This is a genomic window from Paenibacillus sp. sptzw28 (assembly GCF_019550795.1).
Lineage (GTDB): Bacteria > Bacillota > Bacilli > Paenibacillales > Paenibacillaceae > Paenibacillus_Z.
In genome coordinates this window covers 5185172-5415857 of sequence record NZ_CP080545.1, presented here as the reverse complement: position 1 = coordinate 5415857, position 230686 = coordinate 5185172, and the positions used below count along the sequence as shown (strand labels likewise).

Genomic DNA, 230686 nt, shown 5'->3' with positions numbered 1-230686 from the left:
GCTTTTTTATTTTCAAGCTTATTTCCTTCTTCAAGTCCGAATACTTTTGCGACGTCATGTAAGTAATGTGCCGGTGTCAACGTAATCCCATTATCGATCTGAGAATAAGAAACCGTGATCTGGGTTTTTGCTGCACAGAACATCAGGTATATATGGTACAGTGACCGATTTAAGTAAAATCTTTCAAGCTGTTTAGTTGTATCCGGTTTAAAATAAGTTGTTTGCTTGAGGATTTTTTGTTCAATTTCCTTAGTTATCAGCCAATCGAATATCTTCGGTTCAGGGTACATATCTTGAGTAAATCTGCAAACAAATACGTAATCATAACGCTGGAATTCAACGTTGTTTGGACCCGTAACTAATATTTCGCGGTTTAAGTAAATGTCGTCTTCGTCATTTTCGACGTTTGCTTTATCTCCGTCTTCAAACTCCTCTTGCTCGGCAAATAAAGCCGAGATTCTCTCGCCGAACTCAAAAGCATTAATTTCGATTCGTTCTTGGGTACCAAGGGATTCGGTTATTTTGCTTAGTCGATTCCAAATTGATTCCTCTAACGCAACAAATCGAGCGTCAGAGCGAATGAATGATATCAATGCTTCAACGTGGTCTTTAACCGTTCGCGGGGAGATACTTGACAAATATTTACTTGCAGATTCAATTTGCTTTACGATGGCGTCTATCTCTTCAAGTTGTTCTTTGCTCACAGTGTTTACAGGATGATGTGGGTATTTTTCCGCATCCATCTGTTCCTTAGTATTCAGTAGTGATTGAAAGCCTGCTGTCCATTCTTCAATTGATGTACAGTCAGCGAAAAAGCTTTCAAGTTTTTCAAACTGCTCTGAAAGAGCGGTTTCGCATTTTAAAAGTGAACCACCAAGAAAAATCTTGAACATGGAAATATTTAAATACGTTTCGGATAGTTTCCTTATATCTGTTTGAATGTCGTAAAGATATTTTATTGCCTTCCCCTGAGCCAAATGCATAAACGGTCTGCGTGGGAGTCGAACTTTCAAATCATTCTGCTCAGATATCTCTCTAATGAGTGGTCGTAGCTCCATTGCGTTTGGAGTAATAATAACTACTTGTTTTGGACTCACTTCCTTGTATTTAACAAGAACATAAATTTGCCGCAATATATAAGAAAGTTCTTCTTCTAGGGTTGGAAAACGCATCAGAGCAAATGAATTATCGAGGTTGGTGTATAGTACATCTCGGAATATATTTTTCGGCAACCGGTCGATAAAGAATGAGTTTGATTTCGACTGTTGTACAGACTCCCATTTAGACTTGGGTAAGATGTTTTCGTAAACATTGACAATCGCTTCAGTCGCGGGCTGATCAGGCGTTTGCAAGTCATATGGCAGCAAGATGGTTACTTCTTTCTTCTGTGAAACAAATATATCAATAAGACGCTGATGTTTTGCGTTTAATGGTAAGAAAGCACCGTCCAAAATCAATTCATCAAATTCTAAGGCATCAAATTCATTTAACCTCTGGTTAGCCGCTAATCCATAGTCTAATAGTTGTTTTTCATGAAGTTCGTTTAAATACGATTCATATATATTTAAGCTTTGCTGCCATTTTTTAGCGTCATCGAACGTTCTCAAGGTCGAAATGTTCAATCCAGTAAGACTTAACTCAGTAAATGTATTCGATAATTCATTGGAAACAGAAAGCCAACTCAAATGGTTAGTTTCTTCGTTCTGCTTCATAATTCGTTCCAATATAACAATTGATTCTGATTTAGACAAAGTGGTACTTGCGTTCGCATAAACCAACTCTTTAATCCACTGGTCCATTTCAAACAATGCAACATGTTTTTCTCTTATTTCTTGTTCTGTTTTAAAGCCTTCGTCACGAAGCTTATTCTGAAACTGATTTTTATATTTAGAAATATAAAATTTCAGTCTCCTCCGGTACAAAATTAACGTCGGAACTATATGTAGTTGGGTTGCTTTTTGTCTTATAACTAAGCGTTTTTGTAAATATGATTCAATATCTTCAGTATTTGGAGAACAAAGTATGTTCAAGGAATTTCCTCCTAGTAAAGTTGGTTCCAATTTACTATAATCAAATTATACTATACAGAAATAACCATAACCATGTATATTTATTGGTTTAGCCTAGGGGGCATAGCAAATGTCATCGTTGATTAACGAAGAAGATGAACTCTTAGAAGAAATATGTAGAAAATATAATGTTGAGCCTCAATATTTAAAAGAGCTGTTTCGAATCGAAAAGGAATATGCGGATAAAAATATGTCTAAAAGAAGAGGTTTGTTTGATCGGATTTCCGATTTAGTAATGGATTGGGTGGAGCAAGAGGAAGAGAGGCGTAACATCATATGATTTTTAATTATATTTCCTTTGAAAATTATCGACCTTACTACGGAGTTCAGAAATTAGATTTACATAAGAAACAAGAAGGTTTTATTGCTTATAAACAAAATATTACTCTTGTTGGCGGCTTAAATGGTGCAGGTAAAACCTCACTAATTAATGCTTTTTTTATTTGTTTTTATGGGAGACGAAAATTCAGTAAAGAAGAGTATGAAATTATTAAAAATGAATCGATAAACAGACGGTATTATAGAGAAGGCGGAAGGGAAAGTAAGATCCAACTCTCATTTACAGACCGCGTCGGAACATATCTCATCGAAATTACTTTCTTAGAAGACAATAAACATGATATCAATGAAACTAGAAAAATATATGTAGTTTCAGGAGAAGAACTTAGGGAAGTAACGGCTGCGGATGAGGAATTTAATGAGTTCATCGATCAACGGATTCCAATCGATGTGGCTCCGTTTTTTATTTTTGACGCTGAAAAAATAAGGGACCTAGTTGGAGAGCAGGATACCAAAGAAACTATTAAAGCCATTCAAAAAATCGTTTCTTTGGAGCTTTACAATCAACTTTTCGATGATTTGTCCAGCATACGTTATAAGGATGAAATGGCACTCTCCAAAACCGTTAAAGATGAAGAGATTCAAAAGCTCTCGAGTGAATTGCAAAATTGTGCGACGGAATTAGAGTTGTTAAAATCAGAAGAAAAACCAGATGAAAAAAAGATTGAATACTTGAATGAAGATAAAGTGTATTTGAACCAAAGAAGAAGACTTAAACTCGCTAACAGTAGTGAAACAAAGAGTCAAGTTAATCGCAAAATAGGTGAATTGGAAAATGAGCTTAAACTAATTTTTACTACTTTGGAACGCTTCGGACGGAACTCGCTCCCCAACTTAATCGCGTCACCAGTTGTACGAAAGCTCCAGCAACGAATAAAAAAAGAACAGAACTATATTTCGAGTATGAGCAAAAGTACCGCAATGTTTGCTCCATATGACAGGTTTATAAGTCAGGTACTATCGGTAACAATCGCCCCCCCGCTAAATGACCAACAAAAAGAGCAGATAAAAGAAAAAGGTAAGGAAGTTTGGGCGAAAATTAATCAAGTTCAGGAAGTGAAAATTGAGCCATTAAATGTGTTACACGCAAATGATTTATCCCAAAATGAGTTGCAGACCATATTAAATTGGAACCTGACGAGTAATGTAGATGTAAAAGGTTTGATAAGCAAACGTATAAAAATTCAAGCTGAGCTCCAAAAACTACTTGACCAATTAAATGATGCACCAGATGTAATTGATACAAAAGAAGAAGATGAAAAGCTAGCAAAGATATCTGAAGAACTCGGAGCTCTTTATGTCGCTAGAAAGGCAAGAAGCGAATCAATCCGAAAGCTCCAGGATCGTCATCATCAACTTTTGAACGATATGACAAGAAAACGGCAGGCTAAGAGTGAAATGGGACCAGTTGAGCAGAAAATGGAGATTATGACACGCCTCATTGGTGCAACAAAAGAATTCATCGATCGGGTAACGGTGTTAAAAGCTAAGCAACTAAAAGAAGAAATCGAGACAATTTTGTTAAAGTTGTTTAGAAAAAAAGATTTGCACCGAGTCGAATTTGACTCAAATGAATTTACTCTTAAAATTTACGATGAATTCGACCGTCAAGTCGATTTGACGTCTCGATCGGAAGGCGAGAAACAACTTATTGCACTTTCGATGATTTGGGCGCTAACGAAAGTTTCAGGTACAAACTTCCCGTTTGTAATTGATACGCCTCTGGCCCGATTGGATAGCATTCACAGAGCTAATTTAGTGAATCGGTTCTTTACAAACTTAAGTGACCAGGTCATCATACTAACGACTGATACAGAAATAACCAAGGATTTCGTTGAAGAAATTGAACCGTTTGTACAGAAATCATACATTTTGCAATATGACGATGAAGAAAACGCAACAAAGGTGACCGAAGGATATTTTACTTTTGAATAGGGGTTAGACATAAATGGCAAATGGTAGGATGTCATTATCTGTAGAAGGTGAAGAAAAACTTATCCGTATTATGGCTGAGTTGGAGCTAAACGATAAAAGGCCAGAAGCACTTCGACTTGCGTTCGTAAAGGGACTTGTTTCCTTTGATTCACCCCCGGAACGGAAGGAACGAAAAACACGTTTTGTGATACCGGATGGAGTAGTTGCACGTGGGGATGATTACATATTGTTTAAACATCTACTCGTGGAACGGGTTGGTCAGGCTCTTGATGCAAAAAGTGTCGATGATTATATGCTTCGCTATATTGAAGAAGGTCTGGATATTATGGCGAAAGAAGTCGATTCATTATCCGACCTGGATAATTATTTGCTTTACTTAATTGGTAAACATAGTTAATCAGTATAATAGTTTTTTACTTGGAAACGGGAACGAAGTACGCTTTTGAAAGAAGTGATGAACTCCTGATGATCCTGATTGTACAAGAGGCTGTTCATTTGATAGTAAGCTTCTTCTATGCTTATTTCTGTTAATTCGATGTCAATATGAAGGAAAAACCCTTTCTATCGAATAAATGTGGAAGGACAATAATGTGTTTTTAATTAGACTATATACAAGGCATAAAAGGTTTTCGGAAATAGATGTCTAATTCTTACAGGTAATAGGAACCTGTAGGAGGCGTTCAAATATGAACGAAAATTCCGTATCCCCACAACAGGAAGCAGTAACTGCAGAGATTGAACATGTAAAAGGCGCGATGAAAGCGACTAAAGATAAACGCATGTTTGAACGATACCAGACGATTTATCTTCACTTAACTGGACGGTCCTACGATGAGATTGCCGAGATTGTAGGCTTAACATCGGTGACCATTCGTACTTATGTAATAGCATTCCGGGCCATGGGTTTGGATGGACTTGTTCTTAAACACTCACCAGGTCGACCGTCATGGCTTACCGAAGAACAGGAACTGGAAGTTACTTATGTACTCGTCGAGAAGACGCCCTCAGATGTTGGTTTTCCGGCAGATATGAACTGGACAGCTCCATTACTGCGTGACTGGATCGAACGGACGTTTGATGTGAACTACTCAAATCGCGGTGCTCGCAATCTGTTACGGCAGCTGGGATTCAGTTATACGAAACCGACCTATACATTGGCCAAAGTTGATCCGGCTAAACAAGCTGCTTTTAAAGAAGCATTCGAGGCTGTAAAAAAAATTGCAACAACGCGAAATTGATCGAATTCTGTTTGAAGATGAATCCATGATCCGTGATTACCAAGCCATAGCCAATACCTGGTTTCCCAAAGGACATCAACGAAAGATTAAAACTTATGGTAAGCACCATGGCGTCAAGCTGCTTGGCGTACTCGATTATGCCAGCGGTGAAGTATTTTGTGTCGAAGAAGAACACTATGATGCTCACGTTTTTCTATCGTTTTTAAAGCGAATTGTTGCCCGATTCCCAGGTGAAAGACTCGTCATCATTCTGGATAATGCCCGCATCCATCACGCAAAACTGATTCAACCCTTTTTACAAGCTCACGCCGAATCTCTCCAGTTGATGTTTCTTCCACCGTACAGTCCCGATCTCAATCCCATTGAAGGATTATGGGGATGGCTGAAAAAATCTGTCATATACAATGTCTTCTATGCCAGTTTGGCTGAAATTCGAAGTGCAGTTCAAACGTTCATCTCAGAGATCAGCAAAGATCATTCTCGAATCGTTTCTCGACTTTGCAACCGAATTTAAAAATCTTTTGTGCCATCTATATAGATTAAGGGGGCATCACTTGAAGATATATGATGCAGCAATACTAGCTATAAACGAATTAGGTGGAGCTGCCCACCCTACAGAAGTTCTCGAAGTGATTAAAAAAAACGGCTGGTATAACTTCAATACTGCAAATGAAATCGGGGTTCTTACCCAAGCAATTAGACGGCACATGAAAGGTTACGTTGGAGTACAAGCGTCGAGTAAAAAGTTTTTTGAAAAACGCGGAGATAAGTATGCAGTTTTACCACTGGAGGATAAGAACAATCTTCCAAGATCAGTAGAATCTTTGCCGGACTGGAAATTATCAAGGGAAGAATACATTAATCAAATTCGAAATGCGTTTCAACGTGATCAGTTGTCTCTCTTTTTAGGGGCTGGCATTTCCACCTCTGCGGGGTTTCCTAGCTGGGATGCGCTATTGGAGAAACTAAATGATGCTGTTGTTAGACAAATGAACACAAAAAGGTTTGGTGGGAAGTTAAGCGCTGCTTCCGTAAGTGAAACAGATAAAGAGTTAATGGTGAATTTGCTTAGTAAACTCCGAGACGAGTCTCCAATAATTAACGCTTTTTTCTTAGAATCAACAATAAACTCGCGCACCGCATTATCAAGATATATTAGGGAAGCTCTTTATGGGAGACGAAAAAGAGCATATACTTCACAAACACTTGTCTGGCTTGCCAAGCTTTGCAATCATCGTGGAAAGTACCGCATTAGATCAGTAGTCACATTTAATTATGATGATTTGTTGGAAAAGCACTTAGTTGAAGTACCTGTTGATCATATGCCTGTTTTTAAGGAAGATGACGAAATAAACCCAAATGTTCTCCCTATCTTCCATGTCCATGGCTACTTACCGCAACACGAAAATAAGTATGATGATTCGGAAGATAACCTTATTATTTTTAGTGAGCAAGCATATCATACCGTTTACACAGATGCCTATTCATGGTCGAACATTACTCAGATGCATGTATTAAAGGAAAATGTATGTTTATTTATCGGACTTTCTATGAACGATCCCAATATGAGGCGAATTTTAGATATCTCATCAAGAAGAAATTCGAATAAAATAAAACATTTCGCATTTATGCAAAGGCTGGACCTGGAAGTCGAAGAAGATCAATTTAAGGAGTTGACGAGTGGACTGTCCCCTGAATTATTGAATGCATTTCTTGATGATTTTCACCTATCAAGGGAACGGTCATTTGAAAAGTTAGGTATTAGGATAGTTTGGTTCGAAGACCATGATGAAATACCTGATTTATTGAAGGCGATCGTTGGTTGATATGGGGGTTAGCGAATACTCCCACTTCCACCGGTATTAATGTTGTTATAACTAAACAATCAATACATGTGGGAAGAAATTGCTAATTGGATAGGGCATGAGTACCAACGTGTGAACGGCAGTGGTAAAATCCCCAATAACGGCACTTGAAAATTCCCCATAATCGGCAGAGACTCTTCCTTACGGGGGAGAGAGACAATGATCAAGAATGGGGAGTTTTACGTGATCCAGCACATGCGGCAAAAAGGTATGAATAAGACGCAAATTGCCGAGGAACTCGGCCGAGACCGGAAGACCATTGACAAGTGGCTTCGTGAAGAAGGGCCCAAATCCTATCAACGCCAAAAACCGAAATCGAGCATCTTGGCGCCGTATCAAGACTATATCCATTCCCGGATGGAAGAAGGCTGCCTGAATGCGGCCGTGTTGTTCGACGAAATCAAAGCCAAAGGATACCCAGGGCAGATCCGGTTGCTGCGCACCTTTATGGAACCTCTAAGGCCTGCGGTACTGGCCAAAGCGACTGAACGTTTCGAGACGCCGGCTGGTAAACAGGCGCAGGTCGACTGGGGTCATTTCAAAGTCGAGTGGAACGGTGAAGCTAAGCGGCTGTATGCTTTCGTCATGGTGCTCGGCTACTCCCGGATGATGTATCTGGAGTATACGGAAGATGAAAAACTGGATACCCTAATGGGCTGCCATGTCCGGGCGATGCAATACTTCGGCGGAAGAACGGAAACGGTACTCTACGACAACATGAAAACAGTCGTCACCGGTGCCGACGAACAGGGTCATCCCCTATGGAACGAACGATTCGCACGTTTTGCCGCCCACCATGGGTTCCTGCTGCGGCGCTGTGCTCCGTACCGTCCGCGAACCAAGGGTAAAGTTGAAAATGGCGTCGGATATGTGCGCAAGAATTTCTGGCCGCGGGTACGTACGTTTACCGGTTTAGCCGATCTCAATAGTAAGGCTCGTTTGTGGCTCGACACCGTTGCTAATGTCCGTATCCATGGCACCACCCATGAAGCACCGCAGCAACGCCTACTGCATGAGGGCCTGAAAACCTTCAATCTCGTTCCCTTCGATCAAGCGGAGCGGTACCCCCGCAAGGTAGCAGCTGACGCGCTGATCTCCTACGGAGCAAACCGCTATTCGGTGCCTTGGCGGTATGTCGGTCAGGTTGTGGAGGTACAGGATGAGCGTAACGGCCGCATCCGAATTTTTGTACAAGACAAGCTCATCGCCGAACACGACAAGGCTGCCGGACATCGCGAGGTCATCTTCGACAAGAAGCATACCGAAGGCATCCGCGCAGCAGGCGGCAAGCCCGCGCAACTCCCGATGCCGCGCCTCATGCAGCAAGCGCTGCCTGACGTCGTTCAGCGCAACCTGTCGGTCTACGAGCAGTTTCTGGATGAGGCGGTGATGCAATGATGGTCGTAACCGAACGCTTGCAGGAGGCTTTCGAGCATCTTGGATGGAGCCGAATTCCGGAAATATTGCATCAGCATGCCGAGGAGGCTGCCGCCCAGAACCGAACGTATCTGGATTTTCTCGACGGGCTACTGCAGGAGGAGCTCTCCGCCAAGCATGACCGCTTTATTCGCATGAAAACCCGGATGGCTCACTTACCGTACCACAAAACGCTTGATCAGTTCGACTTCGGTTTCCAACCGTCGGTTGAGGAACGACGTATCCGGGATCTAGCGACGCTCCGTTTTGTGGAGCACCAAGAAAACCTTGTCTTTTTAGGACCGCCCGGTGTAGGGAAAACACATTTAGCCGTGGCACTTGCACTGGAGGCCATTAAACGGCGATACACGGTGTATTTCACGACCGCGCACGATCTAGTGCAAACCCTCCAGCAAGCACATCTGAACAACACGATTACGCAAAAAATGAGGGCTTTGACCAAGCCAAACTTACTGATCATCGACGAGATCGGCTATCGCAAGATGGACGAAACGGCAGCGCACTTTTTCTTTCAGATCATTGCCGAGCGCTACGAGTCCGGATCCATTATTCTCACCTCCAACAAGTCCTACGGTGCCTGGGGAGAGATTTTCGGCGACTCCGTTTTAGCCACAGCGATTCTCGATCGCCTGCTCCACCACTCCACCACCATTAACATCAAGGGGGAGAGCTACCGCATTAAAGAAAAGAAAAAGGCAGGCTTCTTTCGACCCGATACGGAAAATGAAAAAACAGATTGAACCGATTTTCGCTGCCCCCTCGGGGGCCTTCACCTTGCACTTAATGGGGAAAATTCAAGTGCCGATTTTGGGTAATTTTCGTTTGCAGTTGACAAACGACGCCGGATCTGTTTATTGGCGTCGTTTTCTTTACATTCATTTTTCGTTTCCGCGTGCATCAAGTCCCTTCACAGTGCGCTAAAGAAGAACTAATTTACATTGGAGAAGCGCATACTTAAGCATTTGAAATGTGCTCTCAAAAACAAGATAAAGTAAATGAAAGATGAAGAAAAAATGGTATGTATTCTCGAAAGAAATTATGAAACTAAGTGGAAAATTAATTGAGAGAGTTTAATAAATTAAGATAGGAGATTGTTATGGGCTTTATTAGAACTATTTTTACTGCAACTAGTGAGCAATGGAAGTCCACTTCATTATGGATTTTTTATACCCTTTTGGGAAGCTTAATACCTACATGGGGTGGAATAGTGCTCTTAGTCATTTTTAACAAGTTACAGGATTGGTCCGTATTTTATAAAAATGGGGAATTTATCCTATACAGTGCTGGTCTATTAGCACCAGCTTTATTTGTTCTGATTAGAGAAGCCAAAAGACCTGGCTTTCAATTTATGGCAATCATTTCTGTGATAATGTTACTTTTGACTGGATTACTTTATTCTGCAATTGCACTATTTGGTTTTAAAATTATTCAATCCGACATAAAGATTAATATGGGAGTGCTTGCGAAAATATCTCTTTTTTTATTTGTTTTATCGGTGTTTATTGCTTTCTTAGCAGAGCTTTTAAGCAAGATTCAGCAAGACCCAAATGTTGAAGGAATGAGATTAAGAGAAATGAACAATCTTGAGGATGAATATAATAAATTCAAAAAGTGAGAGGGTCATTATGAGCGGACAGGTCGTAATAAAATGTGTTGAGGTACAGCAACCAATAGGATTATTTTACATAGGAGCAATAAACGCTGATGATTTAGTAGCAATTTCTTTTTCTGATACTCGAAGAATTGAGGTGGAGAATGAAATAGAACGATATCTAGGGATTCAACGTCCAATCTCACCGACAAGGATTAAAGAGTTGGGTGGTTATGTAAATACTGTTGATGCTTCATTTCCAACAAGTATTATCTTGTCGATATCTTCTGAAGATGTGATTTTTCATAAAGATACATCAACTTTAGAAATCAACAACAAACCACATACCGCAAAAATAATTGATGGTCAACATAGAATAGCAGGATTAAAACATTTTGTGGGAAATGGAGACCAATTTCAGGCAAACGTAACAATTTTTATTGATATGGATATTGAAGATCAGGCAATGGTGTTTACAACTATAAATTTAAAACAGGAAAAAGTCAGTAAATCCTTAGGATATGATCTTTTCGAGTATGCGAGCGCTAGAAGCCCGCAAAAAACATCACACAATATTGCGAAATTGTTGAATTATCAAAAAAAGAGTCCTTTTTATGGGAAGATTAAAATATTAGGAAAAGCAACACAAAACGGAGAACAGACGTTAAACCAAGCAACTTTTGTAGAAGCGCTTATCAGTTATATTTCAAAGGAGCCAATTCGGGATCGGGATCTTCTTAAGAGAGGAAAGAAGATATCCCCAGCAACAAAAGATGAAATAACTGATTTAATATTTAGAAATATGTTCATTGCTAAAGAAGATGCTAGTATTGCGATAATTATTGATAATTATTTTACGGCCATTTCAAAAAAATGGCCGCATGCCTGGAATTCTTCTGAGAGAGGTTACATTTTAAATAAAACGATTGGATTTACTTCGTTTATGAAGATTCTAAAACCAATCTTTATTTCAAAAAACAAACTTGGTCAGGTGATTAGTGTCGAAGATTTTGAAAAAACTCTTGAACCGATATATATGTCTGACGATGATTTTGTTACTGAAAACTTTGCTGGCACTAAAGGAATCACGAAGCTGACACAACGACTCCTAATAGATCTAGGTCTCGATATGTAGAACTCAAACTGCCCACTACAATATTAAGTAAAAGGATTTCAGGTTAAAACGAAAAAATCCATACAGCTAACATTGTAGATTATGGAAGTAAATGGATGCGTGATTTCCTACACGAATATTGATGGGGATGCCATGCATACTTTAATAATTGTATGAGTGCTGTTTTTTGACGTCGGGATATAATAATAAAGATAACTCTATGCTCTGATTTATACACGAGATTCAGGTTATAGTTAAAAGTAGAAGAAGATAAAGAGGGAATAGCCTGTGAAGTTCTTGTATTTAAGACCTTGCAGCTTATACTGCATATTACGCTTCATTTTATCGAAGCGATTCAGAAGGGCTGGCTATGCCCGTTCCAGTATTACGGCGTCTACGATGATACCGAATATTCGCAACTTACATGGCTTGGTACGAAGTATGATGAAAGCGAGCTGTTGGCTGTTCAACTGCGGGAAGAGATGGCCGTCAAGATCCATCGAGCCTGGGATCGTCACAAGCAGACGCGAACGATTGCTTTCTGCTCATCGATTACGCAGGCAAACTTCTTGTCGGACTACTTTTCGAGGCAGGGTGTATCATCGCTGAGCTTGCATTCGGAAACCCGGTCGATGACGAGACAGGAAGCGATTCGCAGATTGGAGGACGGACAGCTGCAGGTTATTTTCACTGTCGATCTGTTTAATGAAGGGGTCGATATTCCGGCTGTCGATACGCTGCTGTTTGTCAGGCCGACACAGTCCCTTACCGTCTTTACTCAGCAGGTAGGCAGGGGGCTGCGGATCCACGGCGGGAAAGATATGTGCGTCATCATCGATCTCATCGGGAACTACCGGAACGCCGACATCAAGCTGAGCTTGTTTGATACGCTCCCACACGACGGAGAGACGGGCAAAAGAGGAGCAGTAATGCCGAACGCGCCAGCGGGGTGTGTGATCGAGCTTGAGACGAGTGTTATCGACCTGCTCGAAGAGCTGTTCCGCAAGAAGCAGCCGCGCAAGGATAAGCTGCGAAGCGTTTATCTCGAGGTCAAAGAAGACATCGGCCGCCGTCCGACTTATCTAGAGCTGCATTTGCGGGGGAAGGCAAGCAGCCGGGAATACCGCCAGGAGTTCGGGTCGTATATCGGTTTCCTATACTGGGCGAAGGAGCTGGACGAGCACGAGGAAACGGTCTATCTGCAGCATGAACGCTGGCTGAGGGAAGTTGAGAGCACGCTCATGTCCAAAAGCTACAAGATGGTTCTGCTCCTGGCCATGTTAGAGAGAGGCGTCTCCGGCTGGAACTCTCCAATTACGTCGAACGGGCGGCTCCCTTTTTCCATCGGTATCTGACTGAGAAAGAGTACCGGAGAAGCGTCGATTTTTCCGATAAAGAAGCACAGCGTCTAAGGGAATACGACGAGAACAAAGTTGCCTCCTTAATCGCCCGTATGCCAATGACTAAATGGAGCGGCAGCTCAAAAGGTTTAATAGTCTATCACGAATCGCAGTTTAAACCGCAGTTATCCATAGAGAAAGACCAAGCAGAACTTATGTACCATTGGACCAGAGAGATTTGCGAATATCGGCTTCATGCTTATTTTGAGAAGAAGGCGGATATACCGGTGAGAGCTGAATAAGTTGAGCTGCAAATCCAACTAATTCAGATCGAGATCGGAAAAGGGGCTTCCCCGTAAAGTAGTGTCATAACTACGTTATGGGGAAGCCCATTTTTCTTTTCTGGCTATCCCTCAAGCTCAGAATGGGTAATTTCCGACGATGAAACGCATAAGGCCCTGAGATGATCAAGCACATGACTTCGCATTTTTCTATTCCGGGAAGATCGAATCTTACAGCTTAACCAGTGCCTGATGGAATGGAAAAAAATGTATGAATGTGGATTTTTGTATGGAAATTTGGCGAATTATTGAGGTGTTACCGGTACCGGCGTAATGATAAAATAATCATTGGAACCGCTTACAATGGTCATTGAGAGGGGGATATGCGGAGGGCATCTTTTTCCGGATAAATCGGGCAGTGGAAAATCCAAAAAACAAAGGAGAAGATTCATGCACACGAAAAAAAAGTATCTGTCGCTGATGTTAGCCGCCGCCATGCTGTGTTCATTGTTTTCGTTCACGACCTCATCTTCCGCCGCAACTCCCATGCAGTCTTATGTTAGCGCGATGCAGCCCGGATGGAACCTGGGCAATACGCTTGACGCGACGGGCGCCGACGAAACTTCATGGGGCAACCCGGTAGTCACACAGGCTTTTATACAGCAGATTGCCGCTCAAGGCTTTAAAAGCATTCGAATTCCGGTGACCTGGATACAGCATACGGGCTCTGCGCCGAGCTATACAGTCGATCCGGCATGGATGAGCAGGGTACAGCAAATTGTGGACTGGTCGCTGCAAGCCGGTCTTTATGTCATGATCAACCTGCACCACGACTCGTGGCAATGGGTCAATACGATGCCCACGAATCACGACGCCGTTCTTGCCCAATATAAGGCGGTATGGACGCAGATCGCCAATCGGTTCAAGGACCACTCCAGCAAGCTTATGTTCGAGAGCATTAACGAACCGTACTTTGACGGTGTGGACGCAGCGACTCAAATGTCGTTGCTCGATGAATTGAATACGGTCTTCCACCAGGTCGTAAGGGGTACCGGCGGAGGGAACGCCACTCGTCCGCTCGTGCTGCCGACGTTATACTGCAATGCCGAGCAAATACGTGTGGATTCGCTGAACAGCACGGTCACGAAACTGAACGATCCGAATCTGATTACGACGATCCATTATTACGGCTTGTGGCACTTCAGCGTGAATATCGCCGGTTACACGAAGTTCGATCAAAGATCGATTGACGACATCGTGACGCAGATTGATGGCGTGTATAACACGTTTGTCTCGAAGGGGATTCCCGTCATCATCGGCGAATACGGACTGCTCGGCTGGGATTCCGGTGAAGGTGTGCCCCAGCATGGCGAGATGCTGAAGTTTATCGAGTATTTTACGCAGTATGCCCAATCGAAGGGCGTTACTCATATGCTGTGGGACAACGGGTCGCGTTTCAACCGCATGACCAATCAGTGGCGCGATCCGGACCTTTACAATGTCATCATGCAAAGCTTGACCGGCCGTTCGTCCACCGCGGATACCGATTTGATCTTCCTGAAGAGCGGCTCAGCAGTCCAGGATGCCGTGCTGGGCTTGAACCTGAACGGCAACAGCTTCGTCTCGCTCAAGGACGGCTCCAACACGTTGGTTTCCGGTACGGACTACACGCTAAGCGGCAGCGTACTGACCGTCAAAGCGAGTGCGCTTGCCAAGTACGCTTCGGGCTCATTCGGCGAGAAGACGGTATTGACGGCGAATTTCAATTCCGGGCCTGCATGGAAAATCCAAGTGCGTTACAGCAATACGCCGGTGCAGTCGAAAGCTTCGGGCACAACCGGGGGCGGGCTGGTGATTCCGACATCCTTTAACGGCGATCAGCTTGCCACGATGGAAGCCGTATACGCAAGCGGCGGCAACGCCGGTCCGAATAACTGGACTTCCTACAAAGAGTTCAACTATACATTCACCCCCGATTATGCGAATAACACGATCACGATTAAGCCGAAATTCTTCGCTGAAACGACCGGCGGCACAATCAACCTCACGTTCCATTTCTGGAGCGGTCAAATTGTGAAATACCAGATGGCAGTGAAGGGTGGCCGCGTCACCGGCTTACCCCAATAGTTTACAATAAGGTGAGAAACCAAGCGCGAATTGCTGTACGCGCTTGTTTTTTTTGGTTCAATCAGCTATCAAGACGGTGTGCGATACCCCGTGACAATGTCAAGACGAAAGAGTAGGTTAAGGATGTAACAAGAAGAGCACCCAAATAAAGTAGTTTAGTTATATATTTTAATCTGTCCATTCAAGCAGATCGAACCGATATACCATATATATGCACAAGAGAGAACTTGACTCAATATAAAATGAGCAAAGGACGTATAAGAGAGATGCGCAAAGGGAAATCTTCTATTTCTTTATTATTGGTGAGAGCATTAGGTTTGGTCGTATGTTTTAAGGTGCTCATATATGTTCTAGAGCATTTTGTTTTGCAAGTAACTGGGGTACCTGAACTTAAGATAGACGATTCATATTTAAATATTGCTTTCGTGATACTTTGTATCTTGTTCGTCATTCGAATTCTTTTCGTGTTCTTGTCGGAGCAAAGAAAGAAACATAACCTCACACAGGACGATGAAACAGAAATTGATATCAGTACTTACACATGTGCAAAGTGCGGGGAAACTGTGAGTGAAAAAGTGAGGCAGTATTGTTTGAGTCGACCTCAACAATTTAACCATAAAGTTTACTGCTATGATCATCAAAAGATAACACCTGTTTCCGGCATCAAAAATCGTAAACCTTGCGATTAAGCAATCAACTGAGAATGAGGAGAGTAATAACATGTTAAAGAAGCTTCTAAGCTGGTTTACATCCGACAAGGCACCGGCTAAGAAACCACCGGCCAAGACAGCTTCACCGCCGAAGCGGAAAATAGAGTCTACGCGTATTGGCGAGCTCGGTGAGTATAAGATCAACATCCAATTGGATCAACTTCCGAAGGAATGCAAATATCTAAGCGATATTATGGTCAAGAACAGTAAGTCACGGTCCGGTTACTCTCAAATTGACCATGTCGTCATATCGCCCTATGGACTCTTTGTGATTGAGACGAAGAATTATAATGGAGAGATCAAGGGTGGTCGATCCGATAGGAATTGGCGGGTAAGCAACCGGTTTAATATGTACAATCCGCTGATGCAAAATTATGGCCATATTAAGGCCTTGGAGAATGTGCTGAGGGTTTTCCCTGCCTTAACCTACATATCCATAGTTTCGTTCACGATGCGCTGCCGTTTCAGTATTGATCCGGAGCTTCGCAAAATCGCTTCCGACGAGCTTATCGTATACGATACGGAGCTTTCGGAGTTCATAAATCGGAAGATCAGCCGAATTCGAGCAATGTCGGACAAGCCTTTACTCACCGAACCGGAAATAAATCAAATCTATGATGCCGTCCAGTCCGCGAACATAACTGACGCTGCTTTAAGAGCCGAGCATAATCAAAAGGCAAAGCTGCAGTCATCTAAATAATGTTCTCCGAAATTCATTTCCAGCTCTCATCTTCATGACAAGTGAACGAGAACGAACTGAGGAGGTTCCTGCAAAAGTAAGCGTTCGACTTGGTGCAGAAACAGACCGCAGCCTTTGGCGAGGGCGGTCTATTTCTTTTTCTGGGAAAACAAAGTATTAGACTCATCCCAAAAATCGGAAAGAACGAGACAAAAAGTCCTTCACTACCGCTGTTTGTACTATCGTTCTCCGCTTAACATTTAGTTGGGATATACCATGCCAGTGTCTCTGTGGGTTGAAGGTCTGGTGTAAATATTTCGTATCTTGGTTTTGACAAATCAATACTATATCTTGCTTGGTTTTCTTCGGTACAAATTTTACTCCAGAATTCACCGACATACTTTTTTTCGAAATTAAAGATGACATATTCGCCTTCGGGAATAGTAAAAGACGTCATTCCTTCCGGAACATCACCCAGTGCGTTGAATTCAACAGCAACTAGAGGTCGGATTCCGGGCAAAATTACTAAATACTGCTTCATTTTCTCAATCTCGCCGATGGTTTGTTTTAGCTGATCGAAAAGTTCAGGCTCGTCCTCTAAATTTTCACCTTGAAACCCGACTAATTCAACAGAACGAAGCTTTTCAACTCGTGTTTGAACAAAATTATCCATACTGTGTGCAGCCTCCTTTTGGCTATACTATATATTTGCCGGAACTGACGATTAACGTAGAGCGTCTTTTACCTCCACAGGCATCACTCGCCTTTCCGGGAGATTAGCCGACCTCCCATATAGCCATTTTATTACAGGTGTATGGATCGTGTAAGGATAAAAAAGGGAATCGAGGCGACATCACTTAAATATGATAGGAAACGGATGCTTTCGAAGCGGGTAGTGCGCCCCGCAGGGAGGTTTGCCGAAGAAGTCTGGTCAAACTAAGCAAAGGCTGCCGAAGCGAGTTTTCTGCTCGCAAAGCAGTAACTTGCAAGAAGCGTCGCAAAAAACTTTTAGGAGGTTGTTACATGTGGAGGAAAGCTCTGATGACGGTAAGCGCTATGATTATGCTGCTGGCTTCATTCGTCGGCTTTGCGGGCCATTCCGCGGCGGCGGACGTGTATGACGGCATGCGAAACCGGTACCGTGACCTGCTGACCGGCGGGACGGCTTTCGATCCGGCGGATCCGCTCCTTTCCGCCAAGATCGGTCAAATCGTCTCCACGGCCGAGCAGTATTGGCATTCGATGGACAAAAATCCGTCCCGTACGAACCTGTGGAGCGGCTTGAACAACGGCTTGAACGGATTCCATGTACGCGATTCGTATTGGCGCCTTCGCGCCATGGCCCTTGGCTATCAAGTGAAGGGATCTTCCCTGCAGGGCAATGAGGAGCTCGCGGCGGATATTACTGCAGGACTGGAATGGTTGAACGCCAACTGGTATTCGACCGCGACGGGGGAGCCGGGCAACTGGTTCGAGTGGAAGGTTACGGTCCCTTTTTACCTGCTGGATACCTCCATTCTTCTGTATGAAAAAATACCGGCCGTCTCGCTGAGCAGCTATACGGCCGCTATCGACAAGCACAGGCTCCACCAGGGGTCCGCGGACGCAAACGGATTGTGGGGCACGAAAATCCTGATGCTGAACAACATCCTGAAGAAAAACGGAGCCGGTCTGAATGCCGTCAAAACGACGACCGAAGATGCCTTGAAGTATAAATCCACGAATGGAAACGGTTTTTTTGACGACGGCTCTTACATCGACCACACCGGCACGAACAGCCCGGGCACGCCCGGCTATCCCGGAAACCCCTACAACGCCGGGTACGGCAGGGGCTTTTACAACTCGGTTGCCGAAATCATCTACGTTGTGGCAGGCACAGCCTGGGACATCAATCGATTGAAAAAACAGGTTATTTACGAATGGACGGAAAATGCCTTCGCACCGTTTCTGTACAAAGGAGGCGTCATGTCGTTCGTACAGGGAAGAGAAATATCCCGTCCGAATGCCCAAGAGCATGTGATCGGCCACGACATTCTTGAAAGCATCATTTTGCTGGCGCAAGGGTCGGATCCCGCCCATAAGACGCGAATGGAACAATTCGTCAAATACCATGTGAAAGCGGATACATTCCGGCCGTTTGATCTTGACGTATCGATTTTTACGCTCACCAAGGTGAATTCGATCATCTCGAATGTCGCCTCCCCCGGCGGTTTGTCGACGCACCGGACGTTTGCGAGAATGGACCGCGTCGTGCACAGCCGGCGGGGTTATGCGTTTGGCGTGGCCATGAACGGCCATGTGATTAACTACGAATACATCAATGCCGAGAACCTTCACGGCTGGCATTACGGACAGGGAGCCACTTACCTGTATAACAATGACCTCGGCGCCTACGATCAGGAGTATCATCCGACTGTGAATGCGCACCGCCTGGCAGGGACGACCGTCCAGCAGAACAAAAACTCCAACTTCCATCCCAATATGAGCAAATGGGCGGGAGGCGCGGATCTCGGTGAGTTCGGCGCGGCCGGCATGGAGCTGGCGCCGAACGGGGAGTCGCTGACGGCGAAGAAATCGTGGTTTATGTTCGACAACGAAATCGTGGCCATCGGTTCCGGTATCTCCTCTTCGGACGGTTTGCCGGTGGAAACGATCGTCGAGAACCGGATGTTGAACGAAGCGGGCAGCAATGCTTTAACCGTGAATGGGGCTGTCTATCCGGCTTCGCTCGGATGGTCTGCGACGATGACGGGCGTGAACTGGATGCATTTGCGGGGGACGGCTTCCTCCGGCGCCGACATCGGGTATTACTTTCCCGGCTCTCCCACGCTGCAGGGCGTAAGGGAGGAACGCAGCGGAAAGTGGTCCGACATCAACCGAAACACAGGCGTCACAGGCGACGCGGGGAGTACGGTTCACAAGCGGAATTACCTGAACGTATGGTTCGACCATGGCGTGAATCCGAGCGCGGGCAGCTACGCTTACGCTCTGCTGCCGGGCATGTCGCCCGTGCAGGTTAACGGCTACGCGTCTGCTCCCGAGTTTACCGTTCTTGAACAGTCGGACGAAGCCCATGGCGTGAGAGAAAACAAGCTGAATATAACGGCGGTGAATTTCTGGAAAGATGCAGTGAAATCCGTCGGCATCGTGACCAGCGATAAGAAAGCATCCGTAGTCGTCCAGGAAAACGCCGACGGCATCGAGGTGTCGGTCGCCGATCCCACTCAGCAAAACAATGGTACGATCGAGATTGAAGTGAACAAAGCGGTTTACGGCATCCTGGAGAACGACAGCCAGATTACCGTGACGCAGCTGGAGCCCACGATCAAAATGACCGTCAACGTGAACGGCGCGTACGGCAAGACGTTCAAAGCAAAATTCGGCAATTCCACGGGAGCGACAACTTCTTCCGCTACCAACTTGGCATTGAACAAACCGGTGACGGCCAGCAGCACGGTTAACAGCGGCACAAAATAGGCGTCTATAGGTACCATAGGCGTAAACCCAACATAAAATAGTACGAAATAAGATACAACGAGGGAGTAGATCATCCATGTATCCTTACGATTACAGTCCATATGAATATGATTTCAGTCCATACGTTTACCATCCATCCGGTTACGACCCGTATGGTGACCGTCAATTTTTTCCTTTCGGCTTCCCAGGCGGCCAGCAAGATTTGGGCGTTGAATGGCACGAACAAGAAGGTCCTTGGAGCGGGCTGTGGCGCAGGCGGGGGAACAGCAACATCTTCGATGCCACATGGACGATGCCTGGGGCGCAGCCTATAACAGCTGTTTTGAGGATCTTTATTTTCGGCAGCTTTGTTTATGTCCAGCGGCGAAACAGCAGTGACGGCAATGACTGCGACTACACAGGAACGCTCTCCGGAGATGGCCGTACGGTTTCCGGGACATATCGATGTATCCGGGGCGGAGGCTCTTGGACGGCCACGATCATTCGGCGCGAGAGAGTCCGTTTAGGCAGAGTCTGGTATGAACAAGAAGGCGGCTGGAACGGCGTGTGGGTTCGTCGTGGAAACAGCAACATTTTCGATGCAAGATGGACGATGGCCGGGGCACAGGATATAACGGCTGTATTGACGATCAATATATTCGGCAACAACGTCCAGGTTTTGCGCAGAAACAGCAGCGATGGAAACGACTGCAACTACACCGGCACCATCGCCGGGGACGGCAGGACGGTAACAGGCACGTATACATGTACGCAAGGCGGAGGGTCTTGGAGAGCCACTATAACTTGACTTATAGGTCCAGGTCTAAATCCATTCTCAAATACACAAGTACGCAGTAACCGGATAAAGGATAGAACTTGCCGAATAAGATAACAGCTTTAGTTCCATCGCCTTCAGCTTGACCGTAACAAGCGGCTTGGCTCTGTCTTTTTTCGAAATAAAGGCGATGAAAGCGAAAATCCACAACCACATCGGTTGTGGATTTTTTTCATGGTCGATGCGATTTGAACCCCTGTTAAGAGTTTGCCATCCACATTCGGCGAAACCTTGACAGCCTTCGTCTTTTTCGGGGCGGAACCGGCTGCTTCAGGCACTTCGAATCCACCCATTCCCGAATGTCATTCCCGCCTCCTCGGTAAGAACCCTCACCGTATTCTCGGTTAAGGGCATGACGGAAATTTCGTCTTGCTTCGCCCAGCTAACGAAATTATGGTCAACGAACATTTGCCTCTACAAGAGAATGAATGTTCGCTGTCAACCATACGCCACGCTTTTATAGTATAATGTTCCTATCAATACCGGGAGGAAATTACTGACATGACAATGATCAACCAATTGAAAGATAAAGACGAATTCACCGGCTTTTATTTACTGAAAGAAGTAGAGGTTAAGCAAACCAACAACACGCCGGCCAAAGATTATATGGATATCGTCTTATGCGACTCGAGCGGGCAGCTGCCGGCCAAGTACTGGGACGTCGCGGCGGCAGATAAAGATGCATTCTTCCCCATGGGACTCGTCAAGGTTCAGGGCATCGTCCAAACCTACCGCGAGAAGCTGCAGGTGAAAATCCTCCGAATCCGCAACACGACCGCCGAAGACGGTGTAGCTGTCACGGATTTCGTCCGTTCGGCGCCGATCCGCCCGGCCGATCTCATTCATACGATTAAAAATGTTCTTCGCACGATTACCGATCCGGAAATCAAGATAATCGTCTCCTATTGTGTGGATAAAGTGGAAGAGAAGCTCATGCATTATCCGGCTGCGAAGACGCATCATCATGCTTATTTTGCCGGACTTGCCTATCATATTGTTCGCATGCTGGAAGTCGGTGAATTTATCTGCAAGCAGCGTCCTTTTCTTAACGCCGATTACATTAAAGCAGGCATCATCCTTCATGATATCGCTAAACCGGAAGAGATGATCGCCCGGCTCGGGATCGTATCCGACTACAGCGTGCAGGGGAAGCTGGTGGGGCACATTGCGATGGCGTCGAACTGGATAACCGAGGCCGCGATTAGGTGTGAAATCGGCTTCGAGTCCGATCGCGTCCTGGCCCTGCAGCACTTGGTTCTCTCACACCATAACCTCGGCGAATGGGGCAGCCCTGTCCAGCCGCAAACGGCAGAGGCGGTTGCGCTGCATCATATCGACGCGCTGGATGCGAAGCTTCAAATGGTTGAGGATGCGCTCAGTTCAACCCCGGAGACGGAAGAGTGGACGCCGATGATCAGGGGACTTGAGAACAAGGCGATTTACCGCATGAATAGTAAGCATTCCGAAATTCCATACTCATTAAGGTAATACCGGGTATCTAATTTCACCGGACTTGAGCTCATCACATTGGAAGCAGCAGCAAATAAGCAGCACACCCTCTTGAGTGGAGGATGTGCTGCTTATTTATTATCCGTTTCAGCTTTAGGGCTGATTCCCATGGTTCTGCGGATGATTGAAGTAGGTTCCGCTCTTGAGATTATGAACGAATTCCTGCAGCCATCTGTAATAGCTCAAGCCGTGTCGAAGCTTATGAAGATCCTTCAGGCACAGCTGACGTTCCTCCTCCGGTGTCTCCATCGCAATAATCAACTCGGTCAGATCCGGGATCACTTCGTTAATCGCACTGAGCATGACGTCAATCTCACGCTGCAGCTTCGTCGTGAAGAAGTTTTGAAATGCCTGAAAGAAGTCGGTTTCAGCCACGTACAAATCTTTCCGTTCGTGTTTTTCCTCCAGCTTGTTGACCATCTTGGACTCCATCAGTGAGCGTACCGCATAGCTCATATTGCTCTTGCTCATGTTCATATGCGTCTTCATATCTTCCAGTGTCATTGGCTTATCCTCGAAATACATGATGCCATATAACTGGCCAAACGAATGGGTGGCGCCATAGAGGTCCATCGTTTCTGCAATGGCATCAATTACCCTTCGCCGCAGCTTCTCCCGCTGTGGCGGTAACCGGTCGTCCTCGTCCGAAGCCGCTTGTTTCATGTCTTCACCTGCAATCGAATAGATTATTTTCTCATTATACTAAAATGTTAGCCTGCGAACATGTCCCATTGAAATCTTTTACATGATATTAAAGTGTACTTTACATTAAGAAAACCAATCTATCATGAAATGAATGTACAATTAATTTTGAACGGAAGAGCATTATACAGGTTTTTACCAATAAAATCGGTATATTTAAACGAAAAATTGGACGGAGGGTACACAGAGTTTGAAACAATCAAGATTTGCCGCGGATGTGAAGGCGCTGCTCTTCACCCTGCCGGCTATGATTCCATTGACGATGTTTTGGCTTGCTCCGCTTGCATATGTTTTTTACCTGAGCTTCACCGAATGGGATTTTATGAGTCCGGACAAGCTGTTCGTCGGGTTCGACAACTATGAGGCTTTGTTCGAGAATCCTGCTTTTTACAAGGCGCTGGAAGTCACAATATTATTCTCCTTGGGGAGTGTGCTTCCGATCTTGATCGGAGGTCTGGCATTCGCGCTTCTGCTTGATAGCAAGCTGAAATTCTCGGCGCTGTACCGTGCACTCATCTTCTCGCCATGGGTTACACCGACCGTCGCCGTCTCTATCGTGTGGTCGTGGATCTTCGAGCCGGAAGTCGGTCTGGCCAATAACGCTCTCCGATTACTCGGCTCCGCCGGCATCGGTTGGCTGCAGGACCCGAATTGGGCGCTCGTCGGCATTCTTATCGTTACCGTATGGAAAGCGGTCGGATGGGCGATGGTTTTCTATCTGGTTGCGCTCCGCAATGTACCGTCAGATCTCCTGGAGGCTGCCGGTATTGATGGAGCGGGAAGCTGGCGGAAGTTCACTCATGTTACACTGCCGCTCATATCGCCGACCACGTTCTTCTTGTCCGTCGTCCTGATTATCCAGTCGGTGCAGGCCTACGACCAGATTAATGTCATGACGCAGGGCGGTCCGTCCGGATCCACTCGAACGTTATTGTATATGTATTACCAGTCTGCCTTTGAATCCTTTAATATCGGTGAAGCGTCGTCAGTCGCTGTAGTGCTTGTCATTGGCTGTGCCCTGCTCTCGCTCGCTTCGTTTGCCATAAGCCGCCGCACCGTCCATTACTATTAGAAATCCAGGAAAGAGGGAGAGCAATGCTCGGACGGAAATCATTGCCTGTAATCATAAGGCATCTGCTGCTTGCGCTGTTTGGAGCCGTGATGGCGTTCCCATTCTATTGGATGGTTACCAGCGGCCTCAAAACGAATACTGAGATTTGGCAGTTTCCGCCGACCTTCTGGCCCAAAGCTGCGAAATGGGTTAATTTCGCACAGGCTTGGCAGGCGGCGCCCTTCTGGCGTTACATGATGAACAGCATAGGCGTAGCTTGTGCGATTGCGTTCCTGCAGGTACTCAATTCCGGGATGATGGCGTACGCGCTGACCCATATGAAATTCCGGTTGAAAGGCATTCTGACCGCGGTCATTCTGCTTGGTTATATGGTTCCGAGCACGGCTGTCTATTTGCCAGGCTATATCATACTGGCGAAGCTGAACCTGCTCGATACCTATACCGGATTGATTTTGTCCAACTGTGTAAGTGTCTTCTCGATATTCTTAATCCGGCAAGCTTTTCTTCAGGTGTCGCATGAAATGGTGGAGGCCGGGCATATCGACGGAGCGTCACATCTGCGCATTTTATGGACCATTCTTGTTCCGCTTACACGCTCCTCGTTTGCCGTGCTGGTACTTATTACTTTCATTGAACAATACAACAACTATTTCTGGCCGATGCTGATCACCAAGAACCCCGATCTGCAGCTTGTATCGGCGGGACTGCGCAGCTTTTTCGTGGAAGGAGGTGCTTATGGATTGAAGTGGCCGCTCATTATGGCAGCCAGCTCATTCACCATTGCGCCGTTATTGCTTCTTTTTCTGCTGACGCAGAAGACCATTATGCAGAGTGTGAATTTATCCGCGGGTATCAACAAAGGTTGATTTAAATTAATCGAGTGGAGGAATGAACATGTTTTTGTTTAAAAAAGGGTTGGCTTTCGCGGTGGTATTGAGCTTTATCCTATTAACGGCGTGTGGAACAAACTCTGTACAAACGAACAAAACGGCTCAGGCGAACGAGACGACGGCAGCGGCTGCTAATCTGAAGCCCCAGGAAACAAAAGAGCCGGTGACGATTGAGTTCTGGTATGGACTGGGAGGCAAGCTTGGCGAAAATATGAAAACGCTGATTGATGAATTCAACGCATCGCAGAAGGAAGTTATTGTGAAAGGGGTCGTTCAAGCGGATTATTCGGAGACTGAGCAGAAGCTCCAGGCAGCCATTGCAGCGGGCAAGGTACCGGCGGCGGTCCTTTCTTCGAACGTCGAATGGGCGCGTAAAGGGTATTTCGCCCCTATGGACGAGATGATGAAGCAGTACCCGAATTACAATAAAGAAGATTTCGTACAAACCTTCCTGGCGCAGGGACAGGTGGATGGAAAACAGTACTTCATTCCTATGTACGGCACAACGCAGGTCATGTACTATCGCAAGGATCTTTTTAAAAAGTATGGCATTAAGGCGGAGGATTTGAAAACATGGGAAGATCTTGCGGCGGCAGCCGCAAAGATGACAGAGAAATCCAATGGAAAAACGACGATCTACGGCTGGGAGCCGATGTGGGGCAGAGATAATCTGATCGACGCGGTATTGAGTAAAGGCGGACGCATCCTCAGCGAGGACGGTAAAACCGTCATGATCGATTCGCCCGAGTGGGTCGAAACGTGGGATCTGTTCCGCAAGTGGATTCATGAGGACAATATCATGCGTATTCATTCCGGCGGCAATGGCTGGGAGTATTGGTATAAAACAATCGACGACGTTATGAAAGGCAAAGCGGCAGGTTATACAGGCTCGAGCGGCGATCAAGGAGATCTTGATTTTACTCAACTAGGGGCAATGGAGCAGCCGGGCTGGGAAGGAATCGGGGAAGGTAAACCGGTGGCAGGTGCGGTTATGGCCGGTATTCCGGCGAAAGCAAGCGACGAGGAGAAGCAGGCGGCGTTCAAATGGCTCTCGTTCTTCAACAATTCGAAAAATACGGCTTTCTGGTCGATGAAGACCGGCTATATTGCGGTTCGTCAATCGGCGCTTAAAGATCCGGCATTTATCACATACAGCGAGCAAAATCCGCAGAGCAAAATACCGCTTATGCAGGCAGCGCACGGTTCGGAGCCGTTCCAGGACCCTACCGGCGGAAAAATCAACGATGCGCTGAGCATCGCGGCGGACAAGGTGGAGATCGAGAATATTCCGGCAGCGGAGGCGCTTAAGGAAGCGAAAGAAGTCGCCCAAAAGGCGCTTGATAACATGAAGTAGGAGTGAGTGATGAAATGCCTGAACTCATTGTGGGTGAACGCAGCTGCGCCGTAACAGGCATTTTATTCGACAAGGATGGGACGCTGCTGGATTTTGTGTCAATGTGGGGCTGCTGGAGCGAGCATGTGCTGAACGGATTCAAGCAGCGGCTTGCGGCACTAGGACTTCAGCTGTCGATGACGGGCGGCCATTCTTCATTATGGGGAACGTTCCACAGTAAGGATGGCACCATCGTTGATTATGACCGGAACGGGCCGCTTGCTATGGGGACCATGGAAGAGCTCCATGCTCTGTTGATTTGGCAGGGCTACCGATCGGGGCTATCGTGGTCGGCAGCCAAGGAGCTTGTACACGCTTGCAGCGCGGCTGCAAACGAGGAGCTAAAGCGGGTTCGTCCCGCCAGGCCAATTACCGGGGTCGAAGCTTTGCTGAAAGCATGCCGCGCTCAGCGCATTCCGCTGGGCGTAGTTACCGCAGACGAGACGGCAGCGGCAGAGATGCATCTGGATTGGCTCGGTTTTCGTCATTATTTCGCGGCCGTCGTTGGTACGGATCAGGTGGAGCGGGGCAAGCCTTTCCCGGATATGATGGAGCTTGTCTGCCGTAAGCTGTCGATTGAGTGCCGGGAAGCGGCGGTCATCGGGGATACGAACGGAGATATGAGGATGGGCAAGGCGGCAGGAGCGAAGCTGTGTATCGCTCTCGGCCGGCCGGATTCCCCGGCAGCAGGATCGAATCATTTCCCCGATGCGGATCTTATCATTGATTCTTATCGGGAGATTCGGTTAGGAGGGATTCAGGGTGAAGACTGAGAGCGGATTAGGCTGGCTGTTCCTCGCGCTCGCGATAGCTCTGGAGCTTTCGGGAACCGTTTCGATGAAAATGTCCGAAGGGTTTACACGGCTGTGGCCTTCGGTGTGCATGTTTCTATTTTACGGCGCCAGCTTTACATTCTTGAATTATGCGCTCCATTATATGGACATGAGCGTCGCCTATGCGATATGGTCCGGCATTGGGATCGTATTGATCTCATTGGCGGGGGTGCTGCTGTTCGGTGAACGTCTTCCATCGGCATCGGTGATGTGGATTATTGTAATCGTCATTGGTGTGGTCGGTTTAAATCTAAGCTCTAGGGTCCATTAAGGGCTAGTTCCGGAAGGAGTGAGGCATCATTTATGAGTTACAGCGATAATAACGGACGACTGGAACGACCGCTCGCTGCTTTTCAGGTCATTACGGATACCCACGTGACGGACAAACCCGACCATGTATATAATCGGAATTTCGAACGGGCGCTGAAGGATATTATTGACAATGCCGATCGGAGCAGCGGCATCATGCATGTCGGTGATCTAACCGATCACGGTTTCATAGAGGAATATAGGGAACTGATCCGGATTATCGGGGAGAACAGTGAAGGGCTTCCGGAGATTTATTTTACCGTAGGTAATCATGACGTCGCTTTGGGGGACTGGCCGGCCAGACTGCGTAATTTTACAGCCTATACGGGCATGAAGGGTGCCTATCACGACCATTGGATAGATGGATTTCACTATATATTTCTGGGGACGGAGCAGGGTCTGGAGAAGTTCTGCCACTTGACGGAGGAGCAATTGACCTGGCTGGCCGCGAAGCTCGGCGAGGATGCTTCCGCAGATAAGCCGGTGTTCGTCTTCCTGCATCAGCCGCTTAAGAATACGGTCGCAGGCTCATTGGAGTCCCAGAACTGGTACGGCGTTGTGCAGGATGAGGACCTGAGGAACCTGCTGCACAGGTTCCCTCAGGCTATTATGTTTAGCGGGCACACTCATTGGCATCTGGAGGCCGGACACACGATGGTTGATGGCATGGGGCGCACGGCCACGATGTTTAATGCGGCATCTGTCGCCTATCTGTGGATCGATGAGGATGCTCATCTAGACGGAAGCCAAGGGTATTATGTTGAAATTTATCCGGATAAGGTTCTGGTGAGAGGGCGCGATTTTGTAACGGGCAGTTGGATAGAATCCGCACAATTCCAGGTCAATTATCCGGTTCGGATTAAAGTATAAACATGCTTGGTTAAAATAATAGCCCTATCCGCCGGAAAGACCGGTTGGTGGGGCTGTTTGTGATCTGACAAACGTAAGCGGTTAATGCGGCTGTAAGGTTTGTGACAACAAATATGTTATGATGATGTGGAAGATGCACACTAATTGCAGAGGAGATCAGGCTCTTGGCATTGGAAATTGAACGGAAGTTTCTGCTGGGTGAATTTCCCGGCACGTTAATTGGAAGTGGGAAATTACTCGTACAATCCGAGCAGCGGATCGAGCAGACCTATCTGGCCATTGATGAGAAGCAGGAGCTGCGCGTGCGGCGGATTACAGACCTCGCATCGGGTAGAGTCGAATATACGCACACCTTCAAGAACGGAAACGGTCTCAGCCGCGAGGAAATCGAATATTCGATTTCGGAAAGCATATATGGACAGGTTATTGGGGCTTTCCGCGCAGTGCCCCTCTCGAAGACTCGGGTAACGGCGTTATGGGGTGAAACCGTCATTGAAATTGACAGTTACGACCAGGTTGAGCTGATTGTTGCGGAAGTCGAGTTTGGCTCCGTGGAGGAAGCGCGGCTATTTGCTGCGCCGGAATGGTTCGGGGCGGACATTAGTGACAACAGGCAGTACAGCAACAAGACGGTCTGGCGCGAGCTTCAAAAGCAAAGCCAAAGCTCGGATGCGGAAGCCGCGAACAAGGGGAACTCGATCAATGCAGCCGGAGGAAACGGACATGTTTGACCCTACCGTTTTTGATAACTTGAAAGTAGCTTTCGAAAATCATGTTTACGATCTGGATAATTTGACCGAGCAGATCCATATCACCAACCGGATCGATCACTTGGAAATGTCAGTCATGTCCAGAGAGTTTGCTCTTGAATTCACCCTTGTCGAACAGAAGGAAATATCGGCGGAAATCCGGCTGCAGGCCTCCCTGAAGGATTTGGCGTCGGAGATACTTGAAGTTGAGGGTGAAAAGCCAGGCTGTACGCTGGTGCTGCGTTTCTCCCTGCCAATAAAAGATGTATCCGCACAGTGCAATCAAATCCAGGGTATCCTGCAGGAGATCTGGCAGCCGGACGTGGCACCCATTCAAACACTAAGCTTTGTTTTCGGGCAAGATCAGCCGATTTACCAGGATACAATTGAGATGAAGTTCAGCCGTAAAATTAACGAGGACCAAATGGGGGACATCACTGAATTGGTTGACCATGTGCTTCGAACGCTGACTGAATTAAATACCATATATGCACCCTTTTAGTGATTGCCGCCATGTTCTTTATTACCCGCAGGAAAATCGTCGAAAAAATGATCAAGAATAGAAAAGCGAACATATACTATTAACGAAGAAGGGTACAGTCAGCCCGTTCAAGGTGAGGGCAGCTACCTTTATCTTGTATACTTTAGGCTATTTAGTGAATAGCGTTCAGGAGCCGATGCCTATATGTGGTGTTGGCTCTTTTTCTATTTAGAACAGGGCGGGGGTGAACCGGATTGTGGCCAAACAAGAAGTCGTTATCGACGGCGAGACCTTAACGATCCGTGATGTTGTCAGGGTGGCGCGTAATAAGGTGCCTGTCCGGTTAAGTGGGAACAATGACGTGCGAATCAACAGAAGCAGGGAGTACGTCGACAAGCTGCTGGCAGATAAAAAGGTCGTCTACGGGCTTACCACCGGCTTCGGCAAGTTTAGCGACACTTATATTTCCAGCGGGGACTCCAAAATCCTGCAGCTAAACCTGATCAGAAGCCATGCTTGCGGAATCGGGGATCCGTTCCCGGAAGAAGTGGTCAGAGCTGTGATGCTCCTGCGAATTAATGCATTGTCATTAGGTTACTCGGGAATACGGCTCAGCGTCATTGAGACGATGATCGACATGCTCAACAAGGATGTCGTGCCGGTCATACCGGAAAAGGGTTCTCTTGGCGCGAGCGGCGATCTTGCTCCGCTCGCGCACCTTGTCCTTGTACTTATCGGTGAAGGAGAAGCTTGTTTCCAAGGGAAAAGGATGGATGGCGGAAAGGCTATGTCTCTGGCCGGCATTGCCCCGATTACGCTTGAAGCCAAGGAAGGACTGGCGTTAATTAACGGTACTCAGGTGATGACGGCCGTAGGCGCCATTGCTTGCTTCGATGCGGTCAACCTGGCGAGATGGGCCGATTGCGCCGCTGCCCTTACCTGCGAAGCTTTACTCGCGATACGGGATGCCTTCGATTCGGAAACGCATGAAATCCGTCCGCATAAGGGGCAGCAGTTAGTCGCTCGAAACCTCAGGCAGCTGACGCTGGGGAGCCAATTAATGACGAGGCAGGGGGAACGGAGAGTACAGGATCCTTACTCGCTTCGCTGCATTCCGCAGGTTCATGGTGCGAGTCGGGACGTACTCGCCTATGTGGCCGATAAGATCCAGATCGAAATCAATTCCGCAACGGATAACCCGCTAATATTCATCGATCAGGACCGGGTTATTTCCGGGGGGAATTTTCACGGGCAGCCAATTGCTTTAGCGATGGATTTTCTGGCGATTTGCATTTCCGAATTGGCCAATATTTCCGAACGGAGAATCGAGCGGCTGGTAAATCCGCATTTAAACGAAAAATTGCCGCCATTTCTAGCCAAATACGGCGGCATTCATTCCGGCTTTATGATCGCTCAGTATGCGGCCGCTTCGCTTGTTTCCGAGAACAAGTCTTTAGCGTATCCGGCCAGCGTCGATTCGATTCCCTCATCGGGGAACCAGGAGGATCACGTAAGCATGGGAACGATTGCCGCCCGCAAAGCAAAGCAGATTATCGGGAATGCTTATGCTGTCACTGCGATCGAATTGCTCTGCGCGGCGCAAGCGGTTGATTTCAGGGATGCCAAACAATTAGGCGCAGGAACGAGCTGGATTTATGCGAAATGCCGCGAGCATGTGCCGTTTCTGGAGCATGACCGCGTATTGTCTCACGATTTTAACAAGATATCGGATGTACTAAAGGCATCTGCTGCAGCTGAGGAGCTTGAAACAATCCTGTCCATTCAATAAAACGCTAAAGTGAGCTTGACGACTGGCTCATGACGAGAGTGAATTCTTTTACTGCCGGCGTTACTTCTTCAAAAGAATGCGCAATGATACCGATATCCCGCTCTATTCTTGGATGAGTATCTTTAACCACAAAATTGTGAGAAACAGAAGCCAGTGTGAAATTTGAAATAATGCCAATGCCCAAGTTGTTTTTAACCATGCTAATTAACGTATCGGCCGTTTGGACTGTCAGCTGCTCTTTAAGCGAGATATTTTGTTCTTGTAGTTTATTGGAAAGAGCTGTCTCGTGTCCGCCTTTGCAAAATATAAATTCATTCTGATAGTCATCGATATCAATCTTCGCTGCTTGCTGCAATGGATGATGTTCCGGGATTATTGCGACCATGTAATCATGGGTTAAGACTTTATATTCAAAGGCGTCGAATGGGGATGCAATGATCCCGATATCAACCGTTCGATCCCCTACCCATTCTTTGATTTGATTTGACGTTCCCTCCATTAACTCTATACGAACATGCGGATATTTTGCTCTGAATAAGGCGATCGTTTTAGGCAGCAGATTGGTCGATGCTGCAGGAAAGGACCCCACTTTTACCTTCCCTCTCAAAAGTTTATTTTCCCGGCTGGCAATTTCATAGATGTTGTTCTCGATCACTTTCATCTGCCTGGCCAAAACCAGAATTTCTTTCCCGGCGTCGGTAAGCATTAATCCATTATGTTTATCACGGATAAACAATTTTATATTTAGCGATGTTTCTAAATTTTTCAACGCTTTGCTTACGGCCGGCTGCGATATATACAACTCTCTGGAAGCTTCTGTAACATTCATTTTCTGTGCGACAATCATAAATATTCTGAGATTGTTCATATTCATATTTTCATGCATTCTCATAACCATTTAGTTATCTCCCTAATTCGAAATGGGTATTTCAGTTATATATAAATATAACATATGATTAAAAGCAACGAATGAACATTTTAAACGGTGAGGAGGAAACATTCCATGACTAACTACTCTCAAGAAGCCAGACTGTCGAAAACGTCAGCAGTCCGCGCCCCGCATACCTGGCGTATATGGACAGTATCCTGGATGGTAACGGCGGTCTTTATCCTCTCGAACTCCGCCACCCCGCTCTACGTGCACTGGCAGCGAGAGATGGGTTTTTCCAATGGTACGCTGACACTGGTATTTGCAGCTTACATCGTTGGCCTTCTGGCGGCGCTTCTTATCGCAGGCCAGCTCTCCGACCGGTTCGGACGCAAACCGGTGCTGTTCCCGGGTCTAATTGCAGCCGTTCTAGCCTGCCTCCTGTTCGCCACAGCGTCCTCAGTTGCCGTTCTTCTCGTCGCTCGTTTTCTGTCAGGCATTGCTGTCGGCGTAATTGTCTCGGCGGGCATGGCCTCGGTCGTGGATGTCGGAGGTACCGCTCAGAGGCAGTTGGCTTCGCTTGCAGCATCGGTCGCCATGGTGCTGGGTGCGGGACTCGGACCGCTTATCGGGGGAGTCTTAGCCGAGTTTCTTTCCCGGCCGGTCGTTCCGATCTTCTCGATTCAATTCGTGATCCTGGTCAGTGCCTTCTTCGTTGCAGGTTCCCTTCCATCAAGAAAGGTTAACTTCCAACAGTTGAACAACCTCCGTCTTCATATGCCAAGTGTGCCTGCGGCTAACCGCTTTCACCTTGCCTTCGGGATCGCCGTCTTCGCACCTGGCATCACGGCGACATCCTTCATATTATCGCTTGGCCCTTCGCTGCTCTCGAAGCTGCTCGCGGTAACGAGCCCCCTTGTCGCAGGCAGCACAGCCTGTGTCATGTTCCTGACGGCGACCGGCATTCAGTTTGCGCTCAAGAAATTACCCATCCGCACCATCTTCTTGATCAGCGCGGCGGCCACCATTCTGTCCATGATCTGTATGGCAGTGGCTGTCAATGCCAACGCTGCATTATTGCTTGTGTTTGCCGCTATTTTAGCTGGTGCCGGTCAAGGCCTCGGTCAGCTCGGAGGACTCACGCTTATCAGCCTTCATGTCCCGGAGCAGCGCAGAGCCGAGGCTAACTCCGTCCTGAATATTGGAGGCTACATCCCGGCCGCTCTCCTGCCCGTGTGCACGGGATACCTTATCGATTTTACGGGGCTGGCAACCGGGGCTGCGGTCTTTGCTGTCATCTTGGCTGCAGCAGCCGCTGCTGCTGCGCTATTCGTACGCTCACGGCTTTGGAGGGAGTAGAGCATGTTCGATTATTACGACGGTCATTACTGACCCGTCGATAGAGTCAAGATGCCCCTTGTGACCATCACAAGGGGTTATTTGGCATTAATCCATAATTATAACGATATGTATGTTATATTTTCTAACATAAAACGACTTAAAAAACTCATATACAATGAATAATTCATATTTTTCTGTTGACTTATGTTAGTAAACCTAACATAATAATTGTATACAATAGCTGTGTACAATTAAAAAAGCACTTAAAAAGGAGTGTTCTTCTGTTAGATAAAAAAATCAGCGAGGATCAAATTTATGAAATCCTCAAAGAGGCGATCTTTAACAGCGATCTTACACCGGGGACCCAATTGGTGGAGATGTCCCTTGCAGAGGCATTCGAGGTAAGCCGTACGCCGATACGCGCTGTTTTTCACCGTTTGAAATTCGAATCTCTGGTAAAGATTATTCCGAACAGAGGCGCGTTCGTCTACTGTCCCACACCGGAAGAGGCGGAGCACATTTTCAGCGTAAGAAAGCTTCTGGAGCCCGAAGCCGCAAGGTTGGCCGCTCTTCATGCAGGACAAGAAGATTTAGATAAAATGGAACAATTTCTGACACAAGAGAAAGAATATTACCTCAAACGCGACGAACGCAGCGCATTAAAGGCCATTGCCGAATTCCATCTCGCCGTTATCCATGCTTCCCGCAACGATTATCTGATTCGCTACCTGAGGGAACTGGTAAACCTGACCCATATCATACTTACGTTTTACGATACCGCAGATCCCGAATCGCCGGATTCGCCGGATGAACATAAAGCGATTTTTGAAGCAATCAGGAAAGGGGACGGTGATTTGGCCTATCGGCTGGCGAGCGATCATGTTGATTTTATCCGAAGCGAAATCGATTTTTCGAGGCAGTTAAACCATGCTCTCTCCGTTGAACAGGTCATTTCCAGGTACAGTCAGCGGCTGGTGGGCAAATAACTTTTGTTCAGAATTGTATACAATTTCAGTATACAATCCCGCGATTCAAGTAATAACCCAAAATTGAGGAGGATTACACATGAAAAACCGATTCAAACTCTTTACTCTTGCTGTTTTGTCGATAGGTTTGTTGGCAGGCTGCGGAAGCCAGGGCTCGGGTTCGAATCCACCCGCAGACACGGCTGCTGCGGCACCCGGATCCGGCACTGCCGGCGCTCTTGCGAAGATCAAGGAAAAAGGAGTGCTCGTAGTCGGCTCGTCCAACGATACTCCGTTCGCTTTCATCGATAAGGACAGCAAGGAATTTGTCGGCATTGACGCTGAGATTATTAAAGAAATTGCCAAACGGCTGGGTATCCCCAAGGTCGAGATGAAGGAAGTCAAATTCGAGAATCTCCTCCTTGAACTGAACAATAAAAACATTGATATGGTTACCGATGGCATGTATGTGAAGCCGGAACGGGAGAAGATCGCTTCATTTACAGACTATTGGTACAGAGAAGGGGAAGCGATCGTTGTCCGTAAGGATTCGGATATCAAAGGAATCGACGATCTGAAGGATAAAGTCGTTGGAGGGCAAAAAGGGATGACTTTCCTTGAGTACGCCCAGCAGCTGCAAAAAGAAGGCAAAATAAAAGAAGTGAAAATTTTCGGATCCCAGGCTGAATTGCTGCTCGCGACCAACACGCAAAAAATCGATGCAACCATTACGGACAGTGCAACGGCCGCCTATACCATTGCCCATGATCCATCGCTTTCGCTCAAACTCGTTTCCCCGTATACAGCGCACTACAGCGGAGATATCGGCGCCGCGGTCCGGAAGAACGATCAGGATTTGCTTGCAGCGGTCAACAAAGAACTGGAAATCTTGAAGAAAGAAGGCTTTGTTCTCAAGGTTCTTAAGAAATACGGACTGAATGAAGATAACATGGCTTCGAATAAGTAATGATGTGGAGGTGATGCGGTTGTGAATAATATTCATTTCATCACGGCTTTTGAGCAATTAACACCTTCTCTGTTAAAAGCGCTCTGGATCGTTATTTCTCTTGTTCTGGTCTCATTCACATTGGCCTTCGCCCTGGGGTTATTGATCGCCCTTGGCCGGATCGGCAAGAGTAAGGCTCTTAACCGGACGCTCATTGTTTTTATTGAAATTGTTAGGGGAACACCGCTGCTCGTTCAATTGCTCTATGTTTATTATGTTGTTCCCGAGATCATCAGCAGAATCGGCGCCATTTGGTATCCTGACTTTCACGTCAATTTCAGCGCCTTTACAGCAAGCGTTATCGGACTCGGCGTCAATTACGCATGTTATATGTCGGAAATATTCCGGTCGTCGATCAATGCGGTAGATAAGGGTCAGACCGAGGCGGCCCTGGCGCTCGGTTACACCCGCCGCAAAACGATGCGCCATATTGTATTCCCGCAATCGTTCCGGATTTCGCTTCCGCCCCTTGGCAACTATTTCATTATGATGACCAAAGACACTTCACTCTGCGCATTCATAACGCTGGGTGAAATTATACTCACGACACAGGCTTATACCTCCCAAACCTTCCTGACGATCGAGTCGTATACGCTTGCCGCGTTTGTCTACTTGATCGTGAGCGTCCCGCTGGGGCAGGGTGTCCGCATGCTGGAGAGGAGGCTCGGACGCCATGTCTAAAGTGATGATCGAAGTGGAGCAGCTGCGCAAAGCATTCGGGCCCAACGAGATTCTGAAAGGGATCAGCCTTCAGGTTCGACAAGGGGAGAAAGTGGTCATTATCGGGCCGTCCGGTTCGGGCAAATCCACCTTCCTCCGCTGCCTGAATTATTTAGAGCAGCCTACCTCGGGTACGGTGAAAGTCGAAGGACAATATTTTCAGGAAATCGGCCAAAAGTTCAATGAAAAACGTGTTGCGTCCCTTCGGATGGAGATCGGCATGGTATTCCAACGCTTCAATCTGTTCCCGACCATGACAGCTCTGGAGAATGTCATGGCGGCCCAAATAGACGTCCGCAGAAAATCGAAGGAAGATGCCAGGAAAACCGCGGAGAAATACTTGAAAAAGGTCGGGCTCGCGGAGCGGATGAATCATTATCCCAGCCAATTGTCGGGGGGACAGCAGCAGCGCGTGGCGATTGCCCGCGCACTCGCAATGGAACCGAAGGTCATGCTGTTCGACGAGGCAACCTCCGCGCTCGACCCTGAGCTGATCGGTGAAGTATTGAACGTGATGCGGGAAGTGGCCGAGGAAGGAATGACGATGGTTCTGGTCACCCACGAGATGAAATTTGCGGAAGAAATCGCAGACCGCGTTATCTTTATGGATGGCGGCGTTATCGTCGAGGAAGGCCCGCCGAAACAGTTTTTCACTAGTCCCAAGCATCAGAGAACGAGATCATTTATCCAGGCAGTGAATCATACTTCATGATGGCTAACCGGATAACCGATATCATTCAAATCATTGTCGGCTCGTTCATTTTTGCGGTCGGAATCAACAGCTTTGCCATTCCGAATGAATTGGCTGAAGGCGGCGTAATCGGTATCTCGATGGACTTGTATTACCTGTTCCAATGGTCTCCGGGAATCACATCTCTGCTGCTCAACACCGTCATTGTGTCTATCGGTTATAAATTGCTGGATAAACGGGTCACCTTGTATACGATTATCGCGATCGCGGTCAACTCCTATTTCCTGCATGTGACGAAAGGGATCGCCGTATATGCCGGAGAGACGATGCTCGGTACGGTATTTGCCGGAGTTCTAATCGGAATAGGGATAGGCATCATCATGCGTACGGGCGGAACAACCGGAGGATCGACGGTACTGGCGAAAATAACGAACCGGTACTTCGGCTGGAGCATCAGCTATTCTTTGTTATTTTTCGACCTGGTGGTCGTATTCGGCTCCTATTTCATCATCGGCGCCGAGAAAGTGATGTATACGATTATTTCACTTTACATCGGGGCCAAGCTTATTGATTTCATTGTTGAAGGTCTCAAATCGAGAAAAGCGGTCACGATTTTCCCGCTTTGAGGCTGAAATTGCCGCAGTGGTAAATGAAAAAATGCGCAGGGGCGTTACGATTTTCTCCGCCCGGGGCAATTTTTCGAAAGAGTCGAGGGATGTATTATATATCGTGATTAACAAGCAGGAATTGTTCCAGTTAAAGAAAATCGTTCATGGCATCGACGCCCATGCATTTGTAGTCATCCATGACGTCCGGGACGTATTCGGGCAGGGCTTTACTTTCCCAAACTCCCCATAATTTGTGGTCAAAGGAGAATATAACGATGGACAATGAGCGAAAATTCGTATCCGTTTCTTCCGAATTACCCGGTGTAAAAACAAGAGAGCTTCTGGGGAAGCGTAATCAGTATGTTTCCAAAGGCATCGGTTACAGCTATCCATTGTTTGTCGAGAAAGCGCAGGGCGCCACTTTGCAGGATGTGGACGGCAATGTGTTTCTTGATTTTGTCGGCGCGATCGGCACGATTAATGTGGGTCACTGTGCGCCGGAGGTGGTTGAAGCCATCAAGAAGCAAGCGGAGCAGTTCATTCATACCTGCTTTCATGTCGGCATGTACGAGCCTTATGTTGCGCTGGCGGAAAAGCTCGCACAAATAACGCCTGGAAGCTTCCCGAAGAAAGCCATGTTCGCGAACAGCGGGGCAGAGGCCGTCGAAAATGCAGTCAAAATCGCCCGGAAATATACGGGTAAGACGGGGATTGTATCCTTCACGCGCGGGTTTCACGGAAGAACATTACTGGGTATGTCGTTAACAAGCAAGGTTAAGCCTTATAAATATAAAATGGGCCCTTTCGCCCCTTCAACCTACAAAGCGCAGTATCCGTATCCCTTCGCGCGACCGGCTTCTATGACGGAGCAGGAATATGCGCAGTTCTGCGTGAATCAATTTGAAGATTTCCTTCTCACGGAAGCGGCTCCCGAGGAATTGGCCGCGGTTATCATGGAACCGGTTCAAGGAGAAGGAGGATTTATTGTACCCCCCAAGGCATTCGTGAAAGGCGTCTATGAAATATGCAGGAACAATAACATTCTGTTTATCGCCGATGAAATTCAGACCGGCTTCGGACGGACCGGGGAAATGTTCTGCAGCACATATTTCGATATCGAGCCGGACCTTATCACCCTGTCCAAATCGCTTGCGGCGGGGCTTCCAATCAGTGCGGTTGTCGGGAAAGCCGAGATCATGGATGCGCCGAATCCGGGTGAAATCGGGGGAACCTACGGAGGCAGTCCTCTTGGCTGCGCAGCCGCACTGGCCGTGATCGAGATCATGGAGCGCGAGGATCTGCCGGGAAGATCGCGGGTGATCGGCGATATAATCCGCAGTCATTTTACCTCGCTGCAGAAGGATTATCCGATTATCGGAGATGTACGCGGCTTGGGGGCGATGTGTGCGATCGAGCTTGTCGACCCCGACACTCGGAAGCCGGCCAAAGAATTTGTGGCGAAGATGATCAAAGCCTGCTATGAGAAAGGCGTGATCCTGCTGAGCGCAGGCGTTCACGGAAACGTCATCCGTTTTCTCACGCCGCTTGTCATAACGGATGAGCAGCTGCAGGAAGGCTTGGATATTATGAGTGAAGTGCTGGAGCAGCTGTATGCGCCGGTCGCCCAGCATTAGCCAATCGCGGAGAAGGAGGTTGCTTAATGAAGAAGCATCTGTTCATTAATGGGGAATGGGTTGAAGCGGCAGCGTACATAACGCTGTATTCCCCCTATTCGAAAGAGCCGATCGCTCAAGTACCGGATGCTAACCTGGATGAAACCGAACGGGCAATCGAAGCGGCCGTCCGCGCCAAATCGGTAATGAGAAAGCTGCCGGCACACAGGCGGGCAGGCATACTGGAAAGGTTGTCAGTACTGCTGGACCAGCGAAGGGAAGAAGCGGCCCGGATTATTGCCCTTGAAGCTGCGAAACCGCTCAAAACGGCATTGGCGGAAGTTGACCGGACGGTTCAAACCTACAAATTCGCCTCCGAAGAGGCGAAGCGGATTCACGGAGAAACAATTCCGCTCGATGCGGCGCCGGGGGGAGAAGGACGCTTCGCCTACACGATAAGAGAACCGATAGGTGTGGTCGGCGCCATTACGCCGTTCAACTTCCCAATGAATCTGGTCGCCCACAAAGTCGGTCCCGCCATCGCTTCCGGCAATACCATCGTGCTTAAGCCGGCGGAGCAAACCCCGCTCTCCGCTTATTTTCTTTGCGAGCTGCTCGAGGAAGCGGGGCTTCCTGCCGGCGCATTGAACGTTGTAACCGGAGACGGTAAATTGATCGGCGACAAGATCGTTTCGGACCCGCGGGTCAATATGATCACTTTTACAGGAAGTCCCGGCGTGGGCATCGGGATTCGCGGCAAGGCCGGATTAAAGCGTGTGACGCTGGAGCTCGGTTCGAATTCGGCTGTAATTATTGACAGGGAAGTTAATGTTGATCCGATCGTAGCCCGCTGCGTGGCAGGCGCTTACTCCTTCCAGGGACAGGTATGCATCTCGCTGCAGCGTATTTACGTGGTTGAGGAGCTGTATGAGGAGTTTACCCAGAAGTTTGCGGCTGCAGCGAAGCAATTAAAAATCGGAGATCCGCTAAGCGAGGAGACGGACGTATCCGCCTTGATCAGAGAGCGGGATGTGCAGCGCTCGCTCGACTGGATTGACGAAGCATGCCGGCAGGGGGCTTCAGTCGCTCTTGGAGGGACGGCGGACGGAGGGATTTTGATGCCGACGGTTCTCCTCGATGTCGACCCCGCCGCCCAAGTATCCTGCAAGGAGGTATTCGCTCCGATCGTGCTCATTAATAAAGTCCGCTCGGTGGAGGATGCGATTGCTCTTGTGAACGATTCCGATTACGGCCTGCAGGCGGGAATTTATACCGAGAACGTACGGACGGCATTGGATGCGGCGGATAACCTTCATGTGGGCGGCGTCATGATCAACGATATCCCCACATTCAGAGTCGATCATATGCCGTACGGCGGTGTAAAGCAGAGCGGCATGGGCCGTGAGGGATTGAAGTATGCGGTGGAAGAAATGACCGAACTTAAGCTGGTTGTCATTAACCGAAATTAATGTGAACTGGGTGCAGAACAAGCATAAGAACCGGGAGCGATGAAACGAATCGTTACGGGTACTTATGCTTTCCTTTAAATTTATATCCGATAAATCCTATTGAATATATCGGATAAGATATTGACTAGCCAATGCAACAAATGATTGAATCGGTATTACGTTTTACTTAAAGCCCGGGCGCCTTAAACTGTGAGTGTCGGATTATCTCAGGTGATAAGCGCGTTTCGATCCATATAATGGATGGTAACAATGTTTACGGGGAAAATAACAGAAAAAATATGGAGTGGGGAACAGAAAATGAGAAAATCTTGGATTACAGTGGCAATACTTATTATGGTTGCTTCGCTTGTTCTTTCGGCGTGCGGCCAAAAAACCGCCGACAACAAAGGAGCCGGTTCGGGTCAGGCGAACACGGGTCAAACCGATACGCAGCAACCGGCAGCCAAGAATCTGCTCGAAACGATTAAAGTGAGCGGCAAGATCCGCATCGGCACGGAAGGCACGTACGCACCGTTCACTTACCACGATAAAGACGGCAAGCTTACCGGCTTCGATGTGGAAATCGCGCAGGAAATTGCCAAACATATGGGCGTTGAGCCGGAATTTATTGAAACGAAGTGGGACGGCATGTTTGCAGGACTGGATTCCAAACGGTTCGATGTTGTCATCAACGAAGTGTCCATTAAAGAGGACCGGAAAGTGAAATATGATTTCTCCGACCCTTACATCGTTTCGAAAGCTGTTCTAATCGTTAATGAAGATAATACGGATATTAAAAAACTGTCCGATCTTAAGGGGAAAAAGGCAGGCCAGTCCTTAACGAGCAACTTGTCGGATATTGCCAGAGAAAACGGAGCGACGATTGTTCAGACCGACGGTTTCAACCAGGCGATCGATCTGCTTCTGTCCAAACGGATCGATGCGACAGTCAACGACGGACTTTCCTACCTGGATTTCAAAAAACAAAGACCGGATGCCAAGATCAAGGTTGCTGCCGAGACGGATGTAGCTACTCCAAGCGCTGTCTTGATCAACAAGGGCAATCCTGAGTTAGTGGATGCCATCAACAAGGCGCTGGCCGAGATGAAAGCCGATGGAACTTATTTGAAAATCTCACAGAAATACTTCGGTGCAGACGTTTCGAAGTAATCAGGCAAAGGTAGCTACTTATGAGCGATAGAACGGAAAGACTAATTCACATCTTTATCGAATCCTTTCTACCCCTGCTTAAGGCAGGGGTAGCTTTTACGATTCCGCTTACGCTGATTTCTTTCGTGCTTGGGTTTGCGCTGGCCTTTCTAACTGCGCTTGCCCGGCTTTCCAGCTTAAGGATTCTCGTAGAAACCGCCAGATTCTATGTCTGGGTCATTCGGGGTACGCCGCTTCTGGTGCAATTATTCATTATCTTCTATGGGCTGCCGAGCATCGGTGTCGTTATTGATGCCTTTCCCGCGGCGGTTATCGGATTCTCGATCAGTGTAGGAGCTTACGGCTCCGAAATTATTCGCGCGGCGATTGTCTCGATAGGTAAAGGTCAGTGGGAGGCAGCCTATTCCGTCGGCATGACCCGCTCGCAGGCGCTGCGCCGGGTTATTTTGCCGCAAGCGGCGCGTGTTTCCGTCCCTCCGCTGGGAAACTCATTTATCAGCCTGTTAAAGGACACATCGCTTGCGGCGGCCATAACGATGCCGGAGATGTTCCAAAAAGCCCAGCAAATCACAGCGTACTACTATGAACCGATGTTGTTGTACTGTGAAGCGGCATTAATCTATTTGATATTCAGCACTGTCCTCTCAGCCTTGCAGCGGCGGCTCGAGAAGCGGTTTGAAAGATATTCCGCCAGGTAGGGGACAAAGGAGAATCCTATGATTCAAATTTCAAATCTGAAATTAAGCTTCGGGAAGCATGAGGTGCTTCGCGGCATTGACCTTGCTATTGAGAAGGGACAAGTTCTCGTCATTATCGGCCCTTCCGGCTCCGGGAAAACGACCCTGCTCCGAAGCATAAATCTGCTGGAGATGCCGACTGAAGGTACTCTTGCCATCGGAAGCTCCAGCCTCACGTTCAGCCCTCAAACCAAACCGAATACGGCGGAAATACTGGCTTTTCGCAGGCAGACCGGCATGGTGTTCCAATCTTATAATCTCTTCCCGCACCGGACAGCGCTGCAGAACGTGATGGAGGCGCAGGTAGTCGTGCAGAAGAAGGCTAAGGACGAGGCGCAAACCCGGTCGATGGAGCTTCTGCGTAAGGTTGGTTTGGAGGAAAAGGCCGACTCCTATCCGCATGAACTGTCGGGCGGACAGCAGCAGCGGGTCGGCATTGCCCGCGCGATGGGTATCGATCCTACGCTGCTGCTCTTCGATGAACCAACGTCGGCGCTCGACCCCGAATTGGTCGGAGAGGTTCTGAAGGTCATCAAGGAGCTGGCAAGTGAAGGGATGACGATGGCTATCGTTACCCACGAGATGAAATTTGCCAGTCAAGTGGCGGACCGGATCGTCTTCATGGACAATGGTCTGATCGTTGAGCAAGGGCCGCCGGAGCAAGTGCTGGAACGGCCAAGCCAGGAACGTACCCGCCTGTTTCTGTCGCGGCTGAATGAATCGGTCGTGGGGGTAAATGAGTGAAAACCGCTTATTGTCATGAAATTACGTGACAACAAGCGGTTTTTTCATGTACATGAGCGGTTCCCGGTATCACCTCGATTTGGTGTCCACCTCTGAGCCCGGGAGCGGCACCCAAATTATTGGTTCACGGTTTCGGGGGCATTCGAAGGGACAGGGGCAGCGTCTTTCGCCTCCTTCTTCTCTCTAAAGGAATACCAGCCCAAAGCTGCGAAATAAAAGATGCCTTCCAGGGCGGTAATGAAGAAACTGACCGGCGCATTGGTATAATACCCGAGCGTAAGTCCGAGCCAAACCCCTAATACCGCGAGCCCTGCGGAACAAAAGACCATTTTGGCAACCGATTGAGTCAAATATCGCGCAGTGGCGGCAGGCGTCGTCATGAGGGTAAAAACCAGAAGAGCTCCGACGATTTGTATCGCTTCCGCCACCGCTACGGACAAGAGCAGCAGAAACCCGATGGATATGAACCGGATTGGCAGGCCAGCCGCTTGAGCGCCAAGAGGATCGAAAGAATCGAATTTCAGCATCCGGTAACCTGCGGCCAGCACCAGCATCACAACGAAAGATAGCGAGGTCAGCTCCCACACATCCTGCGTGCTAATCCCGACGACGCTGCCGAAGAGGATGGAGAACATTGTGTTCGCTTGCCTGCTGGATAAGGAGAGAAAGAGAAGCCCAAAGCCTAAAAATATACTCAATACGACACTGATCGATACATCTCTACGAAAGACTTTAATGCCCATTCGCCCTATCGCAAGCGCGCTGGATACGGTGAACATCAATAAACCGGAAAGCGGGTTCCATCCCATATAAACGGCAAACGCCGCCCCGGAAAATCCGATGTGCGAGAATGTATGGGCGATGAACGACAAGTTTCGGGCAATGACGAAGACGCCGATGACTCCGCACATGACGGCGACAAGCGTGCCTGCCTCGAAAGCATGCCGCATGAAGTCATAATGAAACATAAAATGAAACCTCCTTAGGTCATGCTGCTTGATTACTCTGCCTCACCGTGATAACAAATCGGCGCCGCGCCTTCTTTGCCCGAAGAAAGAACGACCAGTCTTGAATCAACCTTCATCACTTCCACAGGGTTTCCGTACAGTCGACTGAGCACGTCCGTCTTCATGACCTCTTCTACAGTTCCTTGTGCATAATGCCCGCGAGTCAAATATAAAATGCGGTCGGCATATCTGGCGATCAGGTTAATATCGTGGCTGATAAACAGCACGCTGACATTTTGTTCGCGGCAGATGCGGCCGACTACCGAAGCCATCTGCTCCTGCGCTCCGGGATCCAGATTGGAGGTCGGCTCGTCCAGCAGCAAAATTTTCGATTTCCGAACAAGCGCCTGGGCCAAAAAAATACGCTGCCGTTCACCACCGGACAATTTGCCGAGAGGCTGCTTGGCCAAATGAAAGGCATCGGTAAGCCGGAGCGCTTCCGATATGGCTTCGCGGTCCTTGGGCGTCGACCAGAACCGGTACCGATGGGGGAGACCGAGACTGATAAAGTCTTCCGCCGTCATCGGAATTTCCGGGTCGATTTGCCGGGATTGGGGAACATAACCGATTGCCGAAGACGGCACCGGTTGATGTTCCTCATCTTGGAATGAGATCAGACCTTTAGTCGGCTCAAGCATGCCTAACAGTACCCGAAACAGAGTCGTTTTGCCGGCGCCGTTCGGTCCGATAATTCCCATAAACTGCCCTTGTTTGATTGAGAACGAAATATGATTCAAAATCGATTTGCCGTTCAGATGAACACTGACATCCTGTACCGCCAATTCACACCCCATGATGAATCTTCCTTCCTGCTCATGATGATACGGCTTCTCTTATATTAACATGATCCCGGAAAAGAAAAGAAACTCTCCCTTTAAGCCTTAAAGAGAGAAGTTCCGATTGGTATGTTTATTGATAACTTATTTAATGCCAAGAGCGTGCTGAACTTCAGTTAACTGGTCCGTCATCCATTTCAAGTAGTCTTTTCCCTGAGGCTCCGTTTCCGTAACTTGTACGACAGGCACTTGATTGGCGTTTGCAGCATCGACAATTGTTGCTACCGTCGGACTTTCGGCTTGCGTATTTTGCACGAACAGCTTCACTTTCTTTTCTTTCAAAGCATCTTGAAGCGCGGCGACATCTCCAGGGGCAGGGTCTGCTTCCTCTTCAATCGCTTTGGCAAATCCAGGGTCAATAACATTCAGATTAAGAGCGGCGGCCATGTAATCAAAGACCGGCTCGGAGACGGCAATATCCACGGGAGAAGCCTGCTTCAGCTTAGCGACAAGATCCATAAGAGGCGCGAGGCTGTTTTTATATTCTTGTGCGCGTTTCTTAAAGGCGTCAGCCTGTGAGGGATCAATTTTGCCGAGCCCACCCGCGAGCGCATCCGCCAGCTTCGGCATGGATTCAGGGATGTACCAGACATGCGGGTTGTCCCCATCCTTTTTACCAAGCAATCCTTCGCCCAGGTTGATGACAGTCTTAGGTGACGAATTGGCCGTTACCAGTTTATTCATCCATTCGTCGTAGCCGATACCGACGTACACGATTACTTGTGCGTCGCTTACTTCTTTGGAAGTTTGCGCAGTCGGCTCGAAGTCGTGAGGATCGGCATTGGGATTCGTAATCACTGAGGTAACCTCTACGCTGTCGCCGCCTACGGCAGAAGCCACTTCACCAAGAAAATTTTCCGCTGCGACGATTTTGATTTTCCCGGTTGGAGAACTGCCAGCCGCATTTGTTTTCGTCACCGCAGAGCCGCAGCCCGATAGAAGCAGGGCAAGAGCCATGAGTGCAGCGAAGCAAGACAGTCTTATTTTTGAGCGCAGCATCGTTGTTTGTACTCCCATTTCTTCTCCTCCAGTATACAATCTCTAGTATGAAGTTCGTAATAATTACGATGAATTAATGGTAGTCCTTATCATTAGACCTGTCAAGATTGTAACTGTGTCAAGTTTGTTACTGTCACGTTAAGAGAAACGAAAAAAAGCGCCTGAAGAAAGACGCTCGATGAATGTGTTAAGATAGGAAAGGAACGAACAATAGGCTATGTTCGGTATTTCAGCAAGCTCTTACCGAATACATGTTAAACAATCTGGTGCGATGGGGATGGAGACATTTTATGAAAGATATTCTTAGTAAATATTGTGTTAAGACGTTCGGTTCTACGAATGTTGTTACTGAAATCGGTCAGGTTACAAAGGTTGCCAGCAGGACGATTCATGTCGATTGGGGCATGAAAACTTGGATTTACCAAAATAAAGATTTTCGCTGGGTTCCGCTAACGAAAGAAGAGTTTGAAAAAAAATATAAGAAAGCTAAATTTTCTGAAGACGCTCTAAAGAGAGCATTAGTTTTAGGCTTGGACATTAAATGACCTGTCAAAGGAAATGATGTGGTAAAAGCGGAAGCAACCTCAGCAGCGCGATATTACCGTTTCAGTAAATCTTCCCTCACGGGCGTAAATACATCCAGCAGGGCCGAGCTTTCGAGCGCGGTCACGCCGTGCTTGGCCCCGCTTGGAATATAGATGGTGTCACCCTCCTGCAGCACCGTCTCCACGCCCTCGATGCGGAAAGCGATTTTCCCCTTCATGCAGTAACTCATCTGTTCATGAACATGGCAGTGCTCATACCCCTCGGCCCCCGGTTCAAAATGCACTTCCATCATCATTAACGTCCCTACGGCTTGTTTAATGCACCGTCGGACACCCGGTTCGGCATTTTCCCATACACCCAAATTACTCATCCTTATCTCCTCCTCTAACGGCATTTTAACTCACCTTCCCGTAAAAATCCGTCCTATCTCAAAACTCCTAAAGAAAACACAAAAAAACATAAAATCACTGGCGGACGTTCAGTCCGGCATCGGCGATACAATGACAACACGGAAAGCTTTATCGCAAAGGAGGACTAAAAAAATGAAAACGCTTAAAAAGGTTGTCCTAGCCATTGATTCCTTCCTTGAAACGGCGACCTTAATCGGACTGTTGGCGATGATTATCATCGTTACGGTGCAGGTTTTCACGCGGAAAGTATTCAGCTACGTCTTTCACGGGTCGGAGGAAATCACCATGCTGCTGATGGTATGGTTCTCGTTTCTTGGAATCGCATTCGGCTTCCGGGAGAAGCTGCATATGGGTATTGATACGTTCACCGCCAAGCTGCCGGGGCCGTTCAACCTTGTACTCGACAAAATCATTTATGCGGCCATCTTCGCATTCGGCGTCTACTTGATCTATTACGGCTGGAGCTTCACCAAAATCATGCACGAGTCGGAGCTGCCCGCTACAGGGCTGCCCAACAGTCTCCTTTATGCTGTCATGCCCATTACCGGCATATTGGTGTGCATCTACTCGTTTCTGCAGTTTGCCGGTATCGACACGCGCAGGCATAAAAGCATTGGAGGCCACGAGTAAATGGCGGATACGACAATTGCAATATGGATACTAGCCTGCAGCTTCATTCTCTTCGTGCTGCTTCGATTTCCGATATCGCTCGGATTAGCCGGATCTTCCATCCTTACCCTGCTGTATTTGAAGGTTCCGCTGGCAACGGTTGGCCAGACGATGGTCCAAGGGATGAACTCTTATTCGCTGCTGACGATTCCGTTCTTTATTCTGGCGGGACAGATTATGAGCGAGGGGAAGATGGCGCTTCGGCTCATCAACCTGGCTATGCTTATCGTCGGAGGCATCCGCGGCGGACTCGCTATGGTAAACTGTGTCGCGTGCATGTTTTTCGGCAATATTTCGGGTTCGGCCGTTGCCGATGTATCCTCCATCGGATCAATCATGATTCCGTCAATGAAGAAGAAAGGCTATGACACGGATTATTCCGTCGGCGTAACCGTATCAGCAGCGATTCAGGGAGTCGTCGTTCCGCCGAGCCATAACCTGGTCCTGTATTCGCTTGCGGCAGGCGGCGGGATTTCCATTACAAGCCTGTTTCTCGCCGGAATCGTTCCGGGTATCGTCTTGTGTTTGTCGCTGATGGCTACAAGCTATGTGTTTGCGGTGAAGCGCGGTTATGAGAAGGGGGAGCGGGTCAAGAGGAAGGAAGTTCCCCGTATTATTCTGGATGGCTTCCTGTCTATGCTGACAGCGGTCATTATTCTCGGAGGCATCTTCACGGGATGGTTCACTGCAACGGAGAGCGGAGCGATCGCTTGCTTGTACGCGTTCTTCCTGACATTCTTCGTATACCGGGATATTCCCGTCAGCCGAATGTGGGTAATTCTGAAACGTACATTCCGGACGGTTTCCATGGTCTTATTCCTGATCTCCGCTTCGGCGGCTTTCAGCTGGGTGCTGGCCTTCCTGCAGGTGCCGGGGATGATAACGGATTGGATGCTGGCCGTATCGGACAATCCAATCATCATTCTGCTCATTATTAATGTTCTGCTGCTGCTCTTGGGAGCGCCAATGGACATGGCGCCGCTTATTCTGATTATGACGCCTATCCTGCTGCCGGTTGTCACTTCCATCGGCATGGATCCCGTTCATTTCGGCATTATTCTTATGCTGAATCTTGGAATCGGCCTGCTGACTCCTCCGGTGGGAACCGTGCTGTTCGTCGGGGCGGCAATCGGGAACATTTCGATCTCCCAAGCGACCAGAGCGATGATGCCGTTCTTCTATGTGTTATGCGTCGTACTGCTTATTCTCACATATATTCCAGGCATTGTGATGTGGCTGCCGAACCTTATGGAATAAATCCGGCGCGTAGGGCCAAAGAAATTACAAATAAATATAAAATCAATCTATAGAAAATGTATGCGCTTTCGAATTACGATTAGTGTATCAGATTGGCCAGCTAAACAAAGGAGCGAACATGACGATGAGAAAGAACGTGAATTTCTTCTCCAGTATCCTGACTATGGTGTTAGTCGGAACTTTACTTGCCGGATGCGGAACGAATACGAAAGAAACCGGTACGGGGCCAGCTGCTTCGGATGACGCCAAGAATGCGAAAGGACCGAAATACACCTTCCGTCTGGCTGATACGCATCCGCCGGATTATCCGACTGTCATTGGCGATAAGAAGTTCGCGGAGCTTGTCAGCGAGAAGTCCGGCGGACGCATCAAGATCGAGGTGTTCCCATCCTCCCAGCTGGGTGAAGAGAAAGCGGTCATTGAACAGGTTCAGCTCGGCGCCATTGAGTTCACTAGGGTTAGTACCGGAGCGCTCGGCGGCTTCAATAAGCAGTATGAAGTGTTCAGTCTTCCGTATATCTTTGAGAGTGACGAGCACATGTGGAAATTCCTTAATGGAGAGGAAGGCAGTAAGCTGCTCGACAGCCTGGAATCATCCCGTATGAAGGGGCTGGCTTATTACAGCTCGGGAGCTAGAAGCTTCTATTCGACCAAGCCGCTTAAGAGCATCGAAGATATCAAAGGCCAGAAAATTCGCGTCATCCAAAACAAAGTGAATATCGACCTTATGGAAGCGCTCGGCGCCAGTGCCACTCCAATGCCTTACGGTGAAGTGTTCAGCGCCCTTCAGACCGGCATTATCGACGCGGCGGAGAATAACTATCCAAGCTATTTCTCATCCAACCACTTCCAGCAGGCCAAAAACCTGATTCTCGATCGGCACCAGCGTGTACCGGAAACACTGTTGATCAGCAAGATTACCTGGGATAAACTCTCTGAAGAAGACCGTACAATCATTCAGGAGGCGGCAGCCGAATCAGTCGCGACCCAGCGGGAAGCGTGGGACAAATTTGAGAAGGAATCCGAGGAGAAAATCAAAGCTGCCGGCGTAACCATTACGGAAGTGACGGATTTGGAACCGTGGCGGAATGCGGTGAAACCGGTTATCGACAAATACCGTGCCGAATACGGCGCCGTAATGGATGCAATCGAGAAAGCGAAGTAACCGGGAGGAGGCTGCAAGCGGCCTCCTTCTATTTTCCTTAACTGCCTTATTAGAGGAAAACAAAAGCACGCGGCGAAAATCATAGATAAAGTAGAGCAGCCGGAGGGAGCCGATTACGTGCATCGCAACAAAGCATTGAAGCTGTGGCAGATCATCCAGCGTCTGCTGTTTCTTCGGGACCGGCCGCTTTCCCTTAAGCTGCTTGTCTTCCTGGGAATTCTCGTTATCGTACCGCTTTCGATTGTCGGTATCATTTCCTACAGCAAATCATCGGCCGTTCTGCGGGAGGAAGCGAGTCAAAGCAGCTGGCAGATTATCGAACAGGTCAAGTCGCATATTGAATATTACATCAGGGATTTTGAAATCGACTCCATCAGGATGCTTAATCAACCCAATATGAAGAAGCTTCTGGTGATGAGGAATACGGAGGAAGTACAGCAGAGCGGAATCCGGCAGCCTATTATGCAGCTGTTCAAGGATACGGCGTATTCCCGGTCCGATCTGTCACGGATTACACTCATTCTGGACGGTATTATGATCTTTGATACGGCCGGAAGTGAGAGCGCTTTCCCGGCTGGTGAGCTGGAAAAGGAAAATTGGTACCGGGATGTTCCGATGAACGGGGACATCATGCTGCTCAGCCGTATGCTGGTACTGCAGCACCGGTCGGAGCCGGTCATCTCCATCATGAAGCGGGTCATCGACCCCCAGACGTTGGAACCGGCCGGAATGCTCATTATGGATGTAAATTTGAAACGAATCCAGGAAATTGCCGATAAAGTCACCGTCGGACGTTCCGGCTACATGGCTATTCTGGATGCGGAGGGCCGCTATGTCTTTCATCCTGATATCGCGATGCTCGGCCAGCCGGCTGAATTTCGCAACGCGGACTGGATGTTGAAGCAGGATAACGGCTACTTTCAGACCGGTGAAGAACCGTTCTACACCTTCAGTCGTTCCGCTTACTTGAACTGGCATCTGGTTACGATTATGCCCAGCGGGGAATTGAATGACGGAGTGGATTACATCGGCCGTACCATTCTGCTGACCGTTCTCGCTACACTGGCTGCCGCATATTTATTGGCTATCGGTTTTGCCGCCAGTATCGTCGGCCCCATCCGCAAGCTGCAGTTCTTCATGAAACGGGTAAAGGACGGGGATTTCTCAATGAGAGCGGCGGTCGATTCCAAGGATGAGATCGGATATTTGACGAATGATTTTAACCAAATGGTGGAGAAGCTTCAGATACTGATGGAAGAAATCTATTGGTCCAAGCTGAGAGAGTCGGATTTATCGCTGCGCCAGAAGGAAACCGAGCTGAAAGTACTGCAGTCGCAGGTTAACCCGCATTTTCTTTACAACTCGCTTGAAACGGTACGCGGTATGGCCTTGGAGCGGGAAATGGGGGACATCGCCACACTGGTTTCCTCGCTGGCAAGGCTGCTGAGATATAATTTGAACAATACCTCCCCGATCGTGACACTGCGCGAGGAGCTTACGATCTGTGAAATGTACCTGAAAATCCAAAAATTCCGATTCGAAGAAAAGCTTGACTACCGGATTGATGTACCCGAATGGGCGCTGGATAAAGGTATTGTCAAATTCTCGCTGCAGCCGATTGTGGAGAATTCCGTTATTCATGGGATGGAACTGGGCACAAATCGTGTGCTGATTCGGATATGCGCAGCGAAGGACGGAAACGGCGGTTACGAGGTATGTATAGAGGATACGGGAACAGGCATGTCTCCCGCGAGGCTTGCATTAATTCAACGCGATCTTCGGGAAAAGGACGTAATCGACGGAGGCGCTCATATCGGCATCATTAACGTCCACAGGCGAATCATGCATATATATGGCGAACGGTATGGTCTGAAAGTTGAAAGCAGGCAGGGAGCGGGTACCTCGGTTACCGTGCAGCTGCCGCTGCCCGAGGCTGAGGCTGTGCGGCGGAAGAAAGGGGGAGAAAGGGTTGTATAAGGTGCTGCTCATTGAAGATGAACGATGGGTGCGGGTAGTCGTTCGGGAGGTTCTCAGACAGACCGGCCTTCCGTTCGAAATCGTCCAGGAATGCACGAATGGACTGGAAGCGCTCGATTGGTTGAAGAAGCATGAAGCTCAGCTCATTCTGGCAGACGTTAAAATGCCGGTCATGGACGGAATCTCGTTTGTAGAGCAGCTGTGCCGTTTGGACGATAGACCTTCCGTCATATTTATCAGCGGACATGATGATTTTCAGGCTGCCCGGAAAGCGATGCGCTTCGGTGTGGTCGACTATCTGCTAAAGCCCGTCGAAGTCGAAGACATGACGGAATGTCTTGTAAGATGGATGGATAAATATATGAAAAGGACTGCGCCTACTGAAGCTTCCTTTAGCGCCGGCATCGATCAACCATCCACAATTGAACAGGTCATGCAGATCATCCATGAAAGCCGGGCGAGGGATATCAGCCTGACTGAGGTAGCAGCGAAGGTTCACATGAATCCCAGCTATCTCAGTCAGTATTTCAAACAGCAAACAGGCAGCAGATTCGTGGATTATGTCGTGGCGCTGCGGATGGAGGAGGCCAAAATGCTCGTCGTCCGCACCTCTCTGCGAATCTCCGAAATCGCCGAACGTCTAGGCTACAACGATATCGCCTACTTCAGCAACACGTTTAAGAAGATGACGGGGAAGACCCCGCTTGAATTCCGCAAAACGCAGGTATCCGATAAGTAAACGAGAGTCTAATGATTTATTTCCGTTTAACCTTTCAAGTCTATCTCCACGGATATTAAGCTTGCCGGCTTATTTTGATATAGGGCATGTTGATAGATGGCTTTCAATTCCTGCGTATAGAAATCAATGCCGGATAGCTCCCTATCAGTGTTCCTTAGGGAATCCCGCATTTTAGCATGCAGTTTCTTTTGTCCTTCAAGTGTCTCAAACCCGTACCATAACATCGTTTTAATTCCGCGATCGACAGCTTTTACAAACAAATCGAAATAACAGCGGCCGCTGGAGTTTTTATCGAAAATTGTGTAGGGGTCAATCAGAAGAAACGTTTCCGGCCCCATACTTTCCGATTCAAGCCACAAACGGTCTATCGAATCCCCTTGCACAATTTGAACCTGATGATCCAGGCTGGAATGTTTTGCATAATCTATAATGTGCTGCAGAGGCTCGGCCTCGATATCGCAAAATAAATTGAGCCGCGTTTTGGCAAAGTTGTCATCAGCCTCGGCTGACCCCCTGATTCATTACTTATTGCCTTGTGATGCAGCTTCCTGTGTCGCAAGGCTTTTTCCTATACTCATCTTTGCTTCAACCTCCCATTTTTTCAGCGCAAAAGATAGCGTATTATAGTAAACAAGACATATCATGGCTTCTTTTTTCAAGGAATACGTACATTAAAACGCAAAGGATAAGGATGCTTTTGTTAAAATCACAGCGACTCATCCAACTCATTATGGTGATTAACGCCAAAAAATCATTTACAGCTGGGGAGCTTGCCGATGAATTCGGTCTTTCTACCCGCACAATTACCCGCGATTTGCAGGAACTCAGCACACTCGGTATTCCAATTTACTCCGTTCAAGGGAGGGGAGGGGGCTACCGGCTACTGCGCGAGAGAATGCTTCCGCCTATTACGTTCTCGGAAAGCGAAGCGGTGGCGATGTTTTTCGCCTGCCAGTCCCTGCAGTATTACGGTTCGCTGCCATTTGACGAAGGAGCCGCCGCCGCGCTCCACAAGTTTTATCATTACCTGCCTGCCGACGTAAAAGAACAAATTGAACGATTAAGAAACAAAGTGGCGATCTGGAGTCCGCATCGGTCGATGTCTTCGGCTTGTCTAAGGACATTACTGCAGGCCGTCATGATTCGGAGTGCCGTGACGATCCGGTACAAATCAAGCCATATAGTATCGGATAGAGACATTCAGCCGATTGGGCTCTATGCAAGTCAGGGTTACTGGTATTGTCCGGCTTATTGCTTTCACCGCAAAGCATACCGATTATTCCGGGGGGATCGAATATCTTCCGCGAGCTTGAACCCGTCTATCGAATGTCTCGAAGAAGTCGACAAAAGATCCGTGAAGGATTGGAATGAACAAGAAATATTAAAAATGGATAAAACTGAGCTCATTTTTAATTTAACGCCTAATGGTGTACGAACGCTTGAATCGAGCTCGTTCGATGATTCCATCCAATGCAGGGAAGATGGCAGCGGTACGGTCCGTAAATGGGTCCCAAAAGAAGATCTATCATTCTTTGTGAATATAATTTGGGGTTTAGGGGAGGATGCAGAAATCGTGGAGCCGGCAGAAGCAGTCGATTTAATCAAACGGAAGATAGAGAAGATAAAAAATGTTTATCAGTGATTCAATAGGCTTGTTTTTGCAATAGTCTGAGGACGCCGTACCGGCAGCCCCGGACTATTTTTGTGAACCGGACATTACCAGTGTAATCATTTCATTTGATATATCCGGCAAACGGCCATAAATAGAAGAGAGATAATGTCCAGATTATTGTCTGCCACGCCGTCATCCGTTTAGAATCAGACTTGTCTTATCATGCCTATTCGCCAAAAAAGGAGGACAAGATCTTGATAGGGAAAAGTCGCGCAGGTAAAACAGGGGTGGCACTGCTGCTGGCCGCGCTGTTATCGGCCTCGCCGGTCAGCGGTGTATTACAAAATGAAAGGGCTTTCGCCGAAGGAGGGACTACTAATATTTATGAAGCGGAAGAGGCTGTGCTGAATGCGGCAGTCGTCGATAATCAGCATATTGGCTATACCGGAACAGGTTTTGTCGATTTTAAGCCAAATGCCTCTGGAGGGACGATTGAGTGGAGCGTTAATGCGGCTGCCGCCGGAGAGTACACGCTGGAGTTCCGTTTTGCCAACGGAGGCACGGAGAATCGCCCGTCGGCGATCCAAGTAAACGGGAACTCCGTGGGCGAGCTGGCATTTGAACCGACAGGAGAGTGGACCTCGTGGAAGACGGTCTCCATTAAAACAAACCTGCAGGCCGGTCAAAATGTGGTTAAAGCCACCGCTACGGGAGCAAGCGGAGGCGCGAATATTGACCATCTGCACGTTTACGATGCCAGCGTCACGCCGGAACCCGAGAATCCGGCGCCTGTGGAAGTGCAAGCTGTGGGCATGGAGGAGATCATGGACGGCCTGCTGCTGAAAAAATTAAAGCTCGCCGGGATTGTCGCTTCCGCGGACAGTCTTAAAGAGGACCGGCCGCTGACCCGCATCGAATTTTTTGCACGCATCAACAGGGTCATGGGGTTCAACGCTGAGGAAACCTTCAAGAACCTGGATTCGGGAGAAGAGGTGTGGGGCATATCCAAGGACACATGGTCCTCATATGTCCTTGAAGCCGCACAGAAGGCAGGGTATGCCGCAGCCCTCCCGGATGGCAGCGTGCGGCCGGATGACATTATAACCCGTCAAGAAGCCGCGATTATCCTCGCCTCCGTCTTGAAGCTGGGGGGCAAACGGAATAATTCCGACCGAATGGATGATGCTGAAGGGCTCCCGGAATCAAGCAAAGGGGCGATTGGTGCGGTAATTGCGGAAGGATTTATGACGGCAAAGGGCCGCAACTTCGGGATCAATGAGCCGTTGAATCTGAAGGAAGCGGATTTGATTATGTCCAGGATCGCATCAAGCGGTAAAGTGGAACCGGCTCAAGTAGAGATCGCCGGGGCTGAAGCGATTGCCCCGCACTTGGTGGCGGTCATACTGGGCGGCGAGTTTGACGCGTTCGATGTGAAAGCTTTGAAGCTGCAGGCGCCGGCGGAGAAGTGGGCAGGATTAAATCCTAAGCTGCAGAAGCTGAATCCTACCCGTGCTGCCGTAGGCAGGAACAAGTTCGGCGATACGGTCGTCGTCTATGAAATAAAGGAGACCCTGCAGGCTGGTATGCTGGTGAAGCCGGCAGAGAACCCGGTCTTCTCGGGAGATCTCGAAAAAGCGGTGCAGCAGGCGAAATACCTGATTTCTTGGCAGATGGACCACGGCGGGTGGACGAAAAGTATGGAGAAGCAGTACAGCCGTCTGTGGGACGGGGTGGAGAAGCGTTCCACCCAGTTCGGCCCAAGCGGAGAAGAGCTGGGCTCTATCGATAACAATGCGACGACGAATCAGCTGCGTTTTTTGTCGCAGGTATATCAGGCAACCGGGGATGAGACGATAAAGGCAAGTATTCAGAAAGGCATCGGTTTCCTGCTGATCATGCAGTATACGTCGGGAGGCTGGCCGCAGGTATATCCGAAGCGGGGCCTAGAAGGGGACTCCGTGTACTACTCAAACTATGTGACCTTTAATGATAACGCGATGATCAAAGTAATGGACTTGCTCGGTGAGATGGCGAATGGGACGTATCCGTTTGGCGGCGATTTGCTGAATGATGAACTTCGTTCCCGGATGCGGACCTCGATTGACAAGGGAATTGAATACATTCTGAAATCTCAAATCGAGGTTGACGGAAAGCTGGCAGCCTGGTGTGCGCAGCATGATCCGGTGACCTATGAAGCGATGAAGGCCCGTGCGTACGAGCACCCTTCCGTATCCGGCTCCGAGTCCATAGGAATTATCAAATTTCTTATGGCCCGGCCTCAGCAAACACCAGCAATACAACGGGCGGTCCGGGGAGCTTTGCAATGGTTTGACGACGTGAAGCTGGAAGGCATCCGCTATGTCAGTGCTGATCCGAACGGGCAATACTTTGTAGAGGACCCGGCTGCCGTAACGTGGTACCGTTTCTATGAGATCGGCACCAATCTGCCAATATTCTCGGGTCGTGACGGCGTTATCAAGCGGGATATCCGTGAGATTGAGCAAGAGCGCAGGGACGGGTATTCATGGGGCGGCAGCTATGCGAAAGCTCTGCTGGAAGCGGCGAAGACAACAGGATATTATGAGAACCGTCTGTATGTAGAAGCCGTCGCCGACGTGAAGGACGTATACGGACGTTCAATCTCGCTTCATCAGTTGGAACGGGTAGAGGATGAGACGAATATGCTGCAGGCTATTCCCAACAAACTGATTGTGGCTCAGGACGGCAGCGGCGATTATAAGACGGTATCGGAAGCGATAGCCGCCGTTCCGGCAAACAATACACAGCCGGTGGAAATATTCATCCGTAATGGGGTTTACAAGGAGGTCATTACAGTACCGGCCAACAAGCCGTTTATTTCCCTTGTCGGGGAGAGCGCGGAGCAGACTGTGCTTACGTATGACAACTATGCCGGGAAAGCGAAGCCTACAGGAGGAACCTACGGGACAACGGGCAGCTCCAGCATCTTCCTGTACGGGAGCGACTTCTCGGCCCGGAATCTGACGATGGAAAATTCCTTCGATGAGAAGAGTGTGGAGACATCCGGCAAACAAGCGGTAGCAGTCTATGCCCGCGGCGAGCGGATGGACTTCCGGAATGTGCGCTTTATCGGCAATCAGGATACCCTCTTTGCCCATTCGGGAAGTCAGTATTATTACCAGTGTTACATCGAGGGGGATGTCGATTTCATATTCGGCGGTGCCCGGGCAGTCTTCGAGGATAGCGAGATTCGTTCATTAGACCGGGGCTCATCCAGCAATAACGGGTACATTACGGCCGCAAGCACACAGATCACGCAGCCCTATGGCTTCTTGTTCATCAACAGCCGTCTTACCAGTGAAGCGGCGGAGGGCACCGTCTATTTGGGTAGACCGTGGCATCCTGGGGGCGATGTCAATGCCATTGCCAACGTGGTTTATAAAAATTGCGAAATGGGTGCCCATATTAAGGATATCGGCTGGACGGACATGTCGGGGTTTAAAGCTGCTGATGCAAGGTTCTTTGAATACGGGAACACAGGTCCCGGTGCGAAGCTGACGGATACGCGGCCTCAGCTCACGGAAGAGGGGGCGCAGCAATATACGGTGCAAAATGTACTAGGCTGGAATCCTGGCGTTAATTAACGAAAAAGAGGACGAACCTCTTTCCATAGGGAAAGAGATTCGTCCTCTTCATTTATTTAAAAGATGGATTCATATTATATGGAATGCAGCTGCATCATGTCCTCTGGTTCTTCCCGTTGTGGTTGGGCTGTTTTTCAAGCTGCTTTAGCAGTTGATTAATTTGATCCTGCATTTCGTCGATCTGATCCTGCATCTCCTGCTGCTGACGTTGTTGTTCCTGTTTCTCCAGCTGCGACTGAATTTGGTCTTGTCTATCTTGTTCAATTGCAAGAGCCTGCCCGAAAGCTGTAATTACATCCCCGGCCGTTACCAGAATTGTTCCAATGAATTGCAAGATATCCGGAAAGTTACTTCCGTTGTTATCTCCATTATCGCCCACAATACTGACTGCATCATTTTGTCTCTTTGCGCTATTTCCACTCTTACCGGTTTTGCTGCCCACAGCTATCCCTCATTTCGAAACAAAAGAAGCTATATTAGATTATTCATGAAAAGCATGTCAGGCTCCATCTATATAAGGCAGACCTCAATTTCACCCGGAAAACAATCGTATCATGGAGCCCGAGTGACGCTCATATAATACGATACATGCATACACCGTCGAATTTTGTCCACCTTCCACGATGAGGATGATACTTGCCAACCCGGTTTGCTCCGCAAACCCTGTTAATGCTTACGAAGCCGGTTTGCTCCGCAAACCCTGTTGATGCTTACGAAGCCGGTTTGCTCCGCAAACCCTGTTGATGCTTACGAAGCCGGTTTGCTCCGCAAACCCTTAGGAGGGAGGGAGATGCAATTCCGTTTTTCCGAGGAGCTGGAGATGACTCGGGCGTTGATCCGGGATTTTGCGGCGGAAGAAGTCGCATGGGAGGCCGGGGAGCGCGATGAAGAGGAACGGTTTGACCGTAGGCTGTTCGATTTAATGGGAGACTTGGGCCTCACGGGTATACCCTGGCCTGAACGCTATGGCGGATCGGGAAGCGATTGTTTGACTTATGCGGTCGTGATCGAAGAGCTTTCCCGGGTATGCGCCTCGACGGGAGCCGTCTTGGCTGCGCATACCGCTCTCTCGTCATGGCCAATCTACGCATTCGGCAGCGGGGAATTTAAGGAGAAATATTTGAAGGGACTGGCGAATGGAACGAAGCTGGGAGCGTCTTCGCTTGAGCCGGGCATCACCGGTTATGAGGACGGAGACGATTGTGTCCTGAACGGCTCGAACCGCTATGTTGCGAACGCAGGGGAAGCGGACACCTATGTCGTTATCGCACGGAATGCACCCGAACAAGGGCGGAGGAAGCGCGGATACAACGCTGTTATTGTTGAAAAAGGGGCGCCTGGTTTCAATGTCGGCGTCAGAGCGCGGAAGCTCGGGCTACGCTCGCTTGCAGTGAGTGAGATCACGTTCGAAAACTGCAGGGTACCTCTGGATAACAGGCTCGGCAAAGCCGGACAGGGACAGGAGATCGCCGGCTCGGTTATGGAGCTCGCTCGCATCAGCGCCGCCGCGCAGGCTGTCGGAATTGCGCAGGGTGCGCTGGATGCTGCTGCTAAATATGCCGGAGACCGTAAGCAGTTCGGGAAACCGATCGGCCGGCAGCAGGGTATTTCTTTCAAGCTGGCCGACATGGCAGCAAGACTGGAGGCCTCTCGCCTTCTTGCTTATCAAGCGGCATGGCGTCATTCTGCAGGCCTTCCCTGCCGTAAGGAGGCCGCTTTAGCCGGCAAATTTGCCGCAGACACGGCCGTCGCCGTCACGATCGAGGCGGTCCAGGTGTTTGGCGGCTACGGGTATATGCGGGAATATACGGTGGAGCGTTATATGCGCGATGCCAAATGTATAGAAATGGGTATAGGCTCCGGTAAGTTGAATAAGGATTCGCTTATACGAAGCATGATAGCTGACTAGGTGTCTGTCCGATGGTGCTTCTTTCATGGATATTCATGCAAAATATGGGGATGGATTACTGGGATGATGCCTGTGCATTGCATATTTGACGTGCGATATAACATCGGAAAGTCTCCAAGGCAAGAGCAGAATCGGAGGAGGTGCTCCGGTGCGTGAAACGGTCATCGTCGGCGGGGCCAGAACCGCGTTCGGCAGGTTCGGCGGTGCATTCAAGAATATTAAGGCTGTGGAGCTGGGGGCGGCCGCCCTTAAGGGAGCTATCCGCAAAGCCGGAGTGGATCCCGCTGCAATTGGCGGCTTCGTGATGGGCATGGTGCTCCAGGCGGGCGCCGGGCAGGCTCCGTCGCGGCAGGCGGCGAGGCTCGCCGGTCTGGATTGGAGCGTTCCGTCCGAGACGGTGAACAAGGTATGCGCTTCAGGGCTGCGCGCCATTACGCTGGCAGATCAAATGATCCGGTGCGGCGACGCGGATATCATTGCTGCGGGCGGAATGGAAAGCATGAGCAACGCGCCGTATGCCGTTCCGTCTGCCAGGTGGGGAATTCGAATGGGGAATTCCGGGCTTGTCGATCTGATGATTCATGACGGACTGCAGTGCGCATTCGCGGATGTTCATATGGCCGTTCACGGCAGCCGTGTCGCCGCCGAATATGGAATCGGCCGGGCTGAACAGGATGACTGGGCGCTTCGCAGCCATATGCGGGCGGTGTCCGCTATCCGGCAGGGGACATTCGCCGAAGAAATTGTACCCGTCTCGGCGAGCGCGGCTGTCGTTGTCGATACCGACGAAGGTCCCCGCGCCGATACGGACGCCGGGAAGCTTGCCCGGCTCAGCCCTGTCTTTGACAAGAGCGGGACCATCACCGCCGGCAACGCTCCGACAGTGAACGACGGAGCGGCGGCGTTAGTCTTGATGTCGAAGGAGCAAGCGCTCCGCAGCGGACTTAAACCGCTGGCAACGATTATCGGTCATGCGGAGGTCGGCGCGGAAGCGCCTTATATCGCGGTGACACCTGCACTTGCGATCCGCAAGCTTTTGATCAAGACCGGCCGCCCGCTTAAGGACATCGACTTGTTCGAGGTGAACGAGGCCTTCGCTGCGGTTATCCTGACATGCGGCAAAATGCTGGGATGGGATGAAGAGAAGGTGAACGTGAACGGCGGGGCGATTGCGCTCGGCCATCCGATCGGAGCAAGTGGAGCGAGGATCCTGCTGACTTTGATAGGCGGGCTGATGCGCCGGGGCGGCGGACTTGGCATAGCGGCGATCTGCAGCGGAGGCGCGCAGGGGGATGCCGTAATGATTCGGGTGGATGGATAAATCCGAGGTGGGAGAATAACGATGGATATCCGTACAATCACGGTGGCCGGCGCAGGACAGATGGGAAGCGGAATCGCTCAGACGGCTGCGGAAAGCGGCTTCGACGTCATGCTCTACGATCTTGACAGGCAGGCGGCCGGGCGCGGCATTGCGCGGATCGGCAAAGCGATCTCCCGGTCCGTGGACAAGGGACGTTTGACGGAAGAGAGGAAAGCGGACATTTTAAACAAAATCACCTTATCGTCCGACCTGGAGGATGCCCGCGGCGCGGATCTGGTTATTGAAGCGGCTCCTGAGAGAATGGACATCAAGAAATCGCTGTTCCGGGCATTGGACGGCATATGCAGACAGGATGCCATTCTCGCAACAAACACCTCTTCGCTGTCGATTACGGAAATCGCGTCAGTGACCGGGCGGCCGGAGCGGGTGATCGGGATGCACTTCATGAACCCGGTGCCGGTAATGCCGCTGGTCGAAATTATCCGGGGAATGGCTACCTCGGATGAGGTGTTCGGCAGCATTAGATCGCTTGCGCAAACACTCGGCAAAACACCGGTGGAAGTCCGTGATTTCCCTGGTTTCGTCTCCAACCGAGTTCTTATGCCGATGATTAATGAAGCGGTGTTCGCCGTTTATGAAGGCGTGGCTGCTCCTGAAGCGGTAGATCAAGTGATGAAGCTCGGCATGAATCATCCGATGGGGCCGCTCGAGCTGGCTGATTTCATCGGAATCGACACGTGTCTGGCGATTATGGAGACACTTTATGAAGGCTTCGGCGACTCCAAATACAGGCCTTGTCCGCTGCTGCGCAAATATGCCGCCGCAGGCTGGCTGGGCCGCAAGTCGGGACGCGGCTTCTACATTTACGAGTAAAGGCCAGCGCCGGAGACAAGTCGGAGGGGAGTTGTCGGCGGTGGAGCTGCGCTTTACGAAGGAACAGGAAGAGCTGCGGCAAGCGGTTCGCTATTTTGCGGAAACGGAGGTTGCGCCGGCTGCAACCATGATGGAACTGACCGATGAGTTTCCATATGAGCTGGTAAACAGAATGGCGCAGATCCGCTTGATGGGTATTCCTGTGGCGAAGCAGTGGGGCGGGGCCGGCTCGGACTTTATCTCTTATATTATTGCCGTAAACGAAATCTCCAAAATAAGCGCTGCAGCCGGAGTTATTCTGTCCGTCCATACCTCCGTCGGAACGCTTCCGATTCTCCACTTCGGCACCGAAGAGCAGAGAATGAAATATGTACCGAAGCTAGCCTCCGGGGAGTGGCTCGGCGCGTTTGCGTTAACGGAACCGGGCGCAGGATCGGATGCCGCTTCGATACGAACTTCTGCCGTGCCGGAGGGAGATCATTATGTGATTGACGGGACGAAGGTGTTCATTACCAATGCAGGGGCGGCGCATACCTACATCGCATTTGCCGCCACGGACCGGGGTCAGGGGCCGCGCGGCATTACCGCCTTTATTATTGACCGCGATACGCCCGGTTTTCGGATTGGAAGAAAGGAAAAGAAGATGGGCCTTCACGGCTCCAGCACATGCGAATTGATATTTGACCGGATGACTGTCCCCATAGCTCAGAGGCTTGGCGAAGAAGGGGGCGGATTCGCCATTGCCAAAGCTTCACTTGACGGCGGCAGGATCGGCATCGGGGCTCAGGCACTCGGGATCGCCGAAGCTGCGCTGCAGCTTGCGAAGAATGCCATGAAGCCGCTGAACGGATCGGCCCGGGTGGAGCCGGAGCATGCCAGGCTTGCCGATTTGGCCGCTCAGGTGGAAGCGGCGCGCCTGCTTGTTTACCGGGCCGCCTATATGCGTCAGGAAGGTATGCCCTGCACGGTGGAGGCTTCCACGGCAAAAATGTTCGCTTCCGATACGGCGGTTGCGGCAGCCGGCGAGGCGGTGCGTATGCTCGGAGCGCAAGGATGCACCAAAGAGCTCTCGGCAGAACGGTTATATCGCGATGCGAAGGTGACGCAAATTTATGAAGGCACGAACGAAATTCACCGGATTGTGATAGGGAACCGGCTGCTCAAATAATTCAATTCATCGATAAGGCGGTGGTGGTTATGGGAGCATCCCCGGGTGCGCGCCTGCGCGACGCGCTTCAACTTGAAAAGCCGCTGCAGGTGGCCGGCGCGATAAACGCCTATTCGGCCATTATGGCCGAGCAGGTCGGATTTCGCGCTTTATATCTATCCGGAGCAGGCGTAGCCAACGCTTCCTTCGGACTTCCCGATCTCGGGATAACGACTATGAACGATGTGCTCGAGGACGTCCGCCGGATTACAAGCGTGACGGAACTGCCGCTGCTTGTCGATGCCGATACCGGCTTCGGAGGCGCATTTCAAATCGCCCGCTGCGTCCGGGAGATGAGCCGGGCGAGGGCGGCCGGCGTCCATATAGAGGACCAGGCGGCGGCCAAGCGATGCGGACACAGACCGAACAAGGCGATCGTCGGCAGCGAAGAGATGGTAGACCGCATTAAGGCTGCTGCGGATGCGCGAACCGATCCGGGCTTTGTCATTATGGCTCGCACCGATGCGCTCGCTGCGGAGGGCTTGGACTCGGCTATTGAAAGGGCTTGCGCCTACGTCGAGGCGGGCGCCGATATGATATTCCCGGAAGCGGTGGCGGAGCTCGAACATTACAGGAGGTTTGCCGAAGCGGTGAAGGTGCCGATTCTCGCGAATATAACGGAATTCGGAAAGACGCCGCTGTTCACGGTGGAGGAGCTGGCGAATGCGGGCGTCGCCCTCGCGCTGTATCCGTTATCGGCGTTCCGCGCCATGTCCGCGGCCGCCCTGCAGGTTTACCGGACGCTTCGCTGCGAAGGAACGCAGAAAAACGCCGTCGAGCTGATGCAGACCCGCTCGGAGCTGTATGATTTTCTGCATTATCACGACTATGAGAAGAAGCTGGATCAGCTGTTCGGCGAGGAAGACAGGGCTCGGAACGGGACGGAAACGGACACGAGCAAGGATAGCCGTTAAGGCTGCGGATTACGGCAAAGGGTTCGGATAAGGGAGGGGAGATTCCTATGGCGGTTAAAAGAAACGGCGGATTGGCCGAGGTCATTGCCGGAGAGACGGAGATCTCGACAGTAGGCAAGGAAGGGAAAGGCTTAACCTATCGCGGGTATTCCATTCACGATCTGGCCGATCATGCAACCTTCGAGGAAACCGCGTATTTGCTGCTTCGCGGTGAACTGCCGAATCAAACGGAGCTTGCGGAATATAAGCGGAAGCTTGCGGGGCTGAGGGGGCTGCCGGCTGAATTGCGCGCGATTCTGGAGAAGCTTCCAGGCAGCAGCACGCATCCGATGGACGTTCTTCGAACCGGGTGCTCCGCTCTTGCCGCCTTCGAACCGGAGGGAGCCGGGCGAAGCCTGCTCGACATCGCAGACAGGCTTCTTGCCTGCAGCGCATCGATGCTGCTGTATTGGCATCATTACCATACATCCGGAACAGTCATCGAAACCGAGTCGGGGAATGAAAGCGTGGCAGGGCATTTTCTCCGCCTGCTGCATGGAAGGCCTTCAAGCGGGCTTCATGAGAGGGCGATGGACGTCTCGCTGATTTTGTATGCGGAGCATGAGTTCAATGCATCAACCTTTGCGGCCCGGGTCACCGCTTCGACCTTGTCCGATTTCTATTCGGCGGTCACGACCGGGATCGGCACACTGCGCGGACATCTGCACGGCGGAGCGAATGAAGCGGCTATGGAGCTGATCGAAGGCTTCGGGAATCCGGATGAAGCGGAGAACGGGATTCTGCAAATGCTGGCGCAGCGAAGACTGATCATGGGCTTCGGCCACCGCGTATATACAGTGTCCGATCCCAGGTCCGACATTATTAAGAGATGGTCGGCGGCACTCTCCGATGCAGCAGGGGACCGCAAGCTGTTTGATATCTCGGAACGGATCGAACAGGTGATGCTGCGGGAGAAAAAGCTGTTTGCCAATCTGGACTTCTACAGCGCGTCGGCTTACCGGCTGATGGGGATTCCGACCTTGCTGTTTACGCCGGTGTTTGTAATATCCCGCATAAGCGGGTGGTCCGCCCATGTCATTGAGCAGCGAGCGAGCAACCGGTTAATCCGCCCGGGCGCCGATTATACCGGTCCCGAACCGAAGCAGTGGCTGCCGGTCGACAAACGTACCTGAAGGAAGGAGGCGGAAGCTTATGTCCACGAGTATGAGCAACGCTAGGCCGGAGCCGGATCAAGTGCTGACAGGCATCGCCGACTACGCAGCCGATTATGAGATCGACAGCCCGGAGGCTTATAATACGGCGCGGCTTTGCCTGATGGATACGCTTGGCTGCGGCCTGCTTGCGCTTCGGTATCCTGAATGTGCCAAGCTTCTCGGACCGATCGTTCCCGGCACCGTTGTACCCGGCGGCGCGCGCGTTCCCGGGACCCAGTTTCAGCTGGATCCGGTCGCCGCCGCCTTCAATATCGGCTGCATGATACGCTGGCTCGATTACAACGATACATGGCTTGCCGCCGAGTGGGGCCATCCCTCCGACAATTTGGGCGGCATTCTTGCCGCCGCCGATTATGCGAGCCGGATCAGGGCAGCCGAAGGGAGGCAGCCCTTCATGATGCGCGACGTGCTTACCGCGATGATCAAGGCCCATGAAATCCAGGGAATCCTCGCGCTTGAGAACAGCTTTAACCGGGTAGGGCTCGATCACGTCGTCCTCGTAAAAGTCGCTTCGACGGCTGTCGTTACCCGCATTCTGGGCGGTACGAAGAACGAAATCATCGATGCCGTTTCGAACGCCTGGATCGACGGCCATCCGCTTCGCACCTACCGGCATTCCCCCAACACGGGCCCGCGCAAATCATGGGCGGCAGGCGATGCGACGAGCCGGGCCGTGCGGCTGGCATTGATGACGCTTAGAGGGGAGATGGGATACCCTTCCGCACTGACTGCGGCGGAATGGGGCTTCTATGATGTGTTATTCAAAGGCAAACCCTTTAGCCTCACGCGCCAATACGGAACCTACGTCATGGAAAATGTACTGTTCAAAATCTCATTCCCGGCTGAATTTCATGCACAAACGGCGGTCGAATGCGCAATACGGCTTCACCCGACGGTCAAAGACCGGCTGGATGAGATCGACAAAATCGCGATCACGACCCATGAGTCGGCCCTGCGCATAATCGATAAGACAGGGCCGCTCCATAATCCGGCTGACCGCGATCACTGCCTGCAGTACATGGTGGCCGTTGCTCTGCTCTTCGGTACGCTTACCGCAGACCATTACGAAGAGGCCGCCGCGCAGGACCCTCGTATCGACCGGTTGAGACAGAAGATGACTGCTTCTGAGGACAAACGATATTCGCAGGATTACCTCGATGCTGACAAACGCTCGATCGCGAGCGCCGTCCAATTGTTTTTCGCGGACGGAACCGCGTCGGAGAAGGTTGAGCTCGAGTATCCGCTCGGGCATCGCCGCAGACGCGCCGAGGCGATTCCGATTCTGGAGCGGAAGTTCGAATCTAATCTGGCAAGCCGTCTTCCCGGCAAGCAGGTGAACACAATAATGAAACTGTGCGCCGAACAGGAGAAGCTGGAGCGGACGCCGGTGCATGAATTCGTAAACCTGTTTGTCATTTAAGCCCCCTTAAGAGGCAGCAGAATTTTCAGTACGGAACCGCTTCGCGAATCGTATGAGGGAGATAATTCCAGTGTCCCACCCAGATGGTTGATCCTCTCCCGCATCGCTGAGAGTCCGAAACCACTCGGGACCGCAGCGTATGGAATTCTGTCGTTATGCAGAATAAATTTAAGATAATCTTCTTCCAGGTATAAGGCGAATTCGAAATGTCTGCACCCGCCATGCTTGATTCCGTTAGTCAGCCCCTCCTGCAGGGCATGGTAAATCAGCTTCTTCTGCATCGAATCATTGAATAAGCAGCAATTTCTGAATCCACAGCTGGGCCATAATATCGTTTCCGAGCAGTACCCACTTCATTTTTCCGTAGCTGTCCCGCGAGCAGGTTCAGGATGGAGATGGATAGGGCAGTAAGAATCAAGATGAGCAATCCTTGATAGGTTTTCCCGGTCAACCACAGGTATGTACGTTGATCGAACAGCGCAGCGGCCGCGCAGACCAACAAATGGACGGTCATGAACTGCCTCAATCTTCGGTGCAGCGACAGGTAGCCTTTCCCGAAAATCTGCTCCAGGAACGCAATGTGGGCAAGCATGGTGAACGGCAATGCGAGAGGATCTCATCCTTCTCAATATATGGAATAGTACCTATTATAAAACAATTCCTGAGCGGTTGAATATGCATATCCAAAAAATGACCGATATCATAATAAACGTCATCGTGACTGTCCCCCTGCTTGGTTCATCACTCCGGTCACAATTCAGTCGGAGGATCGTCAAAGCAAAAATTTCCACGGAATACGATGAAGACTTTGTTTAATGGGTAATATATACAGAGTCACAGTACGCCAAGAAATGAGGGAAGCCAAGGTCATGAAATTAACATCGGAGCAGCGTGTCACACTGCATGGATTTAACAATCTGACGAAAACCTTAAGCTTCAATATGTACGACATCTGCTACACCAAGACCAAAGAAGAACGCGAAGCCTACCTCGAGTATATTGATGAGCAGTATAATTCCGACCGGTTAAAAAGAATTCTCCAGGCGGTAACCGATATTATCGGCGCGCATGTGCTTAATATTGCCCAGCAGGATTATGTCCCGCAGGGTGCAAGCGTAACCTTCCTGGTCTCCGAGGGTCCTATTGTCGAAGTCCCCACCGAATCTTACGATGAATCGCCGGGGCCGCTTCCGGAATCGGTTGTCATGCAGCTGGATAAAAGCCATATTACCGTTCATACCTATCCGGAGTATCATCCAGACGAAGGAATCAGCACATTCAGAGCGGATATCGACGTATCCACTTGCGGTGAAATCTCACCGCTCAAAGCGCTCAATTATCTGATTCATTCTTTCGATACGGACATCATGACGCTCGATTACCGGGTTCGCGGGTTCACAAGAGATATTAACGGACACAAGCTGTTTATCGATCACGACATCACCTCGATACAGAATTACATTCCGGACAAAGTGAAAGAGATGTATGACATGATCGACGTCAATGTGTACCAGGAAAATATTTTTCATACAAAATGCAAGCTCAGGCAGTTCGACTTAAACAATTATTTGTTCGGTTATACGAAGGATAAGCTGGGACCGGGGGAAGAGAAGAAAATCACGGAACGGCTCACAACCGAAATGGACGAGATTTTTTACGGGAAAAATACAAGCCGCGGATCCATAAACACGGATTGACGGTTATATGGGACAATATTGCTTCCGCGCGCAGGCTTTGCGCAGCGATCTCCCCGGGATACATTCCCGGGGCTTTTTTATGCTTCAAAAAGTGTGACAATAAATTGAATAATACGTCATATTTAAGTTTTTAATGTGTATTATATTATTTTTATGATGTACATAATATCGAATTTAGTATACACTTTAAATTAAATGGAACACATCATTCATAGAGGGAGGAATTCGTTTGGGACTTGGTGTAGGCATTAGCGGAATGGGAAGAATAGGCAGGCTGGTGGTCCGGAAAATATGCTCGGAAGAGGGGTTGCCGCTCCAGCTGAAGGCGATTAATTGCGTGTATCCGGCTGAGACAATTGCGCACCTCTTGAAGTACGACACCGTCCACGGGAGGTGGGACGCCGATATTTCCGTAATCGACGGCAAGCTTGTCATCAACGGCAATGCGATTGAGCTTACCTTTGAACGTGATCCTGCAAACCTCGCATGGAAGCGTCTTGGCGTAGATCTGGTGGTCGATGCGACAGGCAAGTTTAATGACAGAGAAGGCGCGGCGAAGCATATAGCGGCGGGTGCGTCTCATGTATTGATTACAGCTCCCGGGAAGCAGATGGATCTTACGGTGGTAATGGGGGTCAATGATCAACTGTATGATCCCGCCAAGCATCAGCTGATATCGGCAGCCTCCTGCACAACAAACTGTCTTTCTCCCGTGCTTTATGTTTTGGACCAGGCGTTCGAAGTGCAGGCGGGCTGGATGACCACCGTCCATTCATATACTTCCGATCAGAACCACCTGGACAATCCGCATAAGGATCTGCGCAGGGCGCGGGCATGCACCGAATCCATTGTTCCTACAACGACAGGTGTGGGTAAGGCGCTCACTGATGTGCTGCCCCATCTGGCCTCCCATATTCAGGGGATTTCCCTTCGAGTACCGACACAGGATGTCTCGCTGGTTGATTTGACAGTGAAGGTCGGCCGCATATGTACGCTGGAGCAAGTCAGATCGGTTCTGAAAACAGCGTCGGAAGGAAGCTTATCGTCTTACCTCGGATACACGGATGAGCCTCTGGTGTCAGCTGATTACATAGGCTGCTCCAAATCGGCGGTTGTCGATGGGCCTTCCATTATGGTTATGAACGATCAGGTCAAAGTGTTAGCCTGGTACGACAATGAATGGGCTTACGCCAGCAGGGTGGCCGAGCTGGTGCAGTTAATGACGGAAAGGGTGGATTATGTATGGAAAACACCACAGTTAGCCTAGAATTGGGTGTCATCTTATGTAAACACTGCCAGAAGGAAATCGGGACTTTAGCAACGGAGAGGGTAACGACTTATTACTCGGACTGCCGCGAGCAGAAATGTTTGGAGAATAGGATGACGACGGACAATCAAGCAAACTCATGTTAATGATTTAATGAAAGGGATGAGCGGGTATGAAAGCCGATACGGTACAGTCGACAATGGGGACCATGCACTATAATTTGTCAGTGGAGCAGTTGGTCGAGATAGCTTTGGAACGCAAGGAAGGGGTACTTGCATCCACAGGAGCGCTGCAGGTATTCACGGGTAAATATACCGGCCGTTCCCCTAAAGACAAGTTCATTGTCCAAGAGCCATCCGTGACGGACCGGATCGACTGGGGGACGGTTAATCAGCCTATGGCCCAGTATCAATTCGCTCAGCTTTTTAGCAAGGCTCAGGACTATATGACGGAGAAAGAACTATTCGCTTTTGACGGGTATGCCGGAGCGGATGCGAATTACCGGCTGCCTATCCGGGTTGTGAATGAGTATGCATGGCACAATTTGTTTGTCCGTCAGCTGTTCATCCGGGCGACGAAGGAAGAGCTGGCCGCGCATCAGCCGGAATTTACGGTGATTGCACTTCCCGGCTTCAAGTCGGATCCGGCTGCCCACGGAACCCGCTCGGAGACGTTCATATGCGTGAGCATGGAAAAGAAGCTTGTTCTCATCGGCGGTACCGAGTATGCCGGAGAGATGAAGAAGGCTATATTCAGCGTACTTAATTATTTGCTGCCGTTCCAAGGCGTCCTTCCTATGCATTGCTCGGCTAATGTGGGTGAGAAGGACGACGTGGCGCTTTTCTTCGGACTGTCCGGTACGGGCAAGACGACGCTTTCCGCCGATCCGGGCCGCCGCTTGATCGGGGATGACGAGCATGGCTGGTCCGATCAAGGCGTGTTTAACTTCGAAGGCGGCTGCTATGCCAAGTGCGCGGGCCTCTCCGAGGAGAAGGAACCGCAAATCTGGCGTGCGATTCGCAGCGGTTCGGTTTTGGAAAACGTCGTATTGGATGCCGGGACCGGTGCCGCCGATTATGAGGATACCCGAATAACGGAAAACACGCGTGCGGCTTATCCGGTCGAAGCGATTCCGAATACGCTCATTCCTGGAATTGCCGGGCATCCTGGCGTTATCATTTTCCTGACCGCCGACGCGTTCGGGGTGCTGCCCCCGATCGCCAGGCTTACCAAAGAGCAGGCAATGTACCACTTCTTGTCGGGATACACTTCGAAGCTGGCCGGCACCGAACGGGGAATTACGGAACCGGAAGCGACATTCTCCGCTTGCTTCGGCGCCCCTTTCCTGCCGCTTCATCCGACTGTTTACGCTGACATGCTGGGACGCAAAATCGAGGAACATCAAGCGAAGGTATATTTAATCAATACCGGTTGGACCGGCGGCCCGGTCGGGGTAGGGAAACGAATCAACTTATCGTATACCCGGGCTATGGTTACGGCCGCTTTGAATGGAACTATCGAGCAAGCGGGCTTCACGGCTGATCCCACATTCGGTCTTGAGTGCCCCGATTTCATCAAAGACGTCCCCACCCAGCTGCTGCAGCCGCGCAAGACGTGGCTGGACAAAGAGGCGTATGATGCAGCGGCAAGCGAGCTCTCGAACCGCTTTGTTCTGAATTTCAGAAGGTTTCCGGACGTTGATCAATTTATTGCAATGGCAGGTCCGCAAAGAGGTTTGAATTAAATGGTATCGTGTGCCGCACAATAACATCGAGGTTACGAATAACGGTTGGGCAGGGAGCATTACAATACCCCTGCCCAACTGTTTTGTGTTTGTTTCCGTATCTCTTTCCAGAGGCGTTCCCTATTCCCGATGACGCCAGTAGGCGGGTTGATCCGGCGAGAAAACATGCGTGTAAGATAATATAACATTATATGTGATAGATTGATGAATTTTTGAAGATATCAGTTTACAAATTGGACAAACCGTCTTATATTTGGTATATCAAACAAATGATACACAAGCTTTTTTACAAATGTTCATTTTTCAAGAAGAGATGGCGGGTCGGGTTAAACTAAAATGATTACGAGGAGCAGAAAACGATGAGAAAAAGCTTGTTCACCTTAGCTGTGCTGGTTATGGTCGCGGCAATGATCGCAGGCTGCGGAAGCAGCGGTAAAGGCGGCAATACTGGAGCGAATGGCGGAGATACGAAGCCGGCCGCTTTCAAGGTCGGGATGGTTACCGACTCCGGTACGATTGACGACAAATCGTTCAACGAGGGTACTTGGGAAGGGGTTCTGCGCGCAGGTAAGGACTTCAATTTAGAAACCAAATATTTGAGACCGACAGGCACGACGGAATCGGACTACCTGAGAGAAATCGGCAACCTGTACGATGCCGGATATAAAACGATCGTAGCCCCCGGGTATAAATTCGAAACCGCAATCTACGCGGCTCAGGAGAAATACAAGGACGCCAAATTCATTATTATTGACGGAACGCCTCATACAGCCAAGGATTTCACCCCGGTGGTGAAAGAAAACACCGTATCGATCTTCTTTGCGGAGCAGGAGTCCGGGTTTATCGCCGGAGTCGCAACGGCGCTGCAATTGAAGGAAGGCGAAGCGGGCTTCATCGGAGGCATGGAAATTCCTGCCGTACAGAAGTACAACTGGGGCTTCCAGCAGGGCGTGAAGTACGCGAATGACAATTTCGGCACGAAGCTGTCGATCAAGAAGGAAAACGTTATTTATCAGGGCACGTTCGACAATGTTGCCGCAGGCGGCCAATTGGCGGCGCAGATGTATGACAGGGGCGTCAATGTCGTGTTTACGGCGGCGGGCGGCGTAGGCGTCGGCTCGATCAGAGAAGCCATAACCCGTGCGAAAGCCGGCAAGAGCGTCTGGATCGTCGGAGTTGACGTCGACCAATATACGGACGGTATCTACCAAGATAATAAGTCAGTCATCCTGACCTCCGCAATGAAGAAGATCGACCAAGCGACCTATGACGTGCTGAAGGATGAGAAGGACGGTTCGTTCCCGGGAGGGAAGACGCTAACGTTCGATACGAAGAACGACGGTGTCGGAATTCCTGCGGAGAATCCGAATTTAAGTGCAGAGACGGTTGCGAAAGTGAAAGAGATTACCGAGAAATTGAAGAGCGGCGAGATTAAAGTTTCAGCCAAACAAGGCGATCTGATCAAGTAGACGGATTACAGTCCAAATATTGCCAGGGAGAGACGGGCGTTCCGTCTCTTTTTGGCAGTTTATCTACTATAACGCACAGTCCGCATTACTATCGTCTTATCTTCGGTAAAGGAGTCGTTTCGTATGGATTATGTGGTGGAAATGCTCAGCATCCGGAAGGAATTTCCGGGTGTGGTTGCCAATGACGATATCACGCTTCAATTGAAAAGGGGAGAAATCCACGCGCTGCTTGGCGAGAACGGGGCGGGGAAGTCGACCCTTATGAGCATTCTGTTCGGCATGTATCAGCCGGACCGCGGAAAGATTAAAGTAAACGGCAAGGAAGTCCGCATTGCAAGCCCCAATGTAGCGAATAAGCTGGGCATCGGCATGGTGCACCAGCATTTCAAGCTCGTCGATAATTTTACGGTAACGGAGAATATAATTCTGGGCAACGAGCTCTCCAGCTGGTTTGTGCTGAATACGAAAGCCGCAGCCCGCAGAATTGAACAATTATCCAAACGGTACGGCCTTAATGTCGATCCGCATGCGAAGATCGAAGACATCTCGGTCGGCATGCAGCAGAGGGTGGAAATTCTGAAGATGCTTTACCGCAATGCGGATGTGTTAATCCTCGATGAACCGACCGCCGTTCTAACGCCGCAGGAGATCGAGGAGCTCGGCAAGATCATGAAGAATCTGATCGCCGAGGGCAAATCGATTATATTGATTACGCACAAATTAAAAGAGATCAAGGCTGTGGCGCATCGGTGCACCGTTATCCGCAGAGGAAAGACGATCGGGACTGTGGATGTCGCGGCGACAAGCGAACTGAAGATGGCCGAGATGATGGTGGGACGCAATGTAACCTTTAAAGTGGAGAAAGAAGAAAGTCTTCCCGCCGAGGTAGTATTGAAGCTGGATGCCGTTACCGTGAACAACAACAAAAACGTGCCGGGCTTAAAAAGTTTTTCGCTTGAGGTGCGCGCGGGAGAAATCGTCGGAATAGCCGGCGTGGAAGGAAACGGACAATCGGAACTCGTGGAAGCGATTACGGGTCTGCGCAAGGTAGAGGAAGGAAAGATTTTTGTTCAGGGACAAGATATCACTTCTCTGCCTATCAGCGAACGGATTCGCAGAGGAGTCGGTCATATACCGGAAGACAGGCAGAGGCGGGGACTCGTGCTGGACTATACGCTCGAGGAGAATATGATTCTGGAAGTATACAACCGGCCGCCTTATTCGAGCAAAGGAGTGCTCAATAAAGCCGCTATCCGGAAGTATACAAGCGGCATTCTGAGCAGCTTCGACGTTCGTTCGGGCAGCGGGCCGGTATCCAAGGCCAGATCATTGTCCGGCGGGAATCAGCAGAAAGCGATTATCGGCCGCGAGATCGAATTAAATCCGGTCTTGCTTATCGCGGTGCAGCCGACCCGGGGGCTGGATGTGGGCTCCATCGAATATATTCACAAACGGTTGATCGAGCATCGCGATAACGGCAAGGCTGTGATATTGGTGTCGCTTGAACTGGACGAAATTCTGAATGTTTCAGACCGGATTGCCGTTCTGTATAACGGCGAGCTGGTAGGCATGGTTAACGCCGCGGAATCGGATGAGAATGAAATCGGATTATTGATGGCGGGCTACAAGGAAGGGGAAGGCGCATGAGAAATATCGTCATATCCTTGCTGGCCGCTGTATTCGGGCTGCTTGCCGGAGCGCTGCTCATGGCTGTCACCGGACATCAGCCGATTGAGGGCTATAGCTTCCTGTTCGAAGGTGGGCTTAAAAATCCTGAACGGATCGGCAATACGCTCGCCACGGGGACGCCTCTGATTTTTACCGGCTTATCCGTTGCCTTCGCCTTCCGCACGGGGCTGTTTAATATCGGAGCTGCCGGACAAATGCTGATCGGCGGCTTCTGTGCGAGTGCGGTCGGACTCACTGTGGATATTTCGCGGCCAATTCTGCTGCTGCTTATGATCGCGGCCGGGTTCCTGGGAGGCGCTCTGTGGGCGTTTATCCCCGGCCTTCTTAAAGCCAGATTCAACGTGCATGAAGTCGTCTCCACCATCATGATGAACTGGATTGCATACTGGGCCGTCTATTATGCGATTCCGGCCTATATGAAAGCCGATTACCTGGAGACGGAATCCCGGCCGCTCCCGGATTACGCTACTTTACAAGCGCCGTTTCTCTCCAACATGTTCGGCGGATCTTACGTGAACCTGGGATTGTTTATTGCGGTTATTACCGTGATCGTGATCGCCTTTATCATTAATAAAACGACGCTGGGCTACGAATTGAAAGCCGTCGGGTTCAATCGTCATGCGGCCGAATATGCGGGTATACCGGTAAACCGCAGCATCATCCTCTCAATGGCCATAGCCGGCGGATTAGCTGGACTTGGCGGATTGGCTCAGTATGCGGGCAACGCGACGAATATTCAAATCGGAGTCCTTCCCTCGCAGGGGTATGATGGCATCGCGGTTGCCCTGCTCGGAGCGAATTCGCCTGTTGGTGTGTTAATTTCCGCCTTATTCTTCGGGCTTTTGTACTCGGGTAAAGGGTTTATGAACGCGATGACGGACATTCCCCCGGAAATCGCGGATTCGATTATCGCGATTATTATCTATTTTGCCGCAACGAGCGTTCTTATGGACCGTCTGATTGGATGGTTTATCGCCAAACGCCGCCGTTCCGCCGGTATTGCCGCGAACGGAAAGGAGGGGAAATAGCATGTGGACGACGCTCGAACAGATTTTTCCTTATGCGATTATGTTCACAATCCCCCTGCTCATTACGGCTTTAGGCGGCCTTTTCAGCGAACGGAGCGGAGTTGTGAATATCGGTCTTGAGGGCCTTATGGTTATCGGTTCGTTTGTGGGAGCTTATGTTATCGTCAAACTCCAACCTGTATGGCCGGACAGTCCAGCCGTTGTAATCTGGGTCGGCTTGGCAGCGGCCGTGGCAGCGGGCGTGCTTTTTTCTCTTCTGCATGCTTTCGCTAGTATTCACTTAAGCGCGAACCAGGTCATCAGCGGAACGGCAATTAATATGATTGCCGGAGCTTTGACAATATTCCTGGCACGGAACATGACCGGAAGCGGCAATATTCGCATCGACTTCGCACTGGAGCCGTTTGATTTTCCCTTGCTGTCGAAGATCCCCGTTATCGGGGAGCTGTTCTTCACCAAAACATATATGACAACCTGGGTCATTCTCGGAATTGTCGTTCTAAGTGCGCTTATTCTGAAATATACCGCCTTCGGGCTCAGGCTCAGAGCATGCGGCGAATATCCGCAGGCTGCGGAGGCCGCCGGTGTGAATGTGAGAATGATGCGGTATATCGGGGTTATGATCTCCGGGGGATTTTCAGCTCTTGGAGGCGCGGTTCTGCTGGTCACTATTGCAGGCGAATTTACCGGAACCGTTGCGGGCCTGGGATTCCTGGCGCTTGCTGCTCTAATTTTCGGGCAGTGGCGGCCGATCGGAATTCTGGCGGCCACCTTGTTCTTCGGCTTTGCCAGTACGGTTGCGAATGTTTCGCAGGTTATTCCGGCACTGTCGGTCTTTCCACCCGTCATACTTAAGGTATTTCCTTATGTGGTGACGCTTATCGCTTTGGTGCTTTTCTCCAAATCGTCCCAGGCGCCCAAAGCTGCGGGAGAGGTTTTCGACTCCGGCAAGCGGTGACGACCTTGAGGCTGCTTGGCTTACCACCAGGGTAACGGCCAAGGAATACGAAGGGAAGAGTTGAGTGCGAGTGGCGGATGAACGGTCTGACGATAAGCGGATCAAAATGATCGATGCAGCCAAAATGTATTACCAGCTTGATTACAGTCAGCAGGAAATCGCCAGGCAAATGGGCGTTTCCCGGCCGACGGTAAGCAGGTTTTTACAGCAGGCCAAAGAAGAGGGTTATGTTCAAATCAAAATAATCGACCCGAAGGAAAGCAACGCTCTGCTTGCCGAACAGATTGAACGGAAATTCCGGCTTAAGAAAGCGGTAATCGTCTCAGTACCGCAATATGAGGATGCCGTCGTGAAGAAATATCTCGGCGAGGCAGCTGCCGGTTATCTGGACAAAATCGTCAAGGACGGAGATATTATTGCCACTACTTGGGGGACGACGCTGTACGAAGTGGCGCTCAATCTGCAGGACAAGCATCTGAGGGATGTAACCGTCGTTCAGCTCAATGGCGGCGTCAGTCATTCGGAGACGAATACGTACGCCTACGAAATCGTCAACTTATTCGGCAAAGCCTTTCATACGGTGCCTTATTTTATCCCATTGCCCGCAATCGTCGACCACCCCGTTGTGAAGCAATCTATTGAGACGGACCGGCATATACGTAAAATTTTGGAGCTTGGGAAGAAATCGAACATCGCTATTGTGACGGTCGGCGCTCCGACGGAAGATTCCGTATTGATCAAGGCGAATTATTTTACCGAGAGCGATTTGCGCCTGATTTACGAGAAGGGGGCCGGTGACATCTGTTCCCGCTATATCGATCTGGAAGGCAGCATTTGCTCCGAAGAATTGAATCAAAGGACGATCGGAATCGACCTTGAACAATTGAAGCTGAAGGAGCGGTCGATTCTGGTGGCCGGGGGAGCCAAGAAGGTCGACGGAATCTACGGGGCGCTGCGCGGCCGCTATACGAATGTGTTAATAACCGACCAATACACGGCCAAATATTTGATGGAACGCGGAACTTGAACGCAAGGACCTGTCCGGTAGGGCAGTAAAATAAGGAGTGAACGAAATGAATAAGGAACATACAGGAGCGGGCGGCACCGAATTATCCGCATACTTTGACCATACGCTGCTTAAACCGGAAAGTACTTTTACGGACATTGAACGCTTGTGCGGGGAGGCGAAGCAGTACGGATTTGCAACGGTGTGCGTCAACCCCTATTGGGTGCCTGAAGCAGCCCGGCTGCTGGCGGGAACCGGGGTCGGGATCACGACTGTCATCGGATTCCCGCTAGGGGCGACAAGCACGTTTGCCAAGACAGCAGAGGCCCGGGACGCGATCGCAGCAGGAGCGACGGAAATCGATATGGTTCTAAATGTCGGAGCGCTTAAATCCGGCCGGTTCGAGGAAGTGCAGAAGGATATTCGCGGGGTTGTAGAAGCGTGCCGAGGGCGCGCTATTGTAAAAGTCATCCTCGAAACGGGACTTCTGACTGATGCTGAGAAGGTCAAAGCATGCGAATTATGCAAAGCGGCGGAAGCGGATTTCGTGAAGACGTCTACGGGATTCGGACCGGGCGGGGCGACAGTTGAGGATATTTCACTGATGAGGCGTACGGTCGGGCCGGAAATGGGCGTCAAGGCATCCGGAGGTGTCCGCGATTTGGCGGCCGTCCGCAGTATGATTGCCGCCGGCGCGACACGGATCGGAGCCAGTTCAAGTGTTGCGATCGTCTCCGGCAGCACGGGGGAAGGGTATTAATTTAAAATACAAGCGGCAGTCTCGGGCGAGAAAATAATGTCTGAACTGCCGCTGCTTTTTTGCACAAATAATGAACTCACAATTCCTTTGTCATAAATACACTGTTCGGGTCTTCAATATACTCTGCAAACGGCTTGCAATATTGAAACCCAAAACTTGCATATAGTCTTCTGGCCGGGTCGAAAGCAGCCATTGAGCCCGTTTCCAAACTGAGCCGCTGATAACCGCGTCGCTTAGCTTCTTCAATAATATGTTCAAGAATCCGCTTAGCAACACCCTTTCTGAGATGCGATGATGAAGTTCGCATTGATTTTACCTCTCCATGGCGCCCATCAAGCTCCTTAAGTGCCCCGCACCCAAGTAATTCATCTTGTTCCCACGCACTCCAGAATGTTATTTCCGGTTTTTTCAATTTCTCCAGATTTAGGGCATGTATACTTTCCGGCGGCGAATGAAGAGTCATACTCTGAAGATGTTCCCCGATTAATGCAGCCACTTCGGATCCATTTAAATCATCCAGTTTAATTTCCATGAAAACCACTCCTCAGTCTCTTTATTTATGAACGATGTCAGATGCTTACGAGTTACTGCTTGATTATTTCATCTGTCCAATATAAAGGCAGCATTCTGGACCCTGCGCATCCATATTCGCTCACCTCTATATTCATATCCAGCATGTAAATATTCCATCTTCGTATCTATAGTTCCTGCCAGCCGTTCACGTCCTATTGAACAATTCTGCCTGTACAACTCAACTCTTTCATCCCAGTTGTATTTTGACCATAAGGATTTTAAATCTTCATCGCTTGCTTACAAACGATGATAGTCACTATTCCGATATAGGCAGGCCAATCTATTTCTCTTATTTTTCTCACATTAGTTTCAACGATTTCTCACAGCCACCCGTTATTCTAAGAGCATAAACCGATAAGGAGATGCTTTTGATGAATCGAATGAAAAAAACATCCGCAATCCTGATTTCAGCCGCGCTGCTTACGATGGGAGCTGGCAGCGCCTTTGCAGCCAGCACTACACCGCCGGCCAAGACGGTAGTAACGAAGGTTAGTTCCGAAAAGACCAATAAGGTGGCCTCGACGGGCAAAACGGTCAAAACGACCGTAAGCAAATCCTCGGCAGCCGTGAAGCACAAAAAAGCGTCTCACAAAAAGCATCACGTGACCAAAAAAAATAAAACCGCCAAGGCCGTAAAAACAACCACGAAGGCCGCTCACGCAAAGAAAAGCGGCAAGACAGCAAAAACGGTTAAAGCCGCCAAAAAGCATGCAAAAACTGTGAAAAAGGCAAAGACGGTTGCTAAGACAGCCGCAACAGCTGCAGGTTCAACCAAGAAATAATCGATCTGACGGGAAAGATGGGAATCATGGTTCCCATCTTTCTTTTTTTTGCGCGGCGTAGTAGGCTAGAGTCAAAATACTAAATCCGATGGAGGAGCACCATGCCGCTTGTGTTTGTGGTAGATGACGATCCAAATATTAGTCAGCTGATCTCCGAATATCTGAAGAAGGACGGTTATGACGTTAATGCTTTCGGAAGCGGCGCCGATTTAATCGACACGATTCGCCGCAAGCAGCCCGATTGTCTGGTCCTGGACATCATGATGCCGGGCATTAACGGTTTTCAGCTTCTGACGATGATCCGCGGCTTCAGCGAGATGCCGATTATAATGGTGTCGGCGCGCGGGGAAGAGATGGATCGTATTATGGGACTCGAGCTTGGATGCAACGATTACCTGGGAAAACCGTTTCATCCGCGTGAGCTGGTCTGCCGCGTTACTTCCATGATCCGTCTTGCCGGATTCCGGAATTCTGTGAAGGAAGAAACCGCGAAAGCCCCCATTCGGGCGGGACGGCTCCTCATTTCGGAGGATTACCGAAAAGTTGAGACGCAGGACGGAACGGAACTGCCGCTTACATTTCGCGAATATGAGCTGCTGCTGCATTTTGCAAAAAACCCGAACCGCCCGTTCAGCCGCGAACAGCTTATTCAGCAGGTTTGGGATTATGATTTTCTGGGCGATTTGCGTGTGGTCGACGAGCTCGTCAAGCGGCTCCGCAAGAAGCTCGGGGATTCATCCTCCGGCTTCAGCATCGAAACCGTTTGGGGTTACGGATATAAAATCTCGGTCAAACTATGAAGTCGCTTCGGGCCAGGATTTTATGGTCGCTGCTGCTGGTTATGAGCTTTTCCGTCGCCGTCACGGTCGGATTCTGCACGCAAATCGTGTACCGGATGCTTGTTGATCAGACGAAAAGCCAGCTTTCCCTTCAACTCCAAAAGGCGGTCGACATCATGAAGGACGGCGGCCCCGATGAGCTGGTACCCGGCGACCTCCCACTGCGTTTTAAAAATCATGAGTTCAACGCTGATTTCTACGTGATCGGACCATCGGGGCGCATTGTAGCGGCCAGCAGCGAGAGGTTGATCGGAAGACGGATGGGTCTTCATTTAGAGCAGAATGACGGATCAGCCGTTCTTCACGGCGCACGGATCATGTATGCATCTGCAAAGACGGACGGTTATACCGTCTTTTTGTACAAGCCCGAAATATATCTCAAAAGCATGTTCCGCGAGGCGATACAGCTTGTTTTTGTTTCCATGCTTGCGAGCAGCGTGCTGTTGTTTGCAATCGGTTTCTTCTTTATTTGGAAAATCACACGGCCGATAACGAAGCTTAAAGACGCAGTAAGCCGTTATGAGCCATATCGTAGCGTACTTCCGCTCTCCCGGGCTGGCGCCACGGAAATTGACGATTTGATGGCTACGTTTCAATCCATGTCGGAACGGATTCATACGCATCATGAACGCCAAATCGAATTTTTGCACAATGTCTCCCACGAGCTTCGAACGCCGCTTATGTCGATCCAGGGGTATGCTATTGCAATTAAGGATCAGGTCGTCACTCAGGAAAAAGGGCTCGGCATTATTATGGATGAATCCTATCGGCTCATCCGGATGGTTAACCGGCTGCTTGAGCTCAGCCGGCTTGAAGCGCCGTTCGACGCCGAAGCGCAGCAGGAGGTCCAACTGGGCGAAATGGTGCGACAGGCATCCGAGCTGATTTCCCCGAACGTCACGGAACGAGGGATCAAAATCACTTGGTCCGGAACGGAAACAACGTTGTCCGCGCCCGGGGAAGCGCTGTTCCAGCTGCTCATCAACCTGATCCAGAATGCCGCCCGCCATGCGTCAAGTCAGGTCAGCATTACTTACGGTCCGGATAAACAAGGCTGGTTTCTGGCCGTTGACGATGACGGCGAAGGTGTGCCTCCAGAGTGGCGCGAAACGATATTTGACCGTTTTTTCAAAGGGGAGGGCGGGCAAACCGGCCTTGGTCTATCGATCTGCCGCCAGATCGCGGACACGATGCGTGCCGAGCTGCGGTATGAAGCGTCCGGGATGGGCGGTGCGCGCTTCGTGCTCAGTTCTTTGACGGCCTAAAGGCGCTTTCGGGCTGCCGCGCGGCAGCCCTTACGGTTGAAGAATTATGCTTTCTAAGCCTCGATATACAGGAGTGAAGAGACTAAGACAATACAACTTCACCAAGACTTTCCCATCCAAATGCGAATTCAACGAGTGTTTCTTCTCCGATTTGTATTTCTTGACAGACGGTCCAGCCTTCAAGGACCGTCTGTATCTTTTTTGCATCCACAGCTCGTAAGTCACTGCTTTTTAACAAATAAGCACTGAATTTTGGGTACTGCCGAAGCCTGATTGAATTTAGAATAAAAAATGAATTCTTGTACTCAGGTAACGGATTTCGCGACAGGGAGGTGAACGGAAACGGTTTTATGTAAGCGCAATCAGCGATGATGGTCGTTTGATAGGATTTTTAAAATGATGCAAGGAAAGGAAGAGGATTTTATGTTTGAGAGGAATGCGAAGAGAGCTTCGGCTGCCCGAAAGGCGCTCACCACAGCTTTGGCGATACCGCTGCTGTTTGCCAATATAATTGTTACTGCTGATGCACAGGGGGGAAATATGACAGGGAACGCAAATCGTATACAGCTCGAACATCTTGACCGGGGTCTGGTTGCCGCTTCGACTTCGGAAGGGGTTTTCCTCAGCTGGAGGCTGCTGGGCAATGAGGTGGCAGGCTACACCGAGAAGGGCTTGTCAGGCGCAAATTTCAACGTATATCGTGATGGAATTCAAATTGCAGCCGTTCAGGACAGCACCAATTATCTCGATAAAGAGGGTACCGCGGCCTCCAGGTACTATGTAGCTGCTGTCGTTGGCGGTCTTGAAGCAGACCAAAGCGCTCCGGTTACTCCCTGGGGAAATTCCTATTACGATTTGCCGATGAAAAAACCGGCAGACGGCGTAACTCCCGCAGGCGAAGCTTACTCCTACTCTGCCAACGACATGAGTGTCGGGGATGTCGACGGCGACGGACAATATGAATTTTTCGTCAAATGGGAGCCCACCAATGCTAAGGACGTCTCCCAGGTCGGCTATACAGGCAATACCTATATCGATTGTTATAAGCTTGACGGAACGCTCCTTTACCGGATCGACATGGGCGTTAATATCAGATCGGGCGCTCACTATACGCAGTTCATGGTCTATGACTTTGATGGAGACGGCAAGGCGGAGTCGATGCTCAAGACCGCGCCCGGCACCAAGATCATAAAGTTCGACCAGGCAGGCAATGCCGTGTCCGAACAATATATCACGATGCCGCAAGAGGATATAAATGCCGGATACAGCAACAACGATGACTACCGGATGAGCAGAGACGATTATTATGAGCACATGGTGAAGATGTTTATGGGCTGGCACGAGCATGAGGAGGTGTTGAACGGTCATTGGCCCGCAACCCTCGAAGAATGCTTCGGCATCGAGAAGAAATACAGTTATCCGCTGCCCAGGGTAGATGCCGAAAGTTTGGTCGACTACTTCATGGATGTATACGCGCCAAGCAGAAGCGGCCGCAACAATCTCAGAGCGTTTGAAGGCTTTATTGTGGATGGGCCAGAGTATTTAACCGTCTTCAACGGAGCAACGGGTGAAGAGCTGCAAACCGTACATTATAAACCCGGACGTCAAGACGATGGTCTTATGTGGGGAGATTATGCCATGGGGAGAATCGAGCCGGGCAACCGGGTAGACCGTTTCCTTGCCGGCGTTGCCTACCTTGACGGTGTTAACCCGGTATTCGCGCGGGGCTATTACACGAGAACCACCCTTGTTTCCTACCGCTGGGACGGCAATAACATTAAGGAACACTGGTTTGTCGACAGCGGCTGGACTATTATGAGCAACCCTTTTAACGACGGTCCACACGGAAGAGACGGAACGGATCCCGAATTTGGCTCCATTACCACCCAAGGCGCGCACTCTTTGAGCGTGGCCGATGTTGACGGCGATGGAATGCAAGAGGTCGTTTATGGATCGGCGACGATCGATCATGACGGCACATTGCTGTACAGCTCAATGGACCTCATGCCTCCGCAAAGCGCGGCTCCCGGTACGATAGCAAGGCTTGGTCACGGCGACGCACTGCATGTTGCCGATATCGATCCGGACAGACCGGGGCTGGAAATATTCATGGTTCACGAAGGCGGCGTCTGGGCTCCATACGGCTATACCTTGAGAGATGCGAAGACAGGAAAAGTCATTTACGGCGGCTATACGGGAAGAGATACCGGACGCGGAATGATCGGTGACGTCGATCCCGCTCATAGAGGTCTGGAGACATGGGCGGTTGGATTGTGGACGGCGGACGGGGAACGAATCGATACGAAAGCACCGGGTACGAATATGAATATTAAATGGTCGGCGGATATGACGACACAGATCGTGAACGGATCATTGGAGAATACGCCAACCATCGATGATTGGAAGAGGGGCAGACTGCTTACTGCGACAGATACGAGAACCAATAACCATACGAAGGGCACCCCTTCCCTGGTGGCCGATATATTCGGTGATTGGAGAGAAGAAATGCTGGTTAAGAAGGCGGACAGCTCCGCGATCCGAATTTATCTCAGCACAGAGGTAACGGACCGTAAATTATATACTTTGATGCATGATCCGCAGTACAGAGTCGATATTGCGAGGCAAAATACGAGTTATAACCAGCCGCCATACACCAGCTTCTATTTCGCTTCAGATATCGACTGGGCGCAAGTCCCGCTGCCAAGCATGCATACTCCGGGAGTATTAACCTTCTTAGGTAAGCTTATGGAAGAATATGAGGCTTCGGGTGATCTGAGCGGCCCGCTGGCGTCTCAACTAAGCAATACTTTAAAGCAAACACAGCACCACGTTGATAATGGGTCGGTGGACGATGCGCTCAGATTTATGGAGAAATACCTGCTTCAACTGAGTAATAAGACGAAGCAGGACCATATTTCTCCTCTAGCGGAGAAGAACTTGTCCTACCAAGCAAAATTATGGATTGAAATGTGGAAATAAACCCGTCTGACGGCGGATAACTAAAGCGATTGACGAACAGCCGCCTTGGAATGCCAAGGCGGCCATCGGAATGTTAAGCATCTTTGCTGCTATTATCGGCCTTGAGCAAATGTAACGCTGCCATCCGAGTTTCTCAGCCGCACTGAGAACAAAGCCGTTACCGCCAGCGCCATAACCGACCCCAGAACCACGCCGGGCCAGCCAAGCGCGGACCAGAACAGCCCCAGGTACAGGCTTCCGAGACTTCCCCCCAAATAATAAGAGCACAGATACAGGCTCGCAGCGCTTGCCCGCGCAAACGCAGCGTTGGCATTGACCCACCCGGCAGACGCGGAATGAGCGAAGAAAAAACCGAAGCATTGTATGAAAAGGCCGGCCATAATGAGCCACAATGCAGGTGCAAGCGTCAGCAGCACACCTCCTCCCAATAACGCGATTCCTATCAGCATGGCGGCCGGTTTACCGCTGCTTTCCGCAAACCGGCCGCTGACGGTTGAACCGACTGTCCCTCCGAAGTATGCCAGAAAAAGCAGGCCAAGCAGCGAGGCGGGTAGATTAAAGGGAGCACCGCTCAGCCTGAAAGTCAAGTAATTGAACCCGCCGATGAACACGGAAAAATTAATGCCGCCGATAAGAAAAGCATACCGCATCAAAGGATTGCGGATGTGCCGCTTCATCGCCAGAAGCGCTTCCCCAAAGCGGAGAGGCCTAGGCTCAAAATGCCGTGATTTCGGAAGCATCACTGTAAAACAGAGCCAAAACAGAGCGCTCGCTATGCCGATAACAAGGAAAGCGGTCCGCCAACTCCATAAGTCGGCCAATATGCCGCTGACGATTCGGCCGGACATACCGCCAAGGCTGTTCGCGCTGATGTAGATGCCTATAGAAATCCCAAGAGCGCTTGAAGCAAATTCTTCGCTCATATATGCCATCGCGATTGAAGGCAAACCTGCGAGAAATACTCCCTGAAGCGCCCGTAGAGTGATGATCCAGGTGAAATTGGGGGCAAAGGAGAGAAGTATGGTACAGACAGCCGCCCCCAGTATGGCCCAAACCATAATAATCTTACGGCCAAGAGCGTCGGATACGGGGCCGTAGAACAGTAATGAGGCGCTTATGCTGAAGACTACGACGGATAACGACAAGCTCGAGACCGTCTCGCTTACGTGGAATTGCTTGGTAAACAAAGGAAGCAGCGGCTGCGTCAGGTAGACCATCGCAAATACAAATAACGAAGCCATGCTAAGTGATATCGTCGCCCTCCAGTAAGATCCCGTACCGTATTGTATCATCTTGCATTCTCCCTTTACATCAAGTTAGAACTGATGATACCATAGGCCATATCAATTAATAAAAGACATATAAATCATCGTATAGATAACTTTTGGGAATGGTGAGAGGTATGGACAGCCGAAAGCTGAAGTATTTTATGGAGACGGCATTGGCAGGCAGCTTTACCCGTGCCGCCGAACAATTAATGGTGGCGCAGCCGGCCATCAGCAAATCGATTCAGAAGCTGGAGGAGGAGCTGCAGCTTACCCTATTCGACCGGTCCGAGAGAACGGTCACTTTAACACCGGAAGGCAGAGTGCTGCTGAGGCACGCACGCTTCATTCTCGGCGCGATTGAAGAAGCGAGCAAGGAAATGGAAGAGCTGCGCGGACTAGAGCGAGGCGAAATACGCATTGGCCTGCCTTCCATGTTCGGGAGCTTTTATTTTCCGCAAATTATAAAGGAATTCAAAAAAATGTATCCAGCCCTGCACATTAGCGTGGTGGAGGAAGGGACGCTGCAGGTCTGCAAGCTGATTGAACGCAAAGTGGTGGATTTGGGGATCATTACCGCTGATGAGGCGGGTCCGGAGATTGATTTCATTCCGGTGCTCAAGGAGGAGATGGTTGCCTGCTTTCCGAAGGAGCATCCCCTGGCAGACAGAACATCCGTATCGCTCGGGGAGATGCTGTGTGAGCCCTTGATTTTGTTTAAAGAAGGCTATTATCAGCGCAAGCTGATTCTGGAAGCGAGCCGTGAGGCAAATATCACGCCTAATATTACGTTCTCCACGAACCAGCTCAGTCTTATCCGCTCCCTTGTCGCGGAAGGAATAGGCAGCACGCTGTTCTTGCGTATGGTTGCCTCCTCCGATCCGCTGATTAAGCCGGTTTCCCTCGATCCGCCGATCTTTTTGCATATGGGGGCGGGAATAAACCGGAACACCTATTTATCCAAGGCCAGCCAGACATTTCTGCAGTATTTGAAACACCGCATGAGCAGGCTGTAACATCTAGCTTGCCGGTTCCGGATCGAACTCGAGGCTGCCGCGAATTGTGATAATGGCTCCCGGTTCGACCGTGACCGAATCTTCAAACTCCACAGTAACCTCTTCTCCCAATAACCCGATATCGCACAGGCACGAATACTCGTCAATTATTTCCCGGACCTCGCACACAGCGACGATATGAGATGACTCTTCAATAGGCTGCTTAAATCCGGGAGCCTCGGCATCGCCCTGCAGTGTATAGCCGTTTACAAGCTGAATGCTGAAGGAGCCCTCGACTCGATCTCCGGTTTTGAGCTTGACCGATTCTTGTCCGGCTTCCAGATACTCGTCATGTTGAATGAAATGGCACCATACGGATTTGTCTAAATCGATGAGGAAGACATGAGCCGTTCTCTCGTATCCGTCGGCGGTTAAGGCTTTGATCTCGACAAGCTGCATTGTTCAACACCCTTTATTGTAATTTGTTAAAAGACTTGGGATCGCTCGGCATCATGGATTGAAACTTACCGTCTTTAATGATAACGACAATACCTTTTTTGGGATTTGCTGCGCCCTCCAAATAGTGAATCGTTTTGCCGTTTACTTCCCTCACCATATCACTGGATGCAACTCTTTCGGCCTGAGCGGTGAAGTTCTTGAAGCCTTCAACCGTATTCTCAAAATCTGCCGGATCCACCCCGAGCCTTGTGGCAAGGGAGGGAATCCGTTCGGGATACCTCTCCCAATAATCGGCAAAATGCTTGACCCCTTGATTGGTTCCGTCATCAAGTGTACCCCATCTGTCGCTGCTTGGACTATCCCTCATCTCCTGTTTCAGCCGTTCCTGCTCTCTCTTCGCCGCTTCGTCAGCCGCATTATCTTTCCCGGCATCGCTCGATTTATCGCCATCTCCGTCTCCGTCACGGCCGGAGCCGCCGTCGTCTTTCGGATTATCGGGCCCGTCGCCATCATCGCCGCGGTTGCCATGACCGCCGCCATTATCGCGCGGCGGTTTGGAGCCTCCACTGCCCCCGGAACCGGCAGGATCATTGCCGGCAGGAGGGCGATCGGCTGCATCATCGTGCGAACGGCCTGGGCCGCTGCCGGCATCAGTGTCACGCCCGCCGCTCCCGCCGCCGATACTATCGTCAGCCCTGCCGCCCCCGCGAGGGTGGCCGGAGCCCTTTCCGCCGATGTCTCCCGGCAAACCGCCGGTAGGGGTATCGGCTCGGCCGACTCTTCCGGCATCGACTAATTCGTCAATATCGTCGGTATGGCGCAGCCCTTTGCCGAGGTCTCCGCCGGCATCCAATATATCGCCGAGTTTGCCCACTTTGCCTACTGCGCCGAACGGAACGAGGTTCATCGCCCGCTCCCAGGTTTCGAGCTTTTCTCCGGTAATCATGTCTCTGCCCGTGACGGCCTCTATAACGCCCTTCACCTGTCCGACGACGGGGATAAAATCAAGCCCGATACTCAGGATGACTGCAAATATTCCCAAGCCTACGGTTGCGGCGACGGCGGCTCTCTGCGTACTGAAGCAATCGGTCAGGCTTCCGCAATTATCAGCCAGCGCGACGTCCGGGAACGCAAACAACAACAGAACAAATCCGAGCAGCGCCCAAACAGGAAAATAACGTTTCATTTTGACAGTTCACCTTCCTTCGGCTGCACAGCCGGAAGCTGGGGAGTCAGCAGGAATATAATCAGCATCGAAAGAGCGGTCATCAGAAGCAGCGGCCGGAATGTATCCGTGGCGCGCATCATATTTTCCAATAGCGCCGAAGCAATGATTTTAATAAGAATGAAACCGATAATCAATCGGACGAGCAGCGGAATCTTATCCATCCACTTGGCCCAGACTCCCATCGGCAGAGGAATTAATTGTTTGCGCATCGCCAGCATTACGAGAATCAGTGCCCCGATAAGTACAGGATCGATCCAGGATTTGTAGACTCCGGCAATCATCAGTGAGGACCACAGCGAAGCGGCGGCTGCGGAAAACCACGGATTTATCTGGTCTCCCAGCGGTTTGACAGGTGGGAGCTCCCGCAGCTCCCGCTCGAGTTCATCCAGCGGCAACCCGACCTCGCTGCGAAACGCCGTCATGCCCTGCAGCAGCATTCGAACGGCGGCGGTAACGACCGCAACGAAGATAACGACCCACTCGTACTGCTGAAGAGGAACGGTAGCCTGCGGCGGGGGGCTGGATGAAACCCAGGTAAATACCGGCCTTATCAGAACGGGCACGGTCTGCGTCCAGAAATAGACAAGCACCGCGGTAATCAGCGTATACAGTACCGCCGCAATGTTGAAACCGGTTTTCAAAGGCAGGAAAGGAAATCTGAGCTGCGCGGTCAGCGCCTTGGTGACCATCGGGATTTTGACCATCAAAATATACAAAAGACCGTACTCGATCAGAAGCGGAATCCGTACCTTTATTACATGCTTAAAAAATCCTTCGTCCCGCCGCCATCCAACCTCCGTCCAGCTTGTGTGATACAGAAAAAAATCACCGAAGATAAAGCCAACGATAAAGAGCAGGCCCAGATTCGCGCTGCTTATCCCCACAATGGCACAAATCATCAGCACGACGAGCGATTCGCTGAACACGCTTTCGAAACCCGGATGCCACCACCCGATCGCAAGACCGCTGAGCAGCGACAGCACTGGGGCCCAAGCGGCAGCTGCCGGCCAAGCAGCCATATAGAGGCCGTCCAGGAACGTGAACGGAAGCTTGCCGGACAAACGGCTTGCGCGAAAAGGCGCCTGCACCCACCATAGACGCACAAACCATTGAAGTACAGGCTTAGGCTGAGACATGGCGCGCCGACTCCCTTCTGACGATTAGTTTCCTTGCCGTATACCCAAGCACGATCCCATATACGAAGTGACCGACTACGGAAACCGAAATTAGCTCGTCCAGCGCTTTCAAGTCAAGCCAGCCCGGATATACGGTAACCATCGCAAGTTCAAGGATCATCGCCCAGATCAGACCGCCCGGGATGCCCCTGCGCCCGAATGAAGCCGTATAAGCAACCCCGAAGGCAGTGCCGTTGGCGATATGGAACACTGCCCCAAGAATGCTGACCCATAGACCGGTCGCTTGCGCGCCGACGAGCGCTTTGCCGAATATCCCGAAGATATCGAACGGCCAGAATTGAATACCTGTTACTTTAATTAACAGAAAACGGGAAAGATCGTAAAGGCATGTAGCCAGGAAGCCCGCTATCGTCCCGTAACCGATCAGCCGCTTCAATTCCGCACGCTTCTCGGGCGGCAATTTTCTCCAAATCATACCTCCAACAATAAATGCCAATATCAGAATACCGATCAATGTGTACAGCATAGAAATTCCAGAAAAAATAAAGACCAGCAGCGAAGCCCCTGTCGATAAAAATAACGCGGCTAAAATGACCGTTTTTTGCTTCATGGCTTGAGTGTTCCTCCCATTGGTGGCCGAGAAGCCGAGCATGCCGACAGCAATTCGCCGATTTGATAACAATGTTTTTAGAGAATTCGCGGGGAGGCATGAATTTCCTTTTTATTCCGACATATTTGCGTCCATAGTAATGCTCTTGGGACTTACCGCGTTAGGGAGGACCCAAAGTACTATGTCCGGACAGAACGAAGCAGGCTGCCAGCCGGCAGCCTGCTTCGTCAATTCGGGTTTTCTATCAATAGATGCGGTCCGCATCCTTGGGGAGATTTCTTACATGCTGCAGATAAGCTGTAACCCGCTCATCATCCAGAGCCGGGTAACGGTAGACGTAATGTTCCGCTACCTCCATCGCAACAACTCTGAAAAGTTCGCACATTGCAGCAAGCCCATCCCAGATGTTCTCGTATTCTCCGTCCGGGTAAGTATTAACGAATGCCGTCCAATGCCCGGGTTCAAGATGTTTCTCGAAATATTTTCCCAACTTGCCGGGATCGACGACAAAGTCCGTCCTTATTCCGATATGCCATTTCAGCATCAGGGTAAGCATATTCCGCACAGGGCCGTCATACATGAACTTCGCATAGGGAAGTTCCCTGCGCCATAAGCCCTTAGCAATGTAAGTGCTTACCCACCAAAATTCATTGCAGCAATTGGCAAATTGCTGCTCGGAAGGGGGTAAGGTTATATAATCTTTGTCGCTTGCCGGTGGCAGCGGGCCTGCCGTGCCGTCTTTGTCGAGCAGCAGAAGACTTGAGCATTCCGGATCCAATTTGGCAATATTGTGCTGTGGAAATAGAGTAAGATCAATACGATTGCCGTCATTGAACAACATCAGGAAGGTGAATTTACCGGTATCATCCGGATCCGGCCCATCCATTTCATCTGGAGTTTGCATGATGATCAATTCTCCAAAGCTGCCCGAGATCCAGCTCCGGTCGCGAACAAAAGCATCAACCGAGTTAACGATATATACGATGTCGTAATCCTGGAAAATATCACGGGGTGCATTTGGGTTGGCGCGCGAGCCGTTCAATATTACCGCCCGAATCCGCTCGTCATTTTTTGCGAAACCAAGTATAGAATCAAGCATTTCCTTTTCCGTTCTCATTCGTTTTCCATCCTCCGCATTCTATTTATTTGAATAACGATTCAGAATACCGCAAGGAGGTCCGCGAATCAGAAAGGTGCCAGCGTCGGACGGACAAGCAGGTTATAACTTATTCAGCTTTTTCTTCACAATTGTGTTCCCCTTTCTTATACGATTCGCTCGGATTTCCATTAATATACCATGAGGTAAAGCTATAGACAATTCGTCAAACGGAAAAAGCCTGCTCCTTGCAGGCACAATATTGCTGCACAAAAAAGAGCCGCATTTTCTGCAGCTCCTGAATTACTTCCATCCGCAATACCGCATCAGAATATCACAGCTTCAACCCGCCGCTGGCCTCTATTAATTGGGCAGTTACCCAGTGTTGTCGGGTGAAGCCAGCATGGCCGCTGCATCAGCTATATAATCTACTTGCCCCACTCGACCCAAAGCCGAATCTTTAATCGCAGATTTCCGTACCTCCGGTTCTTTTAACCAATTGGTATTCATTTCTGTTTCGGTCATTCCTATTATTTACACGTTCCTGTCGCTCATATGGTCAGTTTTGATTGAAATACAATTACCGCTTCGCCTGAAACGTACACTTCAACAGGTTCTCCATGTTCAATTTTCACTTCCACCTTCACAATTCCGGTTCTTTCAATGGCTTCCCCTTGTTTAGCCTTAAATCGGAAACGATCTCCATCATGGTTTACTATATTATGATGAACCAGGTAAGCTCCTAAGGGGCCATTGGCATTTCCTGTTACCGGATCCTCGTTTATCCCTATAGCCGGAGCGAACATCCGTCCTTTGATCAGAATGTCGTCATCTGTAGAATCCATCGTGAACATATAATAACCATTACACTGAATAAGTTTGCTCAGATGAGAAAGTGCTCCATAATTGGGCTTGAGCCTGTTTAACAACGTGCTGCTCTTTATCCCGACTATCACCTTGGAATGGCCGGTTGAAACAACTTGTATCGGGCAGCTTGGCAATAAATCTTCTTCAGTAACCCTTAAAGCGGACAAGAGAGTTTCTCTGTGTTCTCCCTCAATGAACGGGCCAAACTCAATTTTACCTTGCTTCATAATGATTTTATAATCGTTTTCTTCCCTGATAATATCGACCGGCAAAATGCCTGCCCCTGTTTTATGCATCACTCGTGTCGTGCCCAGCTGTTGTTCAACAGCCCTCGCATAGTGCGCTGCTATAGTCGCATGTCCACAGATAGGGACCTCGGTGGTTGGAGTAAAAAAGCGAAGATGAACATCGTATCGGGAATCGCTCGAGGAAAAAATAAAGGCTGTTTCCGAATTATTAAGCTCTCGCGCGATACTCTTCATTTCGCTTTCAGTCAAACCGTCCGCATTCGTAATGACTCCGGCAGGGTTTCCGGTAAATTTGTGTTTGGTAAACGAATCAATCTGATATAAACGATATTCTCTTGTCATCTCACTTCGCTCCCTTCAGCGCTGAAGCTTTCGGTTTGAAGTTGACCAGGGCAATACCGGCGATAATCAGAAAGAGTCCGGCCGTCAGCTTCATAGTTACGGTCTCACCTAAGAAGATGACACTGATCATGATCGAGGTTAGCGGTATTAGGAAAGTAAACGAGCCCACCTTGCCTGCTTCGCCTGAACCGACGAGTTTGAAGAATGCGAGCCACCCCAACGCCGTCACGAAAATCGAAATAAACATCAATGACCATATGAACGGTATATTCCACACTATCTCATTCCAATTCTCGATGGAAGAGCCCAAAACTAATAACACGATTCCGCCTATCACAATCTGAAGCGCAACAACCCACATGGCATCTACCCGCGCGGCTGTTTTCTTCATATATAGTGTACCGGTAGTCCAACTAACCGCACTTCCTAAGCCAAGCAAAATCCCTACAGATGAAATATGGCCGGAACCCCCGCTCAAGCTGATCGCAGCGACTCCAAGAAAGCCAAGAATCAGGCCAATCATTTTCCCGAAGGACATGGCTTCCCCCAGCCACAGCCAGGAGCAGATCCCGAGCAGCACAGGCTGGAAGAAAACAATCGCAGCAAAAAGTCCGGCAGGAACATATTTCAGCCCGAAGGTTTGAAAGACGTAAAATACAATAATGTTCAGCATGGAGGAAATTAAATAGATATGCCATGTATTTTTGAGATTAAGCTTCTTGTAGCGCGGCAAAGCAAAGAAAAGTAACAGGAGACCTCCGATAAATATCCGTAAGCCGGCAAATAGTATTGGAGGTGCAAAATCGAGCGCAAATTTGGATAGCGGCCAGTTCACTCCCCATACCGTAACAAGAAAGGCTAAATAAACGGCTGTTTGCGTCCGCGAAAGCTGTACCATTGGGTTTCAACTCCGTTGTTGATTATTTGATATCATGATACAATGCCTCTTAAAATAAATAAAATGAATGTTAATTATGGGGAGGATATCAAATTTGTTATGACCCATTCACAAATTGCCTTGTTCGTGAAAATAGCCGAGACTGGAAGCTTCACAAAAGCCGGGCAAGAATTGAATATGACGCAGCCTGCCGTCAGCCGTGCCATCTCCACGCTTGAATCGGAACTAGAAGTCATCCTCTTTATTCGGGACAGAAAGAATGGAATTATTCTTACCGATATTGGCAAGCGTTTACTTGTTATATTCAGAGATATTTTGAATGGTTTTACTAAGGTGGAGCAGGAGGTTACAGCTGAAAAGGGGTTTGAAGTCGGGACAATACGCATCGGGTCGTTTCCGATTGTTTCCACCCACTTCTTGCCTAAAATTCTCCGTGTCATAGGGGAGAAGTATCCCCGTTTGAAATTTGAGCTTTATGAAGGGACAATCGATGAGATCAGGGAATGGTTATCATCCAGAATCATCGATGTCGGCTGGATTATTCCGCCGAACGGTGAATTCGAAATTATTCCGTTTCTCAAGGATGATATGTGTCTACTCCTGCGAGACGACCACCCTTTACGGAACCGTCCAAAAATCCATATCAATGATCTGAATAATGAACCCATGATTCTCTGCGGAGGCGGGTTTGAAACTCCCATATATGAGCTGTTTCATAAATTCGGGGCTGCTTTGCGGACGAAATTTGATGTCCATAACATTAACACAGCGTTAACGATGATTCAGGAAGGTCTGGGTATTGCAATCGTGTCCAAAATATCCTTGTCATTGTCAACATTGCCGCCTAATGTCCAGATCCGAACGATTACTCCAGAGCCATTCAGAGAAATTAACCTGGCGGTTCCCTGTTTAGAAGAGGCTTCCATCGCGGTTAAGCTTTTCATACAAACAGCGAGAGATCTATATTTAACCCAAGGCAGCTGCGTTGTCCGATAGCTCAGCGCCATAGGTCGTCACTAGCATACCTTGACTGGAATATTCGGTTTAGGGTATGTTAAAATCGTGAATTCTGCATGCACGGCAAAAAGTCTTATGACAAATAATTGTTGAGAGTGGGTTCAGATGATGAAAGCGAAGACTTTCAGTGCTCTTGCCGAGCCCAACCGACTGGATATTGTTGAACTCTTGCGTGACGGCCCTCTATCGGTGGGGGAGATTACCGAGCGTCTTGGACTGGGACAGCCGCAAGCTTCCAAACATCTTCGGGTACTAAGCGATTCCGGGCTGGTAGAGGTCCATCCCGTAGCCAATAAGCGGATTTACAAGCTGCGGCCTCAGTCGCTTGAAGAGCTGGACTCCTGGATTGAATCCTTCAGTCATATCTGGAACGAGAGGTTCGATCGTTTGCAAGAATACCTGCGCGATCTGCAGCAAAATGATAAAGACCGCGGCGGCGAGGAATAGTCCCTGATCGAGTACACTGCCTTGATCGGCACCTCGAAGGTTGTACGATAATAAAAAAGAGTGGGGAGTCAGAAACAAACACGTCCATGCTGTTTATAAAGGTGGCTTACGCTGATGGAAATAAGTTTGGAAATGCTGCTTCTCGTAATCGCAGGCGGTTTTCTCGCAGCCTTTGTCGATTCCGTTGTAGGGGGCGGGGGGCTGATCTCCGTCCCGCTCCTTATGGCAGTGGGCTTGCCGCCTGCGGCTGCGCTCGGAACGAATAAATTGGCCGGAACGATGTCCTCGCTGACGAGCACGGTATCGTTTATCCGGTCGGGCAATGTGGATTTGAAAGCTGTTCGCGGACTATTCTTTCTCTCATTAGCGGGGGCTGTCTGTGGAACATTGGTGCTGGGCAGCATTCCTTCCGGCTTTCTGAGGCCGCTTGTAGTGGTCATGCTTATCGCCATTACAATATATACGATCTTCCGGAAAAACTGGGGGACGTATTCCACTTTTCGCAGCTACACGGCGAAGTCGGCTTGGATTATGGGGGTTGCCGCTTATGGACTGGGCTTTTACGACGGCTTTTTCGGCCCGGGCACCGGTTCGTTTCTGATTTTTGTGTTTCTCATGCTCGGATTCGATTTTGTTAAGGCCGCCGGGAACGCCAAGGTCTTGAACTTCGGCAGCAATATCGCAAGCCTCGCCACGTTCATGATTCTCGGTTCCATTAACTACAGCATCGGAATTCCGATGGGGCTCGCGATGATAGGCGGATCACTGCTTGGTTCGCATGTCGCCATTCGCCGGGGGTCGGCCTATGTCAGGCCGCTGTTTATTACGGTTTGTGTCCTTGTAATCGGCAAGCAGGCCTGGGATTTACTGCGTTAATTCACGGCGCCGGACATCAAGACGCGTTAGCATCTACTTTTCATTGGAGGCACTCTCTGTATGGTTGATGTTGTAACAGCAATTACGATAAACCGTCCTCGTGAACAGGTCTCGGAATATGCGGCGGGCCCGGAAAATGCCCCGGAATGGTATGTAAATATTAAATCGGCGGAATGGCTAACGCCAAAACCGCTGCAAATCGGTTCAAAAATAGCATTTAAAGCCCATTTTCTGGGGAAAGAGCTTTCGTATGTTTATCAGATAACGGAATATATACCTATGGAAATTCTGGTCATGAAAACGGCGGACGGACCTTTTCCAATGGAAACAACCTACACATGGGAACCCGTGAATGGAAGCCTTACCCGAATGACTTTGCGTAACCAAGGCAATCCCGCCGGGTTCTCCATGCTGTTTGCCCCTTTTATGTCGCTGATGATGAAGCGGGCTAATAACAAGGACCTGGAGAGAATCAAGTCTATTCTCGAACAGCCGCACTCTTGATAGCCGAACTTCCTGCCGCCGCCGGCCGCATTCACGGAAAGCGAGGCGGTGGCCATATTCTTTACGGTGTGAGGAGGAAGTGGAAGGAAGGTCGATATTCAACCGGAACGCGAATGAGACGGATGGACTGGCGAAGACAGCATTCATCGTAGACTTGATCTCTCCTGCGATGCACGCTGCGGGGGATTGTCTCCGTTACTTTGACTTTGTCGTCGTTTGCAAATTCCTGTCTTCAGCGCCGCCGGGTCGTCTTTGGCTGCGTTGTTTCTCAACTGCCGCGGCAAAATAATTTTGCAGCTCGGCGGCCTTTCTTGGATCGGCAAGCGAAACCTTGTCCTTTATAAAATGGTCGACAAAGAGCTCCCAAGTGGGGACGGTGTTCTGCGCATACATGGTTCGCACCGCATTGGTAACCATCCTTCTTTCCTTCGAATTGGTAAAGCTATCCTTGAAATGCTGCGCTTGCTTGAAATCCAGTCCCCCAAAAATCTTCCGGAATATCTCAGCCGTCATTCTCGCGTCGTCCAATGCCCGGTGCGCAGATCCGGCGCCAGAGATTCCGAGTTCCGTTAACGCGGCTTCGACGCTTACATCGTTAGTGACCTTTGCATGGCGCAGATATCCTTTCAACAAGTCAAAGTAGGCCGCGGCCATCCAGTACGAATCATCCAATCGATGCATCCGCGTATCGTAAATGATCCGCTTCAAGTCCTCGCCGCCCCAAGTGACAAGCGTAAAAGCGCTGCTGCGGTCCAGCCAGACTATAAAATCGGCAATGACTTTCGGAAAGCCGGCTGCCTGATCGATTGCTTCCTGGGGGATTCCGGTTTTGTTCTTGATGAACCCGTTCAGCTTGGAGAAATAAACCGGTTTGACCAAGGCGGAGAATTCATCTGTCGCCTGCAGGGCTGAATTCAACCTCACCGCACCGATCTCTATCACTTCCATAGGCTTATCGCTGGCAAATTTCCGCCCGTTGAATTCGATATCGAGTATAATAAAGTCCGTTGTAAACGCCTCCGTATATAACAAAATAATGCTGCTTGTCTTCTAACAATAACATTTCAGGCTTGTCCCGTCGACAACGGGGTTTCATGAATGAGAAATGCCCCCTTGGCGAAGAGCCAGATGTCCTCCGGCAAAGGAATGATCCTCGTCTCACCCTAGGGGGCACTATTAAGTGTCAGTTTCGCGCGCTCAAATTATACGCCCGAATAAGCCATAAAGCCGCCGTCGACTGGAATGGTCGCGCCGGTGATGAAGCCGGACATGCGCTCGTCGGTGAGCCATATCAGCGTGCCGAGTAAATCCTCGGGCTTGCCGAATCTGCGCATCGGGGTATGCGAAATGATTTTGCGGGAGCGCTCGGTTAGCGATCCATCCTCGCTCAGCAGCAGCTTCTCGTTCTGCCGGGTTAGGAAGAAGCCCGGCGCAATCGCGTTCACGCGGATGCCGGCTTCGGCCAGATGGACGGCAAGCCACTGCGTAAAGTTGTCGATGGCCGCTTTGGCCGCGCTGTAGGCAGGTACCTTGGTCATCGGCGAAGGAGCGCTCATCGAAGAAATATTGATAACCGTCGTCCCTTCCCGGCCGAGCATCTGCTTCGTGAAAATTTGCGTCGGAATGAGGCTGCCGACGAAATTCAGATCCAGCACATTGCGAAAGCCGGTTACGCTTAAGTCGAAGAACGTCGCAATATCCGGATTGTTCAAGTCCTCGGCCTTGAAGATTTCATTCGTCGTATTGGCGCTCGGATGATTGCCCCCGGCACCGTTGATAAGAATATCGCACGGGCCGAGCTGCTGCAGGACTTCTTCGGCCGCATTGCGGACGCTTTCCGGATCGGTAACATCGCATGAGAAGGCGAGCGCCGTTCCGCCTGCAGCCTTAATTTCGGCGGCGACCGCTTCGCCCTTTTCCAATGTGCGGTTCAGTATGGCGACCCGAGCCCCCTGCCGGGCAAGCTCTACGGCCATTACCCGGCATAGAACTCCTGCTCCGCCCGTTATGACTGCGGTTTTACCTTTGAGCGAATCATGCAGCGGAAGTTCATTCATCGCTCATTCACCTTCCTTTCCATTCGGGCGCTCCTGGAATAGGCGTCCCAAAGCCCCCACAAATACATAATGCCAAGCGCCCGGTCGAACAGCCCGTATCCCGGTCTGCACTGCTCGTTCCATATATGCCTTCCATGGTCCGGTCTGCAAAATCCTTCGTAATTGTTCTCATGGTACGCCCCGACGATTCCGGCAATGTCAACGGTGCCGTCCTGCGTCCGGTGAGACGTTTCAATAAAATCGCCATTCTCGAACACGCGAACGTTGCGGATATGAGCGAACGGAATCCGGCCTGCGAACTCATGGATCATGGCGATAATATCATTGCCGGGATTGGCGCCGAGCGACCCGCTGCACAGGGTAATGCCGTTATAAGGGCTGTCATACAGCTGCAGGAACCGGCGTATGTTGTCCCGGCTCGTAATAATACGGGGAAGCCCGAATATCGGCCACGGCGGATCGTCCGGATGAATCGCCATTCTGATATCGTGCTCGGCGGCGACCGGAATGATCTCATCCAGGAAATATTTGACGTTCTCCCACAAGTCCTCCTCCGTTACGCCACGGTAAGCCTCGAACAGACCTGTTAAATATTGCAGCCGCTCAGGCTCCCAGCCGGGCATCGTTAGAGTAGAGTTCTCATTAATCTGTTTCACGAGCTCGAACGGATCGATATTCTCGATTTTGCTCTTTTCATAAAAGAGTGCGGTAGAGCCGTCGTCCGTTTCCTTATGAAGGTCGGTGCGCAGCCAATCGAATACGGGCATGAAATTATAGCAGATGACTTTGACGCCGACCTGCGCGAGCTTCGCGATCGTTTTCTTATAATTGTCGATGTAAGTGTCGCGGCTTGGAAGCCCGAGCTTGATGTCCTCGTGGATGTTCACGCTCTCCACGACCTTCAAATGAAGACCGGCCCTGTCGGCTGCAGCCTTCACCTCCATAATCTTTTCAATCGGCCATTCATCGCCGGCCGGTACGTCATGAAGCGCCCAAACGATACCTTCCACGCCGGGAATCTGCCTGACCTGATCCAGGGTGATCGTATCGTTCCCTTCACCGAACCATCGAAAAACCATTTTCATAGAAACAATTCGCCTCCGGTTATTTGAAATATGTAGGAAATTTCTCTTTCAGCAGCGCTTGATCGGCAATCGTTAAGCTTAGATGATCCTTCATCAGCCGCTCCGCCCGCTCCTCATCCTTGTTCCGAATAGCCTCGGCCATCTGGAAATGCTGCTCGTAAAGGTGGTCCCAATGATGGTCGGCTGCGAGCCGAAGCATTCGGCTCCGGTTCAGATGCACATTGATTTGCCCGATCACCGCCCATGTGTTGTTTTTCCTGCAGCCTTCGAAGATCGTACGGTGAAACGCTTCGTCAAGCTCGAACATCGTTCTGTAATCCTGATTCTCTATGCAGGCTTTCTGCAATGAGAGATTGCTGCCCAGTTCCGCTAAACGTTCGTCCGGGAAGCCGGCGCACGCCAGCCGGATGACCGCCCGTTCCAGCTGCTCGCGCATGAACCTGGCCTCTTCAACCAGCTCCAGGTCGATAAGCGATACGAAGGTGCCGCGCTGCGGGTACACCTCGAGAAGTCCTTCCTGAGCGAGCCGAACGAAGCTCTCCCGCACCGGAGTCCGGCTCACATTGAACCTCTGTGATATTTCCTTCTCCGATATACTTGCCCCGGGAGGAAGCTCGAACAGCAGAATTTGGTCTCTGAGCGTCTGGTAGACGTTATCCCGGGTGGACATCGAGGGCGGTCTCGCAGTGAAATTCATGTTCTTCACCTCCTCCAGCTAAGCTTTAGACTGTATACTTCCATACTACCATACTTGTATGGCAGTTTGGAAGCGAACTCAACTTGCGGCGTCGGAAATGCTGCATGCTGCCGGGCAGGCACCAAGGCAGGAGCGTGCAGCTTACTATTCCGATCCTGCGTTTAGGCGGCGGTACTCGCTGGGCGATACGTCCGACCACCGCTTGAATTGGCGGCTGAAATGGGCGATGTCCCTGTAGCCGAGAAGGGATGCGATATGCTGCACCGACAGTCTCGTATTGCACAGCAGCAGCTTCGCTTCGTGAAGGACAAGGCCGGATAAGTACGCGCGCGGTGACATGCCGAATATGTGCCGGAAAATACGGCCGCAATGGGATGTGCTTATACCAAGCTCTGAGGAGATGTCATCGATACCGTAATGCTGCTCGGCCGCGACTCCCTGCTTGAACGATTGACTGACGAGTCCCTGCAGCCGGTGGCGGATTTGATGGGCAAGCTCTACCTTCCCGTATGCGGCGGAGGACAACGAGACGGCTTCGTTGGAAATCGCCTCCCACAAATGGCCGAACAGCTCAAAGATGGCGGATTGCAGCCGCATCCGCTGCGTCATTGTCTTCTGGCCTGCTTGCCCCGCGATGTCGATCAGCCTGGACATGACCGGCTGCACCTGCCTGGTAACGGGGCTGTCCCCCGGGAACAGAGTTTGCTCCATCCGGCTTAGCAGACTCAGAAATATTTTATCGTCAATATCGAAGTGGATGCAGAAGTAGGTGAATGGCTCGTTATTTCCGCTGCGGCTGGAATGAACGTCGCCCGGCCTGAGAAGAACGAGATCGCCGGACCGCTGCAGGCAGCTGGATCCGCCTACCGTCATAAGTTGTTCGCCCTCCAGCACATAATTGATTTCATACTGGGGGTGCTCGTGCGCCGGATAATGCCAATCGCCGCTGACGCGGCGCAGATGCATGCCGAATAAGTTGACGGTCGTCTTCACATCAGGAATCATAATTTCACTAATGCTCTCTCCGGGTGGCGGAGGCACGAAGGAAGCTGACATGGCGAATCTCCCCTTTACTGCGCATTTTCTGCCAATAGTATATCCGATTTCGCCCGATTTGGGTAAATTCCTGATCGATTTGACAATGGTCACCCTCATTTGCGACATGCTAGGATTAGCGTGAGCCTTCTTGGCCCTAGAGCCAATTACCGCCAGCGAAAGGGGTTTCAAGCATGAAGAAAGCCAATATATTTTATAACGCTCACCATTCGCCGATCGGCGCTTTTGCCAGTTTTACATTGGGGTTTCGAGGAAAGAAGGGCGGGCTCGGGCTTGAGCTCGGAAAGCCGGCCGACCAGAATATGTATATCGGCTTCCAGTCACGGAGCGGCGCCGTTTACGAGACGCTGCCTTTCTTCGCAGCGGCTGAGGACGCAAGCGCGCGGTATGACGTCGAGAGGCTGGGGGAAAAGGGTAAGGAAACGGATGAAGCAGCAATAGTTCATCACCAGGACGGCGGTGCCGGCAGCCGGCAAATAGGCGGCAGCAGACCTTTGGCTGCGGTGATCACACCTTTCCAAACGGATGATATTTCCCGTGTATTCAAGACGGGAACGGATACATGGCAGGCGGGGGACTTGACGCTGCGCATCTATTCACCGGTGCGCAGCGTGCCTGAGCCCGGGAAAGCGGAAGCGGAGGAGCTTAAGGCTGCTATCGTTCCATCCGTATTTGCCGAGCTTACTTTGGACAATACGCAAGGCCGTTTTGCGCGCACGGGCTTCTTCGGTTACGAAGGAAACGACCCTTACAGCGCAATGCGGCGGCTCAGCGATACAGGCGACGGCCGGTTCACCGGAATCGGTCAAGGCCGACTGACCGCAATCGTATCCAAAGACGACGGCGTTACGCCTGCGCTCGGCTTTACAATGGAGAAGATTCTGGAAGAGAAGCTCGCGCACAATCTCGCATTCGGTCTCGGCGGTACGGGAGCCCTTCTCATGGAGGTGCCTCCCGGCGAGAAGCGGACCTTCCGGTTCGCAATCTGCTTTTATCGCGGCGGAATCGTTACGGCAGGTATGGATGCTTCTTATTACTATACCCGGCATTTTGCCAATATTGAGGAAGTGGCGAGCTACTCGCTCGAGCGGTTCGAGGAGCTGACCGATTCCTGCGAACAGGCCAACGCTTGGATCGACAGCGGGGGATTGTCGGATGATCAGTCATTCATGCTCGCTCACGCCATTCACAGCTACTACGGCAGCACGCAGTTGCTTGACGCAGGCGGAGAACCGGTGTGGATCGTCAATGAAGGCGAATATCGCATGATGAATACGCTCGATTTGACGGCTGACCAGCTGTTCTACGAGCTGCGGATGAATCCGTGGACGGTGCGCAATGAGCTTGAACTGTTCGTGAACCGCTACAGCTATAAGGACAAAGTGCGCTTCCCGGGGGACGATAAGGAATATCCCGGCGGACTTACGTTCACCCACGACATGGGTGTGGCGGGCATATTCTCGCGTCCGCAATACTCCGCTTACGAGCTTGCCGGTCTGGACGACTGCTTCTCCTATATGAGCCATGAAGAGCTTGTCAACTGGCTGTGCTGCTCGGTCGTTTATATAGAGCAGACGAAGGACCGCGAATTTACGCAGCGCATGCTTCCGGTGATTCGCGACTGCTTCGAGAGCATGCTGAACCGGGATCACCCGGTAGCCGGCAAGCGCAATGGCCTGATGGGACTGGACAGCTCCCGCACCCAGGGCGGCGCGGAAATTACGACCTACGACAGTCTCGACGTTTCGCTGGGACAATCGCGGAATAACATCTATTTGGCCGGCAAATGCTGGGCCGTCTATGTCGCGCTGGAGCGGCTGTTCGCCCATGAGGAGCTTCCGGAGCTGTCCCGAATCGCCGGAGCCCAGGCGGACAAATGCGCAGCATCGGTTGCGGCGGAGCTGACGGATAAAGGCTATATTCCGGCCGTTATCGGCGAGAATAACGATTCGAGAATCATTCCGGCAATCGAAGGGCTCGTATTCCCTTACTTCACCGGCTGCAAGGAAGCGCTTGATTTTAACGGACGGTTCGGGACTTACCTGCAGGCGCTCAAAACGCACTTGAATACGGTCCTCGTACCGGGAACCTGCCTGTACGAATACGGAGCCTGGAAGCTGTCCTCCACAAGCACCAACTCCTGGCTGAGTAAAATCTATTTGTCCCAGTTTATCGCCCGCGAGATTATGGATCTGCCTTGGGATGAGCGCGGCGCAGCTGCTGATGCGGCGCACGTGAACTGGCTGCTCCACCCGGAGCTGTCGTATTGGTGCTGGAGCGATCAGATTCTGAACGGACTCATATGCGGCAGCAAATATTATCCGCGCGGCGTTACAGCGATCCTCTGGCTGCTGGAAGATAAGAAGGAGGGCTTCAAATGAGCGGGTCGTCATCGCCATACGAAGGGGCTGGACACAGCGGCTGGCTTGGCCTGAATCGGCTCGATCCGGGAGAGCTGTATGATCAATATGCGGCCTGGTGCGGACGGATCGTCGCGAGCGGGAAGCATGACATCATCGATACGGCTGCGGCGGAACTCACGCGGGGCGTTGAGTACCTGCTCGGCAAACGTCCAATCGTATCCGCCCGCCCCGAAAGTGATTACTGCATCGCTCTCGGAACATTCGGCAGCGGCGATCTTCCTGATCGTACTTTCGGCGAGGACGCCCGTTGGGCGATCGGACCGGAAGGCTATGCCATTAAGACGAATACGGCCGATCGCTGCATCGCGATTGGGGCTTGGACTCCGTCCGGCGTCCTCTACGGCGTATTCCATTTGCTCAGATTGCTCGGTACCGGCAGCACGGTCGACGGACTTGAGCTGTCAGAGAATCCGGCGAACAAGCTGCGTATGATTAACCAATGGGACAATATCGACGGCAGCATTGAGCGCGGATACGCGGGAAGATCCATTTTCTACGAAAATAATAAAATTACGGCGAACCTGGAGCGTGTTCGCGACTATGCCAGGCTGCTTGCGTCCACGGGGATAAACGCCATTGCAATCAACAATGTGAATGTCCATAAATACGAAACGATGTTTCTCACGGACCACTATCTCCCGGACGTGGCGAAGCTCGCGGACATATTCCGAGCATTCGGCATCAAGCTGTTTCTCAGTATTAATTTTGCGAGTCCGATCGAAATTGGAGGCTTATCGACAGCAGATCCGCTCGAGCCTGCCGTACGCCAGTGGTGGCGAGGCAAAGCGGACGAGGTGTATGCGGCGATCCCGGATTTCGGCGGTTTTCTCGTCAAAGCGGATTCGGAGAATCGGCCCGGGCCGTTTACCTATGGGCGGGACCATGCGGACGGCTCCAATATGCTTGCCGAGGCGCTGCAGCCTCATGGCGGCATCGTAATTTGGCGGTGTTTTGTTTATAACTGCAAGCAGGATTGGCGCGACCGCTTAACGGACAGGGCCAGGGCGGCTCACGACCATTTCACGCCCCTGGACGGCCGGTTTATGGAGAATGTCGTTCTGCAGGTGAAGAACGGCCCGATGGACTTTCAGGTTCGCGAGCCCGTATCGCCGCTCTTCGGCGCTATGGAAGCGACGAATCAGGTGATTGAATTCCAGATTACGCAGGAATATACGGGCCAGCAGCGGCATCTGTGCTACCTTGTACCGCAGTGGAAAGAGGCGCTCGACTTCGATACCTTCGCCAAGGGTGAAGGGTCGAGCGTCAAGCGCATCGTTGACGGTTCCTTGTATGGCAGCCGCCGCAGCGGTTTTGCAGCGGTCTCGAACATCGGGGACGATGCGAATTGGACGGGTCATCTGCTGGCGCAGGCCAACTTGTACGGCTACGGGCGGCTTGCCTGGAATCCCGATCTGTCCGCCGAAGGAATTGCCGAGGAATGGGTAAGGCTCACCTTCGGCGGGGACGACCGGCTAATCCGGACGATTTGCGGCATGCTTATGGATTCCTGGAGCATCTATGAATCGTATACGGCTCCGCTCGGCATCGGCTGGATGGTTAATCCCGATCACCATTACGGTCCCAATGTGGACGGCTATGAGTATTCCAAATGGGGGACTTATCATTTCGCCGACTGCAAGGGGATCGGTGTCGACCGTACGGTGAAGACGGGGACGGGCTACGCGGGTCAGTATATTGGAAACAACGCCGATATGTACGAATCGGTCGATACATGCCCGGATGAACTGCTGCTGTTCTTCCACCATGTCCCGTATACACATGTGCTGCATTCCGGCCAAACGGTCATTCAGCATATTTACGATACCCACTTCGAAGGTGCGGAGCGGGCTGGGAGGCTGAAGAAAGCTTGGAGCAGTCTATCGGGAAGCATGGACGAAGCGATGTATCGGCAGGTTGAAGAGCGGCTAACCGAGCAGGCGCAGCATGCCAGGGAATGGCGCGATATGATCAATACGTATTTCTTCAGGAAGAGCGGAATAGGCGACGAACTTGGACGGCGAATATATTGATTCGGCGAAGCGGGGAGCACTTATAAACAAGACGCGGGCGCTTGGAAACCGATTGGTTGCCGAATCGAATAACCGGCTGCCTGAAGATTGACCTGATAACCCGAGCGAATAACCCGGTACGCGTAAGTAAATACTAAGCCAAATCCATATAAATTACAGAAAATGGAGGACTTGGGATAATGAATATTAGGCGCGCGAAAGAAATTGCCGAATCTGCGGAAATGAAGAATGTTACCTATGACGGAACGCCGGTCTATATCCAGCACGTTGATGAAGAGACCGAATCGGTGAGGATCTATCCTCTAGGGCAGCCGGAGCAGGAGCAAAGCGTTCCGGTGAACAGCCTTGACGAACAGCAATTCGAGTAGAATAATCAGCCTTCTATTCAACAATTGGATTCTTTTCAGATTGAAATTCGCAAGAAAGCCCCGCTTCCCGGCGGGGTTTATTTTTAATGGAGGCTGTTGAATTCAAAGTTTAAGGTTCTCTATTTTGATAAATATGGGAAAGATAATGGGGATGTCCGATTTCGAAAACCATTAAACTCCGTGGTTTACAAGGAAGTGATCGTGTATGCCTTTTGCAAAAATTAACGGAATAATGCTGCATTACCGGACGAGCGGAGAAGGGATTCCGGTCGTATTTATCCATCCCCCGCTGCTGACCGGCGCCAATTTCAATTATCAGCATGCGGAGCTGTCGTATGACTTTCAGGTTGTGACCTTCGATATCAGGGGACATGGACGAAGCGCTGAGTCGGACATTCCGGTTACCTATGAGTTGATCGCGGAGGATCTGATACAGCTGCTTGACCACCTGCAGATAGATAAAGCATTTGTATGCGGTTATTCGACGGGAGGATCGATCGCGCTGGAAGCCTTGCTTGCCTATCCGGACCGCCTGTATGGCGGAATTCTGATCAGCGCCATGTCGGAAGCGAGTGATATTGTACTAAGAACCCGGATTCGTCTCGCAATGGGATTCTCCAGATCGAAATCGTTAAGTCTTATGTTGATGCTGGGGATCGCATGGGGGAATGCGGACAGTCTGCGAACGTTTCGCAATCTGCTTCGAGGCGCTGCGAGCGGCAATATCCGCAACATCCACCAATATTACAGCTATAGTCTCGGCTACAGCTGTACGAATCAGCTGTCGCGTATAAAAGCGCCCATTCTCCTGCTGTACGGTGAAAAGGATAAACGCTTTAAGCGTTATCGCCAGCTGCTGCAGCGGACGCTCCGGAATTTCGAGGTATTAACGCTAAATAACAAGAGTCATCAGCTTCCGACAAAAGCGGCATATGACATGAATAACGCGATCAGGTATTGGATTCATGATGTGTTCGAGGAGAAGGGGCACAGCTCCGGGAAAGAAGCAGAAATTCCGGATGCGTATGCTGCCTTTGTAGTCCCCCCGGAGGCGGCCGGGGAGCCTGACGGTCAGCAGCCTGCCGGGAACGGGCCCGCCTGAGTTCATGCCGCCTCTTTAACTTCCATCGTCCCTCTGACTAATGATTGCGGGGAGAATTCATCATCCCATATAATCATTAGTAAAACGGTAGAAGGAGTCGACGCAAATGAATGACAGCCGTCATATTCTTAAAGCCGAGGTACGCGCCTATCTCGAGAGAATAGGCTATGAAGGTCCGGTTGACGGCAGCGCCTCCGCTCTCGCTGCAATTCAGGAGCGGCATCTCCATGCTGTGCCGTACGAAAATCTCGATATCCTTCGCCGCCGCCCGCTGTCACTTGAACTTCACGACCTCTATGAGAAAATTGTCGTGCGCCGCCGCGGCGGCTATTGCTTCGAGCTCAATGCACTCTTCGGTTGGCTCTTGCGGGAGCTCGGGTATCCGGTAACGGATTATATGGCCCGCTTCTGGCGCGATGAACCGAATCCGCCGCCGAAACGGAGGCATCAAGTCTTGAAAGTCCAGGCTGGAGACGACTTCTTTCTCTGTGATGTAGGTGTTGGCGGCATTGTACCGAGACGGCCGATTCAAATGACCGAGGGCCTGGAGCATGAGCAGGGCGGCGAGTGTTACCGGCTTGAACGCGATTCCTATTACGGCTGGATGCTGTGTGAATTGAAGCACGGGCAGTGGAGCCGGCTTTATTCCTTCACCGAGGAGCCGCAGCTGCCAAAGGACTTTATTATGGCCACTTACTGGTGCGAGAACTCCCCGGATTCCATTTTCACTAAAGACGCCATGGTGGCGCTCCGTACCCTTGAGGGGAGAAACACTATTGCAGGCAAGGAGTTTCGCATCTTTACCTCCGAGGGGGTAAAAGCTTTTGTGCCGCAGACGATGGAAGAGTACAGCGAAGCTCTGCGCACTTATTTCGGCATTTCAACAGAGTGAAATACCCGTCCAGCCAAAGAATATTTCCTGTGCCTATACCTATTCAGCCCGCCCGCATATTCTAATCAAAATGGAAAAAAGGCGGATGCACGATGACTGAATTGAAAATAGCTGCGGTAGGAGATATTCTGGTCAAACGTTCTATCATTTCCGATGCCAAGCTTCCGGACGGGAGTTATTCGTTTGAGAACCTGTTCGCTAAAGTCGCTCCCTATCTGAAAAAAGCGGATTTGACGATTGGAAACCTCGAAACGACCTTCCCCGGAGGGGGCAGAAAACACCCCAAATGGCGGCAATCGATAGGTCCGTTGTTCAAATGCCCGGATCAGATGGCTAAGGCGCTTAAGGAAGTCGGCTTCGACGTATTAGTGACTGCGAACAATCACTGTGTCGATTACGGTACCGCCGGTCTGCTCCGCACGATTCGGGTATTGGACAGCGCCGGAATCGATCACACGGGCACGTTTAGCTCTTTGCAGGAGTCCAGAAAGCTGCTGATCAAGAAGGTAAAGGGCGTCAAGATCGGAATCCTCTCCTATACGGAAATGACAAACAAGCTTCCCGTAGCTGCAAGCAGACCTTGGTTGGTCAATAAGATGCGCGCGGGCAGGATCATCCGGGATATGCGAGCCCTCAAAAAAAGCGGCACCGATCTCGTTATCGTATGTCTGCATTTCGGTAGGGAGTACCAGTTTATACCGAACAAGGGCCAGAAGCGGCTGGTTAACCTTCTGTTTAAAAATGGGGCCAACATAATTCTGGGTTCCCATCCGCATGTTCTTCAACCGTTATCGGCAAGAGGAAAGAAGCGGTTCGTTATTTATTCTTTGGGTAATTTCGTCTCCACAAAGCTCAGAAATAACCCCCATACACAAAGCAGTATCATTCTTACCCTGAAAATTAAGAAAGGTAAAACGGGGAAAACCGCGATAACAGGAATGGACTACATCCCGACTCATGTGAGTCGAAGAAAAACGGGCGGCAGAGGAATTACCGAGGTGATCCCGATTCGCGATGTCTTGGAAGGGCACATTTCCGGTTTGAAAACAAGGCAGCACATGTTAATGAAACGCATGCTGGCCGACACGAAGAAGATTTTAAAGGGGAAAAAAATCAAATAATTGCGAGTGAAACGAGGGTACAAAAACTCTATTCGCGAAGAATAAGTATGATTTGTTAGGGCGTGTGATTTTGAGAACACTGGCCGGAACAATAGTTGTGGTTTCCATCTTAATCGTTGCTTTTACGGTAGGCGCGGCTTTGTATATAAATTTCAAGCTAAACAGTTTGGAGAGCCGCATTTTCCAATATTTGACCACTCAGAAACATTATGAGAAAGATGAAATCTCAAATATTGATGGAGCAATCGGAAAGCTGCCGTTTTATCAAATTCGGGTTATTTTCAAAGATGAGCCCAATAATGTATATATCTATCGAGAAGCGAATAACCGGATTGTGCAGATATATCCGGATGAATCGAAAGATAGCGGCGAATTTAAACATAAGGAATAAAGCATGAGCCCGGTTTGGATACCCGCACCCGCAATAAGCCGCAATGAGAATAACCCCAGGTCGATCCGGGAAAGCGCCGGTTCGACCTGGGGTTATTTTGCTTACGGAAATGTATCTGCAGGCGGCAGGGGTTACAATCCCCGGTCCCGTCTACGGGCTACGCCGGAAGCATATGCTGCCGAGATAACCGCTTCCTTCACTTTGTCCGCGACATGCGGATTAAATACGCTTGGTATAATGTAATACTCGTTGAGCTCGTCCTCCGTTACGACCGCCGCGATAGCGTGGGCGGCCGCGAGCTTCATCTCCTCCGTGACGCGTGAGGCACGGCAGTCCAGAACGCCCCGGAACAATCCCGGGAAACAGAGCACGTTGTTGATCTGATTCGGATAATCCGAGCGCCCTGTGGCCAGTACTTTCACCAGCCCCTCAGCCTCCTCGGGAGAAATCTCAGGCGTCGGGTTGGCCATTGCAAAGACGATAGGGTCTTGGGCCATTTTCCGGATATCGTCCGCCTTCAGTACACCGGGCCCGGACACTCCGATGAAGATATCGGCTCCTGTGATGACGTCGGACAGTAAGCCCTGCTCCCGCTCGGGGTTCGTGTTCTCGGCGTACCAATTCCATGCTTCATGCTCGTAATTGCGGCCGCTTACCAACGCGCCGGCACGGTCAACCCCGACAATGTTGGTTACCCCAGCCGCAAGCAGTATTTTGGTGCAGGCGATTCCGGCGGCACCGACGCCGCACAGAACGACTTTGCAATCCTTGAGTTCTTTACCCGCCAGCTTGACCGCATTCAAGATGCCCGCGAGCAGCACAACCGCGGTTCCATGTTGATCGTCATGGAATACCGGAATATCCAGCTCCTCGACAAGCCGCCGCTCGATTTCAAAACAGCGGGGAGAGGAGATATCCTCCAGATTAATTCCGCCAAAGGCCGGTGCGATCCTTTTAATCGTTGCAATAATTTCTTCCGTATCCTGAGTATCAAGACAGATCGGGAATGCATCGACGCCCGCAAGCTGCTTGAACAGCATCGCTTTCCCTTCCATGACGGGCATAGCTGCCAGCGGCCCGATATTGCCGAGTCCGAGCACGGCAGTCCCGTCCGATACAACGGCAATTGTATTCCGCTTGATCGTGAGCGTATGCGCGCGGTTTGGCTCCTCATGGATCGCCATGCATACATTCGCTACGCCAGGCGTATAGACGCGCGATAGATCGTCGCGGGTCTTGATCGTCATCTTAGGCGTCACTTCGATCTTACCGCCAAGATGCAGTAGAAACGTCTGATCGGAGACCTGAAGCACCTGGACGCCGGGCAGTTTATTTAATACGCTTACAATTAACTCTCTGCGATGCGTTTCGGTAATGTTAACCGTAATGTCCCGAATCGTAGTCTTCTTGCCTGCGCCGCTCATGTCAACGGCGACAATATCGCCGCCGGCTTCTCCGATCGCAGTGGCAATCCGTCCGAATGTTGCCTTTTCTTTATCCATTTCGAGGCGCAGGACGATGTTGGTGCTTGCTGTCGCCGGCATTGCCATGTGTACTCACTCCCAGTAAACGAAATTATTGCCCAGTGCATCTATGTTACCGTTTACATGGTAGAGTGGGAAGCTTTTGAACATATTGTTATTTTTGATCGTTTTGGTCACGGGCCAGCACATACCTGTTAACCGGCCGACCGACGCCGCCGTAATTTACCTTCAGCTTGACACTGCCGGTCTTCTCCAGGTAATCCAGGTAGCGCCTTGCGGTTACACGGGCAATGCCTACCCCATCGGCCGCTTCTTCTGCAGATAACCCGCTGTCATGGCGGTTCAGGACGAGCAGTACCTGCTTCAGAGTCGCAGCGTTCAGGCCTTTCGGCAGATCCTCCTGCTCACTGGATATAGATTTAGCCGTTTCACGGCTTGAGCCGGCATTTGGTTTCGCGCCGTCAGAGGAGAGGTCGCCCATCAGCAGGCGGTCCAGTTCGTCCTGTGTAACGGAGGGGTCCTCCGTCCAGGTTTCATGCTGCGCGCGGTAACGTTCCAGCGTTTGCCGAATCCGCTCCAGCTTGAACGGTTTAATAATGTAATCGAATGCGCCGCTGCGCAGCATCGTTCGGATCGTTTCCGCATCCTTCGCAGCCGTGACGACGACCACATCGACCGGCAGCGACATCGACCTCAGCCGGCGAAGCGTTTCCACACCTCCCAGCGAAGGCATGAACACATCGAGAAATACCAGATTCGGAGACATCTCTTCAATCAGCCGGAGGCCGTCGTTTCCGTTTCCGGCGATTCCTACAACCTGAAAGCCTTCAACCTTCTCAACGAACTGACGGTTGACCTCCTGAACCATCGGATCGTCCTCGATTAATACAACACGGAATACTGATTCATGATTCGTTGTCATGCTGCATCCCCCCGCCTCTCATCGGAAACGTAATCTCGATCGAAGTACCCCGGCCCGGCTCGGAATCGCACCTCAACTGTCCGCGGCCTTTCTGCACGATGCCCTGCACCAAATATAGCCCGACTCCGCGGTTTTCGCTGCTTTTGGTAGAGAAGCCGCGATCGAGCATGTGCGCTTTGGCTTCCTCCGTCATTCCGCAGCCGTTATCTTCTACAAGCACGGAGAGCAGGTCTTCATTCTGCTCCATGCTGATATCGATTTCCTTCTCTTCATGCTTGATGTCGGCCAAAGCGTCCATTGCGTTCTCGATCAGGTTACCCAGCAGCAGGACAAAATCGTGGCGGTCCAGCATCGGAGGAAAGCGTCTTAGCTGGCTGTGCGGATCGATCCGGACGTGAATGCCGAGCTCTTTGCCTCGGCTGATTTTGCCCAGCAGCAGCCCGGCGACACCGTCATCCTCAATTTTTTCCTGCAGAAACCGTGTGATTTCTTCCTGCTGCTCGGAAATATCGTACACATACTGCAGCGCTTGGTCTTTCTTATCGAGCTGAAGCAATCCTGCAATTGTATGCAGCTTATTGCTGTGCTCATGATTCTGCACCCGCAGCGCATCGACGAATTCACGAACGCCGGTAAGCTCCTCCGCCATTCTGGCCACATCGGTTCGATCCTGGAAAATCGCAATGGCGCCAACCGTTTCCCCCTGCTCGCGAATGGGAATCCGGTTGCTCCAGATGAGCGCCTTGCCGATCCGCAGCTCCTGATTGAAGACAGGCTGCTCAAGCTGCATAATTTCCGGGAGCCTGGTTTCGGGGAGAACCTCGCGAATCGGTCGTCCTACCGCTTCCTGTTCTACACCGAATATCTGCATGGCCCGTTCGTTGAAGATAGTAATCGTCTCATTGCGGTCGATCGCGATCACGCCTTCGTGCATAGCCTGAAACGCCGCGTTCCGCTCATGATACATGCGGGCAATATCCTGCGGCTCCAGATTATACATTTGCCGCTTGATATGCCTTGCAAGCAGAGCAGAGCCCAATATTCCGAATAGCAGGGAGAGCAGGGCGGTGATAGCTATGGACTGACGCTCTTGCCCGATCAGCTCCCCGAGTCCGGGCAGCAGTCCGCCGGCTACGACGACGCCGATCTGCTCGTGTTGATTGTTCATAACCGGGACGTAAGCGCGCATGCCGACACCGGCTTCTCCCTTAACTTTGGAAATATATGTCTGCTCTGCAAAGGCCTCATCCGCATCCGTTTCATTAAAGGGCTTGCCAATTCGTTTCGAGAGGGGGTCGGAGTAGCGAATCCTGTCCATATCAAGCACGACGATATATTCGACGTTATTGATGATTCTGATATTATCGACAACCGGCGCGATCTGAAGCATGCCGTTACGCCGCCCGACATATTCCCGTACATTAGGCAGATCGGCCACTGTCCGCGCTGTGATCAGCAGCCGCTGCTGAAGCTCGTCCTCTTTGATCCTGGTTACATTGCCGATTACTATAATTCCGCCGATCAGAAGCGAGAAGAGCACCAGTCCGAAAGATAACCCAACGATTTTCCAATAAATGCGTATACGATTCACGGACAAGTCCCGCTCCTTTCCGTGTTCTTGTACCATCTGTCTCTATTGTGAAATAATGAGTGTAAAATAGCAACCGGGAGGAATTACCGTGAAAACTTGGCTCGGCATCGGATTGTTTATTGCGCTTGGACTGTTTACCGCTTATGTAATCGGCTTCCGGCCGCAATCGACGGGCCCGCTACCCACCGATAACGAGCAGACCGGTCTGAAGGAGCGTATTGTGATCAAATTCAGCCATGTCGTTGCAGAGAATACACCTAAAGGTTTGGCGGCAGCGCATTTCGCCCAGCTGGTGAAGAGCATGTCTCATGACCGTGTGGAAATTCAGGTTTTCCCAAATGGCATACTATACTCTGACGATACTGAAATCGCGGCGCTGCAAGATGGGGATATTCAAATGATCGCGCCTTCTTTTTCAAAGATGAACGCGATTGACCCGGCGTGGATGGTGATGGATCTGCCGTTTGCATTTGCCGACCAGCATGCCGTTAATGCCGCTCTGAAGGGCGATCTTGGACGGCGGTTGTTTGCAACGCTCGGGGCACAACAGATGCAGGGCGTCGCTTATTGGGGGAATGGATTCAAACAGATGACAAGCGTCGTGCGGCCGCTTCGGGTACCGGCTGATTTTCGCAATCAGACATTCCGCATCCAGTCGAGCCCGGTGCTCGTCAGCCAATTTAAGGCGTTTGGCGCGAAGACATCAATCATTCCGTTCAACGAGGTGTACGGGAATCTGAAAGACAAAAGTGTGGACGGGCAAGAGAACACCATTTCCAATATTGTGAGCAAACGCTTGTATCTGGTGCAGAAGTACATGACGATCAGCAACCACGGTTACTTGGGGTACGTGGTCATATTTAACAAAACATTCTGGGATGGGCTTCCGCCCGACATCAGACAGATGCTGCAAAAGGCTTTGGATGAAACGACGGTATGGCTGGGTAAAACGATGAACACGTTACACGAGCAGGAGCTGCGTAAGCTGAAGGAAATCAGTGGTTTGCAAATCCATACCCTTACCGCAGATGAAAGAGCGCAGTGGGTCCGGAAGCTGGCACCATTGTACGGGCAGTTTAGATCAACCATCGGCAGTGGTCTGATGGACGATATCGGCAAACCAAAATAACCAAAAGGAACAATATGACCTTATGCTTGTTTGGAAGCGGTTTCTCTTTTACAATGAGGGCAACTCAAAACAATAAAGCGTTTTCAAAAAAGGAAGCGAGGTTGCTCTCATGCGTTTTAAAATCAATTTTAAGAATCTTACCGTGCAAGTTTTGACTGCCATTATTCTTGGTATCCTGTTCGGATACTTCTTTCCGCCGCTCGCTGAACAGATGAAGGTGCTCGGCGACGGTTTCATCAAGCTGATCAAAATGGTCATTGCACCGATCGTATTCTTCACCGTTGTGAACGGTATAGCGGGCATGGGCGATATGAAAAAGGTCGGACGCATCGGCGGCAAAGCGCTGTTGTATTTTGAGATCGTCACCACCGCCGCGCTCGCAATCGGTCTTATCGTCGTCAATTTAGTCAAGCCGGGAGTGGGGATCGACGCCAGCAAAGCAACAGGCGATGTTACCAAGTATACGACAGCGGCGGCTGAAACGAGCCATGGATTTATGGACTTTGTTCTCGGTATAATCCCGGATAACGCAGTGGGTGCGATGGCGGGTGGCGACCTGCTCCCAATTCTATTGTTTGCCGTATTGTTCGGAGTCGCGTTAACCGCTATGGGGGATAGCTCCAAACCGGTAATCTCTTTATTCGACAAACTGGGGAAGGCATTCTTCGGTATCGTCAACATAATCATGAAGGTATCACCAATCGCGGCTTTCGGTGCGATGTCTTACACAATCGGCAAATTCGGAATCGGTTCGCTGCTGTCGCTAGGCAAGCTAATGGGCTCGGTTTACCTTACCATGGCGCTGTTCATCATCGTAGTCCTCGGCGGGATTGCCCGCATTTACGGTTTCAGCATCTTCAAATTTATCCGTTACATCAAAGAAGAAATCCTGCTCGTGCTCGGCACTTCTTCATCGGAGTCGGCCCTGCCGCGGATGATGGATAAGCTGGAGAAATACGGCTGCTCCAAGCCGGTTGTCGGTCTTGTTGTTCCTACGGGTTACTCCTTTAACTTGGACGGCACATCGATTTACTTGTCCATGGCCGCTATATTCGTGGCACAGGCGATGGGCGTAGATTTGACCATCTGGCATCAACTGACACTGCTCGGCGTACTCATGCTCACCTCCAAGGGAGCGGCCGGCGTCACCGGTTCCGGCTTTGTCACACTGGCGGCAACGCTCGCGGCATTCCCCACCATTCCGGTTGCAGGGATGGCTCTGCTGCTCGGAGTCGACCGCTTCATGTCGGAAGCGCGCGCCATCACCAACCTGATCGGCAACGGCGTCGCAACCGTCGTTATTTCCAAGATAGAGAACGAGTTCCATCCAGGCGAGAAGCCGGCAGAGGCGGGGGTTGAGGCGAATACCGTTATGACGGCGGGAACCGCCCGCACATCTGTAGGTAAGGTCTGATTGTAAAGAGCATCTCTTGATGCCCGTGTAGCCCATATAGAGCAGTCCCAAGGTCGATGACCCTAGGGGCTGCTCTTTTTTAGCTTCCGGGCGATGGGCCGCACTAGGCGTAAATGACGGCTTTGGTGAGAATTTTGGGACGATTCACGGCAGCGTTCACGACGCGAACGAGATGGTTTTGAGGGACATCCGACAGCAATCGGAAGACGTTAACGCATGACCGGCAATCTTTTTCACCTATTCTCGATACACGTACGCGAATGGTTGTGCAGAATTTGTTCAATATGTCCGGCTGGATGCGGCTTATAAAACAGGAACCCCTGAATATCGTCGCACTGGTTCGTTCGCAGAAAGGAATATTGGGCCAGGGTTTCGACCCCTTCCGCAATAACCGTCAAATTCAAATTACGCGCAACGAGCAGCATGGCTATAATGATCGCTTCGTCCTTGGGGTCCTCGGAGATGCCAATGACGAAGGAACGGTCGATTTTGATCTTGTTCACCGGAAGGCGTTTTAAATAACTGAGCGATGAATAGTGAGTTCCGAAATCGTCAATAGAGATCGTAATCCCCATATCCCGCAGCTCACTCAGTTTGGCCAGATTCGCATCCTGCATCGCCATATTCTCTGTAATCTCAAGCTCCAAATAGCCCGGGTTCAGTCCGCTTTCTTCAATAATTTGTTTGATTTGACCGACCAGGTTAATTTGTTGAAGCTGGCGCGCCGACAGATTAACGGCAATTTTTACAGGCGGAATGCCGGAGGATTGCCATGCCTGACTTTGAACACAGACCGTTCGGAGGACCCACTCACCGATTGGAACGATAAGTCCCGTGTCTTCGGCGATTGGGATAAACTTCGACGGAGGCACCATGCCGAGCTTCGGATGATTCCAGCGGATCAGCGCTTCAAGCCCGACAATCAGCCCGGTATTGATTCCGATCTGCGGCTGGTAATAGACCTCAAATTCACCGCGGCTAAGCGCCCGGCGAAGGCTGTTCTTGATTTCCAGCTTTTCATCGGCATCGGGATTCATGGTGCAATCGTAAAACCTGTAATTGTTCTTACCTTCCTCCTTTGCCCGGTACATCGCCGTATCGGCGTTTTTGAGCAGCGCCTGCGAATCCGCTCCATGCTCGGGAAATACGGCAATCCCGATGCTTGACGTTATATAGTGCTCCGTATCCTTCAAATAAAACGGGATTTGGAACATGTTGATTACGCGGTTAGTCAATTCCTCAATTTGATGATAAGCGGTAATATCGGGCAATATAATGGTGAATTCATCCCCGCCGATCCTCGAAATTACCTCATTGTTCGGCAGTGTGGCCGACAGCCGGTCTCCAACCTGCTGCAGAAGGAGATCCCCGAAAGAGTGCCCATTCGTGTCATTGATTAACTTAAAATGGTCCAGATCAAGAAACAGCACCGCAATGGAATGGCCGGTTTGTTTCGTCTGTTCCAGCAGCTCATTGAGATGCTCGTGAAAGAAAAGCCGATTATTGAGGCCGGTTACGGAATCGTGATAGGCCATATAACGCAGTGCATGCTCTTTTCCTTCCAGCTGCTGGTTCGCACTAAGCAGATTTTCGGTCCGTTCTTGAACCATTACCTGCAACCTGGCTCTCTGCGCAGTCTGTGCATATAAGAAATAGATCAGCAGCAGCAGGGCGAATAGACAGGATCCCCTTATTGTCCATACATCCGTCCGGACCGAAGCGAACTCCTCTTTCTTCGGTATCGCTGCCATCTCCCAGAATCCTTCAGGGAGCTGTATCTTTGCGATTAAGCTCGACTCTTTGAATAGATGCGGATCGCCCATGAAGACATTCCCGTTCGCTCTTACGGCGATGTCGATCCCTTTCTGGCCATGCAGCAATCCGGCTTCCTCCAAGATCGGGGGCAAGTCCAGAGCTACAGAAGTGAAGCCCCAGAAGCGGCCTTTAACAAAAACAGACTGCCTGGAGACGATGCCCAGACCGCCTTGTATCAGCTCGAATGGTCCGACAATCGTCACTTCGTGGGTCTTTTTGGTCCTTTCGGCATTCATCCGAATCTCCGGATTAGGATGATTGAAGACATTCAAACCCAGAAGCTTTTCATTGTTTTTTATCGGGTACACATATCGCGCTATCCCATCGGGATTAACGCTCAAGTTGCGCACACCCTGAATGTTTTTTATGAAATAGGATGCAAACGCGTCAAAATGTTTTCGGTCAATGTGACTTTCCGTGGTAAGCTCCGCGTCAATAAACCCTTTCAATCCTCCTGTCAGCATAAGCCTGCGATTGATCGACAGAGTAAGGGAGGAGGCATTGGAAGCAAGCTCCGCAGCGGCATCGCGGTTTGTTTCCAGAATAAGACGCTCCTCGTACTTTCCCGTGACCCACCATAACAAGCTTCCAAGAGACAAGAATACGCAGCCGAGTATGATCCATCTTTTGACGAAAGCGGTATCAGCCATCGCGGCGTTTTTAGACCGGTACATCAACGAAGTCTCCTTCCAGTTAATGGTATTTGAGATAGGTCGTCGGACTCAGGACAAAAGATTTATTTTCATTCACAGTGAATGATCCCATATGTTGTAAATCAATTCGCGACAAATCGACAAATACCTCCACGAGCTGAATGAATAATTTAAAAAATAATGTCGAAATTAATCGAAATTGGAGCGGTTTTCAGTGCAATCAGTGCAAGTGGACTCTGCGTTCGGAGCCTTTTTGCCAAATCAAAAAGTGCCGCTTCGATGCTTGGACATCAAGGCGGCACATACAGTCAAACTATTATACTTAAGTCCTATTTTCTTTCGCTGCATGAAATTAGCTTAGGAGAAATTGCGCCTATTGGACCGGTACAAGAGAATCGGATGTTACGTGCTTAACGTAATCGGCGCAGCTTCGAGCGAGCTCCTCATCAGACACATTACGGACGCCGCCCCGCACGAACATCGGCAGATATTGGGTGCCGATCAGATTGCTTGTCGCTTCGAAAGGCTTGGTCAATTCAGACAAGGTGAAGCGGTTGTAGCCTCCAGCGGCGTATGATTCTTCAGGACCTCCCGTCGAAATCGCGAGACCAAATTGTTTACCGTGCAGTTTATTGCCGCCCGAGCCGTAGGCCCATCCGTATGCAAGAACGGTGTCGAGCCATTCCTTGAGCAAGGAAGGGGAGCTATACCAGAAGAGCGGAAACTGTAGAATGATTCGGTCATGCGCTTCCAGCAATGCTTGTTCTTTCGCCGCATCAATAACTTTATCGGGATACGCATCATACAACTGGTGTATGGTAATATCAGTATGCTGCTGCAGTTCCTGCAGCCATGCTTTGTTGATGCGGGATTCGGCGATATTCGGGTGAGCTGCGATGACTAAAGTTTTCATCTTAATCGTCTCCTTCGTTTGGGTAATACACTTCAATACGGTTTCGTCGGCATCCGGCTCAATCGTTTAATGTTGTTTGTACATACAACTATAATCATCGGAAAATTCTTTGTCAACAAAATTTCTCCTTACAGAATTTACTACCCGTATAAACACAGACTATCCCGTTATAATGTACCCCGAAACGGGTAATTCATAACATGCCCTGTAGGGGGTAATTGGATAACTTTTTCCTTCTTAATCATTCATTCATGAAGGCGAGGCGGTTAACCGATGGAGAAACGTCAGTATGGAAATACGGGGATGAACGTGAGTATCTTGGGCTTCGGCGGAGCGGAAATCGGCTTTCAAGGAGCGACGGTCGAACAGGCCGGAAGATTGCTTGGAAGTGCGCTTGATGCCGGATTGAATGTCATCGACACGGCAGAATGTTATGACTCCAGCGAAGAACTGATCGGAAAGGCGGTTTCACACCGTCGCGACGACTTCTATTTATTTACCAAATGCGGGCATGCGTCCGGCTTTGATCTCCCTGATTGGAATCCGATGCTGCTGGAGCAGAGCATTGACCGCAGCTTGCGCAGGCTCCAAACCGATTATATCGATGTCATTCATCTTCACAGCTGCTCGGAAGAGCTTCTTCGGCAAGGCGATGTGATCGATGTGCTGATGCGTGCCAAAGAAAAGGGGAAGACCCGTTTAATCGGCTACAGCGGAGATCATAAGGCTGCGTTGTATGCGGTTCGCAGCGGGAAATTCGATTCACTGGAAACATCCATCAATATTGCCGACTCCGAGGCCATTGAGCTCACCGTTCCTGAAGCTGCCAAGCAGGGGATGGGAGTCGTGGCTAAACGACCTATCGCAAACGTGGCATGGAAAACAGGCAAGAAGCCCGAAGACCGATACCAGCACACCTACTGGGAACGGTTGGAGAAGCTGGATTATGATTTTCTACACGGTGATCTCAGGAATTCGGTACGGACCGCGCTTCGATTTACCTTATCGGTACCGGGTGTTCATACGGCGATTGTCGGAACGGCCAAAACCGACCGCTGGCTGGAGAACGCCAAGCTGCTCAATGACGGTTTATTATCCGGCGATGAGTACCGGGAGATACGATCGAGGTGGAAGGAGAAAGCCGCGGCCGATTGGGTGGGGCAGGGCTGACGGAATGGAAACTTATATCAATTTATATAGAGGGTTATCCGGTGAGCGGCTAAATCCGCTTGAAGGGTAGCCCTCTTCGTTCAAATGGGGCTATGCGATGCAGGAGCATTCGCGAAAACGATACCGGCTGGGGAAGTATATTGAGTATTTCTCACAATGAGGGTATGATTAGCGTGCGTGAGCCGCACAGACGATGAGCATCATTTGTCTCATGACAGTTAATTACGGAGGTTGAATGGTGCGTCATTTTGGAATAAAAGTGTGGATGTGCATAGTGCTGCTCACAACGCTTTCGGGGCAAACCGTGTTTGCCGCAAATAAATCCAATGCGGTGAGAGTCAAGATAACGCTGGCTAGCGCCGAGTTAATTGAAAATCATCATGTCGGCAATGAATGGGCGACAAAGGCCACCGTAAATGGAAAGCTGATTGAAGAAGGAGACAATCAAGTGTTAAGTCTCAAACCCTCGTCCAGTCTCACGTTAGGGGCGGAAGCAGAGGAGCAGGATAAAATACCGGACAGCGGAAAGGCTGTAAAGAAGGTAAAAGCTTCCACATTATCCGGGGAAAAAGAATACATACTTAACGTGTCGGTCGTGGAAAATAGAGGACGATACTCGGGTAACACCGCAAAATGGAGATTTGTATTTAAGGTCGAGAAATTGAAGTGATGGAAGGAATGGTCGAATGTTAACAGTCACGGAATATAGTGCGGAGCAGGTAAAGGATCCATTTGGAATATTGACGGGCAAGCGTTATCAGTTCGTGCTTGACCTGGAAATACCGGAGGAGGATGAGTTATACTCCGAGAATGGTGTCTATGCGAAGGTGATCTATCTTGTGGAAGAAAGCCGTACAGGAATTATCAAATACGACTTGTACGAGCGAACAACGGACAAGTATCTGGAGTTCGATATGGAAGCCGATGAGGAAGCGGCATTGGCCGCTTTTTGTCAGGAGCATCTGCCGGTATAGAGCTCTCTCCTGCTTGTCCTCTCCCAAGCGGTAGACCCATGATGGCAAACATGGTATACTACCTGCGTTAAATAGACGAATGCGGTGGGTATTCGCATAAGGCGGGCTCTTAAATGTTGACGGCCCCCACCGGAAGGAGAGAGACAATGTCAGGGAGAAACAAAGAAGAACTTGGCGGACTGACGCATCTGGGCAATCAAGGCACGTCATACCTGTTCCAATACAACCCATCGATTCTGGAAGTGTTCGAGAACAAACACCAGAACCGGGATTATTTCGTTAAATTTAATTGTCCCGAATTCACCAGCCTATGCCCGATAACGGGGCAGCCGGACTTTGCGGCCTTGTATATTTCCTATATACCCGATGTCAAAATGGTGGAGAGCAAGTCGCTTAAGCTGTACTTGTTCAGCTTCCGCAACCATGGAGATTTTCATGAGGACTGCATGAACATCATTATGAATGACTTGATCAAGCTCATGAATCCCCGATATATCGAGGTATGGGGGAAATTCACGCCGAGGGGCGGCATTTCCATCGATCCTTACTGCAACTGGGGCCGTCCCGGCACAAAGTATGAGCAGATGGCGGAATACCGGCTCATGAACCATGACCTGTACCCGGAGAAAATCGACAATCGTTAAATGAAGTGCGAAACGTATGGAGCAGGAATTACAAAGCCGAAGCCGGGGATTTCCCGGCTTCGGCTTTGTTTGGTTAACCTGAAGTCTAATGGCTCGCCGATGCGGTACGATAGCTTTCCTCTTCCCCTTCTGCTGCGGGGTCCATCTTCTCTTTCCCCATTGCGAACGCCGCAAGCAGCGATAAAGCTGCAGGGATGAGCGCCCAAGCGAATGTGTGAACGATCGAGGAGGAGAGCGCTGCCGATATTGTCTCAAGTATCGGAGCCGGTATTTGCGCGCGGGCTGCCGGCTCAAGCAGGGAGTGCGGATCGCTTAAATCAACGCCTTTGGGCATCTGCGTCTTGTCTGTCCCGGCAAACGCTTCGGTTAATTGCCGGGTCAGCATATGACTTTGGATGATGCCGAAGACAGTAATGCCAATCGTCATTCCAAGCGACCTGAGGAAATTAAGCGTAGCCGTGGCCGCTCCGCGTTGTCTTGCCGATATGGAATGAATCGCTGCATTGGCAAGCACCGAGAACGAAGCGCCGATGCCAAGTCCGACCAGGATCATGTAAGCTCTGATGGTAAACATCGATGATTCCGGGGACAAAGTGGCAAGCAATGCCAGCCCGGCAACGAGCAGAGCAAGGGTAGGAACCATTACGGAGCGGAAGCTGAACTTGTTGATGAGGAAGCCGCCTGCAGTTGCCGTGACGACTGAACTCACCATCATCGGCAGCAGGACGAGACCCGAGTTGGTCGCTTTTCCGCCCAGCACCCCTTGAATAAAAATCGGAATATATACCGATGCGATTATGAAAGCCGCACCGCTGAACAGCGCGATTACGTTGCTGGATGCGTAGAGCTTGTTGCGGAACATGTCAAAGGAAATGATCGGCTCCTCGGCCCGTGTTTCCGCATACAGGAAGATCGCGGCAAGCCCGGCAAATGCTGCGAACAGACCGAGGATCAACGAGGAGTCCCATGCATACTGCTTGCCGCCGAGCTCGAGTGCAAACATGAGGCAGACAATTGCGCCGACAAGCGTTAGTGCGCCCATCCAGTCGATTTTCTGGCGGGTATGAACAGGCGACTCCTTATAGAAGAAGGTTACCATAATGAAGGCGACGATTCCGATAGGCAGATTGATGTAGAAGATCCATTGCCAGTTAATGTAATCCGTTATATACGCTCCGATTAGCGGTCCGAATATGCTGGAGAGTCCGAATACAGCGCCGAACAAGCCTCCCAGCTTGCCGCGCGATTCTGCAGGAACCGCATCGAACATAATCGTAAAGGCGATCGGTATAAGCGCGCCTGCTCCGACACCCTGAATGGCGCGGTAGATGCTCAGTTCCACGATCGAGTGCGCAGTGCCGCATAGTACGGAGCCGAACATAAACATTAAAATTCCGAATATGAAAAATCGTTTGCGCCCGTACATATCCGACAATTTGCCGAATATAGGCATGCCCGCCATTTCGGCAACCATGTAAGCGGAAGTGACCCAAACGAATTTATCGAGTCCGCCCAATTCCCCGACGATGGTTCCCATCGCTGTGGACACAATCGTATTGTCCATTGAGGCCATAAGTATGCCGAGCAGCAGCCCCGCCAGGATGAAACCGACTTTATTACCTTGCGCTGTTCTTGTCATAAGTGATACCCCTCGCTATACTTAATAGTAAATGGTGTAAATTTTCCAGCCGAATTCTTTCAATTATATCTCGAAAGTAAGATGCTGATTCTAAAGTTTTGGTCAACACGTCTCCATATTATTCTCTAAGCGGCCTGACACCGATGACGACCTCACGATATTCCATAAATTTGCCTGCCGATAGACACTTTCCTCCTTTAAAGAACGACTTAACAAAACGAACTCTCTGTTAGTAATAATAAAACAGCTTCCCTGACAACTTAGTGTCAGTGGTTATGAATTATTTGGGGAACGACCTTAGGAGCTTCGAAGAACAGTTGAAATAGGAGGGGATTTGATGGAAAGAAAGGCAGCTGACAGGAAGACGAGAGCGGAATCACAGGGCACACGGGTCCCGCAGAGGAAGCTCGCGGTACTGTTCATTATGCTGGCGATAACTACAGCCGGATGCGGAAGCAGCCCGCCCGAACCGGTTAACCTTGAAGAGGAACCGGCAGTATCTTCAGAGGACAGCGCGCCGAAGTACGAGGTTCTGGCTGACAAACTGCAGTCGCCGTGGGCCATTGATTTTGCCGGCGAAGAGACGATCTATATCAGTGAACGTGATGGCGCGATCGTAAAGCTGGTAAACGGGGCAGCGGTCCGGCAGAAGCTCCATTTGCTCAAACCAGTCAAACAAGTGGGTGAGGGAGGGCTGCTTGGCTTTGCTCTTGCAACTGATTTTGCATCGTCCAAGAGAGCGTTTATTTACCATACCTACGAAGAGAACGGGCAGCTGTACAACCGGGTTGTCGCCATTGCGGAGAACGGGGACGGAAATAGCTGGGACGAGGAAAAGACGCTGCTGGACCAGATTCCCGGCGCTCCCGTTCATGACGGGGGGAGGCTGGCTATTGGCCCCGACGGCAATTTGTATATCACAACGGGCGACGCGCAGCGGAAAGAGCTGGCGCAGGATAAGACGAGCTTGGCCGGTAAAATTTTGCGCATGCGGCAGGACGGTACAATTCCGAAGGACAATCCGTTTGGGGAATCTTATATCTATTCCTACGGACACCGCAATCCTCAGGGGATAGCATGGAATGAGCAGGGCGAATTGTACAGCTCCGAGCACGGGCCGTCCGGCTCACCCGGGGGGCATGACGAGTTAAACCGGATTTTACCGGGATACAATTACGGCTGGCCGGATGTGATCGGCGATGAGACAAGGCAAGGAATAACCCCTCCGTCGTATCATACCGGTGACGATACGCTTGCGCCTTCCGGAATGACGGCAAATTCCCGCGGAGAATGGCTCGTGACGGGGCTGCGCGGGGAATCGCTGCTTCTGTTCACGCCGGACCTCGGTAAGCAGCGGGTGCTTGTAACAAGCGAGGGGCGTCTGCGAGATGTCAAAATCCGCGGAGGCGCGATTTATGTGATTACGAACAACACGGACGGCCGCGGCAGTCCGGGAAGCCGGGATGACCGGCTGCTCCGTATTGAACCCCCTTCATGATTTCTATATAACAAAGAAACATTCCGGCTGTACAACTCTGGCGGAGAGACACCATTGGCTTGAATAATCAAGGGGGCGCCATGTTGAAGTCAAGATATTTACGCAGATTAATAGCATTCAGTATGATCCTTGTTACGATCCCGGTCGTTTCGCTGGGAAGTCTTTCTTATTTCAAATCACGGGGGATCATACAGGAGAAAGTGAACGAAGGCAATGCCCAGGTGCTTATTCAGACTCAGCTCAATGTCGAGCAGCTGCTGCAAACGATCGACAACTCCATGATCCAGTTCATCAACAGCTCGCTGCTCAACCAATCGATTCAACTATACTCTGAAAAGCTGATGAATCAACGGAGGTGGAAGGAGCTTGATTATTCCGAATCTGGACAGCATCCAGTCATCCGTAATCCTTCAAGGCAGCAGCCGGATCGCATACCGCGATCCGGCTGCTCTCTATCATGAGGGAATATTCCGGCTGTACTACACGTTAGTCGAGACCGAACCGGACGGGCAGGTATATATGTATACGGCTGCAAGCGAAAGCAGGGATCTGCTTAACTGGAGTAAGCCGGTGCTGCTCACGAAGAGAGACCGCAGCATGAACTTCTCAAGCCCGGGAAATGTTGTCTGTTTCAAGGACCGGTGGGTCATGTGCCTTCAGAAGCAAAATGGGGTCAGTTCATCGTTTTCCTACAATCTGAAGCATTGGACTTATTATGGCAGCGAAAGTGCGGGGGAGAACGTCTGCATTCTGAATGTCCGCGATCAGTATGTGATGTTTCACTCTCCGGAGAACGGGATCGGGATCATGAAATCACCAGACTTGAAGAGTTGGACGCATGAAGATATTGTGCTTACATTAGGACAGCAGGAATGGGATTGGGCCAAGGGCAGAATCACCGCCGGCTTTGTATTGGACTGCAGAGAGGTACCCGGTATCGGGAAGTTTCTCATGTTCTTTCATGGCACGGGTCCGGAGGATGAACGCGTTATCTTCGATACCCGTGCGTGTATCGGAATTGCATGGAGCGACGATCTTCTGAGCTGGGACTGGCGATAGCCCTGGCTGTGGATCAAAAGCGAAAAGTGGCTGAGCAGGTATAACACCCTGCTCAGCCACTCGTTGCGTTAGGGTTGAAACACATAAATCTGTTGAGGTTTTTTCCTTTGATTCATGCAACCTTTAAGATTATTTTGCGTTTGGATGAATGAGATGTTAAGTATAAAAATCAACTATCGCAGAAATGGCATTCCTGCTAGTGCTCAAGAGGAGGAAATATTGAATGGAGCTTTATTTCAGAGACAATTTCTTCAACTCAGGAACTGGAGATATCATGAACGAAGAAGGTGAATCAGCAGGTGCGCTGGATTTGAAAACTGCCTTCGGCTCATCCTTGGACGTTTATGATAAGACGGGGACTAAGGTATGCGCAGGACATTTTCCCTTCTTCTCGAACAAGTGGGAGATAACAGGTGAAGGAGAACGTCTGCTTGGTGTGCTGCGGGTGCGTATGAGTTTCCTCTCCAAGCGATTCGAGTACGATGCAGGAGACCGGGGGATATACGAAATTACCGCACCGGCATTTTCGCAAGAATACAGCATTCAAGATATTTCCGGGCAGACGGTCGCTGCATTCGCTAGAACCAGCAGCTGGCTTCAGTCCGGTGCTTTCTGTTTGCAGAACGATTCTTCGCGGCTGGACAGCTATGAGTTGGTAGCGGTGGTGATGGGCGTGCACGCAATTCAGAAGCGACAGCGTTCCAGCTAGTACGGACCGCCACAGCAGAACTATAAATTTTTGCGTTATAACTGTGCACGAATCTAGTATTTGCTGGTATAATAATACTCCTATGTACTCTATGAATACTAAAGGAGACTTCTATGAAAAAAATTGTATATCTGGCAATTTTGATCTGTGGGCTAATTAGTATTTCCGGTCTTCCGCCAAACAGCGTGGAAGCAAGCGGTAATTATACGGCCAAAGTAATCGCCGACTCATTGAATGTCCGCAGCGAGCCGTCCGCACAATCACCGGTGGTGGCCGCTTTGAAGAACGGCGACATGGTGACCGTTTCAGATGAGGAGCATGGATGGTCAAGCATCAAGTCCGGCCGGGTGACCGGTTGGGTAGCAGGCTATTATTTGAAGAAAATGGATGGCAGTGTTGTTACGGCTTCAACCGATACGGTTCAACAAAGCAGCCCGAACAAGAGTGGCAAGGCGATTATATTGGCGGATATGCTGCGTATCAGGGCAGGTGCCGGGTTGAATTATAAGGTTCTGGGCAGCGTCACCAAAGGGGAGGCTGTTACGATCGTGGGCAGTCAGGACGGATGGGTTCGAATCCGGACGCCCGATGGACAAGGAGGCTGGGTATCGGAACGTTATATCGGGAAGGGCACGGTGCAAACGGCATCGATCCCCTCGAGCACCTCAAAGGGACTTAAGGGAAAAGTGATCGTGATTGACCCCGGCCACGGTGGAGACGATCCCGGGATGATCGGAGTGAAGTATGAAACACTGGAGAAAGATCTTAATTTGACCACCTCCTTTTATGTCAGGGATGAGCTTCGCAGACGCGGAGCCCGCGTAGTGATGACAAGAACGAAGGAAGATGAGAAGCCCGAGCTATCCGAAAGGGTGAAGATAAGCGAATCCGCGGATGCGGATGCTTTCGTCAGTATTCACTATAACTCATCGAAGAATAATGCGTCCGGCACGCTGACCTTTTATTACTCGGAAACGAAAGATCGGCCGCTGGCCCGTGCTGTTGAACAAAGACTTTCAGGCGGTATCGGTTTGAAGAGCAACGGAATTTCTTATGGCGATCTTCATGTATTGCGTGAGAATGATACGGTCTCCACGCTCGTAGAATTGGGCTTCTTGTCCAATGCAAGGGACGAATCGATCGTCCGCGGCTCCGAATATCAGAAGAAAGCAGCCAAAGCGATAGTCGATGGAGTGGAGGACTACTTCAGCAGTTGATTTACATACAATAAGCAGCAGGCCGCCCGATCCGGGCGGTCTGTTTTCTTGTTTTCATTCATTTATATTCGGCATAAAATGACAAAAATTGCGTCATATCCGTTCTCCACGGAATACTAGTGTGCTATAGTTAGGAAATAGATGGTTAACCATATAGGTCTATCTTCATATTTTCGCTGGAATACATGGTATATACATATAGTGTCAACAGACCGGCCAAAGGAGAGTTTTTCAAAGTATGAAAACAGAGAAAAAAAAGCAGCAGAATCGCTCGTTTAAGAAAGTCGCTAAGCTGATCGCAGCCACAGCGGGCGTCACGCCGCTTGCTTTGGCGGTTCCTGCCTTGTCGGAGGCCCAGTCGGTTGCCGCAGGACCGGTTGTGAAGAAGCATATCAAGGATGTCATCGCCAAGCAGGAATCGGCGGGCAAAATCCGTGCAGGCGGAAACATTACGGTGGAATTGAACGATATTTTCGAAGAAGCCGAACATTTGACCTATACGGTCGTCATTCAAAATACGAGTGTGGCGGATGTCACGCTCAGAAGCAGCCTTTTGCTTGATCTCCGCTTCAAGAAACCAGGCACGACGATGGTTAATGTATCGGCGAAGAAACCGAACGAGAGCATAGCCGTCCATGAGAGGTTCCAGTTGACGGTAGGCGCGAATGCCGAGCTGGATTTGAATGGGGATGGGGCGGGGATAGATGATGTTGTTAAATTCTTCAAGGCGCATCCGGATGATTTGCACAGTATCGACGATTACCGGAACGTCCTGGGTGCCGCTGTCGAGAGCACGATTGCGGAGCCTAACCGGACGCCGGTCTCCAAAGGAACGGTATCTAACATAAATGTGGGTGTGGGCAGCCAAACTGTGTTGTATATGCACGATTATTTCAGTGACGAGGACGGGGACGCGCTTACGTACACGCTTCAGCCATTACCCGTGGCTGCTGCAGTCGGCGCCGCATTGGACAGCGGCAGCGGTTTGCTCACTATTACCGGCTTGTATGCAAGCGCTCAGCCGCTCCTACTAACGGTAGAGGCAAGTGACGGTCAACCGGGCCATTCCCCCGTAACGCAGTTGTTCAGTGTAGTACCGGTATCGAAGGCGAACAATGCTCCGTTGGCAAACAATGGCACCTTAAGTGCGGTGGAGGATGTGACTGCAGCCGGAACGCTCAGCGCAGCGGATACCGACGGGGATAATTTGACTTATGTCATGGTCAGCCAGGGCGCCAAAGGCAGCGTAACAATTACCGATGAGAAAACGGGAGCGTACACGTACACGCCTCATCCGAATGCGTTTGGGACCGACTCGTTCACATTCCTGGTGAATGATGGAGATGCAAACTCGGAACCGGCAACCGTCAATGTCACAATCACCGGAGTGGACGATGACCCGGTTTTGAATCCCGATTACCATGTCGGCTTAAACAATCGAGGTAACATTAACCTGGGAGCCTTACAGAAGGCTCAGATCGATTTAGCCCAGTTATTTTCCGATCCGGATGGAGATCCGCTGCTGTTCTCTACCTCATTCACCAACAAGAATGATTTATCCGGTTCACTGTCGCCAAGCGGCGTGTTGACACTGCAGGCTGGGTTTCCTTCGGGAGCCCAGCCGAAGAGCATAGAGTTGAAAGCGAGTGATGACGGCGGAGCCACATGGGTTGCATATAACATTACCGCGACCGTCCTGGAAAGCCGGACTTACATTCCGGACCAATACATACCTGTCGATCCATTAATGTCTTATACCATCTCCTTGTCGGATTACTTCGATCTCACCGGGAATGGCAAGTGGTCGTTCTCGGTGGTTAACAAGGAAGGAAACGGTTATGCAAGTGCGTCTGTGTCCGGCTCCACGCTTACAATAAAAGGGCTGGAAACTGGCATATCCACATTAATCGTGACTTTGGATGACGGGCATGACGGAAAAATATCGGACGAATTCAAAATCATTGTCGGGCTTACTGTTAACAATATCGGCACGCAATATATGACCAGCTACGACGGAATTTATACAGGTATGGTTTATTTGAATGAGATTTTTCCAACCGCAACACAATTCAGGGTGAAAGATATTGGGGCGACGGCACTCACTACGGACCCGACCATGCTTGATGAGAATGAAGCACCGAATTGGTTTACCTCACCGTACCTTTCTCTTACTTCTGAAATGGAAGTCAATACGACAGTGACTGTGGAAGCTAAGAATGAGCTTGGTGAAATTGCGGAATATACCTTCCAGGTTCAAGTAAAAAATGCTCCTAATTTATAGGAGACGGCGCACCGATTATTATTAGAAAGGGAGAGACATATGCGCTGGATCTGCTTAGTCCCGCGCCTATGTTTGAAGACCCGGATGGCGATGAAATCTGTTCATACGACGGATACTCCAATAGCAGCATAGTGAATATCGGGACGATTGCAAATGGAAGGGTTCCGATCACGGGAGCGGAATACGGAGATACTTGGATTTATATAAACGCATCAGACGGCCGCGGGTACGCGGAGGCTCAATTTGAAGTCCATGTGGTGGACGCGGCGGTTGCTTTCTCCACGGGAAGCCTCAACCGTGCTGCTGTTTATGATACTATTCTCAGTCTGCAATCCGCTCGCGGTCAATACTTTGACCTCCTATTACTACCGGCTGATCGGAACGCTTCCGCTCAAAGGACAACTGCGGGTTGAATCCGTCGTAATGCGTGAGGTATTCCTGTATTCTGGCAGGGTGCTCTCGATTCTCCTGCTTATCATACTCTCGAAGGATCTGCAATCCATCTGGCTGCCCATCGTACTTCTCGCCACGGCGGTTCTTCAATATACTTTATTCTGGCTCGTTAAGGAAGAAATTTCGAATACGTCATAACGGGCAGCGGAATATCGGATCGTACATCGGCGCAGGGCGTCCCAGCCGGCTTTCGTACAGAACGATTTCATCAACGGTCCATTGGATAGGACTTTCGGAAAGCGCTTCGGGCGCTGCGAGCTTACGAAGATGGGCGGGGTCCAGCGGGCTTGATCCCGTGAACTTACGGGCGATTGTAAGGTGCGGATTAAAGGGGCGGGCGTCCGGTTGAAAACCGAGCGGCGAGAGCGCTGAAGAAATCTTACGCTGCAATTCATGCAGAGGGTTAAGCTCGCCTGCTATACCGGCCCAAAGAATGCTCGGATTCTCGGGGCGCCCGAACAGGCCGAGCCCTTCTATGCTTAACCGGAAAGGAAGCGTTGAACTGACAGCGTCCCGGATTGCCGCCGAAAGCGCGGGTAAACTCTCGGCAGGCGTATCGCCCAGAAACTGCAGCGTTATATGAAGATCTTCAGGATGTACCCAATTGCGGAAGGGCACGAGCTGCTTCCACTCGTTCAGGAAGAGGGCAAATGCGATTTTGCTGCCCGCAGGCAGCGGAACCGCGACAAATAGACGTGAAGACGAAGGGCTCATGATCATTATCTCCTTGTTCGTTTATCAATGATTAGCTGTCACTCCTTATAGTATGGGAACATATGTCGATCTCAAACCGTCCTGCCTGTCAACCGAACCTGCATCGTTCACTCAGACGGTCAGCTTCCAAAAAGCAATCCGTTCCCGCTTCCAGGTATAGGTCACATACAGATGGTTCCCTTGCGAAACAATTGCCGGATATGAATATTCGCCTGCTTCGCTCTCCAGTACGAATTCATCCGCCCAGGTTAACCCGTTGTCGGACGAGAAACGAATCACAAGCGGTGAACGGGGAGATTCCGTAGAATAACCGCTCACCGGGTTGAAAATAAGTGCCAAAACTCCACTATCCGTAAGCACCGCATCAATCCCGCTGTTATTGTTCGGCAATCCGGTCGAATAAGCCGTGCACCAGGTTTGTCCACCGTCTTCAGAATCGCTGCGATATATAAAGCCTTCCGTGCTGCGGAGCAGCATATGGACTCGCGACCCGCCGGACGACCAAAGAGAAGGTTGAATAAGCCCCTTCGCAAACCAATGCCGTGTACCAACAAGTTGTGCTGTTTCCATCGGTACGAGCATACTTCGGACCCAGGTTTTGCCGTCATCCGAAGACCGGTCAACAAATGCCTCCCATATTTGCTTATCCGGTTCATCGGGGTCGCGACGTTCTATCGAGGAAGGAGCAAGTATTGTTCCGTCGTTTAACCTGATCGGCTTGTTGCGGACGGGACCCCGCCCTCCAATATCGCCTTTCACGAGCTCCTCTGGCGCTGACCATGTGTTTCCGCCGTCCTTCGAGCGAATGACCCGTGTGAACCAATCCGTTATTTCATGGCCGACTTTATAAAAAAGCACCACTTCGGCGCCGTCAAAGAATAAAACAGGGTTCCAGTGAGCTATTCCTGCTTCATCGGCCGCTTTGACCGGCTTCGACCATGCTTCACCGGTTCGGCGCGACACCCAGATCGCAACGTCGCTTGCTTTTTCATGAAGACCGCCGAACCAAGACGCCAATATATCCCCGCCCGGAAGAACTACGAGAGTTGACGCGTGGCAGCTTGGAAACGGTCTGTCATCCCCGAATACATACTGTTTTTGAGCGAATAAAACCTTCATGTCTGAATACTCCCATCATCTTTTATAATTGGTCTATCAATAGGCTTTTAGTATAATGGGTGTCCGCTTCCGAAGTCTAATCTCAATTTTCCGGAAAATCCAAACAAGTAGAAAATTGTGAAGTCGACGGAACTGGTTGACTGATCAGAACTTTGCGCATAATTTCGTATCAAGCCCTTAAGGTGAAAGCTGTTTCAAGTCTAACTTGGATACAAGAAACATATTCTTTTCTACCGGGGAAGGGAGTCCGGGCTTCGCAATTTGAACGGCATCCCGGCTAAACGCCCTTCGCTCCGGGTTTGCTCTGGAAGGGAGGTCTCTGTTATTATATCGGTCAAAGGCTGAATCGGTTGTCGGACAAGAAAGCTGCGGCTTTGAACGAAGAAAAGCAAACTATAGAGGATGATTGCGAATGGCATCGGCTATTAATCCCAGCGTTTGGCACATTGGCTATATGGAAATGACGATCCGCTTGATTCTTGCGCTGTTTCTGGGGGGATTGATCGGACTTGAAAGAGAGCTCGGCGGACACTCGGCAGGGTTTCGTACACATATTCTCGTCTGCTTAGGCTCGGCCGTTATCGTACTTTTATCGATGTACGGATTCTCCCAGTTCGCTGCGGAACCTAACGTTCGGCTCGACCCTGCACGCTTGGCCGCCCAGGTTATTAGCGGAATCGGGTTTCTCGGTGCCGGCACGATTATGAGAACGGGTTTAACCATCTCCGGATTAACGACGGCGGCGTCGTTATGGGTTGTGGCCTCGATCGGCCTTGCGGTCGGCGCCGGGTTTTATTATGGAGCCGCTATTTCCACACTGCTTGTCGTCATGAGCTTGTTCCTGCTCAATAAAGTGGAAAAAGTGTTTTCAAGAACGAAAAAGCATCATGAGCTTATCGTCAAAATCAATCGAAGCTCAAATGGTCTCAATCAAATCTTGACGGAATTAAAAGGATTGGGCATTCAAATTTATAAGTTGAATATAGAAAGCGACGAGGCTGAGCCGGGTGAAAAGACCGGTCCTCTTGTGATACGTATGCGCGTGAAGCTCAAAAAGAAGAAAAATCTCGAGGAAGCGATCGTTTCGCTATCAAGTATCAATGGTGTACTCGGCTTGGAGACCCCTGGCGATTTGTTATGACGGCCGGCGATGCCGGAGGTTAACGGCTTGCATCGAATGCCATACAATCGCGCGGTAATTTGTTTTGTAGCACTAATGTAAGAGTTTATTCATATTTTCGATAGCTCCACTTAAGAACGATATCTTATCCTCTAGTTGTTGGATCAATTTGAGGAGGGATTCGTTTGAATAGAATGTCAAAGCTTGCGGGAGCTTCGTTACTTGCAGCCGCTATCATGGTGCCTGGGGTTGCAGGAGCGGCGGGAATGACCACGAAAACCGACTACAGCAATGTTACTGTAGTGGAAAAGGACGGCCAGAGCCTTGTCCCTCTTCGTCAGGTCGCGGAGTCGCTGGGCTACAGCGTAATGTGGACCAAGAAATCCATCTCGATAACTAAAAGTATGATGATGGATACAAAAGAACCGGCGATGGAAGACAAGAAGACGGCAGGCTCCATGGACATGAGCGACATGAACGACATGAACGACATGAACGACATGAACGACATGAACGATAGCAAGGCGATGAATAAGGAAATGAACAGTATGAAGGCGAAGCCTTACACGGTTACCATTATGCCTGGCAGCAAGGACGCGATGGTTGGGATGGACAAGAAAATGCTCACGTACGCGCCGACCTACATCAAGGGCAAAGCCTATGTGACGAAAGCTTTCGTAGATATGTACCTGGCTTCTAAGATGATGATGACGGAGCCGATGAAGTAGAAATGCAGCATTAGCCTGCGGTCAGCAATCTTTTTAAGCATCATTTTAAGGCCACTTGTATAAGGAGCTGCCTTTCGGTCATTTATGGCTGGAAGACAGCTCCTTTTCCGTTTGCGGAAAAGCTATAAGGATTTCATAGTCTAAAAGTTCTTTAATAAAAATTTAAAGGGAATCAGGTAGGGAAATGATCGAATTATGTCGAAATAATAGGGAAAGTTTACTAAACAAGGTGCAGGAGTGAAAATTTTGTCGAATATATCCACAGCTGCCGCAATCCTTATCGTTCTGGTGATGCTCCTCCCCGGCGCAGCCCATGGAGATGCAGGTTCATCCTTAATCTCCGTCAGTTCATGGGAGCAAAAATGGGGCGCGGACTTCCTCGGCGCGCAGCATTCCGGCGAAGCCGGGTCAAAGTGGATGCGCGTTGACTATCCCGTCAGCCCGATACCGGCCATACCGAAGGGTATCTCCTCCGTAACCATTGCCATTAAGCTGCCGGAGATCGGAAAGAATAACGGCTTATATATTGGTAAAATGTACGCGAATCGGGTCAGCATCATCGTTAACGGCGTAGAAATCTATTCAGAGAACCGTTCTTATAATTATGACGTCAACCGTATCGTCCTTCCGCTGGAGCCTTCTGCAGCAGGAGGTACGTTGCTCATTCAGGCCTCAACGACCAAGGATCGGATCGGTTTAACCTCCGGTATCATGATTGGCCCTTACGAGAAGCTTGAAGCTCTTTACGCGAGTGCCAATTTGCTTGATATTTCCTTAGGCTGCGCGTTTTTGCTCGTATCTCTCGTAATGCTGTTCAGCTCGGTTTTTTTGAACCGGGCGCAGTGGCGGAACTGGGTTTCACTTAGCCTGATGATTATGTCGATCGGTCTATTAATGGTCACCTACCGACCGTTTCTGTACACATTTTACGGGCAGTACGGGCAGCTTTTCATCTATCTGTTCGATGCGGCACTTTTATTTTTCTTGCCGGCGCTGACCTATTTTTTTGAAAATATGTTCGGTCCCGGCCGTTTCGCGATAACACGCAAGCTTCGCAGGTTTCAGATCGGTTACTCGGCCTGCTGTTTGGCAGCTATGCTGCTTAATGATTGGACAGGTTACCAATATAACAGCATCTATTACTTCCTGTCGGTTAAGATTCTTGGCATCATAATGATCATCCAGTTTCTGTACATTATCGGCTCTACCGTAGTGTATGCTGTGAAGGGCAACAAAGAGGCGGTCATTCTTACGGCCGGAATCGGGTTGTTTGCCGCAATCGGAGTCGGGGAGCTCGTATGGTTCTACACGCATTCCCCGACCTACGATTTTAAATGGTGGAACTTTGGAATGATCGCCTTTGTCATTTCTCTGATTATATTGCTTGCCCGCAAAATGGCCTATACCCACAATAGGATGGTTCACTATTCGAAAGAACTTGAAATCTATATACAGAAGCTTCAACGATCCGAGAAAATTGAGGTCATCAGCCAGCTCGCCGCTTCGGTCGCGCACGAGGTCCGCAATCCGCTGCAGGTATCACGCGGTTTCCTTCAGCTGTTAAGAGATAGATCGCAATCGGAACGCGAGCGGGGGTTCATGAAGCTGGCTATCGAAGAATTGGACCGAGCGGCCAACATTATCACGGACTATCTATCGTTTGCCAAACCGCAGCTTGAGCAGATTAACACGCTGAATTTGGCTGAAGAGTTGAAGCTGGTTCACGACATGATGATTGCGCTGGCCGATGCGCAGGGGAGCAAGCTGGAAATGAATGTGCCGAAGGGGATTTATGTCCAAGGGAACGCCGATAAGCTGAAGCAGGCGTTTATCAATCTGATCAAAAACAGCCTTGAAGCATTGGGAGAGAGCGGTCATATCAGTCTGTGGGCGTACGAGAAAAACGGCACGGTAGCCGTTCATATTCGTGATAATGGCGAAGGGATGGACGAGGAGATGCTTGCCAGACTCGGAGAGCCTTATTTCTCCAGTAAAACAAAGGGGACTGGTCTGGGACTTATGGTCACATTCAGAATCATTGAACTGATGAGCGGGAGATTGATGTACAAGAGCCAGAGGGGAGTCGGTACCGAAGCGGTCATTTCATTGCCGTCCGCGAAGAAAACAAACGCGCCGTACGGATGATCCGCATGGCGCGAGCTGAAACATTGAAAACAAGTGAAGCGGATTACCACATGGCTAGGGATTCGTCTCCAGCTGCATTTGCCTGAGGAGCCGGGGGAATAACGATATAAAACTTGTTCGGCGTTTCCTCCAGCGCATGAAGTTCGATATCGCTTGGTACCGTAATGTTGAACGATTCCAAAAGTGCGGCTTTAGGGTCTGACAGCAGCTTTTGTTTGAATACTGGATCGTTCCATGCTTTTTCGATAATTTGGGACAGCAGTTGTTGTTCGGCCGACATCAGAATCACCCTTCATTAAATGGATAATATTTCATGAAGAGTATATCATAAACAATCATCAATTTCTATCAAAAAATGATAAAATTCTACTATATAACTTATTTATACTAAATCTTAAGAACTATTTTTGGACATACTCGCATCAAACTTTGGTAGTGGGACGACTCAGCCCGGCATAAGCTGAGCGTTCCTAATACTTTGGACTTTAACGACGTTGGAAAACACTGGCGTTATACCCGCATAACCAAGTAAAATAAACGTTATAACCAGATCGGTCTCTTCCGCGTCCGCGTAAAACCTGCCTAATTACAGCTGTGACATCGCACCTGCCAGGGCTACGCTAACGCTTATATCGAAAGTGTTACAATCTCGGATGTAACAACGACATGAGGTGCTCCCATGAAGACCATGCCTAAGGCTTTGGTTATTTGCATTATCCTGTTATCCTTATTTTCCTTCACACTCGCAGCCGCCCATAGCGATCCGCCCGCTTCCGCAGAAACGATTATCAAATGGGAAATGAAGTGGGAAACGAGCGGTAATGAGAAGGATTCTCCGCAGGCGGTCTTGAACGAGGGAGAATGGTCCACAGTTCTTGCAGATAAACCGGTAACGTCCAAATCTCCGGGGGTTACAGGCGCTTGGATAAAAATCACCCTGCCGAAATTGCCGGAGAGGTCCGGCATATTAATCGAAAGAGTTTACGGACAGGAAATAAAAGTCTTTATAGACGATAAACCAATCTATCAAAGCAGCCGTCCATATGCATATGATATCTATCGGCTCTTGCTGCCTCTCTCCGGCAGCGATTCGGACAAGATCTTGCTGATTCATACCACATCCTCGATGGACATGCTGGGACTCACTAACGGGATACAGATCGGTGACTATCAGTCGATATCGGAGAAATATATGAAAGCGGATTTACTGGATATCGTGCTTGGATGCGCATTTCTATTTATCGCGGTCGTCATGCTTATCTGCTCTGCATTTCTAAGTAGAATGCAGCTTCCGGGGTGGATCTCGCTTAGCCTGATCATTCTCTCGGTCGGCGTGCTCATCATGATGTACTCTCCGTTTCTGTATACCTATTACGGAGAATACGGGAAAGTGTACCTGCATCTCTTCGATGGTGCGCTGGTCGTATTTCTCGTCTCGCTGACCTTCTTTTTCGAAAAAATGTTTGAAGGCGGGTACTTCGGGATTTTCCGGAAATTCCGAAAGTTCCAGATCGGCTATTCCGTTCTTTGCCTTCTCGGAATGGTGTTGAACGACATATCGACAAGCCGCTTCTACGGCTTATACCACCTGATTACAGTGACTGTCCTTGGCATTATAATGATGGTTCAATTTGCCCTTATTATTGGAATGCTGATAACCTACGTTTGCAAGGGCAATAAAGACGCCGTTATTATTACTGTGGGATTTGGGATATTTGCGGTATTCGGTATCGGTGAGCTTGCTTTGTATTTTGCCCGGGATGGGCAGTACAATTTGTATTTGTGGAAATGGGGTATTGTAGGATTCATATTTTCTCTGATCATCCTGCTAGGTAAAAAGTTCGCCTATAATCATGATAAAATTGTAAAATATTCCAAAGAACTGGAAATGTATAATCATCAGCTTCAGCGTTCCGAGAAAATGGAAGTCATCAGTCAGCTGGCGGCTTCCGTTGCGCATGAAGTGCGGAATCCGCTGCAGGTAACCCGGGGCTTTCTTCAGCTGCTGGGAGACTCGATGCATGGCGGCAGAGAAAGGAACTATTTGAAGCTGGCAATTGAAGAACTGGACCGCGCTGCGTCGATCATTACGAATTACCTGACATTCGCCAAGCCGCAGATGGAGCAAACTACTATTCTCAACCTTGCAGAGGAGCTGTCCCAAGTGGAAGGGATTCTTGTCCCGCTGGCTAATTTACAAGGGGGGAAAATTGAGATAAGCATACCGAAGGACTTGTATATACAAGGGAATTCATCGAAGATGAAGCAAGCCTTTATTAATATTCTCAAGAACAGCATCGAAGCGCTTCGTGGAAACGGACGTATCCATCTTTGGGCGTATGAGGAGCGTGGAGAGGTTTTCGTTCATGTCCGGGACAACGGCGAAGGCATGGAGGAAAACATGCTAAAGCGCCTCGGAGAGCCGTATTTCTCCAATAAGACCAAAGGAACCGGACTCGGTCTGATGGTAACGTTCCGAATTATTGAGCTTATGGATGGGAAGCTGGAGTTTAAAAGCGAACGCGGCAAAGGCACTGAAGCGATTGTCCGATTTCCGGCGGTCAGGAATTAAATAAGGTGCCATATCGATCCGATGGCTACGGCACCTTATGCTTGGTTACCAGTGCGTCAAGTCGCAGTGGAATGTTCATCATTATCCGTTGGGTCAGGCGGGATAAGAAAGCATAACCTGCAGCTCGTTTCTTCCATTGCCGTCAGCGGCGATAATGAGCGGCTATTCATTAATAGATTCGGAGAGCCAGTTTACAAACCCGCCACGCAGCAGCGACTGTTTGCGCCGTTCATAACGATCTGCCGCCTGAACAAGCTCTTGCGAAAGCGAGTGATGGAAGGCTGATAAGCAGGATGCGCCAGGTAGTGTGCTCTGCAGTCTCTTATAGCGGGTTTCGGCCTCATCCGCAAATCGGCGGAGGCCCCCTTGCAGTCGTATGGAGTCCGTTACTTGAGCAGGGGAAAGAGGTGAATCTGCCGGAAGGTTCAGCTCGGACCGTATAAAGGCGAGCAGACTGTTGCCGCTGCCGTGGACAAGGTCTTCTTCCCAATCGGCCCAATCATCAACCATTTGCAGAGTAATGAGAACTTGATCAATGTAGTCCGACACAGCGGGGACAAGTATGTCCCGGCCGGTATGGAGCAGCGCTCCGGTGCTTGCCAGTTTAACCGGCGCCGCTTTCTTGGCAAGCTCGAGCAAGTCCGGTTCAAGTATACCGGCGTTTCGGCCTTCTGTTGCGACTGCCGATGCCCAATCGATAATATAGGTCCGGAAGTAATCCCAGAATGGCGACCCCGCCGGGAACTCGGCTTGATAAATATCGAGAAAGGCGAGGTAAAAGAGGTTGCCGAGCGCCAGCTGCTCCTTCCAATCCGTCTGAGGCGAATCCATAAGATCGTCCTGTATGAAAAAATACAGCATAATAAACACATTGGCCAGAGAAAGCTTGCGGCACATCCGGTCGTCGACCGCTGTTATATCCTTCAGCCAGTACGGAAGCAAATAACAAATGTAGTTTTTAGTGCCGCCGGGCAGCAGAGGATTGAATTTGTCTATGTAGGCGAGACCTTGGGTTCCGAGGGGGGCGGGGTATGCCGAAACGATAGTCATTGCTTCACTGAATACGATGGCGAGTTCGTCGTTAAACGATGTCTTCCAATTAATCATAGGTCTCATCTCCCGGTTTCTGTGTTGTTACGAGTATAACCCAAGGTCCGAAGACGGACAATTCCCGCCTGGGCTTAGTTGTGACGTGGACTATATCAGGTATACAATGATGGTATGAGTATTTGCGCAGAACGGAGGATTCACATGGAGGAAATGACCTTAGCCGGGCAGCTGGAAGCAGCGCAGCGTGAGATCGAAGAGCTAAAGGCGGAGAAGGCGCGGCTTGAGACTGAGGTTGCCAAGCTTCGCGGCCTGCTCCGTATTCGTCAGCAGGATACGATGTCCACGAAGCTGAAGGATGCGCTTCGGGAATGAACAGATAGGAAAGCCTGCGGATTATTTGCTGGAAAGCGGGACGAAAAAGCGATACAATATAACTAGTACACACAGATGAGGTGATATTGTGTCAGAGGAACAAGCAACCCCGAATGACGACCAGAAGCCAGAACCGAAGAAGGTTTCGCTCGCAGAAGCCGTGAAGCAGAAGCTCGCCCAGAAGAAGCAGGACCAGGCAAACGGCGGTAAGCAGCAGAAGCATGGCCCAGGCGGTAATCAGCAAGTGTTGAAAAGCCAAAATACAAAAAAAGTGAACAATCAGCGTAAAAAAATGGGTGTCTAGAAGATATCGGAAAACCGGGGCAGAATCCCGGTTTTTTTTAAATATAAGAAAGAGTGTAAGTTCCAGTATACCTTTTCTTATCTTTCCTTGGTGGGAATCGAATCTCCGACTCAAGGACGGCGTTAGCCGTTACTTCTTGGCTTCGGCCGGCTAGGATATATGACGGTTATACGTGTATCCATATTTCCAGCGTCGGCCTGCGGTTTAGCATTCAAGATGTGGTTGTATGGAACCTGCGGGATGAATCGGGAAAATATGTAGAACAAGCCGCGGCATTTACGCGTTATGCGTATTTGTAATCGCGGTTTTCTTCGTACATGCCCACCAGAATGAGCAAGATTTCTTATGGTCCAGACCCTCCCAATCGTATATACTAGGAGTAATCACATAATTTGGAAGGGGGCGTCCTGCAGACGCTTCATTGATTCAATGTCGCGTCCCCGTCGTACGAAGCAGAATAGAAGGGCTTAAGGAGGCAGATGATGTGAAAAAAATTTGTCGGCGGATGATAGCGTTTTCAATTCGTTTGCTTATCGTAGCATCGGTATTATTGTATATCATGTCGAATGCCGTTTTCGCGCTTGATAGTGTTAAGCCCGAGCTGCAAAGCGCGGTTCTCGACGGTGCTGTCATAAGGCTGAGCTATAACGAGCCGCTCAAACCGGACGCTGTTCCGAGCGTAGAGAATATGTATGCGAGAGTCGATGATAACCAATCGGCGGTATCGGGCATCCACATCAACGGCAGTGTTGTTGAAATAACGCTCGCCGCTGCGCCCGGGCCCACTCAGTCGGTATGGCTTACCTATTTACAGGGAAATCCGCCTTTGCAGGATTTGTCGGGCAATACCGCCGACAACTTGGTTGACTGCCCCGTGACGCAGCCGGATAATTCGCTGCCGCTGCTTGTGTCCGCAGTGGCTTCCGGCAGCGATGTGACGCTGCAGTATAATGAAACGCTCGACCCCGGCTCTGTACCGGGGGCAGCTAACTTTGTCGTCAAAGTAAACGGCGTTCCAACCTCCATTTCATCGACATCGGTTACCGGCGCTTCACTGCGGCTGCAGGTTGCGGAGCCGGTCGGCGCGGGCCAGACCGTCCAGATTACCTATTTGAAAGGCGGCTCGCCGCTGCAGGATACTGCTGGGAACGCGGCGGCCAATTTATACGATGTGGCGGCTGTTAACCCTTCTCAATCCGCCGCGCCGGAGGTCGTCTCGGCGGTTGTATACAGCGATACCTTACAGCTTACGTACAATCAAAACCTGAATAAACTCTCAATTCCTGCCAAGGGCAGCTTCATTGTCGCCGCCGATACGCAGCACGTAGCCATTTCGCGGTTGGCCGTTAACGGTCCGGTCGTTACTATCACATTGTACAGTCCCGTTACAAGCAGCCAAACCGTCACTGTCAGCTATCAGCCCCCGGGGGTAAATCCGTTGGTAAGCAGTATGGGCATTAACGCGGCTTCCTTCGATAATAAAATCGCATCGAATCGAACCGACGATTCGCCTCCGCTGCTGCTGAGCTCAAGAGTAACGGATTCCACTGTGAGGCTCGTTTATAACGAGCCGCTTCTGACATCATCCGTTCCGGGTGCCGGCAGTTATTCCGTCTTTTTGGACGGAGCATATAAGGCGGTAGCGAGTGTTGCCGTGGCGGATGCGACGGTATCGCTCAAGCTTGCGGAATCTCCCGCCGCAAACGGCATACTGACTGTGTCCTACTCTATGCCCGATATGAACGCCGTGAAGGATTTGAGCGGCAACAGAGCGGATAATCTTGTTCAGCAGCAGGTGGCGCGGGGGAACGATTCTACCAAGCCTGCGCTTCTGCGCGCGACTCTGGACGGAGCCGTACTGACCCTATCATACAGTGAACCGCTGAGCAGCGCGTCAGTACCGGCGGTCGGAAGCTTTGCGGTGACTTCAGGCTCCGCTGCGCTGCCCGTAACTCAAGCTGCGATAAGCGGGTCCGACCTTCGCCTGACTTTATCCAGGGCCGCTGCCGGCGGCGCATCCGTTATGGTATCATACACTCAGCCTGAGGCCAATCCTGTGAAAGATTTGAACGGGAATGAAGCCGATTCATTCAGCAGCTTTACGGCGGGAAACGCTAACGACCATACTCTCCCTACGCTTACCGGTGCCGTTATCAATGGCGCTTCGATCAAACTGACATACAGCGAAGCGCTTAGAACGGGAACGGGGTTCACTCCCCCATCTTCGAGCTTTAATGTGTTTGTTGGGAGCTTGCAGCGTTCGGTTACGAATGTGTCGGTGAACGGTGCGGTGGTTACGCTCACACTCTCTTCAGCCGCCGCCGCCAATAATACGGTAACGCTCAGTTATACACCGTCAGGGAGCTCGGCGATTCAAGATGTAAGCGGCAATAAGGCGGCGCAGCTTTCCTCGCAGGCTGTGACCAATCAAACGGATCTTACTGCGCCTACGTTCATAAGAGCCTCGGCAAGCTATGCACTTGTGATGCTGACCTACAGCGAAACGCTCGATTCGTCTCAGGTGCCATCGGCGGCCAGCTTTTCGGTATACGGCAGCAGTTACCGGACGGTGACAAGCGTGGCGGTGAACGGCTTAACCGTTATGCTCACGCTGGGAACGCCGGTAACGACCGGCGAAACGCTCACTGTCGGTTATTCTGCCCCCTATAGCGGCGGGTTACAAGATCTGAGCGGCAATTTGGCGTCGAGCTTGTACAGCCAGCCTGTAACGACCAATGGCTCCGATTCGACGCCGCCGACGATTTCCAGCGCCACGGTAAGCGGCAGCACAATCACATTAACATACAATGAGAGCCTCTCTTCGAGTGTAGCTCCGTATGCCTCTCAATATACGGTAACGAGCGGCCAGTCAACCATATCCGTCAGTACGGTCAATATCAGCGGTTCGACAGTCAAGCTGAGCATGCAATCCGCGCCTCCTGCAGGACAGGCGCTCAAAGTCAGCTACTCACCGACAGGCGGAAATCCGCTTAAAGATACGAACGGCAACCAAGCCGCGGCGTTGACAGGCTACTCTATCACGGTTCCAAGCACACCGGTTAATATAACAACAGTCGAAGGAAAAGGTTCAACCATTACCGTAACATTCTCGCGCCCGCTGAATGAAAGTGTTATGCCGGGTGCCGCGGATTTCTCGGTATCGGCAAGCAATGCGGCAAAGAGAGTGAGCGATGTCCGGATTACCGGCTCTACTCTTACTTTGACAGTGGAAGGAATCCTTGGAACGAAGCAAAGCGTACAGCTGAGCTACACTCCCGGCACAGATCGGCTGCAGGATGAACAAGGCAACATGGTCGCAGCTTTTGCGGGACGCACGGTTAACATGGCATCTGCGGCGATCGGCGGTACCGGAATATCCGAGACTGAAGAGGAATCGGAATTGACCGGAACGGCGCCTGGAGAGCAGAAGCCGGATGTCGTTGACGTTATGCTCGAGGCATCCGCTGCGGCGCAGTCGGATGAAACGACAGAGCAGGGAGAGGCGGTGGCCGTTTATACGGTAGACAGCGGCTCGATCGCTGATGCGCTTCAGCAAATGAAAGGGAAAACCGCATTTACGATCGGATTTACCGTGGACGGAGGCGATTCCAAAAACGTTAAAACGCTAATTCCCGCTGCCGCATTCTCATCCGTGAGTGAAGGGAGTACCGTTCATTTCAAGGTCGCAACGCCGATCGGCGAGTATGATTTCCCGATCACGGTTGTAGATGCCGCCTCGCTTGCCGCTCAATTAAAAGCAGCACCCGGCGATGTCTATATCGGGATCGTCATTCGTACCGCGGGGACCGGCCTAACGGATGAAATTACAGCGAAAGCCAAGGCTGCCGGCCTTGAAATGCTTGGTTCGCCGATCGTTTACGATACCTTTGTTGTGGCCGGAGGCAAGTCTTATCCGCTTAGCAGCTTCAACCAATATATAAACAGGATGCTGTTTATCACTCCGGAAACATCGCTCAAGGATACGACAGTCGTCTGGTACGATCCGGTTTCCAAACAGCCCGTCTACGTTCCGGCGCTGCTCGATCGCTCGGGCGGACGAACTTCAGCGGTTATCAAGCACATGACCAACGGCACGTACGCAGCGGTCAAGACGAATAAGCAATTTACCGATATGGCGGCCCACTGGGCCAAAGGGGACGTGCAGCGGTTAGCCTCCAAGCTGATCGTAAGCGGCGTGTCAGCATCTGCATTCAACCCGAACAAGTCGATCAGCAAGGCGGAATTTGTCACCATGCTTACCCGCGCACTCGGCTTGTATGGAACCGCCGACAATCTTCCTTATAATGATGTCGCGCAGCAAAGCTGGTTCCACTCACCTGTGGCGACCGCCTATGCAGCGGGTATCATCGACCGTGCGGAGCAATTTCATCCGAATGAGCCTATTACCCGGTCAGATATTGCAATTATGATCTACAGGGCGGCGGAAGTGACGGTGGGTAAAATCCCCTTAACGAATATCGACCAGCCGATTATCGACAAGTATACAGATCTTCGGAACCTTGCTTCGGAAGAACGGAATGCCATTACCGCCAATATCAAAATCGGTCTGATGACCGGAAGCTCCGACACCGAGTTCGCTCCGGAGGATAGTGCCACAAGAGCCCAAGCGGCCGTCATTCTCGGCAGGTTAATGAAATATGCGGGATTGTTGAATTAAACATTGGGTTTCGGTTTATTTGCAGAGAGGGGCTGCGGATACTTGCTAACGCAGTCCCTCCGGGACTAAAATTGGAAAGGAACCAATCCGCGGCTTCAGCATTGCGTGGGCTACAGGAAGAAAACAGGAGGGGTAGATCACCTTTTCATCCGGGTACCGGGGAACGGTTAGTTAAAAAGAGTCACAGACTGCTTTGGAAGGAGGCGGATTACGATTCAACCCGAACAAAGGTCAGCGAATAAGTCATGTGAAAAACGGGAGCTTAGCGATCGTCAAACGTATGCTATAGAGCATGAAACCCCAGTTGATCTCATTACAAAGGGAGATTGTCTCGTTGACGACTAACATTGAAGGGGAAACATCTTTTCATTAAAATTTTTCTAGCGAAGCATGCGCTGCACAATCGCTTCGTACAGCCGCCATGGGAGCAGCGCTTTGGCCAGTACCGCCAACCTGGTTCCGCGCCCGATCGGATAGCGGAGCTGGGGTAAGCGCTTGCCCGCGATGCGGACAACAGCCTCCGCGACCTCGCGCGGGTCGGCGGCACGCTCGGCGGCGGCGCGCGTGCGTGCAAGCAGCCTGACGAGCTGAGGTGCGTACGGGGAATCCGCTGCCGCGTCTTCGCGGACGGCGCTCAGCCCTTTGCTCCATATGTCGGTGCTGTATGCGCCGGGCTCGACAAGGACGACGCGAATACCCCATGGCGCAAGTTCATGGCGTAATGACTCGCTATAGCCTTCAAGTGCGTACTTGGATGCGGCATAAGGCGCAAATCCAGGAAGTCCTAACAGACCGCTGATACTGCTTATATTTATTATCAGTCCGCGCCCGCGCGCACGCATGCCCGGCAGAGCCGCCTGCGTTAGCGCGATTACGCCGAGAACGTTCGTCTCAAGCAGCTCCCGCCAGCGCTCGATCGGCACTTCCTCAGCGAAGCCGCCAAGCGCATAGCCGGCGTTGTTGACTATAATGTCTATGCCGCCGAATTCGAGCTGGGCACGCTGAATGACGGAACCCGCTTGTTCATGATTCGTGACATCAAGCTCCATGCACACGATCCGCCCGGCGCACCCTGCCCGGTTTGCACCGTCAAGCAGCGTCTGTGCCCGGCCGAGATCCCTTAAGGTCGCGATAACCCGGCAGCCGCGGCTGGCAAAAGCTATGGCAGTATGTAGTCCGAACCCGCTGGAGCAGCCGGTGATGAGGACGACGGGAGGTTGACGATTCAAACGATTCCAACGATTCAATTCGGGTGTCCTGCTTTCTGGAGCTACTCCTGCTTATTCCCGGAAATCCATTTGCGGTATATCGTCAGACTGTCCCGCAAATAATTGGATTCGTCCTCAGTTAACGCTTCCTTGAAGGAGCTGCCGGAACTCCGGTCTTTCTTCATTTGATAGGGAAGCTCTCGTCCGACGAGGTCGTCGAGACTTACGGCGAACAAATCGGCAATGCGTACAAGTGTATGAAGATCCGGTTCGTTTATATTATTTTCATATTGGGAAATAGTCGATTTGGCGGTTTTCAATAAGGACGCCAGCTGTTCCTGCGTCATGGAACTGCCTTTCCTCAGCTCTCTCAATCGCTTGCCGATCATAGCTATCAACTCTTTTTAATCAAAGTGGTTGTAATGGTACCTACAATTGTACACGCTTTAGCCGGACCAATGCCTTTGGACAAGACTGGATTCACGATACATGTTATTATGGGTTGAAAGTTTCGTTTGTAAACGGTAAAATGAGACGATAGTTCATGAAACGTGAATATATGAGGGAAGTTATGGAGAAAATTTATGGAGGATGGATATGCATATGATAGGGGGCGGCAATCCGACAGCGGCGCTCATCGCAGGGGTTATCGCCATCGTAATGCTGATTATTTTTCATCGTAATGAGCGAAAGAATGAAAATTCTATGCTGCATTGGGTGCAGGAGTCGCAGTCAAAGGCGCTCTGGCTTGAAGAATTCGATACGGATGGAGGAACCAAGGCAGCTATGGAGGCACTCATTGATTACTGTTTAGCCAAGCAGGGGGCAACAAAGGAATACCCGTTCGGACCCGAACCGCTTGTCGCCAAAGTAGGCGGCAAAATGTTCGCGCTTGTGTCCGGTGCGAGCATTTCATTAAAGTGCGATCCCGTCATTGCCGAAAACCTGCGCGAGCAATATGAGGCGATAACGCCAGGCTACCACTTAAGCAAGAAGCATTGGAATTCGATTCATGTCGACGGCTCAATTCCCGAAGAAGAACTGCGGGACATGATTGACCACTCCTACGGGCTTGTCCTCAAAGGGCTGCCGAAGGCAGTACAAAACCGGATTAATGAGAAATCTCAAACACAAAAATGAGCTTCATAGCTCATAATACTCGAAGCAGGCACGATTTTGAGCCGGGCGCCGATCGCAGGTTAACCGCTTTCGCTTATCGTTATGGGCACCAACCGGACGGCATGGCGCATAAAGAGGCGGCAAAAGCTGGCTCTTCTTTCGCCAAATCCGCAAAGTAATTGCTTAAAATGTGATTGCCTCCGACGGATCCGATTCGAAAGCTGCGCTTCACTTCGCCCTTAACGTGTAAATAATAATAAATTTTCTCTGATTTCGGCAATTGGTAGATGAGCGGGGGCAAGTACGGAACGATATCGAATTCATTCTGAATGCGGAAGTGGGCCGGCACTGTGCTGTTATAGCTGCGGACAAACTTCGGATCCCCGACACGAGGCGAACCGAATGTGTACACAAGTATCCGGACACTAGGACGGTTCACAGCAATATCGTAGGCAGCCAGCGTGGCAAGCGCCCCGCCCAGACTGTGGCCGGTAATATAAAGCGGCTTATTGCTTGGCAATTGCTCCAGTAAGCTGAATACTCGGCCGCGAGCGGACATATAGACATCGGTGAACCCACGGTGCGTTTGTAAGGCGCCTTTCACCGGCTTGAATGCCGTTTGCTGGGCCATCATGTCGGTTACCCAGTCCGTCGCCGAGCTTGTGCCGCGAAACGCGAGTACAGCCGCGCGGTCGGATTCAATTAAGAAACCGAAAGGTTCCATTGGACTGCCGTGAGCCGCGGCGGTGAACGAACCGACTACACGGTAAGTGGCCGGGAGAAGGAAATTCTGTTGTATATTCTCGAACTGGACATACGTTTGACCGCATACCGCGGCCAGGAATATGGCTGTTTGCATATCCATTTTGCGCGTGTCTTCCATTGTTCTCGTTCACGCTCCTCTCAGCATTGTATGATGAGATGGGCAATAGCGCTTTAGGCGTCCGCCTGTTTCGGAAACGCAGCTTATGACATTCACAATCAGGGTATAAATATGTAAAAGCTTCAAGCCAAAATCGCACATTTGCCGCGAAGGCAGGCATAAGAGGAGCAAGCCGACGTTCGGCTGCTCCTGTTTCAGCTGTCCCAGGGGATTATTCGGAGTTTATTCAGGAGTACGCCGGATTACGGTAAAAGTGTCATGCGGAACGCTTCCTTCCCGGCGGGACGGATATTTACCGCAACCTTAGCGCTCTAAAATTCGATTCAAGTCAGCCTGTAAAGGGTAAAACGAATTACATATTGGCATAAAGAACTTAGAGTTTATGCCTGAGAAGCGGTTTACCCCGTAATTTCTAAGGAGGTGTCACCGATGAGTGGATCTGATATTGCGATGTTGGTTATAGGCTTATCCGTTGCCGTGCTTGCCGTCTTTATGGTGCAGACGCTGCGGAAGGTGCAAACTTCACTGGATGCAGCAGGCAAAACGCTGCTGGAAGTACAACAGGTCATCCATGTGTGGAAGGATGATATAGGCGATCTTGTCGGAAGCGCGCGTAAGCTTACGGACAGGGTTGATGAACAGATTGGCGCGATAGAGCCTCTGATGGCCTCAGTGCGGGAAACAGGCGCGGCTCTGCATGAAGTAGCCGGCGTGGCGCACGGATTCTCGTCGCTCTGGTCGGCCAAACTGCGCAGACGGGCTGAAGCAGCTGCGGCGAAGGATGCAGCGAAGGCAGCGGCGGCCAAGCGGAAAATGGAGGCCGAGAAGAAGGAGGCCATTACAGGCAGATCTATAGCCGCCATGGAGAGCGCCCCATCCTCTGAAGGAGCTTCCATCAACACCGGCTCCGGCCGAGACGGTTATATGCATTCTTCGGCTATGGCTGAACAAACGCCGGCATGGCTTGCTTGGATGGAAACGGGTGTGCATGTAGCTCGGTTGTTCGCCAAGCGGTAGTAGCCACATTCATCTTCAGCAAGGTATTATTAAAGAAGAACCATTGCTTAATGTACCCACATCATAGGAGTTCTGGCTAGGAGATGGAAGATGCGTATAGTTATCGTCGACGATAATCCTATGAATATCACCGTTGTTCAAGAGATCCTTAAACGGGCCGGCTACACGGATATTATAGCGGCCGCTTCCGGCATCGAGCTCTTTGGTCTGCTCGGCCTTACCGCTCAGGGTCATGAGCCGAGCCGACCATCCAGAATCGATAGCGGCGTTGATTTGATTCTGCTCGATATGATGATGCCCGGCATGGACGGTATTACCGCATGCCGCGCGATCCAGCAGTCGGCGCGGCTCAGAGATATTCCGATCATCATGGTAACGGCAATCGGCGATTCCAAAAAGCTGGCGGAATCGCTTGATGCCGGTGCCATTGATTATGTCACGAAGCCGATAAACCGGATAGAGCTGCTTGCCCGTATTCGGGTCGCTCTGCGGCTGAAAGAGCAGAAGGACTGGCACAAGGACAGGGACCGCAGAGTCAGGGAAGAGCTGCAGCTTGCCAAAGAAGTGCAGAGCGCCGCTTTATCCCAGCCGATTGAAGAGGAAGGCATAGCCATAGAGGCGATATTCCGCCCTTCCGAGGAGCTGTCCGGCGACCTTTACGCCTGGAACCGAATAGACGACAGGCGGTACGGTGTAGCCGTCATTGATGCGATGGGGCATGGAATCTCCTCTTCGCTGGTTTGCATGTTCATAGCCTCGGTTCTCAAAGAAGCGATGACGCAGCTGATAGAGCCCGGTGAGGTTATTAAAGAGCTGAACCGGCGCGCGCAGCAGCTGCAATTTGCAGACCAGTTAATCCAGTATTATTTTACCGCCCTGTATGCGCTTGTCGATTTGGAGCAAGGAACGGTTGAATACGTCAATGCCGGACACCCTCCGGGAGTCATCGTGCGAGGTAATGGAAGCGTCGAAGTATTCGAGCAAGGGGGAGTTGCGATTGGCTTATTCAATGAAATCGAGGTGAACAAGCATACATTAAGCATCTCATCCGGCGACCGAATGATTCTTGTTACGGACGGCATGCTCGACCTGGTGGCAGGAGAGGAAGACGATCAGGTTGAATGTCTGATGGAAGCGCTCAGGCCTTTAGGCAGCAAGATTCCGACCGGGAAGCTTGAAGAAGCGCTTTTTCATGGAGAAAATGAATCCAATCGTTCCGACGACCGTTGTCTGGTTACGGTGGATATTAAGTAACGGTTAAGCAAAGAGGGACATGCGTCTGCAAGAGGCGCATGTCCCTTATGATTTTTTGAGCTATCTGTTCGAGCGTGAAGGCAGGGAGGGAAGCGGGCGCTCTTCCGCTTCTTTTATTTGTAGTCCCGTCCGGCTGCGCCGGATAGGCAGTTCCGACTCTGTCTGCTGCTTAGTTTGCCGCTCTTCATTGTCGGAAGAGGCGACAATTTGCTCAGGCTTGCGCGCGTACAACAGATCGCCTGTCCAGCCTTTATGCCAGAGCCACCAATAAATAGCAAATGTCGTCACTATAATAACCGTTGTTACGCTCACAAAGCCCCAGGTTTCATCAGCCCACGGAAGTTTGTCGAAATTCATTCCCCAGACGGCACCGATGACGGTAGCCGGCATAAACAGGGCGGTAAAAATCGTTAACGTCTTCATTATATCGTTGCCGCGAAAATTTGAAATAGCGTCATCCATCATGAGCAAAGTATCGATTTCCATTGCATAACTGGCAAGCAGCTCCTGGATGCGGTCAAGCTTGAATTCCATTCGCTTGTATTCTTCCAAATCTGTTAATTTCTCAAGGAATGCTTCTTTCGCCGCGCCTTGAATCTCCCGGATCGGTATAAACAGGTGTTTCCAGTGCAGCAGGTCGTAACGCCGTTCAAATATTGAATTCATCAGCCCCGTCCGGTTGTGTCGGCGCATGGAATTCTCCAGCTCTCCGAGGCGGGTCTCAAATACATCCAAACCGGCATGAAACGTCTCCAGAACAGCGCCGAGAATGACGAATAAAGCCTCGGGTGCGGTCTGGCAGCGGTTCAGCTTCTCAGCCCAAGGCTCAAGCTGCATTCGAATCGACAAGCGCAAATCCGTATGTATCGTCGCGAGTTTACCGTGAGTGAGCCAGAAATGAAGCGGAACCACATCGCTATAATCCTCGGAGAGTTGACACATCAGGGTTCCGTATACGGCCGGCTCGCCGGCATACTCGGAGACGGCGATATGATTGCTTTTGGACGAGACGGCATCCTTCGCCCAATCGACAATTTCGGGATGTGTTTTCTTCAGTTCGCGCAGCGCATCCGCGCTGCCCTCCGAATTGCCGGCGTAAACGGGCGAACCGGGCCGGTCGATATCCCGGTTTTGCGCTTTACTGGCGGCGTCAGCTCCATGCCGGGCTGAATGCGTTTTGCGGACGCGACTCAAACCGGTCGTTACGGGGCGCTGTTCGTGAAGCACGTGCCACTCCCAATTGGATGGAAATCGCAGCATCCGATGCATCATGGTTATACGAGCCTCCTGCTTGTCCGTTCATGCTTTAACTGTAACCATCATAACGCGAACGCGCCTTATTCACAACTGCGGCCGCGAAGAACGCGCTTGCGCAGGCAGCGTCATCAGCGCATTAAAAACGCCGCTGTCCGGATCAACCGGACACGGCGCTTTGTGCATTGTCGGCTTTGGCGAGACTCGACAATCATGAATCCAATCAGTCATTCACCCTGCTTGTCCGCATCATTCTCGCTGAGAAATTGCTTCAGCTTATCGATCGCGCGCCGCTGAATTCGGGATATGCTCATTTGCGAGACGCCGAGCCGGTCGGCGATATTGCGCTGAGGCAGTCCCTCCTGATATACAAGCAGCAGCACCTGCTGCTCCTGCGGCTTCAGTCTGGACATGGCCGCTTCCAGATCGAGCTTTTTATCCACGGTTTCGAAATCGTCGGCAGGAGAGCCGATCAGGTCTCCAAGAGTCGTCGTGTTCTCTTCCTCGGAGATCGGGGTATCAAGCGAGACATAGTGGTACAGCTCGCGCCCGGCAAGGATTTCAGTCGTTTCCTCGACGGTCAGCTCCATATGCTCGGCGATTTCTTCAATCCGCGGCGACCGTTCCAGTTTAACCGTAAGATCGTCTACCGCTTGCTGGACGGCGATACCTTTTTCCTTGATACGACGGGGCACCTGAACATACCACGATTTATCCCGCAAATAATTTTTCATATGGCCGATAATGCTTTTCATCGCATAAGGTTCGAACTGGACGCCCAAGGTGACGTCAAATTGTCTGAACAGTCGAAGGAGCGCAATTTGTCCGACCTGCATCAAATCCTCATATAAATCCGGACGATTGCGAGAAATTTTACCGGCCGCCATTCGAACCATCGGCTCATAAGACTCAATAAGCAGCGTTGCTGTATCATTATTCGGGTTATTCTGGTAGATCAGAATGAGCTCCGCATTCGATAACGGCGGCTGCTTGGCCGGTTGTAAACTCATGCCATTTCACCACTCTTAACGAGGCGTTTTGTGAGAACCACTTCGGTTCCGGCATCACTGTTCACTTCTACTTGATCCATCAATGCTTGCATGAGATAAAGGCCCAGCCCGCCTGCTTGCAGCTCTTCAACCGTCTTGCCGTGCATCGGTTCCGCATTGCGTGCCGCAGTCGCGGCGTCAAAGCTGCGACCGTTATCCTTGACAATAATGGAGAGAGCGTCTGATTTCTTCACGAAGCGCACTTCGATATGCGGACCGTGCTGCGGGGCCGACGATATTGAGCCATGCGGCAAATCCCCGTATGCATAGAGGACAGCGTTGTTGCACGCTTCCGATACGGCTACTTTCATATCCTCAATTTCCTCGTAGGAAAATCCGATTTTGACCGCAAGGCCGTACAGTGTCAATCTGACCAGATCGATGTATTCGGCAGCCGCGGGCACCTGCAGTGTTATGATTTCTTCATTCGCTTTCATGGCGTATTCTCGTTCCTTTCTTCATCACAGTCATGCTTGCCCAGCTTGCTTGAGCAGAAAAGGTGTAATGCCCGTCATATCGAACAATTTGCGGATATTCGGCGGTATGGCTTCTACTGCGAAAGGCGCATTATTGGCGTGCCGAGCTTTGAGTACGGATACGAGAATACCTATGCCGGTACTGTCCACGTACCGCAATTCGCGAAGATTCAGCGTCAGCTCACAGTCCGCCATTTCTACAAGCGGAGACATTGCAGCACGCATCTGCGCGGCGGATTCGAGGTCAAGCTCGCCCCCGATATACACGATACATTTGCCGTCTTTATTCTCGGTGCGTAAAAATAGTTTGTCTGTCTGCTTCATATAATTACCTCTCCTGTACCCAAAATTAGAACCTGAGTGTAGGACCCCAAGTCCGAATTCCCAACCGGTTAATAACATTGTATACCCTTGCGCCCAGCAATTGAAACAGTTTTCGGCTGAGGTAGTTTCTTCTATCAGGCCGATTGAACAGCGCTGAAACAGGGTATACCAAGCGTAAACGATTCGTCTTGAGCCACGGCGACAACGATAAAATGCGCGCTGGCCGGCGGACATGAGCCGGGCAAGCGCAGCGGGCGATGACGGAGGTCAAGTAAGTGATTCGTTTGGAGCCTATGGCGGTAACGAACTTATAAAAAGGTGGTTATTCTGATGACAATGAAAATCGGCATTTTTAAAATGGAGGAGCAGGCGGTTGAGGCGGTTAAAGCTTTAGAACAAAGCGGTTTTTCGAGAAATGAGATCAAGGTGCTTGCGAAGGATGGCGATCACTCGCGCCGTATTGAAGCCGAAACGGATGTCGATGCTGATGAAGTTCGTGAGCTCGCGGACACCCGCGATCAGATGGACGATGGCTACGGATTTGGTAATCTGGGGCCAGTGGGTCTGGCAGGCACGGTAGGTATGGTTGGGCCGCTGACCGGCGGAGCCTGGCCTTATGGAGCCGGAATTCTGGCAGTGGGCGGACTGCTTGTCGATGAGAACGGCATGGAGGATGCTATTCATGCCCTTGGTATAAAAGGCGACGACGCCGGTGTATGCAGGGAGGCTATCGTAGACGGGGCACTCGTGGTTACCGCTGACACGGGGGATGGCAGTCAGCACAATATCGGCCAGGATTTATCGCGCGAAGCCGAGGAGGCATTTCGCCGCTGTGGAGCGGAACGGATCTTATAACCCGCGTTAGAAGTCCGTTGAGCGTGGTGCTTGAAGCTCGGTCAATAGTGGCAGCTTAAAGGGAGACTCATGCGCTAACGGTAAAACCGCTAAGCAGCGAAACGAAAAGCATATCTTTTCGCCAGCTCAGCGGTTTTGTCGCGTAAAGGGCGCGAATTAGTGGCACGGGTGCGACTAATTCACCTGAATTCGTGTGCGGAGTGTGAAATAGTGTCACGGGTGCGACTAATTCACCCGAATTCGTGTGCGGAGCGTGAAATAGTTCAAATAAACTGATGTTCGGAACTATGTGAAAGTTTGTAAGAGTGAGTGCGCTTCTGGTTGGGAGTAGACGGCACCAGTAGGCCTTTTGACATTAAAGCAAGAAGTATACGCCTTGTTTTCCCTGTCGACATGCCTATCGTTTGACTCGCACGAGCAACACTAACTGTTCCATCCCTTAGGGCCAATCGTATAATATCTCGTTCCATGGAATTGAATTTTTGCATATGTAGTCCAACCTTCCCGGGACGACTATCATGATTGACGCTCAGTATTCCACCTCCGCCGTGCCATTTGCCAAGCAGCTGCTGCAAAACCTGCTGGCATCGGCGCGGCTTTTCCGCCAAATCATCATAGGCGAAGCGAAGCACCAGCCACCCATCGATAACCAAATGATTTTGGCGCATCAGCTGATCGGCAAATTGCCATCTTCCCAATCCCGCCAATGTGTCCCAAAGCCGTCGATTTCGATACATAGCTTCAAACTCACATCTCGCTTGAAGTAAGCGAAATCCAGATAGCGCACGCCATCTTTAAAGTCTTTCACCTCATATTCGGGATGCAGTTCATTGAAATTTCCAAACGCCGGCCACCATACATTCGACAAAAATATTTTCTCTGCATGGCCGAGACCCGCAGTCAGCCTGTCCTTCGATTCGCCCTTTCGATGACAACGATGAAACTGAATAAATAGTTCGTAAGCATGCTCGAATCCGGTGTTACCCCCGCTCATTCTCAACTACTCCTCTAGAACGCCCCTTAGAAAACAATAAAGCGCCGCTCATCCGGCTACCGGAGAAACGGCGCGTGCTTCGCGTCCCATTACTTTATTACGTTCCCGTTAGGCAAGGTACAATCGCGAAGCTTTATGGAACCGAGCAAAACGTCAGTTCGCCCACTATACTACCGGTCATCCACAAGAAAAAAGCAAGCCGCAACGCCTTGTCCCAAGCATAAAGTCAGTGGCCCCCACTTTTAACGGGGCACCCGCGGGCATCAGCAACCACTAACGTCTTGTCGAGCGGATAAATGTCAGGATCTGGCGCAATGACTGCGGGGCGACCCGGTCCAGCAAATCGCCCTGCGCAAGAAGGCGGTCTTCGATATTAAGGAGGTGGTAATCAGTGATGGCGGCGTTGCGGCGAACTTCTTCCCAGTGCAGCGGCGTGGAGACAGTCGCCCGGGCCCGGGCGCGCGGCGAGTAGGGGGCGATGATCGTTTTGCCTTGATAATGCTGCAAGTAATCAATGTAGATCAGGTCGCCGCGGTTCTTTTTTAACCGTTCGATCGTGAACAGCCGCGGATGCTTGTCGCACAAATAGCTGCCAACAAATTCCCCGATTTTTCGCAGCTCATCGAACGTAAGGTCCGGTATGATAGGTACGACGATCTGCACGCCGGTAGCACCGGAGGTCTTGGGCGTGGAGACAATGCCGAGCGATTGAAGTAAATCACCCACCAGCACCGCTGCTTCCATGATCCTCGGTTCTTCCTCCAGGGAGGGATCGATATCCAGCACCCATTCAGTAGGCCTGACAGGGTCGCTCACACGATCGAAGGAAGCGTGAAATTCCAGACAGGCCAGATTGCCCAGCCACAGCAGCACCGGAAGCGATTGAAGCACAACATAGCGGACGCCCGCATGCGTCTCGGTGGGTACAAAGTCGGGAGCAGGCGAAGGGCAATTTTTCTGATAAAAGGATTTACCCGTCACCCCGTCCGGATACCGAATCGTCGTCAGATACCTGTCCCGGCAATGCTTGATCAGCCATGGAGAGAGGGCCGCCAGCCGCTGCAGAAATACAGCCTTTGTGATACCCATCTCGGGCCAAAGCACCTTGTCGGGGTTGCTGACTGTCAGCTCCTGTCCGTCAACTACGATGGTTCCTTTCACGGCGCGGCTCATGGAAGCGGCTCCTTCGGCAGAAAGGTGACAAGCTTCGGGTGGCGAATCAGACCGGCTGAAGTCCGTTCAAGCCCGGTTACCCGGCATCTGAAGGAAAGCGGCAGCCACTGCACGTGTTCATTTTTCAGTTCGGTAGGAAGCACGTTGAACGGGCAGGGAACCTGCGCGACCGGCGGTTCCAAGCCGCTATTAAATATCGCCGCGATTACCTTGCGCAGCGCATCGTTTAAGCCGAGCGAGACGGAGCCCGTGTAGGAGCCGTCATAAGACATGATCAGGCTGGCGATAATGCCGTTTCGCCACTTGAGACCGACGATATCCACATCCATAAGCAGCGCCGTTTTTTTCTTGAACCAATCACGGTGTTTCTTGCCCTGGCGGTAAGGGCTGGACAACCTTTTGCTGACTACGCCTTCCCAGCAGTTACGCTGCACCCACTGCCATAGAGCTTCGCCGTCCGTGTACAGATCGGCGACAAACAGCCGTCCATTCCCGCGCGGACATAATTGACTCAGGCGGCTGTGGCGTTCCGCGTAAGGCAGATGACGCAGATCGCCGTTTATGTCTGCCAGAAGATCGAACAGTACATACACCAGTCCGCCGGTTGGCGGATGCTGGGGAGAGCGCTGACGTGATATTACTCCCGCACTGCGCTCGCGTTTCAGCACTTCTTGAAATTTAGGCCGTAAACCGTCCCACCAAACCACTTCTCCGTCAAGAATGCACGGGCCAAGCTCGTCTGCTTTAGACTCTAACAAATCGGCAATTTCGGGGTATTTCGCATTTTTCAAATACATGCTGCGGGAATAAAGCTCTACGCTGCCGCCGGAATTTATTTTGGCTATGATGCGGACCCCGTCCCATTTGAGCTGAAAGCCCCAGTCGTCGCCTCTCGGCAGCTCGTCGTCTGCAAGCGGCGCCATCGGCTCTTCCGGCAGCGCACAAGCGGACACTAACCCGGCCGCATTTACAATGAATGAGGCTGTATCGTTTTGCCGCTGTTCCAGTTCCATTTTACGATACCGTCTCCTTCGACGACCCGCCCTTCCTTTTACGAGGTCTTGGTGCGGCTGCCGCAGCTTCCCCGTCAGCTGCCGCCTTGCCGTCCGCTTTGGCCCCGGCAGCTCCTTCATCCGCAGCCGCCCCCGCTGCGGTCCCTCTGTCAAGGCTGCCCGGTGCATCCGGCGGCAGCTTGACCGCTTCAAGGCTGGCTTGCAGCGCGGCCATAAGATCAAGCACATTCGTGCGCTGCTGCTCCGGTGCGACGCGCACCTCTTCGCCGGCGATTTTGTGCTGGATCAAATCCATTAGCTTCGCGCGGTAGTCATCGTTATATTTGCCCGGCTCGAAGGGAGTCGACAACTGCTCGATCAGCATTCGTGCCATAGTGAGTTCTTTTTCATTGACCGTGACTGCATCGGGAAGCCCAGGCACCTGCTCAACGGACCGGATTTCATCGGGATAGAAAATCGTTTCCATCGCAAGGCAGTCTCCGATGACGCGGATCGCGGCGAGGGAGCTTTTCGTGCGGATCGACACCTTGGCGATGCCGATACGACCGGATTGTCTCATTGCTTCCAGAAGAAGGTTGTACGCGTTCCCGCCGGCTTGATCGGGGGACAAATAATACGTTTTCTGAAAATAAATCGGGTCGATTTCCTCCAGCGCCACGAAATCCAAAATGCGGATGGTCCTCGTTGCATCGTCCGTCAGCTGCTCGAGCTCATCTTTCTCGAACAGTACGAAGCGGCCCTTCTCGTATTCATAGCCTTTTACGATGCCCTCCCAGTCGACATCGATTTCGCAGGTCGGACATTTACGGACATAGGAGATGTTACTTCCGCATTCACGGTGAATAAGCCGCATCGAAATATCCTTGTCCTCGGTAGCCGAGAACATTTTGACCGGAACATGCACCAGCCCGAAGCTGATGGCTCCTTTCCATACAGTATGCATACATTTCCCCTCCTAAAGTGTTGTCAGGCAAAGCCGTTTCGAAAGCATGTAAAATTGAGTTAAAACGTCCTGGAAGTAATGAGCTTGCGGTTTGTTTTTACAGGCTATGAATTTAGTGTTCCCTGAATGCATGAAATGCAATCGAAGCGGGTATATTTTCGTAAGGGCAAACATCTCGGACTTAGAGGAGGGATTTCCATGACCGAAGCGGGCAGTTCCGAGGCGGGATCAAATAATGAGGAACGGCACGAAGGCCGCGATGATTATTCCATGGACATCGACCGTATGGTCAACGAAGGTTTGGGCGGAGGTCAAGTCACCTTGCACAACGGGATGATTGAAGAGTCGACTACCGACACGATGGTGCCGGAGCCGAAGGATTAGCTTCATAATGAAAGGAGCAGCCAGCCGATGAAAACGGAGCGCGCCAAGCAGATCTATCAATCAAAGGACACCGTAGCGGTTCATTTGGAAGGCAAGCCGGTATGGATCGAAAACATCGATGAAGCAAACGGCATGGCCACTGTGCAGATCGAGTCCAATCCGCTAAACACTCAGACTGTTCCGGTTGACCGGCTGCAGGAAGGCAGCGGATTCAACGCCTAAGATAAAGTCGCTTCAATGTTATGAAAATACAGGCTCTCCAGCTCGCAGTTAGCGGGGCAGAGAGCTTTTTTGTTTTACCGCAAGCGAGCCTGAAGGCACCTTTCAGTTGGGATGACTTGTTTGGCTCCGCCGCCCATCGGGTAAAAATAGGTGTCGTAAAGTTCCTAAATATGCCGTATTGACGGCGACCGAAGGAGATGACCCGAAATGGCAGATCGCAATATTGATATTGATGAGCGCCACGTAGAGAAAAAATCAGACTCCAGCCTTGTCGCGGCAACCTTCATCAAGTATGCGGCTTACATTATCATCCTTCTCATCGCATTGTATTTCCTGGTTCGTTATTTGTTTCCGATGTTTTGAGAGGATTAGGCTGAAGCTGAAAGGAACAGCTCTTAAGACTTGTAATACAGTCCGGACTGACGATGTCCGGGCTGTTTTTTTATAAAAAAAGGCAGGTAGTATGGACGCCTCCGGCAGGGATGTAATTATGAGAACAGACGAGAGTGCTTTTTAAAAGAAAGAAAAACGATGATAAGGCAGGATTAACATTGGAAAATGGCTTAAAGTCCAGTATAATGAACGTATTAGACTAAATTTAGATTATACCTATGTTGCTATAGGCTGTTTGGTGCAGCATGCAAGGGGGAACAATGGCGAAACAGCATTACAAATTGACGAAGCTGGAAATTATGCTGCGCATCTTATTTATTACAGTCGGAGCAGCACTCGTTTCCGTTGCACTTGAAATCTTTCTTGTTCCGAACAAAATTATTGACGGGGGCATAGTCGGTGTCTCGATCATGGTCTCCCATTTCACCGGCCTGCCGCTCGGGGTCTTTCTATTCCTGCTTAACGTACCGTTTCTTGTTATCGGTTATAAACAGATTGGCAAAACCTTCGCACTTTCCACGCTGTACGGCGTATCCGTAATGTCAATCGGCACAACGCTCCTCCACCCGGTAGACCCGCTGACATACAGCACCTTTCTTGCGCCTGTAATTGGAGGAGTGATTTTAGGTATAGGGGTCGGGCTTGTCATCCGGTTTGGCGGTTCGCTCGACGGCACAGAAATTATAGCGATTCTACTCAGTAAGAAATTGCCTTTCTCGGTCGGCGAAGTCGTCATGTTTTTCAATCTCTTCATTCTTGGAAGCGCCGGCTTTGTGTTCTCCTGGGATAGTGCGATGTATTCACTCATTGCGTATTACATTGCATTCAAAATGATCGATGTGACGCTTGAGGGCTTCGACGAGTCGAAGTCGGTCTGGATTATAAGCGACGAAGCCAAGGAGATCGGCGAGGCCATCATGAGCAGGCTTGGCCGCGGCGTCACTTTCCTGAACGGCGAAGGCGGGTTTACCGGCGGAACGAAGCGCGTTATCTTCTGCGTTATTACCCGTCTGGAAGAAGCCAAGATGAAATCGATCGTCCAGGAGCTGGATCCTTCGGCCTTTCTGGCTGTGGGCAACATTCACGACGTGAAGGGCGGACGTTTCAAGAAGCGAGATATTCATTAGCGCCGGCAAGCAGCGGTTACGGAATAGTAAGACTGTTTGATTAAAGGCCATCCGCGCAGGATGGTCTTTTTCAGAAGCGGAATAGCATTAGTTCTCCGTTATATATTTACGGTGGAAGCTTGAGTGCGCGGCCGCAAGACGCAGACGGTGTTGCTGCTTTGTTGCGGGGCGTGTAGCTGACCGATATAATAAGGTCAATGATAGGAGGCGGTCGGTCTGGACGAATTTGCGAGCATCCGTCATTGGACGGACGGCCGCCAAACCGCAGAGCGGCTGCGGGAGAAGGGCGTCGTGCTAGGCATCGGGGATGATGCGGCCGTTGTTGAGACGCCGCCTGGTGCGAGCGGCCCGCTGCAGTGGCTTCTGGCGGTAGACACGATGGTGGAGACCGTGCATTTCAATGCAGCGACGATGGCGGACGCCGATGTCGGCTGGAAGGCGCTGGCCGCGAACGTGAGCGACATAGCGGCGATGGGCGGCGAGCCCCGGCATGCGCTCGTGTCCGTGAGCGCGCCTCAGGCATGGGAGCCGGCGAGGGTACGCCGGCTCTATGACGGGTTGTACGCGTGCGCCGAGCATTACGGCGTCGCTGTTATAGGCGGCGACACGACATCGTCGCCGGCGCAGCTTGTGGTGGCCGTGACGGCGGTGGGCACCGTCGAGGCCGGCAGGGCGATACGCCGGGCGGGTGCGCAGCCCGGCGACGCCGTGTTCGTGACCGGCCCGGTCGGCATGGCCGCGGCCGGTCTGCATTTTTTGCTCGCCGCAGCGGCGGCGGGCGGCGGGCAGTGCGTGCCGCTGGCCGCGGCGGAGGCGGCCGGAACGGCGGCGCTGGTGCAGGCGCACCGCCGCCCGGCGCCATCGGTGCGCGCGGCGCGGATGCTCGCCGCGCGCGGGACGGTCACGTCGCTGAATGACGTCAGCGACGGCCTCGCCAGCGAGGCGTGGGAGATCGCCGAAGCATCCGGCGTCAAGCTTGCGCTGCGCGAACCGATGCTGCCTAGGAGCGGCAGTATGGCCGCATACGCTGCCCGCAGCGGTGTCGATCCGCTGGAGTGGATGCTGTACGGGGGCGAGGACTATGTGCTGCTTGGAACGATCGCTGCGGCGGATGCTCGTGAAGCGAAGACGGCGCTGTCCGAAGCCGGGCTGCCGATGTACCTCATTGGCGAGGTGGAAGCCGGCCCCGCCGGGGTCGAACTAATTCGCGAAGACACCGGAGTTCGCGGCAAGAGTGGTAAAAGCATGTCTCCCGAGAGGCGGCAGCAGATTGCCAAACGTGGATATAATCATTTTGAGTAATAGACGAAGAAGAATCGCAGAAAACTGAGTCTATGCTTCCGAAGCGAGTTTTCCGCTTGCCAAGGAGTATAGTCAAAGAAGAATCGCAGAAAACTGAGCCTATGCTTCCGAAGCGAGTTTTCCGCTCTCCAAGGAGTATAGTCAAAGAAGAATCGCAGAAAACTTTTAGGTGGTATCACAATGACTGAAACGGGACAAGCCGTGTGGATGGTGAGCGGCGAAGAGGGTACGGTTCGTCTTGCGGAGAAGCTTGCCGCTTTGGCGGGAGCCGGCGCGGTACTCGCGCTGGACGGCGATCTTGGCGCGGGCAAAACGCGATTCTCGCAAGCATTTGCCAAGGCTATGGGCGTGAAACAAATCGTGAACAGCCCGACATTTACGATCATTAAAGAATATGAAGGCAAGCGGCTTCCGCTTTATCATATGGATGTGTACCGGCTTACGCTGGAAGAAGCGGACGAGCTTGGTCTCGACGATTATTTTTACGGGAACGGCATCACGATAGTCGAATGGGCTAGCCTCATCGGGGAACTGCTCCCGCCCGAACGTTTGCAGCTGTATATCGAGGACTTGGGAGGAGAACGGAGGCGCATCGCGTTGACGGGCATCGGGGCTCCTTATGCGGGATGGTGCAAACAACTTCAAGCGATAGGAGACGGCGACCAATGAAGGATCAAATTAGAGAGCCTCTGGTACTCGCTCTCGATACGTCGACGGCATCGCTGGCTGCAGCGCTGGTAAGAGGCAGGGAGACGCTCGGTTCGGTGCAGTCGCTGGCGGAAAGAAACCATTCGGTGGAAACCGTGTCGAAACTGAAGGCCTTGCTGGACGAGTCTGGCGTTCCACCGGATAAGCTGGACGGAATTGTGATCGGCAGAGGGCCAGGCTCATATACCGGGATGCGTATTGCCGTCTCTGTCGGAAAAACGCTCGCTTGGGCATGGAATAAGCCGCTTGTCGGCGTATCGAGCTTGGAGTCTCTGGCGTACGGTGCCAGGCAGGCTCATGCTTCGCAGTTTGCCGGTAACAAAGCTACCGGCCGTCCTGATTGGTTCGTTCCCATTATGGATGCCAGGCGGGGTCAAGTGTACACAGCCGCCTTTGCTTCGAATGCTGCGGGCGGTTGGAGCAGGCTTGCCGAAGACGGCGTGCGGCTGATGCATCAATGGGTTGACCGGCTTGATGAAATGAGCCGTGACGCGGCCGCGGGAGAGGAACCTGCACGAATTTGGATTATAGGCGATTTGACGCTTCATGAGGCTGAAGGGATGCGGCTTCAATCGATTAGTGCAGAGGGCGGGTCGAAGTGCGAAGTGCGCCTGCAGCCCTTTACGATGGAGGGCAGCTCGGTTGCGGTGCTGGGCGCGATCCGGCTTGAGGCAGGAGAAAGTGACGATGTGCACAGCTTCGTTCCTAACTATACCCAGCTGGCCGAGGCGGAAGTCAAGCTGCTGCAGAAGTCGAGGGAAAGGGAGGCGAATCCCGATGACGGCAATCGAGCATAGCCGGCTTATTTTCCGAACGATGACGCCTTCCGACATTCCTGTTATCGCCCAGATTGAGCACGAAGCTTTCACTTGTCCGTGGACCCAGGAAGCCTTTATGAACGAGCTCACGAACAATCATTTTGCCCGCTATATGGTTATGGAGTACGATGGGGATGTTATCGGATATGGCGGCATGTGGACGATTATGGATGAAGCGCATGTGACCAATATTGCGGTTCGAGCGGGCTATCGCGGGCAGGGTCTCGGCAAGAAATTGATGACTGAGCTGCAGCGGACGGCAGTCTTCTTCGGGGCGGCACGAATGACGCTTGAGGTTCGGGTAAGTAATGAGATTGCACAGAGGTTGTACAGGAAACTGGGCTTTGAGCCGGCCGGCATCAGACCGGGATATTATTCGGATAATCAAGAGGATGCCCTCATCATGTGGGCGGAGCTTAGCGCGCTTGAGGGCGGGGAGAGAGCATGACGACAAATGAATTGTTACTGGCCGTCGAGACAAGCTGCGATGAAACATCAGTCGCGGTCGTGCGCGGCGGCCGTGAAATATTGACCAACCTTATATCGAGTCAAATCGAAACCCACGAGCAGTTCGGCGGTGTCGTGCCGGAGATCGCTTCGCGCAAGCACGTGGAGACGATTACGGTCATCATGGAGCAGGCGTTGAAGGAGGCAAAAGTCTCGCTCAGGGATATTTCCGCAATAGCGGTCACACAGGGACCCGGACTCGTAGGCTCGCTGCTCGTCGGTATCGTCGCGGCCAAAAGTCTTGCAATGGCGTACGATCTGCCGCTGATCGGCACTCATCATATCGCCGGACACATATACGCGAACCAGCTTGTGCATGAACTGGTGTACCCTTCCATTGCGCTTGTAGTATCGGGGGGACATACGGAGCTTGTGGTGCTGGAGCGCGAAGGAATGTTCCGCATTATCGGACGGACTCGCGACGATGCGGTCGGCGAGGCATATGACAAGGTCGCCCGCGCGCTCCGGTTTCCATATCCGGGCGGTCCTTACATCGACCGTCTGGCGCAGGAAGCCGAAGAGGAAATTGTTCTACCGCGGGCATGGCTTGAGCAGGACTCGTATGATTTCAGTTTTAGCGGACTGAAATCGGCGGTTCTTGCCGTCATCAACCAGGCCAAAATGCGCGGAGAAACGCCGATGCGTTCCGCGCTCGCCCTCGGCTTTCAGAGATCCGTTATCGATGTTCTAGTGGAAAAAGCGCTCCGCGCCGTTCACGCAGAAGGCGCCAGGCAGCTCCTGCTTTGCGGCGGCGTTGCTGCCAACCGCGGACTGCGCGCCGCGCTCGCGGCTCGCTGTGAATCCGAAGGAGTGCCGCTGCTCATACCGCCTCTATCCTTGTGTACGGACAATGCAGCGATGATCGGCGCAGCCGCTCACCTCAAGTGGAAACGCGGCGAATTCACCTCTCTTGATATGAAGGCCGAGCCCACGTTCTCCCTGGAGGAATGGTCGGTTCGCGTCTAAACGGGGTAATGTCGAGGGGACCAATCACTTAGGCGTACTATTCCGGCTTCAGGAAAAAAATTAATTTTGCGAATTGACAGACGATTTCGCGGAGCATATAATAGCAAACAACACCACTGCAACTGTTAGTTCCTCAAATGCGGAACTCAGTTGTCAGTACCACTGCAACTGTTAGTTCCTCAAATGCGGAACTCAGTTGTAGTCATACATCCTAAACGCGAAGAACAGGAGTAGTATGGCATTGCCGGGATTAGAGAGCTGCGGGACGGTGCAACGCAGACGAAGGCAGCCGGAATCTCGCCTGGGAGCGGAATGGCGGAAGATTATGACGAGGCGGCCGAAGGCCAAGGCTGTCGTCGTAATGGTACGTCATAACGGCTGACCCCCGTAATCGGGTGCGCGATCATCGATTTCTAGAGTCGATGGCGCGTATAAGTGGGCGCACTTCCTCTCGCATGCGAGGGTGAGACGTCAACAAGGGTGGTACCGCGCGGGCCTGTTAACAGCCTGTCGTCTCTTGAATCAGAGACGGCAGGCTTTTCTTGTTGTCCGAAGAGCGCGCGTGAAACGACGAAAGAGCCGGGCAATATCGGCTGACATAACCGAAAAACTGCATATTAACAAACGCCATGAACAGGAGCATTAGGATCATATCCGGGATTAAAAGCATACCGCGGCGTTGCTTAGCCTCTTAACCGGGCTGAAGCGGCAATGCGGTAAGCGGTCAGAGAACTGCGGGAAGGTGCGACGCAGCCGATGGATATCCGAACTCGCCTGGAAGCGGAACGGGGGAAATACGGCCGCGCATTGCCGGAAGGCAAGCGTGAGCTGAGCGTACTCCGGAACGGCTTACCCCCGTAATCGGGTGCAGACTGAAGCGTTATACGCCTGAACAGCGTATCGTCCGGTCGTACTATGAGGCATATATTTTGTGCTTTCACCGGTACGCGACTCTCACCGAGATGGGACGATACGAAGAGCGAGGCGCGCGCCCAGGCTGCATAAGCGGGTTCGGACATCGGTCCGGACAACGAGAGTGGTACCGCGGCAAGCTAATATTTAGCCTGTCGTCTCTTGAACAACAAGAGACGGCGGGCTTTTTTTGTTGGACTGGATAACAGTCCGCACACACTTAAGGAGGTTAAACATTATGACCGTAAATTCCAACCCGAACAACCACCAGAACAGCAACGAGTCCGCATATAAACGCATCCGCATCTTTGATACGACGCTTCGCGACGGGGAGCAGTCACCGGGCGCTTCTCTTGAGCCGGAGCAGAAAATCATACTCGCCCGCCAGCTGGCGAAGCTCGGCGTTGATGTCATCGAGCCGGGCTTCGCTATCTCAAGCCCGGGGGATTTCGCGGCGGTGCAGCAGGTATCCCGTGAACTGCAAACTGTCGAGATCGCTGGCTTCGCCCGCGCTATGAAAGCTGATATCGATGCGGCAGTCCGTGCAACTGCGGACGCTGCGCGGCGGCGGCTGCACCTGTTCATTTCATCATCGGATATACACCTGGATTTCCAGCTGCGCAAATCGCGCGAGCAGGTGCTGCAAATAGCTCGTGAAATGGTGGCGTACGGCAAACAGTTCGTTGATCAAATCGAGTTCTCACCGATGGACGCCAGCCGTTCTGGACGGGAATTTGTTATCGAAATGGTGGAAGCGGTCATTGCTGAAGGCGCGACAATCATCAATCTGCCGGATACGCTAGGCTACGCCATGCCGGAGGAATACGGCGAAATGTTTCGTATTGTCAGGCAGCAGGCCCGCGGCGGCGATAAGGTCAGCTACAGCGCCCACTGTCATAATGACTTGGGGCTGGCGGTCGCCAACAGCTTGGCGGCGATACGTGCAGGTGCGACGCAAATCGAGGTGACGATTAACGGCGTAGGAGAACGAGCCGGCAACTGCTCTCTGGAAGAGCTTGTAATGGCAATCGAGACGCGCAAATCGGCAATAGGCGCTGAGACAGGTATCGTCACCGGCGAAATCTACGAAACATCGCGCATGGTGAGCCGGGCGATGAACTTCCCGATCGCATATAATAAGCCGATCGTCGGGCGCAACGCATTCCAGCACGAATCGGGCATACATCAAGACGGCCTGCTGAAAAACCGCAGCACGTACGAGATTATGGACCCTGACGCGATGGGGATTCCCCGCAGCATGATCGTATTGGGCAAGCATTCGGGACGTCACGCTCTGAAACACCGTTTATCGGAATACGGCGTTAAACTTGACGAAACGCAGCTCGAGGATCTGTATAACCGTTTCAAAGTGAAGGCTGACGAACTGAAGCTGGTGCCTGACGATGTACTGATTCGTCTGGCTAGCGAAACGACCGCTACGGAGCATGATCCATACACGCTGACCGATCTGCAGGTGTTGGCGGGGACGCAGCGGTCGCGCATCGCATCCGTCACCATCCGGGAACGCGACTCCGAACAGGAGCGAACTTACACGGGCACGGGGACCGGGCCACTGGAAGCGGTTATTCACTGCATCCAACAGGCGATCCCGGTCGCAGCCGAATTCGAAGATTTGGAGCTTCATTCCTTATCCACAGGAGAGGATGCGCGCGGTGAAGCTGTAGTCAGCATTGTGCACAACAACCGCCGGTATCGGGGAACAGCGATTCACAATGACATTATATTAGCGGCAGCCCAAGCCTACGTCGCAGCTTGTAACCAGCAGCTGCTCAGTGTGAAACCGGCGGATAACGGGGCTTCGGCATAACGGGCTTCTCAAGCAGGCTACAGTTCAATACGGAACGGGGACCATACCCCGTTCCGTATTTCAAGCCCGAACTGATAAGTAGCAAGCGAAATTTCTGTAATCTGGAGGAAGGAGCGGTTCATGTGGACAAAATCATTAAATATTATAGCGCATTCGACGAATGGGGGCGGCTTGACCGGGAACCGATAGAGTTTATTGTCAACCGCCACTTTATAACAAAGTTCCTTCCACAAAAGGGCCATGTTTTGGATAACGGAGCCGGACCGGGGAAATATGCGATTGATCTGGCGAAACAAGGCTATAATGTCACATTGGCCGATTTAACGCCGGGTTTAGTAGAAATTGCAAAGGAAAAGGCCATGGAGTTTAACGTGCAGGACCGGTTTCAAGGATTCTATGTTGGAGACGCGAGAAATCTCCATATGTTCGAGGACGAACAATTCGATGCCTCTCTGATGCTCGGTCCCTTGTATCACCTGCAAACCGAAGAAGACCGGGTAAGAGCGGTCAAGGAGCTGCATCGCGTTACTAAGAAGCAGGGAATGGTCTTCGTCGCTTTTATGACAAGAATTCGCAAGCTTGCCACTTCATTGCTGTTTCCTGAAGCATGGAAGCCAAATCATACCATCCACGGGTTATCGGAATTTATGGAGACGGGAGTATTTAATCACAGCGACGAGGGCCGGTTTACCGGGGCTTATTTTTTTCATATTAAAGACATTAATCCTTTTATGAGTGAGAACGGATTCGAACCGGTCGGGCTTATTGGATCAGGGAGTATCGCTGGAGCGATGAAGACGGAACAATGGGACTATTGGCGGGGTCAGGGTGAGGATTCATACCGTAAAATAATGGATATGGTATTCGAAATTGCGGCTGATCCATATAATTTGGGAGCTTCATCACATTTACTATACATCGGAAGAAAGAGGTAATGAAGCAATATCCACAAACTTATCCACAGAAAATGTGCATAGATGTGAATAAATAGCTCAAACGCGCATTTACAGGGCGTTTACAATGTGAACAAAAATGGGATAAGTTTTTCACAGCCCATCTGTGGATAGTGTGGATAATGGGTGCAAAAGTTTCATTTTCTTATCGGATATAAAGTGAGTGAAGAAAAAGTACCGAATTATAAGCTTACGCAAACAGTCAGTAATGCCTGAATTGCAGAACAATTCACCGATTTCTGTGGATAACACTGTGGAAAAGGTGGATAGAATCGTTGAGTGCGTATATTGCCGTGCTCGACTTCATTTTCCGTTTCGATACGCCTGCAGTTAATAGTAGGTAGTGATTTGTGGATAAATTTTCCGGTCCCTCGAAATACGCAAGAAGAAGGGCTGCGAATCTGTACTCTGTCAGTATTGATGGGCTGAAAGTCACAGCTTACCCGGTTAGTAAATATTCCTGCACCCAAGTACATCATGTTTGCATATACCGGCAACCAGAATTCCTTTCCGAATAACGAACTCCAACTAAAAAAATAATCCGGACCGCTTTAAGCTGTCCGGAGTCAAGTGGAACTAATGAAGAATTAATATATTTAATTATTTTCTCTTCGACAAGGCGGTAGGGTATTACGAGAGCAGATCCTCCCATGCATCGTAAGCGGCTTGAAGCATCGTCTTTCGCGTATCGATGTCGGATTGAATCGTCTGCACCCGCACATAGTCGTTGAATATTTCGGGGTTAACCAACTGCTGCTCCAAACCGGTAATTTCCTCCTCCAGCTTGGCAATCTCCTGTTCGAGCTGCTCCTGTTTGCGCTGTCGATTTCGCTCGTCCCGTTTCGCTTGTTTATCGAGTTCATACGACGTAGGAGCAGGGGATTCAGGCGTTGAAACGACAGTTCCCGTTTTTCCTTGGGCAAATGACAGCGTTTCCATTCTGAGTTCATCGATTTCACGTTTTTTCTCAACCATTTCGTCATAATTTCCCAGGAAATGATGCGCGCCGCGCGGGGTTAGTTCGACAATCCGTTCAGCCATTTTGTTCAAGAAATAACGGTCATGAGAGATAAAGAAAAGAGTTCCGTCATAGTCCAGCAGGGCGGATTCAAGAACTTCCTTGCTGTAAAGATCAAGATGGTTTGTCGGTTCATCAAGTATGAGCATATTCGCTTTGGCAAGCATAAGCTTGGACAGAGATACTCGCGCTCTCTCACCGCCGCTTAAAGAGCCGATGCGTTTCTGCACATCATCTCCGCTAAACAAGAAATTACCCAGTACAGTCCGGATACGAGCTTCTTCAATATGAGGATAAGCGTTCCAGAGCTCCTCAAGTACCGTGTTGGAAGGATTAAGCTCCTTGTGTTCTTGGTCGTAATAGCCGATTTTGATGTTCGTCCCCCACCGAATCGTCCCTTGTTCGAGCGGTTGCTGGCCTACCAGCGCCTTCAGCAAAGTTGATTTCCCGATTCCGTTCGGACCGATAAGTGCTACATTCTCGCCGCGTTCGAGGCGGAAAGACACGTCTTGGAAAAGCGGTTCCGCCCGCTCCTCGAAGCGGATCGACAATTCGCGTACATCCAGCACGTCGTTTCCGCTGTGACGCTCGATTTCAAAAGAGAAATGCGCCTTCTTGAGATCGCCTGCCGGCTTGTCGAGACGATCCATTTTTTCCAGTGTCTTACGCCTGCTTTGCGCTCTCTTCGTAGTTGAGGCACGGACTATATTACGCTGCACGAAATCTTCGAGACGGGCAATTTCATCCTGCTGCTTCTCGTAAAGTTTCATTTGCGATTCGTATTCTGCCGATTTGAGATCAATAAACCGGCTGTAATTTCCCGGATAGCGCTTTGCCGTATGCCGCTCAATCTCGACTATGGTTTGCACGACTGCATCTAGAAAGTACCGGTCATGCGATACGACGAGTATCGCTCCGCTATAACTTCTCAAATAGTCTTCAAGCCAAGTCAGAGTCGCGATATCAAGGTAATTGGTCGGCTCGTCCAGCATGAGAAGGTCAGGAGCCTGCAGCAAAATACGGGCAAGGGCAAGCCGCGTTTTCTGCCCGCCGCTCAGCGTCGAAATAACCGTATCGGGCGGGAATTGGCTGAAGCCCATCCCATGCAGTACGCTTCGAATACGGGTCTCCATTTCGAAGCCGCCTTTTTCCCGAAACCAGTCGGATAACCCTGCATAACGCTCGAGTATGTTTGCATATTGCTTGGAGTCGGCCTGCAGCATGGGATCGGCAATCTGCTGCTCCAGCGAACGCAGCTCTCGTTCGGCGTCGGTCAAATGAGCGAATACCGAGCGCATCTCGGCATCTATGGTGCGATCCGATTGCAAGCCGCTCGACTGCGCCAGATAGCCGATCGATGTTTCCTTCGCTTTATAGACCGTGCCGGAGTCGGCGGATATTTCACCTGCGATAATTCGCAGCAGCGTCGATTTACCCGCTCCATTCACTCCAACAAGACCGACGCGCTCCCGGGGAAGCACCTGGAACGTGATTGAAGAGAGCACACTGCTGACTCCATAGCTTTTGGATAGACCAGAAATTTGAAGAAGCATAACAGTTACAAACCTCCAGAAGATCAACCGATTTTAGGCCATTTAATATCTTTTCCGGTTCTAAACCGCCATAGTTTCAGAAAAACTACTATTGAGTATACGAACGGTAGGAACCCTTTCTTCTTGATAGTTTACATGAAATCGGCGCTCAGCGCGACAGAATACACCTGTTTCATTAACAATTGTTGTTCCGTTGGGCCATTGGCGAAAACTGGTCAACAGTGGTAAACTAAATAACAACTATGTCAGAGAAAGGCAAGGACATTTATGGCTCAAAGTGGTGAACCGACGGAGCTTTCCGCAAGGAAGAAGGAAGCCAGATCCGCCGCAGCCGCTGCACGCGACAGCTTGCCGGAAGAGCTTCGGGCAGCATGGTCGATAGAGGCATGTAAAGCGGCGATTCAATGGATGGAACACAAGGCGCCTGGTACAGTGCAAAGCTTCATGACTTATGCACCGTTTCGCTCCGAGCTGGACACTTCGCTGCTCGCCAGGTGGGGCTGGCAGACCGGTACGACGGTAATTGTCCCACGCTGTATAAGAGAGGACAGATCCATGGAATTGTATGTCATTCGCGGCTGGGAGGAGCTTAGCCCCGGCGCTTACGGCATTATGGAGCCGGATGCGACGCGCGCTCAGCGCTGCGGCGATTTGCTCATTCCGGATGTAGTCTTTGTCCCGGGTCTGGCCTTTGACACGAACGGAGGCAGACTGGGGTATGGCGGCGGTTATTACGACCGCTTCCGGGACCGGCTGTGCGCAGTGGCGGCGGGGACAATGGTTCCTCCTTGGATCGGAATCGGATACGAATCCCAGTGGATGGATAACGTACCGATGGAGAGTCACGATGCACGGGTAGACGCGGTTGTGACCGAGCTTGGTGTGCGCAGCACGAAGGCGGATAATTCTCGTTCATCAAAGGAAGGAGCAAACAATGGATTTGACGCATTTTAACGAACAAGGAAGAGCGCGTATGGTCGATGTCTCCGACAAGGAAATCACAGCAAGGACCGCAGTAGCCCGCACAAGCGTGAAGATGGCACCTGATACGCTCTCTCGAATCAAATCGGGAACAGTAGGAAAAGGCGATGTGCTTGCCGTCGCTCAGATCGCCGGCATCATGGCGGCCAAGAAAACATCGGACTTGATACCGATGTGTCATCCGCTTCCGCTGACCGGCGTCAATCTTGCGTTTGCCGATAACGGGGCGGACGAGCTATATATAGAAGGAACGGTAAAGACGACCGGTAAAACGGGAGTTGAAATGGAGGCATTGACGGCTGTCTCGGCCGCAGCGCTTACCGTTTATGATATGTGCAAGGCGCTGCAAAAGGATATGATTATCGGGGCGACCTACCTCGTATCCAAAAGCGGCGGAAAAAGCGGAGATTACGTTCATCTATAGCAGTATATTCGGACAGTCGATCGGTCGATTGGGGGAGAACTCATGCGGTGGAAAGTGGCGTTATTGACAGCTAGCGATAAAGGATCCCGCGGTGAACGGGAAGATACCAGCGCTCAGGTAATCAGGGAACTGGTGGAGGAAGAACTGGGCGGAGAAATTGTCGACTACCGCATCGTTCCTGACGAACAGGATGAAATTATGGCTGCACTCATCGAAATGACCGACTATTTTCAAGCGGATCTCGTCATTACGACCGGAGGAACCGGGCTTGCTCCGCGGGACTTGACGCCTGAAGCAACGCTCAAGGTGATCGACCGGATTGTTCCCGGACTTGCCGAAGCGATGCGTATCGGCGCGATGCAGCGTACACGGACGGCGATGCTGTCACGGGGCGTTTGCGGAATCCGCGGACGGTCGCTTATCATTAATCTGCCGGGCAGCCCGAAGGGTGTGCACGAGAATTTAATGGCAATCATAGATCAACTGCCGCATGCGCTGAGCATTTTATCCGGACGAACGGGGGATCATAACGAATGAATATCCCAAATAACGGAACCGTGCTTAAGGAAGTGCCGATACAGGAAGCTATTGGGCTTCGGCTTGCACATGATTTAACGCAAATCATCCCCGGACAATTCAAGGGCAGATTGTTTAAAAAAGGCCACATCGTCACGGAATCCGACATTCCTAAGCTGCTCGACATCGGCAAAGAGCATATTTACATTATGGAGCTTGATGAAAGCGAGCTTCATGAGGACGACGCAGCACTGAGGATGGCGCTTGCTTTGCAGGGGGATGGTATGAAATTGACGGAGCCGCATGAGGGTAAAGTGGCGGTCAAGTCCGATTTGTCCGTTCCGGCGCTTGCCGAAATTGATGCCTCGCTGGTTCACGCCATTAACGGTCTTGGTGATATCGCGCTTGCTACCATAAAGACACATGCTGTCGTCATGCCGGACGGCCAGCTGGCGGCTACGAGAGTTATTCCGCTTGTTGTGCCGATCTCCAAGATAGTGAGTATGGAGAATCTGGTCAGCAATTATCGTTTGCTGCACGAAGGCCGGAGTCCGCTGCGGCTCAGACCGCTCAGAAGCCTTCGAATAGGTCTGCTCACGACCGGCGGCGAAGTATTTTCAGGCCGCATTGAAGATAAGTTCGGACCTGCGGTGCGGCGTATCGTGGAATCGCTTGGTTCTGAAGTGATCGAGCAGCGTTATGCGCCTGATGACCGACATACAATTGTCAAGGAAATAGACTACTTGCTGTCGCAGCAATATGATATGATATTGGTGACAGGCGGTATGTCGGTCGACCCCGATGACCGCACACCGGCCGCGATCAAAGAAGCCGGAGCGCAGATCGTCAGCTATGGCACGCCGATGCTTCCCGGATCGATGCTGCTGATCGGCTATATTCAAGGTGTTCCTATCATGGGTTTGCCGGGTTGTGTCATGCACGACCCTTATACTTCGTTTAATGTGCTGCTGCCGCGGGTACTTGCGGGTGACGTCATTAAGCGGGAAGATATCGTGCAGATGGGCTATGGCGGACTGAATGGATGCTGAAAGCCGGAGTATGAACGATTACCTTCATTACAATATCGCGAAGCGGGTCTCGCTTCTCAAAACTTTATGGAAAGTGAGTTTTACTTCGTAAAACTCAAGTTTACGCTTACGAAGTGAGTTTTACTTCGTAAAACCAAGTTTACGCTTACGAAGTGAGTTTTACTTCGTAAAACTCAAGTTTATGCTTACGAAGTGAGTTTTACTTCGTAAAACTCTTAGGAGGTTAACAACATGTTTAACGGGATTGGCGTAACGGGATTTATCCTGCTTGTACTTGTCGCCCTGCTGCTTTTTGGCCCGAACAAGCTTCCCGAACTCGGCCGGGCGTTCGGCAGAACACTGCGAGAGTTCAAGGCCGGTGCAAGAGACCTCATGGACGATGAGAATCAAGACCGCAAAGAAGTAAGCCGGACTGAGCTGAAAAGCAAAACCGACGAACAGGCGGACAATAAGCGACTCCCTGAGTAATCGGGGCTCGCTTTTTTTGTGAGGGAGAAGTTATTGAGGCGCGCGTATTGAAGAAAGAGAGGTGGGTGGGCGGTGACCGAATCCGAAACACAGAACCCTTCCGGCAAAGAGCAGCTGATGACGCTGTTTGAACATATCGGCGAGCTTCGCCGCAGACTCATCTACACAATACTTGTTCTGGTGCTGGGTATGATTATCGGGCTTCTGCTCGCAGATCCCGCCTATAATTATTTGATGAGTCAAGAGCCGGTAAACGGTATGGAGCTTAATGCATTCTCTCTGTGGGACGGCATTGGGATGTATATGAAGTTTGCGCTCGTCATCTCGCTTGTGCTTGTGCTGCCCTTTGCTTTCTACCAGGTATGGGCGTTTGTGAAGCCGGCTTTGCGCATTAAGGAACAGCGCGCAGCGCTTCTGTTCGTACCGTTTGCGCTTATCCTGTTTCTGATTGGCTTGTCGTTTTCGTATTTTGTCGTATTCCCGATGGCTTTTAAATTTACGACGGACGTCGCCAAGCATTTGAACCTTAAAGAAACCTATGGCATCACGCAATATTTTTCGTTTATGTATAACATTTTGCTCCCCATTTCGCTGCTTTTTGAGCTGCCTTTAGTCATCATGTTTCTGACTAAACTGCGCATTTTGACACCGAAACGGCTGCGCAAGATGAGGCGTTTAGCCTATTTTATACTTATTTTTATCGGTATTGTCGTAACGCCGCCGGATTTCATCTCAGATTCGCTTGTTGCGCTGCCGCTTATTTTGCTTTACGAGATTAGCGTTATCCTCTCGAGCGTCGTCTACAGAAAACAGCTGGAGGCGGACCGGGCATTTGAAGAACAATATGAAACATAGCAACTGAAGTCGGCCGTCGGCCGGCTCTTTTTTTTGACCGGGTCACTATTGAGATGAGAGCGGAGGCAAACTGTAAAATTCACGCAAATTATCGGATAGGCACTTGAAATCCGGAATCAAAATCGGTATTATTAAAAATGGTTATTAGCACTTAACAGTTGCGAGTGCTAATAAAAATATTCAGCAACAAAATCAAAAGGAGGCTATTTTCATGATCAGACCTTTGGGTGAACGCGTATTGATCGAACCGATCGCGAAAGAAGAAACGACCGCTAGCGGCATTTTGCTGCCGGATACCGCGAAAGAGAAGCCGCAAGAAGGCAAAGTTGTCGCAGTAGGCAGCGGTTCGCTGAAGGATGGCGTACGCATTGCTCTTGAAGTGAAGGAAGGCGACCGTGTCCTTTTCTCCAAATATGCCGGCACGGAAGTTAAATATGAAGGCAGAGAGCTTTTGATTATGAAAGAAAGCGACATCCACGCCATCTTGGGATAAGCTTCGGGCTTTGACTGGAATATAAATGGCTTCACGTACTTATGCAGAGGCAATATTGCGCTTGCCTGGAACCATATTATTAGGAGGTAATCGACGATGGCAAAAGAAATTAAATTTGGCGAAGACGCTCGCCGCGCTATGCTGCGCGGGGTTGACGCACTTGCAAATGCGGTTAAAGTTACACTCGGACCGAAAGGCCGCAACGTAGTATTGGAGAAAAAATTCGGCAGCCCGCTCATCACGAATGACGGAGTTTCCATTGCCAAAGAAATCGAGCTTGACGATGCGTTCGAGAACATGGGCGCACAGCTCGTTAAAGAAGTTGCAACGAAAACTAACGATGTTGCCGGTGACGGTACGACAACCGCTACGGTTCTCGCGCAAGCGATGATCCGCGAAGGTCTGAAAAACGTAACGGCAGGCGCTAACCCGATGGTTATCCGCAAAGGTATCGAGAAAGCCGTTCGCACAGCTGTTGAAGAGCTGAAAAGCATCGCTAAGCCGATCGAAGGCAAACAATCGATCGCGCAAATCGCTTCCATCTCCTCCGGAGACGAAGAAGTGGGCCAACTGATCGCGGAAGCGATGGAGAAGGTCGGCAACGACGGCGTAATCACGGTTGAAGAATCGAAAGGCTTCGTAACGGAGCTTGAAGTGGTTGAAGGCATGCAGTTCGACCGCGGCTACACTTCCCCGTACATGATTACCGATACGGACAAAATGGAAGCCGTACTTGATAACCCATACATCCTGATCACCGACAAGAAGATTTCTAACATTCAAGAAATCCTTCCGGTTCTGGAGAAAGTGGTTCAATCCGGCAAGCAGCTGCTAATCATCGCAGAAGACATCGAAGGCGAAGCTCAGGCTACCCTCGTAGTCAACAAACTGCGCGGCACGTTCACTTGCGTAGGCGTTAAAGCTCCTGGCTTCGGCGACCGCCGCAAAGCTATGCTGCAGGATATCGCAGCTTTGACAGGCGCTCAAGTAATCACCGAGGAACTCGGCCTTGAGCTGAAATCGACGACGGTTCAACAGCTTGGCTCCGCTCGTCAAATCCGTGTCACGAAAGAAAACACGATCATCGTTGACGGCTCCGGCAACAAATCCGATATCGATGCACGTGTAAACCAAATTCGCGCTCAACTGGAAGAAACCACTTCGGACTTCGACCGTGAGAAGCTGCAAGAGCGTCTTGCCAAGCTTTCCGGCGGCGTAGCGGTTATCAAAGTTGGCGCAGCTACTGAAACCGAATTGAAAGAGCGCAAACTGCGCATCGAAGACGCCCTGAACTCCACCCGCGCAGCGGTTGAAGAAGGAATGGTCTCCGGTGGCGGTACGGCCCTCGTGAACGTATACAAAGCAGTAGCAGCTGTAAAAGCAATTGGCGACGAGCAAACTGGCGTTAACATCGTGCTTCGCGCGCTGGAAGAGCCTGTTCGCACGATTGCAGCGAACGCAGGCCAAGAAGGCTCCGTCATCGTTGAGCGTCTGAAAGGCGAAAAAATCGGCGTAGGCTATAACGCAGCTACCGGCGAATGGGTTGACATGTTCTCCGCAGGTATCGTTGACCCTGCGAAAGTAACGCGTTCCGCTCTGCAAAACGCGGCTTCCGTTGCGGCTATGTTCCTTACGACCGAAGCAGTTGTCGCAGACAAACCGGAAAAAGACAAACCAGGCATGCCTGACATGGGCGGCATGGGTGGAATGGGCGGCATGGGCGGCATGATGTAAGAGAGACGAAAACCCCTTGATTATAAGGGGTTTTTTCTTTGTATGAACCACTACGGGTAACATTGGGGTAACATTAGAAGCTATTCATTAGTTCGCTGAATTTTTGAACGGCTTCTTTCTTTTTGGTTTTGGTGACGTGCATGTAAATGTTTCGGGTAGTATCGTCGTCTTTATGTCCGAGCCGGTCCATGATATCGTGCAGCTCGACGCCAGCCTCAGCCAAGAGCGAAGTATGCGTATGTCGCAACGAGTGAGGTGTTAAACTCGGATTGAGCCCGGCGAGCTGCAGCAGCCTTCGCATTCTGTTCTCGATGATCTTGATATACTCAGGATAGCCGGCGCTGTTTCCCGTCTTAGCGAATACAAAGTCTTTATCGTGGTAATTGCTCTTGCCGTATTTAAGACGTTCCTGAGCTTGTCTAAGCTTCTCCAGCTCTCGGATAACCGCCACGTCCACTTCGATGCTCCGGTTAGCACTGGCCGTCTTTGGCGTCAGTATTTGGTACGATCGGATGTTATTCGTTGGATTGTAGTACGTTTTACTTATGGTTATGGAGTGCTCTTCGAAATCGACATCTTTCCATTTGAGGGCACACAGTTCCCCGGCCCGCATACCAGTATACGCCAGCGTCATAAATATAGCGTAATCCCGATCCCGTCCCTCATCTTTAGCCGTTCGAAGGAATAGTGCAAGCTCTTCCTTTTCTAAATACTTAACGACGGCCTCGGCCTGCTCGATCTGCTCGACCGTCTTCTGTACCTTTGGCACGTAGGCGAAAGCGGTCGGGTCGGTTTTAATAACGTCCAGCTCCAGTGCTTTCTTGAATACCATTCGACCGGTCCGGTGTATGCCGTCGAGCGTATTATCGGCAAAGCCTTTAGCTTTTAACTTATTGAGAGCAGTTTGGTATTGCTGCTTTGTTACATCTTTCATTTTGAGTTTAGCGAAGAACGGCATAAGCTTGTCTAGCTCATGGCGCCTTACTCTCAATGTGCTAACCTTAACCTTGCCAGTGCCGCTGTAGAGCATAAGCCATTCCTCAGAGAATGCCTCGAACGTGGTGCTTTTCTCTTCAATGTGCAATCCTTGGGCCAACTCAGCGACAAGAAGGGCAGCGGCTTCCTGGGCCTCTCCTTTGGTGGCGAACCCACCCTTCTTTTTCTGTTTCCGGGTTCCTGTAGCCGGATTCACTCCAACGTCCAGAATGTAGGACCAGGATGCACCGCAGGAGCATTTTTTTGTTTTCTTGCTTTTTCCGTTAGAATCCACGCACTTACAATGCGGCTTATAGAAATGCCCTTTCAAGGATATCACCTCTCTCAAATGTAATATATTACCTCTTCATTTTTGGGATATTTTACCCGATAATAAGCAATACATGGCTAAAAACTTCACCTATACGTGAAGTTCCCTCGGAGGGGTGAGCAGCTAAATGCTACTCTGGCCTTTTCGACGATTTAGAAGTAGGTACTTCATGCCATTCATGTAAGTCTTTCATGTCGCACCCAAGGAGTAGAGCAACGTTTGCAGCTCGTTCATATGAGAGTTCCCGTTCGTTGTTAGCGACCATCGCAATGAAAGATTCAGATACGCCTAACTCTTTTGCAATCTTCCTTTGCGTTATATGGTCCTTCAGGGGACGAGCTGTGTTATACTCCTTAATTCTCAATCTCAAAAGGCTCCTCCCCATACGGAGGGCCATGTCATGCCGTACTCCTTTCCAGATTTTACATTGTATTTACTTGGATAAATGGATAGAGTTGACGCATATGTAAACGATACAATATGACGCATTGTATAAATTTATGAGAACGGGTGTTCTGTTTTTTGGCCATGTGTGATAGAATGAAATTCCAGTATCGAACAGGGGGCATTAATTTTGAGAGAGCGCACAACCATCGTTGATAGAGTAGATGCGGCGATCGCAGATGAGAAAAGCTTGTACACTGAGAAGGTACTTGAGAAACTAATGGATGTGCGATCAATCTTCATCAGTGAAAAAGATTTTAGCAGCTCGCTTGAGCGCTTTCTGGACGCTCGGATCGGTAAGATCGATCCCTAGATCGCGCTCCAGCTCTTCGAAAAACTGCATCTTCAAATCAATCGCGGCGGACTCCTCACTGCCTCCAAAGCTCGGATCGATTTTTTCTTTTGATACTTTTAAAGCGATGGCCATTTTCTGAATATTCCCGGGCACCGCTAAGGACTTAGCGTTTAGATAGTCAGAGATTGTACTAGTCGGTATGTCCGTAGCTTCGCTAAGTTGTTTTTGAGTCATACGGTTCTCTTTTAATAACCTTCTGAGATTTCTCCCGATACTCTTCCTCAGCTCCAGCTCGTACTCAGTGAGTTTACCTCTTTCCATTTCAAACGCTCCTTTTTCAAATTAAAAGCATATGTGCTAAGTAATTTACTATATATGTATGTTAGTCTTATCGATTGCTATTATATCCGATGTAAACCGAAAAAGAAAGACAAAAATCCGAAAAATTTCGGTTGACGATCCGAAAAATATCGGATACCATTGAGTTACGCCAGGAGAGGGAAGGGGGTGCGCAGCAGATGGAGAACGGGGAAAACGTTCTGTTAACCCTTGAAGCAGCACGGATAAACAACGGCTACAACCTCGTCCAAGCCGCAGAATTATTCGGTATTCACCGCGATACGCTTTGGAAATACGAGCAGGATTCGACGCGGGTGCCGAGGACTTTTATGGTTAAGGTCCAAGAAGTTTATGGCTTGCCAACGAAAAATATTTTTTTCGGTATAAAATCCGAATTTTTTCGGATAAAACGCCGGATTAGTTAAAGAATTCTAATGGAGGTGGCGGAACGTGAAAGGACTTGCGCTCGACGATCTGCCTGAGATACTTACGGCGCAGCATATCGCGGACTATCTAGGCGTCTCCCGCCGCAGGGTTTATGAGCATTTTCAGCTCAAGGCCGAGGCGGGAGGCATCCCGAACTTTAGTTTTGGAAATTCAAAACGGGTTGATAAAGCAGACTTCATCCGATGGAAGGAGTCTCAAAAAGGAGGCTGACCCTATGATCGGCATTCACGAATGCCATCGTAAGCTTGCAAAAATTGCCCAAATGAGCACTGTTAACGGAGTTATGGTAATGGGTATCCCGGAGCTAAGACTGATCATGCCGCTTCTTCGTGAGAATCTTGAGTTGATGCAAAAGCTTGATTCGCTCAAAGAACTGGCGTTTTACGCTCACACCATAAAGGATTATGGCTGGGAGCAAGACCTATGCCGGCAGATTGACGATTTGGAAGCGAAGCTTATATGACTACCATGTGGATCGGCGCCGCGGTTTGGATTGTGTTTAACATCTGGTTCGTGTCCGGGATGGTTGAGCGAGCCGCCTTGAAGGGGGTGAACAACCGTGAATAAGAAGCCGTGGAAACAAGAACCGTTATGGGTTCAACGAAACGCACAAGGCGTCATTGTCGGCGTATGTGAGCAGCTGCCGAATGGTGCTGATTTTGTACCAAGCATGCCGCCGAAGAAAATTAGGCCGGCGGATAAGGAGGTGAGAAGCAAATGAAATGCGATTGCGGAAAACATAAGCATCGGTCTGCTGCCATGTGCGCTGTATGTATGGAGCGGCTGGAGAGTGAGCCGGCTGAGATCAGCGCGGAAGTGCTGGAACGCATCAAGAACCTGGAGCACATTCGGGATTGGATACACAGTCACCCGAACAAGGTCGACGCAGAGGTAAGGCCTGCCGCTATTGATTGGCTGAATGGAGAGATAGCAACATTGAAAAAGCCTAACGGGGTAGGAGCCGCTAAGCTTTCGCTGAAAAGCATATTCACGTTTTGGGAAAACGATTCTGCCGCCATTATATCATAACCGGCTGGAAAGTGGGCAATGAAATGTTGAAAAACCGATTCCCTTTCGAAATGGACGGCGAAATGTCATCCATGATTATCAACGCTCTTCGTTTGAAGGCGATCCGCTGTAGCAATGTGCAAGAGGCTGCAAAATATAACTCGCTTGCTAATCAAGTGTTCGAAGCAAAAACAAAATTCCATAGCGCAGCCTATGAGGCTATGCGTGGGCGTTACAAGTTACCTGAACGGGAGGATATCCATGATCAAAATCAATAAGTTGGAGATTGAAAATATAAAGCGTGTCAAGGCTGTGAAAATCGAACCGACGGCATCCGGGCTGACGATCGTCGGAGGGAAGAACAATCAAGGGAAGACCAGTGTGCTGGATTCCATCGCATGGGGATTGGGCGGCAACAAGTACCGCCCTTCCCAGCCGGAACGAGAAGGATCGGCGATTCCGCCCTATCTCCATATCGTGTTGTCCAATGGCCTGATCGTCGAGCGTAAAGGGAAGAACAGCGACCTGAAAGTCATCGACCCAAACGGTCAGAAGGGCGGCCAGCAGCTGCTCGACGGATTCGTCGAAGAATTGGCGATCGATCTGCCGAAGTTCATGAACGCTACCAATAAGGAAAAGGCCAACATTCTACTGCGCATTATCGGCGTTGGTGAGAGGCTGCATGAACTGGAGGTTAAGGAACAGGAGTTTTACAACCGGCGGCATACGATCGGCCAAATTGCGGATCAGAAAGCCAAGTACGCCAAGGAACAACTTTACTATACGGATGCTCCAAAGGAGCCGATTTCCGCATCAGACCTCATCAACCAGCAGCAAGAGATCCTTGCGCGAAATGGTGAAAACCAGCGTAAGCGGCAGCGGGTTGGCCAGATTCAGGCCGAATTTGATCAACAAGGTCGTGAAGTGGCCCGGCTGACGGCTATGCTCAATGCCGCTCAGGAAAAGTACGGACAGCTGCAGAACGACCTGGCAATCGCGCAGAAGGATGCGCTCGACCTGATCGACGAATCCACGGAGGAGCTGCAGGCCAACATTCGGCAGATCGACGAAATCAACCGAAAAGTCCGGGCCAATCTGGACAAGGACAAGGCTGAATCCGACGCTGGCGAATACCGCATCCAATATGATCAGCTGACGGCCGAGATCAACGCCGTTCGCCAGAAAAAAACGGACCTGCTGACAAATGCGAGCCTTCCGCTACCGGGCCTGTCTGTCGAAGATGGCGAACTGACCTACAACGGCCAGCGCTGGGGCAACATGAGCGGTTCCGACCAGCTTAAGGTTGCCACGGCCATTGTACGGAAGCTTAAGCCGAATTGCGGGTTCATCCTGCTCGATAAGCTCGAGCAGATGGATCTGGAGACGCTGAACGAATTCGGCCAGTGGCTGGAGCAGGAAGGACTGCAGGCGATCGCCACGCGCGTTAGTACCGGCGAGGAGTGCAGCATCATCATTGAAGACGGATATGGTGCGGGACAGGAAGGCATTCAATTACAGCAGCCGCCGGGCGAAATCGACCCGGGGCCAACATGGAAAGCAGGTGAATTCTGATGCAAGTCATCAGCGGAAAGGTTGAAAAGGCCAAGAAAGTCGTGTTGTACGGGCCGGAAGGAATCGGGAAATCGATGTTGGCCGCACAGTTCCCGCGGCCGATCTTCATTGATACGGAAGGGTCCACGACGGAAATGAATGTTGACCGGGTGCCGAAGCCGACCAGCTGGGAAATGCTCCGGCAGCAAGTGGAATGGGTGAAGCAACAGGCGGGCCGATTCGGTACACTCGTTATCGACACCATCGACTGGGCGGAAATGCTTTGCGTAGAAGGCATCTGCGCGAGGCACGGGAAGAAAGGGATCGAAGATTTCGGATATGGCAACGGCTATGTCTACACGAAAGAAGAATTCGGACGCTTCTTGAACCTCCTGAGCGACATCGTCGATGCCGGTATTCATGTCGTGCTGGTAGCACATGCGCAGATCATCAAGTTCGAACAGCCGGACGAGATGGGCGCCTATGATCGATATCAACTTAAGCTGGGGAAGAAAACCAGCTCGCAGACGGCGCCGCTCGTCAAAGAATGGGCCGATATGGTTTTATTCATCAATTACAAAACGTTCTCGGTTGCTGCCGACCAAAAGGGCATCAAACATAAGGGCCAGGGCGGTGTTCGCACCGTCTACGCCTCGCATCATCCGGCGTGGGACGCGAAGAACCGCCACGGGCTGCCGGACGAGTTTCCACTGGACTATGCCCATATCGCACATATCATCAACGTTACGGCAGCTGCAGCTACGGCTCCAGCCAGTCCGGTCACGCCGCCAGCTAGTCAGCAACAGACGCAGCCTGTTCAACCATCGCAACAGACGAACATGCAGCAAAGCACGTCGGATTTAGACCCGAGTATTCCGCGATCGTTGCGCGATTTGATGGTGCAGCATCAAGTGAAGGAAATCGATATCCAGATCGTCGTGAGCCAAAAGGGCTATTATCCGATCGATACACCGATCATCAATTACGACCCGGGCTTTATCAATGGTGTCCTGGTTGGGGCGTGGCAGCAGGTGTACGGGATGATTCAAGAAGCCAAAAAAAATGTGCCGTTTTAAAACCATAACAAATTGGAGGAATCATACATGACTACTGAACGCGAATTAGGTTGGGACGACGAGATTGAAAAGGACGGCGGGGACTTTATTGTCCTCCCTGCCGGTGATTACAATTTCACGGTTACAAAGTTTGAACGCGGTCGCTTCGCCGGAAGCGAAAAAATGCCGGCGTGCAATCAGGCGAAGCTAGAGCTGACGGTGCACTCCCCTGAGCATGGCGACGTTGTTGTGATTCACACCTTGCTGCTGCATACCAAGACGGAAGGATTCTTATCAAACTTCTTCGCTGGTATCGGTCAGAAGAAGAAGGGCGATAAGCTGAAGATGAATTGGCAGACGGTCGTCGGCTCGAAGGGGCGATTAAAGTTGTTTGTCGATAAATTCACCGGTAACGATGGCGTGGAGAAATCCAACAACAAAGTGAAGTCGTTTTACCCGAAGGACGAGGTCCAGCCACAACATCAAGCTCCGTTCCCAACTGGAACGCAAAATGGCGGATTTGTCCCGGGCCAGTTTTAGGAGGCGCTTATGGAGCTTAGACCATATCAGCAAGAGTCCCGGGAATCCATCCAAACGGAATGGGACAAAGGCGTTAAGCGTACGCTCTTGGTCTTGCCTACCGGCTGCGGAAAGACGATCGTGTTTTCCAAAGTGACCGAGGACCGGGTAAGGAAGGGCGAGCGCGTGCTCGTCCTGGCCCACCGCGGCGAGCTGCTGGACCAGGCTGCTGATAAGTTGAAGAAGTCGACAGGCCTGCAATGCGCTACAGAGAAGGCGGAGCAGACGTCGATCGGCAGCTGGTTCCGGGTTGTCGTGGGCAGCGTGCAGACGATGATGCGCGAGAAACGGCTCGAACAGTTTGACAAGGATTTTTTCGATACGATCATCGTCGACGAAGCGCATCACTGCCTATCGGATAGCTACCAGCGCGTGCTGCAGTATTTCGGGAACGCGAACGTGCTGGGGGTAACCGCAACGCCAGATAGGGGAGACATGCGCAATCTGGGATCGTATTTCGAGAGCTTGGCCTATGAATACACGCTTCCCAAGGCGATCAAAGAGGGCTTTCTCAGCCCGATCAAGGCGATGACGATTCCGCTGCAACTGGATTTGACCAAAGTCGGACAGCAGGCCGGCGACTTCAAATCCAGTGACCTGGGAACGGCACTGGATCCGTATCTGGAATCGATTGCCGCAGAGATGTGGCGCGTAGCACAGGATCGGAAGATCGTCGTCTTCCTTCCTCTCGTCAAAACTTCGCAAAAATTCACTCGCATCCTGAACGAGGTTGGATTCCGAGCCGCCGAAGTCAACGGCGACTCACAAGACCGGTCCGAGATATTGGAAGATTTCGATAAAGACAAGTACAACGTCCTATGCAATTCCATGCTGCTTACTGAGGGCTGGGACTGCCCCAGCGTGGATTGCATCGTTGTCTTGCGTCCAACAAAAGTACGTTCCCTTTATTCGCAGATGGTCGGGCGAGGTACCCGACTGTTTCCCGGCAAAACGGAACTGTTATTACTGGATTTCCTATGGCATACGGAGAGACACGAGCTTTGTCATCCGGCTCATCTCATTGCGGAGAATGAAGAAGTTGCCCAAGTCATGACCAAGCAAATCGAAGAAGTAGGTATTCCGCTGGACCTGGAAACGGTCGAGAAGCAAGCCGTTGAAGATGTGATCGCGCAGCGCGAGGAAGCGCTTGCTAAGCAGCTGGAAGAAATGAAGCGACGTAAGCGCAAGCTCGTCGATCCGCTGCAATTTGAAATGAGCATCCAGGCGGAAGACCTCTCGAGTTATGTTCCATCATTCGGTTGGGAAATGGCGCCGCCGAGTGATACGCAAATCAAGACGCTGGAGAAGCTGGGCATCATGCCAGACGAGATCGATAACGCTGGCAAGGCATCACTGCTGCTGGAGCGCCTGGATAAGCGGCGGACGGAAGGGCTGACCACGCCAAAGCAAATCCGTTTCCTTGAACAGCGAGGATTCGAGCATGTTGGCACATGGACGTTTGATAACGCGAAGAATTTGATCGATCGGATCGCCGGCAACGGCTGGCGCGTGCCGGATGGGATTGACCCAAAAACGTATCGTGGGGAGTGAAGTCTGAAAAATGACCACCCCCCGCATCCTGCTTTACCCTTGCAGCAAGTGGAGCATGGCCGATTGATTGGGCGCCGGGCTGCCGTTAAATGCAGCCGGCTTTAAAATGTGACTTCTATTAAAAGGACTGATCGCCATCATCGGTTAAGATTCCCCATCAAGGATGACGCGAAAAGGAACACTCAATTCTTTTGAAAGCAGTTCAGCCATGTCCTGTAAGCTTACGGTGGTATCAACTATGTGTCCGACAATTTCCCCCGACCAGGTTTCAGAGAAAGGTTCAAAAGAGTGCGTAGCTCCAGAAGCAAAACTAACCCGTCTTGGATCTTCACTAGTTATTCTGCAGAAGTCTTTCGATCGTAAGAATGCAGCGACTTTGGGAGTAAGTTCTTCGCTTGGGTGGATTGTAAATTTGTTTTCCTCATCTCGGAAATTTCGAATACGGATTGGCACATGCATACCTCCAAAAATTGTATTTAACATGATTATTCGACAAGACAAGAGGTGAATCCTTTTGAATCAGCTTAGTTTATTTGCAAGAAAAGGGGTCCATCAGCCTCGCGGTGGAATTGTTTTCTGACGGACAGTTTTTGAATACGGAAATACATGGGAGGCTCTATGGAACATAAAATCGACCTCATTTCCTTGTTGACCTACGTCGATCCCGCCTATCTGTCATATCAGGAATGGGTTAATGTCGGCATGGCATTGAAATATGAAGGCTATACGGCCAGCGATTGGGATGAGTGGAGCAAACGGGACGGGGGACGTTACCATCCCGGAGAATGCTTCCGGAAATGGACGTCATTTGAAGGCACCGGCAATCCGGTCACTGGTGCGACCATTACGCAAATGGCAAAGGATAACGGTTGGACGCCACGTTCCTCGGAGCGTGATGACCGGGAGCTGGGGTGGGATGACGAAATTTCCGGCGGCGATTATGTTGTGGTCGATCGCAATTGGATTGAGGGTAAGGAGATCCACGAGCCGGCTGCCTGGAATCCAGTTCAGCAACTTACCACTTATCTCGAGACGCTGTTCGACGTATCTGAAAACGTTGGATACGTCACGGACACATGGCAGAACGATGAAGGCAAGTTTTTGCCCACAAAAGGGGCATGTGACAGGACGGCCGGCGAGCTGATCCAGTTGCTTAACCAATGTAACGGTGATATCGGAGCAGTCATGGGCGATTACAAGCCAGAGGCAGGGGCGTGGATCCGGTTCAATCCACTCGATGGCAAAGGTGTCAAAAACGATAATGTTACCGAATTCCGGTATGCGCTCGTAGAATCCGACACGATGGACATTGAGAAGCAAAACGCTATCATGCGCGAGCTGGAGCTGCCGATTGCCGTCATGGTTTACAGTGGCGGAAAGAGCCTGCATGCCATCGTGCGAGTGGAAGCCGGCAATTACGACGAATACCGCAAGCGCGTTGACTATCTATATAACGTCTGCAAAAAAAACGGCCTGAACATCGACAATCAAAACCGAAATCCGTCCAGGTTATCCCGAATGCCAGGCATTGAGCGTAATGGTAAAAAGCAATTCATCGTTGATACGAACATCGGCAAAAGCAATTGGAACGAATGGCATGAATGGATCGAGGGCGTAAACGATGAATTGCCCGATCCGGAGAGCCTGACGGACTATTGGGATAACATGCCGAAATTGGCGCCTTCGCTGATCGAAGGTCTACTCCGTCAGGGGCATAAGATGCTTATGGCGGGGCCATCCAAGGCCGGTAAGAGTTTCGCGCTGATTGAACTCAGTATCGCCATAGCCGAGGGCAGCAAGTGGCTGGCTTGGACTTGTACGCAGGGAAAGGTGCTGTATGTCAATCTTGAACTCGACAGGGCCAGCGCCTTGCATCGCTTCAAGGATGTATATCAGGCGCTGGGGCTGCCGCCGCGGAACATCGGAAACATTGATATCTGGAATCTCCGTGGCAAGTCGGTACCGATGGATAAGCTGGCGCCGAAGCTGATCCGTCGCGCAGCCAAGAAGAACTATATCGCTGTCATCATCGACCCGATCTACAAGGTGCTGACCGGCGACGAGAACAGCGCTGACCAGATGGCGCATTTCACAAACCAGTTTGACAAGATTGCAACGGAACTCGGCGCCAGCGTCATTTATTGTCACCATCACAGCAAGGGCTCCCAGGGCGGCAAGAAATCGATGGACCGGGCCAGCGGCAGCGGCGTATTCGCCCGAGATCCGGACGCCCTGATCGATTTGGTGGAGTTGAATATAACGGAAGCGTTATTGAAGCAAGAGGAAAACAAGGCCATCTGCTGCGTATACCAGCGGTTTTTCGCGCAGCATAATCCGGGCTACCTACGGGATTCCGTCTCGCAAGACGATCTGCTCAGCGCGAAGGAGATGGAAGAGCATGCCCGTCGGGCCATTTACAACACGGAGCAGGCTGCAGCGCAGGAGGAAATCAGACGCGTCCTGGAGGCCGTCCGCAATCGATCCGCCTGGCGAGTGGAAGGCACACTGCGCGAATATGCGAAGTTTGCACCAGTCAACATGTGGTTCCAGTATCCAATTCATAAGGTGGATAACGTCGGCAGCCTGAAGGACATCGAGCCGGAAGGTGACGGACAGCCGCCTTGGAAGAAGGCCACGGGTAAGCGGAAAGACAAGGCCAATACGGAGCGCAGGAGCAAGGCTGAGGAGTTCGAAGACGCGGTGAATAACTGCAATATGGGCGAGCCGCCGACGGTCAAAGATTTATCCGAGTGGTTTTCTTCGACTGGCAAGTCGGTCGCAGAACGAACAATCAGGGATTGGGTTGCAAAGCATGGATACGTGATCGACAAGAATAATGGCAACGTTGTTGTAAAGAAAGACGGCGGCGAAGACCATTAAAATCCGCCGCAGTAAAATTCCGCCGAACGGCGGCGGCTATCATTAATTCATGGTCAATGCCGCACGGCGAATATACGTTTTTCATGATTGCCGCCATTCGGCGGATTAACGGCGGGGATTTGGTACGTCATGGTCGACGCCGCCGGGAGGCGGGGACCAGTATATATAAATATATAAGGATAGGGTGTGGCGTGTCGCAAGCGCCACACCCCCTCCCCTACATTTATTAAGAAGGCCGCCGACGACGAAAGTTAAAAAATGGAAGTTGGTGATACGGTGATTGAATTCTTCATGCCGATGAAACCGCCGACCGCTACGCACCAGGAGAAGCAGGTTGCCGTCGTCAATGGTAAACCGGTCTTCTACGAGCCGGACGATCTCAAGGCGGCGCGGTCGAAATTGACAGCCCACCTTGGGCAGCATGTTCCGAAGGAGAAATACACGGGAGCGCTGCGGGTGATTGTAAAGTGGTTGTTCCCGATCCCGGAAGGCAGCAAGCACTACGACGGGGAGTGGAAAACGACGAAGCCCGATACGCACAACCTGAACAAGCTGCCGTTCGATATCATGACCGATTTGGGATACTGGACGGATGATGCCATTGTCGCTAGCGAGATCATCGAGAAGTTCTGGGCCAAGATGCCGGGCATTTACGTCAAGATCGAAGAGGTATAGCCGATGGATTATAGGGCGCTTTTCATAGACGTCGAGAAATGGATTCAGGAAGCGAACGAAGCAGCCAAGGAACACGGGATGGATCATCAAGACTTTTGGAAGTGGGTAGCCGACTCTTCCAGCGCATTATGTAAAAAATATCAGGACAATCGGTTGGTCATTAAGCAAATGATGATGCTGGTCGAATGGCTTGAAGAAGTTTTCCAAAGCAGGAAGAACCATTCTTGAAACGAGGTGTTTCGCATGAATTGGAGAAAAGCTAACCGCCAGATGTTGGTTGAGATCGCATACTTCGACGAGGGTGCGTTGCTCGAGCACCGGTGCGCGGCTGCAGCTGAGTTGAAACGGCGAAACCGGGTAAAGCATGCGCGGATGCAAAACAAGGAAAAGGCGGTGTATCCGCGATGAGTCTTGATTTAAAACGTCGCTTCTTTCAACGAATCAAATCGATGTCGTTGGAAAAGTTCCTCATGACTATGAACGTGTTGCACTCCAGAGCATATGCAAAAGCTCAAGAACATTACGGGTATGCCATGGACATCGTTTTGACACCAAAGAAAAAAGCCGAGGTCGAAGCAAAGGCGCATGAGATCCGCGAGACATGGGACGGTATGATGACGTTGACGATCGACGAGACCGAATATGCTGAGTTAAAAACCGCGGAAACCGGACCGAATGTATCAGGTTCGACCAAGGAAGGGTGAAATGAATGGGAACGCCGATACCGAGTAATCGGATTGAAACATCATCTGCGCGGGGTGCCGGGCCGGTTACGAGATATACACTCAACCCAGAAGAGATTGCGAAATTGACACCAGGGCAGCCGATCCCGCGAAGCCATCATAAACCGATTGATCTACCGGAAGGAAGGGGCAAACCAAAACAAAAGGAAGGGGAGATTAAGGTGGCAGACGGAAGAATCAAAGAAGGTCCATCGTGCGGTCTGACGAAGGTTGAATTATTAAAGGCCATTGCTGCCGGAGAAACAATTTCGAGCATCGAGCGGGCGTGGAAGATGAAGAACCAGACGTTACCGTATTGGGTAAAGACTTGGGGGCTAAAAGGGATCACGCCGGGCAAGGCGCGGGAGTTGCTTGATGAGATGGGGGAAGAGGCGGCCCCAGCAGCGGAGCCGGCTGCAGAACCTGCAACGGAATCTCCGGAAGCGTCAACAGATGACGGCAAGGATACGGAAATCGAGCGGCTGCGAGAAGAATTGTCCAAGGCTATTGAGGTGTGCAATAAGAACTTGGAGATTGCGGTTTCGAACCAACTCGAATACGTCAAAGCCAAGGACGAATGCCGAAAACAGGAACGAGAGATCGAGCGGTTGAAGGACGAGATCCAGGATTGGACGGAAAATGATTTGAAACGTGCTGAAGAAATTCAATATTTAAAGGCTGAAATCGAGCGGCTGAAGATTGATGTGAAGCCAGTGGCCGCCATCGAAGAAAAGCAGCCTCAAGCATTCGTCTCACTCGCTCTCCCTTTAATCGATGCCGGGGAAGACATCGAGGAGCGACTGGAATCTCTGCAGATGATTGGCCAGCTCAAGGATAAGCTCGATATACGTGGGATCAGTACCCGGCGATTGATGGATGAGACGCTCGAGCTTTTCCAGGTCATTGCGGGCATCATTCACGCCCGAGCGGCGGACATGGTTCGGCCCGCGGAAGTACCGGCTACGGTGCAGGCATTCTTCAGCGACCATAACGCCCAGCACATGCAGCGAATGGAGAAGCTTGCTACAGAGCAGGGATGGAAGGTAGTGGAGATGTGAACGTACCGCGCATCCTGCACTACCCCGGCAGCAAGTGGAGCATGGCGCAGTGGATTATCAGCCACATGCCACCCCACACAACATACCTAGAGCCGTTCTTCGGCAGCGGAGCAATACTCTTTTCCAAACAGCGCAGCCAGCTCGAAACCGTTAATGACATCGATGGAGAAGTAGTAAATCTATTCCGCATCATCCGGGAGCGGCCAGAAGAACTTGCGAATGCTGTCCGATGGACGCCGCATAGTCGCGAAGAATATTATCTCAGCTATCAACCTGCGGAGAACGAATTGGAACGAGCAAGGCGGTTGATCGTCAGACTATGGCAAGGTAGAGGTGGAAAAACGTCACACCGTACCGGCTGGCGCAGTATGATTGAGCCCAATGGACCGTTGCCGGGTAAAGAGTGGACGGTGTTCCCTGATAAAGTGATGGCTGTTTCAGAAAGACTTATCGGGGTTCAGATTGAAAATCAGCCAGCACTCCAGATGCTTGAACGTTATGCGCGCCCGGACGTACTCATTTACGCCGATCCGCCATATATCATGTCAACCAGGACGACAACAAGCTATAAGCATGAAATGACCGAGGCTGAACATGTTGAATTGCTTGAAGCGCTCGACAGTCATCCCGGCCCGGTCATTCTGTCCGGTTACGCAACCCAAATGTATGACGAGAGGCTGAAACATTGGCATCGGGAAACGAAAAAGGTTAAAGCAGAAGGCGGCGCTTCGCGGGAGGAAGTCCTTTGGATAAACCCGGTCGCCGCAGGCGCGGTAGGACAGCAATTACTCTTTTAACGGCAGGTGATAAACATGGAAGTGAAATTCGCGTTTTACGAATGCGACAACGACGACTGTCTGAAACGGTTTGCGGTCGAAGAAGTCGAGGGAGAAGAAGTCGAAGAGCCGATCTGTCCAGCTTGCCAAGGAACGATGTGCATCTTCAGCGGCGTTAGAACCGTCGACATGGTGCCGGCCACGGATGAAGATATCGAGCGAATCAGCAAGGGATACTTTTGTTTGGACTGAGGTGAATGGAATTGCACAAATATTTTTACGGAGGTTCACCGCATGCAGTCGAAGCCAGCAAGCCGCAGATGCTCGAGCATGCAAAAGAACTGCAAGCACTGATAACTGCCAAAGGACATGATATTGAACTGGTAGCCGTCAATAAGCTTTACAAAGGATCGTGCATCTGCTGCATTGAGGGCCGAATGCATCATTACACGATATACGAGGAGCTTATTCGCCGGGAATGTGAGTTTCGAGGTTATGGTGGGGATGCTTGGGAGCAGGCGCCGAACTATGTCAAACTCGAAGACCTGGAACAAGGCCAGATGGAGTTGTTTTGAGGAGGGGATCAACATGAACGAACAACAAGTAATAGACCAGCTGACAAATTACCGGCAGATTGTGGCGAGAATTAAGATACTCGAAAAGTACTCGATCGGCAACGGTATAACGGTCAGCCGGTTAAACCAGGACGATCAGCTGCAGGAGCTCCACCGTCGGCTGCGAGGGATGCCATCGTACATGTATCTCAATAAGCGAGAACAGCAGCTGGAAACCGTCGCACATGCTTATCTGACTAAATATCCGCACGGCACCCGCAGTCAGCTGGCGGAGATGAAACAAGCCCGCGGTGCGGATTCGGAAGACGAGAAGCTGCTTAAAGAACTGCGGAGGAAGATTGAGAACGTGATCGAGGCCCGTGCCGGTCATGTGGACGACTTCGATGCCGTAATCGAGCGGATCAGCGAGCTGCAGGATCTTCTCCGTGAGAAAGAGCAGATCGACAACGCGCTTGAGGCGTTGGAGGGGTACAAACCGGATTATGCAAAGCTGCTACGCTTGAGATACATCGACGGACTGAGTGTTGTGGATACACATAAAAAGTTGGCCGTCGTGGAGAAAACCTATTTTCGGTGGAGGGTCGAGGCGGTAGCCGAATTCGCTAAATTGATCGATTTATGAAATATGTCCAGTGTTTTGTCCAGTAACTTGTCCAGTACAAGCCGGAATTCCCGTGTTATTATGGTATTATCGAACGAAATGCTTAAGAGCGTAAAGCCGTCCAAATTGGGCGGCTTTTTGCATGGAGGAATACAACATGAAAAAGGTCGATGATAAACCTGAACCGCCGGTAAAATGCAAAGGCTGCGTCTGGGGCAGATGGACCGGCATCAAGCAGGTGTGTAGTATGCCGAAATGTCAAAAGCAATAATCACAACAACGATCAAGGCTATCGACCTATTACACACCCCAAGCTTCTAGCAGCAAATAAAAGTTTGGAGGACGATAGAGATGACGGTAGCAAATGTTAGATGCAAATGGGTCGGCGGTAAACTCGTCTTTTACGACAAAACGACCGGAACCGTTTTACGACCGGATAGTCAACAGTATAACAACCCGCTTTCCCAGGCAAGGCGTCAAATGGTCGAACCGCCAACGTTTAAAAAATACAAGAACAATCCCGTTTTTAAACGGAACGATGCGCCTTGGCTAAAAAATGCTGGTTATAAGATGTACTGGCCGTGGGTTGTCCCAAACATGCGATCGATTTTAGGATCCGCAGCACTCGATGACATCTATCTGTACTATTCCTCTGACCACGCTTCCGGTAACGGCGGAATTGGCTTGGCTACTGCCCCAAGACCGGAGGGGCCATATACGGATCGTGGCATGATTTACGTCGATCTCAGCTTTGGGAACCAGACGGAAACGCCCTGCGTCGTGTGGAACCCCGATACCAATCTTTTTCACTTGTATTATCAGCAAAGCGGCGTAGGACGCACACAAGAAACTTGCTTAGCTACAAGTCCAAACGGGTTTAACAACTGGACGTTGGTAAAGCAAGGGTGTATCCATGTTGAGGATGTGGATTTTCCCGGCGATGGTCACACCGGATATGCAAAGGTATTCCGTCTCGGTAAGACTTGGGTTGCACAGCATCTTATGGGTGGCGGAAACTATGGTCGATTCGGCATCTCTTATTCGAAAGACGGCATTACTTGGCAAACAGATCCACGCCCAATGTCTAACTTTGCGGATTGGACTGAAGCATCTGATTATAGGAAAATCGAATCCGTAAGCACTCCTTTCAAATTCCGGGGTGAATTGTGGACGACCTACTCCACATCGCTTCTTGAATCTGGCGGGGTGAACACGGACCGCAACATCTATGTAGGACCGCTTAAAGATTTGCGGAAGCCTGCAGCCTTGTATCCTACAGTACCCGTAGGATCTGCAGGGGCATGGGATGTGGGAACGGTCGCAAGTCCCCATGTGATTGAATGGGACGGGGCACTTTATATGTTTTACCAGGGCGTGGGCTTGGATGGCAATGCCGCATTCGGTCTTGCCATAGCGGAGGTGTGATTCATGTTAAGAGATCTTTCAGGAGCTATCGTACCTTTGGGTAAGTCCTCTCGCAAACTTGAGGCAAACTTTCTAGACAGTACCGTTCTGCCGACTTGGATGACACTTACGGGTACTGGTTCGGCTGTTATCACCACTCCCGAGGTTGATTGTTATGGATTACAAATCAATACGGGTGCTGCCATCAATGACGCGCCGAGCCTTAATATTCTTCCGAATGGGTTTAACTTTGGCCCCAATGTGGGCCAATTCCGCGAGGCGATTATGGAACTCGAGAGCTTTTATTGCAGTGCTGGTCCGAGCGGCATTCAAACATTCCTGGGTATGAATGGAACGAACTGCGGAGCTATTCTCAAAACTCTGGCACAGCAAGCATCCTTGGTCAAAGCTGATACTTCTCAGGTGACAAAGAATACGTCTTTCCAACACGATCAGCAACGTAAGAGTAATATCAAAATTCATCTTCGTTGTGATGGAACGATTGCTATTGTAGAAGGTGATGTAGTTGGATGGGAGTATAAAGCTGCATCGACTGAAATGAGCGTTAGCGGTATCATCAAACCGGCCATTGTCATTAAAAACCTTACGGCAGGCGCGAAGTGGGCCCGGATTTCACGCATCGCATTAACATTGATTCATAACTAAAGATCACTCCGCTGCGAGTGGCCTTTTTATCTCGAAAGGGTGAGGGGGATGCGAGTTGAAAGTCTGGAACTCCGAATAGATCGGCATGCACACGATCGTTACTGTGAGCGAGTTGAGCCGATACCATTCGAGGAGCTCGGTAAGTGGCTGGCGCATCATCTCTCAGAAGGATACGGACATCATAAAGGCTATTTGCAAACGGGCGGTGTTTGGTGGCGGGTGACAATCTCCCAGGAAGCGATCACCTTCCACAGCTGCTACGGTCAACACCATATCGATCTGCCGGCAGCGATTAAATGGGCGAAGCGCCACAGAGACCGTATATCGCTTGGTGATACCATTGCCGATTAAACCAAAACGACCATGCAATAAGATTGGATGCCGGAACCTTGCGACTGAACGGTTCTGTGAACAGCATATGCGGGAGTACCGCCAGCAACAGGATCGGGAGCGAGGAACAGCGCATGAGAGAGGGTACAACTCCCGCTGGCAGAAGTACAGCCGGGCATACCTGAAGCGGAATCCGCTGTGTGCATGTGATGAATGTGCCAGGCTGCCGGTACCAATGCCGGCCGAAGTAGTCGATCATATCAAGCCGCACCGCGGAGACACGAATCTGTTTTGGGATCCGAGCAATCATCAACCGATGGCGAAGCGATGCCATAACAGGAAGACTGCGAGAGAGGATGGAGGTTTTGGTCGATGAAGGTCAGAATAGAATCGGAAAGACACTCACAAGCCAAGGTCTACCTGGACGGACAAGAGGGAAAGAATATCCGGTCAATTAGACTGGACGTGTCTGTTGATGAGGTTAACAGGCTTTACCTCGAACATATTCCCGAGGCGATCCAGTTCGAAGGGGAAGCGCAAGTGATCGCGGTTATCGATGGTCGGCGGTACCTGTTGATCGAATAGATCACATTTACACTTCACCGCGCTAAAGCATTAAATGGAAATAGCTAAGGGTAGGGGGGGCAAAATCCTTCGAAAGGCGGCGGTGAAGACCGCGTCCCCCCAATCGCACAAATTTTTTTCGGGTTTTGAAACTTTTTAGATTTTGAGAGGAGATGAATTCCTTGGTACGTGCAAAATTCAAGTGCTGGAGCAATCACGGTGGTGTTGTTACGCTACACCCAGTTACGGATGGCAGCGAGGAGAACAAAACGTTCTGGAAATATACGCCCGGCGGGCAAATCACTCTTACGATCACGAATCCAGATGCCGTGAATCAATTCGAACCAGGTAAAGAATATTACGTCGACTTCACGTCGGCGAATTAGTTTCATCCGCTCCGAAGGAGGTGGCCCTATGCCGGGTCGAAACGCGAAATCGATCGGCCTGCATCTGGCCGAAGGGAATCCGAGCCACTTGACGAAAGAAGAGATCGAGGCACGGAAGGCAGCTGAGGTTAAATTAGGTGAACAAGATTTGGCGAAATTGAAAAAGCCGAGTTTTATCACTAAAGATAAAGCAGCCAATAAGCTCTGGAATGAATTGATCAAGGAATACAAGTCTGCCGCTAAGCAAGGGGTCGAATTACTGACCAGCTCAGACATCGGGATGCTGGCGATGTACTGCAAGACGTTCTCGGAGTATGAGCGATTGCTCATCCAATACCAACGGATCGAGAACATTGTGATCGACGAGGACGTGCTGCACGAGTTTATTGACGGCGCGGTTGTTGCCGACCAAGTAAATTATAAAGCCCTGCAATATCTGTCGCAGCTCGCAAGCCTTGAAGGCGTGCTCAAGATCGAAACGGCCATCAATAAAAAGATGGACATGCTGCTCAAGATGCAGGATCGGCTTTTCCTAAATCCTCTGGCCAAGGTCAAGAATGTGCCGAAGCCGAAGCAGGAGAAGAAAGAGTCAGCGATGGCGAAATTCATGAACCGCCGAGCGGGTGGCGGAAATGCCCCATGACAAGCAAAGAGCCCTTGAGCCGATCGAGTTTATCCAAATGCTCAACGCCGTTGATGATTTTTACGGGCAGCCGTTCATCCTGCTGGATTGGCAATATCAAATCCTTTGGGACGTATACGGCACGGTTCACGACGATGGATATCGTCAATACCGATTCGCATACTTAGAAGTCCCAAAGAAAAACGGAAAAACGTCGCTGATTGCGGGCATCGCGCTAAACCATCTGGTTTGTGACGGTCCAGGCGGGCAGATTTACTGTTGCGCTGCGGATCGCGGGCAGGCAGAACTGGTTTATAAGGCTGCCGTCGGGATGATCGAACAGGAACCGGAGCTCGAAACAATCTTGAAAGTCACGGACAGCCGGAAGGAAATTAAAAACAGCCTTACCGGCACGACGATGAAAGTTTTATCGGCTGAGGCATACACAAAGCACGGTATCAACCCGACAGTTGTCATCTTCGACGAACTTCATGCACAGCCGAACCGCAATCTGTGGGACGTTATGACCTTCGGTGCCGGTGCTGCCCGGAAAGAGCCGCTTTGGTGGGTTATCACGACGGCCGGCGACGATCCGGACCGTAACTCCATCGGCTGGGAGATCCACGAGCAGGCGCGTAAGATTTCATGCGGCGAGCTAATCGATCCACATTGGTATGTGAAGATTTACGGCGCCCCTGAAGATGCCGATATTTACGACGAGAACACCTGGTACAACGCGAATCCGAGCTTGGGACATACCATCAGCATAGAGAGCGTAAGGCAAGAGGCGCTTGCAGCCCGCAACAGCGAAGCTGCAGAGCGTCTTTTTCGTTGGCTCCGGCTGAATCAGTGGGTAAGCCTGAAGCGTGTCGGCTGGCAGGCGCTTACGCTCTGGGATCAGACGGAAGGGAAATGGTCGCATGCCGAACTAATCGGAAAGAAGTGTTATCCGGGAATCGACTTGTCCAGCACGACGGATTTAACCGGCGTGTGTTATTTGTTCCCTCCACAGGAAGGCGCCGACGATTGGCGGGCGATATTCGATGCGTGGATTCCGGAAGACAACATGAAAGAGCGCGTGAAGCGCGACGGCGTCCCCTACGACCGCTGGGTCAGTCAAAAATATCTGCATGCAACGCCGGGCAACGTGGTGGACTATGATTTCGTCGAGGCACGGCTGCTGGCGGCGAATAAACAGTACAACATACCAACCGGCGGCGCCGACCCGTGGAATAGCCGTATGCTCACGCAGCGTTTAATGCGCGGCGGGCTAGAGATCGTCGAGATCCCCCAGAACATGAAGCACATGTCGCCGGCCATGAAGATGATCGAGCAGCTGATGAAGTCGGGGAAATTGTCTCATGAAGTAAACCCCCTTGCCCGTTGGTGCTGGGGGAATGTCGTGATTGCCGTGGACGGGAACGAGAACATTAAGCCGATGAAAAATAAGTCGACCGACCGAATCGACCTAACCGTGGCGCTGATTAACGCGATGGCAACAGCGATGCTATTCGAAGAGATGGAATTATCGGTATACGAGACACGCGGCATGCGGAGCTTGCTTTAGGAGGTGAGAAATTGGGGCTGTTCGATTTTTTGAAGCCGAAGAATAATCGGGATGATGATCTTCAGAAGTTTTTGATCGGGGATGACGTGCTACGACTTCCTGCCGGATCCGTCACCGCGACAATGGCACTAAAATATACGGCCGTTTTCGCCTGTTTGCGCGTACTCTCCGAAACGGCCGCAAGTGTTCCAATCGTACTTTACCGTAAGAAGGAAGACGGTGAGCGGGAAATCCGAAACGACCTCGGCGTCGCCGATATCCTCCGGAGCCAGCCGAACGAGGAAATGAGCCCGTTCAATTTCAAGGAACAGCTTATGATGTCTCTGAACCTCGGTGGCAACTCCGTGAGTGAGCGGCTCGTCGACCGAAGAGGCAGCTTGGTCGGACTGTACCCGTACCAGTGGCAGATGGTGACGATCGACCGGAATCCGGATACGAAGAAGCTTCAATACAAAATAGGCTCTTCGCCTCGGACGGTAGCGAAGACTCTGACTCGCAGCCAGGTTTTCCATGTAGCCGGACCTAGTCTGGACGGCGTTATCGGACTATCGCCTATAAGCTATGCGTCCTCAGCGATTCGTCTCGGGAAGTCCTACGAGGAATTTGGTGTCAACCTGTACCGCAACGGCGCGTTCCCGTCCGGTGCATTCTCCTTCGAGGGTGTTTTAAGCGAACCGGCATTCAATCGACTGAAAGAAGATCTCGGGAAGAATTACACCGGTATGCTCAACACTGGCAAACCCATGCTCCTCGAGCAAAACGGCAAGTTCACACCGTATATCATAAACCCGGCCGATGCACAGTTAATTGAAAACAAGCGATTCCAGATTGAGGATATCGCCCGGATTTATCGCGTGCCGCTTCACTTGATCCAAGATTTGAGCCGATCGACAAACAACAACATCGAGCACCAATCGCTTGAGTTTGTCATGTATACGATGCTCCCGTGGTTCAAGCGGATCGAAGAAAACATGAATATGCAGCTCCTCACGCCGGCCGAACGAAGGGCCGGTTTTTATGTGGAGTTCAAGATCGATGGGCTCCTTCGTGGCGACGCAAAGAGTCGGTCCGAATCATACGCACTTGGTCGCCAGTGGGGGTGGCTGTCGGTCAATGACATCCGCCGCCTGGAGAACATGCCGGCGATCCCGAACGGTGACATCTACTTGGAGCCGTTGAACATGAGCGAGGCCGGCAAACCTAAGCCCGCTGGCAAGTCGAGCGATGCCAAAGCGCTCGCGGATGAAATTTTCAAAATGATCACGGAAAGGGAGGCGGTCTAAGTTGCTATTCTGGAGTTTTCGCAATGCTGCAGACAATGAAGATGTGGAACTTCGCATCGAAGGTGAGATCATCAGCAACGATGATGCTTGGATCTACGAATGGTTCGGGATCCCGGCAGCCACACCGAACGCATTCCGGACGGCGCTCGCCGAGCATAAAGGGAAGAACATAACGGTGTGGATCGACAGTTGGGGCGGAGATGTGTTCGCTGCTGCTGGTATTTACAACGCCATGAAAGAGCATAAAGGCAAAGTCACGGCCAAGATCGACGGCAAGGCAGTTTCAGCCGCATCTGTTATTGCAATGGCCGCTGATGAAATCCTGATGAGTCCCGCAAGCATTCTCATGATCCATAACCCGTGGACTGGTGCTCGCGGCGAGGCGAAGGATATGCGACACGCAGCCGATGTGCTGGATGAGGTCAAAGAGACCATCATTAACGCCTATCAGACTAAGACAGGTCTCAGCCGAAACAAAATCTCTCGTCTAATGGATGATGAAACCTGGATGAGTGCTCGCAAAGCTATGGCCGACGGATTCGCGGACGGCATGCTGTACGCTAATGTGGCCGCAGATGACAATGAGCCAGTGCAGAATTCCTTTTCGTTCAGCCGGCTCGCCATCCAAAACAGCGCCGATTCCGCGATGCGGCGTTTTTTCGAACAATGGCAGAAGATGCAGCCAACCGAGAAATCGAATACCAACCCCGAAGAGAGCCCGGCCAATAACCGGGTTGTCGATATACAGCGGCGCGTGAGCGTGCGCGAAAAACAACACAGGAGGTTTTCCTAATGGGAGAAAAACTTAAGAAGATGCTTGCCCGTCAGGACGCGCTGCTCAAGGACATGCGTGCGCTATCAGACAAGGACGGTATGACGGATGAAGACATCGCAAGCTATGAGGCGATGGAAAAGGAGTACGACAACAACGAGAAGCAAATCGGGATCCTGCAGAAGCAGTCCAAGCGGGAAGCTGATGACAAACAACCGGTGAATCATCCGGTGCTGGACGGCGTCAATGAGCCGATGCCAAAGCCGTACAAAAGCCTGGCGGCGCAACTGAAAGACATCCGGGATGCGGCCCACGGTAACGTGTCTGAGAACCTGCGCATCGTCCAGAATGCGATGGGCGGTAATACGCAGGTCGGCCAGGACGGCGGCTTTGCGGTGCAAACGGATTTCGCCGGTATGATGATGGAAAGTGCCGCTTCGGCCGGAAACATCCTTCCGCGCCTCGACAGCTACCAGGTAACCGACGGCTCGAATTCGGTCAAATGGGTGGACATCGATGAGGATGACGTATCCGATACCGTATTCGGCGGAGTAAAAGTATACTGGGCGTCCGAAGCCGCAACGGTTGCCAAGTCGCAGCCGAAGCTGCAGGAGCGCGAGCTGAAGCTTGAGAAGTTGATGGGCTTTGCATATGCAACCTACGAGCTGGACAGCGATTCGAGTTTTATTAACACGCTGTATACCCGGGCGTTTGAACTGGCTATTCGCCGGACGCTGGAAGGCGCGATCATCTCCGGAGACGGAGTAGGCAAGCCGATCGGCATTCTGAAAGGCGGCTCACTCGTTTCCGTGGCGAAAGAGGCCGGCCAAGAAGCTGACTCGATCACTTGGGCGAATCTCTCGGCAATGTATCATCGCGCTTTCGATAAATCGAATTCGATATGGCTGGCACATCCAGACACACATGAGCAGTTCGATTTCCTTTCGTTCCCGGTTGGGACAGGCGGTGTTCCGGTTTATTTGCCGGCAACGCAGACGGGCACGATCGACACGCTGCGTGGCCGTTCGATCGTGGATTCCGACCACTGCTCAGAACTCGGTGAAAAAGGCGATATTATCTTCGCCGACTTGTCGCAATACATGCTCGCGTACAAAGGCGGCGTTGACGCGGCTACGTCAATTCATGTGCAATTCTTGACGGCTGAAAACTGTTTCCGTTTTATTTTCCGTGCGAACGGCATGCCGAAGCGGAATAAGTCGCTTAAGATCAAGAACTCGACGAAAAACCGCAGTTCCTTCATCACGCTTGACACTCGCGCTTAATAGCGCGTAAGAGCTGAGCCGTCCTGATCGGGCGGCTCTTCCTATTCTAATCTTGGAGGATGATAAAAGTGGCAATTACGAACATATCCGAAAAATTTCGTACCCGCGTCTTAATTAATGCGACGGACACATCGGCTGCCTTGCAGTCGTATCTCGCCCCTACACCGGGCGTAAAAGGTATCACGCTTCGCGTTGTTGCCAAGATGGGCAATGCAGCAGACTTGGCGCTGTCGCTCAAATATGCCGACGATGCCAGCGGTACGAACGCAACGGCGTACCCGGTAAACGTACCGATTTACAAGGGTACCGCACGCCAGACGGACGCCAAGGCGTTCACCATTACCGACGATTCCGGCAATGTGATCGTGGACTTCTGCGTCGACCCAGCAACGATTCCGGATGGTAAATTCGTCGGCATCTCGTCAGCCATCAGCAACGTGGCAAATTTGATCACGGTGACGATGATCGAGGACGTCGCTTACCGTCCGGACAAGAACTAATCCGGCTTAGAAAGAGGTGACGGTCAATGGCCGGTATCAAGGTGATTACGCAGCCGGCCGTTGAGCCGGTATCGCTTGGAGATGTAAAGACTCAACTCCGCTACGATGTCGACGATACGTCCCCGGACGCGATTCTGACGCCGCTTATTACGGCTGCGCGGGAGTGGAGCGAGGGGTATCTGAATCGGGCGCTGATTACCCAAACGCTGGAGTTGGCTCTGGACGAATGGCCGTGTGAAAACGCGATCGAACTTCCCCGGCCTCTCCTCCAGTCCGTCACGAGCTTGACCTATACGGATAGCGATGGCGCGACGACGACCTGGGACGCAGCGAATTATATTGTCGATGATTATTCATTTGTCGGCCGCGTCGTCAAAAAGTGGGGGATTGCATGGCCTTCCGTCCAGCTGGCGGTTGCGAACGGCATCAAAGTACGTTTCGTAGCTGGATACGGAAACGATGCCACCGCTGTGCCGCTCAAGATACGTCAAGCGATTATACTACTCGTCATGCACTGGTTTGAAAACGGCATGTGTGATGCCCCGGCAGCTGTAGTATCGCTTCTCAGCCAAGAGAGGTGGTATCCAGTATGACGTGTAAAGACTGCAGTAAAAACAGCCTGACAGGGCGCTTGAATAAGCGCGTGACCATCCGCAGGCCGCCGACGGACACAGATACTTACGGGCAGCCTCTTGATGTGGGATGGACGGACGTGGCGACGGTCTGGGCGGCAATTGAGCCGCTCCGTGGGCGGGAATACTTCGCTGCGATGCAGGAGAACGCCGACGTGACGACGCGGATCCGCATCCGCTGGCGTCACGGGATCGACCGGACTATGATTGCCGTCGATGATGCATCAGGAACGGTGTTTGAGATCGGGCATATCATCCATCCGGAGTTTGCCAAACAGGAGCTGCAGCTCATGTGCAAGGAGCGACAATAACGATGGCGCGCCGAACTGAAATTCTCGGAATGAAGGAGTTGCAGCGCGACATTAAGCTGCTCGGCCGGGTACCACAAGCGGCCGCAACGAAAGGCGCCCGCGCCGGTGCTCGGATTGCGCTGAAAGCAGCAAAGGCGAACGCACCGGAGGATACCGGGGCGCTCAAAAGCGGGATCATCCTCAAAAAGGAGCGCAAGTCGCAAGCAGGGAAAGCCGTTTACGACGTTATGCCGAGCCCAGCGATGAACGATGTCTTCGTCAAGGTCAGCAAGAAAGGCAAGCGGTCATACTATCCGGCTTCTCAGGAATATGGCTTTCTGACCGAGGATGGTGGGTATATCCCGGGATACCGCTATATGCGCCGGGCGATTGATGACAATAAAACAGCGATCGAACGTACTGTGCTGGACGTAGCCGGGAAAGAGGTCGACAAGGTATTGCGCAAGAAGGGGTTGAGATAGGATGGCGCAAGATTTTGAGCAGGCGTTGGATCAGGAAATGAAAACAATCACGGCTTTCAGTGGCCGGGTATATCCCTTATTTTCTCCGAAAGCGAACGCCGGTCAAGGCATCCCCTATCTCATTTATTCCTCGAGCGCGGGGCGCCGAACGAAGACACAGGACGGCTACCAGTCAGGCCGGGAAGTACGAGGCGAGTTGAACGTGATTTCGAACCGCTATGCTGACCTGAAATCATTGACGAATGCTGCGATCGACCAGCTCATCTCGTTCGAGCAGCGCCGAATCGGGACGGATGGGCCGCTTATCCAAGAAGTCACATATCAGCAGCCGGTAGAGCTTTATGAAGAAGATCCGAAGCTTTACCGTTGTTTGATCGAATATGAAGTCTATTATTAGGAGGTTGATCAATCATGCCCCAACGTTCCGTAGGAACAAAAATAAAGATCGGCACGACGTATATTGCCCAGTTGACATCGATAGACGCGCCGCCTCGCACAGCTGAAACGCTTGACACGACGACGCTGGATAGTGCCGGCGGATACCGGACCTTCACCGGCGGCTTTAAAGATGGTGGAGAGATCACGATCAGCGGCTTTTTTGAACCGGGTGATGCCGGACAAGACGCTCTCAACGACGCATTCGAGGCGGGCGCGCTGCAAGACTTCCAAGTCCTTTTTCCGTCGGAAATGGGAGCGTCGTGGACGTTCCGAGGCGTCGTAACAGCGTTTCAGGGAGGCAGCGCAACGCTAGAGGATTTGCTGTCATTCGAGGCAACGATCAAGATCAGCGGTTCGCCAACGCTTGCGACATCCGATTCCGGCGGCTTGACGGCGCTGGCGCTCTCGGGCGGTGGCACGCTCGCTCCGGTGTTTGCAAACGGAACGTACTACTACGCTTATACCGGCGCGATCACATCACCGATCACGGTCACAGCGACGGCAGCGAGTCACACACTTAAGTTGTATATCGATGGCGTGTATTCGCAGGATCTTACCAGTGGCAGCGCATCGAACAGCATTGCCGTGGCCCTGAACACGTCGAAAAAGCTAACAATAACGGCTCAGGAAGCGAGCAAGAGTGTCAAAACATACGAAATCATTGTCAACAAGTCGAGCTAGTAACGGGGCCGGGGCTATCCCGGCCTTTTTACTTTTGAAAGCGAGGGAAAGTTATGAGTAAAGCTGGAAATGATGTCGTAATCATCGAACTGGATAGACCGCGGGTTCTCAGATTCGGGCACAAAGCTTTAAAAAAATTAACTGCCTTTACCGGCACAAGCGTCGAAGAGGTTGGAACTCAAAACGATTTCGATCTGGAAGAATTAGAAACCATATTCTTTTACGGTTTAGAACGAGACGCGAGAGAAAGCGGGGAGACACTTACATTAGAAATGATGGAAGACATCCTTGATTATGCGCCGTCATTAGATTACCTACTTGAAAAGATGCAGGAGGCACTAAGAATTTCTTTTAGCGGAACATCGCAGGGAAACGGGTTGACGCCGGCGGCGACACAGCCGGCACAAAATCGGGCACAGCGCCGTGGGATTGGGAAGACTCGCTAAAAGCTGCAATCCGGCTAGGTATATCTCTTCGTGATTATGATGAGATGACCCCCCATGAATTGAATCTTCATATCCACGCCTTTGAAGAGCGCATGAATAGGGACAGCGAGGAACGCCTAGTGTTAGCGTATCTTAACGCGGCGTGGTCCAGGGCAGAGAAGCTGCCAAGCTTAAAGGTCATCTTGGAGAAGGTAAAGAGTGCGCAGAAACCGAAACGGGAGCAGACACCGCAACAGATGCTTCAATTCATATTGCAACAAACGGAGAGTGAGAGCAGCTAAAGGCTGTTCTTTTTTGTTTGTAAGGGGGTGGGATAATTGGCTGTAGTACGAAACCTACTCATAAGGGCTGGGGCCGATTTCGGTACGGCAAAGAAATCAATGCAGCAGTTTCAGAAAGACACAAACTCTTTCAAAACGGATATTTCCAATTCGATGAAAGGTATTCAGGTTGCCATTGCTTCTGCAATCACGGCTATCGCCGGTATGGGCATCGGAGCAGCCGTTCAAGACGCGATCAAGTTCGAGGCAGCAATTGGGCAATTGAATCGCATGCTCGGATCCAGTGCGGACGAGTTTCGAAAATGGGCTGATGAACAAGCTGGTGCGTTCGGCTTGGGCCGCAGCCAGGCGGTCCAGTTCGGTGCGACGTATGCAAACCTAATCAGCGGATTTTCCTCCAGTACGGAAGAGACTTTTAAGCGGACGCAGGACCTGCTTAAAGCATCGGCCGTCGTCGCCAGCTCTACGGGGCGCTCGATGGAAGACGTTATGGATCGCATTCGCTCCGGTCTGCTAGGAGAGACAGACGCGATCGAGGACCTCGGCATCAACGTGAATATCGCGATGATCGAATCGACCGATGCGTTCAAAAAATTCGCCAACGGGAAGCATTGGGCGCAGTTGGATTTCAATACACAGCAACAGATACGTTTGTTTGCGATTATGGAGCAAGCGGCGAAGAAGTATGGAACGGAAATCACGGACAATACCGCATCCCGCCAGGCACAGTTTATCGCCCAGCTCAAGAATACACAGCTTGCACTCGGTCAAGCATTCCTTCCCATTTACAATGCCGTTCTGCCGGCGCTCACGAAGATGGCTGCTGCACTTGCCAATGCCATGAATGCCATAGCTGGTTTCATGTCGGCACTGTTTGGTACTAAGGTTCAGCAACAGCAGACGAAGGCGACACAACAGCAGGCCAGCGCCGTCTCAGGTTTGGGCGATGCGTACGAAGAGGCAGGCAAACAAGCAAAAAATTCTGTGGCCGGTTTTGATGAGATCAATCAACTCTCCGAATCTGGAGGGGGCGCTGGCGGAGGATCCGGAGCCGGAACCAGTGCAGCGGCGGCCGCGCCTGTTGAAATAAGCCAAAGCCAGGAAGCCACAAGCAAATTCGCGGAAATGGCTGCCAAGTTTAAAGAGGTCATGCAGCCTGTCATTGACGCCTTCGGCCGGTTCAAGGAAGCGCTTAGGGAGCTTGGAACGTCCCTCAAAGAATTATGGGGAGCTCTTGATGGTGACAAACTTACCGGGTGGTTATTGACAATAGGGGCGTATGGATGGGCTGCATTCTTCGATCGACTAACAGGCCTCGCTGAAATCTTAACCGGGGTTGCAACCGCCATACGCGGGCTTGTTACGCTCGATCCGGCTATGTTCCTTAAAGGGATCGAAAAGATTGGTTCGGGGCTCTACGACACTTTCGTCGTCGGCGGGATTGGCGCCCTCATTCCGGGTTCTCGCGAAAAGCTGATTGAGCTGAAAGGTGTTATTGCGAATGCATGGGAGCAAATAAAAAAGGACGCCATGCCTGTATGGAATGCAATCGGGATAACTATTCAATGGCTTTGGCAGAATGTCCTTGTACCGTTCGGCCAGTGGCTGGGCACAGCCTTAGTGGCAGCTTGGGGTGCTGTTGCGACAGCTGCTCAATGGCTCTGGAAGAGTGTATTGGTACCGCTCGGAAACTTCCTTCTGTGGATGTGGGGAAACGTCTTTACGCCGCTCTCAGACATTGCGCTTGAGGCTTTAAAAATATCCTTTCTATTCGTGGCGGATGTGGCGAAAATGCTCTGGCAGGAAGTGCTTGTGCCGCTCGCTACTGCTATGAAAGAGAGCGTCAAGCCCGCTGTGGAAGCATTATCGACCGTTTTTGCTTTCCTTTGGAACAATGTGCTTAAACCGTTCGGGGCTTTCCTTTCTGTCAACCTCAAACCGGCATTCCAAGGTATTGTCGATGTGATGAAGTTCCTTTGGGAAAACGTAGCTAAGCCCCTTGCAGAATACATGGGCGGTTCATTCAAAACCATATTCAGCGAGGTATTTAAGACGCTCGGTGAGCTCATCGAAGACCTGAAGACGGCGTTCAAAGGGCTCATGACTTTTATCACCGGTGTATTCACTGTAGATTGGAGAAAAGCGTGGGAAGGTGTCCGAGACATCTTCAAAGGGATTTTCGACGGCTTATATGATCTGGTCAAGTTCCCGCTGAACCTCATCATCGATGCGATTAACAAGGTGATTGGCGGCTTGAACAGCATCAGTATTTCGGTACCAGATTGGGTACCGGAGTTCGGCGGCAAGTCTTTCGGCGTCCACATAGGAACAATTCCGAGACTCGCCCGCGGTGGTGTAGTATCGAGTCCTACCGTGGCTATGCTAGGCGAGGCTGGCGCGGAGGCGGTTGTACCGCTAGAGCGTGGAGACGTGTTTGATAAATTCGCCGGCGCCATTAGCACCGCGGTCATGACGGCCATGCAGACGGTCGGGGGAGGACGTGCTGGACAGTCCGGAGACGTTGTTCTATCGATCGATGGCGTGGCATTTGCGCGGATTAATAACGCATTCGCGGCAAACGAAAATAAGCGAATCGGCGGTTCAATGATTACGTCAACGTAGAAAGGTAGGTGAAGGTGTATATGGCGATCATCAAAGTCGGTAGTACGGATCTTCCGAGCCCTTCTGAGATGAGCTTCGGGATCCAAGACATAAAGAAGGCGGAGCGAAATGCCCGGGGCAATCTCATATCCGAATTGATCACTACGAAGAGAAAACTTGAATTGTCCTGGTCATTTCTCACGGCAGCACAGTTGCAAACCATTCTAACTGCTGTGGCGCCGAACGCCTTTTCCGTCACCTATACCGATCCGATAACCAACGCCAGCCGGACAGGTACGTTCTATGCGGGGGACCGTAACGTTGGCGTGATCGATTTTATGAATGGTGTTCCACGATATAAGGACTGCCGGTTTTCGCTCGTGGAGGTATAAGCGGCCATGTATAACACGACACAGACTTTCAAAGATAACATTTACGCATCTTCCCGGCGCATTGCCGGGCGCGTCACATTCGACATCTCAGATGTCGGCGCGACCAGCGACGTATCCAGTATCACGACCACAACCGAAGCTGCTTCAATCAGTGACAAGAGCCAGATCAACGATAATAAGCGCAGCTCAACATATAACTTTGCAACATGGGAAACGGGCCGTTTTAAATTGGACGGCTCGTTTTCATTTCCGGACAGTGCGCCTGCGAACAACGGGCAGATGGGATTCGTGAGCAGTCCTCTATGCGACGGATCCGGGACGTTTGCCACGCAGCCCACTATAACGATCGATTTTAACAGCACACACTCTTCCGCAGGCCTAACCATAACCTTTGATCAAAATACTGGCGAATACGCCACGGATTTCGATGTCACGGCATACAACGCAAGCGGAGGCGTTATACAGACAGTCAGCGTAACTGGTAACACGCAAATAATCGCGACCCCGCTCGGCCAGCTTTCGAATTACAAAAAGATCGTGATCGTGATAAAAAAATGGAGCGTCAGCAATCGCCGGGCGCGCGTGCTTGAGGTCGATTTCGGTATCGTAAAAGTTTATACCGATGATCAGCTTATTGAGATGGGCTTGATAGAGGAAATGGACCCGCTATCAGCGCAACTGCCTTCGCCTGAATTCCGGTTCATGGTCGACAACAGTGACCGTGCCTTCAACATCCTTAACCCGACCGGCTTCTATGCTTACCTGCAGCAGAGGCAGCAGGTTATTGCGGAACTCGGGGTAGATGTTAACGGCACAGTGCAATGGGTGCCGCTCGGGAACTATCTACTGTGGGAATGGCAGAGCGATGAGGGGAGCCTTACGGCATCGTTCAAAGCTCGCACGAATCTCGACCTCATGGATAATTTCGAATACCAGCAGGCAACGGCCAACGTTAAGACATTGTACCAGCTTGCCGTCGATAACTTTGCAGCCTGCGGCATCACGAATTACAGCATTGACACGGCTCTCCAATCGATCAACACGAACTCGATTTCGGACAATGTTACGCGTCGGCAACTTCTGCAGATGATCGCTATCGCCGGCTGTGCAAACATTTACGTCACTCGGAGTAACGTCATCACGATCAAGCAGCTACCTAACCTGCTGGGGACGGCTGTCGATACAATTGACCTGGACAATGCCTACAATGAACCGCAGATTACGCTTGATCCAGTCGTTCGACAGGTTGTCGTGAGCTATTGGACGTCTGCCACCGCGTCAACTCCCGTCACTGTGACGGATCCGAATTTATTGGATGGAAGCGTGCTGAAGCTTGAACAAAACAAGCTGCTTGATACGATAACGCGCGCGCAGGCCGTGGCGCAATGGCTTTTGGATCGTTCCAAGCTGCGGGCGAAATACCGTTCCATTTGGCGCGGGAATCCGGCTCACGAGCTGGCCGACGTTCTGGGATTCGAGAACACATACGGGGCGGACAAAACGGCGATGGATACGAAAAATGACATCTCTTATAAAGGCTATTTGTCCGCGAATACGGAAGCGAAGGGGGCGACGGGCTGATGGATGTATATTCGAAAACGATCGGCGGAACTACTTACCAGATCACGGTCAAAGAAGATTGGACTTGGGTCGCAGGAATACAAGAGGACGCACTCGCGTTTTCCGACTTCAACCGGATCGAAACAAATTCCCAAACACTTAGGAATATGCTGACCGCTATTCAGTACGCGATACCGTCGCTCACATTTGTTACGAATCGGGACCAGACATATATCGAGCTTCTATCCGGCATCAATCGGGTCGAAACGAACCTCGAAAGCATCCGGACGAACTTCGTCACGCCACCGGGATATCCCGGCACGGAATCTTGGACGGTTGGCAAAGGATTCGACTTTACGGATGCGAACCGGCTGGAGCAAGATATCCGGCTACTCTTTCAATATGCCGGATTCGTTTATGACGGCTTTATATATTGCGGCACCGTCAACTGCGGTTATCAACGCGGCGCGCTGCCGCTTGTTTAAAGGGGTGAAGACATGGCATACACAAAAACAAATTGGCTGGATCGGGCTGTACAATTCGTAAACCGGTTTACAAAGTCCAATGAGACAAGCACAAGCGTAACGTTAACAGCCGATCCCGGCACGGTCACGCAGGCGGGTACACCGATCAACGCGTCAAACCTTAACAAGATGGAGCAGGGTATTTTCGACGCTCACGACAAAACGAGCGGCAGAAACATGCCGGGGGGCGATTGTAACAACGCCACAAGCTACGGAGATTGGCTTTTCACGGATACAACGCTTAACAGTCCTTGGCCTGGTCGCTTCGGCGCTATCAGGGTGTTCGTCAGCAGCGGGGACACTTACAACGGCTCTACGAACTGGCTCTTCCAAGTAGCGTACAACACAGCGGATATGGCAGTAAAGCACCGCCACAAGATCAATAACGGTGCTTGGTCCAGTTGGGAAGATTTTGTAACTTCTGCGGGCGGTACAATCAAGGCAGATTTGATCTTTGACTCCCAGGCAGACACAGCCAATAGTTGGTCGAGAGGTATATTTTTTACTGTCGTAGATTCGGCGGGCGTAAAACAAACCAGCAAATACATCATAGAAGTCAATCCAACAGGCAATCCGTATTTTACGCATCGCGGGGTTGCGGGGTATAAAATGTGGCACGCTGGAAACGACGGCGACGGTAGCGGCCTTGATGCAGATTTATTTAAAGGAATGGGCGTCTCGGCAGGCGGTCTTGGCATAGTCAAAGTTGGGAGCGACGGCGTTGCGGAGATTGGTCAATATGTCGATTTTCATAGAGTAGGAAGCGCTGCGGATTTCGACGGCAGAATGAGTATCGACGCAAATAACGATCTTTTTTTTGCAAAATCTGGCGGCGCTACTTTTGGTATAAGGAACAACAATGGCGTTTTTGAAATGAACAACGGAGGGACGTGGACTCCTGTGGGAGGGATTAAAAACGTACAGCGCGGTCAATCGGCCATAACACTAACAAACGGCGCATCTAATGTTACGCTTGACGTTACGATATCGAGCGTGGCTATGTCGAAAACGTTCGTGGCTTCGCTTTTCGACAGATCGCTTCCTGCTAATACAAGAGTAGATGCAAGACTAACGACCGCGACGAACTTGCAACTTTATGTATATTCAACAAGCGGAACATTTCTTGGTCAAACCGCTACCATAGATTGGGAAATAGCGGAATCCTACTAAGGAGGGAAATGAATGTTTAAGTACGCACAGTTAGACGACGCAGGGCGCTGCATAAGTCTATCTTATCTATCTGGTGAAGTCGAAGCGGCTAACATGCTCCTGCTTTCCGAGACTGACGATGTGCAGCTTGGCGACGTCTACGACGGCACAGCATGGACACGGCCAGTACCGCCGCCGCCATCGTTGGACGAAGTAAAGGCAAATAAGCTCGCAGAGCTAGAAGCCGCCCGAGATAATGTCATTTATTCGTCGTTTACTTCTACGGCCCTGGACGGCGCAACGCCCAAAACGTATAACTACGACAAGAAGGCGGCGGACAATTTCCGCGCTCAGGGAACGCTGCTCAGCCTGGACCCGACGATAACAAGCGTCGATTGGTATGTTATCGAGGACGCGGCCTTTACGTCGCATTCACGGGACCAGTTCATCCAAGTCATCAAAGACGGGGCAACTCACGATAAGTCTCAGCAGATGAAATACTTCGTACTTGAAGCGCAGGTCAAATCGGCAGAGGATTCAGCAACAATCGAATCTATTATATGGTAAAGCGTTATGTATGGAATATGCTGATATCCATCGATCAGTTTTTTAACACTCTGGCCGGAGGCGATCCGGACGAGACGATATCCTCCAGGGCAGGCAAGCGGGCCGAGAAAGGTTGTAAAGCCTGCATCCTTCTATGTAAATTTCTAAGCTTGTTCGAGAAAGATCACTGTTATAAGTCAATAGAACCTGACGAAGGTGAACCGATGTAATCGGCTCCGCATAATATGCGGGGCTTATTTTATTTAAGGAGGCAGACATGGATAAAATACGTTTGATTCAACCGCAGCGCATAGCGCTCGCGGCTTCTTCTGTTTCGGCGGAGATCCCCGAGGGCATCGACTTCATTCAGGCGCCTCAGTTATGGGCGCAGGGGCACACCGGGAAGGGCGTTGTTATTGCCGTTATCGATACCGGCGCAGATGCGACTCATCCCGATCTGACCAACGTCGTAATCGGTGGGCGTAACTTTACCACGGAGAGCACGCCGGAGGATATCAGCGACAAGCACGGCCACGGTACGCACGTAACCGGGACGATTGCCGCACAGCAAAACGGCGTTGGCGTCGTGGGCGCTGCACCGTCTGCTCGAGTCCTGGCGCTTAAGGTGCTGGACCGGAACGGTCAGGGCTCCGTTATGAGTCTGATTGACGCCTTGGATTATGCAAGGAACTGGACCGGTCCAGCAGGCGAGAAGGTGCGAATCATTAACATGTCTCTCGGTGGTCCGACTGACTACCCCGGTTTGCACAAAGCTATTATCGACTGTGACAATGCCGGCATCATCATAAATTGCGCGGCAGGCAATGATGGGGATGGCTCAGCTTCAACAGATGAGCTCTCTTATCCTGGAGCATACAATGAGGTCGTGTCTGTCGGAGCCGCAGACACTTGGGGACATGTCGCGCCGTTCTCAAGCAGCAATGATCAAGTTGACCTTGTCGCGCCAGGCGTAGCGGTGAAAAGCACGATACCGGGCGGCGGCTATGCGCTTTATTCCGGCACGTCTATGGCCACACCACACGTTTCCGCTGCGGCTGCTTTAATCATTAACCAGTGGGAGCATGACTACGGACGCAAGATCACGGAGCCGGAGCTGTACGCTCAGCTCATTAAGCGGACCATTACTTATGATTATGACCGCAGGCTGCAGGGTGCGGGTGTACTCCGTTTAACAGTTGGGTACTCACCGCCGCCAGAGTGGGAGGCGATCACCATCGCGCAAGCCGTTGACATCCTAACCGCTGCAGGTGTGATTGAGACGCCGTCTTTTTGGCTTAACCTGCTAGCTAAATTTAAAGCAAATCCGGAGCAGTATAAAGATTTTCGTTATGTCGAGCTGCTTATCCGTAAGGCTGCAGCCAAAATAAACTAGGGAGGTTGATCTAGGATGATCAAAGAAACAGGATCGACGATTCTTACAGCAGCAGTAGGTGCAAGTGGAAGGGAGACGGCGATCGGCTCGATCGCTGCATCGGCCGGGCTTTTCATTACTGACTGGCTTGGAGGTTGGGACAAGGCGCTGCAGGTTTTACTCGTTCTAATGTTATTTGATTATATCACCGGCGTACTAGGAGCAATCAAAAACAAAAAAGTGAATAGCGATATCATGTTCTGGGGCGGGATCCGCAAGGTCACCGTCCTTTTTGTTGTCGGCCTCGCGTCCCTGCTTGATGAATGGGTGCAGCCGGGGGCTCCGGTTTTCAGGACCGCTGCGATCTATTTCTATGGTGGCCGGGAAGGTTTGAGCGTGGTTGAGAACCTGGGCGTGATCGGCGTACCTCTTCCAGGTCGCATGCGGGAATGGCTGGAGCAATTGAGCGAGAAGGGTGGCGCCGGTCCTCAGAAAGGCGATGACGGGCGATGAACCGCATACAGTTTATTGCGGCGTTGGCTCCGGATGCGATCCAGGCGTGGAGAGAGGGAAGCCCTCTCTTCCCGTCCGTTCGCCTCGCGCAAAACATCCTGGAGACAGGCGCCGAGATTCATCCTTGGTTTAACCTGGGCGGCATCAAAGCCGGCAGCGGTACGCCTAATCCCTGGTGGGACGGTCGGACGATCGCTAAACCGACATGGGAGGAATATAACGGCCGCCGGGTTGAGACAGTCGCCTATTTCCGCGTATATTCAAGCGTGTACAATTTCTATAAGGACCAGGACCGTTTGCTTAGTACAAACCGTTACCACCGCGTAAGGTTGTCCAAGACGCCGGAAGAGCAAGCGGCCATGCTGCAGGCGTGCGGCTATGCTACAGATTCCGCATATCCCGGCAAACTGGTATCACTGATTCGATCTAACGATCTGGTGCAATACGATAGGGAGGATGAGGACAAATTGGAGATGACGAAATATCAACGCGATACGCTTGTGGCGACGCTGCAAAAGCTGCTGGAGCGGAAAGTCATCAATGACCCGGCTTGGATCGAGAAGGCGAAGAGCGGCACGTTGTCGCTGTCTGAGCTGACTTGGCTTAATACGATTCTGGTTGCGAATAAATAGTACGAGCCCCTCTGGCTTCGGCTGGCGGGGTTATCTTTATTAATCCAGGGTGTATGGCTAATCTTCCTCAAATCCTTAGATACCACTATACGGTCGCAGTAAAAAATGACCCAGGGGGTCTTTATCTGGTATTAATGATTTCGATGATGTCAGCTTTGGATAGATTATATCGCTCTTCTTTCGCTCTCCACACTTCGAGCATTGCGCGATATTTAGTTTTCATCCGGCTATGGCTGTTGTATTGAGCATGGCCGTCTCTTTGAAGTTCAGAGAATCTATCCAAATCATGAAGGAAAAATCTCGTGTACCCCAGTTCACTTATCTCATTATTACCATCAAATCCAGGGAAGTCGATCTGCCACTCCTCTATACCTGATTTATCTTCTAAGGCAGCATAAGAATTATGTAGACAGCTGTACATATCCAAGACGTCAACAACTAGATCTGATGCCTCCTTACTCATTTCGGCATAGAACGACTCAACCAAATCTCCGTAATGGGCCTCGTATCCATTACTTAGTATAGTTCGAAACGTCCTATAAGTTTCAGCATCCTGAGGATTCAAACGCTCAAGAATCTCGTACTGATTATACAACATCAATCTTTCCTTTTTAGACAGGTCCACTGGTTCATCTCCTTGTCCTAATGACTTACTCGCAGTATTATACCATTTAGGTAAAAACTAGTATATACGAATGCCATTATTGGAGGGGCTTTATACTTATCCCCATTGATATGCAAACTAATGTTCGCATATAATGGGGATAATAATGAAAAAAGGGTGTTTGTTGCAATGAACGGATTCGACCCAATGATCTCCCTAAAGACACACATAGCGCTTTTAAAAATGTTTGATGAGGCGGAATATCTCGTTAAGGAATCTAAAGGGCTGACATCAGCAATCGGAAAGATCGTTGGTCAGTTGATTGTAAGTGAGTTGGCCCGATCCAGGAAGTCGATGAAACATAACAAAATATGGGTGAATGAAAATCCAATAAGTGAGCATCGCTATCAGTATTCGCTACAAAGACGCCGCGACGAGTTCGAGATATCAGATTCTGAATTAAATTTATACCTTACTATGGTGATAAAGTCAGTTGAGCAGAAAATAGAAAATATGAGGCATCGATGATTGTCCCATTATTTTTTTTTCATTTTATGAGGTTATGTGTAAGTATACTTTAGGAAGCAGATGAAAATAACTTAAAGCAAACGTGTGTTTGGAAGGAATTTACTATCCATTGTCGAAATATGTATCTCTATTCTAATTTATGGGGGTACATAGTATGTCGGAATCAAATCAAAAATTTAGGACTTACTCAAATGAATTGGGCATTACAGTGTCGCTGTATGATTTTATTTTTGAAATTAAAGAAAACAATCCGAACGGGGAAAAGATAACCCATGGTACAATTACTGTAAGTCCGCAGCATGCTAAGTCTTTTCTGCAAGTTTTAGCCGAAAATATTGCGAAGTATGAAGAAATGTTCGGATCGATTAAAATTCCCGATTACCGTGAAATCGAGGAATTGCAAAGGAAGGGCTTATTACAGGAGAAAGGTGAATGAACACTGATAGAACAGGAGAAAATTTATTTATAACAAAGAATGTTTCTGGTGAAACTGTAAAACTAAAAAGCCAGACATTTTATGCTCATATATTACCCGGACACCCAGAAATGGAGCAGAATTTGGCTGCGATCAAGGACAGTATCGAAAATCCTGAATATATTATCGAGAGTCATCAAGTTCCAACTTCAAAAATATACATTGCAAAGAGTTCCTTATCAACCTATCCTAATAAATATATAAAAACTGTGGTTGATCACAAAAGTACAAAATCAGGTTATGTAAAAACAAGTTTCTTTCCTAGAAATTTTGTTCTGGGAAAAGATGGGAAGGTGATTTATCCATGAAGAAGGTTAAAGTGAATTATGATGTCGTTAGTGATGTGCTTTACCTGTCTTTTGGAGATCCTCGACCATCTTTTACAGAAGATTATGCGGATGGAGTCTATGTCAGATATGATATGGATACCGATGAACTTAGTGGTATTACAATTATTGATTTTTCGAAAAGAACCGAGCAACTTAGACATCTAAGTTTACCCGGAAATATTACGTTTGATGATATGAATGGGCTGTTGCATTGAATCGTTTTGATTTCTGCTGGCATAGCATGCGGTTTTTATCCCCCTGCCATCGGCTGGCATGATTGTTGTTGCCATAGTTTAAGCCCCTAATCGGTCGAGTGCCGGTTAAGGGCTTTTTGCTTTACTTGTCTTTGTCTCGAGTTATGATAAACCCGATAATGACCAAGGCCCACATGAACGCAATTGCTATCCAGAGCATCATACCTTTCTTGCCTCGTTCGCTGCTACCTCGGCGTATGCATCCATTACCTCTAATGGGTCGATACCAGCGGATTCCGCTAGCAGGTTAATTGCCCGGTCAATGCCTATAGCTTCGCGCAAATAACCCTTCGCATCTTCCCGATCCCCGCGCGCTTCGCAATACCTCCGCATTTGATGCAGACGTTTATACTCACTTGTCAGCATGACGCAGCTCTTTAAAACTTCCTCTTTATACATACCTCATACCTCCCATGTTTAAGGATCGTCGGGCATTATTTCTTCTTGCGCGGCCGACAAACGATCCGACATTTACCTGCGTCCATGTCGTCATCAATTTGAAACCAGACTTCTGCCTCGAACATAAGAAATGGAACGATGAGATTGCCATACACCGCGTAATCCAGATGCTTCAATTGCTTTAGGCCGCTCATAATCATGCCTCCCTTTGTTTGCCCGCCTGCAGTTTATCATTCATCTCATTTATGTTATGATGGAGGAGGGAGCCGTTAACTCCCTCCAACATTCTTACTTGCGTTTGCGCTGTTCCTGTACTTTGGAGTGCAGGTCGTAAGCGCGCTGCTCGTCATCAGAGAGTCGGAATCTCTCGATGACCTTCAAGCTTTCTTCCCGGAACACTTCCCGCGTAATGCGTCCCAGTCCCATCTGGTCGCGTAATACTCGCAGGGAGTGTTCTCTTTTTTGCATTTTATCGAATGCGGTTTGTGCTTGCTTGTCCATTTGTATCACCTCCTTGATTTTATTATACAACGAAATTCGTTTAATGTCAACGATAATAGTTGAAAAACATAGCGAATTTCGTTGATATATTTTGTGAATTCGGGTATATTTGGTGTGAGGTGAGGGCGATGCTCATAATGAAATTAGAGAAGATCATGTCAGAAAAACGAATCAATACGCGGCAGCTCAGTGAGATGACCGGGATCCGCTGGAATACGGTCGACGATATGGCAAAGAACAAAGCGAGGCATTGGTCGCCTGAAAACCTGGATAAGATCATGCAGGCGCTTGGGGTTGAAACTATCGGGGAGTTGATTGAATACATAAAAGAGCAGGAGGGATGACCCTCACTGCTCTTCAACGAACCCTAAATTGACATGGCCGGATCTCGGCATCATCTGCAACGATCTTCTTCGGGAACCAGTCACCGTTTATTTGTACGGCGTATTCTGTGTGCCCCTCAATCACGCCGCCGTAATCCACGATCTCATTATTCATCCAGACTGTAACCGGCGTTTTGTTATGCATGGCCGCATCGATATGGGCACCGGTCGACAAGATGAAGCCGCTTTTGAACAATTCTGATTCTCCCTTTTACTGTAAAATGATTTCGGTTTTCGCATCTTCACCAATGCGCTCAAAGCTTCCGCCGATCGCTCCGGATACGAAATAATTGAAGCTTGTGATGGCGTCAATATCTCCGGACACTTCGAAGACGATTTTTCCTTTCTTAATTACCTTACCTTTAAAGTCGCCGCCAACATCGTCAGACAAGAATACTGCTGCATTAATCTGCTCTTTCGTGTTTGTGACGATCTCGCCTTGATCCGGATACCAGCTAACCGTATCATCCGATGTATTCTCCGCCACGGTATCCAATACAACGGCTTTCACCGGCTTGCTATACTCATCAGCCTTGTAGGCAGGATCGAGCGTTACTTTTGAGATGGTGAGGTTCATAGGGCCGCTTGTCATTTTCACATTAACGGAATATGACTTCGCAGGATTGGCAGGCGTTGGAGTAGGCGTTGAGCCGGCGCTCGTAATGCTTACCGTCCGAGTCGACGCATCGTAACCTACTTTCGCTCCAAGCAATTCGGCAGCTGCCCGCAGCGGGACGTATGTAGTCCCATCAATGACCTTCGGCTCAACCTTTGCGACTTGGCCGTTTACGATGAGCGTTAATTTCGCAGCCGCATATGCACCGACCCCAGCTGACATGAGCATGAGCGTTGCAATGATAGATGTAAAGATGACCTTCTTTTTCATTTTTATTTCCCCTTCCTATATTTTCTTCCTTTACCAATACGAGCATCCTCCACAAAAGTTGCGTTCTCGCAAAAACCTCTCCTTTTTCATCGAAGGATTCGACAAGGCCTCGTATTGAAGAAAATGTTGGTTTTAGGTCTAGCGAAATAGGGAGAAAGGCGGTAATATTGTAGGAAAATGTTACAAGAAGGGGTATACAAATATGCGATACTTATTGTCAATTGTATTACCGCCATTAGCCGTGTTGCTTTGTGGTAAACCGATTCAATTTATCTTCAATATCATCCTTACATGCTTAGGTTGGATTCCAGGAGTTATCCATGCAATGCTTGTAGTATCAAGCCACAAGGCAGACAAGCGAAACGAGAGGCTGATTAAAGCGATCGAGCATAAAAAGAGTTTCTAAGAAAAAGCCTCCAACGCGGGAGACTTTTTGCAAGACACATCAATCGTGTTAGAAACAGGGTAACAAAAAGGTAACGCAAGCACATGAAAAGCCGTTATTTAACGTTAACGATGTTACAGCCCATTTCTTGAAAAACCCTGATTCTATGCGCTTTAGTGACATATCGTTAACGATGTTACAGGCTATAACGCAATGGGCGGCATGATGTAATCACTGCATCAGAAACCCTTATATACCAAGAAAACGGGACCCTTTTTGGGTCCCGTTTTCTTATAATCTTGCAATCTATGGGCCTTCAGGATGTCCCAAACTGCATCTTCTCCGTAACGTGAGTATAAATCTGTAACGTCGTAAATATTTACAGTTTTTCCTTAACTGAAACGTCCCGCCAATGGGGCGTTTTACTTTTATTTGTGAGTGTTATCCGTACAAATCACGGAACTGCTGGGGCGTCATTCCGGTCATCCGATGAAATATGCTGATAAAATAGCTGCTTTGGCTAAATCCCGTCTCATAAGCGATCTGTTTAATGGCGAGCGGAGTAGATACCAGCAAGTTCTTGGCCAGCAAGATGCGACATTCCGTCAAGTATTGAGTGGGTGACTTTCCTACGGACTCTTGAAAAATACGAGTAAAATGGTATGGACTGTAACCTGCTTTGTCGGCAATCGACGTCAAATTCAACTTCCCGGTACAGCCCGCTCGGATATAGTCGGCGACTTCGAACATCTTCTCGCGGGTGCCTTTTCCCGCCGTCTGGCGATGATGTCCGGCATCATGCATGAGTGCGGAAAGCGCCTCGTACAGAGCCGCTGATACGGCCGGCTCATTCGTACTCTCAAATGTCTCAGACAACCTCCTTAACTTTTCCAGCGCCTGTTCGACGCGACTTCGCTGCTGCGCAAGCGTAAACAGCCAAACCTTACCCCGACCTTTGCCTTCCAACAACGGCTCAATCCCATTCCCGGCAAAGTGAACAAAGCATACATCCCAAGGATCGTCCGGATCCGACTCATACTCGTGGCTCTCGCCTGGTCCGTACAGAAAACCCGAGCCAGGCAACAACTCATGCCGTTCGCCCCCGGCCACCACATATCCTTTGCCCGATAGAACGAGATGCAGATTGTATTCCTTACACAAACCGGCCGGTCTCCGCACGCGGTGCCTGGGATCAAGATGAAACCGGCCGCATGATTCTGGATAGCAGACATAATGCAAATTGCTGGGCTGCGGCAGATAAAAAAGCTGCCAAAACACGATGCCTCACCTCGATTTATTATAGGCTTCTTATATTTTGCAATAAATTAAGATGTTTCACAAGATTCCATAACTTACTTTACAGGTTTTAGCGATAGAATGGAAAATCAGGAAGGGTTGCTCGCAATATTTTATCACTGAGCTGCAATGAAGAGAAAATTTCCACGATTCCTACGGCAGATTTTCAATTTCGCAATATTTTGATTACATTCGCAATATCCTATTATTTACTCTATATAAATTTGCGTCGGGGTGATGCCCGGGCAACCGCGGGCGCTGCCGGGGTACCGTCATCGGCGGTATCTTTGGACGAAAGCGCCATGTTGAATGGTGCGTCCTACTTTACCATTTTTACATACCACCCTCACCGGATGCAGAGTGATCATTTACTGAAGGAGAATTTGTTATGACATTTTCACGATTTGTTGCTAGCAAGAGGGGCAGAAAATTAATGTTTGTTTTGTTGGCGTGCATAGCAGCCATTAGCTGCGCAGCAGCTTTAAGAGCCTATTTTACTGATGCCGATCCTGTCATTGCAGCATTCGGACCCTTAGTGATGTACAACACACCGTTCGGCGACCCGAGTCCAGGTGCACTTTACGGCCGAGCGCTACGTCTGCAGCACTCCAAGTCCGCCAACGGAACCATGCTGGCCACGTTCGAGCAATATGTTAACGGCACGCCGAGCTTTCCGATCTTTCAAAGCACGGATGACGGTAAGACGTGGGTGCCGATTTCTACTGTGACCGATCAGTGAATGGCTGGGGGATGCGCTGGCAGCCTCAATTGTACGAGCTGCCGCAGGCAATCGGCAATATGCCGGCAGGCACGATCCTTTGCGCAGGGAATTCCATCCCGGGAGACTATTCCAAGTCGAAGCTCGATCTCTATAAGAGCACGGATCACGGCAGGACATGGTCGTTCGTCAGCTCGATCGCTTCCGGCGGACAGCCGAAATCGGAAAACGGTTACACGCCGGTTTGGGAACCGTTCCTGTTAGTGGCAGACAACAAGATGATCGTTTACTATGCCGATCAACGCGACCCCCAGTATGGCCAAAAGATCGTGCATCAAACATCTGCGGACGGCGTAAACTGGGGGCCCGTCGTTGACGATGTGACATCCCCATTGTACGTTGACCGTCCGGGAATGCCCGTAGTCGCGCAAATGGGGAATGGAAACTACATCATGACTTACGAGGTTTGCGGTTCAGAAAATTGTAAGATTTCTTACAAGATCACGCCGGATCCGGAAAACTTCGGTTCGGTAAAAGGAACCAGATTACTTGCGGAAGACGGTACGAGCCCAGAAAGCTCATCGTATGTGGTATGGCTCCCGACGGGAGGTGCGAACGGAACGTTGGTCGTCTCCGCTTTTTCCGATGAGTCACTGTTCCTGAATACGCAAAACGGTGAGGGACTCTGGACCAAAATCAAATCCAACGCGGAGATAGGTTACAGCCGTGGGCTTGTGCCCATGCCCGACAGGCATTCGGTGTTCGTCATCTCAGGCGGCCCGCACCCGCTTGGCACAGACAGAGCCAATTCGGTTACGTACGGGATCGTCGATTTGAGAGGCGACAGTTCGGATGGGACCGTGACGCCTGCAAAATGAATATCGTCAAGTGCAATCTGGTGTTGGACATTAACTGTGGTTCGATGAGCTAATGCGACGGGCGTACATCTTAAAGATCATTTCAGGCTGTAACGGGGTTTCGGAGAGGGCTTCATGCAATTTTATAAGGGCATACATTCAGGGGAGGGTTCGAATGAGAAAAGTAATAAGTACCGCATTGATGCTGTTTATGAGTATTTCATTGGTTCTTACCGGTTGCGGAGGTGGTGGCACTGCAACGTCTACAGACTCGAAGACTACGGAGAATGCAAAGGAAACGACGGAAAATGCAGCCGGCGAAACTCCAGCAAAGGGAGCTGTTCCGGCAGAGAAAGAAGAAACGAACAGCAACGATCTCATGATGAAGAAAACCAACCTCTCAGGAGAAATTACGGTTTGGACATTCGTTGGATTGGAAGACATCGCTAAAGAATTCATGAAACAATCTCCGAACATCAAGGTCAACGTGGTGAAAATGGGCATGGAAATGCACGATAAGCTGGCGACAACGCTTGCGGCCGGTTCGGGCGCTCCGGACGTGGCCATTGTCGAGCAGGGACATTTCCCAAGATACGTCACCGGCGATGTGCTGGAGGACTTGCTGCAGCAGCCGTTCGATGCGGGGAAATATGAGGACTATGTATCTGATTACAACTGGAACCGTTGGAAGTCGGTTGACGGCATGAAACAGTACGGCTTTCCTTGGGACGTAGCACCTGGCGTGTTTTTCTACCGGGCGGATATTTATGAACAGCTGGGGCTGCCGAGCGATCCGGCCGAACTGGCGGAATACATGCAAGATCCTGAAAACGTATTCACGATTGCGCAAACGTTGAAAGCCGACGGAAAGTACTTTATGGAATGGGGAGACGGACCGGTTCACTGGGGCGGAGACGAAGTCGGCTATTTCGACACGAATTTGAACTGGACGCGAGACAGCGACCGTCTGGTCGAATTGTTGGATGTCACGAAGAGAGGCGAGCAAATCAAATGGTCGCCGTATAAAAGTATTTGGGGCAATGAGGGGAAAGCAATGCTCAAGAAGGGTGAGCTTACGGGTGTGGTCCTCGGAAACTGGGGCGCGGGTACCCTTAATAATTTCGTACCCGAACAGAAAGGCAAATGGAGAGCGACGGCGATGCCGTTTGGCGTACATACCGGTATCGGCGGCTCCACGTTCGTAATCCCAAAGCAAAGCAAGAACAAAGAAGCGGCGTGGGCATTCGTCGAGTGGGCCAATGTTTCAGAAGATGCCTGGAAAATTTGGCACGATGGTGGAACACTTTCGGGGTGGAAGCACATTCAGGAAAAGGACTGGTTCCAAAAACACAGCGATCCATTTTTGGGCGGACAAGAAGACTTTAAGCTCTACTTGGAGCTCGAGAAGCAGATTCCGAAGAGGACGCTCAATCCGCTTGACGGAAAAGCTTGGCCAATCTGGGTCGAAGGCGTGCAGAAGGCGATCAAGAAGAACCTCGACTCCAAAGCGATCCTTCAGGAAATTCAGGACAATATTCAGAACAAGCTGAAGCCGGATATTGAAAAAATGAAGAAAGAGCTGGGTAAATAGGCATTTGTCATTTCGATTCGCCCCCTTCCCAGGGGGCGAATACATTGTTCATTCGTAAATGTCGATGATCCGGAGGCAGTTTGGAAAGCCGGTAATAAGATAGGGGGAACTTCCTCGTGCTAAGATTCATGCGCAAGTACATGGTAAGTATTATCGTTGTACTTGTTTTAACGATATCGCTGACGTTGTGGAACCAATCCAGGGGCTTCGACGATACGGTTATGGCCAGTATTCCCAAGTACAAGGATGTAGACATGAAATCGATTCTGGCTGACGATGACATCCAAAGCAAGCTCGAGCCTTCTTACTTCGATTATTATAAAGCGCATAACGATGAGGGTGTCAAAGATACCGAGGGATTTAAGCTTTCGGTCCGCTCCACTGATTATTCCGCAATCAGCAAGACGGGAACGCGCATTGAATCAGGTCTTGATGGCCAAGCAGGTTCAACTTTGGCATTAATTGACGAAGACAGCTGGGCAGACTATACCATCGAAGTTCCGCAGGACGGATACTACCAGATGGGAATGAGCTATTATACGTTGCCGGGCAAAGGTCTTCCATCGTGAGAAGTGTGCAAATTGACGGCGAATATCCATTCTTTCAGGCTAAAAAGATCGAATTCGGGCGGATGTGGCGCGAGTCCGGCAAAACCTGGTTTGACAACCAGGGTAACGAATTCAATCCGAGCAGGAAGGAAGTTAACGGATGGCAATATAGCACGCCTGAAACGGGAATCAAAGTCAATGTGAATGTCGTTCCTGCGGGACAAATGCAGACATTGCTGCTTGCCAATACGGCGGGACTGGCTCCGGATGCCGCACTTGGTGTGGAAGGCGAAGTGCCGATCGATTTCGCGGTGCGGAACGCGCTTTTAAACTTGAAGAAATTCCCTGATTACCAAGAGGTTGCAGATCGGTTCAGGCCGGGGGCGCTTATTTGCGCTATGTCGCTCCTGACGGGGGATATGGCAACATAGCCGAGATTGAATTCTATGGTGCAGCCGTGCAGGCAAGTTCGATTACTGTACAAGGAAGCGCAGGAAGCCAAGCAATTACAGAAAAAAGTGGAACTTTGCAAATGATAGCAACTGTAGAGCCGTCGGATGTTGGAAACAAATCGGTGACTTGGTCTGTAACGAACCTAGACGGAACCCCTACGGATTTGGCCACGATCAGTGAGAACGGTCTATTATCTGCAAAGAAAGACGGGAAGGTTAGGGTACTCGCGAAAGCTGATGATGGTTCGGATGTTCAAGGCGAAGCTCTGATCACGATTGATACCGAGCCTCCAGTTACGAAAGCGCTTGTATCTCCGGCTGTTCCTGATGGACTCAATGGCTGGTATATTGGGGCTGTGAGCGTGACACTGACATCCACAGACCTTATTTCCGACCTAGCGGGCACGAGTTATAGTTTGAACGGTGGTACAACGTGGAGTACGTATACTGCACCCGTTATTTTGGATCAGGATGGCTCGCATACAATCAGTTACCGTTCGATCGATACAGTAGGACACGTCGAAACAACGAAAGTTCTTAATCTGAAACGGGACGGAACCGCTCCTGATATAACGTTATCCGTAACGGAATCTGTATACGATTCCGAGGATTTCATCCCGTCATTCACGACGTACGATAACGGGTCAGGTGTAGACGCGAGCAAAACCACAATTACGCTGGATGGTCAGACTCTGCAGCAGGGTGAAACGATCGCTCTTTATTCGCTTACCCTCGGTTCCCATACGTTAATCGTAACCGCAACGGACCAGGCGGGGAATGAAAGCAGCGTCAAAGCGTTGTTCCAAGTTAAGACGAGCTTGCAATCTTTGCAGTCCTTGGTAGCCTTATTTACAAGCAGCGGCTCGATTGATAATCAAGGGATTGCCGAAAGCTTGCAGGCCATGCTGACAAATGGTAATTTGCAAAGCTTCATGCAGGAAGTTAAAGCACAGAGTGGAAAACATATTTCAAATGAAGCGGCATCTATCTTACTGCGTGATGCAGAAGAGTTATTAAGGGTTAGTTGATCAACTCAAATTAACACTGCTCCCTAAAATCCATCAAATAGATTATAGCCTTATTTCGGTATCTTATCGGAATAAGGCTTTTTGTCGTTAGGCCCGTATCTGTCGAAATTGCAAAGGGGGGCTTCAGTAAAGATTCACCTCCACTAATCGTTGACGTAAAAGTCACGAAAACTTCGTTCGAATATGAAATAAAGCAAAGTCATAATTCTGTTTGCCCCATTGAAGCGGTCAAATCTCTTGTAAAGAGCGTTTCAGAAAGCTTCTGAATGCGGTTAAAAGATGGGCGGCAAGATCTAAGACGCTTGCCGGCAACGGTTATTATCCAATAAACTATAAATAGGCTTTTCATAAGTTGACTTAACTTATGAAAAGCCTATTGCCTTTCCGAGCCCTAATCCGAATATGAACCGGAACTAGAACCAGAACTAGAATCCGAACCAGAACCAGAACCAGAACCAGAACCAGAACCAGAACCAGAACCAGAACCAGAACCAGAACCAGAACCAGAACCAGAACCAGAACCAGAACCAGAACCAGTAGAATCAGAACCAGGCCCAGGACCGGATTTAGATTTAAATTTGGATTTGGATTTAGATTTAGATTTAGATTTAGAACCTGAGCCAGGAGTGGGTTTCGCATTCGTGCCGAAGTCCAATTCATTAAACGAGCTGTCTATTATTTCGCCTTCATGGCTGGTCTTTTGAGTATGATCTCCAATTGTATTCGGGAGGCCTTGAGGGTTTTTCTTCATCTTTTCATTCCGTTTTTCATTCGAGGCCGGCTTCCTGGTTTTAATTATTTTAGGTGTAGCGGTCCGTTCCCGTTTAACTGTATTCTGCTTTGTTTCTTTATTGTTAGCGTTATTTTCTTTGGCATTGCTTGCTTGCTTCTTTGGAACTATTACATTGGTCTGTTTCTTGACGGGCTTCTTATAATACGAAATCGTACTTACGGGGTAGTAGGGGGCGGGCTTGTGCCGATTCTTCATACCGCTGCTATCCTCCTCATAGAGAGACTCATAAACGCAGCATATTCAAGAGCAGCTGTTATCGACTGTTCACAGCCGAAAAATGTATTTCCACCTATCGTTTAGCGGCATATCGATTGTGCAAGAGTACAAAAAAACGGGAGATGATAGGAGCCGTGATTGAAACGAATGTGCTTGACTATAATACAGTATCCATGCAAAAGAGGAGTGAGTGAACGTGCAGGCTAGAAGTGCGGACAATGTCAAGGGAATTGACGTAAGCCATTGGCAAGGTGCTGTAGACTGGCAGAAGGTGGCGGCCGGCGGCATCCAATTCGCTTTCATCAAAGCAACTGAAGGTAAGACTACGGTAGATCCGCAAATCAAAGCAAATGCAGCGGGAGCCCTCAACGCTGGTCTGAAAATCGGATTCTATCATTATTCGCATCCGGAATCAAACGATGCTGTGGTTGAGGCCGCTAATTTTGCCGCGGCAGTCAAAAGTTATAACTCGGATTTCCCGCATGTGCTCGATGTAGAAGGCAACGCTTCTAGGATTGGATCAGCCGCACTGACTGCTTGGTGCTTGAAGTGGCTTCAAGAAGTCAATAGACTTACCGGCCGTCCGGTCATGATTTATACGGGCGCCAGTTTTGCGAATACCTATTTGGGCAAAGAGCTTGGCTCCTATCCGCTTTGGATCGCGCATTATGGGGCTGCTCAGCCTATGCCGAACGGTACGTGGAGCAAGTGGTCAATATTTCAATATACGGATAAGGGTCAGGTCAACGGGGTTTCGGGGAACGTCGATCTGGATTTGATGGAGTTCGACTTCTACAATCAGTATCCGGTGCCGGCCGCCAGTCCCGATGATAATGTGAAAATCGTGGTGAACGGCAAACTGGCTGCATATGGCCGTATAATCGGCGGACATGTTTACCTTCCGCTGCGGATGTTAGGTCAGGCGCTGGGTAAAACAGTCTCCTGGGACAACGCAAGGAAGCTGGCTTATGTGGAAGGAAAGGCTGTAGACGCATTCGTCATGATCGACGGCTCGGCATACGTTCAGATCAGGAAGG

At 50.6% G+C, this 230686-nt stretch carries 244 protein-coding genes and 2 pseudogenes (2 of these 246 cut by a window edge); 183 read left to right on the top strand and 63 right to left on the bottom strand.

What is annotated here, in order from left to right; translation table 11 throughout:
- A protein-coding gene (locus tag KZ483_RS25155; protein ID WP_220350280.1) for a PD-(D/E)XK nuclease family protein crosses the window boundary here: on the bottom strand, nucleotides 1–2030 show its 5' portion. The gene continues 886 nt to the left of window position 1, outside the view; the window shows 2030 of its 2916 coding nt (coding positions 1–2030); the start codon lies at nucleotides 2028–2030; its stop codon lies off the left edge, out of view.
- A gap of 109 nt (nucleotides 2031–2139) precedes the next feature.
- Between KZ483_RS25155 and KZ483_RS25150 the strand changes: the two genes are divergently transcribed.
- From KZ483_RS25150 to KZ483_RS25085, 14 genes and pseudogenes are all read left to right on the top strand, one after another.
- On the top strand, nucleotides 2140–2349 hold the full coding sequence (locus tag KZ483_RS25150; protein ID WP_220350279.1) for a DNA modification system-associated small protein: 210 nt from the start codon (nucleotides 2140–2142) through the stop codon (nucleotides 2347–2349).
- Complete coding sequence (gene dndD, locus KZ483_RS25145) at nucleotides 2346–4343, top strand: DNA sulfur modification protein DndD (protein WP_220350278.1); 1998 nt, start codon at nucleotides 2346–2348, stop codon at nucleotides 4341–4343. The genes KZ483_RS25150 and dndD overlap by 4 nt, the downstream gene beginning before the upstream one ends.
- 13 nt (nucleotides 4344–4356) lie before the next feature.
- Nucleotides 4357–4740, top strand: a complete 384-nt coding sequence (locus KZ483_RS25140) for a hypothetical protein (protein WP_220350277.1) — start codon at nucleotides 4357–4359, stop codon at nucleotides 4738–4740.
- A 289-nt stretch (nucleotides 4741–5029) separates the two neighbouring features.
- Nucleotides 5030–6095, top strand: a protein-coding gene (locus KZ483_RS25135) for an IS630 family transposase (RefSeq protein WP_220350276.1) whose coding sequence is annotated in 2 segments (ribosomal slippage) — nucleotides 5030–5554 and nucleotides 5556–6095 — 1065 coding nt in all. Because the reading frame shifts where the segments join, the coding sequence is not laid out codon by codon here.
- A 40-nt stretch (nucleotides 6096–6135) separates the two neighbouring features.
- The gene (locus KZ483_RS25130; RefSeq protein ID WP_220350275.1) at nucleotides 6136–7407 is read left to right on the top strand and encodes an SIR2 family protein; all 1272 of its coding nucleotides are present in this window, start codon (nucleotides 6136–6138) and stop codon (nucleotides 7405–7407) included.
- Between the two features lie 198 nt (nucleotides 7408–7605).
- The gene (gene istA / locus KZ483_RS25125) at nucleotides 7606–8844 is read left to right on the top strand and encodes an IS21 family transposase (protein ID WP_220350274.1); all 1239 of its coding nucleotides are present in this window, start codon (nucleotides 7606–7608) and stop codon (nucleotides 8842–8844) included.
- Nucleotides 8841–9623 (top strand): IS21-like element helper ATPase IstB, encoded by a 783-nt coding sequence (istB, locus tag KZ483_RS25120; protein ID WP_309568613.1) that lies wholly within the window; start codon nucleotides 8841–8843, stop codon nucleotides 9621–9623. Before istA ends, istB begins: the two co-directional genes overlap by 4 nt.
- A complete protein-coding gene (locus KZ483_RS25115; protein WP_220350273.1) occupies nucleotides 9607–9804 on the top strand; it encodes a hypothetical protein in 198 nt (65 codons plus the stop codon). Before istB ends, KZ483_RS25115 begins: the two co-directional genes overlap by 17 nt.
- Nucleotides 9805–9979: 175 nt before the next feature.
- Complete coding sequence (locus KZ483_RS25110; protein ID WP_220350272.1) at nucleotides 9980–10498, top strand: hypothetical protein; 519 nt, start codon at nucleotides 9980–9982, stop codon at nucleotides 10496–10498.
- A 10-nt stretch (nucleotides 10499–10508) separates the two neighbouring features.
- Nucleotides 10509–11609, top strand: a complete 1101-nt coding sequence (locus KZ483_RS25105; RefSeq protein WP_220350271.1) for a DGQHR domain-containing protein — start codon at nucleotides 10509–10511, stop codon at nucleotides 11607–11609.
- Between the two features lie 314 nt (nucleotides 11610–11923).
- Nucleotides 11924–13230, top strand: a pseudogene (locus KZ483_RS25100) (DEAD/DEAH box helicase); the annotation flags it as partial.
- 429 nt (nucleotides 13231–13659) lie between these two features.
- Nucleotides 13660–15336 (top strand): cellulase family glycosylhydrolase, encoded by a 1677-nt coding sequence (locus KZ483_RS25095; protein WP_220350270.1) that lies wholly within the window; start codon nucleotides 13660–13662, stop codon nucleotides 15334–15336.
- 242 nt (nucleotides 15337–15578) lie between these two features.
- Nucleotides 15579–16025 carry a hypothetical protein gene (locus KZ483_RS25090; RefSeq protein WP_220350269.1) on the top strand — a complete coding sequence of 149 codons (447 nt, stop codon included), beginning with the start codon at nucleotides 15579–15581 and terminating at the stop codon, nucleotides 16023–16025.
- A gap of 31 nt (nucleotides 16026–16056) precedes the next feature.
- On the top strand, nucleotides 16057–16746 hold the full coding sequence (locus KZ483_RS25085) for a nuclease-related domain-containing protein (protein ID WP_220350268.1): 690 nt from the start codon (nucleotides 16057–16059) through the stop codon (nucleotides 16744–16746).
- Between the two features lie 232 nt (nucleotides 16747–16978).
- Here the strand turns inward: KZ483_RS25085 and KZ483_RS25080 are convergent, their stop codons facing one another.
- Nucleotides 16979–17398, bottom strand: coding sequence for an effector binding domain-containing protein (locus tag KZ483_RS25080; protein ID WP_220350267.1), 420 nt, complete (start codon nucleotides 17396–17398; stop codon nucleotides 16979–16981).
- Nucleotides 17399–17748: 350 nt separating this feature from the next.
- Between KZ483_RS25080 and KZ483_RS25075 the strand changes: the two genes are divergently transcribed.
- The 3 genes from KZ483_RS25075 to KZ483_RS25065 all read left to right on the top strand — a co-directional run bounded on the left by KZ483_RS25075 (nucleotide 17749) and on the right by KZ483_RS25065 (nucleotide 22504).
- The gene (locus tag KZ483_RS25075; protein WP_220350266.1) at nucleotides 17749–20202 is read left to right on the top strand and encodes a polysaccharide lyase 8 family protein; all 2454 of its coding nucleotides are present in this window, start codon (nucleotides 17749–17751) and stop codon (nucleotides 20200–20202) included.
- Between the two features lie 76 nt (nucleotides 20203–20278).
- Nucleotides 20279–20989 carry a hypothetical protein gene (locus KZ483_RS25070; protein ID WP_220350265.1) on the top strand — a complete coding sequence of 237 codons (711 nt, stop codon included), beginning with the start codon at nucleotides 20279–20281 and terminating at the stop codon, nucleotides 20987–20989.
- A gap of 528 nt (nucleotides 20990–21517) precedes the next feature.
- Nucleotides 21518–22504, top strand: coding sequence for a 3'-5' exoribonuclease YhaM family protein (locus KZ483_RS25065; RefSeq protein ID WP_220350264.1), 987 nt, complete (start codon nucleotides 21518–21520; stop codon nucleotides 22502–22504).
- Nucleotides 22505–22618: 114 nt separating this feature from the next.
- On the opposite strand, the gene KZ483_RS25060 is transcribed toward KZ483_RS25065, so the two are convergent.
- Nucleotides 22619–23188: a GbsR/MarR family transcriptional regulator gene (locus KZ483_RS25060; RefSeq protein WP_220350263.1), complete on the bottom strand. Its 570-nt coding sequence runs from the start codon at nucleotides 23186–23188 to the stop codon at nucleotides 22619–22621.
- 286 nt (nucleotides 23189–23474) lie between these two features.
- Between KZ483_RS25060 and KZ483_RS25055 the strand changes: the two genes are divergently transcribed.
- From KZ483_RS25055 to hutH, 9 genes are all read left to right on the top strand, one after another.
- The gene (locus KZ483_RS25055; protein WP_220353669.1) at nucleotides 23475–24299 is read left to right on the top strand and encodes a carbohydrate ABC transporter permease; all 825 of its coding nucleotides are present in this window, start codon (nucleotides 23475–23477) and stop codon (nucleotides 24297–24299) included.
- A 23-nt stretch (nucleotides 24300–24322) separates the two neighbouring features.
- Nucleotides 24323–25165, top strand: a complete 843-nt coding sequence (locus KZ483_RS25050; protein WP_220350262.1) for a carbohydrate ABC transporter permease — start codon at nucleotides 24323–24325, stop codon at nucleotides 25163–25165.
- 28 nt (nucleotides 25166–25193) lie between these two features.
- A complete protein-coding gene (locus KZ483_RS25045; protein ID WP_220350261.1) occupies nucleotides 25194–26543 on the top strand; it encodes an ABC transporter substrate-binding protein in 1350 nt (449 codons plus the stop codon).
- 14 nt (nucleotides 26544–26557) lie between these two features.
- Nucleotides 26558–27355 carry an HAD family hydrolase gene (locus KZ483_RS25040; protein WP_220350260.1) on the top strand — a complete coding sequence of 266 codons (798 nt, stop codon included), beginning with the start codon at nucleotides 26558–26560 and terminating at the stop codon, nucleotides 27353–27355.
- Nucleotides 27345–27686, top strand: coding sequence for a DMT family transporter (locus tag KZ483_RS25035; RefSeq protein ID WP_220350259.1), 342 nt, complete (start codon nucleotides 27345–27347; stop codon nucleotides 27684–27686). The genes KZ483_RS25040 and KZ483_RS25035 overlap by 11 nt, the downstream gene beginning before the upstream one ends.
- A gap of 32 nt (nucleotides 27687–27718) precedes the next feature.
- Complete coding sequence (locus KZ483_RS25030; RefSeq protein ID WP_220350258.1) at nucleotides 27719–28594, top strand: metallophosphoesterase family protein; 876 nt, start codon at nucleotides 27719–27721, stop codon at nucleotides 28592–28594.
- Between the two features lie 164 nt (nucleotides 28595–28758).
- Entirely contained in the window at nucleotides 28759–29325 is a 567-nt protein-coding gene (locus tag KZ483_RS25025; protein WP_258881412.1) for a CYTH domain-containing protein, read from the top strand.
- Complete coding sequence (locus tag KZ483_RS25020) at nucleotides 29318–29845, top strand: hypothetical protein (protein WP_220353668.1); 528 nt, start codon at nucleotides 29318–29320, stop codon at nucleotides 29843–29845. The genes KZ483_RS25025 and KZ483_RS25020 overlap by 8 nt, the downstream gene beginning before the upstream one ends.
- 232 nt (nucleotides 29846–30077) lie before the next feature.
- A complete protein-coding gene (gene hutH, locus KZ483_RS25015; RefSeq protein ID WP_220353667.1) occupies nucleotides 30078–31613 on the top strand; it encodes a histidine ammonia-lyase in 1536 nt (511 codons plus the stop codon).
- Nucleotides 31614–31617: 4 nt separating this feature from the next.
- On the opposite strand, the gene KZ483_RS25010 is transcribed toward hutH, so the two are convergent.
- Nucleotides 31618–32511, bottom strand: coding sequence for a LysR family transcriptional regulator (locus KZ483_RS25010; RefSeq protein WP_258881410.1), 894 nt, complete (start codon nucleotides 32509–32511; stop codon nucleotides 31618–31620).
- A gap of 105 nt (nucleotides 32512–32616) precedes the next feature.
- On the opposite strand from KZ483_RS25010, the gene KZ483_RS25005 reads away from it, so the two are divergent.
- The 11 genes and pseudogenes from KZ483_RS25005 to KZ483_RS24955 all read left to right on the top strand — a co-directional run bounded on the left by KZ483_RS25005 (nucleotide 32617) and on the right by KZ483_RS24955 (nucleotide 43524).
- Entirely contained in the window at nucleotides 32617–33840 is a 1224-nt protein-coding gene (locus KZ483_RS25005; RefSeq protein ID WP_220350257.1) for an MFS transporter, read from the top strand.
- Nucleotides 33841–34019: 179 nt separating this feature from the next.
- Nucleotides 34020–34808 (top strand): GntR family transcriptional regulator, encoded by a 789-nt coding sequence (locus tag KZ483_RS25000; RefSeq protein WP_220350256.1) that lies wholly within the window; start codon nucleotides 34020–34022, stop codon nucleotides 34806–34808.
- A 79-nt stretch (nucleotides 34809–34887) separates the two neighbouring features.
- Nucleotides 34888–35754 (top strand): substrate-binding periplasmic protein, encoded by an 867-nt coding sequence (locus KZ483_RS24995; RefSeq protein WP_220350255.1) that lies wholly within the window; start codon nucleotides 34888–34890, stop codon nucleotides 35752–35754.
- 21 nt (nucleotides 35755–35775) lie between these two features.
- Nucleotides 35776–36474, top strand: coding sequence for an amino acid ABC transporter permease (locus KZ483_RS24990; protein WP_220350254.1), 699 nt, complete (start codon nucleotides 35776–35778; stop codon nucleotides 36472–36474).
- A gap of 4 nt (nucleotides 36475–36478) precedes the next feature.
- A complete protein-coding gene (locus KZ483_RS24985) occupies nucleotides 36479–37225 on the top strand; it encodes an amino acid ABC transporter ATP-binding protein (RefSeq protein ID WP_220353665.1) in 747 nt (248 codons plus the stop codon).
- Nucleotides 37225–38062: pseudogene (locus tag KZ483_RS24980) on the top strand (YitT family protein). The gene KZ483_RS24985 and the pseudogene KZ483_RS24980 overlap by 1 nt, the downstream one beginning before the upstream one ends.
- A gap of 25 nt (nucleotides 38063–38087) precedes the next feature.
- Nucleotides 38088–39446: a 4-aminobutyrate--2-oxoglutarate transaminase gene (gene gabT, locus KZ483_RS24975; RefSeq protein ID WP_220350253.1), complete on the top strand. Its 1359-nt coding sequence runs from the start codon at nucleotides 38088–38090 to the stop codon at nucleotides 39444–39446.
- 26 nt (nucleotides 39447–39472) lie between these two features.
- On the top strand, nucleotides 39473–40894 hold the full coding sequence (locus KZ483_RS24970) for an aldehyde dehydrogenase family protein (RefSeq protein ID WP_220350252.1): 1422 nt from the start codon (nucleotides 39473–39475) through the stop codon (nucleotides 40892–40894).
- A 297-nt stretch (nucleotides 40895–41191) separates the two neighbouring features.
- Nucleotides 41192–42043: an amino acid ABC transporter substrate-binding protein gene (locus tag KZ483_RS24965; protein ID WP_220350251.1), complete on the top strand. Its 852-nt coding sequence runs from the start codon at nucleotides 41192–41194 to the stop codon at nucleotides 42041–42043.
- A 20-nt stretch (nucleotides 42044–42063) separates the two neighbouring features.
- The gene (locus tag KZ483_RS24960) at nucleotides 42064–42741 is read left to right on the top strand and encodes an amino acid ABC transporter permease (protein ID WP_220350250.1); all 678 of its coding nucleotides are present in this window, start codon (nucleotides 42064–42066) and stop codon (nucleotides 42739–42741) included.
- Nucleotides 42742–42759: 18 nt separating this feature from the next.
- Nucleotides 42760–43524, top strand: a complete 765-nt coding sequence (locus KZ483_RS24955) for an amino acid ABC transporter ATP-binding protein (protein ID WP_220350249.1) — start codon at nucleotides 42760–42762, stop codon at nucleotides 43522–43524.
- 116 nt (nucleotides 43525–43640) lie between these two features.
- Here the strand turns inward: KZ483_RS24955 and KZ483_RS24950 are convergent, their stop codons facing one another.
- From KZ483_RS24950 to KZ483_RS24940, 3 genes are all read right to left on the bottom strand, one after another.
- Nucleotides 43641–44492 (bottom strand): metal ABC transporter permease, encoded by an 852-nt coding sequence (locus KZ483_RS24950; protein ID WP_220350248.1) that lies wholly within the window; start codon nucleotides 44490–44492, stop codon nucleotides 43641–43643.
- A 32-nt stretch (nucleotides 44493–44524) separates the two neighbouring features.
- On the bottom strand, nucleotides 44525–45325 hold the full coding sequence (locus KZ483_RS24945; protein WP_220350247.1) for a metal ABC transporter ATP-binding protein: 801 nt from the start codon (nucleotides 45323–45325) through the stop codon (nucleotides 44525–44527).
- Between the two features lie 126 nt (nucleotides 45326–45451).
- Nucleotides 45452–46384: a metal ABC transporter solute-binding protein, Zn/Mn family gene (locus tag KZ483_RS24940; protein ID WP_258881409.1), complete on the bottom strand. Its 933-nt coding sequence runs from the start codon at nucleotides 46382–46384 to the stop codon at nucleotides 45452–45454.
- 272 nt (nucleotides 46385–46656) lie between these two features.
- Here KZ483_RS24940 and KZ483_RS24935 point away from each other — a divergent pair, with 272 nt between their 5' ends.
- The gene (locus KZ483_RS24935) at nucleotides 46657–46911 is read left to right on the top strand and encodes a hypothetical protein (protein ID WP_220350246.1); all 255 of its coding nucleotides are present in this window, start codon (nucleotides 46657–46659) and stop codon (nucleotides 46909–46911) included.
- Between the two features lie 53 nt (nucleotides 46912–46964).
- Here KZ483_RS24935 and KZ483_RS24930 read toward each other — a convergent pair whose 3' ends face one another.
- Nucleotides 46965–47282, bottom strand: a complete 318-nt coding sequence (locus tag KZ483_RS24930; RefSeq protein WP_220350245.1) for a cupin domain-containing protein — start codon at nucleotides 47280–47282, stop codon at nucleotides 46965–46967.
- Nucleotides 47283–47454: 172 nt separating this feature from the next.
- On the opposite strand from KZ483_RS24930, the gene KZ483_RS24925 reads away from it, so the two are divergent.
- The 5 genes from KZ483_RS24925 to KZ483_RS24905 all read left to right on the top strand — a co-directional run bounded on the left by KZ483_RS24925 (nucleotide 47455) and on the right by KZ483_RS24905 (nucleotide 53129).
- Nucleotides 47455–47952 carry a TRAP transporter small permease gene (locus tag KZ483_RS24925; RefSeq protein ID WP_220350244.1) on the top strand — a complete coding sequence of 166 codons (498 nt, stop codon included), beginning with the start codon at nucleotides 47455–47457 and terminating at the stop codon, nucleotides 47950–47952.
- On the top strand, nucleotides 47953–49248 hold the full coding sequence (locus tag KZ483_RS24920) for a TRAP transporter large permease (RefSeq protein ID WP_220350243.1): 1296 nt from the start codon (nucleotides 47953–47955) through the stop codon (nucleotides 49246–49248). It abuts the gene before it with no gap.
- 124 nt (nucleotides 49249–49372) lie between these two features.
- Entirely contained in the window at nucleotides 49373–50413 is a 1041-nt protein-coding gene (locus KZ483_RS24915) for a TRAP transporter substrate-binding protein (protein ID WP_258881408.1), read from the top strand.
- A gap of 117 nt (nucleotides 50414–50530) precedes the next feature.
- Entirely contained in the window at nucleotides 50531–52390 is a 1860-nt protein-coding gene (locus tag KZ483_RS24910; RefSeq protein ID WP_220350241.1) for a sensor histidine kinase, read from the top strand.
- A 1-nt stretch (nucleotide 52391) separates the two neighbouring features.
- Nucleotides 52392–53129, top strand: a complete 738-nt coding sequence (locus KZ483_RS24905) for a response regulator transcription factor (protein ID WP_258881780.1) — start codon at nucleotides 52392–52394, stop codon at nucleotides 53127–53129.
- Nucleotides 53130–53155: 26 nt separating this feature from the next.
- Here KZ483_RS24905 and KZ483_RS24900 read toward each other — a convergent pair whose 3' ends face one another.
- Both KZ483_RS24900 and KZ483_RS24895 read right to left on the bottom strand, forming a co-directional pair.
- Nucleotides 53156–53467, bottom strand: coding sequence for a hypothetical protein (locus KZ483_RS24900; protein WP_220350239.1), 312 nt, complete (start codon nucleotides 53465–53467; stop codon nucleotides 53156–53158).
- A gap of 183 nt (nucleotides 53468–53650) precedes the next feature.
- Nucleotides 53651–53788 (bottom strand): hypothetical protein, encoded by a 138-nt coding sequence (locus KZ483_RS24895; RefSeq protein ID WP_220350238.1) that lies wholly within the window; start codon nucleotides 53786–53788, stop codon nucleotides 53651–53653.
- Between the two features lie 38 nt (nucleotides 53789–53826).
- On the opposite strand from KZ483_RS24895, the gene KZ483_RS24890 reads away from it, so the two are divergent.
- Nucleotides 53827–54771 (top strand): helix-turn-helix transcriptional regulator, encoded by a 945-nt coding sequence (locus KZ483_RS24890; protein WP_220350237.1) that lies wholly within the window; start codon nucleotides 53827–53829, stop codon nucleotides 54769–54771.
- 224 nt (nucleotides 54772–54995) lie between these two features.
- Complete coding sequence (gene pelA / locus KZ483_RS28750) at nucleotides 54996–58364, top strand: pectate lyase (protein WP_258881407.1); 3369 nt, start codon at nucleotides 54996–54998, stop codon at nucleotides 58362–58364.
- 94 nt (nucleotides 58365–58458) lie between these two features.
- Here the strand turns inward: pelA and KZ483_RS24865 are convergent, their stop codons facing one another.
- Nucleotides 58459–58806, bottom strand: coding sequence for a hypothetical protein (locus KZ483_RS24865; protein ID WP_220350236.1), 348 nt, complete (start codon nucleotides 58804–58806; stop codon nucleotides 58459–58461).
- A gap of 348 nt (nucleotides 58807–59154) precedes the next feature.
- On the opposite strand from KZ483_RS24865, the gene KZ483_RS24860 reads away from it, so the two are divergent.
- The 7 genes from KZ483_RS24860 to KZ483_RS24830 all read left to right on the top strand — a co-directional run bounded on the left by KZ483_RS24860 (nucleotide 59155) and on the right by KZ483_RS24830 (nucleotide 67222).
- Nucleotides 59155–60273, top strand: coding sequence for an acyl-CoA dehydrogenase family protein (locus KZ483_RS24860; RefSeq protein ID WP_220350235.1), 1119 nt, complete (start codon nucleotides 59155–59157; stop codon nucleotides 60271–60273).
- 148 nt (nucleotides 60274–60421) lie between these two features.
- A complete protein-coding gene (locus tag KZ483_RS24855; RefSeq protein WP_220350234.1) occupies nucleotides 60422–61594 on the top strand; it encodes an acetyl-CoA C-acetyltransferase in 1173 nt (390 codons plus the stop codon).
- Nucleotides 61595–61615: 21 nt separating this feature from the next.
- Nucleotides 61616–62467 (top strand): 3-hydroxybutyryl-CoA dehydrogenase, encoded by an 852-nt coding sequence (locus KZ483_RS24850; protein ID WP_220350233.1) that lies wholly within the window; start codon nucleotides 61616–61618, stop codon nucleotides 62465–62467.
- 40 nt (nucleotides 62468–62507) lie between these two features.
- Entirely contained in the window at nucleotides 62508–63635 is a 1128-nt protein-coding gene (locus KZ483_RS24845; RefSeq protein ID WP_220353662.1) for an acyl-CoA dehydrogenase family protein, read from the top strand.
- Between the two features lie 29 nt (nucleotides 63636–63664).
- Nucleotides 63665–64588, top strand: coding sequence for a methylisocitrate lyase (gene prpB, locus KZ483_RS24840; RefSeq protein ID WP_220350232.1), 924 nt, complete (start codon nucleotides 63665–63667; stop codon nucleotides 64586–64588).
- Between the two features lie 47 nt (nucleotides 64589–64635).
- Nucleotides 64636–65760, top strand: a complete 1125-nt coding sequence (gene prpC, locus KZ483_RS24835) for a bifunctional 2-methylcitrate synthase/citrate synthase (protein WP_220350231.1) — start codon at nucleotides 64636–64638, stop codon at nucleotides 65758–65760.
- Between the two features lie 19 nt (nucleotides 65761–65779).
- A complete protein-coding gene (locus tag KZ483_RS24830; protein ID WP_220350230.1) occupies nucleotides 65780–67222 on the top strand; it encodes a bifunctional 2-methylcitrate dehydratase/aconitate hydratase in 1443 nt (480 codons plus the stop codon).
- Here KZ483_RS24830 and KZ483_RS24825 read toward each other — a convergent pair.
- Entirely contained in the window at nucleotides 67219–67503 is a 285-nt protein-coding gene (locus KZ483_RS24825) for a sensor histidine kinase (RefSeq protein ID WP_220350229.1), read from the bottom strand. The two genes, KZ483_RS24830 and KZ483_RS24825, sit on opposite strands and share 4 nt — an antisense overlap.
- A 588-nt stretch (nucleotides 67504–68091) precedes the next feature.
- Between KZ483_RS24825 and speD the strand changes: the two genes are divergently transcribed.
- From speD to deoC, 9 genes are all read left to right on the top strand, one after another.
- Complete coding sequence (gene speD, locus KZ483_RS24820) at nucleotides 68092–68919, top strand: adenosylmethionine decarboxylase (protein ID WP_220350228.1); 828 nt, start codon at nucleotides 68092–68094, stop codon at nucleotides 68917–68919.
- A 223-nt stretch (nucleotides 68920–69142) separates the two neighbouring features.
- A complete protein-coding gene (gene gap, locus KZ483_RS24815; protein ID WP_397376228.1) occupies nucleotides 69143–70186 on the top strand; it encodes a type I glyceraldehyde-3-phosphate dehydrogenase in 1044 nt (347 codons plus the stop codon).
- Nucleotides 70187–70358: 172 nt separating this feature from the next.
- A complete protein-coding gene (pckA, locus tag KZ483_RS24805; protein WP_220350226.1) occupies nucleotides 70359–71930 on the top strand; it encodes a phosphoenolpyruvate carboxykinase (ATP) in 1572 nt (523 codons plus the stop codon).
- 359 nt (nucleotides 71931–72289) lie between these two features.
- Nucleotides 72290–73399, top strand: a complete 1110-nt coding sequence (locus tag KZ483_RS24800) for a BMP family lipoprotein (protein WP_220350225.1) — start codon at nucleotides 72290–72292, stop codon at nucleotides 73397–73399.
- Between the two features lie 123 nt (nucleotides 73400–73522).
- Nucleotides 73523–75046 carry an ABC transporter ATP-binding protein gene (locus KZ483_RS24795; protein WP_220350224.1) on the top strand — a complete coding sequence of 508 codons (1524 nt, stop codon included), beginning with the start codon at nucleotides 73523–73525 and terminating at the stop codon, nucleotides 75044–75046.
- Nucleotides 75043–76116 carry an ABC transporter permease gene (locus KZ483_RS24790; RefSeq protein ID WP_220350223.1) on the top strand — a complete coding sequence of 358 codons (1074 nt, stop codon included), beginning with the start codon at nucleotides 75043–75045 and terminating at the stop codon, nucleotides 76114–76116. Before KZ483_RS24795 ends, KZ483_RS24790 begins: the two co-directional genes overlap by 4 nt.
- Before the next feature lies 1 nt (nucleotide 76117).
- On the top strand, nucleotides 76118–77074 hold the full coding sequence (locus KZ483_RS24785; protein WP_220350222.1) for an ABC transporter permease: 957 nt from the start codon (nucleotides 76118–76120) through the stop codon (nucleotides 77072–77074).
- Between the two features lie 106 nt (nucleotides 77075–77180).
- Entirely contained in the window at nucleotides 77181–78101 is a 921-nt protein-coding gene (locus KZ483_RS24780) for a DNA-binding transcriptional repressor DeoR (RefSeq protein ID WP_220353660.1), read from the top strand.
- 46 nt (nucleotides 78102–78147) lie between these two features.
- Nucleotides 78148–78840, top strand: coding sequence for a deoxyribose-phosphate aldolase (deoC, locus tag KZ483_RS24775; protein WP_220350221.1), 693 nt, complete (start codon nucleotides 78148–78150; stop codon nucleotides 78838–78840).
- A 76-nt stretch (nucleotides 78841–78916) separates the two neighbouring features.
- Here the strand turns inward: deoC and KZ483_RS24770 are convergent, their stop codons facing one another.
- A complete protein-coding gene (locus KZ483_RS24770) occupies nucleotides 78917–79372 on the bottom strand; it encodes a GNAT family N-acetyltransferase (RefSeq protein WP_220350220.1) in 456 nt (151 codons plus the stop codon).
- 412 nt (nucleotides 79373–79784) lie between these two features.
- On the opposite strand from KZ483_RS24770, the gene KZ483_RS24765 reads away from it, so the two are divergent.
- The 4 genes from KZ483_RS24765 (at nucleotide 79785) to KZ483_RS24750 (ending at nucleotide 85278) form a co-directional block, all read left to right on the top strand.
- Nucleotides 79785–80195, top strand: coding sequence for a hypothetical protein (locus KZ483_RS24765; protein ID WP_220350219.1), 411 nt, complete (start codon nucleotides 79785–79787; stop codon nucleotides 80193–80195).
- A 101-nt stretch (nucleotides 80196–80296) separates the two neighbouring features.
- Nucleotides 80297–80995, top strand: a complete 699-nt coding sequence (locus KZ483_RS24760; RefSeq protein ID WP_220350218.1) for a response regulator transcription factor — start codon at nucleotides 80297–80299, stop codon at nucleotides 80993–80995.
- Nucleotides 80992–82299, top strand: coding sequence for a sensor histidine kinase (locus KZ483_RS24755; RefSeq protein WP_220350217.1), 1308 nt, complete (start codon nucleotides 80992–80994; stop codon nucleotides 82297–82299). Before KZ483_RS24760 ends, KZ483_RS24755 begins: the two co-directional genes overlap by 4 nt.
- A gap of 423 nt (nucleotides 82300–82722) precedes the next feature.
- The gene (locus KZ483_RS24750) at nucleotides 82723–85278 is read left to right on the top strand and encodes a rhamnogalacturonan lyase (RefSeq protein WP_220350216.1); all 2556 of its coding nucleotides are present in this window, start codon (nucleotides 82723–82725) and stop codon (nucleotides 85276–85278) included.
- A 92-nt stretch (nucleotides 85279–85370) separates the two neighbouring features.
- On the opposite strand, the gene KZ483_RS24745 is transcribed toward KZ483_RS24750, so the two are convergent.
- Nucleotides 85371–86570 (bottom strand): MFS transporter, encoded by a 1200-nt coding sequence (locus KZ483_RS24745; protein WP_220350215.1) that lies wholly within the window; start codon nucleotides 86568–86570, stop codon nucleotides 85371–85373.
- A 110-nt stretch (nucleotides 86571–86680) separates the two neighbouring features.
- On the opposite strand from KZ483_RS24745, the gene KZ483_RS24740 reads away from it, so the two are divergent.
- Nucleotides 86681–87559, top strand: a complete 879-nt coding sequence (locus tag KZ483_RS24740) for a LysR family transcriptional regulator (protein ID WP_220350214.1) — start codon at nucleotides 86681–86683, stop codon at nucleotides 87557–87559.
- A 3-nt stretch (nucleotides 87560–87562) separates the two neighbouring features.
- On the opposite strand, the gene KZ483_RS24735 is transcribed toward KZ483_RS24740, so the two are convergent.
- From KZ483_RS24735 to KZ483_RS24705, 7 genes are all read right to left on the bottom strand, one after another.
- Nucleotides 87563–87997, bottom strand: coding sequence for a hypothetical protein (locus KZ483_RS24735; RefSeq protein WP_220350213.1), 435 nt, complete (start codon nucleotides 87995–87997; stop codon nucleotides 87563–87565).
- Between the two features lie 13 nt (nucleotides 87998–88010).
- On the bottom strand, nucleotides 88011–89183 hold the full coding sequence (locus KZ483_RS24730) for a pre-toxin TG domain-containing protein (protein WP_220350212.1): 1173 nt from the start codon (nucleotides 89181–89183) through the stop codon (nucleotides 88011–88013).
- On the bottom strand, nucleotides 89180–90361 hold the full coding sequence (locus tag KZ483_RS24725; RefSeq protein ID WP_220350211.1) for a hypothetical protein: 1182 nt from the start codon (nucleotides 90359–90361) through the stop codon (nucleotides 89180–89182). The genes KZ483_RS24730 and KZ483_RS24725 overlap by 4 nt, the downstream gene beginning before the upstream one ends.
- Nucleotides 90348–90971 carry a hypothetical protein gene (locus KZ483_RS24720; RefSeq protein WP_220350210.1) on the bottom strand — a complete coding sequence of 208 codons (624 nt, stop codon included), beginning with the start codon at nucleotides 90969–90971 and terminating at the stop codon, nucleotides 90348–90350. The genes KZ483_RS24725 and KZ483_RS24720 overlap by 14 nt, the downstream gene beginning before the upstream one ends.
- 244 nt (nucleotides 90972–91215) lie before the next feature.
- A complete protein-coding gene (locus KZ483_RS24715) occupies nucleotides 91216–92088 on the bottom strand; it encodes an aminoglycoside 6-adenylyltransferase (RefSeq protein WP_220350209.1) in 873 nt (290 codons plus the stop codon).
- A 530-nt stretch (nucleotides 92089–92618) separates the two neighbouring features.
- Nucleotides 92619–93524 (bottom strand): PhzF family isomerase, encoded by a 906-nt coding sequence (locus KZ483_RS24710; RefSeq protein ID WP_220350208.1) that lies wholly within the window; start codon nucleotides 93522–93524, stop codon nucleotides 92619–92621.
- Nucleotide 93525: 1 nt separating this feature from the next.
- Nucleotides 93526–94422: a DMT family transporter gene (locus KZ483_RS24705; protein WP_220350207.1), complete on the bottom strand. Its 897-nt coding sequence runs from the start codon at nucleotides 94420–94422 to the stop codon at nucleotides 93526–93528.
- Between the two features lie 99 nt (nucleotides 94423–94521).
- Here KZ483_RS24705 and KZ483_RS24700 point away from each other — a divergent pair, with 99 nt between their 5' ends.
- The 4 genes from KZ483_RS24700 (at nucleotide 94522) to KZ483_RS24685 (ending at nucleotide 97266) form a co-directional block, all read left to right on the top strand.
- A complete protein-coding gene (locus tag KZ483_RS24700) occupies nucleotides 94522–95418 on the top strand; it encodes a LysR family transcriptional regulator (protein WP_220350206.1) in 897 nt (298 codons plus the stop codon).
- Nucleotides 95419–95547: 129 nt separating this feature from the next.
- The gene (locus KZ483_RS24695; RefSeq protein WP_220353659.1) at nucleotides 95548–95886 is read left to right on the top strand and encodes an ArsR/SmtB family transcription factor; all 339 of its coding nucleotides are present in this window, start codon (nucleotides 95548–95550) and stop codon (nucleotides 95884–95886) included.
- Between the two features lie 114 nt (nucleotides 95887–96000).
- The gene (locus KZ483_RS24690) at nucleotides 96001–96762 is read left to right on the top strand and encodes a TSUP family transporter (RefSeq protein WP_220350205.1); all 762 of its coding nucleotides are present in this window, start codon (nucleotides 96001–96003) and stop codon (nucleotides 96760–96762) included.
- 60 nt (nucleotides 96763–96822) lie between these two features.
- On the top strand, nucleotides 96823–97266 hold the full coding sequence (locus KZ483_RS24685) for an SRPBCC family protein (RefSeq protein WP_220350204.1): 444 nt from the start codon (nucleotides 96823–96825) through the stop codon (nucleotides 97264–97266).
- A gap of 195 nt (nucleotides 97267–97461) precedes the next feature.
- Here KZ483_RS24685 and KZ483_RS24680 read toward each other — a convergent pair whose 3' ends face one another.
- The 5 genes from KZ483_RS24680 to KZ483_RS24660 all read right to left on the bottom strand — a co-directional run bounded on the left by KZ483_RS24680 (nucleotide 97462) and on the right by KZ483_RS24660 (nucleotide 102161).
- Nucleotides 97462–98298: a 3'-5' exonuclease gene (locus tag KZ483_RS24680; RefSeq protein ID WP_220350203.1), complete on the bottom strand. Its 837-nt coding sequence runs from the start codon at nucleotides 98296–98298 to the stop codon at nucleotides 97462–97464.
- A 170-nt stretch (nucleotides 98299–98468) separates the two neighbouring features.
- Nucleotides 98469–99323, bottom strand: a complete 855-nt coding sequence (locus KZ483_RS24675; protein ID WP_220350202.1) for an SDR family oxidoreductase — start codon at nucleotides 99321–99323, stop codon at nucleotides 98469–98471.
- On the bottom strand, nucleotides 99320–100408 hold the full coding sequence (uxuA, locus tag KZ483_RS24670) for a mannonate dehydratase (protein WP_220350201.1): 1089 nt from the start codon (nucleotides 100406–100408) through the stop codon (nucleotides 99320–99322). Before uxuA ends, KZ483_RS24675 begins: the two co-directional genes overlap by 4 nt.
- Before the next feature lie 19 nt (nucleotides 100409–100427).
- Complete coding sequence (locus KZ483_RS24665) at nucleotides 100428–101105, bottom strand: GntR family transcriptional regulator (protein WP_220350200.1); 678 nt, start codon at nucleotides 101103–101105, stop codon at nucleotides 100428–100430.
- A gap of 144 nt (nucleotides 101106–101249) precedes the next feature.
- Nucleotides 101250–102161, bottom strand: coding sequence for an AraC family transcriptional regulator (locus tag KZ483_RS24660; protein WP_220353658.1), 912 nt, complete (start codon nucleotides 102159–102161; stop codon nucleotides 101250–101252).
- A gap of 173 nt (nucleotides 102162–102334) precedes the next feature.
- Between KZ483_RS24660 and KZ483_RS24655 the strand changes: the two genes are divergently transcribed.
- The 7 genes from KZ483_RS24655 to KZ483_RS24625 all read left to right on the top strand — a co-directional run bounded on the left by KZ483_RS24655 (nucleotide 102335) and on the right by KZ483_RS24625 (nucleotide 110488).
- Entirely contained in the window at nucleotides 102335–104542 is a 2208-nt protein-coding gene (locus KZ483_RS24655) for a glycoside hydrolase family 52 protein (protein WP_220350199.1), read from the top strand.
- Nucleotides 104539–106614 (top strand): alpha-glucuronidase family glycosyl hydrolase, encoded by a 2076-nt coding sequence (locus tag KZ483_RS24650; protein WP_220350198.1) that lies wholly within the window; start codon nucleotides 104539–104541, stop codon nucleotides 106612–106614. Before KZ483_RS24655 ends, KZ483_RS24650 begins: the two co-directional genes overlap by 4 nt.
- Before the next feature lie 179 nt (nucleotides 106615–106793).
- Entirely contained in the window at nucleotides 106794–106982 is a 189-nt protein-coding gene (locus KZ483_RS24645) for a small acid-soluble spore protein H (RefSeq protein WP_220350197.1), read from the top strand.
- A gap of 205 nt (nucleotides 106983–107187) precedes the next feature.
- A complete protein-coding gene (locus KZ483_RS24640; protein ID WP_220350196.1) occupies nucleotides 107188–108084 on the top strand; it encodes an alpha/beta fold hydrolase in 897 nt (298 codons plus the stop codon).
- A 106-nt stretch (nucleotides 108085–108190) separates the two neighbouring features.
- Nucleotides 108191–108976 carry an arylamine N-acetyltransferase family protein gene (locus tag KZ483_RS24635; protein ID WP_220350195.1) on the top strand — a complete coding sequence of 262 codons (786 nt, stop codon included), beginning with the start codon at nucleotides 108191–108193 and terminating at the stop codon, nucleotides 108974–108976.
- A 92-nt stretch (nucleotides 108977–109068) separates the two neighbouring features.
- The gene (locus tag KZ483_RS24630) at nucleotides 109069–110097 is read left to right on the top strand and encodes a CapA family protein (RefSeq protein WP_220350194.1); all 1029 of its coding nucleotides are present in this window, start codon (nucleotides 109069–109071) and stop codon (nucleotides 110095–110097) included.
- Nucleotides 110098–110161: 64 nt separating this feature from the next.
- Complete coding sequence (locus tag KZ483_RS24625; protein ID WP_220350193.1) at nucleotides 110162–110488, top strand: DUF3139 domain-containing protein; 327 nt, start codon at nucleotides 110162–110164, stop codon at nucleotides 110486–110488.
- Between the two features lie 131 nt (nucleotides 110489–110619).
- On the opposite strand, the gene KZ483_RS24620 is transcribed toward KZ483_RS24625, so the two are convergent.
- From KZ483_RS24620 to KZ483_RS24610, 3 genes are all read right to left on the bottom strand, one after another.
- Nucleotides 110620–112038 (bottom strand): NAD-dependent malic enzyme, encoded by a 1419-nt coding sequence (locus KZ483_RS24620; RefSeq protein ID WP_220350192.1) that lies wholly within the window; start codon nucleotides 112036–112038, stop codon nucleotides 110620–110622.
- Between the two features lie 88 nt (nucleotides 112039–112126).
- Entirely contained in the window at nucleotides 112127–112894 is a 768-nt protein-coding gene (locus KZ483_RS24615; protein ID WP_220350191.1) for a response regulator, read from the bottom strand.
- Entirely contained in the window at nucleotides 112878–114485 is a 1608-nt protein-coding gene (locus KZ483_RS24610; protein ID WP_397376131.1) for an ATP-binding protein, read from the bottom strand. Before KZ483_RS24610 ends, KZ483_RS24615 begins: the two co-directional genes overlap by 17 nt.
- 88 nt (nucleotides 114486–114573) lie before the next feature.
- Here KZ483_RS24610 and KZ483_RS24605 point away from each other — a divergent pair, with 88 nt between their 5' ends.
- Together KZ483_RS24605 and KZ483_RS24600 are read left to right on the top strand one after the other, a co-directional pair.
- A complete protein-coding gene (locus KZ483_RS24605; protein ID WP_220350189.1) occupies nucleotides 114574–115614 on the top strand; it encodes a DctP family TRAP transporter solute-binding subunit in 1041 nt (346 codons plus the stop codon).
- Between the two features lie 109 nt (nucleotides 115615–115723).
- Entirely contained in the window at nucleotides 115724–117028 is a 1305-nt protein-coding gene (locus KZ483_RS24600) for a dicarboxylate/amino acid:cation symporter (protein WP_220350188.1), read from the top strand.
- Nucleotides 117029–117261: 233 nt separating this feature from the next.
- Here the strand turns inward: KZ483_RS24600 and KZ483_RS24595 are convergent, their stop codons facing one another.
- The gene (locus KZ483_RS24595) at nucleotides 117262–119517 is read right to left on the bottom strand and encodes a bifunctional diguanylate cyclase/phosphodiesterase (protein ID WP_220350187.1); all 2256 of its coding nucleotides are present in this window, start codon (nucleotides 119515–119517) and stop codon (nucleotides 117262–117264) included.
- A gap of 352 nt (nucleotides 119518–119869) precedes the next feature.
- Nucleotides 119870–120409 carry an NAD(P)H-dependent oxidoreductase gene (locus KZ483_RS24590; protein ID WP_220350186.1) on the bottom strand — a complete coding sequence of 180 codons (540 nt, stop codon included), beginning with the start codon at nucleotides 120407–120409 and terminating at the stop codon, nucleotides 119870–119872.
- Between the two features lie 273 nt (nucleotides 120410–120682).
- On the opposite strand from KZ483_RS24590, the gene KZ483_RS24585 reads away from it, so the two are divergent.
- The 4 genes from KZ483_RS24585 to queF all read left to right on the top strand — a co-directional run bounded on the left by KZ483_RS24585 (nucleotide 120683) and on the right by queF (nucleotide 123197).
- Nucleotides 120683–121579, top strand: coding sequence for an aldo/keto reductase (locus KZ483_RS24585; protein WP_220350185.1), 897 nt, complete (start codon nucleotides 120683–120685; stop codon nucleotides 121577–121579).
- A gap of 235 nt (nucleotides 121580–121814) precedes the next feature.
- Nucleotides 121815–122249 carry a hypothetical protein gene (locus KZ483_RS24580; RefSeq protein WP_220350184.1) on the top strand — a complete coding sequence of 145 codons (435 nt, stop codon included), beginning with the start codon at nucleotides 121815–121817 and terminating at the stop codon, nucleotides 122247–122249.
- Nucleotides 122250–122265: 16 nt separating this feature from the next.
- Entirely contained in the window at nucleotides 122266–122553 is a 288-nt protein-coding gene (locus tag KZ483_RS24575) for a DUF6509 family protein (RefSeq protein WP_220350183.1), read from the top strand.
- Nucleotides 122554–122699: 146 nt separating this feature from the next.
- Nucleotides 122700–123197, top strand: a complete 498-nt coding sequence (gene queF / locus KZ483_RS24570) for a preQ(1) synthase (protein WP_220350182.1) — start codon at nucleotides 122700–122702, stop codon at nucleotides 123195–123197.
- Nucleotides 123198–123282: 85 nt separating this feature from the next.
- On the opposite strand, the gene KZ483_RS24565 is transcribed toward queF, so the two are convergent.
- Nucleotides 123283–124836 carry an MDR family MFS transporter gene (locus KZ483_RS24565; RefSeq protein ID WP_220350181.1) on the bottom strand — a complete coding sequence of 518 codons (1554 nt, stop codon included), beginning with the start codon at nucleotides 124834–124836 and terminating at the stop codon, nucleotides 123283–123285.
- 337 nt (nucleotides 124837–125173) lie between these two features.
- Here KZ483_RS24565 and KZ483_RS24560 point away from each other — a divergent pair, with 337 nt between their 5' ends.
- The 7 genes from KZ483_RS24560 to KZ483_RS24530 all read left to right on the top strand — a co-directional run bounded on the left by KZ483_RS24560 (nucleotide 125174) and on the right by KZ483_RS24530 (nucleotide 132191).
- Complete coding sequence (locus KZ483_RS24560; RefSeq protein WP_220350180.1) at nucleotides 125174–126334, top strand: PQQ-dependent sugar dehydrogenase; 1161 nt, start codon at nucleotides 125174–125176, stop codon at nucleotides 126332–126334.
- Between the two features lie 80 nt (nucleotides 126335–126414).
- The gene (locus KZ483_RS24555) at nucleotides 126415–126795 is read left to right on the top strand and encodes a hypothetical protein (protein WP_220350179.1); all 381 of its coding nucleotides are present in this window, start codon (nucleotides 126415–126417) and stop codon (nucleotides 126793–126795) included.
- A complete protein-coding gene (locus tag KZ483_RS24550; RefSeq protein WP_220350178.1) occupies nucleotides 126701–127393 on the top strand; it encodes a glycoside hydrolase family protein in 693 nt (230 codons plus the stop codon). The genes KZ483_RS24555 and KZ483_RS24550 overlap by 95 nt, the downstream gene beginning before the upstream one ends.
- A 223-nt stretch (nucleotides 127394–127616) precedes the next feature.
- Entirely contained in the window at nucleotides 127617–128102 is a 486-nt protein-coding gene (locus KZ483_RS24545) for an LURP-one-related family protein (protein ID WP_220350177.1), read from the top strand.
- Between the two features lie 113 nt (nucleotides 128103–128215).
- Nucleotides 128216–129319: an N-acetylmuramoyl-L-alanine amidase family protein gene (locus KZ483_RS24540; RefSeq protein WP_220350176.1), complete on the top strand. Its 1104-nt coding sequence runs from the start codon at nucleotides 128216–128218 to the stop codon at nucleotides 129317–129319.
- Between the two features lie 238 nt (nucleotides 129320–129557).
- Entirely contained in the window at nucleotides 129558–131600 is a 2043-nt protein-coding gene (locus tag KZ483_RS24535) for a cadherin-like domain-containing protein (RefSeq protein WP_220350175.1), read from the top strand.
- Between the two features lie 243 nt (nucleotides 131601–131843).
- Nucleotides 131844–132191, top strand: a complete 348-nt coding sequence (locus tag KZ483_RS24530) for a hypothetical protein (RefSeq protein ID WP_220350174.1) — start codon at nucleotides 131844–131846, stop codon at nucleotides 132189–132191.
- On the opposite strand, the gene thpR is transcribed toward KZ483_RS24530, so the two are convergent.
- Together thpR and KZ483_RS24520 are read right to left on the bottom strand one after the other, a co-directional pair.
- A complete protein-coding gene (gene thpR / locus KZ483_RS24525; RefSeq protein WP_220350173.1) occupies nucleotides 132186–132767 on the bottom strand; it encodes an RNA 2',3'-cyclic phosphodiesterase in 582 nt (193 codons plus the stop codon). The genes KZ483_RS24530 and thpR overlap by 6 nt on opposite strands.
- A 111-nt stretch (nucleotides 132768–132878) precedes the next feature.
- Nucleotides 132879–133886, bottom strand: coding sequence for a sialidase family protein (locus KZ483_RS24520; protein ID WP_220350172.1), 1008 nt, complete (start codon nucleotides 133884–133886; stop codon nucleotides 132879–132881).
- Between the two features lie 412 nt (nucleotides 133887–134298).
- Between KZ483_RS24520 and KZ483_RS24515 the strand changes: the two genes are divergently transcribed.
- The 3 genes from KZ483_RS24515 (at nucleotide 134299) to KZ483_RS24505 (ending at nucleotide 137879) form a co-directional block, all read left to right on the top strand.
- A complete protein-coding gene (locus KZ483_RS24515) occupies nucleotides 134299–135027 on the top strand; it encodes an MgtC/SapB family protein (protein ID WP_220350171.1) in 729 nt (242 codons plus the stop codon).
- A 173-nt stretch (nucleotides 135028–135200) separates the two neighbouring features.
- Complete coding sequence (locus KZ483_RS24510) at nucleotides 135201–135734, top strand: copper amine oxidase N-terminal domain-containing protein (RefSeq protein ID WP_258881779.1); 534 nt, start codon at nucleotides 135201–135203, stop codon at nucleotides 135732–135734.
- A gap of 246 nt (nucleotides 135735–135980) precedes the next feature.
- Nucleotides 135981–137879: an ATP-binding protein gene (locus tag KZ483_RS24505; protein WP_220350169.1), complete on the top strand. Its 1899-nt coding sequence runs from the start codon at nucleotides 135981–135983 to the stop codon at nucleotides 137877–137879.
- Nucleotides 137880–137922: 43 nt separating this feature from the next.
- Here KZ483_RS24505 and KZ483_RS24500 read toward each other — a convergent pair whose 3' ends face one another.
- Nucleotides 137923–138159 carry an NHLP leader peptide family RiPP precursor gene (locus KZ483_RS24500; protein WP_220350168.1) on the bottom strand — a complete coding sequence of 79 codons (237 nt, stop codon included), beginning with the start codon at nucleotides 138157–138159 and terminating at the stop codon, nucleotides 137923–137925.
- 399 nt (nucleotides 138160–138558) lie between these two features.
- Between KZ483_RS24500 and KZ483_RS24495 the strand changes: the two genes are divergently transcribed.
- Nucleotides 138559–140451 carry a sensor histidine kinase gene (locus KZ483_RS24495; protein ID WP_220350167.1) on the top strand — a complete coding sequence of 631 codons (1893 nt, stop codon included), beginning with the start codon at nucleotides 138559–138561 and terminating at the stop codon, nucleotides 140449–140451.
- Nucleotides 140452–140613: 162 nt separating this feature from the next.
- On the opposite strand, the gene KZ483_RS24490 is transcribed toward KZ483_RS24495, so the two are convergent.
- Nucleotides 140614–141558, bottom strand: a complete 945-nt coding sequence (locus tag KZ483_RS24490) for a class 1 isoprenoid biosynthesis enzyme (RefSeq protein ID WP_220350166.1) — start codon at nucleotides 141556–141558, stop codon at nucleotides 140614–140616.
- Between the two features lie 144 nt (nucleotides 141559–141702).
- On the opposite strand from KZ483_RS24490, the gene KZ483_RS24485 reads away from it, so the two are divergent.
- From KZ483_RS24485 to KZ483_RS24470, 4 genes are all read left to right on the top strand, one after another.
- Complete coding sequence (locus KZ483_RS24485; protein WP_220350165.1) at nucleotides 141703–141873, top strand: hypothetical protein; 171 nt, start codon at nucleotides 141703–141705, stop codon at nucleotides 141871–141873.
- Between the two features lie 88 nt (nucleotides 141874–141961).
- Entirely contained in the window at nucleotides 141962–142177 is a 216-nt protein-coding gene (locus tag KZ483_RS24480; RefSeq protein ID WP_397376130.1) for a hypothetical protein, read from the top strand.
- A gap of 101 nt (nucleotides 142178–142278) precedes the next feature.
- Nucleotides 142279–142476, top strand: a complete 198-nt coding sequence (locus tag KZ483_RS24475; RefSeq protein WP_220353656.1) for an MEKHLA domain-containing protein — start codon at nucleotides 142279–142281, stop codon at nucleotides 142474–142476.
- 185 nt (nucleotides 142477–142661) lie between these two features.
- Entirely contained in the window at nucleotides 142662–146855 is a 4194-nt protein-coding gene (locus KZ483_RS24470; RefSeq protein WP_220350164.1) for a SwmB domain-containing protein, read from the top strand.
- 380 nt (nucleotides 146856–147235) lie between these two features.
- Here the strand turns inward: KZ483_RS24470 and KZ483_RS24465 are convergent, their stop codons facing one another.
- Nucleotides 147236–148084, bottom strand: coding sequence for an SDR family oxidoreductase (locus tag KZ483_RS24465; protein WP_220350163.1), 849 nt, complete (start codon nucleotides 148082–148084; stop codon nucleotides 147236–147238).
- Nucleotides 148085–148125: 41 nt separating this feature from the next.
- Nucleotides 148126–148452: a helix-turn-helix domain-containing protein gene (locus KZ483_RS24460; protein ID WP_220350162.1), complete on the bottom strand. Its 327-nt coding sequence runs from the start codon at nucleotides 148450–148452 to the stop codon at nucleotides 148126–148128.
- Nucleotides 148453–148849: 397 nt separating this feature from the next.
- On the opposite strand from KZ483_RS24460, the gene KZ483_RS24455 reads away from it, so the two are divergent.
- A complete protein-coding gene (locus KZ483_RS24455; RefSeq protein ID WP_220353655.1) occupies nucleotides 148850–149203 on the top strand; it encodes an MmcQ/YjbR family DNA-binding protein in 354 nt (117 codons plus the stop codon).
- A gap of 79 nt (nucleotides 149204–149282) precedes the next feature.
- On the opposite strand, the gene KZ483_RS24450 is transcribed toward KZ483_RS24455, so the two are convergent.
- A complete protein-coding gene (locus KZ483_RS24450; protein WP_220350161.1) occupies nucleotides 149283–150047 on the bottom strand; it encodes a lipase family protein in 765 nt (254 codons plus the stop codon).
- A gap of 447 nt (nucleotides 150048–150494) precedes the next feature.
- Between KZ483_RS24450 and KZ483_RS24445 the strand changes: the two genes are divergently transcribed.
- Nucleotides 150495–151082 (top strand): DUF948 domain-containing protein, encoded by a 588-nt coding sequence (locus KZ483_RS24445; RefSeq protein WP_220350160.1) that lies wholly within the window; start codon nucleotides 150495–150497, stop codon nucleotides 151080–151082.
- Nucleotides 151083–151172: 90 nt separating this feature from the next.
- A complete protein-coding gene (locus tag KZ483_RS24440; protein WP_220350159.1) occupies nucleotides 151173–152336 on the top strand; it encodes a PP2C family protein-serine/threonine phosphatase in 1164 nt (387 codons plus the stop codon).
- A 60-nt stretch (nucleotides 152337–152396) separates the two neighbouring features.
- Here the strand turns inward: KZ483_RS24440 and KZ483_RS24435 are convergent, their stop codons facing one another.
- The 5 genes from KZ483_RS24435 to KZ483_RS24415 form a co-directional block, all read right to left on the bottom strand.
- Nucleotides 152397–153608 carry a magnesium transporter CorA family protein gene (locus KZ483_RS24435; RefSeq protein WP_220350158.1) on the bottom strand — a complete coding sequence of 404 codons (1212 nt, stop codon included), beginning with the start codon at nucleotides 153606–153608 and terminating at the stop codon, nucleotides 152397–152399.
- Between the two features lie 69 nt (nucleotides 153609–153677).
- Nucleotides 153678–153821: a hypothetical protein gene (locus KZ483_RS24430; RefSeq protein ID WP_220350157.1), complete on the bottom strand. Its 144-nt coding sequence runs from the start codon at nucleotides 153819–153821 to the stop codon at nucleotides 153678–153680.
- Complete coding sequence (locus KZ483_RS24425) at nucleotides 153818–154600, bottom strand: sigma-70 family RNA polymerase sigma factor (protein WP_220350156.1); 783 nt, start codon at nucleotides 154598–154600, stop codon at nucleotides 153818–153820. The genes KZ483_RS24430 and KZ483_RS24425 overlap by 4 nt, the downstream gene beginning before the upstream one ends.
- Entirely contained in the window at nucleotides 154597–155076 is a 480-nt protein-coding gene (rsbW, locus tag KZ483_RS24420) for an anti-sigma B factor RsbW (protein ID WP_220350155.1), read from the bottom strand. Before rsbW ends, KZ483_RS24425 begins: the two co-directional genes overlap by 4 nt.
- Nucleotides 155077–155106: 30 nt before the next feature.
- Nucleotides 155107–155439, bottom strand: a complete 333-nt coding sequence (locus tag KZ483_RS24415; RefSeq protein WP_220350154.1) for an STAS domain-containing protein — start codon at nucleotides 155437–155439, stop codon at nucleotides 155107–155109.
- 330 nt (nucleotides 155440–155769) lie between these two features.
- Here KZ483_RS24415 and KZ483_RS24410 point away from each other — a divergent pair, with 330 nt between their 5' ends.
- Nucleotides 155770–156294 (top strand): general stress protein, encoded by a 525-nt coding sequence (locus tag KZ483_RS24410; RefSeq protein ID WP_220350153.1) that lies wholly within the window; start codon nucleotides 155770–155772, stop codon nucleotides 156292–156294.
- A gap of 263 nt (nucleotides 156295–156557) precedes the next feature.
- Here the strand turns inward: KZ483_RS24410 and KZ483_RS28745 are convergent, their stop codons facing one another.
- The 5 genes from KZ483_RS28745 to KZ483_RS24390 form a co-directional block, all read right to left on the bottom strand.
- A complete protein-coding gene (locus tag KZ483_RS28745; RefSeq protein WP_258881404.1) occupies nucleotides 156558–157001 on the bottom strand; it encodes a hypothetical protein in 444 nt (147 codons plus the stop codon).
- A complete protein-coding gene (locus tag KZ483_RS28740; RefSeq protein WP_258881403.1) occupies nucleotides 156962–157288 on the bottom strand; it encodes a hypothetical protein in 327 nt (108 codons plus the stop codon). Before KZ483_RS28740 ends, KZ483_RS28745 begins: the two co-directional genes overlap by 40 nt.
- Before the next feature lie 273 nt (nucleotides 157289–157561).
- The gene (gene ligD / locus KZ483_RS24400) at nucleotides 157562–158461 is read right to left on the bottom strand and encodes a non-homologous end-joining DNA ligase (protein WP_220350152.1); all 900 of its coding nucleotides are present in this window, start codon (nucleotides 158459–158461) and stop codon (nucleotides 157562–157564) included.
- Nucleotides 158458–159474, bottom strand: a complete 1017-nt coding sequence (locus tag KZ483_RS24395) for an ATP-dependent DNA ligase (RefSeq protein ID WP_220350151.1) — start codon at nucleotides 159472–159474, stop codon at nucleotides 158458–158460. Before KZ483_RS24395 ends, ligD begins: the two co-directional genes overlap by 4 nt.
- 1 nt (nucleotide 159475) lies before the next feature.
- On the bottom strand, nucleotides 159476–160417 hold the full coding sequence (locus KZ483_RS24390; protein WP_220350150.1) for a non-homologous end joining protein Ku: 942 nt from the start codon (nucleotides 160415–160417) through the stop codon (nucleotides 159476–159478).
- Between the two features lie 198 nt (nucleotides 160418–160615).
- Between KZ483_RS24390 and KZ483_RS24385 the strand changes: the two genes are divergently transcribed.
- From KZ483_RS24385 to KZ483_RS24340, 10 genes are all read left to right on the top strand, one after another.
- On the top strand, nucleotides 160616–160801 hold the full coding sequence (locus tag KZ483_RS24385) for a hypothetical protein (RefSeq protein WP_220350149.1): 186 nt from the start codon (nucleotides 160616–160618) through the stop codon (nucleotides 160799–160801).
- A 27-nt stretch (nucleotides 160802–160828) separates the two neighbouring features.
- Nucleotides 160829–161023 (top strand): H-type small acid-soluble spore protein, encoded by a 195-nt coding sequence (locus KZ483_RS24380; protein WP_220350148.1) that lies wholly within the window; start codon nucleotides 160829–160831, stop codon nucleotides 161021–161023.
- Nucleotides 161024–161230: 207 nt separating this feature from the next.
- A complete protein-coding gene (locus KZ483_RS24375; RefSeq protein WP_220350147.1) occupies nucleotides 161231–161386 on the top strand; it encodes a hypothetical protein in 156 nt (51 codons plus the stop codon).
- A gap of 290 nt (nucleotides 161387–161676) precedes the next feature.
- Entirely contained in the window at nucleotides 161677–162543 is an 867-nt protein-coding gene (locus KZ483_RS24370; RefSeq protein ID WP_258881402.1) for a YitT family protein, read from the top strand.
- A gap of 216 nt (nucleotides 162544–162759) precedes the next feature.
- On the top strand, nucleotides 162760–163845 hold the full coding sequence (gene thiL / locus KZ483_RS24365; RefSeq protein ID WP_220353654.1) for a thiamine-phosphate kinase: 1086 nt from the start codon (nucleotides 162760–162762) through the stop codon (nucleotides 163843–163845).
- A 180-nt stretch (nucleotides 163846–164025) separates the two neighbouring features.
- Nucleotides 164026–164514 carry a tRNA (adenosine(37)-N6)-threonylcarbamoyltransferase complex ATPase subunit type 1 TsaE gene (gene tsaE / locus KZ483_RS24360; RefSeq protein ID WP_220350145.1) on the top strand — a complete coding sequence of 163 codons (489 nt, stop codon included), beginning with the start codon at nucleotides 164026–164028 and terminating at the stop codon, nucleotides 164512–164514.
- A complete protein-coding gene (gene tsaB, locus KZ483_RS24355) occupies nucleotides 164511–165350 on the top strand; it encodes a tRNA (adenosine(37)-N6)-threonylcarbamoyltransferase complex dimerization subunit type 1 TsaB (RefSeq protein WP_220350144.1) in 840 nt (279 codons plus the stop codon). The genes tsaE and tsaB overlap by 4 nt, the downstream gene beginning before the upstream one ends.
- Entirely contained in the window at nucleotides 165331–165819 is a 489-nt protein-coding gene (gene rimI / locus KZ483_RS24350; protein WP_220350143.1) for a ribosomal protein S18-alanine N-acetyltransferase, read from the top strand. The genes tsaB and rimI overlap by 20 nt, the downstream gene beginning before the upstream one ends.
- Nucleotides 165816–166844: a tRNA (adenosine(37)-N6)-threonylcarbamoyltransferase complex transferase subunit TsaD gene (tsaD, locus tag KZ483_RS24345; RefSeq protein ID WP_220350142.1), complete on the top strand. Its 1029-nt coding sequence runs from the start codon at nucleotides 165816–165818 to the stop codon at nucleotides 166842–166844. Before rimI ends, tsaD begins: the two co-directional genes overlap by 4 nt.
- 241 nt (nucleotides 166845–167085) lie before the next feature.
- Nucleotides 167086–167226, top strand: coding sequence for a hypothetical protein (locus KZ483_RS24340; RefSeq protein ID WP_220350141.1), 141 nt, complete (start codon nucleotides 167086–167088; stop codon nucleotides 167224–167226).
- A gap of 301 nt (nucleotides 167227–167527) precedes the next feature.
- On the opposite strand, the gene KZ483_RS24335 is transcribed toward KZ483_RS24340, so the two are convergent.
- Nucleotides 167528–167875, bottom strand: coding sequence for a hypothetical protein (locus KZ483_RS24335; RefSeq protein WP_220350140.1), 348 nt, complete (start codon nucleotides 167873–167875; stop codon nucleotides 167528–167530).
- A 119-nt stretch (nucleotides 167876–167994) separates the two neighbouring features.
- Between KZ483_RS24335 and KZ483_RS24330 the strand changes: the two genes are divergently transcribed.
- Nucleotides 167995–169584 carry a 2-isopropylmalate synthase gene (locus tag KZ483_RS24330; protein ID WP_220350139.1) on the top strand — a complete coding sequence of 530 codons (1590 nt, stop codon included), beginning with the start codon at nucleotides 167995–167997 and terminating at the stop codon, nucleotides 169582–169584.
- A gap of 122 nt (nucleotides 169585–169706) precedes the next feature.
- Nucleotides 169707–170519, top strand: coding sequence for a class I SAM-dependent methyltransferase (locus tag KZ483_RS24325; RefSeq protein WP_220350138.1), 813 nt, complete (start codon nucleotides 169707–169709; stop codon nucleotides 170517–170519).
- A gap of 648 nt (nucleotides 170520–171167) precedes the next feature.
- On the opposite strand, the gene KZ483_RS24320 is transcribed toward KZ483_RS24325, so the two are convergent.
- Nucleotides 171168–173108: an ABC-F family ATP-binding cassette domain-containing protein gene (locus KZ483_RS24320; protein ID WP_220350137.1), complete on the bottom strand. Its 1941-nt coding sequence runs from the start codon at nucleotides 173106–173108 to the stop codon at nucleotides 171168–171170.
- A gap of 267 nt (nucleotides 173109–173375) precedes the next feature.
- Here KZ483_RS24320 and KZ483_RS24315 point away from each other — a divergent pair, with 267 nt between their 5' ends.
- From KZ483_RS24315 to groL, 8 genes are all read left to right on the top strand, one after another.
- Nucleotides 173376–174062 (top strand): 5-formyltetrahydrofolate cyclo-ligase, encoded by a 687-nt coding sequence (locus KZ483_RS24315; RefSeq protein ID WP_220350136.1) that lies wholly within the window; start codon nucleotides 173376–173378, stop codon nucleotides 174060–174062.
- Entirely contained in the window at nucleotides 174043–174513 is a 471-nt protein-coding gene (gene moaC / locus KZ483_RS24310; RefSeq protein WP_220350135.1) for a cyclic pyranopterin monophosphate synthase MoaC, read from the top strand. The genes KZ483_RS24315 and moaC overlap by 20 nt, the downstream gene beginning before the upstream one ends.
- 42 nt (nucleotides 174514–174555) lie before the next feature.
- The gene (locus KZ483_RS24305) at nucleotides 174556–175050 is read left to right on the top strand and encodes a MogA/MoaB family molybdenum cofactor biosynthesis protein (RefSeq protein ID WP_220350134.1); all 495 of its coding nucleotides are present in this window, start codon (nucleotides 174556–174558) and stop codon (nucleotides 175048–175050) included.
- Nucleotides 175047–176078 carry a molybdopterin-binding protein gene (locus KZ483_RS24300; protein WP_220350133.1) on the top strand — a complete coding sequence of 344 codons (1032 nt, stop codon included), beginning with the start codon at nucleotides 175047–175049 and terminating at the stop codon, nucleotides 176076–176078. Before KZ483_RS24305 ends, KZ483_RS24300 begins: the two co-directional genes overlap by 4 nt.
- A gap of 231 nt (nucleotides 176079–176309) precedes the next feature.
- Complete coding sequence (locus KZ483_RS24295) at nucleotides 176310–176546, top strand: twin-arginine translocase TatA/TatE family subunit (RefSeq protein ID WP_220350132.1); 237 nt, start codon at nucleotides 176310–176312, stop codon at nucleotides 176544–176546.
- 117 nt (nucleotides 176547–176663) lie between these two features.
- Entirely contained in the window at nucleotides 176664–177401 is a 738-nt protein-coding gene (gene tatC / locus KZ483_RS24290) for a twin-arginine translocase subunit TatC (protein WP_220353653.1), read from the top strand.
- A 211-nt stretch (nucleotides 177402–177612) separates the two neighbouring features.
- A complete protein-coding gene (gene groES / locus KZ483_RS24285) occupies nucleotides 177613–177894 on the top strand; it encodes a co-chaperone GroES (RefSeq protein WP_220350131.1) in 282 nt (93 codons plus the stop codon).
- A gap of 96 nt (nucleotides 177895–177990) precedes the next feature.
- Nucleotides 177991–179628, top strand: a complete 1638-nt coding sequence (gene groL / locus KZ483_RS24280) for a chaperonin GroEL (RefSeq protein WP_220350130.1) — start codon at nucleotides 177991–177993, stop codon at nucleotides 179626–179628.
- Between the two features lie 73 nt (nucleotides 179629–179701).
- On the opposite strand, the gene KZ483_RS24275 is transcribed toward groL, so the two are convergent.
- The 3 genes from KZ483_RS24275 to KZ483_RS24265 all read right to left on the bottom strand — a co-directional run bounded on the left by KZ483_RS24275 (nucleotide 179702) and on the right by KZ483_RS24265 (nucleotide 181994).
- The gene (locus KZ483_RS24275) at nucleotides 179702–180898 is read right to left on the bottom strand and encodes a site-specific integrase (RefSeq protein ID WP_220350129.1); all 1197 of its coding nucleotides are present in this window, start codon (nucleotides 180896–180898) and stop codon (nucleotides 179702–179704) included.
- Nucleotides 180899–181064: 166 nt separating this feature from the next.
- Complete coding sequence (locus KZ483_RS29215) at nucleotides 181065–181319, bottom strand: helix-turn-helix domain-containing protein (RefSeq protein ID WP_397376227.1); 255 nt, start codon at nucleotides 181317–181319, stop codon at nucleotides 181065–181067.
- 291 nt (nucleotides 181320–181610) lie between these two features.
- A complete protein-coding gene (locus KZ483_RS24265) occupies nucleotides 181611–181994 on the bottom strand; it encodes a helix-turn-helix domain-containing protein (protein WP_220350127.1) in 384 nt (127 codons plus the stop codon).
- A gap of 197 nt (nucleotides 181995–182191) precedes the next feature.
- Between KZ483_RS24265 and KZ483_RS24260 the strand changes: the two genes are divergently transcribed.
- The 10 genes from KZ483_RS24260 to KZ483_RS24215 all read left to right on the top strand — a co-directional run bounded on the left by KZ483_RS24260 (nucleotide 182192) and on the right by KZ483_RS24215 (nucleotide 188203).
- A complete protein-coding gene (locus tag KZ483_RS24260; protein ID WP_220350126.1) occupies nucleotides 182192–182437 on the top strand; it encodes a helix-turn-helix domain-containing protein in 246 nt (81 codons plus the stop codon).
- 25 nt (nucleotides 182438–182462) lie between these two features.
- Entirely contained in the window at nucleotides 182463–182669 is a 207-nt protein-coding gene (locus tag KZ483_RS24255) for a helix-turn-helix domain-containing protein (protein ID WP_220350125.1), read from the top strand.
- A 4-nt stretch (nucleotides 182670–182673) separates the two neighbouring features.
- Complete coding sequence (locus KZ483_RS24250) at nucleotides 182674–182922, top strand: DUF7667 family protein (RefSeq protein WP_220350124.1); 249 nt, start codon at nucleotides 182674–182676, stop codon at nucleotides 182920–182922.
- A 96-nt stretch (nucleotides 182923–183018) separates the two neighbouring features.
- Nucleotides 183019–183180 (top strand): hypothetical protein, encoded by a 162-nt coding sequence (locus KZ483_RS24245; protein WP_220350123.1) that lies wholly within the window; start codon nucleotides 183019–183021, stop codon nucleotides 183178–183180.
- The gene (locus tag KZ483_RS24240; RefSeq protein ID WP_220350122.1) at nucleotides 183177–183488 is read left to right on the top strand and encodes a hypothetical protein; all 312 of its coding nucleotides are present in this window, start codon (nucleotides 183177–183179) and stop codon (nucleotides 183486–183488) included. The genes KZ483_RS24245 and KZ483_RS24240 overlap by 4 nt, the downstream gene beginning before the upstream one ends.
- Before the next feature lie 50 nt (nucleotides 183489–183538).
- Complete coding sequence (locus KZ483_RS24235) at nucleotides 183539–183745, top strand: hypothetical protein (protein WP_220350121.1); 207 nt, start codon at nucleotides 183539–183541, stop codon at nucleotides 183743–183745.
- Complete coding sequence (locus tag KZ483_RS24230) at nucleotides 183729–185039, top strand: AAA family ATPase (RefSeq protein WP_220350120.1); 1311 nt, start codon at nucleotides 183729–183731, stop codon at nucleotides 185037–185039. The genes KZ483_RS24235 and KZ483_RS24230 overlap by 17 nt, the downstream gene beginning before the upstream one ends.
- A complete protein-coding gene (locus KZ483_RS24225; protein ID WP_220350119.1) occupies nucleotides 185039–186094 on the top strand; it encodes an ATP-binding protein in 1056 nt (351 codons plus the stop codon). Before KZ483_RS24230 ends, KZ483_RS24225 begins: the two co-directional genes overlap by 1 nt.
- A 27-nt stretch (nucleotides 186095–186121) precedes the next feature.
- Nucleotides 186122–186613: a hypothetical protein gene (locus KZ483_RS24220; protein ID WP_220350118.1), complete on the top strand. Its 492-nt coding sequence runs from the start codon at nucleotides 186122–186124 to the stop codon at nucleotides 186611–186613.
- A gap of 9 nt (nucleotides 186614–186622) precedes the next feature.
- Complete coding sequence (locus tag KZ483_RS24215; protein ID WP_220350117.1) at nucleotides 186623–188203, top strand: DEAD/DEAH box helicase; 1581 nt, start codon at nucleotides 186623–186625, stop codon at nucleotides 188201–188203.
- Between the two features lie 144 nt (nucleotides 188204–188347).
- On the opposite strand, the gene KZ483_RS24210 is transcribed toward KZ483_RS24215, so the two are convergent.
- Nucleotides 188348–188656 carry a hypothetical protein gene (locus KZ483_RS24210; RefSeq protein ID WP_220350116.1) on the bottom strand — a complete coding sequence of 103 codons (309 nt, stop codon included), beginning with the start codon at nucleotides 188654–188656 and terminating at the stop codon, nucleotides 188348–188350.
- Between the two features lie 165 nt (nucleotides 188657–188821).
- On the opposite strand from KZ483_RS24210, the gene KZ483_RS24205 reads away from it, so the two are divergent.
- The 38 genes from KZ483_RS24205 to KZ483_RS24020 all read left to right on the top strand — a co-directional run bounded on the left by KZ483_RS24205 (nucleotide 188822) and on the right by KZ483_RS24020 (nucleotide 217406).
- The gene (locus KZ483_RS24205; RefSeq protein WP_220350115.1) at nucleotides 188822–191083 is read left to right on the top strand and encodes an AAA family ATPase; all 2262 of its coding nucleotides are present in this window, start codon (nucleotides 188822–188824) and stop codon (nucleotides 191081–191083) included.
- 258 nt (nucleotides 191084–191341) lie between these two features.
- The gene (locus KZ483_RS24200) at nucleotides 191342–191758 is read left to right on the top strand and encodes a RusA family crossover junction endodeoxyribonuclease (RefSeq protein ID WP_220350114.1); all 417 of its coding nucleotides are present in this window, start codon (nucleotides 191342–191344) and stop codon (nucleotides 191756–191758) included.
- A gap of 3 nt (nucleotides 191759–191761) precedes the next feature.
- Nucleotides 191762–191986 (top strand): hypothetical protein, encoded by a 225-nt coding sequence (locus tag KZ483_RS24195; protein ID WP_220350113.1) that lies wholly within the window; start codon nucleotides 191762–191764, stop codon nucleotides 191984–191986.
- 15 nt (nucleotides 191987–192001) lie between these two features.
- Nucleotides 192002–192166 carry a hypothetical protein gene (locus KZ483_RS24190; RefSeq protein WP_220350112.1) on the top strand — a complete coding sequence of 55 codons (165 nt, stop codon included), beginning with the start codon at nucleotides 192002–192004 and terminating at the stop codon, nucleotides 192164–192166.
- Entirely contained in the window at nucleotides 192163–192462 is a 300-nt protein-coding gene (locus KZ483_RS24185; protein ID WP_220350111.1) for a hypothetical protein, read from the top strand. The genes KZ483_RS24190 and KZ483_RS24185 overlap by 4 nt, the downstream gene beginning before the upstream one ends.
- Nucleotides 192463–192467: 5 nt before the next feature.
- On the top strand, nucleotides 192468–193538 hold the full coding sequence (locus KZ483_RS24180; protein WP_220350110.1) for a hypothetical protein: 1071 nt from the start codon (nucleotides 192468–192470) through the stop codon (nucleotides 193536–193538).
- Entirely contained in the window at nucleotides 193535–194335 is an 801-nt protein-coding gene (locus KZ483_RS24175) for a DNA adenine methylase (RefSeq protein WP_220353652.1), read from the top strand. The genes KZ483_RS24180 and KZ483_RS24175 overlap by 4 nt, the downstream gene beginning before the upstream one ends.
- Nucleotides 194336–194350: 15 nt before the next feature.
- Nucleotides 194351–194566 (top strand): hypothetical protein, encoded by a 216-nt coding sequence (locus tag KZ483_RS24170; RefSeq protein ID WP_220350109.1) that lies wholly within the window; start codon nucleotides 194351–194353, stop codon nucleotides 194564–194566.
- Nucleotides 194567–194571: 5 nt separating this feature from the next.
- Complete coding sequence (locus tag KZ483_RS24165; RefSeq protein ID WP_220350108.1) at nucleotides 194572–194889, top strand: hypothetical protein; 318 nt, start codon at nucleotides 194572–194574, stop codon at nucleotides 194887–194889.
- 13 nt (nucleotides 194890–194902) lie between these two features.
- A complete protein-coding gene (locus KZ483_RS24160) occupies nucleotides 194903–195511 on the top strand; it encodes a DUF1492 domain-containing protein (protein WP_220350107.1) in 609 nt (202 codons plus the stop codon).
- Nucleotides 195512–195841: 330 nt separating this feature from the next.
- A complete protein-coding gene (locus KZ483_RS24155) occupies nucleotides 195842–196915 on the top strand; it encodes a glycoside hydrolase family protein (protein ID WP_220350106.1) in 1074 nt (357 codons plus the stop codon).
- 3 nt (nucleotides 196916–196918) lie between these two features.
- Nucleotides 196919–197560: a hypothetical protein gene (locus KZ483_RS24150; protein ID WP_220350105.1), complete on the top strand. Its 642-nt coding sequence runs from the start codon at nucleotides 196919–196921 to the stop codon at nucleotides 197558–197560.
- Nucleotides 197561–197608: 48 nt separating this feature from the next.
- On the top strand, nucleotides 197609–197911 hold the full coding sequence (locus KZ483_RS24145; protein WP_220350104.1) for a hypothetical protein: 303 nt from the start codon (nucleotides 197609–197611) through the stop codon (nucleotides 197909–197911).
- A complete protein-coding gene (locus KZ483_RS24140) occupies nucleotides 197892–198266 on the top strand; it encodes an HNH endonuclease (RefSeq protein ID WP_309568682.1) in 375 nt (124 codons plus the stop codon). The genes KZ483_RS24145 and KZ483_RS24140 overlap by 20 nt, the downstream gene beginning before the upstream one ends.
- Nucleotides 198263–198475: a hypothetical protein gene (locus KZ483_RS24135; RefSeq protein ID WP_220350103.1), complete on the top strand. Its 213-nt coding sequence runs from the start codon at nucleotides 198263–198265 to the stop codon at nucleotides 198473–198475. Before KZ483_RS24140 ends, KZ483_RS24135 begins: the two co-directional genes overlap by 4 nt.
- 161 nt (nucleotides 198476–198636) lie before the next feature.
- Nucleotides 198637–198840 (top strand): hypothetical protein, encoded by a 204-nt coding sequence (locus tag KZ483_RS24130; protein WP_220350102.1) that lies wholly within the window; start codon nucleotides 198637–198639, stop codon nucleotides 198838–198840.
- A gap of 28 nt (nucleotides 198841–198868) precedes the next feature.
- The gene (locus KZ483_RS24125) at nucleotides 198869–199483 is read left to right on the top strand and encodes a P27 family phage terminase small subunit (RefSeq protein WP_220350101.1); all 615 of its coding nucleotides are present in this window, start codon (nucleotides 198869–198871) and stop codon (nucleotides 199481–199483) included.
- Entirely contained in the window at nucleotides 199473–201029 is a 1557-nt protein-coding gene (locus tag KZ483_RS24120) for a terminase large subunit (RefSeq protein WP_220353650.1), read from the top strand. The genes KZ483_RS24125 and KZ483_RS24120 overlap by 11 nt, the downstream gene beginning before the upstream one ends.
- An 11-nt stretch (nucleotides 201030–201040) precedes the next feature.
- The gene (locus tag KZ483_RS24115; protein WP_220350100.1) at nucleotides 201041–202312 is read left to right on the top strand and encodes a phage portal protein; all 1272 of its coding nucleotides are present in this window, start codon (nucleotides 201041–201043) and stop codon (nucleotides 202310–202312) included.
- 1 nt (nucleotide 202313) lies between these two features.
- Nucleotides 202314–203105 carry a head maturation protease, ClpP-related gene (locus KZ483_RS24110; RefSeq protein WP_220350099.1) on the top strand — a complete coding sequence of 264 codons (792 nt, stop codon included), beginning with the start codon at nucleotides 202314–202316 and terminating at the stop codon, nucleotides 203103–203105.
- A complete protein-coding gene (locus KZ483_RS24105) occupies nucleotides 203105–204367 on the top strand; it encodes a phage major capsid protein (protein ID WP_220350098.1) in 1263 nt (420 codons plus the stop codon). The genes KZ483_RS24110 and KZ483_RS24105 overlap by 1 nt, the downstream gene beginning before the upstream one ends.
- A gap of 68 nt (nucleotides 204368–204435) precedes the next feature.
- Nucleotides 204436–204867: a hypothetical protein gene (locus KZ483_RS24100; protein ID WP_220350097.1), complete on the top strand. Its 432-nt coding sequence runs from the start codon at nucleotides 204436–204438 to the stop codon at nucleotides 204865–204867.
- 26 nt (nucleotides 204868–204893) lie between these two features.
- Nucleotides 204894–205460 (top strand): head-tail connector protein, encoded by a 567-nt coding sequence (locus KZ483_RS24095; RefSeq protein WP_220350096.1) that lies wholly within the window; start codon nucleotides 204894–204896, stop codon nucleotides 205458–205460.
- Nucleotides 205457–205810 carry a phage head closure protein gene (locus tag KZ483_RS24090; RefSeq protein ID WP_220350095.1) on the top strand — a complete coding sequence of 118 codons (354 nt, stop codon included), beginning with the start codon at nucleotides 205457–205459 and terminating at the stop codon, nucleotides 205808–205810. Before KZ483_RS24095 ends, KZ483_RS24090 begins: the two co-directional genes overlap by 4 nt.
- Before the next feature lie 2 nt (nucleotides 205811–205812).
- Entirely contained in the window at nucleotides 205813–206271 is a 459-nt protein-coding gene (locus tag KZ483_RS24085) for an HK97 gp10 family phage protein (protein ID WP_220350094.1), read from the top strand.
- Nucleotide 206272: 1 nt separating this feature from the next.
- A complete protein-coding gene (locus KZ483_RS24080) occupies nucleotides 206273–206668 on the top strand; it encodes a DUF3168 domain-containing protein (protein WP_220350093.1) in 396 nt (131 codons plus the stop codon).
- Nucleotides 206669–206682: 14 nt separating this feature from the next.
- On the top strand, nucleotides 206683–207390 hold the full coding sequence (locus tag KZ483_RS24075) for a phage tail tube protein (RefSeq protein WP_220350091.1): 708 nt from the start codon (nucleotides 206683–206685) through the stop codon (nucleotides 207388–207390).
- Nucleotides 207391–207443: 53 nt separating this feature from the next.
- The gene (locus KZ483_RS24070; RefSeq protein ID WP_220350090.1) at nucleotides 207444–207836 is read left to right on the top strand and encodes a hypothetical protein; all 393 of its coding nucleotides are present in this window, start codon (nucleotides 207444–207446) and stop codon (nucleotides 207834–207836) included.
- A 317-nt stretch (nucleotides 207837–208153) separates the two neighbouring features.
- Entirely contained in the window at nucleotides 208154–210739 is a 2586-nt protein-coding gene (locus KZ483_RS24065) for a phage tail family protein (protein ID WP_220350089.1), read from the top strand.
- Between the two features lie 20 nt (nucleotides 210740–210759).
- Nucleotides 210760–211110, top strand: coding sequence for a DUF6711 family protein (locus KZ483_RS24060; protein WP_220350088.1), 351 nt, complete (start codon nucleotides 210760–210762; stop codon nucleotides 211108–211110).
- Between the two features lie 6 nt (nucleotides 211111–211116).
- A complete protein-coding gene (locus KZ483_RS24055; protein ID WP_220350087.1) occupies nucleotides 211117–212691 on the top strand; it encodes a hypothetical protein in 1575 nt (524 codons plus the stop codon).
- Nucleotides 212691–213155, top strand: a complete 465-nt coding sequence (locus tag KZ483_RS24050; protein ID WP_220350086.1) for a hypothetical protein — start codon at nucleotides 212691–212693, stop codon at nucleotides 213153–213155. The genes KZ483_RS24055 and KZ483_RS24050 overlap by 1 nt, the downstream gene beginning before the upstream one ends.
- A gap of 12 nt (nucleotides 213156–213167) precedes the next feature.
- Nucleotides 213168–214364 carry a hypothetical protein gene (locus KZ483_RS24045; RefSeq protein WP_220350085.1) on the top strand — a complete coding sequence of 399 codons (1197 nt, stop codon included), beginning with the start codon at nucleotides 213168–213170 and terminating at the stop codon, nucleotides 214362–214364.
- 12 nt (nucleotides 214365–214376) lie between these two features.
- Nucleotides 214377–214910 (top strand): DUF4376 domain-containing protein, encoded by a 534-nt coding sequence (locus KZ483_RS24040; RefSeq protein WP_220350084.1) that lies wholly within the window; start codon nucleotides 214377–214379, stop codon nucleotides 214908–214910.
- Nucleotides 214904–215119, top strand: coding sequence for a hypothetical protein (locus KZ483_RS24035; RefSeq protein WP_220350083.1), 216 nt, complete (start codon nucleotides 214904–214906; stop codon nucleotides 215117–215119). Before KZ483_RS24040 ends, KZ483_RS24035 begins: the two co-directional genes overlap by 7 nt.
- Before the next feature lie 47 nt (nucleotides 215120–215166).
- Nucleotides 215167–216282 carry a S8 family peptidase gene (locus tag KZ483_RS24030; RefSeq protein WP_220350082.1) on the top strand — a complete coding sequence of 372 codons (1116 nt, stop codon included), beginning with the start codon at nucleotides 215167–215169 and terminating at the stop codon, nucleotides 216280–216282.
- 15 nt (nucleotides 216283–216297) lie between these two features.
- Nucleotides 216298–216774, top strand: coding sequence for a phage holin family protein (locus KZ483_RS24025; RefSeq protein ID WP_220350081.1), 477 nt, complete (start codon nucleotides 216298–216300; stop codon nucleotides 216772–216774).
- Nucleotides 216771–217406 carry a glycoside hydrolase family 73 protein gene (locus tag KZ483_RS24020; protein ID WP_220350080.1) on the top strand — a complete coding sequence of 212 codons (636 nt, stop codon included), beginning with the start codon at nucleotides 216771–216773 and terminating at the stop codon, nucleotides 217404–217406. The genes KZ483_RS24025 and KZ483_RS24020 overlap by 4 nt, the downstream gene beginning before the upstream one ends.
- Nucleotides 217407–217527: 121 nt before the next feature.
- Here the strand turns inward: KZ483_RS24020 and KZ483_RS24015 are convergent, their stop codons facing one another.
- Nucleotides 217528–218031, bottom strand: a complete 504-nt coding sequence (locus KZ483_RS24015; RefSeq protein ID WP_220350079.1) for a YfbU family protein — start codon at nucleotides 218029–218031, stop codon at nucleotides 217528–217530.
- 168 nt (nucleotides 218032–218199) lie between these two features.
- Between KZ483_RS24015 and KZ483_RS24010 the strand changes: the two genes are divergently transcribed.
- From KZ483_RS24010 to KZ483_RS23995, 4 genes are all read left to right on the top strand, one after another.
- Nucleotides 218200–218538, top strand: coding sequence for a hypothetical protein (locus KZ483_RS24010; protein ID WP_220350078.1), 339 nt, complete (start codon nucleotides 218200–218202; stop codon nucleotides 218536–218538).
- Nucleotides 218539–218692: 154 nt separating this feature from the next.
- The gene (locus KZ483_RS24005) at nucleotides 218693–218974 is read left to right on the top strand and encodes a DUF3467 domain-containing protein (RefSeq protein WP_220350077.1); all 282 of its coding nucleotides are present in this window, start codon (nucleotides 218693–218695) and stop codon (nucleotides 218972–218974) included.
- Entirely contained in the window at nucleotides 218971–219321 is a 351-nt protein-coding gene (locus KZ483_RS24000) for a hypothetical protein (RefSeq protein WP_220350076.1), read from the top strand. The genes KZ483_RS24005 and KZ483_RS24000 overlap by 4 nt, the downstream gene beginning before the upstream one ends.
- Complete coding sequence (locus tag KZ483_RS23995; RefSeq protein WP_220350075.1) at nucleotides 219318–219557, top strand: DUF2283 domain-containing protein; 240 nt, start codon at nucleotides 219318–219320, stop codon at nucleotides 219555–219557. Before KZ483_RS24000 ends, KZ483_RS23995 begins: the two co-directional genes overlap by 4 nt.
- Before the next feature lie 198 nt (nucleotides 219558–219755).
- Here KZ483_RS23995 and KZ483_RS23990 read toward each other — a convergent pair whose 3' ends face one another.
- From KZ483_RS23990 to KZ483_RS23980, 3 genes are all read right to left on the bottom strand, one after another.
- A complete protein-coding gene (locus KZ483_RS23990; RefSeq protein ID WP_220350074.1) occupies nucleotides 219756–219995 on the bottom strand; it encodes a hypothetical protein in 240 nt (79 codons plus the stop codon).
- 35 nt (nucleotides 219996–220030) lie between these two features.
- On the bottom strand, nucleotides 220031–220189 hold the full coding sequence (locus KZ483_RS23985; protein WP_220350073.1) for a hypothetical protein: 159 nt from the start codon (nucleotides 220187–220189) through the stop codon (nucleotides 220031–220033).
- Between the two features lie 94 nt (nucleotides 220190–220283).
- On the bottom strand, nucleotides 220284–220496 hold the full coding sequence (locus KZ483_RS23980) for a hypothetical protein (RefSeq protein ID WP_220350072.1): 213 nt from the start codon (nucleotides 220494–220496) through the stop codon (nucleotides 220284–220286).
- Nucleotides 220497–220624: 128 nt separating this feature from the next.
- Here KZ483_RS23980 and KZ483_RS23975 point away from each other — a divergent pair, with 128 nt between their 5' ends.
- Nucleotides 220625–220840, top strand: coding sequence for a helix-turn-helix domain-containing protein (locus tag KZ483_RS23975; RefSeq protein ID WP_309568611.1), 216 nt, complete (start codon nucleotides 220625–220627; stop codon nucleotides 220838–220840).
- Nucleotides 220841–220853: 13 nt separating this feature from the next.
- Here KZ483_RS23975 and KZ483_RS23970 read toward each other — a convergent pair whose 3' ends face one another.
- Complete coding sequence (locus tag KZ483_RS23970; protein ID WP_220350070.1) at nucleotides 220854–221075, bottom strand: hypothetical protein; 222 nt, start codon at nucleotides 221073–221075, stop codon at nucleotides 220854–220856.
- 15 nt (nucleotides 221076–221090) lie between these two features.
- Nucleotides 221091–221765, bottom strand: coding sequence for a copper amine oxidase N-terminal domain-containing protein (locus KZ483_RS23965; protein ID WP_220350069.1), 675 nt, complete (start codon nucleotides 221763–221765; stop codon nucleotides 221091–221093).
- Nucleotides 221766–221967: 202 nt separating this feature from the next.
- Between KZ483_RS23965 and KZ483_RS23960 the strand changes: the two genes are divergently transcribed.
- Nucleotides 221968–222171 carry a YqaE/Pmp3 family membrane protein gene (locus tag KZ483_RS23960; RefSeq protein WP_220350068.1) on the top strand — a complete coding sequence of 68 codons (204 nt, stop codon included), beginning with the start codon at nucleotides 221968–221970 and terminating at the stop codon, nucleotides 222169–222171.
- A gap of 420 nt (nucleotides 222172–222591) precedes the next feature.
- On the opposite strand, the gene KZ483_RS23955 is transcribed toward KZ483_RS23960, so the two are convergent.
- The gene (locus KZ483_RS23955) at nucleotides 222592–223311 is read right to left on the bottom strand and encodes an AraC family transcriptional regulator (RefSeq protein WP_220350067.1); all 720 of its coding nucleotides are present in this window, start codon (nucleotides 223309–223311) and stop codon (nucleotides 222592–222594) included.
- A gap of 568 nt (nucleotides 223312–223879) precedes the next feature.
- Here KZ483_RS23955 and KZ483_RS23950 point away from each other — a divergent pair.
- The 6 genes from KZ483_RS23950 to KZ483_RS23925 all read left to right on the top strand — a co-directional run bounded on the left by KZ483_RS23950 (nucleotide 223880) and on the right by KZ483_RS23925 (nucleotide 228640).
- Entirely contained in the window at nucleotides 223880–224185 is a 306-nt protein-coding gene (locus tag KZ483_RS23950; protein ID WP_220350066.1) for a hypothetical protein, read from the top strand.
- A complete protein-coding gene (locus KZ483_RS23945; RefSeq protein ID WP_220350065.1) occupies nucleotides 224182–225042 on the top strand; it encodes a glycoside hydrolase family protein in 861 nt (286 codons plus the stop codon). The genes KZ483_RS23950 and KZ483_RS23945 overlap by 4 nt, the downstream gene beginning before the upstream one ends.
- 154 nt (nucleotides 225043–225196) lie before the next feature.
- On the top strand, nucleotides 225197–226612 hold the full coding sequence (locus tag KZ483_RS23940; protein WP_220350064.1) for an ABC transporter substrate-binding protein: 1416 nt from the start codon (nucleotides 225197–225199) through the stop codon (nucleotides 226610–226612).
- Between the two features lie 116 nt (nucleotides 226613–226728).
- Nucleotides 226729–227181 carry a hypothetical protein gene (locus KZ483_RS23935; protein ID WP_220350063.1) on the top strand — a complete coding sequence of 151 codons (453 nt, stop codon included), beginning with the start codon at nucleotides 226729–226731 and terminating at the stop codon, nucleotides 227179–227181.
- On the top strand, nucleotides 227178–227591 hold the full coding sequence (locus tag KZ483_RS23930; protein WP_220350062.1) for a hypothetical protein: 414 nt from the start codon (nucleotides 227178–227180) through the stop codon (nucleotides 227589–227591). Before KZ483_RS23935 ends, KZ483_RS23930 begins: the two co-directional genes overlap by 4 nt.
- On the top strand, nucleotides 227552–228640 hold the full coding sequence (locus tag KZ483_RS23925) for an Ig-like domain-containing protein (RefSeq protein ID WP_220350061.1): 1089 nt from the start codon (nucleotides 227552–227554) through the stop codon (nucleotides 228638–228640). Before KZ483_RS23930 ends, KZ483_RS23925 begins: the two co-directional genes overlap by 40 nt.
- 391 nt (nucleotides 228641–229031) lie before the next feature.
- Here KZ483_RS23925 and KZ483_RS23920 read toward each other — a convergent pair whose 3' ends face one another.
- Complete coding sequence (locus tag KZ483_RS23920; RefSeq protein ID WP_220350060.1) at nucleotides 229032–229628, bottom strand: hypothetical protein; 597 nt, start codon at nucleotides 229626–229628, stop codon at nucleotides 229032–229034.
- 217 nt (nucleotides 229629–229845) lie between these two features.
- On the opposite strand from KZ483_RS23920, the gene KZ483_RS23915 reads away from it, so the two are divergent.
- Nucleotides 229846–230686 carry the 5' portion of a GH25 family lysozyme gene (locus KZ483_RS23915; RefSeq protein WP_220350059.1) on the top strand. Its footprint extends 68 nt past the window's final position, so only the first 841 of its 909 coding nucleotides appear in the window; it begins with the start codon at nucleotides 229846–229848; the stop codon falls past the right edge of the window.

Coding starts and splice junctions, on each gene's coding strand:
- KZ483_RS24330 (WP_220350139.1), top strand. CDS start 167,995: ATGACCGTAAATTCCAACCCGAACAACCACCAGAACAGCAACGAGTCC.
- KZ483_RS24410 (WP_220350153.1), top strand. CDS start 155,770: ATGACAATGAAAATCGGCATTTTTAAAATGGAGGAGCAGGCGGTTGAG.
- KZ483_RS24595 (WP_220350187.1), bottom strand. CDS start 119,517: ATGTACCGGTCTAAAAACGCCGCGATGGCTGATACCGCTTTCGTCAAA.
- KZ483_RS23965 (WP_220350069.1), bottom strand. CDS start 221,765: ATGAAAAAGAAGGTCATCTTTACATCTATCATTGCAACGCTCATGCTC.
- KZ483_RS24225 (WP_220350119.1), top strand. CDS start 185,039: ATGCAAGTCATCAGCGGAAAGGTTGAAAAGGCCAAGAAAGTCGTGTTG.
- KZ483_RS24945 (WP_220350247.1), bottom strand. CDS start 45,325: ATGGGGTGTGAATTGGCGGTACAGGATGTCAGTGTTCATCTGAACGGC.
- KZ483_RS24545 (WP_220350177.1), top strand. CDS start 127,617: ATGGAGCTTTATTTCAGAGACAATTTCTTCAACTCAGGAACTGGAGAT.
- groES (WP_220350131.1), top strand. CDS start 177,613: ATGATCAGACCTTTGGGTGAACGCGTATTGATCGAACCGATCGCGAAA.
- KZ483_RS25075 (WP_220350266.1), top strand. CDS start 17,749: ATGTGGAGGAAAGCTCTGATGACGGTAAGCGCTATGATTATGCTGCTG.
- KZ483_RS24105 (WP_220350098.1), top strand. CDS start 203,105: ATGGGAGAAAAACTTAAGAAGATGCTTGCCCGTCAGGACGCGCTGCTC.
- KZ483_RS24645 (WP_220350197.1), top strand. CDS start 106,794: ATGAATATTAGGCGCGCGAAAGAAATTGCCGAATCTGCGGAAATGAAG.
- KZ483_RS24250 (WP_220350124.1), top strand. CDS start 182,674: ATGATCGGCATTCACGAATGCCATCGTAAGCTTGCAAAAATTGCCCAA.
- KZ483_RS24730 (WP_220350212.1), bottom strand. CDS start 89,183: ATGAAACGTTATTTTCCTGTTTGGGCGCTGCTCGGATTTGTTCTGTTG.
- prpB (WP_220350232.1), top strand. CDS start 63,665: ATGGGAGCATCCCCGGGTGCGCGCCTGCGCGACGCGCTTCAACTTGAA.
- KZ483_RS24655 (WP_220350199.1), top strand. CDS start 102,335: ATGAAGAAAGCCAATATATTTTATAACGCTCACCATTCGCCGATCGGC.
- KZ483_RS24690 (WP_220350205.1), top strand. CDS start 96,001: ATGGAAATAAGTTTGGAAATGCTGCTTCTCGTAATCGCAGGCGGTTTT.
- istB (WP_309568613.1), top strand. CDS start 8,841: ATGATGGTCGTAACCGAACGCTTGCAGGAGGCTTTCGAGCATCTTGGA.
- istA (WP_220350274.1), top strand. CDS start 7,606: ATGATCAAGAATGGGGAGTTTTACGTGATCCAGCACATGCGGCAAAAA.
- KZ483_RS25070 (WP_220350265.1), top strand. CDS start 20,279: ATGTATCCTTACGATTACAGTCCATATGAATATGATTTCAGTCCATAC.
- KZ483_RS24445 (WP_220350160.1), top strand. CDS start 150,495: ATGAGTGGATCTGATATTGCGATGTTGGTTATAGGCTTATCCGTTGCC.
- KZ483_RS25020 (WP_220353668.1), top strand. CDS start 29,318: ATGTTTGACCCTACCGTTTTTGATAACTTGAAAGTAGCTTTCGAAAAT.
- KZ483_RS24555 (WP_220350179.1), top strand. CDS start 126,415: ATGTTGAAGTCAAGATATTTACGCAGATTAATAGCATTCAGTATGATC.
- KZ483_RS24220 (WP_220350118.1), top strand. CDS start 186,122: ATGACTACTGAACGCGAATTAGGTTGGGACGACGAGATTGAAAAGGAC.
- KZ483_RS24085 (WP_220350094.1), top strand. CDS start 205,813: ATGGCGCGCCGAACTGAAATTCTCGGAATGAAGGAGTTGCAGCGCGAC.
- KZ483_RS24200 (WP_220350114.1), top strand. CDS start 191,342: ATGGAAGTTGGTGATACGGTGATTGAATTCTTCATGCCGATGAAACCG.
- KZ483_RS24600 (WP_220350188.1), top strand. CDS start 115,724: ATGCGTTTTAAAATCAATTTTAAGAATCTTACCGTGCAAGTTTTGACT.
- KZ483_RS24695 (WP_220353659.1), top strand. CDS start 95,548: ATGAAAGCGAAGACTTTCAGTGCTCTTGCCGAGCCCAACCGACTGGAT.
- KZ483_RS24700 (WP_220350206.1), top strand. CDS start 94,522: ATGACCCATTCACAAATTGCCTTGTTCGTGAAAATAGCCGAGACTGGA.
- KZ483_RS24005 (WP_220350077.1), top strand. CDS start 218,693: ATGTCGGAATCAAATCAAAAATTTAGGACTTACTCAAATGAATTGGGC.
- KZ483_RS24675 (WP_220350202.1), bottom strand. CDS start 99,323: ATGAATGAACTTCCGCTGCATGATTCGCTCAAAGGTAAAACCGCAGTC.
- KZ483_RS24230 (WP_220350120.1), top strand. CDS start 183,729: ATGATCAAAATCAATAAGTTGGAGATTGAAAATATAAAGCGTGTCAAG.
- KZ483_RS24440 (WP_220350159.1), top strand. CDS start 151,173: ATGCGTATAGTTATCGTCGACGATAATCCTATGAATATCACCGTTGTT.
- KZ483_RS24435 (WP_220350158.1), bottom strand. CDS start 153,608: ATGATGCATCGGATGCTGCGATTTCCATCCAATTGGGAGTGGCACGTG.
- KZ483_RS24075 (WP_220350091.1), top strand. CDS start 206,683: ATGCCCCAACGTTCCGTAGGAACAAAAATAAAGATCGGCACGACGTAT.
- KZ483_RS24630 (WP_220350194.1), top strand. CDS start 109,069: ATGACTGAATTGAAAATAGCTGCGGTAGGAGATATTCTGGTCAAACGT.
- KZ483_RS24755 (WP_220350217.1), top strand. CDS start 80,992: ATGAAGTCGCTTCGGGCCAGGATTTTATGGTCGCTGCTGCTGGTTATG.
- speD (WP_220350228.1), top strand. CDS start 68,092: ATGAAATTAACATCGGAGCAGCGTGTCACACTGCATGGATTTAACAAT.
- KZ483_RS24705 (WP_220350207.1), bottom strand. CDS start 94,422: ATGGTACAGCTTTCGCGGACGCAAACAGCCGTTTATTTAGCCTTTCTT.
- KZ483_RS24575 (WP_220350183.1), top strand. CDS start 122,266: ATGTTAACAGTCACGGAATATAGTGCGGAGCAGGTAAAGGATCCATTT.
- KZ483_RS23960 (WP_220350068.1), top strand. CDS start 221,968: ATGCGATACTTATTGTCAATTGTATTACCGCCATTAGCCGTGTTGCTT.
- KZ483_RS24615 (WP_220350191.1), bottom strand. CDS start 112,894: ATGACAACGAATCATGAATCAGTATTCCGTGTTGTATTAATCGAGGAC.
- KZ483_RS24930 (WP_220350245.1), bottom strand. CDS start 47,282: ATGAGTAATTTGGGTGTATGGGAAAATGCCGAACCGGGTGTCCGACGG.
- KZ483_RS23995 (WP_220350075.1), top strand. CDS start 219,318: ATGAAGAAGGTTAAAGTGAATTATGATGTCGTTAGTGATGTGCTTTAC.
- KZ483_RS24665 (WP_220350200.1), bottom strand. CDS start 101,105: ATGAATTTCACTGCGAGACCGCCCTCGATGTCCACCCGGGATAACGTC.
- KZ483_RS24495 (WP_220350167.1), top strand. CDS start 138,559: ATGAAGACCATGCCTAAGGCTTTGGTTATTTGCATTATCCTGTTATCC.
- KZ483_RS24155 (WP_220350106.1), top strand. CDS start 195,842: ATGACGGTAGCAAATGTTAGATGCAAATGGGTCGGCGGTAAACTCGTC.
- KZ483_RS24520 (WP_220350172.1), bottom strand. CDS start 133,886: ATGAAGGTTTTATTCGCTCAAAAACAGTATGTATTCGGGGATGACAGA.
- KZ483_RS25065 (WP_220350264.1), top strand. CDS start 21,518: ATGACAATGATCAACCAATTGAAAGATAAAGACGAATTCACCGGCTTT.
- pckA (WP_220350226.1), top strand. CDS start 70,359: ATGAAAGCCGATACGGTACAGTCGACAATGGGGACCATGCACTATAAT.
- KZ483_RS24120 (WP_220353650.1), top strand. CDS start 199,473: ATGCCCCATGACAAGCAAAGAGCCCTTGAGCCGATCGAGTTTATCCAA.
- KZ483_RS24995 (WP_220350255.1), top strand. CDS start 34,888: ATGAAAAACCGATTCAAACTCTTTACTCTTGCTGTTTTGTCGATAGGT.
- KZ483_RS24165 (WP_220350108.1), top strand. CDS start 194,572: ATGGAATTGCACAAATATTTTTACGGAGGTTCACCGCATGCAGTCGAA.
- KZ483_RS25060 (WP_220350263.1), bottom strand. CDS start 23,188: ATGAAACAAGCGGCTTCGGACGAGGACGACCGGTTACCGCCACAGCGG.
- KZ483_RS25115 (WP_220350273.1), top strand. CDS start 9,607: ATGAAAAAACAGATTGAACCGATTTTCGCTGCCCCCTCGGGGGCCTTC.
- KZ483_RS24770 (WP_220350220.1), bottom strand. CDS start 79,372: ATGGAAATTAAACTGGATGATTTAAATGGATCCGAAGTGGCTGCATTA.
- KZ483_RS24620 (WP_220350192.1), bottom strand. CDS start 112,038: ATGGCAATGCCGGCGACAGCAAGCACCAACATCGTCCTGCGCCTCGAA.
- KZ483_RS23950 (WP_220350066.1), top strand. CDS start 223,880: ATGTTTGTTTTGTTGGCGTGCATAGCAGCCATTAGCTGCGCAGCAGCT.
- KZ483_RS24180 (WP_220350110.1), top strand. CDS start 192,468: ATGGGAACGCCGATACCGAGTAATCGGATTGAAACATCATCTGCGCGG.
- KZ483_RS24580 (WP_220350184.1), top strand. CDS start 121,815: ATGGTGCGTCATTTTGGAATAAAAGTGTGGATGTGCATAGTGCTGCTC.
- tsaD (WP_220350142.1), top strand. CDS start 165,816: ATGACGACAAATGAATTGTTACTGGCCGTCGAGACAAGCTGCGATGAA.
- KZ483_RS24515 (WP_220350171.1), top strand. CDS start 134,299: ATGGCATCGGCTATTAATCCCAGCGTTTGGCACATTGGCTATATGGAA.
- KZ483_RS23990 (WP_220350074.1), bottom strand. CDS start 219,995: ATGTATAAAGAGGAAGTTTTAAAGAGCTGCGTCATGCTGACAAGTGAG.
- KZ483_RS25105 (WP_220350271.1), top strand. CDS start 10,509: ATGAGCGGACAGGTCGTAATAAAATGTGTTGAGGTACAGCAACCAATA.
- KZ483_RS25080 (WP_220350267.1), bottom strand. CDS start 17,398: ATGGATAATTTTGTTCAAACACGAGTTGAAAAGCTTCGTTCTGTTGAA.
- KZ483_RS24030 (WP_220350082.1), top strand. CDS start 215,167: ATGGATAAAATACGTTTGATTCAACCGCAGCGCATAGCGCTCGCGGCT.
- KZ483_RS24745 (WP_220350215.1), bottom strand. CDS start 86,570: ATGATACAATACGGTACGGGATCTTACTGGAGGGCGACGATATCACTT.
- KZ483_RS25045 (WP_220350261.1), top strand. CDS start 25,194: ATGTTTTTGTTTAAAAAAGGGTTGGCTTTCGCGGTGGTATTGAGCTTT.
- KZ483_RS24540 (WP_220350176.1), top strand. CDS start 128,216: ATGAAAAAAATTGTATATCTGGCAATTTTGATCTGTGGGCTAATTAGT.
- KZ483_RS24925 (WP_220350244.1), top strand. CDS start 47,455: ATGAAAACGCTTAAAAAGGTTGTCCTAGCCATTGATTCCTTCCTTGAA.
- KZ483_RS24640 (WP_220350196.1), top strand. CDS start 107,188: ATGCCTTTTGCAAAAATTAACGGAATAATGCTGCATTACCGGACGAGC.
- rimI (WP_220350143.1), top strand. CDS start 165,331: ATGACGGCAATCGAGCATAGCCGGCTTATTTTCCGAACGATGACGCCT.
- tsaB (WP_220350144.1), top strand. CDS start 164,511: ATGAAGGATCAAATTAGAGAGCCTCTGGTACTCGCTCTCGATACGTCG.
- KZ483_RS24790 (WP_220350223.1), top strand. CDS start 75,043: ATGAGAAATATCGTCATATCCTTGCTGGCCGCTGTATTCGGGCTGCTT.
- KZ483_RS24095 (WP_220350096.1), top strand. CDS start 204,894: ATGGCCGGTATCAAGGTGATTACGCAGCCGGCCGTTGAGCCGGTATCG.
- KZ483_RS24050 (WP_220350086.1), top strand. CDS start 212,691: ATGGATGTATATTCGAAAACGATCGGCGGAACTACTTACCAGATCACG.
- KZ483_RS24460 (WP_220350162.1), bottom strand. CDS start 148,452: ATGATCGGCAAGCGATTGAGAGAGCTGAGGAAAGGCAGTTCCATGACG.
- KZ483_RS25095 (WP_220350270.1), top strand. CDS start 13,660: ATGCACACGAAAAAAAAGTATCTGTCGCTGATGTTAGCCGCCGCCATG.
- KZ483_RS24020 (WP_220350080.1), top strand. CDS start 216,771: ATGAACCGCATACAGTTTATTGCGGCGTTGGCTCCGGATGCGATCCAG.
- KZ483_RS24370 (WP_258881402.1), top strand. CDS start 161,677: ATGGCGAAACAGCATTACAAATTGACGAAGCTGGAAATTATGCTGCGC.
- KZ483_RS24185 (WP_220350111.1), top strand. CDS start 192,163: ATGAGTCTTGATTTAAAACGTCGCTTCTTTCAACGAATCAAATCGATG.
- dndD (WP_220350278.1), top strand. CDS start 2,346: ATGATTTTTAATTATATTTCCTTTGAAAATTATCGACCTTACTACGGA.
- KZ483_RS24195 (WP_220350113.1), top strand. CDS start 191,762: ATGGATTATAGGGCGCTTTTCATAGACGTCGAGAAATGGATTCAGGAA.
- KZ483_RS24800 (WP_220350225.1), top strand. CDS start 72,290: ATGAGAAAAAGCTTGTTCACCTTAGCTGTGCTGGTTATGGTCGCGGCA.
- KZ483_RS24240 (WP_220350122.1), top strand. CDS start 183,177: ATGAAATGCGATTGCGGAAAACATAAGCATCGGTCTGCTGCCATGTGC.
- KZ483_RS24080 (WP_220350093.1), top strand. CDS start 206,273: ATGGCGCAAGATTTTGAGCAGGCGTTGGATCAGGAAATGAAAACAATC.
- queF (WP_220350182.1), top strand. CDS start 122,700: ATGTCAGGGAGAAACAAAGAAGAACTTGGCGGACTGACGCATCTGGGC.
- KZ483_RS24585 (WP_220350185.1), top strand. CDS start 120,683: ATGGAGAAACGTCAGTATGGAAATACGGGGATGAACGTGAGTATCTTG.
- KZ483_RS24725 (WP_220350211.1), bottom strand. CDS start 90,361: ATGTCTCAGCCTAAGCCTGTACTTCAATGGTTTGTGCGTCTATGGTGG.
- uxuA (WP_220350201.1), bottom strand. CDS start 100,408: ATGAAAATGGTTTTTCGATGGTTCGGTGAAGGGAACGATACGATCACC.
- KZ483_RS25030 (WP_220350258.1), top strand. CDS start 27,719: ATGAGTTACAGCGATAATAACGGACGACTGGAACGACCGCTCGCTGCT.
- thpR (WP_220350173.1), bottom strand. CDS start 132,767: ATGAGCCCTTCGTCTTCACGTCTATTTGTCGCGGTTCCGCTGCCTGCG.
- KZ483_RS24735 (WP_220350213.1), bottom strand. CDS start 87,997: ATGCAGCTTGTCGAGATCAAAGCCTTAACCGCCGACGGATACGAGAGA.
- KZ483_RS24660 (WP_220353658.1), bottom strand. CDS start 102,161: ATGTCAGCTTCCTTCGTGCCTCCGCCACCCGGAGAGAGCATTAGTGAA.
- KZ483_RS24320 (WP_220350137.1), bottom strand. CDS start 173,108: ATGCTTCTTCAAATTTCTGGTCTATCCAAAAGCTATGGAGTCAGCAGT.
- KZ483_RS25085 (WP_220350268.1), top strand. CDS start 16,057: ATGTTAAAGAAGCTTCTAAGCTGGTTTACATCCGACAAGGCACCGGCT.
- KZ483_RS24425 (WP_220350156.1), bottom strand. CDS start 154,600: ATGAGTTTACAACCGGCCAAGCAGCCGCCGTTATCGAATGCGGAGCTC.
- KZ483_RS24160 (WP_220350107.1), top strand. CDS start 194,903: ATGAACGAACAACAAGTAATAGACCAGCTGACAAATTACCGGCAGATT.
- KZ483_RS24760 (WP_220350218.1), top strand. CDS start 80,297: ATGCCGCTTGTGTTTGTGGTAGATGACGATCCAAATATTAGTCAGCTG.
- KZ483_RS25055 (WP_220353669.1), top strand. CDS start 23,475: ATGATTCCATTGACGATGTTTTGGCTTGCTCCGCTTGCATATGTTTTT.
- gabT (WP_220350253.1), top strand. CDS start 38,088: ATGGACAATGAGCGAAAATTCGTATCCGTTTCTTCCGAATTACCCGGT.
- KZ483_RS24010 (WP_220350078.1), top strand. CDS start 218,200: ATGAACGGATTCGACCCAATGATCTCCCTAAAGACACACATAGCGCTT.
- KZ483_RS24900 (WP_220350239.1), bottom strand. CDS start 53,467: ATGGGGCCGGAAACGTTTCTTCTGATTGACCCCTACACAATTTTCGAT.
- KZ483_RS24685 (WP_220350204.1), top strand. CDS start 96,823: ATGGTTGATGTTGTAACAGCAATTACGATAAACCGTCCTCGTGAACAG.
- KZ483_RS24490 (WP_220350166.1), bottom strand. CDS start 141,558: ATGATTAATTGGAAGACATCGTTTAACGACGAACTCGCCATCGTATTC.
- KZ483_RS24860 (WP_220350235.1), top strand. CDS start 59,155: ATGCAATTCCGTTTTTCCGAGGAGCTGGAGATGACTCGGGCGTTGATC.
- KZ483_RS24190 (WP_220350112.1), top strand. CDS start 192,002: ATGAATTGGAGAAAAGCTAACCGCCAGATGTTGGTTGAGATCGCATAC.
- KZ483_RS25005 (WP_220350257.1), top strand. CDS start 32,617: ATGACTAACTACTCTCAAGAAGCCAGACTGTCGAAAACGTCAGCAGTC.
- KZ483_RS24390 (WP_220350150.1), bottom strand. CDS start 160,417: ATGCATACTGTATGGAAAGGAGCCATCAGCTTCGGGCTGGTGCATGTT.
- KZ483_RS24090 (WP_220350095.1), top strand. CDS start 205,457: ATGACGTGTAAAGACTGCAGTAAAAACAGCCTGACAGGGCGCTTGAAT.
- KZ483_RS24710 (WP_220350208.1), bottom strand. CDS start 93,524: ATGACAAGAGAATATCGTTTATATCAGATTGATTCGTTTACCAAACAC.
- KZ483_RS24565 (WP_220350181.1), bottom strand. CDS start 124,836: ATGACAAGAACAGCGCAAGGTAATAAAGTCGGTTTCATCCTGGCGGGG.
- KZ483_RS24780 (WP_220353660.1), top strand. CDS start 77,181: ATGATCGATGCAGCCAAAATGTATTACCAGCTTGATTACAGTCAGCAG.
- KZ483_RS24305 (WP_220350134.1), top strand. CDS start 174,556: ATGCGGTGGAAAGTGGCGTTATTGACAGCTAGCGATAAAGGATCCCGC.
- KZ483_RS24205 (WP_220350115.1), top strand. CDS start 188,822: ATGGAACATAAAATCGACCTCATTTCCTTGTTGACCTACGTCGATCCC.
- KZ483_RS24940 (WP_258881409.1), bottom strand. CDS start 46,384: ATGGGAGTACAAACAACGATGCTGCGCTCAAAAATAAGACTGTCTTGC.
- KZ483_RS25010 (WP_258881410.1), bottom strand. CDS start 32,511: ATGGTTATGAGAATGCATGAAAATATGAATATGAACAATCTCAGAATA.
- prpC (WP_220350231.1), top strand. CDS start 64,636: ATGGCGGTTAAAAGAAACGGCGGATTGGCCGAGGTCATTGCCGGAGAG.
- KZ483_RS24985 (WP_220353665.1), top strand. CDS start 36,479: ATGATCGAAGTGGAGCAGCTGCGCAAAGCATTCGGGCCCAACGAGATT.
- KZ483_RS28740 (WP_258881403.1), bottom strand. CDS start 157,288: ATGAGCGGGGGTAACACCGGATTCGAGCATGCTTACGAACTATTTATT.
- KZ483_RS24740 (WP_220350214.1), top strand. CDS start 86,681: ATGGACAGCCGAAAGCTGAAGTATTTTATGGAGACGGCATTGGCAGGC.
- KZ483_RS24300 (WP_220350133.1), top strand. CDS start 175,047: ATGAATATCCCAAATAACGGAACCGTGCTTAAGGAAGTGCCGATACAG.
- KZ483_RS24380 (WP_220350148.1), top strand. CDS start 160,829: ATGAAAACGGAGCGCGCCAAGCAGATCTATCAATCAAAGGACACCGTA.
- KZ483_RS24150 (WP_220350105.1), top strand. CDS start 196,919: ATGTTAAGAGATCTTTCAGGAGCTATCGTACCTTTGGGTAAGTCCTCT.
- KZ483_RS24785 (WP_220350222.1), top strand. CDS start 76,118: ATGTGGACGACGCTCGAACAGATTTTTCCTTATGCGATTATGTTCACA.
- KZ483_RS24850 (WP_220350233.1), top strand. CDS start 61,616: ATGGATATCCGTACAATCACGGTGGCCGGCGCAGGACAGATGGGAAGC.
- KZ483_RS24795 (WP_220350224.1), top strand. CDS start 73,523: ATGGATTATGTGGTGGAAATGCTCAGCATCCGGAAGGAATTTCCGGGT.
- KZ483_RS24950 (WP_220350248.1), bottom strand. CDS start 44,492: ATGTTTCATTATGACTTCATGCGGCATGCTTTCGAGGCAGGCACGCTT.
- ligD (WP_220350152.1), bottom strand. CDS start 158,461: ATGAGCCGCGCCGTGAAAGGAACCATCGTAGTTGACGGACAGGAGCTG.
- KZ483_RS24970 (WP_220350252.1), top strand. CDS start 39,473: ATGAAGAAGCATCTGTTCATTAATGGGGAATGGGTTGAAGCGGCAGCG.
- moaC (WP_220350135.1), top strand. CDS start 174,043: ATGGATTTGACGCATTTTAACGAACAAGGAAGAGCGCGTATGGTCGAT.
- KZ483_RS24935 (WP_220350246.1), top strand. CDS start 46,657: ATGAAAGATATTCTTAGTAAATATTGTGTTAAGACGTTCGGTTCTACG.
- KZ483_RS24060 (WP_220350088.1), top strand. CDS start 210,760: ATGGCGATCATCAAAGTCGGTAGTACGGATCTTCCGAGCCCTTCTGAG.
- deoC (WP_220350221.1), top strand. CDS start 78,148: ATGAATAAGGAACATACAGGAGCGGGCGGCACCGAATTATCCGCATAC.
- KZ483_RS24635 (WP_220350195.1), top strand. CDS start 108,191: ATGAATGACAGCCGTCATATTCTTAAAGCCGAGGTACGCGCCTATCTC.
- KZ483_RS24170 (WP_220350109.1), top strand. CDS start 194,351: ATGGAAGTGAAATTCGCGTTTTACGAATGCGACAACGACGACTGTCTG.
- KZ483_RS24455 (WP_220353655.1), top strand. CDS start 148,850: ATGGAGGCACTCATTGATTACTGTTTAGCCAAGCAGGGGGCAACAAAG.
- KZ483_RS24385 (WP_220350149.1), top strand. CDS start 160,616: ATGACCGAAGCGGGCAGTTCCGAGGCGGGATCAAATAATGAGGAACGG.
- KZ483_RS24145 (WP_220350104.1), top strand. CDS start 197,609: ATGCGAGTTGAAAGTCTGGAACTCCGAATAGATCGGCATGCACACGAT.
- KZ483_RS24450 (WP_220350161.1), bottom strand. CDS start 150,047: ATGGATATGCAAACAGCCATATTCCTGGCCGCGGTATGCGGTCAAACG.
- KZ483_RS23920 (WP_220350060.1), bottom strand. CDS start 229,628: ATGAAGAATCGGCACAAGCCCGCCCCCTACTACCCCGTAAGTACGATT.
- KZ483_RS24965 (WP_220350251.1), top strand. CDS start 41,192: ATGAGAAAATCTTGGATTACAGTGGCAATACTTATTATGGTTGCTTCG.
- KZ483_RS24025 (WP_220350081.1), top strand. CDS start 216,298: ATGATCAAAGAAACAGGATCGACGATTCTTACAGCAGCAGTAGGTGCA.
- KZ483_RS24070 (WP_220350090.1), top strand. CDS start 207,444: ATGAGTAAAGCTGGAAATGATGTCGTAATCATCGAACTGGATAGACCG.
- KZ483_RS24430 (WP_220350157.1), bottom strand. CDS start 153,821: ATGACTGATTGGATTCATGATTGTCGAGTCTCGCCAAAGCCGACAATG.
- KZ483_RS24560 (WP_220350180.1), top strand. CDS start 125,174: ATGGAAAGAAAGGCAGCTGACAGGAAGACGAGAGCGGAATCACAGGGC.
- tatC (WP_220353653.1), top strand. CDS start 176,664: ATGACGCTGTTTGAACATATCGGCGAGCTTCGCCGCAGACTCATCTAC.
- KZ483_RS25090 (WP_220350269.1), top strand. CDS start 15,579: ATGAGCAAAGGACGTATAAGAGAGATGCGCAAAGGGAAATCTTCTATT.
- KZ483_RS29215 (WP_397376227.1), bottom strand. CDS start 181,319: ATGGGGAGGAGCCTTTTGAGATTGAGAATTAAGGAGTATAACACAGCT.
- KZ483_RS24830 (WP_220350230.1), top strand. CDS start 65,780: ATGTCCACGAGTATGAGCAACGCTAGGCCGGAGCCGGATCAAGTGCTG.
- KZ483_RS24720 (WP_220350210.1), bottom strand. CDS start 90,971: ATGAAGCAAAAAACGGTCATTTTAGCCGCGTTATTTTTATCGACAGGG.
- KZ483_RS24295 (WP_220350132.1), top strand. CDS start 176,310: ATGTTTAACGGGATTGGCGTAACGGGATTTATCCTGCTTGTACTTGTC.
- KZ483_RS23985 (WP_220350073.1), bottom strand. CDS start 220,189: ATGAGCGGCCTAAAGCAATTGAAGCATCTGGATTACGCGGTGTATGGC.
- KZ483_RS24510 (WP_258881779.1), top strand. CDS start 135,201: ATGTCAAAGCTTGCGGGAGCTTCGTTACTTGCAGCCGCTATCATGGTG.
- groL (WP_220350130.1), top strand. CDS start 177,991: ATGGCAAAAGAAATTAAATTTGGCGAAGACGCTCGCCGCGCTATGCTG.
- KZ483_RS24750 (WP_220350216.1), top strand. CDS start 82,723: ATGTTTGAGAGGAATGCGAAGAGAGCTTCGGCTGCCCGAAAGGCGCTC.
- KZ483_RS25150 (WP_220350279.1), top strand. CDS start 2,140: ATGTCATCGTTGATTAACGAAGAAGATGAACTCTTAGAAGAAATATGT.
- KZ483_RS25110 (WP_220350272.1), top strand. CDS start 9,980: ATGGGCTTTATTAGAACTATTTTTACTGCAACTAGTGAGCAATGGAAG.
- KZ483_RS24825 (WP_220350229.1), bottom strand. CDS start 67,503: ATGCAGAAGAAGCTGATTTACCATGCCCTGCAGGAGGGGCTGACTAAC.
- KZ483_RS24915 (WP_258881408.1), top strand. CDS start 49,373: ATGAGAAAGAACGTGAATTTCTTCTCCAGTATCCTGACTATGGTGTTA.
- KZ483_RS23980 (WP_220350072.1), bottom strand. CDS start 220,496: ATGGACAAGCAAGCACAAACCGCATTCGATAAAATGCAAAAAAGAGAA.
- KZ483_RS24315 (WP_220350136.1), top strand. CDS start 173,376: ATGGCTCAAAGTGGTGAACCGACGGAGCTTTCCGCAAGGAAGAAGGAA.
- KZ483_RS24395 (WP_220350151.1), bottom strand. CDS start 159,474: ATGGAACTGGAACAGCGGCAAAACGATACAGCCTCATTCATTGTAAAT.
- KZ483_RS23975 (WP_309568611.1), top strand. CDS start 220,625: ATGCTCATAATGAAATTAGAGAAGATCATGTCAGAAAAACGAATCAAT.
- KZ483_RS24715 (WP_220350209.1), bottom strand. CDS start 92,088: ATGAGAACGGAAAAGGAAATGCTTGATTCTATACTTGGTTTCGCAAAA.
- KZ483_RS25140 (WP_220350277.1), top strand. CDS start 4,357: ATGGCAAATGGTAGGATGTCATTATCTGTAGAAGGTGAAGAAAAACTT.
- KZ483_RS24000 (WP_220350076.1), top strand. CDS start 218,971: ATGAACACTGATAGAACAGGAGAAAATTTATTTATAACAAAGAATGTT.
- KZ483_RS24135 (WP_220350103.1), top strand. CDS start 198,263: ATGAAGGTCAGAATAGAATCGGAAAGACACTCACAAGCCAAGGTCTAC.
- KZ483_RS24765 (WP_220350219.1), top strand. CDS start 79,785: ATGAATCGAATGAAAAAAACATCCGCAATCCTGATTTCAGCCGCGCTG.
- KZ483_RS24485 (WP_220350165.1), top strand. CDS start 141,703: ATGGAGGAAATGACCTTAGCCGGGCAGCTGGAAGCAGCGCAGCGTGAG.
- KZ483_RS24260 (WP_220350126.1), top strand. CDS start 182,192: ATGGAGAACGGGGAAAACGTTCTGTTAACCCTTGAAGCAGCACGGATA.
- KZ483_RS24590 (WP_220350186.1), bottom strand. CDS start 120,409: ATGAAAACTTTAGTCATCGCAGCTCACCCGAATATCGCCGAATCCCGC.
- KZ483_RS24035 (WP_220350083.1), top strand. CDS start 214,904: ATGGTAAAGCGTTATGTATGGAATATGCTGATATCCATCGATCAGTTT.
- KZ483_RS24055 (WP_220350087.1), top strand. CDS start 211,117: ATGTATAACACGACACAGACTTTCAAAGATAACATTTACGCATCTTCC.
- KZ483_RS24535 (WP_220350175.1), top strand. CDS start 129,558: ATGAAAACAGAGAAAAAAAAGCAGCAGAATCGCTCGTTTAAGAAAGTC.
- KZ483_RS24650 (WP_220350198.1), top strand. CDS start 104,539: ATGAGCGGGTCGTCATCGCCATACGAAGGGGCTGGACACAGCGGCTGG.
- KZ483_RS24265 (WP_220350127.1), bottom strand. CDS start 181,994: ATGGAAAGAGGTAAACTCACTGAGTACGAGCTGGAGCTGAGGAAGAGT.
- KZ483_RS24125 (WP_220350101.1), top strand. CDS start 198,869: ATGCCGGGTCGAAACGCGAAATCGATCGGCCTGCATCTGGCCGAAGGG.
- KZ483_RS24960 (WP_220350250.1), top strand. CDS start 42,064: ATGAGCGATAGAACGGAAAGACTAATTCACATCTTTATCGAATCCTTT.
- KZ483_RS25050 (WP_220350262.1), top strand. CDS start 24,323: ATGCTCGGACGGAAATCATTGCCTGTAATCATAAGGCATCTGCTGCTT.
- KZ483_RS24415 (WP_220350154.1), bottom strand. CDS start 155,439: ATGAAGCAGACAGACAAACTATTTTTACGCACCGAGAATAAAGACGGC.
- KZ483_RS24500 (WP_220350168.1), bottom strand. CDS start 138,159: ATGTCGGCCGAACAACAACTGCTGTCCCAAATTATCGAAAAAGCATGG.
- KZ483_RS24375 (WP_220350147.1), top strand. CDS start 161,231: ATGGCAGATCGCAATATTGATATTGATGAGCGCCACGTAGAGAAAAAA.
- KZ483_RS24040 (WP_220350084.1), top strand. CDS start 214,377: ATGTTTAAGTACGCACAGTTAGACGACGCAGGGCGCTGCATAAGTCTA.
- rsbW (WP_220350155.1), bottom strand. CDS start 155,076: ATGAAAGCGAATGAAGAAATCATAACACTGCAGGTGCCCGCGGCTGCC.
- KZ483_RS24235 (WP_220350121.1), top strand. CDS start 183,539: ATGGACGGCGAAATGTCATCCATGATTATCAACGCTCTTCGTTTGAAG.
- KZ483_RS23940 (WP_220350064.1), top strand. CDS start 225,197: ATGAGAAAAGTAATAAGTACCGCATTGATGCTGTTTATGAGTATTTCA.
- KZ483_RS25040 (WP_220350260.1), top strand. CDS start 26,558: ATGCCTGAACTCATTGTGGGTGAACGCAGCTGCGCCGTAACAGGCATT.
- KZ483_RS24920 (WP_220350243.1), top strand. CDS start 47,953: ATGGCGGATACGACAATTGCAATATGGATACTAGCCTGCAGCTTCATT.
- KZ483_RS24215 (WP_220350117.1), top strand. CDS start 186,623: ATGGAGCTTAGACCATATCAGCAAGAGTCCCGGGAATCCATCCAAACG.
- tsaE (WP_220350145.1), top strand. CDS start 164,026: ATGACTGAAACGGGACAAGCCGTGTGGATGGTGAGCGGCGAAGAGGGT.
- KZ483_RS24955 (WP_220350249.1), top strand. CDS start 42,760: ATGATTCAAATTTCAAATCTGAAATTAAGCTTCGGGAAGCATGAGGTG.
- KZ483_RS24045 (WP_220350085.1), top strand. CDS start 213,168: ATGGCATACACAAAAACAAATTGGCTGGATCGGGCTGTACAATTCGTA.